At 61.4% G+C, this 229,530-nt stretch carries 212 protein-coding genes (2 of these 212 running past the window's edge); 104 read left to right on the top strand and 108 right to left on the bottom strand.

The genetic code is table 11. The features are described from left to right. The 3 genes from REH34_RS15760 to REH34_RS15750 form a co-directional block, all read right to left on the bottom strand. Positions 1–1,039: the 5' portion of an ABC transporter permease subunit gene (locus REH34_RS15760; RefSeq protein WP_311968379.1), read on the bottom strand. Its footprint begins 1,238 nt before the window's first position; the window shows 1,039 of its 2,277 coding nt (coding positions 1–1,039); the start codon lies at positions 1,037–1,039; its stop codon lies off the left edge, out of view. A 97-nt stretch (positions 1,040–1,136) separates the two neighbouring features. Continuing rightward, positions 1,137–2,099 (bottom strand): phosphate ABC transporter substrate-binding protein PstS family protein, encoded by a 963-nt coding sequence (locus REH34_RS15755; RefSeq protein ID WP_226503911.1) that lies wholly within the window; start codon positions 2,097–2,099, stop codon positions 1,137–1,139. Between the two features lie 169 nt (positions 2,100–2,268). Beyond that, positions 2,269–3,561 carry an MFS transporter gene (locus tag REH34_RS15750; RefSeq protein WP_226503910.1) on the bottom strand — a complete coding sequence of 431 codons (1,293 nt, stop codon included), beginning with the start codon at positions 3,559–3,561 and terminating at the stop codon, positions 2,269–2,271. A 373-nt stretch (positions 3,562–3,934) separates the two neighbouring features. On the opposite strand from REH34_RS15750, the gene REH34_RS15745 reads away from it, so the two are divergent. Continuing rightward, positions 3,935–4,336, top strand: coding sequence for an acyl-CoA thioesterase (locus REH34_RS15745; RefSeq protein ID WP_008366910.1), 402 nt, complete (start codon positions 3,935–3,937; stop codon positions 4,334–4,336). A gap of 86 nt (positions 4,337–4,422) precedes the next feature. Further along, positions 4,423–5,328, top strand: coding sequence for a D-hexose-6-phosphate mutarotase (locus REH34_RS15740; protein ID WP_226503909.1), 906 nt, complete (start codon positions 4,423–4,425; stop codon positions 5,326–5,328). Positions 5,329–5,455: 127 nt separating this feature from the next. Here the strand turns inward: REH34_RS15740 and REH34_RS15735 are convergent, their stop codons facing one another. The 4 genes from REH34_RS15735 to purE form a co-directional block, all read right to left on the bottom strand. Beyond that, entirely contained in the window at positions 5,456–5,995 is a 540-nt protein-coding gene (locus REH34_RS15735) for a DUF3299 domain-containing protein (RefSeq protein ID WP_226503908.1), read from the bottom strand. A 225-nt stretch (positions 5,996–6,220) separates the two neighbouring features. After that, entirely contained in the window at positions 6,221–6,466 is a 246-nt protein-coding gene (locus REH34_RS15730; RefSeq protein ID WP_226503907.1) for a GlsB/YeaQ/YmgE family stress response membrane protein, read from the bottom strand. Positions 6,467–6,614: 148 nt separating this feature from the next. Beyond that, positions 6,615–7,697 (bottom strand): 5-(carboxyamino)imidazole ribonucleotide synthase, encoded by a 1,083-nt coding sequence (locus REH34_RS15725; RefSeq protein ID WP_226503906.1) that lies wholly within the window; start codon positions 7,695–7,697, stop codon positions 6,615–6,617. Between the two features lie 24 nt (positions 7,698–7,721). Further along, positions 7,722–8,213, bottom strand: coding sequence for a 5-(carboxyamino)imidazole ribonucleotide mutase (gene purE, locus REH34_RS15720; RefSeq protein WP_226503905.1), 492 nt, complete (start codon positions 8,211–8,213; stop codon positions 7,722–7,724). 272 nt (positions 8,214–8,485) lie between these two features. Between purE and REH34_RS15715 the strand changes: the two genes are divergently transcribed. The 3 genes from REH34_RS15715 to REH34_RS15705 all read left to right on the top strand — a co-directional run bounded on the left by REH34_RS15715 (position 8,486) and on the right by REH34_RS15705 (position 9,961). Beyond that, positions 8,486–9,109 (top strand): reprolysin-like metallopeptidase, encoded by a 624-nt coding sequence (locus tag REH34_RS15715; RefSeq protein WP_311968378.1) that lies wholly within the window; start codon positions 8,486–8,488, stop codon positions 9,107–9,109. A gap of 256 nt (positions 9,110–9,365) precedes the next feature. Continuing rightward, positions 9,366–9,791 carry a hypothetical protein gene (locus REH34_RS15710; RefSeq protein ID WP_311968377.1) on the top strand — a complete coding sequence of 142 codons (426 nt, stop codon included), beginning with the start codon at positions 9,366–9,368 and terminating at the stop codon, positions 9,789–9,791. Continuing rightward, a complete protein-coding gene (locus REH34_RS15705; protein WP_311968376.1) occupies positions 9,788–9,961 on the top strand; it encodes a hypothetical protein in 174 nt (57 codons plus the stop codon). The genes REH34_RS15710 and REH34_RS15705 overlap by 4 nt, the downstream gene beginning before the upstream one ends. 59 nt (positions 9,962–10,020) lie before the next feature. On the opposite strand, the gene REH34_RS15700 is transcribed toward REH34_RS15705, so the two are convergent. Further along, the gene (locus REH34_RS15700) at positions 10,021–10,926 is read right to left on the bottom strand and encodes a LysR substrate-binding domain-containing protein (RefSeq protein WP_226503903.1); all 906 of its coding nucleotides are present in this window, start codon (positions 10,924–10,926) and stop codon (positions 10,021–10,023) included. Positions 10,927–11,090: 164 nt separating this feature from the next. Between REH34_RS15700 and REH34_RS15695 the strand changes: the two genes are divergently transcribed. Both REH34_RS15695 and REH34_RS15690 read left to right on the top strand, forming a co-directional pair. Further along, a complete protein-coding gene (locus tag REH34_RS15695; protein WP_226503902.1) occupies positions 11,091–12,515 on the top strand; it encodes an aspartate ammonia-lyase in 1,425 nt (474 codons plus the stop codon). Between the two features lie 205 nt (positions 12,516–12,720). After that, entirely contained in the window at positions 12,721–13,716 is a 996-nt protein-coding gene (locus REH34_RS15690) for an asparaginase (RefSeq protein ID WP_311968375.1), read from the top strand. A gap of 54 nt (positions 13,717–13,770) precedes the next feature. Here the strand turns inward: REH34_RS15690 and REH34_RS15685 are convergent, their stop codons facing one another. After that, positions 13,771–14,664, bottom strand: a complete 894-nt coding sequence (locus REH34_RS15685) for a bestrophin family protein (RefSeq protein WP_226503900.1) — start codon at positions 14,662–14,664, stop codon at positions 13,771–13,773. Between the two features lie 108 nt (positions 14,665–14,772). Further along, the gene (locus tag REH34_RS15680) at positions 14,773–16,320 is read right to left on the bottom strand and encodes a PLP-dependent aminotransferase family protein (protein WP_311968374.1); all 1,548 of its coding nucleotides are present in this window, start codon (positions 16,318–16,320) and stop codon (positions 14,773–14,775) included. A 93-nt stretch (positions 16,321–16,413) separates the two neighbouring features. Here REH34_RS15680 and REH34_RS15675 point away from each other — a divergent pair, with 93 nt between their 5' ends. The 4 genes from REH34_RS15675 (at position 16,414) to REH34_RS15660 (ending at position 21,514) form a co-directional block, all read left to right on the top strand. Further along, entirely contained in the window at positions 16,414–17,040 is a 627-nt protein-coding gene (locus REH34_RS15675) for an FMN-binding negative transcriptional regulator (RefSeq protein WP_311968373.1), read from the top strand. A 174-nt stretch (positions 17,041–17,214) separates the two neighbouring features. After that, entirely contained in the window at positions 17,215–17,685 is a 471-nt protein-coding gene (locus REH34_RS15670) for a GNAT family N-acetyltransferase (RefSeq protein ID WP_311968372.1), read from the top strand. Next, a complete protein-coding gene (locus tag REH34_RS15665; RefSeq protein ID WP_226503896.1) occupies positions 17,667–18,356 on the top strand; it encodes a GNAT family N-acetyltransferase in 690 nt (229 codons plus the stop codon). The genes REH34_RS15670 and REH34_RS15665 overlap by 19 nt, the downstream gene beginning before the upstream one ends. A gap of 185 nt (positions 18,357–18,541) precedes the next feature. Beyond that, entirely contained in the window at positions 18,542–21,514 is a 2,973-nt protein-coding gene (locus REH34_RS15660) for an autotransporter domain-containing protein (protein ID WP_311968371.1), read from the top strand. 179 nt (positions 21,515–21,693) lie between these two features. On the opposite strand, the gene oadA is transcribed toward REH34_RS15660, so the two are convergent. After that, positions 21,694–23,508, bottom strand: a complete 1,815-nt coding sequence (gene oadA / locus REH34_RS15655; protein ID WP_311968370.1) for a sodium-extruding oxaloacetate decarboxylase subunit alpha — start codon at positions 23,506–23,508, stop codon at positions 21,694–21,696. 10 nt (positions 23,509–23,518) lie between these two features. Further along, positions 23,519–24,934, bottom strand: a complete 1,416-nt coding sequence (locus REH34_RS15650; protein ID WP_311968369.1) for an acetyl-CoA carboxylase biotin carboxylase subunit — start codon at positions 24,932–24,934, stop codon at positions 23,519–23,521. 188 nt (positions 24,935–25,122) lie between these two features. On the opposite strand from REH34_RS15650, the gene REH34_RS15645 reads away from it, so the two are divergent. After that, a complete protein-coding gene (locus REH34_RS15645) occupies positions 25,123–26,085 on the top strand; it encodes a LysR family transcriptional regulator (RefSeq protein ID WP_311968368.1) in 963 nt (320 codons plus the stop codon). On the opposite strand, the gene REH34_RS15640 is transcribed toward REH34_RS15645, so the two are convergent. Then, positions 26,027–26,230: a PA3496 family putative envelope integrity protein gene (locus REH34_RS15640; RefSeq protein ID WP_311968367.1), complete on the bottom strand. Its 204-nt coding sequence runs from the start codon at positions 26,228–26,230 to the stop codon at positions 26,027–26,029. The genes REH34_RS15645 and REH34_RS15640 overlap by 59 nt on opposite strands. Before the next feature lie 184 nt (positions 26,231–26,414). Then, the gene (gene hexR, locus REH34_RS15635; RefSeq protein WP_226503891.1) at positions 26,415–27,278 is read right to left on the bottom strand and encodes a transcriptional regulator HexR; all 864 of its coding nucleotides are present in this window, start codon (positions 27,276–27,278) and stop codon (positions 26,415–26,417) included. Positions 27,279–27,545: 267 nt separating this feature from the next. On the opposite strand from hexR, the gene REH34_RS15630 reads away from it, so the two are divergent. Genes REH34_RS15630 through REH34_RS15620 form a run of 3 tightly spaced genes read left to right on the top strand, consistent with a single transcriptional unit; the run spans position 27,546 to position 29,866 of the window. Then, positions 27,546–28,070: a PAAR domain-containing protein gene (locus tag REH34_RS15630; RefSeq protein ID WP_311968366.1), complete on the top strand. Its 525-nt coding sequence runs from the start codon at positions 27,546–27,548 to the stop codon at positions 28,068–28,070. After that, positions 28,063–28,764 carry a VRR-NUC domain-containing protein gene (locus REH34_RS15625; protein ID WP_311968365.1) on the top strand — a complete coding sequence of 234 codons (702 nt, stop codon included), beginning with the start codon at positions 28,063–28,065 and terminating at the stop codon, positions 28,762–28,764. The genes REH34_RS15630 and REH34_RS15625 overlap by 8 nt, the downstream gene beginning before the upstream one ends. Positions 28,765–28,777: 13 nt before the next feature. Further along, a complete protein-coding gene (locus REH34_RS15620) occupies positions 28,778–29,866 on the top strand; it encodes a DUF3396 domain-containing protein (RefSeq protein WP_311968364.1) in 1,089 nt (362 codons plus the stop codon). Positions 29,867–29,991: 125 nt separating this feature from the next. Here REH34_RS15620 and REH34_RS15615 read toward each other — a convergent pair whose 3' ends face one another. Further along, complete coding sequence (locus tag REH34_RS15615; protein ID WP_311968363.1) at positions 29,992–30,288, bottom strand: DUF3077 domain-containing protein; 297 nt, start codon at positions 30,286–30,288, stop codon at positions 29,992–29,994. A gap of 294 nt (positions 30,289–30,582) precedes the next feature. Beyond that, entirely contained in the window at positions 30,583–33,468 is a 2,886-nt protein-coding gene (locus REH34_RS15610) for an EAL domain-containing protein (protein WP_311968362.1), read from the bottom strand. A gap of 289 nt (positions 33,469–33,757) precedes the next feature. Here REH34_RS15610 and uvrD point away from each other — a divergent pair, with 289 nt between their 5' ends. From uvrD to REH34_RS15595, 3 genes are all read left to right on the top strand, one after another. Then, positions 33,758–35,941, top strand: a complete 2,184-nt coding sequence (uvrD, locus tag REH34_RS15605) for a DNA helicase II (protein ID WP_311968361.1) — start codon at positions 33,758–33,760, stop codon at positions 35,939–35,941. A 240-nt stretch (positions 35,942–36,181) separates the two neighbouring features. Next, a complete protein-coding gene (locus REH34_RS15600) occupies positions 36,182–37,042 on the top strand; it encodes a Tim44 domain-containing protein (RefSeq protein WP_226503885.1) in 861 nt (286 codons plus the stop codon). A 136-nt stretch (positions 37,043–37,178) separates the two neighbouring features. Then, positions 37,179–37,586, top strand: coding sequence for an SMI1/KNR4 family protein (locus REH34_RS15595; protein ID WP_226503884.1), 408 nt, complete (start codon positions 37,179–37,181; stop codon positions 37,584–37,586). A 146-nt stretch (positions 37,587–37,732) separates the two neighbouring features. Here the strand turns inward: REH34_RS15595 and REH34_RS15590 are convergent, their stop codons facing one another. Next, complete coding sequence (locus REH34_RS15590) at positions 37,733–39,481, bottom strand: cation:proton antiporter (RefSeq protein ID WP_311968360.1); 1,749 nt, start codon at positions 39,479–39,481, stop codon at positions 37,733–37,735. A gap of 245 nt (positions 39,482–39,726) precedes the next feature. On the opposite strand from REH34_RS15590, the gene REH34_RS15585 reads away from it, so the two are divergent. Beyond that, entirely contained in the window at positions 39,727–40,212 is a 486-nt protein-coding gene (locus tag REH34_RS15585; RefSeq protein WP_226503882.1) for an acyl-CoA thioesterase, read from the top strand. Positions 40,213–40,323: 111 nt separating this feature from the next. Here the strand turns inward: REH34_RS15585 and pdxY are convergent, their stop codons facing one another. Further along, a complete protein-coding gene (gene pdxY / locus REH34_RS15580; protein WP_311968359.1) occupies positions 40,324–41,196 on the bottom strand; it encodes a pyridoxal kinase PdxY in 873 nt (290 codons plus the stop codon). 117 nt (positions 41,197–41,313) lie between these two features. Here pdxY and REH34_RS15575 point away from each other — a divergent pair, with 117 nt between their 5' ends. Continuing rightward, a complete protein-coding gene (locus tag REH34_RS15575) occupies positions 41,314–41,703 on the top strand; it encodes a DUF3301 domain-containing protein (RefSeq protein WP_311968358.1) in 390 nt (129 codons plus the stop codon). A 90-nt stretch (positions 41,704–41,793) separates the two neighbouring features. On the opposite strand, the gene REH34_RS15570 is transcribed toward REH34_RS15575, so the two are convergent. After that, positions 41,794–42,777: a CobW family GTP-binding protein gene (locus REH34_RS15570; RefSeq protein WP_311968357.1), complete on the bottom strand. Its 984-nt coding sequence runs from the start codon at positions 42,775–42,777 to the stop codon at positions 41,794–41,796. Positions 42,778–42,805: 28 nt separating this feature from the next. On the opposite strand from REH34_RS15570, the gene REH34_RS15565 reads away from it, so the two are divergent. Continuing rightward, positions 42,806–43,168, top strand: coding sequence for an NADH:ubiquinone oxidoreductase (locus tag REH34_RS15565; RefSeq protein ID WP_226504443.1), 363 nt, complete (start codon positions 42,806–42,808; stop codon positions 43,166–43,168). A 106-nt stretch (positions 43,169–43,274) separates the two neighbouring features. Here the strand turns inward: REH34_RS15565 and REH34_RS15560 are convergent, their stop codons facing one another. Further along, positions 43,275–43,802, bottom strand: a complete 528-nt coding sequence (locus tag REH34_RS15560) for a DUF3617 domain-containing protein (protein WP_226503879.1) — start codon at positions 43,800–43,802, stop codon at positions 43,275–43,277. A gap of 150 nt (positions 43,803–43,952) precedes the next feature. On the opposite strand from REH34_RS15560, the gene cls reads away from it, so the two are divergent. Beyond that, positions 43,953–45,392 carry a cardiolipin synthase gene (gene cls / locus REH34_RS15555; RefSeq protein ID WP_311968356.1) on the top strand — a complete coding sequence of 480 codons (1,440 nt, stop codon included), beginning with the start codon at positions 43,953–43,955 and terminating at the stop codon, positions 45,390–45,392. Between the two features lie 110 nt (positions 45,393–45,502). Here the strand turns inward: cls and hisC are convergent, their stop codons facing one another. Both hisC and REH34_RS15545 read right to left on the bottom strand, forming a co-directional pair. Beyond that, entirely contained in the window at positions 45,503–46,627 is a 1,125-nt protein-coding gene (gene hisC, locus REH34_RS15550) for a histidinol-phosphate transaminase (RefSeq protein WP_311968355.1), read from the bottom strand. After that, positions 46,624–47,811, bottom strand: a complete 1,188-nt coding sequence (locus tag REH34_RS15545) for an alpha-hydroxy acid oxidase (protein ID WP_311972101.1) — start codon at positions 47,809–47,811, stop codon at positions 46,624–46,626. The genes hisC and REH34_RS15545 overlap by 4 nt, the downstream gene beginning before the upstream one ends. 433 nt (positions 47,812–48,244) lie before the next feature. Between REH34_RS15545 and REH34_RS15540 the strand changes: the two genes are divergently transcribed. The 8 genes from REH34_RS15540 to REH34_RS15505 all read left to right on the top strand — a co-directional run bounded on the left by REH34_RS15540 (position 48,245) and on the right by REH34_RS15505 (position 56,491). Continuing rightward, positions 48,245–49,249 carry an ABC transporter substrate-binding protein gene (locus tag REH34_RS15540; RefSeq protein WP_226503876.1) on the top strand — a complete coding sequence of 335 codons (1,005 nt, stop codon included), beginning with the start codon at positions 48,245–48,247 and terminating at the stop codon, positions 49,247–49,249. Positions 49,250–49,314: 65 nt separating this feature from the next. Then, a complete protein-coding gene (locus REH34_RS15535; protein WP_226503875.1) occupies positions 49,315–50,154 on the top strand; it encodes an ABC transporter permease in 840 nt (279 codons plus the stop codon). Next, a complete protein-coding gene (locus REH34_RS15530) occupies positions 50,151–50,915 on the top strand; it encodes an ABC transporter ATP-binding protein (RefSeq protein ID WP_311968354.1) in 765 nt (254 codons plus the stop codon). The genes REH34_RS15535 and REH34_RS15530 overlap by 4 nt, the downstream gene beginning before the upstream one ends. A 24-nt stretch (positions 50,916–50,939) precedes the next feature. After that, positions 50,940–52,262, top strand: coding sequence for a histidinol dehydrogenase (gene hisD, locus REH34_RS15525; protein ID WP_311968353.1), 1,323 nt, complete (start codon positions 50,940–50,942; stop codon positions 52,260–52,262). A gap of 138 nt (positions 52,263–52,400) precedes the next feature. Beyond that, positions 52,401–53,408: a zinc-binding dehydrogenase gene (locus REH34_RS15520; protein WP_226503872.1), complete on the top strand. Its 1,008-nt coding sequence runs from the start codon at positions 52,401–52,403 to the stop codon at positions 53,406–53,408. 10 nt (positions 53,409–53,418) lie between these two features. Further along, the gene (locus REH34_RS15515) at positions 53,419–54,192 is read left to right on the top strand and encodes a glucose 1-dehydrogenase (RefSeq protein WP_311968352.1); all 774 of its coding nucleotides are present in this window, start codon (positions 53,419–53,421) and stop codon (positions 54,190–54,192) included. Between the two features lie 24 nt (positions 54,193–54,216). Then, positions 54,217–55,509 carry a hypothetical protein gene (locus REH34_RS15510; protein WP_311968351.1) on the top strand — a complete coding sequence of 431 codons (1,293 nt, stop codon included), beginning with the start codon at positions 54,217–54,219 and terminating at the stop codon, positions 55,507–55,509. 79 nt (positions 55,510–55,588) lie between these two features. Then, positions 55,589–56,491: a bestrophin family protein gene (locus REH34_RS15505; RefSeq protein ID WP_311968350.1), complete on the top strand. Its 903-nt coding sequence runs from the start codon at positions 55,589–55,591 to the stop codon at positions 56,489–56,491. A 65-nt stretch (positions 56,492–56,556) separates the two neighbouring features. Here the strand turns inward: REH34_RS15505 and REH34_RS15500 are convergent, their stop codons facing one another. From REH34_RS15500 to REH34_RS15490, 3 genes are read right to left on the bottom strand one after another with little or no spacing between them, the layout of a single operon-like run. Further along, positions 56,557–58,191 carry a GMC family oxidoreductase gene (locus tag REH34_RS15500; protein ID WP_226503868.1) on the bottom strand — a complete coding sequence of 545 codons (1,635 nt, stop codon included), beginning with the start codon at positions 58,189–58,191 and terminating at the stop codon, positions 56,557–56,559. Beyond that, positions 58,188–58,727: a sugar dehydrogenase complex small subunit gene (locus tag REH34_RS15495; RefSeq protein ID WP_311968349.1), complete on the bottom strand. Its 540-nt coding sequence runs from the start codon at positions 58,725–58,727 to the stop codon at positions 58,188–58,190. Before REH34_RS15495 ends, REH34_RS15500 begins: the two co-directional genes overlap by 4 nt. Before the next feature lie 15 nt (positions 58,728–58,742). Continuing rightward, positions 58,743–60,164 carry a cytochrome c gene (locus REH34_RS15490; protein ID WP_311968348.1) on the bottom strand — a complete coding sequence of 474 codons (1,422 nt, stop codon included), beginning with the start codon at positions 60,162–60,164 and terminating at the stop codon, positions 58,743–58,745. 438 nt (positions 60,165–60,602) lie between these two features. Between REH34_RS15490 and REH34_RS15485 the strand changes: the two genes are divergently transcribed. Next, on the top strand, positions 60,603–62,243 hold the full coding sequence (locus REH34_RS15485; RefSeq protein WP_311968347.1) for a methyl-accepting chemotaxis protein: 1,641 nt from the start codon (positions 60,603–60,605) through the stop codon (positions 62,241–62,243). A gap of 226 nt (positions 62,244–62,469) precedes the next feature. Further along, positions 62,470–63,711, top strand: coding sequence for a cytosine deaminase (gene codA / locus REH34_RS15480; protein WP_311968346.1), 1,242 nt, complete (start codon positions 62,470–62,472; stop codon positions 63,709–63,711). A 123-nt stretch (positions 63,712–63,834) separates the two neighbouring features. Here the strand turns inward: codA and REH34_RS15475 are convergent, their stop codons facing one another. Next, the gene (locus REH34_RS15475) at positions 63,835–64,494 is read right to left on the bottom strand and encodes a M24 family metallopeptidase (protein ID WP_311968345.1); all 660 of its coding nucleotides are present in this window, start codon (positions 64,492–64,494) and stop codon (positions 63,835–63,837) included. Between the two features lie 182 nt (positions 64,495–64,676). Between REH34_RS15475 and REH34_RS15470 the strand changes: the two genes are divergently transcribed. Beyond that, a complete protein-coding gene (locus REH34_RS15470; protein ID WP_311968344.1) occupies positions 64,677–66,404 on the top strand; it encodes a cytochrome c biogenesis protein DipZ in 1,728 nt (575 codons plus the stop codon). Between the two features lie 71 nt (positions 66,405–66,475). Here REH34_RS15470 and REH34_RS15465 read toward each other — a convergent pair whose 3' ends face one another. After that, a complete protein-coding gene (locus REH34_RS15465; RefSeq protein WP_311968343.1) occupies positions 66,476–67,363 on the bottom strand; it encodes a LysR family transcriptional regulator in 888 nt (295 codons plus the stop codon). 118 nt (positions 67,364–67,481) lie between these two features. Here REH34_RS15465 and argC point away from each other — a divergent pair, with 118 nt between their 5' ends. The 5 genes from argC to REH34_RS15440 all read left to right on the top strand — a co-directional run bounded on the left by argC (position 67,482) and on the right by REH34_RS15440 (position 72,534). Beyond that, the gene (gene argC, locus REH34_RS15460) at positions 67,482–68,417 is read left to right on the top strand and encodes an N-acetyl-gamma-glutamyl-phosphate reductase (protein WP_311968342.1); all 936 of its coding nucleotides are present in this window, start codon (positions 67,482–67,484) and stop codon (positions 68,415–68,417) included. 256 nt (positions 68,418–68,673) lie between these two features. Further along, positions 68,674–70,263, top strand: coding sequence for an FAD-binding protein (locus REH34_RS15455; RefSeq protein ID WP_311968341.1), 1,590 nt, complete (start codon positions 68,674–68,676; stop codon positions 70,261–70,263). Then, positions 70,260–70,622 carry a ferredoxin family protein gene (locus tag REH34_RS15450; RefSeq protein WP_311968340.1) on the top strand — a complete coding sequence of 121 codons (363 nt, stop codon included), beginning with the start codon at positions 70,260–70,262 and terminating at the stop codon, positions 70,620–70,622. The genes REH34_RS15455 and REH34_RS15450 overlap by 4 nt, the downstream gene beginning before the upstream one ends. Positions 70,623–70,627: 5 nt before the next feature. Then, a complete protein-coding gene (locus tag REH34_RS15445) occupies positions 70,628–71,599 on the top strand; it encodes an ABC transporter substrate-binding protein (RefSeq protein ID WP_409373144.1) in 972 nt (323 codons plus the stop codon). 83 nt (positions 71,600–71,682) lie between these two features. Continuing rightward, entirely contained in the window at positions 71,683–72,534 is an 852-nt protein-coding gene (locus REH34_RS15440) for a TauD/TfdA family dioxygenase (protein WP_311968339.1), read from the top strand. On the opposite strand, the gene REH34_RS15435 is transcribed toward REH34_RS15440, so the two are convergent. Then, the gene (locus tag REH34_RS15435) at positions 72,531–74,036 is read right to left on the bottom strand and encodes a helix-turn-helix transcriptional regulator (RefSeq protein WP_311968338.1); all 1,506 of its coding nucleotides are present in this window, start codon (positions 74,034–74,036) and stop codon (positions 72,531–72,533) included. The two genes, REH34_RS15440 and REH34_RS15435, sit on opposite strands and share 4 nt — an antisense overlap. A 289-nt stretch (positions 74,037–74,325) precedes the next feature. On the opposite strand from REH34_RS15435, the gene REH34_RS15430 reads away from it, so the two are divergent. The 3 genes from REH34_RS15430 to REH34_RS15420 all read left to right on the top strand — a co-directional run bounded on the left by REH34_RS15430 (position 74,326) and on the right by REH34_RS15420 (position 76,971). Next, on the top strand, positions 74,326–75,315 hold the full coding sequence (locus REH34_RS15430) for a tape measure protein (protein WP_311968337.1): 990 nt from the start codon (positions 74,326–74,328) through the stop codon (positions 75,313–75,315). A 123-nt stretch (positions 75,316–75,438) separates the two neighbouring features. Beyond that, complete coding sequence (locus tag REH34_RS15425; protein WP_226503850.1) at positions 75,439–76,104, top strand: GntR family transcriptional regulator; 666 nt, start codon at positions 75,439–75,441, stop codon at positions 76,102–76,104. A gap of 15 nt (positions 76,105–76,119) precedes the next feature. After that, the gene (locus REH34_RS15420) at positions 76,120–76,971 is read left to right on the top strand and encodes a DUF1989 domain-containing protein (protein ID WP_226503849.1); all 852 of its coding nucleotides are present in this window, start codon (positions 76,120–76,122) and stop codon (positions 76,969–76,971) included. A 60-nt stretch (positions 76,972–77,031) separates the two neighbouring features. Here REH34_RS15420 and REH34_RS15415 read toward each other — a convergent pair whose 3' ends face one another. Then, on the bottom strand, positions 77,032–77,613 hold the full coding sequence (locus REH34_RS15415) for a DedA family protein (RefSeq protein WP_226503848.1): 582 nt from the start codon (positions 77,611–77,613) through the stop codon (positions 77,032–77,034). Positions 77,614–77,733: 120 nt separating this feature from the next. Beyond that, the gene (locus REH34_RS15410; protein ID WP_311968336.1) at positions 77,734–78,189 is read right to left on the bottom strand and encodes a helix-turn-helix domain-containing protein; all 456 of its coding nucleotides are present in this window, start codon (positions 78,187–78,189) and stop codon (positions 77,734–77,736) included. 158 nt (positions 78,190–78,347) lie between these two features. Here REH34_RS15410 and REH34_RS15405 point away from each other — a divergent pair, with 158 nt between their 5' ends. Both REH34_RS15405 and REH34_RS15400 read left to right on the top strand, forming a co-directional pair. Then, positions 78,348–79,595, top strand: a complete 1,248-nt coding sequence (locus REH34_RS15405; RefSeq protein WP_409373328.1) for an MFS transporter — start codon at positions 78,348–78,350, stop codon at positions 79,593–79,595. A gap of 247 nt (positions 79,596–79,842) precedes the next feature. Continuing rightward, positions 79,843–80,739, top strand: coding sequence for an EamA family transporter (locus tag REH34_RS15400; protein ID WP_311968335.1), 897 nt, complete (start codon positions 79,843–79,845; stop codon positions 80,737–80,739). A gap of 340 nt (positions 80,740–81,079) precedes the next feature. On the opposite strand, the gene REH34_RS15395 is transcribed toward REH34_RS15400, so the two are convergent. From REH34_RS15395 to REH34_RS15305, 20 genes are all read right to left on the bottom strand, one after another. Then, positions 81,080–82,242, bottom strand: a protein-coding gene (locus REH34_RS15395) for an IS3 family transposase (protein ID WP_311968334.1) whose coding sequence is annotated in 2 segments (ribosomal slippage) — positions 81,080–81,987 and positions 81,987–82,242 — 1,164 coding nt in all. Because the reading frame shifts where the segments join, the coding sequence is not laid out codon by codon here. 59 nt (positions 82,243–82,301) lie between these two features. Further along, positions 82,302–82,739 carry a TniQ family protein gene (locus tag REH34_RS30215; protein WP_409373327.1) on the bottom strand — a complete coding sequence of 146 codons (438 nt, stop codon included), beginning with the start codon at positions 82,737–82,739 and terminating at the stop codon, positions 82,302–82,304. A 174-nt stretch (positions 82,740–82,913) separates the two neighbouring features. After that, complete coding sequence (glmS, locus tag REH34_RS15390; RefSeq protein WP_311968333.1) at positions 82,914–84,746, bottom strand: glutamine--fructose-6-phosphate transaminase (isomerizing); 1,833 nt, start codon at positions 84,744–84,746, stop codon at positions 82,914–82,916. 5 nt (positions 84,747–84,751) lie between these two features. Further along, positions 84,752–85,528 (bottom strand): DeoR family transcriptional regulator, encoded by a 777-nt coding sequence (locus REH34_RS15385; protein WP_311972098.1) that lies wholly within the window; start codon positions 85,526–85,528, stop codon positions 84,752–84,754. A gap of 243 nt (positions 85,529–85,771) precedes the next feature. Then, a complete protein-coding gene (gene glmU, locus REH34_RS15380; RefSeq protein WP_226503844.1) occupies positions 85,772–87,139 on the bottom strand; it encodes a bifunctional UDP-N-acetylglucosamine diphosphorylase/glucosamine-1-phosphate N-acetyltransferase GlmU in 1,368 nt (455 codons plus the stop codon). 115 nt (positions 87,140–87,254) lie between these two features. Beyond that, positions 87,255–87,683, bottom strand: coding sequence for a F0F1 ATP synthase subunit epsilon (locus REH34_RS15375; RefSeq protein ID WP_226503843.1), 429 nt, complete (start codon positions 87,681–87,683; stop codon positions 87,255–87,257). Between the two features lie 44 nt (positions 87,684–87,727). Beyond that, positions 87,728–89,107: a F0F1 ATP synthase subunit beta gene (gene atpD, locus REH34_RS15370; protein ID WP_226503842.1), complete on the bottom strand. Its 1,380-nt coding sequence runs from the start codon at positions 89,105–89,107 to the stop codon at positions 87,728–87,730. Between the two features lie 27 nt (positions 89,108–89,134). Beyond that, positions 89,135–89,995, bottom strand: coding sequence for a F0F1 ATP synthase subunit gamma (gene atpG, locus REH34_RS15365; protein WP_226503841.1), 861 nt, complete (start codon positions 89,993–89,995; stop codon positions 89,135–89,137). Between the two features lie 50 nt (positions 89,996–90,045). Continuing rightward, positions 90,046–91,590 (bottom strand): F0F1 ATP synthase subunit alpha, encoded by a 1,545-nt coding sequence (atpA, locus tag REH34_RS15360; protein WP_226503840.1) that lies wholly within the window; start codon positions 91,588–91,590, stop codon positions 90,046–90,048. A 21-nt stretch (positions 91,591–91,611) separates the two neighbouring features. Then, positions 91,612–92,148, bottom strand: coding sequence for a F0F1 ATP synthase subunit delta (locus REH34_RS15355; protein ID WP_226503839.1), 537 nt, complete (start codon positions 92,146–92,148; stop codon positions 91,612–91,614). Positions 92,149–92,160: 12 nt separating this feature from the next. After that, a complete protein-coding gene (locus tag REH34_RS15350) occupies positions 92,161–92,631 on the bottom strand; it encodes a F0F1 ATP synthase subunit B (protein WP_226503838.1) in 471 nt (156 codons plus the stop codon). Between the two features lie 57 nt (positions 92,632–92,688). Next, positions 92,689–92,946 (bottom strand): F0F1 ATP synthase subunit C, encoded by a 258-nt coding sequence (gene atpE / locus REH34_RS15345; RefSeq protein WP_194788647.1) that lies wholly within the window; start codon positions 92,944–92,946, stop codon positions 92,689–92,691. Between the two features lie 93 nt (positions 92,947–93,039). Continuing rightward, positions 93,040–93,909, bottom strand: a complete 870-nt coding sequence (atpB, locus tag REH34_RS15340; protein WP_226503837.1) for a F0F1 ATP synthase subunit A — start codon at positions 93,907–93,909, stop codon at positions 93,040–93,042. A 16-nt stretch (positions 93,910–93,925) separates the two neighbouring features. Further along, complete coding sequence (locus tag REH34_RS15335; protein WP_226503836.1) at positions 93,926–94,333, bottom strand: F0F1 ATP synthase subunit I; 408 nt, start codon at positions 94,331–94,333, stop codon at positions 93,926–93,928. Positions 94,334–94,482: 149 nt separating this feature from the next. Next, positions 94,483–95,355: a ParB/RepB/Spo0J family partition protein gene (locus REH34_RS15330; RefSeq protein WP_226503835.1), complete on the bottom strand. Its 873-nt coding sequence runs from the start codon at positions 95,353–95,355 to the stop codon at positions 94,483–94,485. A 9-nt stretch (positions 95,356–95,364) separates the two neighbouring features. Beyond that, positions 95,365–96,156, bottom strand: a complete 792-nt coding sequence (locus REH34_RS15325; RefSeq protein WP_226503834.1) for a ParA family protein — start codon at positions 96,154–96,156, stop codon at positions 95,365–95,367. A gap of 18 nt (positions 96,157–96,174) precedes the next feature. Further along, on the bottom strand, positions 96,175–96,822 hold the full coding sequence (gene rsmG / locus REH34_RS15320; protein ID WP_311968332.1) for a 16S rRNA (guanine(527)-N(7))-methyltransferase RsmG: 648 nt from the start codon (positions 96,820–96,822) through the stop codon (positions 96,175–96,177). Continuing rightward, on the bottom strand, positions 96,819–98,717 hold the full coding sequence (gene mnmG, locus REH34_RS15315) for a tRNA uridine-5-carboxymethylaminomethyl(34) synthesis enzyme MnmG (protein ID WP_226503832.1): 1,899 nt from the start codon (positions 98,715–98,717) through the stop codon (positions 96,819–96,821). The genes rsmG and mnmG overlap by 4 nt, the downstream gene beginning before the upstream one ends. Before the next feature lie 453 nt (positions 98,718–99,170). Next, a complete protein-coding gene (msrA, locus tag REH34_RS15310) occupies positions 99,171–99,878 on the bottom strand; it encodes a peptide-methionine (S)-S-oxide reductase MsrA (RefSeq protein ID WP_311968331.1) in 708 nt (235 codons plus the stop codon). 137 nt (positions 99,879–100,015) lie between these two features. Continuing rightward, positions 100,016–100,279: a pentapeptide MXKDX repeat protein gene (locus REH34_RS15305; protein ID WP_311968330.1), complete on the bottom strand. Its 264-nt coding sequence runs from the start codon at positions 100,277–100,279 to the stop codon at positions 100,016–100,018. 156 nt (positions 100,280–100,435) lie between these two features. Here REH34_RS15305 and REH34_RS15300 point away from each other — a divergent pair, with 156 nt between their 5' ends. The 5 genes from REH34_RS15300 to REH34_RS15280 all read left to right on the top strand — a co-directional run bounded on the left by REH34_RS15300 (position 100,436) and on the right by REH34_RS15280 (position 106,819). After that, positions 100,436–101,167 (top strand): response regulator transcription factor, encoded by a 732-nt coding sequence (locus REH34_RS15300; RefSeq protein WP_311968329.1) that lies wholly within the window; start codon positions 100,436–100,438, stop codon positions 101,165–101,167. Beyond that, positions 101,164–102,621 (top strand): HAMP domain-containing sensor histidine kinase, encoded by a 1,458-nt coding sequence (locus tag REH34_RS15295; RefSeq protein WP_311968328.1) that lies wholly within the window; start codon positions 101,164–101,166, stop codon positions 102,619–102,621. The genes REH34_RS15300 and REH34_RS15295 overlap by 4 nt, the downstream gene beginning before the upstream one ends. 77 nt (positions 102,622–102,698) lie before the next feature. Continuing rightward, the gene (locus tag REH34_RS15290; RefSeq protein WP_226503827.1) at positions 102,699–103,205 is read left to right on the top strand and encodes a sigma-70 family RNA polymerase sigma factor; all 507 of its coding nucleotides are present in this window, start codon (positions 102,699–102,701) and stop codon (positions 103,203–103,205) included. Then, positions 103,206–104,150: a FecR domain-containing protein gene (locus REH34_RS15285; RefSeq protein ID WP_311968327.1), complete on the top strand. Its 945-nt coding sequence runs from the start codon at positions 103,206–103,208 to the stop codon at positions 104,148–104,150. A gap of 221 nt (positions 104,151–104,371) precedes the next feature. After that, the gene (locus REH34_RS15280) at positions 104,372–106,819 is read left to right on the top strand and encodes a TonB-dependent siderophore receptor (protein WP_311968326.1); all 2,448 of its coding nucleotides are present in this window, start codon (positions 104,372–104,374) and stop codon (positions 106,817–106,819) included. Positions 106,820–106,851: 32 nt separating this feature from the next. Here REH34_RS15280 and mnmE read toward each other — a convergent pair whose 3' ends face one another. From mnmE to rpmH, 5 genes are all read right to left on the bottom strand, one after another. Then, entirely contained in the window at positions 106,852–108,222 is a 1,371-nt protein-coding gene (mnmE, locus tag REH34_RS15275) for a tRNA uridine-5-carboxymethylaminomethyl(34) synthesis GTPase MnmE (RefSeq protein ID WP_311968325.1), read from the bottom strand. Positions 108,223–108,306: 84 nt separating this feature from the next. Continuing rightward, the gene (gene yidC, locus REH34_RS15270) at positions 108,307–109,995 is read right to left on the bottom strand and encodes a membrane protein insertase YidC (RefSeq protein WP_226503823.1); all 1,689 of its coding nucleotides are present in this window, start codon (positions 109,993–109,995) and stop codon (positions 108,307–108,309) included. Positions 109,996–109,997: 2 nt separating this feature from the next. Continuing rightward, the gene (gene yidD / locus REH34_RS15265; RefSeq protein WP_226503822.1) at positions 109,998–110,243 is read right to left on the bottom strand and encodes a membrane protein insertion efficiency factor YidD; all 246 of its coding nucleotides are present in this window, start codon (positions 110,241–110,243) and stop codon (positions 109,998–110,000) included. Next, positions 110,236–110,637 carry a ribonuclease P protein component gene (rnpA, locus tag REH34_RS15260; protein ID WP_226503821.1) on the bottom strand — a complete coding sequence of 134 codons (402 nt, stop codon included), beginning with the start codon at positions 110,635–110,637 and terminating at the stop codon, positions 110,236–110,238. The genes yidD and rnpA overlap by 8 nt, the downstream gene beginning before the upstream one ends. 16 nt (positions 110,638–110,653) lie before the next feature. After that, positions 110,654–110,788 carry a 50S ribosomal protein L34 gene (gene rpmH / locus REH34_RS15255; RefSeq protein WP_003213577.1) on the bottom strand — a complete coding sequence of 45 codons (135 nt, stop codon included), beginning with the start codon at positions 110,786–110,788 and terminating at the stop codon, positions 110,654–110,656. A gap of 603 nt (positions 110,789–111,391) precedes the next feature. On the opposite strand from rpmH, the gene dnaA reads away from it, so the two are divergent. The 5 genes from dnaA to REH34_RS15230 all read left to right on the top strand — a co-directional run bounded on the left by dnaA (position 111,392) and on the right by REH34_RS15230 (position 118,343). Then, complete coding sequence (gene dnaA / locus REH34_RS15250) at positions 111,392–112,906, top strand: chromosomal replication initiator protein DnaA (RefSeq protein ID WP_311968324.1); 1,515 nt, start codon at positions 111,392–111,394, stop codon at positions 112,904–112,906. A gap of 38 nt (positions 112,907–112,944) precedes the next feature. After that, positions 112,945–114,048 carry a DNA polymerase III subunit beta gene (dnaN, locus tag REH34_RS15245; RefSeq protein WP_226503819.1) on the top strand — a complete coding sequence of 368 codons (1,104 nt, stop codon included), beginning with the start codon at positions 112,945–112,947 and terminating at the stop codon, positions 114,046–114,048. A gap of 17 nt (positions 114,049–114,065) precedes the next feature. Further along, positions 114,066–115,169, top strand: coding sequence for a DNA replication/repair protein RecF (gene recF, locus REH34_RS15240; RefSeq protein ID WP_311968323.1), 1,104 nt, complete (start codon positions 114,066–114,068; stop codon positions 115,167–115,169). Positions 115,170–115,173: 4 nt separating this feature from the next. Further along, complete coding sequence (gene gyrB / locus REH34_RS15235) at positions 115,174–117,591, top strand: DNA topoisomerase (ATP-hydrolyzing) subunit B (protein WP_226503817.1); 2,418 nt, start codon at positions 115,174–115,176, stop codon at positions 117,589–117,591. A 179-nt stretch (positions 117,592–117,770) separates the two neighbouring features. Beyond that, positions 117,771–118,343, top strand: coding sequence for a hypothetical protein (locus REH34_RS15230; protein WP_311968322.1), 573 nt, complete (start codon positions 117,771–117,773; stop codon positions 118,341–118,343). A gap of 74 nt (positions 118,344–118,417) precedes the next feature. On the opposite strand, the gene REH34_RS15225 is transcribed toward REH34_RS15230, so the two are convergent. Then, entirely contained in the window at positions 118,418–119,359 is a 942-nt protein-coding gene (locus REH34_RS15225; protein ID WP_311968321.1) for a LysR substrate-binding domain-containing protein, read from the bottom strand. A gap of 202 nt (positions 119,360–119,561) precedes the next feature. On the opposite strand from REH34_RS15225, the gene REH34_RS15220 reads away from it, so the two are divergent. Genes REH34_RS15220 through REH34_RS15190 form a run of 7 tightly spaced genes read left to right on the top strand, consistent with a single transcriptional unit; the run spans position 119,562 to position 127,532 of the window. Next, a complete protein-coding gene (locus REH34_RS15220) occupies positions 119,562–121,082 on the top strand; it encodes an ABC transporter substrate-binding protein (RefSeq protein ID WP_311968320.1) in 1,521 nt (506 codons plus the stop codon). Positions 121,083–121,140: 58 nt separating this feature from the next. Beyond that, complete coding sequence (locus REH34_RS15215; RefSeq protein ID WP_226503813.1) at positions 121,141–122,058, top strand: ABC transporter permease; 918 nt, start codon at positions 121,141–121,143, stop codon at positions 122,056–122,058. An 8-nt stretch (positions 122,059–122,066) separates the two neighbouring features. Continuing rightward, on the top strand, positions 122,067–122,969 hold the full coding sequence (locus REH34_RS15210) for an ABC transporter permease (RefSeq protein ID WP_311968319.1): 903 nt from the start codon (positions 122,067–122,069) through the stop codon (positions 122,967–122,969). A 12-nt stretch (positions 122,970–122,981) separates the two neighbouring features. Beyond that, on the top strand, positions 122,982–123,995 hold the full coding sequence (locus tag REH34_RS15205) for an ABC transporter ATP-binding protein (RefSeq protein WP_311968318.1): 1,014 nt from the start codon (positions 122,982–122,984) through the stop codon (positions 123,993–123,995). Further along, a complete protein-coding gene (locus REH34_RS15200) occupies positions 123,992–124,981 on the top strand; it encodes an oligopeptide/dipeptide ABC transporter ATP-binding protein (protein ID WP_311968317.1) in 990 nt (329 codons plus the stop codon). Before REH34_RS15205 ends, REH34_RS15200 begins: the two co-directional genes overlap by 4 nt. Next, positions 124,978–126,384: a M20 family metallopeptidase gene (locus REH34_RS15195; RefSeq protein ID WP_311968316.1), complete on the top strand. Its 1,407-nt coding sequence runs from the start codon at positions 124,978–124,980 to the stop codon at positions 126,382–126,384. The genes REH34_RS15200 and REH34_RS15195 overlap by 4 nt, the downstream gene beginning before the upstream one ends. Beyond that, complete coding sequence (locus REH34_RS15190) at positions 126,384–127,532, top strand: M20 family metallopeptidase (RefSeq protein WP_311968315.1); 1,149 nt, start codon at positions 126,384–126,386, stop codon at positions 127,530–127,532. Before REH34_RS15195 ends, REH34_RS15190 begins: the two co-directional genes overlap by 1 nt. 126 nt (positions 127,533–127,658) lie before the next feature. Here REH34_RS15190 and REH34_RS15185 read toward each other — a convergent pair whose 3' ends face one another. Further along, a complete protein-coding gene (locus REH34_RS15185) occupies positions 127,659–128,675 on the bottom strand; it encodes a 1-aminocyclopropane-1-carboxylate deaminase (protein ID WP_226503807.1) in 1,017 nt (338 codons plus the stop codon). A 166-nt stretch (positions 128,676–128,841) separates the two neighbouring features. Here REH34_RS15185 and REH34_RS15180 point away from each other — a divergent pair, with 166 nt between their 5' ends. Further along, positions 128,842–129,351, top strand: a complete 510-nt coding sequence (locus REH34_RS15180) for an Lrp/AsnC family transcriptional regulator (protein ID WP_311968314.1) — start codon at positions 128,842–128,844, stop codon at positions 129,349–129,351. A gap of 1 nt (position 129,352) precedes the next feature. Here the strand turns inward: REH34_RS15180 and REH34_RS15175 are convergent, their stop codons facing one another. After that, entirely contained in the window at positions 129,353–129,805 is a 453-nt protein-coding gene (locus REH34_RS15175) for a hypothetical protein (RefSeq protein ID WP_226503805.1), read from the bottom strand. Positions 129,806–129,989: 184 nt separating this feature from the next. Between REH34_RS15175 and REH34_RS15170 the strand changes: the two genes are divergently transcribed. Then, positions 129,990–130,460: an Lrp/AsnC family transcriptional regulator gene (locus REH34_RS15170; protein ID WP_226503804.1), complete on the top strand. Its 471-nt coding sequence runs from the start codon at positions 129,990–129,992 to the stop codon at positions 130,458–130,460. A 3-nt stretch (positions 130,461–130,463) separates the two neighbouring features. On the opposite strand, the gene REH34_RS15165 is transcribed toward REH34_RS15170, so the two are convergent. Both REH34_RS15165 and bkdR read right to left on the bottom strand, forming a co-directional pair. Next, positions 130,464–131,477 carry an NAD(P)-dependent alcohol dehydrogenase gene (locus REH34_RS15165; RefSeq protein WP_311968313.1) on the bottom strand — a complete coding sequence of 338 codons (1,014 nt, stop codon included), beginning with the start codon at positions 131,475–131,477 and terminating at the stop codon, positions 130,464–130,466. Positions 131,478–131,554: 77 nt separating this feature from the next. Further along, positions 131,555–132,043: a Bkd operon transcriptional regulator BkdR gene (gene bkdR, locus REH34_RS15160; RefSeq protein WP_226503802.1), complete on the bottom strand. Its 489-nt coding sequence runs from the start codon at positions 132,041–132,043 to the stop codon at positions 131,555–131,557. A gap of 243 nt (positions 132,044–132,286) precedes the next feature. Here bkdR and REH34_RS15155 point away from each other — a divergent pair, with 243 nt between their 5' ends. From REH34_RS15155 to REH34_RS15145, 3 genes are all read left to right on the top strand, one after another. Beyond that, on the top strand, positions 132,287–133,627 hold the full coding sequence (locus REH34_RS15155) for an MFS transporter (protein WP_311968312.1): 1,341 nt from the start codon (positions 132,287–132,289) through the stop codon (positions 133,625–133,627). A 125-nt stretch (positions 133,628–133,752) separates the two neighbouring features. Then, a complete protein-coding gene (locus tag REH34_RS15150) occupies positions 133,753–135,417 on the top strand; it encodes a GMC family oxidoreductase N-terminal domain-containing protein (RefSeq protein ID WP_311968311.1) in 1,665 nt (554 codons plus the stop codon). 128 nt (positions 135,418–135,545) lie between these two features. Next, a complete protein-coding gene (locus REH34_RS15145; protein ID WP_409373326.1) occupies positions 135,546–137,147 on the top strand; it encodes an MFS transporter in 1,602 nt (533 codons plus the stop codon). Between the two features lie 184 nt (positions 137,148–137,331). On the opposite strand, the gene REH34_RS15140 is transcribed toward REH34_RS15145, so the two are convergent. From REH34_RS15140 to glyQ, 4 genes are all read right to left on the bottom strand, one after another. Continuing rightward, positions 137,332–138,105 carry a 1-acyl-sn-glycerol-3-phosphate acyltransferase gene (locus REH34_RS15140; RefSeq protein WP_226503798.1) on the bottom strand — a complete coding sequence of 258 codons (774 nt, stop codon included), beginning with the start codon at positions 138,103–138,105 and terminating at the stop codon, positions 137,332–137,334. A 78-nt stretch (positions 138,106–138,183) separates the two neighbouring features. Then, positions 138,184–138,735 (bottom strand): D-glycero-beta-D-manno-heptose 1,7-bisphosphate 7-phosphatase, encoded by a 552-nt coding sequence (gene gmhB / locus REH34_RS15135; RefSeq protein ID WP_311968310.1) that lies wholly within the window; start codon positions 138,733–138,735, stop codon positions 138,184–138,186. Positions 138,736–138,739: 4 nt separating this feature from the next. Further along, positions 138,740–140,794, bottom strand: a complete 2,055-nt coding sequence (gene glyS, locus REH34_RS15130) for a glycine--tRNA ligase subunit beta (RefSeq protein ID WP_311968309.1) — start codon at positions 140,792–140,794, stop codon at positions 138,740–138,742. Continuing rightward, positions 140,791–141,738, bottom strand: coding sequence for a glycine--tRNA ligase subunit alpha (gene glyQ, locus REH34_RS15125; protein ID WP_226503795.1), 948 nt, complete (start codon positions 141,736–141,738; stop codon positions 140,791–140,793). Before glyQ ends, glyS begins: the two co-directional genes overlap by 4 nt. 82 nt (positions 141,739–141,820) lie before the next feature. On the opposite strand from glyQ, the gene REH34_RS15120 reads away from it, so the two are divergent. Beyond that, on the top strand, positions 141,821–142,372 hold the full coding sequence (locus tag REH34_RS15120; RefSeq protein ID WP_311968308.1) for a DNA-3-methyladenine glycosylase I: 552 nt from the start codon (positions 141,821–141,823) through the stop codon (positions 142,370–142,372). 38 nt (positions 142,373–142,410) lie between these two features. Next, positions 142,411–143,298: a lysophospholipid acyltransferase gene (locus tag REH34_RS15115; RefSeq protein ID WP_226503793.1), complete on the top strand. Its 888-nt coding sequence runs from the start codon at positions 142,411–142,413 to the stop codon at positions 143,296–143,298. Positions 143,299–143,465: 167 nt separating this feature from the next. On the opposite strand, the gene trkA is transcribed toward REH34_RS15115, so the two are convergent. The 4 genes from trkA to def all read right to left on the bottom strand — a co-directional run bounded on the left by trkA (position 143,466) and on the right by def (position 147,658). Continuing rightward, positions 143,466–144,839 (bottom strand): Trk system potassium transporter TrkA, encoded by a 1,374-nt coding sequence (gene trkA / locus REH34_RS15110; RefSeq protein ID WP_311968307.1) that lies wholly within the window; start codon positions 144,837–144,839, stop codon positions 143,466–143,468. 11 nt (positions 144,840–144,850) lie between these two features. Beyond that, positions 144,851–146,158 carry a 16S rRNA (cytosine(967)-C(5))-methyltransferase RsmB gene (gene rsmB, locus REH34_RS15105; protein ID WP_311968306.1) on the bottom strand — a complete coding sequence of 436 codons (1,308 nt, stop codon included), beginning with the start codon at positions 146,156–146,158 and terminating at the stop codon, positions 144,851–144,853. Continuing rightward, entirely contained in the window at positions 146,155–147,087 is a 933-nt protein-coding gene (gene fmt, locus REH34_RS15100; RefSeq protein WP_311968305.1) for a methionyl-tRNA formyltransferase, read from the bottom strand. Before fmt ends, rsmB begins: the two co-directional genes overlap by 4 nt. A 67-nt stretch (positions 147,088–147,154) precedes the next feature. Next, entirely contained in the window at positions 147,155–147,658 is a 504-nt protein-coding gene (gene def, locus REH34_RS15095; RefSeq protein ID WP_226503789.1) for a peptide deformylase, read from the bottom strand. A gap of 152 nt (positions 147,659–147,810) precedes the next feature. On the opposite strand from def, the gene REH34_RS15090 reads away from it, so the two are divergent. The 3 genes from REH34_RS15090 to REH34_RS15080 all read left to right on the top strand — a co-directional run bounded on the left by REH34_RS15090 (position 147,811) and on the right by REH34_RS15080 (position 150,682). After that, on the top strand, positions 147,811–148,836 hold the full coding sequence (locus REH34_RS15090) for a LysM peptidoglycan-binding domain-containing protein (RefSeq protein ID WP_226503788.1): 1,026 nt from the start codon (positions 147,811–147,813) through the stop codon (positions 148,834–148,836). A 102-nt stretch (positions 148,837–148,938) separates the two neighbouring features. Continuing rightward, a complete protein-coding gene (gene dprA, locus REH34_RS15085) occupies positions 148,939–150,075 on the top strand; it encodes a DNA-processing protein DprA (RefSeq protein WP_311968304.1) in 1,137 nt (378 codons plus the stop codon). A 52-nt stretch (positions 150,076–150,127) separates the two neighbouring features. Further along, positions 150,128–150,682, top strand: coding sequence for an L-threonylcarbamoyladenylate synthase (locus REH34_RS15080; RefSeq protein WP_226503786.1), 555 nt, complete (start codon positions 150,128–150,130; stop codon positions 150,680–150,682). Positions 150,683–150,787: 105 nt separating this feature from the next. On the opposite strand, the gene REH34_RS15075 is transcribed toward REH34_RS15080, so the two are convergent. Next, positions 150,788–151,762 carry an NADPH:quinone reductase gene (locus tag REH34_RS15075; protein WP_311968303.1) on the bottom strand — a complete coding sequence of 325 codons (975 nt, stop codon included), beginning with the start codon at positions 151,760–151,762 and terminating at the stop codon, positions 150,788–150,790. 176 nt (positions 151,763–151,938) lie between these two features. Between REH34_RS15075 and hemF the strand changes: the two genes are divergently transcribed. Next, positions 151,939–152,853 carry an oxygen-dependent coproporphyrinogen oxidase gene (gene hemF, locus REH34_RS15070; RefSeq protein WP_226503784.1) on the top strand — a complete coding sequence of 305 codons (915 nt, stop codon included), beginning with the start codon at positions 151,939–151,941 and terminating at the stop codon, positions 152,851–152,853. 76 nt (positions 152,854–152,929) lie between these two features. Beyond that, positions 152,930–153,751, top strand: coding sequence for a shikimate dehydrogenase (gene aroE / locus REH34_RS15065; protein WP_311968302.1), 822 nt, complete (start codon positions 152,930–152,932; stop codon positions 153,749–153,751). 58 nt (positions 153,752–153,809) lie between these two features. On the opposite strand, the gene choX is transcribed toward aroE, so the two are convergent. Both choX and betC read right to left on the bottom strand, forming a co-directional pair. Further along, the gene (gene choX, locus REH34_RS15060; protein WP_311968301.1) at positions 153,810–154,733 is read right to left on the bottom strand and encodes a choline ABC transporter substrate-binding protein; all 924 of its coding nucleotides are present in this window, start codon (positions 154,731–154,733) and stop codon (positions 153,810–153,812) included. 42 nt (positions 154,734–154,775) lie between these two features. Further along, positions 154,776–156,293, bottom strand: a complete 1,518-nt coding sequence (betC, locus tag REH34_RS15055; protein ID WP_311968300.1) for a choline-sulfatase — start codon at positions 156,291–156,293, stop codon at positions 154,776–154,778. 115 nt (positions 156,294–156,408) lie between these two features. Between betC and REH34_RS15050 the strand changes: the two genes are divergently transcribed. Further along, positions 156,409–157,338 (top strand): choline sulfate utilization transcriptional regulator, encoded by a 930-nt coding sequence (locus REH34_RS15050; protein WP_226503780.1) that lies wholly within the window; start codon positions 156,409–156,411, stop codon positions 157,336–157,338. Between the two features lie 169 nt (positions 157,339–157,507). Continuing rightward, complete coding sequence (locus REH34_RS15045; RefSeq protein ID WP_311968299.1) at positions 157,508–157,837, top strand: DOPA 4,5-dioxygenase family protein; 330 nt, start codon at positions 157,508–157,510, stop codon at positions 157,835–157,837. Between the two features lie 79 nt (positions 157,838–157,916). Here REH34_RS15045 and REH34_RS15040 read toward each other — a convergent pair whose 3' ends face one another. From REH34_RS15040 to trpB, 3 genes are all read right to left on the bottom strand, one after another. Next, positions 157,917–158,420: an anti-virulence regulator CigR family protein gene (locus REH34_RS15040; protein WP_311968298.1), complete on the bottom strand. Its 504-nt coding sequence runs from the start codon at positions 158,418–158,420 to the stop codon at positions 157,917–157,919. 115 nt (positions 158,421–158,535) lie between these two features. Continuing rightward, the gene (gene trpA / locus REH34_RS15035; protein WP_311968297.1) at positions 158,536–159,354 is read right to left on the bottom strand and encodes a tryptophan synthase subunit alpha; all 819 of its coding nucleotides are present in this window, start codon (positions 159,352–159,354) and stop codon (positions 158,536–158,538) included. Then, complete coding sequence (trpB, locus tag REH34_RS15030; RefSeq protein ID WP_311968296.1) at positions 159,351–160,571, bottom strand: tryptophan synthase subunit beta; 1,221 nt, start codon at positions 160,569–160,571, stop codon at positions 159,351–159,353. The genes trpA and trpB overlap by 4 nt, the downstream gene beginning before the upstream one ends. A gap of 75 nt (positions 160,572–160,646) precedes the next feature. Between trpB and REH34_RS15025 the strand changes: the two genes are divergently transcribed. Continuing rightward, on the top strand, positions 160,647–161,594 hold the full coding sequence (locus REH34_RS15025; protein WP_311968295.1) for a LysR family transcriptional regulator: 948 nt from the start codon (positions 160,647–160,649) through the stop codon (positions 161,592–161,594). Positions 161,595–161,727: 133 nt separating this feature from the next. Here REH34_RS15025 and REH34_RS15020 read toward each other — a convergent pair whose 3' ends face one another. Then, entirely contained in the window at positions 161,728–162,051 is a 324-nt protein-coding gene (locus REH34_RS15020; protein WP_226503774.1) for a YqjD family protein, read from the bottom strand. Between the two features lie 154 nt (positions 162,052–162,205). On the opposite strand from REH34_RS15020, the gene REH34_RS15015 reads away from it, so the two are divergent. Then, positions 162,206–162,421 carry a dodecin gene (locus REH34_RS15015; protein ID WP_226503773.1) on the top strand — a complete coding sequence of 72 codons (216 nt, stop codon included), beginning with the start codon at positions 162,206–162,208 and terminating at the stop codon, positions 162,419–162,421. A 133-nt stretch (positions 162,422–162,554) separates the two neighbouring features. After that, the gene (locus REH34_RS15010; protein WP_226503772.1) at positions 162,555–162,779 is read left to right on the top strand and encodes a DUF1161 domain-containing protein; all 225 of its coding nucleotides are present in this window, start codon (positions 162,555–162,557) and stop codon (positions 162,777–162,779) included. A gap of 222 nt (positions 162,780–163,001) precedes the next feature. Here the strand turns inward: REH34_RS15010 and REH34_RS15005 are convergent, their stop codons facing one another. Beyond that, entirely contained in the window at positions 163,002–164,003 is a 1,002-nt protein-coding gene (locus tag REH34_RS15005; protein WP_311968294.1) for an LLM class flavin-dependent oxidoreductase, read from the bottom strand. Positions 164,004–164,217: 214 nt separating this feature from the next. Between REH34_RS15005 and REH34_RS15000 the strand changes: the two genes are divergently transcribed. Next, the gene (locus REH34_RS15000) at positions 164,218–164,643 is read left to right on the top strand and encodes an OsmC family protein (RefSeq protein ID WP_226503770.1); all 426 of its coding nucleotides are present in this window, start codon (positions 164,218–164,220) and stop codon (positions 164,641–164,643) included. Positions 164,644–164,801: 158 nt separating this feature from the next. Continuing rightward, positions 164,802–165,011 carry a DUF1161 domain-containing protein gene (locus REH34_RS14995; RefSeq protein ID WP_311972097.1) on the top strand — a complete coding sequence of 70 codons (210 nt, stop codon included), beginning with the start codon at positions 164,802–164,804 and terminating at the stop codon, positions 165,009–165,011. A gap of 38 nt (positions 165,012–165,049) precedes the next feature. Here REH34_RS14995 and REH34_RS14990 read toward each other — a convergent pair whose 3' ends face one another. Together REH34_RS14990 and REH34_RS14985 are read right to left on the bottom strand one after the other, a co-directional pair. Beyond that, entirely contained in the window at positions 165,050–165,460 is a 411-nt protein-coding gene (locus REH34_RS14990; protein ID WP_311968293.1) for a hypothetical protein, read from the bottom strand. Between the two features lie 140 nt (positions 165,461–165,600). Further along, positions 165,601–166,017: a hypothetical protein gene (locus tag REH34_RS14985; protein ID WP_311968292.1), complete on the bottom strand. Its 417-nt coding sequence runs from the start codon at positions 166,015–166,017 to the stop codon at positions 165,601–165,603. 103 nt (positions 166,018–166,120) lie between these two features. Between REH34_RS14985 and REH34_RS14980 the strand changes: the two genes are divergently transcribed. Then, complete coding sequence (locus REH34_RS14980; RefSeq protein WP_311972096.1) at positions 166,121–167,203, top strand: aminopeptidase; 1,083 nt, start codon at positions 166,121–166,123, stop codon at positions 167,201–167,203. Positions 167,204–167,304: 101 nt separating this feature from the next. Here REH34_RS14980 and REH34_RS14975 read toward each other — a convergent pair whose 3' ends face one another. Both REH34_RS14975 and REH34_RS14970 read right to left on the bottom strand, forming a co-directional pair. Then, positions 167,305–167,958: an HAD family hydrolase gene (locus tag REH34_RS14975; protein ID WP_311968291.1), complete on the bottom strand. Its 654-nt coding sequence runs from the start codon at positions 167,956–167,958 to the stop codon at positions 167,305–167,307. 13 nt (positions 167,959–167,971) lie between these two features. Further along, positions 167,972–168,520, bottom strand: coding sequence for a gamma carbonic anhydrase family protein (locus REH34_RS14970; protein ID WP_226503765.1), 549 nt, complete (start codon positions 168,518–168,520; stop codon positions 167,972–167,974). Positions 168,521–168,611: 91 nt separating this feature from the next. On the opposite strand from REH34_RS14970, the gene prlC reads away from it, so the two are divergent. From prlC to REH34_RS14945, 5 genes are all read left to right on the top strand, one after another. Then, entirely contained in the window at positions 168,612–170,663 is a 2,052-nt protein-coding gene (gene prlC / locus REH34_RS14965) for an oligopeptidase A (protein WP_311968290.1), read from the top strand. Next, entirely contained in the window at positions 170,660–170,923 is a 264-nt protein-coding gene (locus REH34_RS14960) for a YheV family putative zinc ribbon protein (protein WP_226503763.1), read from the top strand. The genes prlC and REH34_RS14960 overlap by 4 nt, the downstream gene beginning before the upstream one ends. Before the next feature lie 118 nt (positions 170,924–171,041). Next, positions 171,042–173,075, top strand: a complete 2,034-nt coding sequence (locus REH34_RS14955) for a M3 family metallopeptidase (protein WP_311968289.1) — start codon at positions 171,042–171,044, stop codon at positions 173,073–173,075. Between the two features lie 126 nt (positions 173,076–173,201). Continuing rightward, the gene (locus REH34_RS14950) at positions 173,202–174,260 is read left to right on the top strand and encodes a PA0069 family radical SAM protein (RefSeq protein ID WP_311968288.1); all 1,059 of its coding nucleotides are present in this window, start codon (positions 173,202–173,204) and stop codon (positions 174,258–174,260) included. A gap of 268 nt (positions 174,261–174,528) precedes the next feature. Further along, a complete protein-coding gene (locus tag REH34_RS14945; RefSeq protein ID WP_226503760.1) occupies positions 174,529–175,257 on the top strand; it encodes a carbonic anhydrase in 729 nt (242 codons plus the stop codon). Positions 175,258–175,290: 33 nt separating this feature from the next. Here the strand turns inward: REH34_RS14945 and REH34_RS14940 are convergent, their stop codons facing one another. Continuing rightward, a complete protein-coding gene (locus REH34_RS14940) occupies positions 175,291–175,512 on the bottom strand; it encodes a hypothetical protein (protein WP_311968287.1) in 222 nt (73 codons plus the stop codon). On the opposite strand from REH34_RS14940, the gene REH34_RS14935 reads away from it, so the two are divergent. Continuing rightward, complete coding sequence (locus tag REH34_RS14935; RefSeq protein ID WP_226503759.1) at positions 175,511–177,031, top strand: SulP family inorganic anion transporter; 1,521 nt, start codon at positions 175,511–175,513, stop codon at positions 177,029–177,031. The two genes, REH34_RS14940 and REH34_RS14935, sit on opposite strands and share 2 nt — an antisense overlap. Positions 177,032–177,089: 58 nt before the next feature. Here the strand turns inward: REH34_RS14935 and REH34_RS14930 are convergent, their stop codons facing one another. After that, entirely contained in the window at positions 177,090–177,731 is a 642-nt protein-coding gene (locus REH34_RS14930) for a hypothetical protein (RefSeq protein ID WP_226503758.1), read from the bottom strand. A 298-nt stretch (positions 177,732–178,029) separates the two neighbouring features. Between REH34_RS14930 and REH34_RS14925 the strand changes: the two genes are divergently transcribed. After that, entirely contained in the window at positions 178,030–178,662 is a 633-nt protein-coding gene (locus REH34_RS14925; protein WP_311968286.1) for an SCO family protein, read from the top strand. A 123-nt stretch (positions 178,663–178,785) separates the two neighbouring features. Here REH34_RS14925 and REH34_RS14920 read toward each other — a convergent pair whose 3' ends face one another. The 3 genes from REH34_RS14920 to REH34_RS14910 form a co-directional block, all read right to left on the bottom strand. Beyond that, a complete protein-coding gene (locus REH34_RS14920; RefSeq protein WP_226503756.1) occupies positions 178,786–179,559 on the bottom strand; it encodes a MetQ/NlpA family ABC transporter substrate-binding protein in 774 nt (257 codons plus the stop codon). A 144-nt stretch (positions 179,560–179,703) separates the two neighbouring features. Beyond that, entirely contained in the window at positions 179,704–180,375 is a 672-nt protein-coding gene (locus tag REH34_RS14915) for a methionine ABC transporter permease (protein ID WP_226503755.1), read from the bottom strand. Beyond that, positions 180,375–181,382 (bottom strand): methionine ABC transporter ATP-binding protein, encoded by a 1,008-nt coding sequence (locus tag REH34_RS14910; protein WP_226503754.1) that lies wholly within the window; start codon positions 181,380–181,382, stop codon positions 180,375–180,377. The genes REH34_RS14915 and REH34_RS14910 overlap by 1 nt, the downstream gene beginning before the upstream one ends. A gap of 241 nt (positions 181,383–181,623) precedes the next feature. On the opposite strand from REH34_RS14910, the gene katE reads away from it, so the two are divergent. Beyond that, positions 181,624–183,777 (top strand): catalase HPII, encoded by a 2,154-nt coding sequence (gene katE / locus REH34_RS14905; RefSeq protein ID WP_260524735.1) that lies wholly within the window; start codon positions 181,624–181,626, stop codon positions 183,775–183,777. 188 nt (positions 183,778–183,965) lie between these two features. On the opposite strand, the gene REH34_RS14900 is transcribed toward katE, so the two are convergent. The 4 genes from REH34_RS14900 to zur all read right to left on the bottom strand — a co-directional run bounded on the left by REH34_RS14900 (position 183,966) and on the right by zur (position 186,854). After that, on the bottom strand, positions 183,966–184,676 hold the full coding sequence (locus REH34_RS14900) for a PA5502 family lipoprotein (protein WP_311968285.1): 711 nt from the start codon (positions 184,674–184,676) through the stop codon (positions 183,966–183,968). Positions 184,677–184,796: 120 nt separating this feature from the next. Continuing rightward, positions 184,797–185,582 (bottom strand): zinc ABC transporter permease subunit ZnuB, encoded by a 786-nt coding sequence (gene znuB / locus REH34_RS14895; RefSeq protein ID WP_226503751.1) that lies wholly within the window; start codon positions 185,580–185,582, stop codon positions 184,797–184,799. Next, positions 185,575–186,372 (bottom strand): zinc ABC transporter ATP-binding protein ZnuC, encoded by a 798-nt coding sequence (znuC, locus tag REH34_RS14890; RefSeq protein ID WP_311968284.1) that lies wholly within the window; start codon positions 186,370–186,372, stop codon positions 185,575–185,577. The genes znuB and znuC overlap by 8 nt, the downstream gene beginning before the upstream one ends. Beyond that, positions 186,372–186,854, bottom strand: coding sequence for a zinc uptake transcriptional repressor Zur (gene zur / locus REH34_RS14885; RefSeq protein ID WP_226503749.1), 483 nt, complete (start codon positions 186,852–186,854; stop codon positions 186,372–186,374). The genes znuC and zur overlap by 1 nt, the downstream gene beginning before the upstream one ends. 59 nt (positions 186,855–186,913) lie before the next feature. Between zur and REH34_RS14880 the strand changes: the two genes are divergently transcribed. Next, complete coding sequence (locus REH34_RS14880) at positions 186,914–187,852, top strand: metal ABC transporter solute-binding protein, Zn/Mn family (RefSeq protein WP_311968283.1); 939 nt, start codon at positions 186,914–186,916, stop codon at positions 187,850–187,852. A 103-nt stretch (positions 187,853–187,955) separates the two neighbouring features. On the opposite strand, the gene REH34_RS14875 is transcribed toward REH34_RS14880, so the two are convergent. After that, positions 187,956–188,906 carry a homoserine kinase gene (locus REH34_RS14875; protein WP_311968282.1) on the bottom strand — a complete coding sequence of 317 codons (951 nt, stop codon included), beginning with the start codon at positions 188,904–188,906 and terminating at the stop codon, positions 187,956–187,958. Positions 188,907–189,123: 217 nt separating this feature from the next. On the opposite strand from REH34_RS14875, the gene polA reads away from it, so the two are divergent. The 3 genes from polA to REH34_RS14860 all read left to right on the top strand — a co-directional run bounded on the left by polA (position 189,124) and on the right by REH34_RS14860 (position 194,782). Then, on the top strand, positions 189,124–191,889 hold the full coding sequence (gene polA / locus REH34_RS14870; RefSeq protein ID WP_226503746.1) for a DNA polymerase I: 2,766 nt from the start codon (positions 189,124–189,126) through the stop codon (positions 191,887–191,889). A gap of 381 nt (positions 191,890–192,270) precedes the next feature. Continuing rightward, the gene (locus REH34_RS14865) at positions 192,271–193,869 is read left to right on the top strand and encodes an argininosuccinate lyase (protein ID WP_311968281.1); all 1,599 of its coding nucleotides are present in this window, start codon (positions 192,271–192,273) and stop codon (positions 193,867–193,869) included. 7 nt (positions 193,870–193,876) lie between these two features. Beyond that, the gene (locus REH34_RS14860; protein WP_226503744.1) at positions 193,877–194,782 is read left to right on the top strand and encodes a LysR family transcriptional regulator; all 906 of its coding nucleotides are present in this window, start codon (positions 193,877–193,879) and stop codon (positions 194,780–194,782) included. 3 nt (positions 194,783–194,785) lie between these two features. Here the strand turns inward: REH34_RS14860 and yihA are convergent, their stop codons facing one another. Next, on the bottom strand, positions 194,786–195,421 hold the full coding sequence (yihA, locus tag REH34_RS14855) for a ribosome biogenesis GTP-binding protein YihA/YsxC (protein ID WP_226503743.1): 636 nt from the start codon (positions 195,419–195,421) through the stop codon (positions 194,786–194,788). A 179-nt stretch (positions 195,422–195,600) separates the two neighbouring features. Between yihA and REH34_RS14850 the strand changes: the two genes are divergently transcribed. From REH34_RS14850 to REH34_RS14830, 5 genes are all read left to right on the top strand, one after another. Next, a complete protein-coding gene (locus tag REH34_RS14850; RefSeq protein WP_311968280.1) occupies positions 195,601–196,206 on the top strand; it encodes a c-type cytochrome in 606 nt (201 codons plus the stop codon). Positions 196,207–196,443: 237 nt separating this feature from the next. Then, positions 196,444–197,094, top strand: coding sequence for a thiol:disulfide interchange protein DsbA/DsbL (locus REH34_RS14845; RefSeq protein WP_226503741.1), 651 nt, complete (start codon positions 196,444–196,446; stop codon positions 197,092–197,094). 148 nt (positions 197,095–197,242) lie between these two features. Further along, the gene (locus REH34_RS14840; RefSeq protein WP_311968279.1) at positions 197,243–199,354 is read left to right on the top strand and encodes a diguanylate cyclase; all 2,112 of its coding nucleotides are present in this window, start codon (positions 197,243–197,245) and stop codon (positions 199,352–199,354) included. A 211-nt stretch (positions 199,355–199,565) separates the two neighbouring features. Next, positions 199,566–200,348, top strand: a complete 783-nt coding sequence (locus REH34_RS14835) for an N-acetylmuramoyl-L-alanine amidase (RefSeq protein ID WP_311968278.1) — start codon at positions 199,566–199,568, stop codon at positions 200,346–200,348. A 70-nt stretch (positions 200,349–200,418) separates the two neighbouring features. Continuing rightward, positions 200,419–202,041, top strand: coding sequence for an EAL domain-containing protein (locus REH34_RS14830; protein ID WP_311968277.1), 1,623 nt, complete (start codon positions 200,419–200,421; stop codon positions 202,039–202,041). 11 nt (positions 202,042–202,052) lie between these two features. Here REH34_RS14830 and REH34_RS14825 read toward each other — a convergent pair whose 3' ends face one another. Next, on the bottom strand, positions 202,053–203,840 hold the full coding sequence (locus tag REH34_RS14825) for an ATP-binding protein (RefSeq protein ID WP_311968276.1): 1,788 nt from the start codon (positions 203,838–203,840) through the stop codon (positions 202,053–202,055). Continuing rightward, positions 203,837–205,183: a sigma-54-dependent response regulator transcription factor AlgB gene (gene algB, locus REH34_RS14820; RefSeq protein WP_226503736.1), complete on the bottom strand. Its 1,347-nt coding sequence runs from the start codon at positions 205,181–205,183 to the stop codon at positions 203,837–203,839. The genes REH34_RS14825 and algB overlap by 4 nt, the downstream gene beginning before the upstream one ends. A 223-nt stretch (positions 205,184–205,406) precedes the next feature. On the opposite strand from algB, the gene REH34_RS14815 reads away from it, so the two are divergent. The 5 genes from REH34_RS14815 (at position 205,407) to REH34_RS14795 (ending at position 210,365) form a co-directional block, all read left to right on the top strand. Further along, positions 205,407–206,255, top strand: coding sequence for a BON domain-containing protein (locus REH34_RS14815; protein WP_311968275.1), 849 nt, complete (start codon positions 205,407–205,409; stop codon positions 206,253–206,255). Between the two features lie 236 nt (positions 206,256–206,491). Then, a complete protein-coding gene (locus REH34_RS14810) occupies positions 206,492–206,770 on the top strand; it encodes a hypothetical protein (RefSeq protein WP_311968274.1) in 279 nt (92 codons plus the stop codon). A gap of 104 nt (positions 206,771–206,874) precedes the next feature. Next, positions 206,875–207,039 (top strand): DUF1328 domain-containing protein, encoded by a 165-nt coding sequence (locus tag REH34_RS14805; protein ID WP_226503733.1) that lies wholly within the window; start codon positions 206,875–206,877, stop codon positions 207,037–207,039. Between the two features lie 583 nt (positions 207,040–207,622). Then, positions 207,623–208,993 (top strand): glutamate/aspartate:proton symporter GltP, encoded by a 1,371-nt coding sequence (gltP, locus tag REH34_RS14800; protein ID WP_311968273.1) that lies wholly within the window; start codon positions 207,623–207,625, stop codon positions 208,991–208,993. Positions 208,994–209,123: 130 nt separating this feature from the next. Continuing rightward, positions 209,124–210,365, top strand: coding sequence for a nucleoside recognition domain-containing protein (locus tag REH34_RS14795; RefSeq protein ID WP_311968272.1), 1,242 nt, complete (start codon positions 209,124–209,126; stop codon positions 210,363–210,365). A 107-nt stretch (positions 210,366–210,472) separates the two neighbouring features. On the opposite strand, the gene REH34_RS14790 is transcribed toward REH34_RS14795, so the two are convergent. From REH34_RS14790 to REH34_RS14720, 15 genes are all read right to left on the bottom strand, one after another. Further along, positions 210,473–211,501 carry a DUF5924 family protein gene (locus REH34_RS14790; RefSeq protein WP_311968271.1) on the bottom strand — a complete coding sequence of 343 codons (1,029 nt, stop codon included), beginning with the start codon at positions 211,499–211,501 and terminating at the stop codon, positions 210,473–210,475. 126 nt (positions 211,502–211,627) lie between these two features. Beyond that, positions 211,628–213,025: a pitrilysin family protein gene (locus REH34_RS14785; RefSeq protein ID WP_311968270.1), complete on the bottom strand. Its 1,398-nt coding sequence runs from the start codon at positions 213,023–213,025 to the stop codon at positions 211,628–211,630. 114 nt (positions 213,026–213,139) lie between these two features. Beyond that, a complete protein-coding gene (locus REH34_RS14780) occupies positions 213,140–214,834 on the bottom strand; it encodes a Na/Pi cotransporter family protein (protein ID WP_311968269.1) in 1,695 nt (564 codons plus the stop codon). A gap of 206 nt (positions 214,835–215,040) precedes the next feature. After that, a complete protein-coding gene (locus REH34_RS14775; RefSeq protein ID WP_226503727.1) occupies positions 215,041–215,772 on the bottom strand; it encodes a TerC family protein in 732 nt (243 codons plus the stop codon). Between the two features lie 90 nt (positions 215,773–215,862). Then, a complete protein-coding gene (locus REH34_RS14770) occupies positions 215,863–217,170 on the bottom strand; it encodes a CitMHS family transporter (protein ID WP_226503726.1) in 1,308 nt (435 codons plus the stop codon). A 276-nt stretch (positions 217,171–217,446) separates the two neighbouring features. Further along, entirely contained in the window at positions 217,447–219,405 is a 1,959-nt protein-coding gene (locus REH34_RS14765; protein WP_226503725.1) for a DUF4105 domain-containing protein, read from the bottom strand. Continuing rightward, complete coding sequence (locus tag REH34_RS14760) at positions 219,402–219,722, bottom strand: DUF2388 domain-containing protein (protein ID WP_226503724.1); 321 nt, start codon at positions 219,720–219,722, stop codon at positions 219,402–219,404. Before REH34_RS14760 ends, REH34_RS14765 begins: the two co-directional genes overlap by 4 nt. Positions 219,723–219,755: 33 nt before the next feature. Continuing rightward, positions 219,756–220,049 carry a DUF2388 domain-containing protein gene (locus REH34_RS14755; RefSeq protein ID WP_226503723.1) on the bottom strand — a complete coding sequence of 98 codons (294 nt, stop codon included), beginning with the start codon at positions 220,047–220,049 and terminating at the stop codon, positions 219,756–219,758. Positions 220,050–220,182: 133 nt separating this feature from the next. Beyond that, the gene (locus tag REH34_RS14750; RefSeq protein WP_226503722.1) at positions 220,183–220,500 is read right to left on the bottom strand and encodes a DUF2388 domain-containing protein; all 318 of its coding nucleotides are present in this window, start codon (positions 220,498–220,500) and stop codon (positions 220,183–220,185) included. Between the two features lie 386 nt (positions 220,501–220,886). After that, positions 220,887–221,102, bottom strand: coding sequence for a DUF1127 domain-containing protein (locus tag REH34_RS14745; RefSeq protein ID WP_226503721.1), 216 nt, complete (start codon positions 221,100–221,102; stop codon positions 220,887–220,889). Positions 221,103–221,421: 319 nt separating this feature from the next. After that, positions 221,422–222,915 carry an acetyl-CoA hydrolase/transferase family protein gene (locus tag REH34_RS14740; RefSeq protein ID WP_311968268.1) on the bottom strand — a complete coding sequence of 498 codons (1,494 nt, stop codon included), beginning with the start codon at positions 222,913–222,915 and terminating at the stop codon, positions 221,422–221,424. A gap of 277 nt (positions 222,916–223,192) precedes the next feature. Beyond that, on the bottom strand, positions 223,193–224,626 hold the full coding sequence (locus REH34_RS14735) for an NAD(P)(+) transhydrogenase (Re/Si-specific) subunit beta (protein WP_226503719.1): 1,434 nt from the start codon (positions 224,624–224,626) through the stop codon (positions 223,193–223,195). Beyond that, positions 224,623–224,949, bottom strand: a complete 327-nt coding sequence (locus REH34_RS14730; protein ID WP_226503718.1) for an NAD(P) transhydrogenase subunit alpha — start codon at positions 224,947–224,949, stop codon at positions 224,623–224,625. Before REH34_RS14730 ends, REH34_RS14735 begins: the two co-directional genes overlap by 4 nt. Before the next feature lie 11 nt (positions 224,950–224,960). Continuing rightward, positions 224,961–226,082 (bottom strand): Re/Si-specific NAD(P)(+) transhydrogenase subunit alpha, encoded by a 1,122-nt coding sequence (locus REH34_RS14725; RefSeq protein WP_311968267.1) that lies wholly within the window; start codon positions 226,080–226,082, stop codon positions 224,961–224,963. Positions 226,083–226,509: 427 nt separating this feature from the next. Further along, entirely contained in the window at positions 226,510–227,415 is a 906-nt protein-coding gene (locus REH34_RS14720) for a LysR family transcriptional regulator (RefSeq protein WP_311972026.1), read from the bottom strand. A gap of 152 nt (positions 227,416–227,567) precedes the next feature. On the opposite strand from REH34_RS14720, the gene REH34_RS14715 reads away from it, so the two are divergent. Next, on the top strand, positions 227,568–228,749 hold the full coding sequence (locus REH34_RS14715) for an acyl-CoA dehydrogenase (RefSeq protein WP_311972025.1): 1,182 nt from the start codon (positions 227,568–227,570) through the stop codon (positions 228,747–228,749). 14 nt (positions 228,750–228,763) lie between these two features. Then, positions 228,764–229,530 carry the 5' portion of a CaiB/BaiF CoA-transferase family protein gene (locus tag REH34_RS14710; protein ID WP_311972024.1) on the top strand. It continues 454 nt past the right edge of the window, so only the first 767 of its 1,221 coding nucleotides appear in the window; the start codon lies at positions 228,764–228,766; its stop codon lies beyond the right edge, outside the window.

Genomic DNA, 229,530 nt, shown 5'->3' with positions numbered 1-229,530 from the left:
TGATCTGCAGGATCGCGCTGCTGCCCAGCTGGAAGTCGCGGATATGGCTCAGGCGCGGTTCGCCGTCGGTGTCCCTGGCCATGAACCACTGGCCGATGCCACCCTTGGAGCTGCCGATCATCAGCGATACACCGCCCACCAGCTGAGCGCTGGCGGTCACTTGCGCATTGGCGTCTTCGAGCAGCTTGTAGCGGCCATTGAGGGTGCGATCGGTGAGGTTGAAAACATCCACCTGAGCGCGACCGTTGACCACGTACAGCCATTGCTGGCGCGGGTCGACGAAGATCGCCTTGACCGCTTCAGGCATGTTCGGCAGCTCGATGCGCGCCTGGGTTTGGGACGACTGGCCGGTGAGCGGGTTGTCGGCGAGGACCAGCGACTGCACGAACAGCTGCGAGCCCGACGAGGCCGCCAGGATCAGCCTGCTGTCGGTGGCGTTGATACTGACATGATCCAGCGCCCGACCTTGCTCGTCGAGCACCAGCGCAGCGGCGCCATAGGGGTAATCGATGGCCGGCTCAACGGCCTTGATGTCGTCGTGGTAGGTGACCTTGTAGCTGTGATGGAACACCAGCGCCTGACCGTTGGACAGTCCCACCACCACCCTCGCCGCACCGGGCTGGTCGCGGCCCAGCGAGGTAATGCTGACGCCCGCCGGGATCGGCAGCGCCACGCGGCGCAATTCGGCGCCCGATTGGGTATCGAAGAACACCACCTCGCCGCGATCGGACACCCGCATGCCGGCCAGGTTCTGCTCTTCGAGGTTGATCAGCAGCGGTTTGCCGGCATCTTGCAGCCAGGCCGGGCTGAGCGGCGCTCTGGCCTGCAATTCGGCGCCCTTGAACAGCGGCAGCACCACGTAGGCCAGATAGAAGAAGATCAGCGTAATGGCCGCCAGCACGGCCAGGCCACCGATGCTCACGTACCAGCGGGTCAGCCGGTCGTTCAGCGCGCGCAACCGACGCTTGCGCTTGAGCTGCGGCGTGTTGAAATCGATGCGCGCTGGGGCTTCGTCCAGCTTGGGAGGGGTCAATTTCATCTAGGGTAGGCCGGCTGGATCATGCGCGCACATCTTATGACGTTAAAGTTACTGAAATGTGACAGCACGAAGACAGCCTGGCCTTGCCGAGCTCGCGCTAAAGGCCCAGGTCGGTCAACGCCTTGGTCACCACTTTGGCGGGTAGCGGAATATAGCCATCTTTGACCACCACCGTCTGACCCGTCTGCGACAGTACCAGTTTGACGAACTCGGCTTCCAGGGGCGCCAGCGGCTTGTTCGGCGCCTTGTTCACATACACATAGAGGTAGCGCGCCAGCGGGTAGGTGCCATTGAGGGCGTTGGTTTCGTTGTCTTCGACAAAGGGTTCGCCGGCCTTTCTCGCCAGGGGCACCATTTTCACGCTGGCGGTCTGGTAGCCGATGCCGGAATAGCCGATGCCGTTGAGGGAGTTGCTAATGGCCTGCACCACCGAGGCCGAGCCGGGCTGTTCGTTGACGTTGGCCTTGAAGTCGCCCTTGCACAGGGCTTCTTCCTTGAAAAAACCGTAGGTGCCAGACACCGAGTTGCGCCCGAACAGCTGCACCGGTTTACTGGCCAGATCGCCGCTGACGCCCAGTTCGCCCCAGGTCTTGGCATCGGCCCTGGCACCGCACAGGCGGGTGACGGAGAAGATCGCGTCGAGCTGTTGCAGGGTCAGGCCGTCGATGGGATTGTCCTTGTGCACGAACACCGCCAGCGCATCGACTGCCACTGGGATGGCCGTGGGCTTGTAGCCGTACTTTTGCTCGAACGCTTGCAGTTCGATGTCCTTCATGCGCCGGCTCATGGGGCCGATGGTTGCAGTGCCTTCGGTCAAGGCCGGTGGCGCGGTAGAGGAGCCAGCGGCCTGAATCTGGATATTGACGTTGGGGTACTGCCGTTTATACGCCTCGGCCCACAGGGTCATGAGGTTGGCGAGAGTATCGGAGCCGACGCTGGAGAGATTGCCGGAGACGCCGGTGGTCTTCACATAGGCGGGGATGCTCGGGTCTACTGCGGCCATGGCATTGGCCGTGGCGAAGACCAACGTGAAGGCTGCCAGCAGTCGCGTGAGAGTCATGCCGTGCTCCTGACAGAAAAGGACGGGGGCACTGTATGAAAGTAATGTGACAGACAGATGACGATACCGAAAACCACCCTACCTCCTGTGGGAGTAGGCGCTGCCGACGAAGCTTCGCGGGCAGCGCCCACTCGAACAAGGTCAGGTGTACATCTGCCTGACAGCGTTATCAGCGCTTTTTGGCCAACAGATACAGACCAACGCAAAAGCCGATCACGCAGATACCCGCCACGTAATACGCCAATGCCATGGGGTAGTCCTTGAGCAGCCAGGTCACCACCATCGGCGTCAGGCCGCCGAAGATCGCGTACGCCAGGTTGTAGGAAAACGACAACCCGGTGAAACGAACCACTGGCGGGAAAGCCTTGACCATCACGTAAGGCACCGCACCGATCACGCCGACCAGCAGGCCAGTGAGGCCATACAGCGGGAACAGCCAGTCCGGGTGCGACTGCAGGCTGTGATACATGACCCACGACGACACGCCCAGGGCCAGGCTGCCCACGGTGAAGACCTTGCCCGCACCGACACGGTCCGCCAGGGCACCGGCGGCGATGCAACCGATGCTCAGGAACACGATTGCGACGCTATTGGCTTGCAGCGCCAGGCTGGGCGTGAACCCCAGCATCTTCTGCAGGAACACGGTGGGGGTCATCAGAATGACCACGATGATGCCTGCGGACAGCAACCAGGTCAGCAGCATCGATACCACCACCGCCCCCCGGTGATCGCGCAATACCGCTTTGAGCGGAACCTCTGCCGCCAGCGCCTTGCGCTGCTGCAGCTCTGCGAACACCGGGGTTTCATGCAGCCACCGGCGCAGGTACACCGACGCCAGGCCGAATACGCCGCCAAGCAGGAACGGAATACGCCAGGCGAAATCGATCACTTCGGTAGGCAGGTAGATCGTGTTGATGGCCGTGGCCACCAGCGAGCCCAGCAGAATCCCCGAGGTCAGGCCGCAGGTCAGCGTGCCGCAGGCATAGCCGATGTTGCGCGCCGGCACGTGCTCGGACACGAACACCCAGGCGCCCGGCACTTCACCACCAATGGCCGCGCCCTGGATCACGCGCAGCAGCAACAGCAGGATCGGTGCCCACATACCGATCTGCGCATAGGTCGGCAGCAGGCCCATGATCAGCGTCGGCACAGCCATCATGAAGATGCTCAGGGTGAACATCTTCTTGCGCCCCAGCAGGTCGCCGAAGTGCGCCATGACGATGCCGCCTAGCGGCCGCGCCAGGTAGCCGGCAGCGAAGATCCCGAAGGTCTGCATCAGGCGCAGCCAATCCGGCATGTCGGCCGGGAAAAACAGCTGGCCGACGACTGCGGCGAAAAACACGAAGATGATGAAGTCGTAAAACTCGAGCGCACCGCCCAGTGCGGACAACGACAGCGTCTTGTAATCATTGCGGGTCAGCGGTCGCGAGGGCTGCGCGACACTCGAAGGCACGGAATTCATCAGAAAACGTCTCTTATTCGATAGATCTTCAACCCCGGTTCAGGGCTGATTACGGCTGGCAGGTGGCGCACGATAGCAAATTGCTAAGGAAAACCACATAGAACCGCCGCCAAACGGTCAAAATCGCTTTCTGGCGGTCGTTGTCACCGCATTGCGCCGATATACTGGGCGGTGTTCGAGCTAGTTTTGTTACAGATTGTTCTTGCAGGCAATTGTGCGAAAGCGCCGCTACGGTCGGCCCATAGTCGATTTCGCAGAGTTATCCTGGCGCGTCTCGTTACAAAAGCAGCGTAGTATGGCTGTCGAACCGATTTCGAGGCGTAGATCAACCACGCCAACCAGTGAAGCGTCACGGGTCAGAGGGACCCCAGGCATGATTGAACTCGAACAAGAAGATCCGATTCCCCAAGGCGACCTGGCCTTGCAGATCACCGCCCTGCCGCGCGAAACCAACGGCTTCGGCGACATTTTTGGCGGCTGGCTGGTGGCCCAGATGGACCTCGCCGGCACCGCGATGGCCAGCAAGGTCGCAGGCGGGCGTGTGGCCACCGTAGCCATCGACCGCATGGCGTTCCTGGTCCCGGTCGCGGTGGGCGCGCAGCTGTCCTTCTATACCCAGACGCTGGAGATCGGCCGCAGCTCGATCCAGATGATGGTCGAAGTATGGAGCGATGACCCGCTGTCCAGCGAATGGCGCAAGGTCACCGAAGCGGTGTTCGTGTTCGTCGCCATCGACGGCAGCGGTCGCACCCGCTCGGTGCCGCCGCGACGCTGAGGCCCCCCAGTCGTGCGCGGACGTTAAACTTGAGCCGCGGATGACGGTCCATTCCACATCCATGGCTCATGAGCGAGAAGACAGGTATGTCCAAGCACCAGGTTAAAGAGATTACGCTGGGTGAATTGCACGGCTGGCAGATCAATGATGGCCAAGCCGAGTTGTTGGTGCTCGCCCAAGGCGCGCAGGTAGTCAGCTATACCCGCACTGGGCAGCCGCCGCTGATCTGGTTGAACGACCAGTCGCACTTCATCAAGGGCAAGGCGGTCCGGGCTGGCGTGCCAGTATGCTGGCCGTGGTTCGGCAACCTGGCGAAAAACCCGCAGGCGGTGCAAGCCATGCGCGTCAGCGACGAAGCGCCGACCGCACATGGCTTGGTCCGTACCTTGGAGTGGACGCTCAAAGGCATCGAAGATACCGAAGCCGGTGTGCGCATCGAGTTGACCTTGCCTCAGGCCGAGCAAGGATTTCCGGGCTGGGATCACCCGGCCGCGTTAAGCCTGACCATCGTCATGGGCGACAGCCTGAAGTTGAGCCTTACCACCCGCAATATCGGCGCCCAGACACTGGTCTTCAGTCAGGCCCTGCATAGTTATTTCTCGGTCGGCGATGTGCGCCAGATCAGTGTCGAGAGCGTCGCCGGGCTGAGCTACATGGAAACCGTCGGGGTCGAGGACTGGGAGCAGCGCAGCCAGACCGGCCCGCTTAAAGTGACCGGCGAAACCGACCGCGTCTACCTGGCTACGCCGGAGAAACTGACGATCGAGGATCCGCAGCGCAATCGACGCATCGTGCTGAGCCCGAGTGGTTCGAAGAACGCCGTCATCTGGAATCCCTGGATCGACCGCGCCGCCAACCTGGACGACATGGCCAACGATGGCTGGCAACAGATGTTCTGCATCGAGACCGCCAACGTGCTGGACGATGTCGTCACCCTGGCGCCGGGTGCCGAACACACCATGAGTGTGGCGATCGCCAGCGAGGCGTTGTAGGCGGACCTGGACTTGTCTACAGCAGGCCCGACCCCTTCGCGGGCAGCCTTGCTCCCACACGTGTACGACTGCAGTCCAGTCGACTCTGTGGGAGAGGTCGAGCCTGCTGGCACACGCCCAACGGCCATCACAGATCCGCATCCTCCACCACTCGCACCTTCGAGGCATCCAACGCGTAGGCCGCATCGGCCAGGTCGTTGCTGACCTTCTCCACCTTCAAGCCCCCGATCACCCACAGAGGCGTGTAGATGTCATCGAGCTTGAGCCCCTTGGGATAACGCACCAGCACCATCTGGTTAGGCGGCGGTGGCGGCACATGAATGCAGGCGCCGGGGTACGGCACCAGGAAGAACAGCGTGCTGCGGCCCTTGGCGTCGGTTTCCAGCGGCACCGGATAGCCGCCGATGCGGATGTTCTTGCCATCCATCGCCGCGACCGTCTTGGTCGAATACATCACCGCTGGCAAGCCCTTGCTCTGCTTGAGCCCACCCTTGTGGGTGAAGTTGCCATCCCCTTCCGGGGTGTTATGGGTGATGTCGGGCATGTCTTCCAGCGCCTTTTGATCCGACTTGGGCATCAGCGCCAGCCAGTCGGTTTCCGGCGGTTCGGCGGCACTGGCCAGCCCGCAGCAGCCGAGCAGCAAGGAGATCAGGAGAATACGGCGCATCGAGGGCTCGGGAAGAGAAGATTGGGAGAGGGATTCTAGCGTTGCGAGGGGCGATTGTGCAGCAGGGTGATGATGGAGTGTCTGGACGGACCCTTTCGCCGCCGAACGCGCAACCTTGCTCCCACAGTGCCAGCCGGTCCGGCGGCGCCAGTGGGAGCAAGGTTGCGCGTTCGGCGGTGAAGAGGCCCAGCCTGGCAAAGCAGATCCAGCAGCTTGCCTCGCCGATTACTTCCTGCGAATCAGCCCAACGACAACGAGCAGGATGATCGCGCCGACCACTGCACCGATGAAGCCAGCACCCTCGCCCGCGCGGTAGATGCCCAGTGCCTGCCCACCGTAGGTCGCTACCAGCGAACCACCGATACCCAGCAGGATGGTCAAGATCCAGCCCATGCTGTCATCGCCTGGCTTGAGAAAGCGCGCGATCAGACCAACGATCAAACCGATGAAAATAGTGCCGATGATGCCCATGTGAATACCTCTGCATAAAAATTGAAATGATCAACTCCCGATGGGCGTTGGCGTCCTGCAATCAGAGGGTAACCCATTGCAATGGTTCAAATATGACAAACCCGGCAGCGCGCCGGGTTTGTAGGTGAAGGCTATAAAACCACAGCCATCAGTCGCCGATCAGCGCTTCGACCGCCGCGATCCGTTGCTGCAACGTGGCCAGATCGGCGCTGCGCAGAGTGGCATGGCCGACCTTGCGTCCGGCCTTGAAGGCCTTGCCGTAGTGATGCAGGTGGCAGTCTTCAAGGGCGATGACGCTGCTCACCGACGGCACTTCGCCGATGAAGTTGAGCATCGCGCTCTCGCCCAGCTTGGCGGTAGAGCCCAGCGGCAAACCGGCCACCGCGCGCAAGTGGTTCTCGAACTGGCTGCACTCGGCGCCTTCGATGGTCCAGTGCCCGGAGTTGTGCACGCGCGGGGCGATCTCGTTGGCCTTGAGGCCACCGTCGACTTCGAAGAACTCGAACGCCATGACGCCGACGTAGTCGAGCTTTTCCAGCACGCGGGCCGAGTAGTCTTCGGCCAACGCCTGCAGCGGATGGTCGGTGCTGGCGATCGACAGGCGCAGGATGCCGTTGTCGTGGGTGTTGTGCACCAGCGGGTAGAAGCGCGTCTCGCCATCACGGGCGCGCACGGCGATCAGCGACACTTCACCCGTGAACGGCACGAAGCCCTCCAGCAGGCAGGCAACGCCGCCGAGCTCGGCAAAAGTACCGACCACATCGGCCGCGCTGCGCAGGACCTTCTGGCCCTTGCCGTCGTAGCCCAGGGTGCGGGTCTTGAGTACCGCAGGCAGGCCGATGGTGGCCACCGCAGCGTCGAGATCGGCCTGGGACTGGATGTCGGCGAAGGCCGGGGTGGGAATACCCAGGTCCTTGAACATGCTCTTCTCGAACCAGCGATCGCGGGCGATACGCAAGGCGTCGGCGCTCGGGTAGACCGGCACGAACTGCGAGAGGAAAGCGACGGTTTCAGCCGGCACGCTTTCGAACTCGAAGGTCACCAGGTCAACTTCGTCGGCCAGTTGGCGCAAGTGATCCTGATCGCCATAGTCGGCACGCAGGTGCTCGCCCAGCGAAGCGGCGCAGGCGTCCGGGGCGGGGTCGAGAAACGCGAAATTCATGCCCAACGGAGTACCCGCCAGGGCCAGCATGCGGCCCAGCTGGCCGCCACCGATAACACCGATCTTCATACTGCGAACCTCATGTTGCCCACTTCAGGCCTGGCGCGGGTCTGGATTGTCCAGGACGGTATCCGTCTGCTCGACACGGAACTGCTTGAGCGCGACGTGGAATTGCGGGTGCTTGGCGCCCAGGATGCTCGCCGACAACAGTGCGGCATTGATGGCGCCAGCCTTGCCGATCGCCAGAGTAGCGACCGGCACGCCCGCAGGCATCTGCACGATGGACAGCAACGAATCGACACCCGAGAGCATGGACGACTGCACCGGCACACCGAGCACCGGCAGGTGCGTCTTGGCCGCGCACATGCCCGGAAGGTGAGCCGCACCACCGGCGCCGGCGATGATCACCTCAAGCCCACGGGCTTCGGCTTCCTCGGCGTACTGGAACAGCAGGTCCGGCGTGCGGTGGGCGGAGACCACCTTGACCTCGAACGGAATGCCGAGCTTGTCCAGCATGTCGGCGGTGTGGCTAAGGGTGGACCAATCGGACTTGGAGCCCATGATCACGCCAACCAGTGCACTCATCGTCGAGCCTCTTTCTCTTGGGCGCCCGCAGGCGCGTCAAAAAACAACAAGCCACGCGGGGAAACCAGCGTGGCTTGTTATGCGATTTAAGGCCGGTCGAACCGGCCAAAGGCCGCGCAGTATAGCGCAAGTTTCGGGCAGATACGCCCCCCATCCGGCGCACCGGGGAAATGTGTCTGTATGCCTACTGTCGAGTTGAAGGCGCCTAATAAGACGGCAGTCGCGCGTGATGGAAGCGCCTGCCTCAACCTATACTCAAGGAAGAACCCACCATGAAAAATTTCGCAAAAGCCCGCTATCTTGCCATAACCGCGCTCGTCTCGTTGAGCATGATCGCCGGCCAGGCATTCGCCAGACCTCAACCCCTGCAGATCACGCTGTTCGTCCATCAGGACGTGACGTTATCTACGGAACAGCTGCACAAGGACTATTTATCGCACTGGGAAAAAGCCATGACCGATATCAGCGGTCGTGAAGTGGAATTCGAATACATCACCGAGCCGAACGACGTCACCACGATGAACTATCGCAACGATAACAATTCGGAACTGCTCAGCGAGATCACCAAACTCACCCGCTGGCACTTCCAGGCGAACGAAAAGCCAGGAAATGGCCAGTTGCAGAAAGCTCTGCTGTTGACCACCGACCCGATGAATGCTGAGACCCACGGCCTGACCTCTCACTTGCACAATGCCGGCATCGCCTCGCTCACTGCCTACAGCAACGTTGCCCATGAACTGGGCCACATGTTCGGCGCTACCCATGAGAACGCCAAGAGCGGTTGGAGCCTGTGCGATTCCTTCATGGCGTGGCGCAACCCGATTAAAGCCCATTGCAATGCGTTCAGCGAAGCCAACGAGGACTTGATCGGCGAGCACTTGATCCAATTCCCTTGATGCCGCCCCTGCGCCTGCGCTTTCAGCCTCAAGCCAGTCAGGCGTACCTGAGCATCGCAGCCTACGCGCAGGGGCAGAGACTGATCTCCAGTTTTGCCCCTGCGCCCCCTATATCTACCTGTTCTCGGGACCGAGAATCGAACTCCGCCCCCGGTGATACCTCATAGCCACCAGCACAGACAAAGTTTTTTCTTAGCCTGCTCGCCCACCAAGGCCAAGCGCTTGGCCACAGGAACGCTTCACTATAGGAATTGCGATGTCTGAGTTTTACCGATACTTCAAAGAAAACATGGATGGCCTGGGCCTGCCCGCTCCAGAATCGCTGTTCGGCACGCTGTCTACCGCGCTCGGGACCGCCAGCACCCTGCTGACCCAGATCGACAAGTTCGGCAAGACCGTCACCGTAGGCGAATTGATCACCGCTGGAACTCGGCTGGAGAAGCTCGCGGTAGTCGGCGCTTGCTCGGCGGCATTCTATGCCGGCGCAGTGATCGGCAGCATCGCCGTCGCCACGGGCCGCACCCTCTCAGGGGGTACTTCATTGGCCGACGTATTGACCTTTGCTTCCAGCAATCGCCTGCAGCGCGATTGGCTCAGCGCCTGCCTGTTCAGCTGCCCGGGTATCTATGATCCGCGCATCAACGGCAGCGGCTACCATCGCAACTACAGGCAAGTAGCATGAAGGATGGCCTGCTGCTTTTAGTCAGTGCAATCGGGATAGCGATCGTTTGCTGGTGCTTCTGGCGCTTCGCAGGAGAGTCCGCGTTTCAGATCTTGACCAGCGTCGCGCTGATCGCGCTGTTCGCCGAAAACCTGCGGCTGCGTCGCGAGCTGCGCAAGCGTTCGGCATGAGCCGGCGCGCGGACTAAGCTGCGCGGGCAATACCGACTGTCAGCCGAGCCCATACAGGCTCAAGCTCCAGCGCTCGCCGCCTCCAGCTTGCGCCACAGCAGCCGCACTTGCGCATTGCGCATCAGCGCGCAGCGGTAGAGGCGAATCTCCAGCGGGATTTGCCACTGCGCTCCGCCGCACTGCACCAGTTCACCACGGCCCAGTTCGGCCGAGACGCTTAGGCGCGGTACCCAGGCGATACCCAACCCCTCCAACGCCATGCTCTTCAGGCTGTCGGCCATGGCTGTCTCGTACACCGTGGTGTAGCGCAACTTATGCTGACGCAGCAGCAGGCTCACCGAACGACCGAGAAACGCCCCCGCGCTGTAGGCCAGCAACGGCACGCTGCCCTCGCCCTCCAGCTCGAACAATGGCTGGCCGTCGGCCGCGGCGGCACACACCGGCAGCATCTCGGTCTGCCCCAGGTGCAGCGACGGGAAGATTTCCGGGTCCATCTGCAGCGCCGCGTCCGGATCGTAGTACGCCAGCATCAGGTCGCAGCCGCCCTCGCGCAGGGCATGCAAGGCATCGCCGACGTTGGTCGCCACCAGCCGCGTGGCGATGTTCAGGCCCTCGTTGCGCAGCTGCGCGATCCAGCGCGGGAAAAACCCCAGGGCCAGCGAATGCGCCGCTGCCACTTGCATGACTTCGCCCTGACCACCTTCGAGGTGGTGCAAATGGCGCAGCACTTCACCGAGCTGCTCGACCACCGTGCGCGCCGTGACCAGAAACAACTGCCCGGCCTCGGTCAGCTCCACCGGGGTGCGCGAGCGATTCACCAGCGTCAGGCCCAGCGCTGCTTCAAGGCTGCGGATTCGCCGGCTGAACGCCGGCTGAGTGACAAAGCGGCGCTCCGCCGCCTGGGAGAAACTGCGCGTGGCCGCCAGGGCACTGAAGTCTTCAAGCCACTTGCTTTCGAGGTTCATGGTTGCACTTGCCTCACACGTCCGATCAAAGACTGTCGTCACATCAACATTATGCCGATCGTGCATAGCTTAGCGTGCAACAGCATTGGAGCTCAAATCCGCGCCAGCCTAGTATTGGCGCCACTCCGGTGCTCACCGGCCCCCAGTCCGAGACTATATCTATCATGTCCTCCGCTGCATCATCGCGCATCGAAAAAGACCTGCTTGGCGTTCTCGAAGTACCCGCCGAAGCCTATTACGGCATTCAGACTCTGCGAGCAGTGAACAACTTCCGCTTGTCCGGCGTGCCGCTGTCGCACTACCCCAAGCTGGTGGTCGCACTGGCGATGGTCAAACAGGCGGCCGCCGATGCCAACCATCAGCTCGGCCACCTGAGCACGGCCAAGCATGCCGGCATCAGCGAAGCCTGTGCGCGCCTGGTTCGCGGTGATTTCCACGACCAATTCGTGGTGGACATGATTCAAGGCGGTGCTGGCACTTCGACCAACATGAATGCCAACGAAGTGATCGCCAACATCGCCCTTGAGGCGATGGGCCACAACAAGGGTGAGTACCAGTACCTGCACCCCAACAATGACGTGAACATGGCGCAGTCGACCAACGACGCCTACCCGACCGCCATCCGCCTGGGCCTGCTGCTGGGCCACGACGCGCTGCTGGCCAGCCTCGACAGCCTGATCCAGGCCTTCGCAGCCAAGGGTGTCGAGTTCGCCCACGTACTGAAGATGGGCCGCACCCAGCTGCAGGACGCCGTGCCGATGACCCTCGGCCAGGAATTCCGTGCCTTCGCCACGACCCTGACCGAAGACCTCAACCGCCTGCGCACCCTGGCCCCGGAACTGCTCACCGAAGTGAACCTGGGCGGCACCGCGATCGGCACCGGCATCAACGCCGACCCGGGCTACCAGTACCTGGCCGTGTCGCGCCTGGCGACCATCAGCGGCCAACCGCTGGTACCGGCTGCCGACCTGATCGAAGCAACCTCCGACATGGGCGCCTTCGTGCTGTTCTCGGGCATGCTCAAGCGCACTGCGGTCAAGCTGTCGAAGATCTGCAACGACCTGCGCTTGCTGTCCAGCGGCCCGCGTACCGGCATCAACGAAATCAACCTGCCGGCGCGTCAGCCAGGCAGCTCGATCATGCCGGGCAAGGTCAACCCGGTGATTCCGGAAGCGGTCAACATGTGCGCCTTCGAAATCATGGGCAACGACCTGGCCCTGACCATCGCCGCCGAAGGCGGGCAATTGCAGCTCAACGTCATGGAACCGCTGATCGCCTACAAGATCTTCGACTCGATCCGCCTGCTGCAACGCGCCATGGACATGCTGCGCGAGCACTGCATCGTCGGCATCACCGCCAACGAGCAACGCTGCCGCGAGCTGGTCGAACACTCCATCGGCCTGGTCACCGCGCTCAACCCCTACATCGGCTATGAAAACGCCACCCGCATCGCCCGTATCGCTCTCGAAAGTGGCCGCGGCGTGCTGGAACTGGTGCGCGAAGAAGGCCTGCTCGACGACGTCATGCTCGCCGACATCCTGCGCCCGGAAAACATGATCGCGCCGCGTCTGGTTCCTCTCAAGGCCTGATGCTGGCACTGCTCACCAGGTCGAGAGACTAGACACCTCTCACCTTTTGAGGGCTCGCAGCTTCTGGCTGCGGGCCCTTTTTTTATTCACTGTGCGAGAATCACGGGGCTGCCGACGGCCTCTTCGCCAGCGAAACTTGCACAAAATTCCAAGATCGACCCTGGATTGGCTCCCAATCCAACAACCAATACAAACAGGACTGGCCATGACCTCTCCCGCGCAACACATCAAGGTTCTCTATACCGGAGGCACCATCGGCATGCAGGCCAGCGCCAACGGCCTCGCCCCGGCCTCGGGCTTCGAGGCGCGGATGCGCGCACAACTGGATGCCCAGCCTGAACTGCAGGTGCCGCACTGGACCTTCCTCGAACTGCTGCCACTGATCGACAGCGCCAATATGTCGCCCGCGTACTGGCAGCTGCTGCGCGAAGCCATCGTGCATGCCGTGCTGGTAGACAAGTGCGATGCTGTCCTGGTGCTGCACGGCACCGACACCCTGGCCTACAGCGCCGCCGCCTTGAGCTTCCAACTGCTGGGTTTGCCTGCCCCGGTACTGTTCACCGGCGCCATGCTGCCGGCCGGCGCGGCGGATAGCGACGCCTGGGAAAACCTCAATGGCGCCCTGCTGGCCCTTGGCGCAGGCCAACCCGCTGGCGTGCAGCTGTATTTCCATGGCGAACTGCTGCCACCGAGCCGCTGCGCCAAGATCCGCAGCTTCGGCCGCCACCCGTTCCGCGCCCTGCAACGCAATGGCGGTGGCACAGCCGTCGGCACCCTGCCGAGCCAGCTCGACTACCGCCAGCCCAAGGCCCAGGCCAAAGTCGGCGTGCTCCCACTGGTACCGGGCTTCGACGTGCGCCTGCTGCAGGCGGTACTCGACAGCGGCATCCAGGCGCTGATACTCGAATGCTTCGGCAGCGGCACCGGCCCGAGCGACAACAGCCTGTTCATCGAAGCCCTGCGCAACGCGCGCGACCGCGGCATCGTCGTGGTGGCGATCACTCAATGCCATGAAGGCGGCGTGGAGCTGGATGTGTATGAAGCCGGCGCACGCCTGCGCGATGTCGGTGTGCTATCGGGCGGCGGCATGACCCGCGAGGCCGCCTTGGGCAAGCTGCATGGCTTGCTGGGCGTGGGCTTGAGCTTCGACGAGGTGCGCCGTTTGGTAGAGCTGGATCTGTGTGGTGAACTGCTGGGTTGATCGGGAGAAGCCCTCTCCGGTGAGGGTGGTCTCAAGTCCGTCTTCGCGCCTTGATCACACCAACGCCGGCAACCGCTCGTCCTGGGCGTCGCGCAGCATCGAGTCGAGGTTTTTCTCGATGTTCTGACACAGAGCGGTCATCTGGATTTCGTGCTCGCTGGCCAGGAACGGGCTTTGCAGCGCGCTGCCGATCTTCTCGATTGCCAGCAGCATGAAACCCACAACGGTGGAGGCCAGCGGCGTGTACCAACCCAGCGTTTCCACCAGCCCGATCGGCACGATGATGCAGAACAGGGTGATGAACAGCTTCGGGAACATCACGTAGGGATAGGGCAACGGCGTGTTGGCGATACGCTCCATGCCGCCCTGGCAGTTGGAAATTTCCACTAGCGTCGACTCGAGCCTGGCCATGCGGATGCTGTCCAGGCGTCCGGCGCGGTACTCCTTGACCAGCAAGGCGGCCGAGCTGTTGAGCAAATCGTTGGGGAAGTTATTGGTGGTCTGCGCCTTGGCGAATTCCTGCGCTGAAATGTATTGCAGCACCTCTTCATCGCACGGCCGGCCCTTGAGGTGCGCCGACAGACACTTCACATAGGCCACATGGCGGCGCAACAAGGTCGCCTTGACCGGGTTGATGCCGTGATCATCGTCGATCAGGGTAAGAATCTGCCTCGCGAAACTGCGCGAGTTATTGACCAGCGCGCCCCACAGCGTGCGGGCTTCCCACCAACGGTTGTAGGCACTCGAATTACGAAAACTGGTCAGCACCACCAGCGCCGAACCCAGCAGTGTCAAGGGCAGCGCTGGCAACGTGTACTTACGCTCCAGAAACAGCATGAAATCGACGGTGACAATCACGTCCCAGATCAGCAGCCAGAACAACGACCAGCCGATGTAGGTCACGGTCTTGCGAACCAATAGAAGCTTTTTGACGATCATTTCCGGCATGCGTTAAATCCTGTTGGAAGAGCCTGGGCGCCAATGCGCACAAGAGGGTTCGAATCCGAAAAGCGTCGAGGGTTCGCGGGATAGAGCGCTAGAGTGATTCAAATCGTTTCAGCGCCAAGCTTTATCCAACTTGCCCAGCGCCTCACGAATCGCCGGTTCCGGCACCGCCGCAAAACCAAGCACCAGCCCACTCTTGTCCACACCACTGCCCGGCAGCCAATAACTTGCGAGCGGCGTCATCTCAACCCCCACCGCAGCCGCCTTATCCAGCAATTCGCGCTCCCGCTCAGGGTTATCCACAGGCACTTTCACATGCAATCCTGCCGACACCTCAGGCAGGGGCCCGCACCCGGCGATATCCGCCGGCCAATGCGCCAGCAAGGTATCACGGCGACTCAACGCGGCCCGGCGCATCCGGCGGATGTGCCGTTGAAAATGACCGTCGGCGATAAATTGCGCCATTACCGCCTGGCTGCCGATTTCCAGGCTGCGACCCTCTACACCCAGGCGCCGGACGAAGGTCTGCACCAAGGCTGGCGGTAACACCAGATAACCCAGGCGCAACGCCGGGAACGCCACTTTGCCGAACGTGCCCACGTACAACACGCGCCCGTGCCGATCCAGTGCCGCCAGCGGTGCCAACGGGGCACCGCTGTAGCGATATTCGCCGTCGTAGTCATCCTCGATGATCCAGCCGTTGCGCCGCTGCGCCCACTCCAGCAGGGCCAGCCGGCGGCTCAGGCTCAGCGTCACGCCCGTAGGGTATTGATGCGCGGGCGTCACGTAGGCCAGGCGGCAATCGTCCAACGCGTCGAGTTGCGCGGTGTCGAAGCCCTCTTCATCCACCGCTACACCGTGCAGCCGCGCCCCGGCATTGGCCAGCGCGTGCATGGCTGCCCGGTAGCCCGGGTTTTCCACAGCGACACTGTCGCCGGGCTCGATCAGCAGCTGTGCACAAACGCTTATTGCCTGCTGTGCACCACAGGTGATCAGAATCTGCTCAGGTGTGCACTGCAAGCCTCGGGAGCTGCGCAGGTAAGCGGCGATCAGCTCGCGTAACCGTGCATCCCCCGCCGGGTCGCCATAGCCCAGTCGGGCAAGATCGGCCTTGCGCCAGAAAGCCCCGTGCAGCTTGGCCCAAACGTCGAAAGGGAACAGATCGAAGGCTGGAATCCCCACGCGAAATGCACCAGGTTCTCCGCCTCGTGGATTGGCAACGTGGTGATTATCCAAGCGTCTGGCGCACTGGGTTTGCAACGCTGAACTGTATGAATCCACAGTCAAAGGGGCCACTTTTGTGGATAACCCTGGGGATAAGCCTGTGCTTAACCCTGTGGATAAATTTGTGGATAGTTTTTTTGTGGCACTGCCACTTGACGCTATCTGCGTCACGATTTCGGCGATATAGGTTCCGTCCCCTACCCGTCCCTCGATAAAGCCTTCGGCATATAGCTGATCATAGGCGCGCACCACGCTGTTACGCGATATGCCCAGGGCCTTGGCCAGGTCGCGGCTGGCCGGCATTCGTGTGCCACATCCGAGTTTGCCCTCGAGCACGCGCGTGCGCAGCGCCTGGTACAGCTGACGGCTGAGCCCCTGGCGACGGTCGAGCTGAATGCCGGAGGGATCGAAGGGCAGAGCGACGGGGCTGACCATAAACGATTGGACCTGGCTAAATAGCAATTAATGGATCTTGGACAAGGCCAATATCATGCCTAGGATGAATGCATCCGTCACAGGAATCACGCCATGTACACGCCCGCTGCGTTTCGCCTCGACTCTCTGCCCGAGCTGCACGGGCATATCCTCGCCACGCGCCTGGCGATCCTGGTCAGCCATGGGCCGGATGGCCTCGAGGCCAGCCACATACCGCTGTTGCTAGAGCCGGATGCCGGTGAGTTCGGCACCTTGCACGGGCATCTGGCGCGGGCCAATCCGCACTGGCGGGCGTTGGCCGCAGGTGAGGTGATGGTGATCTTCCCTGGCGTGGATGCCTATATCAGCCCCGGGTTTTATGCGGCCAAGGCCGAGCACGGCAAGGTGGTGCCGACCTGGAACTACGAGACCGTGCACGCTTACGGCCAGGCCGAAGTATTCACCGATGCGCAGCGCTTGCTGCAGGTAGTCAGTGGCCTGACCGACCGCCATGAAGCGCGCCAGGCGCAGCCGTGGTCGGTCAGCGATGCGCCAGCGGACTACATTGACGGCATGCTCAAGGCCATCGTCGGGTTTTCCATCCCGGTTGCTCGCCTGCACGGCAAGCGCAAGCTTGGCCAGAATCGTTCGACCGCCGATTTGCAGGGGGTCAAGGCCGGGTTGAGTGCCAGTAGGGATCCCCGTGATCAGGCCCTCGCTGAAGCAATGAAAAACCTTTGATGCTCACTGCCTGAAGCACACTACAGGTCGTGTCAGGTACGCCAACTGTGGCCGACACTCAGCCTTCGCGGGCAAGCCTCGCTCCTACAGGTGTATGGCTCAGCAGAGCGTGCTCGCGGATAGGCCCTCCGCATCGGCACAAATCCCCCGGCCAGCCCCCAAGGAATCCAGTCCATGACCGTCACCCTCCGCCCCGTCACCGCCGCCGACCACAGCCACTGGCTGCCCCTGTGGCAGGCCTACCAGCGTTTCTACAACACCGACATCCCCGCCGAGGTCACGGCCGTCACCTGGGCGCGCATGCTCGACACCGCCGAACCGATCAACGCCGCACTGGCCTGGCAAGATGGGGTGGCGGTCGGCATGGTCCACTACATTTATCATCGTTCTTGCTGGTCGATAGAGAACTCTTGCTATCTACAGGATCTAATCGTCGACACTACTGTGCGCGGCACCGGTATTGGTCGCCAGTTGATCGAATTCGTCTACGCTAGCGCCAAGCGTGATGGCTGCATCAAAGTTCACTGGCTGACCCACGAGACCAACAGCACAGCGATTACACTGTACGAGCGCGTCGCCGAACGCCCGGGCTATATCCAATTTCGCCAGTCCCTCCAGGAGCTTCCATGTCGACTCGAGAATTAAACTGGAAAACGGTACCCAAGCCTGTTGCCAGCACCCTCACCGGACGCTTCGTGCGCCTCGAAAAGCTCGACCCCGTGCGCCATAGCGATGACCTGTGGGAGGCGCTGCAAGGTGCCGGTGCCGACCCGGTGTTCTGGGATTTCCTGCCGTATGGCCCGTTCAAGGACCGCGAACTGTTCGATATCTGGCTCGACGGCTATGCCATCAGCGACGATCCGCTGGGCTTTTGCGCGGTCGATGTGGCCACCGGCAACGCCGAAGGCATCCTCAGCCTGATGTCCATCTTCCCCGCCCACGGCCGTCTGGAAATCGGTCACGTGGCCTTCGGCGCCCCCATGCAACGCACCCCAAAAGGCACCGAAGCGGTCTATCTGCTGGCCAAGCTGGCCTTCGAGTTGGGGTACCGGCGTGTCGAATGGAAGTGCGACAACGCCAACCTGCGCTCGCGCCGCGCTGCCGAGCGCTTTGGCTTCAGCCCCGAGGGCGTATTCCACCAGCACATGGTGGTCAAAGGCCGTAACCGCGACACCGCCTGGTTCGCGATCATGGACGAGCAATGGCCGATGATCGAATCCGGCTTCGAAATCTGGTTATCGGAGACCAACCAGACGGCGAGCGGCCAGGTGAAAACGCTGCCCGAGTGCCGCCAGCCGACCTTGGTAGCGGGCTGAAAAAGCTTAGCGTGCAGACCCCGCTCCCACAGTTGATGCGATCTCTGGGGGAGCGGGCTTGCCCGCAAACGCGCCAGCCGGATCTCAACCACACCCAACGTTTGTAGCAAATTATTCAGCTATATAAAAAAACCGTAATATTAAATCGCTATACAAGACGGCCCACCCAACAACAAGCCGTCGTCATGACTTATCCACAGCACCGACTCGCCCTCGCTATTGCCTTGGCCACTCTGGCCGGTCCGGTTCATGCCGTCAGTGGCACCGTCAGCACCGCCACCACGGCCCAGCAGGAACTCAGCGGCTCCGACCACCTGACCGTCACCAGCACCGGCAGCATCATCTATTCCGCCGGCAAGGCGGTAAGCCTCAAGGGAGCCACCAGCGGCACCGGTGTGGTTGTGGATAACTCCGGCCTGATCAAATCTACTACTGGCCGGGCCATCGCCAGCAGCGGCTCGGAGGGGTCGTCGCGCAACTACGTCATCAACAACTTGAGCGGAGCGACCATCGACGGCTACGACGACGCCTTGCGTATCGACAGCAATTTCGCGGGTGGCAGCTTCACCCTCAACAACCGCGGCACCATTCACTCCTCCACCGGCCAGGGGCTGGATCTCGACGCGGTGCGCGATGGCGGCGTCGCCATCACGGTCAATAACTACGCCGGTGCGCTGATCCGTGGCGATGCCAGCGACGGCATGAAAACCGGCAGCAACGCGACAATTTTCAACTGGGGCGAGATATCCACAGGCGACAGCCACACCGACGAGCAAAAATACGACGGCATCGATATCGATTCGGCCAGCAACGTCACGGTACAGAACTACGGCATCATCAGCGGCGGCCGGCATGGCATCACCACCGATAACGGCGCGACGCTGGCCAACTTCCGGGGCGGCGAGATCACCGGGCGCAATGGCTCGGGTTATGGCTCGGACGGCAATGGCACGGTGTACAACTGGGGCACCATCACTGGCGCCTACGCCGGCCTCAAGGCCAACGGCGATGGTGACGGCGTCGACATCGACCTCATCGGCCACATCGAAAACTACGGCACCATCCAGGGCACTGGCGCTGGCGGCGTCGACAAGAACGGCTTCGCCAACGGCAGCGAAGGCATCGCGCTGGGCGGCGGCTATGTGTTCAACGCCAGCGGCGCGCTGGTGAGCGGTGCCAACAACGGCATTCTGGTAGACGACGGCAGCAACGGTGCCGGTGTCGGCGCGACGACCATCATCAACCAAGGCACCATCCAAGGCTTGAACGGCTTCGGTATCAATCTGGTCGGCGAGTACAAGGACACAGTTACCAACAGTGGCTTGATCAGCGGCAGCAATGGCTTGGCGTTGGGCCTTGGCGGTGGCGACGACACTCTCGTCGTACTGACCGGCGGGCGCTTCGCAGGCCTGGTGGACGGTGGCACCGGCCGCGATCAGGTGATCCTCGACGCCGCTGGCGGCAGTGGTGGCACCTTTGGCACCAGCCAGAACTTCGAATGGCTGCAGGTCAATCAAGGCGCCTGGACCCTGACCGGTAGCGGCGACTTCAGCGAGGGCGGAGCGATCGCCAACGGTGCCACATTGATCAACCAGGGCGGCGTGGCGGGCACCCTCACCGTGGACAACGGCGGCGTGTATGCCGGTGGCGGCAGCGTCGGCAACCTGATCGTCAATGGCACGTTGCTGACCAACAGCACCCTGGGCACCGCCACCATCAACCACGACCTGACCCTGAACAGCGGCGCCACGCTCGCCTATGGCGTCAATGCCGACGGCACCAGTGCGCCGTTGAGCGTTGGCGGTACCGCTTACCTCAATGGCGCGACCCTGGCCGTGCAGCCTAGCGCAGGCGACTATCCGTGGCTGAGCCACTACACGGTGCTGCAGGCCGGCGCGGTCACTGGCACCTTCGGCAAAGTCACCAGCGACTATGCATTCCTGACCCCGACCCTCAGCTACACCGCTACCCAGGTCGACCTCGCCTACGCACGCAACGATGTCGCCTTCGCCAATTACGCCACCAACAGCAGCGACCGCAACGCCGCCAGCAGCATCAGTCAGCTGGGCCAGGGCAATGCGCTCTATAACGCGGTGCTCAACACCAGCACCGCCACCGCCAGCAGCGCCATCACTCAATTGAGTGGCGCCACCACCGCCAGCCTTGGCGCCGCGACGCTGGCGGGCAGCGCGCAAGTGGGCAGCAGCATGCTGGCGGCCATGCAGTCGATGAGCAGCAACGGCGCGCTGATGGTCGGCCTCGATGACAAGGACACCCCGATCCTGGTCGACACGGGCGTGCCCGCCAGCGCCCGCAACCTCAACGACCCCAACGCCCAGGGCCGCCTGTGGCTGCAAGGCCTGAGCAGCTACGGCAAGCTCGACGGCAGCAATGGCAGCAGCGCCGTGGAGCAGCGTACCCACGGTGCCGTGCTGGGCGCCGACTGGGCGATACTCAGCGACTGGCGCCTCGGCGTGCTGGGCGGTTACTCGAAAACCGGCCTGGATGCCTCGGGCCTGAGCGGAGATATCGACAGCTGGCACCTGGGCGTTTACGCGCAACACTACAGCGGCCCCTTGGCGTTGCGCCTGGGCGCGGCCTACAGCGGTCACGACGGATCGAGCAAACGCCACGTCAGTTTCAGTGGCTTCAACGACACCCCGCGCGGCGATTATCACGCCAACAGCCAGCAGGCCTTCGCCGAGCTGGGCTACGCGCTGGGCAGCGGCCGCCTCAATCTCGAACCCTTCGCCAACCTCGGCTACCAACGCTACCACCGCAACAGCTATCAAGAGAAAGGCGGCGCTGCGGCAATGGACGTCAACGCCCAGACACAGGACAACGTCACCACTACCCTGGGCCTGCGCTTCGCTCATCTGACTCAACTGGACAACGGTATCAGCCTGACGCCACGAGGCAGCCTGGGCTGGCGGCACACGTATGGCGATGTGGATTCATCCACGACGCAGGCGTTTCTTGCCGGCGGCAGTGCGTTCAGCGTGCAAGGCACGGCGCTGGATCGGGACAGCCTGATGGTGGAAGCGGGGCTGGATGTAGGCTTCAGTGCGCGGCAGAGTCTGGGGTTGGGGTACAGCGGCGAGTTGGGCAGTAATAGCCGCAATCATGCGGTGATCGGGCAGTGGCAGTTGCGGTTTTGATCCATAGGATTTGTGGTGACCGACCAGGCCTCTTCGCCGCCGAACGCGCAACCTTGCTCCCAAAGGGGTTGCCTCTGCGGGAGCAAAGCTTGCTCGCGAAGAGGCCAGTACTGACCACATAAAAAAGGGGGCGCCAAATTGCGACGCCCCCTCGAGGTAAGCTTTTTACGGTCGGCGCCTTAACCGGCGACGATCTCCACCAGCACTTCACCCGGATTCACTCGGTCGCCCTTGGCCACATGGATGGCTGCGACCTTGCCAGCGATCGGCGCCTGAACTTCGGTTTCCATCTTCATCGCCTCGGTGATCAGCACCGCCTGGCCGGTCTTGACCACATCGCCTTCCTTGACCAGCACATCGACGATGTTGCCTGGCATCGAGGTGCTCACATGGCCCGGCTCGGTGGCATGTTGACGCTTGCTGCCACCGCCACCGCCGACGAACTCGTTGAGTGGCTCGAACACCACCTCTTCGGGCACGCCATCGATCGACAGGTAGAAGTGCCGCTTGCCGCTGTTCTTCACGCCGACACCAGTGATATCCACGCGGTAGCTCTCGCCGTGCACATCGATGACGAACTCGGTGGGCACGCCCTCGCCGCCCGCCGACGCCACTGCACCCGCTTGCGGAATCGGCAGCAGGGCTTCCGGGGTCAAGGTGCCGGCTTCACGCTCTTCGAGGAACTTGCGCCCGATGTCCGGGAACATCGCGAACGTGAGCACGTCCTCTTCGGACTTGGCCAGCTCGCCGATGTCCTTGCGCAGCTTGTCCATCTCCGGCTTGAGCAGATCGGCCGGGCGCACGTCGATCACCTCTTCGCTGCCGATGGCCTGGCGCCGCAGTTTCTCGTTGACCACACCCGGCGCGGCCCCGTAGCCACCCTGCAGGTACAGCTTCACCTCGTTGGTGATGGTCTTGTAGCGCTCGCCGGCCAGCACGTTGAAGAACGCCTGGGTGCCGACGATCTGCGAGGTCGGCGTCACCAGCGGCGGGTAACCGAGGTCCTTGCGTACCCGTGGGATCTCGGCCAACACCTCACTCATGCGGCTCAGGGCGCCCTGCTCCTTGAGCTGGTTGGCGAGGTTGGAAATCATCCCGCCCGGCACCTGGTTGACCTGCACGCGGGTGTCGACCGCAGTGAATTCGCTCTCGAACTGGTGATATTTCTTACGCACCGCGTAGAAGTACAGGCCGATTTCCTGCAGCAGTTCCAGGTCCAGGCCCGTGTCGAACTCGCTGCCCTTGAGCGCCGCGACCATCGACTCGGTGCCCGGATGACTGGTGCCCCAGGCGAAGCTGGAGATGGCGGTGTCGATATGGTCGGCACCGTTCTCGATCGCCTTGAGCTGGCACATCGCAGCCAAACCGGCGGTGTCGTGGGAATGGATGAACACCGGCAGCGACTGCTCGGCCTTCAGCGCCTTGACCAGTTCGCCCGTGGCATAAGGGGTCAGCAAGCCGGCCATGTCCTTGATCGCCACCGAGTCACAGCCCATGGCTTCCATCTGCTTGGCCTGGGCAACAAAGGCGCCGATGGTGTGCACCGGGCTGGTGGTGTAGGCGATGGTGCCTTGGGCATGCTTGCCGGCGGCCTTCACGGCTTCGATGGCGACGCGCAGGTTACGCACGTCGTTCATGGCGTCGAAAATGCGGAACACGTCGATGCCATTCGCCGCGGCCTTGGCCACGAACGCGCGGACCACGTCGTCGCTGTAATGGCGATAGCCGAGCAGGTTCTGACCGCGCAGGAGCATCTGCAGGCGAGTATTGGGCAGCGCGGCGCGCAGTTGGCGCAGGCGCTCCCACGGGTCTTCCTTGAGGAAGCGGATGCAGGCGTCGAAGGTCGCCCCGCCCCAGACTTCCAGCGACCAGTAGCCGACCTTGTCGAGCTTGTCGCAGATCGGCAGCATGTCTTCGGTGCGCATGCGGGTCGCCAGCAGGGACTGGTGGGCGTCGCGCAGGATGGTATCGGTGACGGTGATTTTCTTGGACATCAGGTATTCCTCACAGGCCTGCGTGGGCGGCAATGGCGGCGGCGATGGCCAGGGCCAGCTCCTCGGGTTTGCGCTTGATCGAGTAGTTGGTCAGCTCGGGGTGGCTTTCGACGAAGCTGGTGTTGAACTGGCCGCTGCGAAATTCCGGATTGCGCAGGATTTCCTGGTAATAGGCGGCGGTGGTCTTCACCCCTTGCAGGCGCATGTCGTCGAGCGCGCGTAGCCCGCGGTCCATGGCTTCTTCCCAGGTCAGGGCCCAGACCACCAGCTTCAGACACATGGAGTCGTAGAACGGCGGGATGGTATAGCCGGTGTAGATCGCCGTGTCGGTGCGCACGCCCGGGCCGCCCGGCGCGTAGTAGCGAGTGATCTTGCCGAAGCTGGGGAGGAAGTTGTTTTTCGGGTCCTCGGCGTTGATGCGAAATTGCAACGCATAGCCGCGGTGCTGGATGTCTTCCTGCTTGACCGAGAGCGGCAGCCCGGAGGCGATGCGGATCTGCTCGCGGACGATATCGATACCGGTGATTTCCTCGGTGATGGTGTGCTCCACCTGCACGCGCGTGTTCATCTCCATGAAGTACACCTCGCCCTCGGCGAGCAAAAACTCCACGGTGCCGGCGTTTTCGTAGCCCACGGCCTTGGCGGCGCGCACCGATAGATCGCCGATGTAGGCGCGCTGCTCGGGGGTCAGTTGCGGGCTGGGGGCGATCTCGATGAGCTTCTGGTTGCGGCGCTGGATCGAGCAGTCGCGCTCGAACAGGTGCACGACGTTGCCGAAGCTGTCACCGAGGATCTGCGCCTCGATGTGCTTGGGATTGACGATGCACTTTTCCAGGAACACCTCGGCCGAACCGAAGGCCTTGGTGGCTTCCGAAATCACCCGCGGGAAGGCCTGCTCGAGTTCTTCGCGGCTGTTGCAGCGGCGGATACCACGCCCGCCACCTCCGGAAGTGGCCTTGAGCATCACCGGGTAGCCGATGCGGTCACCTTCAGTGAGCGCCTCGGCGATGTCGGCGACGTTGCCCTCGGTGCCTGGAGTGACCGGCACTCCGGCCTTGATCATGCTGCGTCGCGCTTCGGTCTTGTCGCCCATGCGCCGGATCACTTCAGCCGACGGGCCGATGAATTTGATCCCGCGTTCGGCGCAGATGTCCGCCAGCTCGGCGTTTTCGGACAAAAAGCCATAGCCTGGGTGCAGGGCATCGCAGCCCGTTTCCACCGCCAGGTTGACCAGTTTGCGTGGGTTCAGGTAACCGGCCAGCGGCTCGGCGCCCAACCCGTAGGCCTCGTCGGCACGCTTGACGTGCAGCGCCTGGCGGTCGGCGTCGGAATAGACCGCCACCGAGCGAATGCCCATCTCGGCGCAAGCACGCACGATTCGCACGGCGATCTCACCACGGTTGGCGATCAGGATCTTTTTTATCACGTTGGACGTTCCTCGACCGTTATCTCGATCGACCCGGCAGGGCCGATCAGTGCATGACCAGTCCTACACCGCTGGTCGCCCTTTCACACTAGCGCTACGCGACGATTAACAAAAATCAATAATTATTGGCTGGGACATAAGTAAATACTTATAGTGGCCGTATTGCCTACCCCAGACCCCCCATAAAAATGCGTAAGTCATTGATGCGTATGACCTTGCGTCAGCTGCAGGTTTTCAACGAAGTCTGCGATCTGCGCTCGTATAGCCGCGCCGCCGTCGAAATGTCGCTGACGCAACCCGCGGTCAGTCTGCAAATTCGGCAGTTAGAAGAGTTGGTCGGCCAGCCGCTGTTCGAATACGTGGGCAAGAAGCTGTACCTGACAGAAGCGGCCGAGGCCCTGCAGCGGGCCAGTCGGGACATTTTTGGGCGTTTGGAAAGCCTCGATATGCAGCTGTCCGACTTGCAAGGGTCGCTTCAAGGTCAATTGAAGCTTGCTGTGGAGTCGAGCGCCAAATATTTCACCCCACATTTGTTTGCGGCCTTCAAGAAACTGCACCCCGAGGTCAACCTTAGCCTCACGGTGGTCAACCGCGCACAGGTGATTCGCCGACTGTCGGATAACCGCGACGACCTGGTGATCATGTCCATGGTGCCCCAGGACATGGGGCTGGAATTCATGCCCTTCCTCAACAATCCTATCGTCGCCGTGGCGCTGCCGGACCATCCACTCAGCCAGCTTGAACACCTGCGCTTGCAGGACCTGGAGCCTTTCACCCTGGTGATACGCGAACAAGGATCAGGCACACGTACGGCCTGCGAGGAGTACTTCAAGGAGAAGCGCGTGCACTTCACCCAGACCCTGGAGGTCGCCTCGTCGGATGCTCAACGCGAGTGCGTGATGGCAGGGCTGGGGGTGGCATTGCTGACGCGGCATGCGGTCAACATGGAATTGGCGACCAGCGTGCTCAAAGAACTGCCGATCGACGAGCTGCCGCTGTATCGCAGCTGGTGCATCGTGCAGGCCAAGGCCAAACGCCCATCACCGGTGGCGCAGGCCTTCGCGGCTTTTATCCGCAGCGAACGCGCTCAGATCAGCGCGCTGGTTGAACGCTTTGCCGGGCGGCTGCCGCTGGTGCCTGCCACAACATGAGGTCGGGGTAGTCGGCGATTTCCTGATTGAGCCGACGCTCGTCGGAGTAGGATTCGATGGCACGGCGAAACGCCATACGGCGTTGGTCTTCCTGCTGTTTGCGGGTTTTGGCGGAGGGGCTGGTGCCGTCTTCGTATCGAGTCATGAGCTGTCTCCCAGTGCGAGTGCGGGAGTACAGGATGGCGGGGGATGGTTACGGTTTGGCGGCGTGTAGATGACGGCGGTGTGAAGGTGGGATTTTGCAAGCCATGTCGGCGCTTCTCGGGCTAAACCGGCTGTGGGAGCAAGGCTTGCCCGCGAGGGGCGCGCCGCGATGTAAAGCCTGGCGCCTACTCCTCGTGCTTCACCGACTTGGGCGACAACCGCAATCCACGCAAGCTGCGCTTCACGCTCTTCAGGTGATTCACCAGGCTCGGCCCGCGCGCCATCGCCACGCCCATCGCCAGCACATCGATCACCACCAGATGGGCGATCCGCGAAGTCAACGGGGTGTAAATCTCGGTGTCTTCATGCACATCGATCGCCAGATTGACCGTCGCCAGTTCCGCCAGCGGCGTCTGGCTCGGGCACAGGGTGATCAAGGTCGCGCCGGAATCACGCACCAAGTTGGCAGTAATCAGCAAATCCTTGGAACGGCCAGACTGGGAAATACACACCGCCACGTCGCCCTCCTTGAGAGTGACCGCCGACATCGCCTGCATGTGCGGGTCCGAATAGGCGGCTGCGGTCAGCAACAAACGGAAAAACTTGTGCTGCGCATCGGCGGCCACCGCGCCCGAAGCACCAAAGCCGTAGAAGTTGATGCGATCGGCGTTGGACATGGCCGTCACCGCCCGCTGCAACGCCAGCGGATCGAGGTTTTCCCGAACCTCCATCAGCGTGTGCAAGGTGGTGTCGAAAATCTTCAGGCTGTAGTCCGAGACCGAGTCGTCTTCATGAATCGCGAACTGCCCGAAGCTCGCCCCCGCCGCCAGGCTTTGCGCCAGCTTGAGTTTGAGGTCCTGAAAACCGCTGCAACCGATGGCGCGGCAGAACCGCACGATGGTCGGCTCGCTGATGCCCACCTGATGGGCCAGATCGGCCATGGAACTGTGCATCACCGCTGCCGGGTCAAGCAGCACGTGGTCGGCCACCTTGAGCTCCGACTTGCGTAACAGGTGACGGGATTGCGCGATGTGTTGCAACAGGTTCAAGGGCAGGACTCGGACAGGTCGATGGGCTGATGTAGCTACCTTGTAGTTATACTACATGGTCGGAAAAACGCCCAGTTAAAGGATTCTCAGGGACCTCTGCAACACTAAAATATTGCAGGAAGTTGCGAGTGGACATCCGTGGTTTACCAGGATTGATTGCCCCTATTAGTATGTCGCCGGCCCTAATTCAGGATGTCTCACCCCCGGATTTCAGGGTATTCGGCTGCTCACTGAATACTCATGTACCTGTTTGCAAGGATTCGCATCATGAGTGGAAAACCCGCTGCACGCATCACAGATCCAACCGCCTGCCCGCAATCGGGGCACGGCGAAAACCCCCTTGTCTCCGGCTCGCCAGATGTCATATTCGACGGACTGAACGCCGCCCGCGAAAACGATAGGAGCGCCTGCGGCAGCCGCATCGTTTCCGGCCTGTCATCCACCGTATTCATCAACGGCATGCGGGCCGCCACGCAAGGTAGCGTGGGGGAACATGGCAACGCAGTAACCGCGGGTTCAAGCACAGTGATCATCGGTGACACCCATATCCCCGCGCCCGTCACACCTGTCCAGCCCATGCGCACCAACGCGGTCACCTCTTATTCGGGGCGGTTCCAGTTGATCGACCAGAACACCGGCAAGCCAGTGGCACGCCGCTTGGTCAAAGTCTGGTCCAGCGATGGCAAAAGCTTTTACGACTATACCGATGCCCAAGGGATGACCCGCTGGGTTAGAAGTAACTCGCCACAAACACTGCATATCGATCTGGAGCAGGAGGACGGTAATGAGTGAGCCGTCGCTGTCCCAGGGAGGTATGAAATCGGATGGTCAGATCAATCCTGTCGGGATTCTGGAGCCCAAACTCGATCCGCAAGACAAGAAAGTGCTGTGCTCGGCGATCTGTTATTGCAGTGCTACACCAAATGTCAGTCGGGATGGCAGGAGTCTCAAGCAGGCTTGTGTCGCGCAGCGATTGGGGGAGCTGGATGAGATACTGCAGGGGCGCAGTCCGTATAAAGCTGAGGTTAGCTACGACATGACCAAGAATCCACCGCAGCCGATAATGGACAGCCAGACCGGAGGCAATCCGCATGGCTGGATTCCGGGGTGGATCAAAAAGTATTGGGATGAGGATCCGGAGCATCCTCCTTTCAAGCCTGGTAGAGGGATGATTCGTCGGCCTGATGTGGTGATTGTTAAAGACCCAATGATCCCGCCTGCTCAGAATAATATCCAGGTGTTGGTCGAAATGAAGTTTCCTCCCGACCCACCGAACCCAGATCAGGTGAGAGCATACAAACAGATTGCTGGAGCAAATCGAGTCGTTAGTATGAGCTCTACAGAGTGCGACTGTACTCAAGAAACTCAGTCCACGCGGATACCTGCCGAACAGTTGGGATGGGCTGCCAGTATCGCCACTCTGACTATGTTTTTTTTGACCCGAGGCCGCACGCCTCGCCCAATGCTGCCCACCCCTGCCTATTAGAAGAGAGCACATAATGGACCAATCTTTCGATTTGGCAGCGGCGCTGACCAAACAACCTCATTTGCTAGAGGTGCCCGGTAATCTTTTGATGAAGGGAGGGCCACAAAACTACATTGGCGCCGTCGCTTCAGTACGCGGAACGCTTTATTTCAAGGAGGCTCACACCTCACTGGTTCGCGAGGCATTGTGCAAATGCTTTGATGATTTCAAGATGGTAGCGGAACCTCATCTAACATGGTTATTGCGCGAAGAGCCTCCCAAGGGCAAACCCGTTATTCCGTATTCAAATGCAGCTTCGTTGCGCGAGATGATGGAGTCTTTGGATGAAGACGATCTACTAAGTTTCTTCTACACGAGTGGAAAGCAATCCAAAGATGCCAGCCCTTGGCTATTCAGTATCATGGGGCAACGCGCGTGGCAGGCAAAGATGGGCGATGACGTCAGCGTGTTGGAATTCTCAGTTCCTGTGTTATTTCATGATCAGAATCCACTGAGTTTCTTAAAGCTCTTTCGTGCGTTCGCACAGCGCTTGAATCCAGAGCAGGGTTACGCTGGAAATGCTTTCAATCTTTCGATCACTCAGAAGGATGAGAATGAACCAACCGAGGCTTTCATGGCCGCCCGCATGCCCGGCCTGGATGTTGGTACTGCGTCTTGGCTTACGATCGAACCGACCGCGAAACAACCTAAGATAAAGACGGTAAGCTGGCTAACGCTGCTTGACAACCAACGCCTGGAATTGGCCGGAGGCCTCGATATCCTTCGCTCTCAACTACCCTCTAGTCATTACGCATTCTATCGCTGTAATGACGGAGTCATTATTCAATCGGGCGCCTATCCCTATGCTGCTGGCGATGCCGAAGACCCAAAACCTGCGGCCTATGTATTGGTCAATCATCTGCTCAAACCTATCCGCTGTGAGACCGTAGGGTCGTTGCATAGCGGCAGCCACGACGGCGAATTGCGACTAGTCGGCTGGTCCGCAGATCAATGGCTGAAACGCCTCGACGTCGACGATAGTTCAATACCCGCATGGCGCACTAAATTGCTACGCGATGAGCCGGGGCTGAACTCCAAGAATACGCTGCCTGAACGCTTATAAATATTGGTGTCAGGCTCAGTTGAGAGTCGCTGTTCTGGACGCTTCCGCCAAATGAGCCTGGCACTCGATCCCCCCATTCAGCCGTAGACGGCCGGCCGGCCGAAGGTAATGCTCAGCGACCGACTCTAGGACGCAGAACCTGCCTGCACATCCTGCAGTCCAGCCGTCACATCATCGATGATCGCTTTGGCCATATCCCCCAGATAATGAGCAGCCCACACCATTGCCCCATCATCGTCCGCTTGCAGTGCACTCAACAACGTCAGTTTGTTAGCTGAAGCCATCAGCAGCGAGGCATGCTCAAGCGCGTGCTCTGCGCAGATTCCAGGGGTGATACGAAAAAGCCGCTCATTCCGGGAATTACAGACGCCGAACGTCGCTGCACCGGTAGTACTGTTGGAGGACTGAAGAATGCTGTTCATTATTAAACTCCTTGATTCGAGGAGCTGCCTTCATCGTCGCCAAACGATAAGGGTGGCAGCTGTACGCGGGTTGGCGAACCGGGAATCAAGGAAACCGGCAGACCCGAAGGTCTCCCACGCACAGCCGCCATAACAGGACATGCGGGCGCAAAAAAAGCGCCTGCAATCGTGATGGGGCGCTGCTGCGCCTTGAATTCGTCGGGTCGCCAAACCCGGTCGCTGAGTGGCAGCGACGCCTGAACGATACTGGGCAGGGAAGAAGGTTGCAACAGCCGAGAAATTCCCGGCGTTTCCTCAACTCTCCACCGACCAGCCCCGCTGGTCTCTGATAAGCATTTGCGCCATATCATGAGCAGGCAAAGGCCGGCTGATCAAATACCCCTGAATCTCATCGCACCCCTGCTCTTTCAGTATCTCCAACTGCCCCTGCGTCTCCACGCCCTCCGCCACCACCTGCAACCCGAGGCTATGAGCCATGGCAATGATCGCCTGGGTAATCACTACATCCTCTCGCGCCTCATCCAGCCCACGAACAAACGCCTGATCAATCTTCACGTAATCCACCGGTAGGCGCTTTAGATAGCTCAACGACGAATACCCCGTCCCGAAGTCATCGATCGCCAATTTGACGCCGATTTCCCGCAACTGCTGAAACGTCAGGCTGATGTGTTCGATGCTATCGAGCAATTGGCTCTCTGTGAGCTCCAGCTCCAGGCAGCGGGCTGCCAAGCCGGTGTCATCAAGCACCTGGCGCACCAGGCTGACCAGCTTGCCTTGGCGCAACTGGTGCACCGAGAGGTTGACCGAAACGCGCACTGGGGCGAGGCCGTGACGCTGCCATTGCTGGGCCTGCCAGCAGGCTTGGCGCAGGACGAATTCGCCGATGGCGCCGATCAGGCCGGTTTCCTCGGCCAGGGGGATGAATTCGCCGGGCAGCACCAGGCCGCGGGTCGGGTGGCGCCAGCGCACCAGGGCTTCGGCGGATTCCAGGCGGCCGCTGGCGACGTGGAGTTTGGGTTGATAGAAGACTTCGAGCTGTTGCTCGTCGATGGCCTTGCGCAGTTGGTTTTCCAGTTGCAGGCGCTCAAGGGTGCTGGCGCGCTGGCTTTCGGTGAAGAACTGGAAGGTGTCGCCGCCCAGGTGTTTGGCGTGTTGCATGGCGGTGTTGGCCTGGGCGACCAGGTCGGTGGCGACGCGGGCGTTATCGGGCAGCAGGCTGATGCCGATGGAGGCGCCGATGATCAGTTCGTGGCCGTTGATCAGCAGTGGCGCGCGCAGTTTGCCGAGCAGGCGGCTGGTGACGCGGGCGAGGCTGGAGAGGTTGGCGTAGGCGTCGAACAGCACGGCGAATTCGTCGCCGGCCAGGCGCGCGATGGTGTCGGCTTCGGGCAGGGCGTTGCTGATGCGCCGGGCCATTTCCTTGAGGACCTGGTCGGCGGTGTCGTGGCCGAGGCTGTCGTTGATCAGCTTGAAGCGGTCGATGTCGATGTGCAGCAAGGCCAGCGCCCTGCCCCGCTGGGTGGCGCGCAGGGCGGCTTCTTGCAAGCGTTCACGGAACAGTACGCGGTTGGCCAGGCCGGTGAGCTCGTCGTAGTGGCTGAGGAAGCGCATGCGTTCTTCGGAGGCACGCCGGCCGGACAGATCGGAGAAGAAGCCGACGATATGGCTGATGTTGTCCAGCCGATCGCGGACCACGCTGAGCTGCATCCATTGCGGGTAGAGTTCGCCGTTCTTGCGCGTCTCGACCAGTTCGCCTTGCCAGCCGCCGCGCTCTTCGAGGGCTTGGCAGATGGCCTGGAACTGCCGCCGGGCATCGTGGCTGCAGGGCAGTTCGATGAGGTTGAAGCCCATGGCATCGGCTTCGCTGTAGCCGGTGATGGCGGTGAACGCCTTGTTGACGGCCAGCACGCCAAAGGCGGCATCTAGTACCACGATGCCTTCGCTCATGGCTTCGAATACCGTAGCGGCCAGGCTCAGTTGTTGTTGCCAGGCCTTGCGTTTGCTGATGTCGGCGCGGGTGCCGATCATCCTCAGCACACGGCCGCGGGGGCCACGTTCGACGGCGCGGCCGTGGTCTTCGACCCACAACCAGCGACCGTCTTCGTGGCGCACGCGGTATTCGACGCGGTAGTCGGTGGTGCGTCCCTTGAGGTGGTTGGTGAGGGTTTTCTTCAGCAACGGCATGTCGTCAGGGTGCAGGCGCGGGCGCAGGTCCTTGAGCATCAGCGACACGGAGCTTTCATCCAGGCCGAACAGGCGTTTGAGCTCGCTGTGGTGGACTTCGTCAGTCTGCAGGTTCCAGTCCCACAGGCCGAGCTCGCTGGCTTCGAGGGCGAGGGCCAGGCGTTCCTCGCTTTTGCTCAGGGCCTGGTTGGCGTGGTCCAGGGCCTGGCTGCGCTCGGCGACGCGGACTTCGAGCTCGGCGTGGGTTTCGCGCAGGGTGTCTTCGACGGCGCGGCGGTGTTGCACCTCCTCGGCCAACTCCTGGTTGAGCTGTTCGCCGTGAATGCGTTCGGCTTGCAGGCGCTCGATGAGGGCCTGGTTCTGGAAGCGCCGCAGCAGGTTGCGTTCGATCAGGCGGTTGACCTGCCACGCGACGATTGCCAGCGACACCAGCAGCATCAGGCCCAGCCAGCCCCAGCCGCGCTGGTGTTCATCGCCCCACAACAGCAGATAGCCGACCGGCGGCAGCAGGCACGGCAAGGTGAAGGTGAGAAAGGCCGGCAGGCTGACGGCGTAGGCGATGCTGGCCGATAGCGCGGCGGCGCCGAGCAGGCCGAACAGCCACGCCTGCTGGATGAAGCTGTTGACCGGGGTCAGGGCGATGGCGCCTGCTGCGAGGGTCAGGCCACTGAGGCCCGCCCCCAGCAGAAAGCGTCGCAGCCAGCGCGGATCGGACTGGCGCGCTGGCATGGCACTGTCGAAGGCAGCGACCTGAATCACCCGTAACGCGGCGAGCAGCATCAGCCACACCAGCCAGATGCTCACCAATACATAGTGGCGCGGGCTCCACAGCAGCCACGAGCAGACGAGGCCGTTGATCAGCATGAACAGTGTGGGGAGCAGTGAACCTTGATACAGCAGGCGCGTGCGCTCGGCCGCCAGTTGCGCGGCAAAAGCAGGTTCCACGGGCGGCGCGGCATCCTCGGGGGACGCCGGGCGGGCGGAGGCGAAGGTCATGGTGGATATTCTTGTAGTTGGCAGCCATTAACGTTGATTGAGCATACACAATGGGGGGAAATATCCATAGGGAGGACTGCCCTGCTCGGTGATACGGGCGCCCCTGCCCGATCAGTGGTGGCGTGGGGTTTTCGTCGGCCGCAGTGACCTCTTCGCGGGCAAGCCTCGCTCCCACGGGTGAACGCCTGTGGAAGCAAAGCTTGCCCGCGAAGAGATCCTCAAGATCGCTATCGATGCCCAGCCGACTTAGCGGTGGTACAGGCCACCCATTTACCCTTAAAATGGCGGGATGCATGATGACCTCTCCCTCCTGTTGAACTCACTCAACGACGCCCAGCGCCAGGCTGTCGCCGCGCCGGTTGGCCGTCAGTTGGTCCTCGCCGGTGCCGGCTCCGGCAAGACCCGCGTGCTGGTGCACCGCATCGCCTGGCTGATGCAGGTCGAAAACGCCTCGCCGCACTCGGTGCTGTCGGTGACGTTCACCAACAAGGCCGCGGCCGAGATGCGCCATCGCATCGAGCAGCTGATGGGCATCAGCCCTGCTGGCATGTGGGTCGGGACCTTCCACGGTCTGGCCCATCGCCTGCTGCGCGCGCACTGGCAGGAGGCCAAGCTCAACCAGAACTTCCAGATCCTCGACAGCGACGACCAGCAGCGCCTGGTCAAGCGGGTGATCCGCGAGCTGGGCCTGGACGAGCAACGCTGGCCGGCGCGTCAGGCTCAGTGGTTCATCAACGGTCAAAAAGATGAAGGCCTGCGCCCGCAGCACATTCAGCCGGGTGGCGATCTGTTCCTGGCGACCATGCGCTCGATCTACGAAGCCTACGAGGCCGCGTGCGCCCGCGCCGGGGTCATTGACTTCTCCGAGCTGCTGCTGCGCGCCCTCGACTTGTGGCGCGACAACCAGGGCCTGCTGGAACACTACCAGCGGCGTTTCCGCCACGTGCTGGTGGACGAATTCCAGGATACCAACGCCGTGCAGTACGCCTGGCTGCGGCTGCTCGCCAAGGGCGGCGAGAGCCTGATGATCGTTGGCGACGACGACCAGTCGATCTACGGCTGGCGCGGCGCCAAGATCGAGAACATTCACCAGTTCTCGGACGACTTCCCCGATTCGCAGATGATCCGCCTGGAGCAGAACTATCGCTCCACCGCCGGTATCCTCAAGGCCGCCAACGCCCTGATCGTGCACAATACCGGGCGCCTGGGCAAAGAGCTGTGGACCGACGGCGGCGACGGTGAGCCGATCAATCTGTATGCCGCTTACAACGAGCACGACGAGGCTCGCTATGTAGTCGAATGCATCGAGAGCGCGGTGAAGACCGGCATGGCGCGCAGCGATATCGCCATCCTCTACCGTTCCAACGCCCAGTCGCGGGTACTCGAAGAGGCGCTGCTGCGCGAGCGCATCCCGTATCGTATCTACGGTGGCCAGCGCTTCTTCGAGCGTGCCGAAATCAAGAACGCCATGGCCTATCTGCGGCTGATGGACGGCCGCGGCAACGATGCGGCGCTGGAGCGGGTCATCAACGTGCCGCCACGTGGTATCGGAGAGAAGACCGTCGAGGCGATCCGCGAGCATGCACGCCATGCCGAAGTGTCGATGTGGGAAGCCATCCGCCAGCTGGTGCTCAATAAAGGTGTGACCGGGCGCGCCGCCAACGCGCTCAACGGCTTCCTTGAGATGATCGAGACGCTGGCGCTCAAGGTCGTCGACATGCCGCTGCACTTGATGACCCAGACCGTCGTCGAACAGTCCGGCCTGATCACCTATCACCAGGAAGAAAAGGGTGAAAAGGGCCAGGCACGGGTAGAAAACCTTGAGGAACTGGTCAGCGCCGCGCGCAACTTCGAAACCACCGAAGAGGACGAAGACCTCACGCCATTGGCGGCTTTCCTTGGCCACGCTTCGCTGGAAGCCGGCGACACGCAGGCCGACGAGCACGAAGACAGCGTGCAGTTGATGACCCTGCACAGCGCCAAGGGCCTGGAATTCCCCCATGTGTTTCTGGTGGGCCTGGAAGAAGGCCTGTTCCCGCACAAGATGAGCCTCGAAGAACCCGGCCGGCTTGAAGAAGAACGGCGCCTGGCCTATGTCGGCATCACCCGGGCGATGCAGCAACTGGTGATGACCTACGCCGAGACCCGTCGCCTGTATGGCAGCGAGACCTACAACAAGGTGTCCCGTTTCGTACGAGAAATACCAGCGGGGCTGATTCAGGAAGTGCGTCTGTCCAACAGCGTCAGCCGGCCGTTCGGCGGTGCGCAAAAGATGAACAACAGCAGCCTGTTCGCCAACGAAGGCATCCCCCAGACCGAATTCAGCCTGGGGCAGCGGGTGCAGCATGCGGTGTTCGGTGAAGGCGTGATTCTCAATTTCGAAGGTGCCGGGGCTCAGGCACGGGTGCAGGTCAACTTCGATGAGGGCAGCAAGTGGCTGATGATGGGCTATGCGAAGCTTGAGGCTATTTGACGCAGCCATGGGTCAATCAGCAGCCTGACCGACGACCCTGTAGCGAGGGGCCAGTCCCCGATTGCGGTGTGCCTGACACGGCCTGTCGGGGGCAACCCCCCTCGCTACCCGGGTGACCCTCAGTCCATCACACGTGCGGTTATCCGAGATCCTGTAAAAGCTCGAAACAATCTGTCACTAGTCACGGCACAGCCACCTGTGCAAGATGGCTCACGTGCAATCCACTCTATGGGAATTCTAATGCAACGTTTTCTTAGCATCGCTCTGGCGCTGTGCATCGGCTTGACGATGAGCATCGACGCCAATGCCAAGCGCTTCGGTGGCGGTCAAAGCTTCGGCGCTGCTCCAAGCCATCAGACTCGCCAGGCATCGCCTAGCGCTCCCGCTGCCAGCCCATCGGCTGCCGGTCGCCCACCTGCCGCGGCCGGCGGCGCTTCGCGCTGGTTGGGCCCTCTGGCCGGCCTCGCCGCTGGCGGACTGCTCGCTTCCATGTTCATGGGTGGCGGCTTCCAGGGCATGCAGTTCTTCGACATCCTGATCATGGCCGTCATCGCCTTCCTGATCTTCCGTTTCATCGCCGCTCGCCGTCGCAAGCAGCAAGAGGGCGCGCAAATGGCCGGTGCTGGCTCGCCGTATCAGCGTGAAGTTTTCGAACAACCTGCCCAACCGGCACAGAATTCGATCTTCGGCGGTGGTTCGCCTGCTCCCGCTCGTCCGGTAATCAACGCCCCGGCCTGGTTCAATGAAGAGAACTTCGTCGCTGCCGCCCGTGCTCACTTCCAGTCGCTGCAGCAGCATTGGGACGCCAACGAAATGGACAAGATCTCCGAGTTCGTGACCCCGCAAATGCTGCAGTTCCTCAAACAGGAACGCGCTAGCCTGGGTGACGGCTTCCAGTCCACTTTCATTGACGACCTCCATGTGCAACTGGATGGTGTCGACGATCGCGCCGACAAGACCATCGCTACCCTGACGTTCAGCGGCGTGTCGAAAAACTCGCGTTTCGACCAAGGCGAAGTGTTCAGCGAAAGCTGGAACATGGAACGTGCCGTTGGTGAGAACCAGCCTTGGCTGGTCGCTGGTATCCGTCAGAACGGCTGACCTTGGCAAGTTTCTACATGAAACCTTGCACCCGCAAACCCCGAGCATCTGCTCGGGGTTTTGCTTTTGTGGGATTGCACTAATATCCAGCTAAGGTATAACCGCATCGCGTATTTGGACTGAGAGGTAGCACGACGTGGAAGAAGTCATCGAACAACTGCGGGAAGCCAACGAACCGGTGCCCGTACCCCTTGAATTGCCCGACGAGGACCAGTTGGTCGAGATCGAAGAGCAGTTGTTCATCAACATTCCTTTTGTATTCAAGGAATTTTTGCTGACGGTTAGTGATGTAGTTTATGGCAGCCTGGAGCCGGTGACTGTGACCGATCCAGCGTCGCACACCTATCTGCCTGATGTGGCCTCAACCGCCTGGGACATCGGCGTGCCTCGCGAGCTGATCCCGATCTGCCAGGACGGCGATGACTATTACTGCGTTGAAGAAGATGGCACCGTGGTGCTGTGGAGCGCAGAAGAAGAGCTGGTCACCGAAGAAAGCTGGGAGTCGGTGTGGCACTGGGCGCGGGATGTCTGGCTGGAAAGCTGAGTACTGCCGCTTACCGATCCGGTGAATCGAGTGGCCCCTTCGCCGGGCAAGCCCTGCTCCCATAGTATTGACTGCGCCTGAGCCGTCCAGCTGTGGGCGCGCTCTGCTCGCGAAGGGGCCAGCGGCATCAGCCGAGATACCGGCCGTCAGGGATTCTGGTTGAGCGTCTCCAACAACGCGACCTGCATGCGCGTATGCAAGCGCACGAACCACCGCCACAGCACCGCCACCAGCACCGCCGCGATCAAGGCGATCCCCAGCAGCAGCTCGGTACTGGGCAATATGCTCGCCGACAGCCCCGCCAACAGCACGAAAATCACTACCAGCGCCAGTACCGGAATCACTTCAGCAATGATCCGCCGTACCCGCGCAGTATGCCGCCCGGCCATTTCCGGCGTGACGCCCATCTCTGCCAGCAGCATCGCCAGCGCCTTGAGCTTGCGGTACGCCGCGATCAAAAACGGTAACGATAACAGCAGGGCCGCACCGCAAATCAACGCTTTGTGCCAGCCCCCGTCATTGATCCACGCGCTCAGGTACTCACCAATCTGTTCGGCGAAATACCCCCCACAGAAAAACAAGGCCACCACCAGCGCCAAATTGACGCCCACCTGCAACAGGATTCGCCGGATCATCGACGCCAGCAGCGCACCCTCGCCCCGCGGCTGAATACTGCGCAGCCATTCGCCGTAGATACCAAACACCCTGGCCATACGCACTGGCATGACCGCCGCCAGCTTCAGCGACAGCGGGTCCGCGGCACGGATCAGATAAGGCGTGAGCAAGGTGGTGATCGCCGAAACGGCTACCGCCACGGGATAGAGGAAGTCACTGGTCACCTGCAAGGTCATGCCCAGTGCTGCGATGATGAATGAGAACTCGCCGATCTGTGACAAGCCCATGCCCACCCGCAAGGAAGTTCGGCCGTCATTGCCTGCGATAAAGGCGCCCAGCCCACAGGTCAGTACCTTGCCGAGCACCACTGCCACGGTGATCACCGCGATCGGCCAGGCGTAGGCCACCAGGATAGCCGGATCGATCATCAGGCCGATGGCAACGAAGAAGATGGCACTGAACATGTCGCGGATCGGTTCCACCAAGTGCTCGATCTTCACCAGCTGCTTTGATTCGGCCATGATCGCGCCAATCAGAAATGCCCCCAATACCATGCTGTATTCCAGCTTGACCACCAGCAGACAGAAGCCGAAACACAACCCCAGCACGGTCACCAGAAGCATCTCGTTGCTCTCGAACTTCGCTACATAGGCCAGCAGACGCGGCACTACCAGGATACCGATGACCAGCGCCACCACCATGAACAGCGACAGCTTGCCGACCGTGGAGAACACTTCACCGGAGCTCACACTACCGCTCACTGCAATGCCCGACAGCAACGCGATGATGCCGATGCCGAGAATGTCCTCGACGATCAACACGCCGAAGATCAGTTGAGCGAAGCGCTGATGCTTCATGTTGAGGTCGTTGAGCGCCTTGACGATGATGGTGGTCGAGCTGATCGCCAGGATGGCCCCCAGAAACAGCGAGTCCATGGCGCTCCAGCCAAAGGCGCTGCCGATCTCGTAGCCCAGCCAGATCATCAAGGCAATCTCGAGGAACGCGGCAATAAACGCGGTGGCTCCGACCTTGAACAACTTGCGCAAGCTGAATTCCAGCCCCAGGCTGAACATCAGGAAGATCACCCCCAGTTCGGCGAGGGTCTTGATAGTGTCTTCATCGTGGATCAGGCTGAACGGAGGGGTATGCGGGCCGATGATGAAACCGGCGACGATATAGCCGAGCACGACAGGCTGCTTGAGCCTGTGGAAAATGATGGTGACCACGCCGGCGACCAGCATGATCACGGCCAGGTCCTGAATAAAACTGATGGCATGCACGCTGAGTCCTCCATGATGGCCAGGGAAATTGACCCCATCAATGGGGTGCATTCAAGATAACACCGAGACTCGGGCTGTCTGCCCGGTGCAATATGTTGAAACAGATCGCTTCACCACGCGTTTTTTACCCTGCGCGCGTGACGAGCCTCGGGCTGCCAGCGTCCCGAAAGAGATGGGATTGTGAATATGGGCACAAGCGCCATAGAGCGTGCCGACACTCAACAGCAAATTACCGTGAGCACACTATGGAACCTGGAAACGCCCAGCTATCGATGACTGTCCTGATGACACCGGACATGGCCAACTTTTCTGGCAACGTGCACGGCGGCACACTCCTCAAGTACCTCGACGAAGTGGCCTACGCCTGCGCCAGCCGTTATGCCGGTCGCTACGTGGTGACCCTGTCGGTGGATCAGGTGATTTTCCGCGAGCCGATTCATGTCGGTGAGCTGGTGACGTTCCTGGCCTCGGTCAACTACACCGGCAACACGTCCATGGAAGTGGGCATCAAGGTCGTCACCGAAAACATCCGCGAGCGCTCGGTACGCCATACCAACAGCTGCTTCTTCACGATGGTGGCGGTCGATGACCAGCGCAAACCCGCCCAGGTACCGCCGCTGCAACCGGAAAGCGGCGAAGGCAAGCGCCGCTACATGCAGGCCCAGCAGCGCCGCCAGATTCGTCAGGAACTGGAAAAGCGCTATCAGGATATCAAGGGCGATGCCCTTTAAGGCCGCAGCCACTGACGCCTTCGCGGGCAAGCCTTGCTCCCACAGGTGTAAGACCTGGGATCTGTGGGCTTGCTCACGAAGAGGGCGGCCCAGGCAGAACAAAAGCCAGGTTCACTCCGCCAACCGCACTGCTTCGAACCGCACCCGCGGGTGCACGATACGATCCTGCGCCCGCACCAGTTCCAGCTCGTAGCTGGCGCAGGCCTGGGTTTCGAGCAGCACTTCGTGCACCGCAGCGGCAGCGAACTCGAAGGCGCTGACCAGTTCGTCGCCCAGCAATACGCGGGCGAGGAACACACCCGACGTGAGGTCGCCCACGCCTACGGGTTGGCGCGCAAATGCCAGCAACGGGCGCCGCACCAGCCAGCTGCCTTGCGCAGTCACCAGTAGCATCTCGAAATCTTCCGGGCGCTTGCCGGGATAGGCCAAGTGTTTCACCAGCACTGCTTGCGGTCCGCGAGCCAACAGCGAACGCGCCATGGCGACGCAATCGTCCAGCGACTGCGCGGCACGACCACAGAAAGTATTGAGCTCCAACTGGTTGGGGCACAGCAGATCCGCCGCTGCTACCGCTTCATCGAGGAGAAAATCGCTGATCTCAGGCGCCACACTGCAGCCCTTCTCCGGATGGCCCATTACTGGGTCGCAGAGGTACAAGGCCTTCGGATTGGCCGCCTTGATCCGCTGCACCACCGAGAGGATCGCCCGACCCTGCGCCGGGCTGCCCAGATAGCCACTGAGCACGCCATCGCAGTTGCCGAGTTCGCCAATCCCGGCGATGCCGTCGACCAGCGCAGGAATCTGCTCGGAAGCCAGCACTTCTCCCGTCCACTGACCATACTGTGTGTGGTTGGAGAATTGCACGGTGTTCAGCGGCCAGACATTGACCCCGACCCGCTGCATGGCGAACACCGCGGCGCTGTTACCGGCATGGCCGAACACCACGTGGGACTGGATGGCGAGCAGATGTGGCGTACGTTTCATGAAAAAACCCTGGAGCAGTCTGCGGAAAATTCAGGCGCGCAGTATGGCGCCAAAAGTACCCTGTACGACAGACCGAAGACACAGTTAAGCTGAGCGTACTTATCGGAGCATTCGTCGATGTTGACCCTCGGAAATATGTTAGTGCTGATGTTGCTCGCCACCGGTGCGGCATGGCTGTGGCATAACCATGGATTACGGGAAAAGGCGCTGGCGAGGGTCAAGCAGCATTGCGCCAAGCTCGACCTCGAACTGCTCGACGAAAACGTCGCGTTCAAACGCATGACTTTCGCCCGTGATGGCAATGGTCGCAAGCGCTTGGCGCGGATCTATACCTTCGAATTCACCGTCACCGGTGAGCAGCGCCACCCGGGGACGATCACGCAGTTCGGCCCCCATTCGGCGACGATCGAGCTGGCGCCCTACCCGTTCGAAATCAAGACCCAGGCCACGGCTGAAGTGATCGAGATGAGCCAGTGGCGCCAGGAACACAAACGCTGGCGCCCCTGACCCGCCCTTTTTAGCGAGGGCGCTTGCTCCCGAAACGGGTACAGGCATCATCGGTGTGACCGACGCGCTGCATCAGGGGCAAGCCCCTCGCTACTGGAGCAGCGTTTGGCGCAGGCCCGCATCCAGCGTCGCCTCGTCCTGAGGCGCACTGAAAATCAGCTCGATACGCGAGTCCTTGCGCCATTCGCTGGTTTTCCACGTCGGGATCAAGTTATCCACGGCGTTCAACGACTGCCAACCCTCGGTGCTGTGGATAACCATCTTCGCCCGCTGCCACGCGAGGTTTTTCAGCCAAGTTTCGACCTTGAGCGGATCGAATACACTCGAGGCATGCCAGCGCCAGCCGATGCTCCAGCTATCAGGCTGTGGATTGATTTGCCGGATCGGGTGGCCCGGCAGCAGCAGCTGTGGATAAACGGAGGTCTTCGCGGTCAGAGCCCCCTCACCTATGGACACCGCATCCCCCCGTTGGAGCAGGCTCTGGCCATGAATTGCAAGAAGCATTGCCGATAAGGGGACCTGCCCCTCATCTGTCCAGTACAAAGGCACCGCAGGCAACGACGCAGATATCCTCAGGCGTTTATCCCCACTCACCTCACGTGATTTGTTCATCACCAGCAATCCCGCCCCGGCCAGCGCTTCCTGCTGCGATGGCGGCAAAGGTCGTCCGCAGGCCAGGGCCTCAGCGTCGAGCACCATGATGCTCGGTTGCACGTCCAATACCCCGGCCCACGGCGCCTCGTTCAATTGCTTGAGCAACTGCGCCGGATGCCCCAGCCCTGACGGCTCGATGAATAACCGCTGTGGTCTGGACTGACGTAACAGCCGGCCCAGACCGATCTGGAAAGGCGCGCCATTGACGCAGCACAAGCACCCTCCCGCCACTTCGCCGAGTGCGATACCATCTTGCGCCGTGGTCAGTAACGCCGCATCGAGGCCGACCTGGCCGAATTCGTTGATCAGCACTGCCCAGCGTTCACCTGCTGGCCGCTGCGCCATCAACTGGCGGATAAGGCTGGTCTTGCCCGCGCCCAAGGGCCCGGCAATCACATGAGTAGGGATGTTCTGCAGCATGTTCAAAGGCTTTGAGAGAAGGTTATCGATGCCGCTGGCGGCGGCGCTGGTGTCGCTGTGCGCCAGTGCCCAGGTGCTGGCCGAAGCCTGTGTGGTGCACACCCAGGCCGAGCACCTGGACGTGCAAGTATGCCAGCAGAACGTGAGCATCCCGCAACAGCTGTTCCACGACGGCTTCTGCGAGCCAAACCTGCCGGGCCAGAAAGTCAGCGTGCAGTATGTGGAACAGTGTCCGCAGGGGGCCTTCGGGGTGTGCAGCGATGCCCATGTGGATAACATGCCGTACCGCCAGGATATCCACTATTACGGCGTTGCCAGCGATGCCGCCTATCTGCGGCCGTTTTGTGAGCAGAAAAGCCTGGGCAAGTGGCTGATCCCCGGACTGCGGTGAGGCCGCTGACGCCCTCGCGGGCAAGCCTTGCTCCCACAGGGCTGTAGATCTTGTGGGAGCCGGGCTTGCCCGCGAACGCGTCAGCCCAGTCACTATAAAACCCGACTCAAGTACGCGGCTTCACCGCCCCGCAGTTAGGCCCCTTCCACACCGCACGCGTATTCATGCTGCCCTTCTGCTGAGTACCCGTCGCGTTGAATGTCCCGACCACATTGGTGGTGAACTCGCGATCACTGAGAAACTGCGCCTGCCCGGTGCCCTGCGCTTTCGGGCAGCTGAAGCGAAACTTCCAGACATTGCCGTTGCGCTCCGTGATCTGCTGGGTGCAACCCGACTTCGGGTCCGTCAGGGGGATATCGTCGCTCTTCACCTGCGCGGCGGTCAGGCACGATTGAATGCCATTGCCGCCCACCGTGATGCCTTGCTTGGACAAGGTCTGCTCGATCATCGCGCGCTGCTCCGGCGCCATGTTCTTCAACTGGCCAAGCATGAACTGCATGTCAGGCATGGCATTGCCATCGACCTGCATGTTGCTGGTGGTCAGCTCCCACAGCCCCGGCTGCAGCATCTGCGCGTGGGCCAACGGCGCCAGCAGGCTGCCAAGCAGGGCCACGACCGGTAGACATCTCTTCATGCAACACTCCTGAAAAATGGCAGTACCCGGCGAGTCGCCGGGTAAAGTTTTAGACGCGCAAAGCGTGATTGCGTTGCAGCGCCGAATAAATAGAGACATTGCCCCTCAGACGTGGTCTGTTAAAGCATCGACCCGCATTCCAGGCCAGGCATGGATTATCACAGCCCCACGTTTTTTTACTACGTATTCGGCTTCATTCACCTGCTGGGGATCGCGGCCGCCCTGCATGCCGTGTTCACGGTACGCACCGCGCAAGGCTCGATCGCCTGGGCGCTGTCACTGCTGTTCATGCCCTACGTCACCCTGATTCCCTATCTGGTGTTCGGCCGCAGCTCCTTCGACGCCTATATCGAAGCACGTCGCCAGGCCAACCAGGAAATGCACACCGCCATCGCCGACCTCAACTGGCGCCCTTGGGTAGAGGAAGCGCTGGCAGCCAAGCAGTCCGATTCCTACGACTCGCTGCGCGCCATGCGCAAGCTGGGGCGCATGCCTTGCCTTGCGAACAATAAAGTCAGCCTGCTGATCAACGGCGACGCCACCTTCGATGCAATCTTTGCCGCCATCCGCGAAGCGCGCCAAGTGGTGCTGATCCAGTTCTTCATCATCAAGGACGACGCCATTGGTCGGCGCCTGCAGCAGGCGTTGCTGGAGAAGGCCTCCCATGGGGTCGAAATCTATGTGCTCTACGACCAGGTCGGCAGCCATGCCCTGCCCCGCGATTACGTCGACACGCTGCGTAACGCCGGCGTCAAGATCCGCGCCTTCGCCACCCGCCGCGGCTGGCTCAACCGCTTTCAGGTCAACTTCCGCAACCACCGCAAGATCGTCGTCGTCGACGGCCTGGTAGGGTTTATCGGGGGCCATAACGTCGGCGATGAATACCTGGGCAGCAACCCGCGCCTGTCGCCTTGGCGCGACACCCACGTGCAAATGCACGGCCCGGTAGTTGCGTCACTGCAGGAATCCTTCGCCGAAGATTGGTTCTGGGCATCGCGTCGCCTGCCGCCGCTGATCCTGCCCGACACCTATCCGGACGAGGGCGTGCTGTGCCAGGTACTGGCCAGCGGCCCGGCCGACCCGCAGGAAACCTGCTCGCTGTTCTTTCTGGAAGCGATTCACAGCGCCACCCGCCGCATCTGGATCACCAGCCCGTACTTCATCCCGGACGAGTCGATGCTGGCGGCCTTGCGCCTGGCGGTGCTGCGGGGCGTGGACGTGCGCATTTTGCTGCCGTCTCGGCCAGACCACCGCATCGTCTATGCGGCGTCGAGCCTGTTCGCCTTCGAAGCCATCCGCGCCGGGGTGCACATCTATCGCTACATCCCGGGCTTTTTGCATCAGAAAGTGGTGCTGGTGGATGACGAGATCAGCGCCATCGGCAGCGCCAATCTGGACAACCGCTCGTTCCGGCTGAATTTTGAAATCATGCTGCTGACGGTGGATGCGGCGTTCGCGGCTGAAGTCCAAACCATGCTTGAACGGGATTTTGCCGAGTCGCGGCAGGTGACGTTGGCCGATAGCAAAGAGGTGCGGCGCCTGCAGGCGCTAGGCATGCGCATCGCGCGGCTGATTTCGCCTATCTTGTGAGGTACGGCTGAGGGCCTCTTCGCGGGCAAGCCTTGCTCCCACAGGTGTTCGACTCTGGAACTTCTTGCACTGTGGGAGCAAGGCTTGCCCGCGAAGAGGCCTGCATTGATTCACAAGGCAGCCAAACTCACCGCCAACTGCTGCAAAAACCAATCGTTGTCTTCCACGCTGCCCACCGACACCCGCAGATAATCGGTATACCCCGCCTCGCGCCACGGCTTGACGATCACCCCCCGCGACAGCAATTGCGCATTTACCGCATCGGCCGCAAACGGCGTAGCGAAGAACAGAAAGTTGGCCAGCGACGGCACCGGCTCTAACCCCATGCCCTGCAACGCTGCCATCATCCGCGCCCGTTCGCTGGCGACATGGGTCAGCGTCTGCGCCAGGTGCGCCTCGTCCGCCAGCGCAGCCACCGCGGCCACCTGTGCACACCGGTTGACGTTGAAAGGCGTACGCAGGCGATCGATCAAATCCGCCAGCAAGGGATCGCTGACGATCCCATAGCCGACCCGCAAGCCCGCCAACGCATAAGCCTTGGACAGCGTGCGCAACAGCACGTAGGGCTTGCCGCTGGCCTCGAGCAGCGCCAGACAATCGGGATAGCCCGGCGCGCCTTGGGCATACTCGAAATACGCCTCATCAAACACCAGCAATGTCTGCGGCCCAAGGTTATCCACAATGCGCTGCAATTCATCCACAGTCAGCGCACTGCCCACCGGGTTGGACGGGCAGGAGAACATCAACAATCGAGTACGCGGCGACAACGCGGTGAGCAAGCCATCGATGTCGATGCGCAAATCAGCCGTCATCGGCACGCCCACTACCTCGGCACCCACCGCCTGTGGATAAAGCAGGTGCAGACCAAACGACGGCAACACTGTGACCACCTGGTCGCCGTGATCCAGAAACACCCGGCTGATAATCCCCAGCAGGTCTTCCGAGCCATTGCCGAACACCAGCCGCGCGGGATCGACCGCGAATTTTGTCGCCAATGCCTGGCGCAGCTCGGTGCAGTTAGGGTCGGGATACAGGCCGATCTGCAAGGCCTCGGCGGTCACCGCACGCACCACCTGCGCAGACGGCCCGAAGTGGTTTTCGTTACTCCCCAGCTTGGCGATCCGCTCCAGGCCATAGCGTTCGCGCACCGCCTCGGTGGACAGCCCGGCGTTATAGCTGGCGAGCTCGCGCACTTCGCGGCGGGCAAGGGTATTGAGCCATTGAAGGTCGGTCATTGCAGATTCTCGAAAACAGCAGGCTGTGGATAAGGTGAATGTGGGTAACTACGTTGAAACAACTGGCCGCGATCGAGCGTGTGGATATCCGGGCTGCCAAGCAGCGTCATCGCCAGGCGCAGTTCCTGGGCCAACAAATCCAGCGATTGCCCGGCACCCTGCTCGCCCGCCACGGCCACGCCGTACAACGTGGCACGGCCCAGGAGCACCGCATCGGCGCCTAACGCGCGCGCCTTGAGAATATCGGTGCCGCGGCGAATGCCGCCGTCGAGCAAGATCGCCAAGCGGCCGCGCACAGCTGCCGCGATGGCCGGCAGCACCTCGATGCTCGCCGGTGAGCCATCGAGCTGGCGACCGCCATGGTTGGTCACGACAATGCCGTCGAGCCCCAGTTGCGCGGCCCGTTCGGCGTCGGCGGGATGCAGCACGCCCTTCAACAGCAGCTTGCCCTGCCAGCGATTACGCAGCCGCTCCAGCGCTTGCCAGTCCAACTCGGCATCCATTTGCGCGCCGATAAAATGGGCGGCGCCAGCCGCATTGCGGGCATCGGCCGGCAGATAGGGATCGAGGTTACCCAGGCTCGGCATACCACGGGGCCATAGCGCCTGGCGCATCCAGCGTGGATGGCAGAGCACGTCGAACTTGTTACGCCAGGTGAGCTGACGCGGGCGCACGAAACTGCGCTTGTCCCACTCCCGATTGCCCAGCACCACCGCATCCGACGTCAGCAACAGGGTCTGTACCCCCACCGCCTCGGCGCGCTTGAGCAAATCCTCCTGAATGCGCGCTTCGCGCAGGCAGTAAAGCTGAAACCACAGGTTGACGTCAGGCACCGCGGCGACGATCTGCTCCATCGAACTGGTCGATACCGTGCTCAGGCAAAACGGCAAGCCCCGCGCGGTGGCCGCTTTGGCCAGGTGCACGTCGGCATCGCGATACAACATGGCGTTGTAACCCGTCGGGCCGATCATCATCGGCAGCGCGAGCTTCTGCCCCAGTACCGACACCTCGGTGGCGGTGGCCGAGGCCGCCACCAACGTGCGCGGCACCAGGCCGATATCGGTAAACGCGGACACATTGCGCGCCAAGGTCAGCTCGTCCTCGGCACCTCCCGCCAGGTATTCCCAGGCAAAGCGCGGCACACGCCGCTGCGCCAGGGCCGCCATTTCGGCAATGCTACGCACGCGCAAGCAGTCTGTTCCGGTGTAATAACGTCGCATGGGGCAGGCAGGCTCGCTGAGGTCGGGAGAGAGATGGTATCTAGCTGTATATACCGCTTAAGCAAGTTGCAGACCAGCCGGCGTGAGCAATGCTTGATCGGTACGAAGACGGCGCAACAGGGGACCGTTGATCGGCATCAGGCCAACGCTTACCCGCCCCCGATTAGGTCATATTCAATGAAAATGCGCGTTATCGGCGCAGTGGTCGAGAAGTTTTGCACTCCCGGCCAATCATCGCAACGGGATGTTGCAGCTCCCGGTAATAAAGGCTGCTAAGGTTTTCGACCGTCAGGGGAATAATGCGGCACGTAACCTGCTTACCTGTATATACCAGTCAAGATAGCTGTGCCGCACCTGCGCCGTACCCATACTCTCTATACCCGAAGCGAGAACTGTCATGAGTCAGCTGCTGAAGAACGGAATGCGTAATGTGCTGGGCGCCTGTGCCCTGGCAATGGCCATCGGCGCAGTGGCCGCCGAGCCGACCGCGGGGATGAAAGTTGAAGCCGGGACCTTCAAGGTCGGTGTCGAGCCATGGCTGGGCTATGGCCAGATCCATGTCGCGGCCGCCCATGATCTGTTCAAGAAAGCCGGCCTGAGCGGCGTCGACGTAGTCAATTTCAGCGAAGACAAAGACATCAACGCCGCCCTCGCCAGCGGGCAGATAGACGGCGCCACCATCGCCACCCACACCGCCATGGGCATGGTCGCCGCTGGCCTGCCGGTGAAGATCGTGCTGCTGCTCGACCAGAGCATTACCGCCGATGCCATCATCGCCGCGCCGGAGATCAAATCGATCAAAGATCTCAAGGGCAAGGAAGTCGCCTTTGAAGAGGGCACCACCAGCGACATCCTGTTACACAGCGCCTTGGCCAAGGCCGGCATGCCGTGGAGCGACATCAAGCCGGTGCCCATGCCTGCCGCCAACGCTGGCAGCGCGCTGATCGCCGGGCGCGTGCCGGTGGCCGTTACCTACGAGCCCTACTTGAGTGCCGCCAAGCAGCAGAACCCCAAGGTCAACGTGCTCTACAGCGGCAAGGATGACCCAGGTGTGATCTCCGACGTGCTGGTGGTCCGCGAAGAAGTCCTCGAACAACGCCCGGGTCAGGTGCTGGCGATGATCAAGGCATGGGACGCGGCGCTGACTCACTACAAGGGCGACACCAAAGCTGATCGTGCGGTGATTGCCAAGGCTGTCGGCGCCTCCACCGAAGAACTCGAAAGTGCCTTCGATGGCGTGCAGTTCTACTCGCTCGCGGACAACAAGTCGCAATTGACCGGGAGCTTCACCACCGAAACCTTCCCGCACATCCTCAAGTCGGCCTCCGCTGCCGGCCTGGTACCGGTGCCGGTAGAGCCAGCGAAGATGATCGACTCGCGCTTCGTCAAAGCACTCAAGTAAGCCTCCAGTAGACGCCGGCGGCACCCCAGCCGCCGGTTGCAAGCAACTGATTCAGGAAGCGTCACGTGAATACCAACCATGACCTTGCGGCAGCGACACCTCGGCGGCGCAAGCGCGGCACGCTGTTCGTCATCGGTCGCCAACCGGAGCGACCCGGTTATCTGAGCATCTCCATCGGCGTATTCGTATTGCTCGCCCTCGCGTGGTGGGCCGCCACCAACCTGGGGCTGGTCTCGCCGATCTTTCTGCCCAGCCCGCAAGCGGTCGGCCAGCGTCTGGCCAAACTGGCTGCGGACGGCACCCTGTGGACCGACCTGAGCGTCAGCCTCTACCGCATCGCCATCGCTTTCGCGATTTCGTCGGTGATGTCGATCGTCATCGGCGTGCTGGCCGGCTGCTACGGCTTCTGGAAAGCCTCCATCGAGCCCTTCGTCGACTTCGTTCGCTACATGCCGGTGGTGGCCTTCGTGCCGCTGACCATCCTCTGGAGCGGGACCGGCGATGTGCAAAAATTCCTCATCATCTGGATGGGCACCTTCTTCCAGCAGGTGCTGATGGTGATGGACTCGGTCAAGCGCGTACCTGGCGATTTCGTCGGCCTGGGCCGCACACTGGGCATGAGTGACCGCCGCATCCTGATCAAGATCGTGCTGCCCAGTGCCTTCCCCGGCATCTGGGACGCCCTGCGCATCAGCCTCGGCTGGGCCTGGACCTGGCTGGTGCTGGCCGAACTGGTGGCCTCCAACTCGGGCCTCGGCTACCGCATCACCGTGTCACAGCGGTTCTTCCAGACCGACACTATCATCGGCTACATCCTGCTGCTCGGCGTGCTCGGGTTGATCACCGACCAGGCCATGCGCGCCGCTGAAAAAGTATTGTTCCGCTACAACCGGAGGCGCCCATGAGCACCCTGACCATTCAAGGGCTGACCAAGACCTTCGTCACCGGCAAGCAGCGCAAGCAGGTGCTCAAGGGCATCGACCTGACCTTGGCCGACAACGAGTTCGTGTCCATCGTCGGCACCTCGGGCTGCGGCAAAAGTACCTTGCTGTCGATCGCGGCAGGCCTCGAAGACTATGACGATGGCGCAGTGAGCGTGGACGGCGCAGTCATCGATGGCGCCGGCATGGACCGCGGCGTCGTGTTCCAGTCCTACACCTTGCTGCCTTGGCTGACTGCCCGGCAGAACGTCGAGTTCGCCCTCAAGGCCGCCGGGCGCAGCGCCAGCGAATGCCGCGAGATCGCCGACGAACACTTGGCATTGGTCAACCTCAGCGCAGCCGCAGACGCCTTTCCCAATGAACTGTCCGGCGGCATGAAGCAGCGCGTGGCCATCGCCCGGGCATTGTCGTATCGGCCCAAGATCCTGCTGATGGATGAGCCCTTCGGCGCCCTCGACGCCATGACCCGGCGGCAGATGCAGGAACTGCTCACCCAAGTATGGGAAACCCATCGCCTGACCGTGATGTTCGTGACCCACGACGTCGAGGAAGCGGTGTTTCTGTCCGATCGGATCGTGGTGATGGGCATCGGCACCATCAAGGCCACCTTCGACGTGCCGCTGCCGCGCCCGCGCCATGAAGAACTGGCCAGCAGCGCGGACTTCATCGACCTGCAGCGCCAGGTCTTGCGCTCGATTCGCGGCCAAGAGCCCGTACGCGCCTAACCCATTCGCTTAGAGAGGTTCATCATGCAACAGCCATCGTTCCACGACCTCAGCCAGGCCAGTGCCCTGCCCGTCGAATTGTTCAAGCGCACCGAAGCCGATCTGTCGTTTTTCGTCGAGAAGGTCAAGCCGATCATCGAGGCCGTGCGTACCGAGGGTGATGCCGCGCTGAAGCGCTTTGCCCGCGACTTCGACAAGGTCACCGCCGAGGACATGTCGGTACGCGCCGAGGAGAGCGAGTTCGAAGCCGCCTTCGCGCGCATGGACCCGGCCGTGATCGAGTCGATCAAGTACGCCGCCGAAAACATCTTCGCCTTCCACGAAGCGCAAAAGCCCGAAGAGATGTGGCTCAAGGAGATGCGCCCCGGTGCCTTCGCCGGCGACCGCCATGTGCCGATCGACTCGGTGGCCTGCTACGTGCCGCGCGGCAAGGGTTCGTTCCCCAGCGTACTGCTGATGACCACCATTCCGGCAGTCGTCGCTGGCGTGCCACGGGCGGTGGTGATCACTCCGCCCGGCCCGGACGGCAAGGTCGACGACGCCACCCTGGTGGCCGCGCGCCTGGTGGGCATCAAGGAAGTCTACAAATGCGGCGGTGCCCAAGGCGTGGCCGCCGTGGCCTACGGCACTGAAAGCGTGCCCAAGTGTTTGAAGATCGTCGGGCCAGGCAGCCCTTGGGTGGTGGCGGCCAAGCGGCAGCTGTCCAACCTGATCGACCCCGGCGTTCCGGCCGGCCCCAGCGAAAGCCTGATTCTGGCTGACGCCACCGCCAAGGGGGAACTGGCTGCGCTGGACCTGCTGATCGAATCGGAACACGGCCCGGACTCCTCCGCCTATCTGGTGACCAACAGCCGCGCCGTGGCCGAGGCCGCCATCGCTGCCCTACCCAAACTGTGGGCGCAGATCGATCCCAAGCGCGCCGAGTTTTCCCAGGCGGTGCTCTGTGGCGACCACGGCGGCATCGTGCTGACCAAAGACTTCGACACGGCGGTGGAGTTCGTCAACGAATACGCGCCTGAGCACCTGGAAATTCTCGCCGAAGAACCGATGGCAGTGATGACCCGTATACGTAATGCCGGGGAGATTCTGCTGGGCAATTTCACCCCGGTGACCTTGGGCAACTTCGTCCTCGGGCCTAACGCGGTGCTGCCGACCAACGCAGCGGCCAAAACCAACGGGCCGCTGTCGGTGTTCGATTACATGAAGCGGATTTCGGTGGGTTATGTGACGCGATCGGGTTATCCACAGCTGGCCGAAAAAGCTCACGGGTTCGCAGTGTATGAAGGCTTCAGTGCTCATGCGCTGGCGGTGTCGCCGCTGAGGATGAAGATAATTGACGGGGAGTAATCTGCTAGCCATGACAGCCTCTTCGCGTGCAGAGCCCGAACCCACAGGTGTGAGCATTTCAGTGTGGGCGCAAGGCTTGGCCGCGATGAGACCAGCACAGCTTGCAAAAAACCCGCAGCCCTGACGGAGACACAGACAATGCAAGCCATCCGCTTCCACGGCAAAGGTGATCTGCGCCTAGAAGAGATCCCGGCCCCCGCCGCCCCCGAGCCCGGCTGGGTCACCCTGAAAGTGCGCGCGGCCGGCATCTGTGGCTCCGACCTGCACAATTTCCGTACCGGCCAGTGGGTGTCGAAACTGCCGGTCACCCCTGGTCATGAATTCTGTGGCGAAATCACTGCCCTCGGCGCTGGCGTCAAAGGCTTCGCTCTGGGCGAACGCGTAGTGGTGGATTCGCGCGCCAATTGTGGCGAGTGTGACTACTGCCAGCGCGCCCAAGGCAACCTGTGCCGGCACATGGGCTTTGTCGGCGAGGTCTGCGATGGCGGTTTCGCTGCGCAAAGCAACCAGCCTGTGCACCGCTTGCTGAAAGTCCCTGCGGGGATTTCCGATGCCGTCGCTGCCTTGTCCGAACCTTTGGGTGTCGCCTTGCGCGTCATCGCCCGCCTCGAAGCCGAACCTGGCGCACCAGTCCTGATTGCGGGGGGTGGGCCGATTGGCGGCCTGGCGGCCCTGTTGCTGCGCGAACTGGACCAGCGCCCGGTGCTGCTCGTAGAACGCAATCACCAGCGCGCCGCCCTGCTGCAAGCCGTCGCTGGTGTCACCCCCGTGGCCCTCGACACTGGGCTGATCCTCGCAGCATGCGGGGGCCATGAGCCTCGTTACTGCATCGAAGCCACTGGCTCGGGCATCGTCCTTAATCAACTGGTACACAGCGTCGCCTCGGGCGGGCGCATCGCCATGGTCGGGTTGTTCCACGGCGACACCGTGGTCAATACCAACGCCTTGGTCGAACGCGAAATCGACTTGGTCGGCTGCAGCGTCTTCCGCGACGAGCAACGCCAGGCGGTCGCCCTGTTGCCGCGCCTGGCCGCCAAGCTCGAACAGCTGATTACCCCGCCCATCGGGCTGGCCGACGTGATAGCCGCCTACGACCAGCTGTCCGGCGGCAACAGCGATAAACTCAAGACCATCATCATTCCATAAGGACCGCTCCATGAACCCGCTGCTGGCGCGTTTTTCCCTTGAAGGCCAAGTCGCATTGATCACCGGCGCTTCCCGAGGGATCGGTCTGGCCATGGCCAAGGGCCTGGCCGATGCGGGTGCCAAGGTGGTACTCGCCGCTCGCGACCCAGACACCCTGGCCAACGCCCAGGCGGATATCCAGCGCAACGGCGGGCGCTGCTCGACGCTGGTCCTCGATGTAAACGACTCGACGTCTCGCGAGCGCGCTTTTGTCGAACTGCAAACCCGCGAGGGCCGCCTCGACATCCTCGTCAACAATGCCGGCGTGGAGCACGTGCAGGCGTCGCTGGAACTGGACGAAGCCACCTGGGACATGATCGTCGACACCAACCTCAAGGGCGCCTTCTTCTGCGCCCAGGCCGCAGCCCGCCTGATGCAGGCCAATGGCGGCGGCAGCATCCTCAATCTCTGTTCACTGACCAGCGAAGTCGGCGTGCCCGGCGCCACCCCCTACGGCGCGTCCAAGTCTGGTCTGCTGGGCATGACCCGCGCCCTGGCCACCGAGTGGGCGGCGCTGGGCATCCGCGTCAACGGTATCGGCCCAGGGTACTTTCGCACCGAGCTCACCGAGGTGTTCTACCAGAACGACGACTGGCGCCAGAGCATGCAGGCGAAGATCCCACTGGCGCGCTTCGGCAACCTCGAAGATCTGGCCGGCGCGGCGATTTTTTTCTGCTCGCCTGCCGCCAGCTACATCACCGGCCAGGTGCTCTATATCGACGGCGGCTACCTTGCCAGCATCTGACGCTTTATCCACAAGGACCTTTTCATGACTGCCGCCCTGCTCCCCCTCGCCGCCCAGGCCCGCACCCTCGCCCGCCAGGATGACTGGCAAGGCGCCCGCGCCTGCCTGCTGCAACTGGCCAGCGAAGTGATCGGCGTCGCCGCCACCGACCTGATCATCAACCGCGATCAGTACAGCCTCAATTCCCTGAATGGCCGCGTGACCTTGGCCGATGGGCGCCAGCTGTTCTTCAAGTACCACAACGAAGAAGGCGAAGACAAAACCATCGAGGAGTACTACAACGCCGAGCTGCTACGCGAAGCCGGTTACCGCGTCGACGTGCCGGTGTATGCCTGTGGCGAGCCAGGTCGGCAGATCCTGTTCTACAACCTGCGCAGCGATCTGCGCCTGGCCGATGCCTGCCGCGATATCGAAGAACGCCAAGCCTGGGACGAGATCGCCCCGCTGGTGCAGGCGCAGCGCGAATACGACCAGGAAGGCTTGGCTGGCGCGCTGCGCACCTTGCTGCTCGGCGACCTGGCGGCCGTGTGCAAGGAGCCCGTCCACCAACTGTTCCACCACCGCCTGGTGGGTGACGGTGCCGACCCAGGTTTTGGTGGGCGCGTGGAGCGCTTCTACGTCGGCAAGACCTTCGCCTTCCCAGGTATCGATATTCCGTGGGACGCGTTGAAGGATCTGCACTGGACCATCAACGGTGTGTCCTACCGCCACACGTTGGCGCAATTGTTCCACGCCAGCGGTGAGCGCCTGAACCCCGAACTGCTCGCCGATCACGGTGTGGTCACTGCCCATGGTGACGCGCACAACGCCAACGTATGGTATGAAACCCCCACCGGAAGCCCTCCGCAACTGGTGAGTTTCGACCCCGCCTTCGCTGGCCGACAGATCCCGGCGCTGTTGGCGGAGATCAAAGCGACGTTCCACAACATCTTTGCCCACCCACTGTGGCTGTATGAACCCGCGCGCGTGGCCGAGGCGTACAAGGTCAACGTGCGTGTCGACGGCGATATGTTCCACGTGGAACACGATTGGCAATTGACCCCTCTGCGGCGGGAATTCCTCGACAGCAAACGCGACCTCTACTGGCGCCCCCTGCTGGCCGAGCTGCGCAAGCGCGACTGGCTGCCCGCCGACTGGGAGCAGGTGGTGCGGCTGGCGATCTTCTGCTGCCCGACCCTGGTACTGGACTTGCGCGATGGCGGTGGCAGCGGTCATACCGCCCACAGTTCGGCACTGGGCTTAGCGCTAGCAGTGATGTGTGGCAGCGCCCCGGTGACGGGTGAGGACGTGATGACTCGGTGGCTGGGCGGACTCTAGCGCGCAACGCTGGAGGGTGGCGGACGATCATCCCTCCAGCAGTTACACTTGGGCACCTCACTTATAGCGGTCGACGCCCTTGATCATTCGCCCTCAAAACCTGTCCACCCTGACCTTGCTGTTCGGCATCAATGGCTCGATCATCCCGGCCATCTGGCGCAAGGTGCTGTTTACCGTGCTGGTGAGTTCGGCAGTGGTCGCCATCCACGGCACGCTGTTCCACTTCAAGGTCATCCTCACCGCCACGCCCTTCACCTTGTGGGGGCTGACGCTCGCGATCTTCCTCGGCTTTCGTAACACCGTGGCCTATCAGCGCTTCTGGGAGGCCCGCACCCTGTGGGGCGAATTGCTGATCGTCAGCCGCAACCTCACGCGTCAGAGCCTCAGCCTGCTGCCCGACCTCGGCGTGGAACAGCGTCGGCATCTGGGCCAGGGCCTGATCGTTTTCAGCCACGCGCTGAAGAACCATCTGCGTGCTGATCCCCCGTACGAGCCAGCCCAGCAATGGATCGGCGACGGCAAGCTCAAACAGCACCTGCCCAACGCGGTGCTGGGTGAACTCGGCAAAGGCTATATGAATGCCGTTCGCGAGACCCAGGCGGGCACCGCCGCGCAGCTCAATATCGATCAGCAACTGACGCGGTTGTCTTACGTGCTGGGCGGCTGCGAGCGGATCAAGGGCACACCGATCCCCTACCCCTACATCCTCATGCTGCACCGCGTGGTTCACGTGTACTGCTTTCTGCTGCCGTTCTGCCTGGTCGACGCCATCGGCTGGTTCACGCCGTTTGCGGTGTGCGTGCTGGCCTATACATTCTTCGGCCTGGATGCGCTGGGTGATCAGATTGCCGACCCATTCGACAGGCAGCCCAATGACCTGCCGCTGGATGCCATGTGCCGGAATGTAGAGATTGCGGTGCTGGAGTTGCTGGATGAAGAAGCGCCGCTGGTGCTGCAAGCGAAGGATGGGGTGTTGCTGTAAACAACGATGGCCTATCGGGGGCGAGCCCCCTCGCTACAGGGTAACGAGGGGGCCGTGAGGTGACGTCAGACTTCTTTGACCAACACATCGGCGATACGCAGGCTGAGGGCGGCTCCGGTAAGGGTCGGGTTCACGCACGACGCCGACGGCATCACGCTGGTCCCGGCAATGAACAGATTGTGGTGGTCATGGGTACGGCAATCCCGGTCCACCACTGAATCCTTCGGATCGTCGCCCATGATGGTCGTGCCCATGATGTGCTGGCGGTTCTGGAAGCCCACGTCGGTGCTGAGAATGTCGGCATCGAGCAGCTTGGCAAACTGCTGGAAGTCTTCCAGCGCCTTGGCCTTGCCGGCGTGCCAGTAGTCCGGGACGCTGTAGTAGATCTCAGGTACTGGCAGGCCGATGGCGTCGAACTTGGTCTTGCTCGGCGTCACGCGGTTCTCTGGCAACGGCAGGGTCTCGAAGTCCACCGCCCAGTTCAGCGAACGCGCCGACTGCAGGCGGATGCCCTCGTCGAGCTTGGAGCCCAGCACACCTTTGGCGATCAACCCGGAGGTGATCTGCGAAGTCGGCACGGTATTGCGCACCTTGATCTTGTAGCTCGGGTAGTCCTTGCGGAATTCGCCGTCGCGGCTGTTGAGGTACACCAGCAGCTGGGTCGGGCCCTCGCCAGGCCACATGTCTTCCTTGGTCATGACGTTCATGCTGATGCCGGTGTGGTCCATCAGATTGCGGCCGACCTGGTCGGAAGAGTTGGCGATGCCGTTGGGGTACCTGTCGGAGGTCGACATCAACAGCAGCTTCGGCGACTCGATGCCGTAAGCTGCCAGCACGAAGGTCTTGGCGGTCAGCTTGTGCTGGGTCTTGTCCGGGCGCATGTACCAGATCGCGGTGATTTTGCCGTCGTCACCGGCTTCGATCTTGTACACCACCGAGTTGTCGAGCACCTTGGCACCATGGCGTTCGGCTTCGTCGATGTGCATCGAGCCATCATACTTGGCGGCGATCGGGCACACCGGGTTGCAGTTGTTGTTGCCCGCACACGGCGGACGCTTGCCGTAAGGACGGGTAGCGCGGCCGTTGGGCTCCAGAATCGGGTTGTAGCCACCCTTGCCGAGCATCTCCGAGAGGCGCTTGAACATGTAGCTCGGCTTCAGCCCCTCCATCGGATACGGAATCGAGCGCGGTGGCCAAGCCTTGCCGCCCTGCCCGCTTTCATCCTGACCATCGACGCCGGACACGCCCAACTCGGTTTCGGCGCGAGCATAGAACGGCTCGAGCTCGTCATAACTGATTGGCCAATCGCGACCGCGGCCGTACAGCGACTTGAGGCGGAAGTCGTTGGGCAGCATCCGCCACAGCGATGAACCGAAGTGCCAGGTAGTGCCACCGACTACGCGCAGGTACGAGGTGTTGTATTTGACCGGGCCGACTTGCTGCAGGTAGTCGCCATAGGTGGATGGCGCATGGGGCAGGCTCGGGTAAGGCGAGCCGGCGCCCTGCAGCTTGGCGTTGGCCAGCGACAGCTTGACCGGCGCGTTGCGGAAGGTTTCGACGATGTCGCGGCGATTGACCCGCGGGCCGGCCTCGAGGACGATCACCGACTTGTTGGCCTTGGCCAGCTCGGTGGCGATCAGCCCGCCCATGACGCCGGAGCCGATGATAACGACGTCGGCATCGAATTCAGCGCTGCTCATAGACTGGTGTCCTGCTTGATGACGGGTTTGGCGCCCCAGGTCGCGGGGCCTCCCCCGTAGGTAGGGATAATCAGAATGCCGTGGGTCGGCTGGTACATCATGGCTTGGGAGTACGCGATCAACTCTGCGTCCACCGGCTCGCCGACGATACCCAGATACCAAGCCGAAACGATGCTGGTGGCGGTGGCCTTGAGCGAGGTGTCGCTGGCTTGCGCCAGGTACTCATCGACGTGCTTGTAGCCTTGGGCAGCAATCAGTTGCTGGAGGGCGATGACGTTGGTCGAGAAGTTCGGCGCGCGCTTGTCCAGCGCCTTGTAGTAACGCGCCGCCAGCACCGGATTGACCGGGCGGCTGACGAGGAACGATGACAGCGCGACGAAATCGGTATCGCTCGGCGCAGCGGCCAACACCGACTGCCAAGGCAAGGCAGCCCCTACCAGAGTGGCCAGGCCTAGGGTCACCGAGCCGCGCAGCAGGTTGCGGCGTGACAGCCCCCGCAGGTCGTGGTCTTGATTCGGGCTTTGTGTGTGGTTCATTGAAGTATCCATTGCTCAAGCCACCTTGCGCTGGCGGCGCACGATCAACCACAACCCCAGCGCGATCAGCAGGCACACGACCACGATGGCCGGGATAGTGAATTTCGCCAGGGTCACCAGCAGCGATGGCGGGCCGCCAGCGCGGGTCTGGGCGACATCGGCGGCGCTGACTTTCAGGACGCCGTTGCCGAACTGGCCCAGCACGTAGTTGCTCACATCGGCGATCTGCTGGTCGTTCAAGCGATCGGTGAACAACGCATCGGGGCCGAAGGCCGGCATATCGATGGCTACACCATCGACTTCGCGATGAACACCGTAGATGATCGCCGCCACCAGGTTGTCGGCCCGAGCCGTCGCGGTGTTGTGGAACAGCGACGGGTACTGGCTGTTGCCTTGGCCGTTGGGCTGATGGCAGTTGGCGCACGTCCCGCTGAAAATGTGAAAGCCTGGGTCTTCGGGTTTAGTGCCACGCAGGGTCAGCTCGTTGGCCGAGGCTTGGCCAAAATCGTGGCGCGCCTTGGTTTCTCCGGTGCTGATAGGTGGGGTCTGCAACAGGTAGGTGGCGATGGCCTTGAGGTCGCCGTCATCCAGGTGCTGCAGGCTGTTTTCTACCGCTTCCGCCATCGGGCCTGCGGCCTGGGCCTTGCCCTCTACATGGCCGGTGCGCAGATAGGCGACCAGTTCGTCGGTTGACCAGGCACCGATCCCGCTGACTTTGTCGGAGGTGATGTTGGGCGCATACCAACCGCCCAGCGATCCACCCGATAGTGCCTTGCTGTTGTCCGCACCCATCAGCAGATTGCGAGGGGTGTGGCAGGTGTCGCAGTGGGCCAGGGCATTGACCAGATAGTTGCCGCGGTTGACCTCGGCCGACTTCTGCGAGTCAGGCACAAAGCGCTGGGCGCTGTGGAACAGCGCGTTCCAGCCGATCATCGAGGCGCGCATGTTGAACGGGAAGGCCAGTGCGGTTTTCGGTGTCGGTGCGTCTACCGGCTGCACTTCGTGCATGAAGTAGGCATACAGCGCAGCAATGTCGCCATCGGTCATCTTCGCGTAGGAGGTATAAGGCATGGCCGGATACAGGTGGCTGCCATCCGCCGCCACACCATCACGAACTGCCCGGGCGAAGTCTTCCTGACTGTACCCACCGATGCCAGCGGTTTTCGAAGGGGTGATGTTGGTCGAGTAAATCACCCCCATCGGCGAGCTGAGCGCGTAGCCGCCCGCAAAGGGTTTGCCACCCGGTGCGGTATGGCACGCCACACAGTCGGCAGCCACGGCCAGGCGTTTGCCTGGGGACGCGTCGGCGCCTAGCGGCTCAGCTTGAGCGGCGCCCGCAGCGCACAGCATCAGGGTCAGAAAAGCGGCGACGGCACGCGCGGTGCCCCTGCCCTTGAGAACATTCCTCGGCACGAGTTCGATCGTTGGCGACTGCATTCAGTACTCATCACAGGTTTGGATACCGCGCGACATCAGGCGCTCGCTCGAACGGCGAATCGCACCAGTACGATGTCATACAAGACAAAAATAATATTTCACACTCTTACATTTAGCAACATATTAACGGCAAAACGCCACTAATCTTTTTCGCTCAACGGCTCTAAACAGGGGGTTTTGGGGTTCTTGGTAGGGGGGCATGCACGTAAACACAGCATTCAAGGTTGTTTTTTGTACAGCCAGTTCAGTCTGAACGGACGGATTCCCGAAATTTGCGATGCACAATGCCATATCAGCCTTTAACGCCCGTCCCAGAGCGTTTAAATTCGAATTAATGGCAAAAAAAGCCTTTAGCTCGCAAAAAACTGTCCGATAGAAGTACGACAACTGACCCTGCCTTCCCTGGGTCGGCACCGCTTACTTCTTCAGGACGAAACGATGCGCTGGCTAAACGATGCAAAACTCTCGACCAAGCTGATCCTGGGCTTCGCCCTATGTGCGTTGATCACCCTGGTGGTCGGACTCCTGGGTAGCCGCGGCATCGGCCAGCTATCCGAGAGCCTGAAATCGGTGTTCAGCAACAACCTGGTGTCCGTCGCCGGCACCGCGCAGGCCAAGATCAAAGCGGTCGGTCAGAGTCGCGACCTGTATCGGCTGTACCTGGCCAGCGCCTCCAGCGCTCCGCAAAGCGTCAAGGACGAGTTTCTCGCTTCCATGGACGCCAACCGCCAAGCGAGCGAAAAAGCCTACGCGCAGTACCGCAAGACACCGCTGGATGACGACGAACGCGCCGCCGGTGACCAGATGGACCGCGATTGGCCGGCCTACCAGGCCATGATCCAGCAGTATCTGACGCTGCTGAAGGCAGGGGATGTGGACAATGCGCGCGTTCTGCTGCTGGGCGATGTGCAAAAAGCCTACCGGGTGGTCATGGACGAGTTGACCGTGATGTCCGACTCCAACGATCGACAGGTCAAGGAAGGCGCCGAACAGGCTCAACAGCGAGAATCCTCGGCCAAGACCGTGCTCTATTCCGGCATCGTGCTGGCCTTTATCGCAGCGCTACTGCTTGGGCTGATGATCAGCCGCCTGATCAGCCGTCCTATCGCCACTGCCGTGGCCAGCGCCCAACGCATTGCCAGCGGCGATCTGACCCAGAGCATCGTCAGCACCGGCAAGGACGAAGCCGGTCAACTGTTGAGCGCCCTCAACGACATGCAGAACAGCCTCAAGAGCACCATTCAGCAGATCGCCAGCGCTTCGGATCAACTGGCAGGCGCTGCGGAAGAGCTCAACACCGTGACCGACAATTCGAGCCGCGGCCTGGTACGGCAGAACGACGAGATCCAGCAGGCTGCCACTGCGGTCACCGAGATGACCTCGGCGGTGGAAGAGGTCGCACACAACGCGGTATCGACCTCCGAAGCCTCCAAGACCACCAGCCAGCAAGCCAGCGATGGCCGACACAAAGCTCGCGACGCGGTGACGGCCATCAATGGCGCGACCACTGAAATCGCTGCATCGACCACCATGGTTCAGGACTTGGCAGGCCAGGTACGGGATATCGGCAAGGTGCTCGACGTGATCCGCGCGATCGCCGACCAGACCAACCTGCTGGCCCTCAACGCGGCCATTGAGGCTGCCCGCGCTGGGGAACAGGGCCGTGGCTTTGCCGTGGTAGCCGATGAGGTCCGTGCTTTGGCGGCCCGCACTCAGGCATCGACTGGCGAGATCGAAGGCATGATTTCGTCGGTACAGCTAAGCGCCGACCAGGCCGTGGGCGCCATGCACAAGAGCCAGACACTGGTGACCGACACCCAGGCGCTCGCCCGGCAGACCGGTGAAGCGCTGGAGTTGATCGCCGACGGTATCGCGCAGATCAACGACCGCAACATGGTCATCGCCACGGCCTCGGAAGAACAGGCCCACGTCGCCCGCGAAGTCGACCGCAACCTGTTGAACATTCAGGACCTGTCGACCCAGTCGGCTGCCGGTGCCCAGCAGAGCAAAGCGGCGGCGCAGGAGCTGTCGAGCCTGGCGGTGTCGTTCAATACGTTGGTGGGTCGCTTCCGGATCTGACTCGACTGCGACTGCAGACTCAAGAACGCCTTCGCAGGCAGAACTCGCCCCCCACAGGTATACGACTCGGGCCCAGTCGGCTATGTGGGGGATGGGTGCGCGTTCGGCGGCGAAGTGGCCGTTACCGCCACCCCACAGCAATGGAATCCGCCACCGCCACAGCACCCGCTTGACGCTGCACTCATTCCCGTGAAAGCTGCGGTGGTAGCCATCTACAGGACCGCCCATGAAGATCATCAACGCTACCCTGCGCAAGACCCCTGGCCTGCACACCGTGACCTGCGAAGGCGACCGCATCAGCGCCATCACTGCACAAGCAAGCACTGTCGCGGGTACGCCAGGCGATATCGACGCCCGTGGCCAGTTGCTCATCGCGCCCATGGTCGAGCCGCACATCCATCTGGATGCGACCCTGACCGCCGGCGAGCCCGAATGGAACATGAGTGGCACCCTGTTCGAGGGCATCGAACGCTGGGCGCAGCGCAAGGCGACCATCACCCATGAGGACACCAAGCAACGCGCCCACACCACCATTCGCATGCTCGCCGAGCACGGCATTCAGCATGTACGCACCCACGTCGACGTCACCGATCCGACCCTGGGCGCGCTCAAGGCCATGGTTGAAGTGCGAGAAGAAGCCCGGCACCTGATCGATCTGCAGATCGTCGCCTTTCCGCAAGAAGGTATCGAATCCTATGCCGGCGGCCGCGCGTTGATGGAGCGTGCGATCGAGCTCGGTGCCGATGTGGTGGGGGGCATTCCGCATTTCGAGAACACCCGCGAGCAAGGCGTCAGCTCGATCAAGTTCCTCATGGACCTGGCCGAGCGCACCGGGTGCCTGGTGGACGTGCACTGCGACGAGACCGACGACCCGCACTCGCGCTTCCTCGAGGTGCTAGCCGAAGAAGCCCGGGTACGTGGCATGGGCAGCCGGGTCACGGCCAGCCACACCACCGCCATGGGCTCCTACGACAACGCGTACTGCTCCAAGCTGTTCCGCTTGCTGAAAATGTCGGGGATCAACTTCGTCTCGTGCCCGACCGAGAGCATTCACCTACAGGGACGTTTCGACACGTTCCCGAAACGCCGCGGCGTCACCCGTGTGGCCGAGCTCGATCGCGCGGGCCTGAACGTGTGCTTTGGCCAGGATTCGATCAAGGACCCATGGTATCCACTGGGCAACGGCAACATCCTGCGGGTGCTGGATGCCGGTTTGCACATCTGCCACATGATGGGCTTCGACGACCTCGCACGCAGCCTGGATCTGGTCACTGACAACAGTGCGCGCACGCTGAATCTGGGCGAGGGATACGGGATCGCCGTGGGCCGCCCGGCCAATCTGGTGGTGCTGGATGCCGAGAGCGACTATGAAGCGGTGCGCCGCCAGGCCAAGGCGCGGGTGTCGATTCGGGCGGGTAAGGTGTTGATGACGCGGGTGCCGGAGCAGGTCGAGTTCGCCGGGAATTGATCTCGATTGCACCGGCCTCTTGGCGGTCAAACCTTGCTCCCACAGTGCAAACAGCTCCAGCGTCATCCCCTGTGGGAGCAAGGCTTGCCCGCGAAAGCGCCAATACAAATCCACCGGCCTCAATCAAGCCAGCAGATCCTCATAAAACGCCCCGTACGCCTCGGTCGGATGCGCAATCTGGATCTCCAGAATCCACAACCCGGCGCCAGGCTCAGCCTCGAAGTCGCCCAGGTCGCCACCCTTGTGTACCGAATGGGGGAAATCGCTGACGCGGTGGCCCTTGATGTTCAGGTTGAGCTTCCAGCCCAGGGCCTCGGCCTGCTCCTCGGCGTAAGCGTACAGCTCAAGCCCGGTGACCTGACCCTGCTGCCACCGCGCCTGAACCTGCTCGAACAAGGTCTTGACTGCCGCGGCACAGGCAATCATTTGCGGGTCACTGCCGGTGGTGAAGGTCGCACCGGCATCGCCCTCGTGGCCTTGCCAGCACGCGCCCATGTCAATGAAGTAGATATCGTCGTCGCCCAGCACCGGATCGCCTTCGGAGCGCTGCCCGAAGGTCTTCAGGGTGTTGGCGCCGATCCGCACGAGCAACGGATGCCAGATCCGCTCCATGTCCAGTTCCAGCAATACCTGCTTGCCCAGCGCGCGGGCCTGGGACTCGCTGACGCCGGGCTTGATACGCGCGGCCAATGCTTCGATAGCTCGCCAGGTTTGCGCTTGGGCATAGCGCATGGAGTCGATGCTGTACGCTTCGCCAACAGCTTCCTTGGGTCGTGCGGTCACCGGTTTTCTCCTCTGCGCAGCGCAATGATTCGCTACATTTCTAACTATATAGCGATAGATTCCGGGCAACTATCACAAAATGTTTAATAGCCCGTGAGGACTTCAGGAAAGCCTTCCCCCTAGGCTTTGTACAGCGCACTTCACACGCCGCGCAACCTCCCACATACAAGGCCTTACCGACCATGCTGCTACTTATCCTCGCTTATCTTGGGGGCGTGCTGACGATTGTCAGCCCCTGCATCCTGCCCGTTTTGCCCTTCGTTTTCGCCCGCACCGGCCAGCCATTCGTGCGCAGCGGCCTGCCCTTGCTGCTCGGCATGGCAGTGACTTTCGCGCTGGTGGCCTCCCTGGCTGCAGTGGGTGGCGCCTGGGTGGTGCAGCTCAATCAATATGGCCGCTGGCTGGCGCTGGTGTTCGTCGCGCTGTTCGGCCTGACGCTGCTGCTGCCGCGCCTGGCCGATCGCCTGACCCGGCCATTGGTGGCCGTCGGCAGTCGTTTGTCAGAGGCGGCCGGTAACGACAGCCGACCGCGCCCAGGTGCTTCTTTTTTGATCGGCGTGGCCACCGGGCTGCTCTGGGCGCCCTGCGCCGGACCGATCCTCGGGTTGGTGCTGACGGGCGCGGCCCTGCAAGGCGCGAGCATCGGCAGCACGTTGTTGCTGCTGGCCTACGCGGCCGGTGCGGCGACCTCGCTGGCGATCGCGCTGCTGCTGGGTGGCAAGGTGTTCGCGGCCATGAAGCGCTCCATCGGCGCTGGCGAGTGGGTGCGTAAAGTCCTGGGTGCGGCCATGCTCCTGGGCGTAGTGGCCATCGCTTCCGGGCTCGACACCGGCATCCTCGCGCAAGTCTCTACCGCCTCCACGGGCGGCCTGGAACAAAGCCTGGTGGATCGGGTGATAGGTAAAAAAGCCGAGAAGGTCGGCGAAACCGACCTCACCAAATTACCCATCGAAGGCGATCTGCCCAGCCTCGACGGCGCCGTGCAGTGGCTCAACTCGCCGCCGCTGACCGCCGAGGGCCTGCGTGGCAAAGTGGTGCTGATCGACTTCTGGACCTACTCCTGCATCAACTGCCTGCGCACCCTGCCCTACATCACCGCCTGGGCGGATAAATACCGCGATCAGGGCCTGGTGGTGATCGGCGTGCATTCACCGGAGTTCGCTTTCGAGCAGGATGCAGGCAACGTCACCAAAGCCATGAAGAAGCTCGGCGTCAACTACCCGGTGGCCATCGACAACGACTTCAGTATCTGGCGCGCCTTCAACAATCAGTACTGGCCTGCCCACTACTTTGTCGATGCCAATGGCCACATCCGCTATCACCACTTTGGTGAAGGCAACTATGCCGAGTCCGAACAAGTCATACAGCAGCTGCTGCGTGAAGCCGGGCACAAGGATGTCGACAGCGGCCTGATCACCGCCAAGGCCAGCGGCGTGCAGCAAGGTTCGGACGGCCAGGACATGCGCTCGCCGGAAACCTACGTGGGCTATCGCCGCTCGGAAAATTTCGCCTCGACGCCGGATATCGCCCCCGACAAGAACGCCACCTACCAACTGCCCGCACAGCCAGCGCTCAACCAATGGGGCGTCGAAGGGCAGTGGATGATCGGTTCAGAGCAGGCCACTCTGGCGGCCGCTGGCGGCAAGATCGGCTATCGCTTCCATGCCCGTGATCTGCATCTGGTGCTGGGGCCGGGCCAGGACGGCAAGCCGGTGCGTTTCAAGGTGTTGATCGATGGCAAGGCCCCGGCCGATGCCCACGGCACCGACATCGCACCTGATGGCTCAGGGACCGTCACCGAGCAGCGCCTGTATCAATTGGTACGCCAGCCGGGCGATGTGGCCGACCATAGGTTCACGATCGAGTTTCTCGATCCGGGCGTGAGCGCCTATGCGTTCACCTTTGGCTAACGCGACGGACGCTGTGGTCGCGGGCTTGCGCGTTACCACGGGGTGCTTGCGAGAAATGCAGATCTACAGAGTCAGGCGCTGACCACCATCTCGCCCAGCACATCCAGCACGTACTGGGTACTTTGCTCCACCGCGCCAGCACGATGAGCGATGCCCAGCTCGCGCCACAGGGCCGGGCGCAACGGGCGCATGGTCATGCGCGGGTCCGGCTGTGGGGAGTGGGCCTCGAAGGGCAGCAGCGTGGCGCCGTACCCCGCCGCCACCAGGCTTTTGATCGCGTCGTTGTAGTTGAGCTGGATTCGCGCCTGCGGCTGCAGGCCGGCGCTGGCGAACCATTCCCCCGTAACCCGGGAAAGCTGGGTGGTGACATCGTTGAGGATCAACGCGCGGCTGGCCAGCCAGCCCGGCGTAACGCGGGCGGGAACGTCCCAGAGCGCCGGCAAAAAGGCCATGATCGGATCGCGGCGCCAGGGGTGCAGTTCAAGTCCGCCCACCGCGGCCTGGGGCAAGGCCACCAAACCGATGTCCAGGCTGCCATCGACCAGCCGCGCCAGCGATTGCTGGGAGGTCAGCACCGCTACCTGCACATCGATGCCCGGATGACGCTTGCCCAGCACCGCCAGCACCTGGGGCAGCAGATAGGCCAGCGCTCCGGTCGAGGCGCCCAAGCGCACGCGACCGGCCAGCCCCTGCACCTGACGCTGCACGTCGTCGAGTGCCTGGGAGGCATCGTCCAACAAGCGTCGCGCCCGCTCGATCAGGGTTTCGCCGATTGCCGTGGGATGCACCTGCCCGCGTTTGCGCGACAGCAGCGGCGCCCCGATACGCGCCTCGAGGTCGGCGATGTGCAAGCTGACCGTGGGCGGCGCCAGGCTCAAGGCACGGGCAGCCTTGGCGAACGAGCCGAGTTCGGCGATCACCACGAGGGTGCGCAGGCGGTCGAGACTGATTTCACGCATGGAGCTTCTCGGCAATATCGTTCAGCAAAAGTGAACGCGACCGTCATTATATTCAAATTTTCTTTATCTGAATCCTGTTCGATGATGGCGCATCCCCAGCTCCTCGCGAGACAGCGTCATGACCCAGCCCATTGTTTTCATCGACGGCGACCAAGGCACTACCGGTCTGCAGATCCATGCACGTTTGCAAGGGCGCCGTGATATCCAACTGCTGACCCTGCCCGATGCCGAGCGCAAGGACCCGCAGCGCCGCGCCGAAGCGATCAACAGCGCCGATGTGGCCATCCTCTGCCTGCCGGACGACGCGGCCCGTGAAGTCGTCGCTTCGGTGGTCAGCCCGACTGTGCAGGTCATCGATGCCAGCTCCGCGCACCGCACCACCGCCGGCTGGGTGTACGGCTTCCCGGAAATGGACGAGCGCCAGGCCGACCTGATCGCCCATGCCAAGCGCGTCAGCAACCCCGGCTGCTACCCGACCGGCGCCATCGCCCTGCTGCGACCACTGGTAAGCGCCGGGCTGGTACCGGCCGACTATCCGATTACTGTGAATGCCGTGTCGGGCTACTCTGGCAGCGGTCGCGCCGGTGTCGAGCAGTATGAAACACCCGGCGTGGCCCCCGGCCCGGCGCTGCGGGTGTACGGGCTGCAGCTGGCCCACAAGCATGTACCCGAGATGCAACGTCACGCCGGCCTGGCATTCGCCCCGGTGTTCGTGCCGGCCTATGCCGCCTACGCTCAGGGGATAGTGCTGACCATCGCCTTGCAGACGCGCCTGCTGCCAGCCGGCGTGCAGGCCCAGCAGCTGCATCAGCGATTGAAGGATTTCTATCAGGGATCCCGGTATGTGCACGTGGCCCCGCTGGAGCCCGCGAGCGCAACGGCTCAGCTGGACCCGCAGGCATTGAACGGTACCAACGATCTGCGCCTGGCGGTGTTCAGCAACGATGCACAGGGGCAGGTGCTGTTGACGGCGGTGTTCGACAACCTCGGCAAGGGCGCCTCGGGGGCGGCGGTGCAGAGTCTGGAGTTGATGTTGGGGGTTAACGGGGGATAAGCAAAGCATTTATGGCGGCGGAAACGCCATTGGCGTCGCGGTACATCTCACGGAGATTTAATGTAATTGCACGATGGGCGACTCAAAATAAAATCAATAAACCTGATATGCCCCATCTACAAAATAACCAACGTACATAATTAGCTTAGCGCTAAAAAGAATTTCACAGCACCGAATCAGAGGGCTACTGTCCCCTGCAGACCGACCCCTTGCCTGGTGGAGGCCGTCCCCGAACGACCACGACCAGGAGCTCTGCATGACCGTTCCCCTTCACCGCCATGGCGCCGTCGCGCAGTTCGACGCCGACGTGCTCGTCATTGGTGGCGGCCTCGCTGGCGCTTGGGCGGCGGTAGCGGCGGCCCGTGAGGGCGCGCGGGTGGTGCTGGCCGAAAAAGGCTACTGCGGTACCAGCGGCGTGACGGCTACCGCCGGTCCGGGGCATTGGTGGGTGCGGCCGGAACAACGCCAGGCGGCCATCGACAAACGCCTGGCCAGCGCCAGCGGCTTGGCCCAGGCCAGCTGGATGGCGGGGATTCTCGAAACCACCTGGCAAACCCTGCCCAGCCTCGATCGCCTCTACCGATTCCCCCGCAACGAGCGCGGCGAAAAGCAGTACCGCGCCTTGCGTGGTCCCGAATACATGGCCGCCATGCGCCAGCTGGTGGTGGAACAGGGAGTCACCCTGCTCGACCACAGCCCGGCGCTGGAACTGCTGAAAAATGATCAAGGCGAGCTCGCCGGCGCCCGTGGCTGGCAGCGCCAGCAGCACCGCGAATGGCAGGTCCACGCACCGGCCGTGGTGCTCGCTACCGGCGGCTGCGCCTTCCATTCACGTCTGCTGGGCAGCCGCAACAACACCGGCGACGGTTACCTGATGGGCGTCGAAGCCGGTGCCGAGTTGTCCGGCATGGAGTTTTCCAGCTACTACTGCGTGGCCCCGGCGAACAGCACCATGACCCGCTCGATGGTCTATTCCTTCGGCCGCTATTTCGATGCCGCCGGGCGCGAGCTGCCAATCAGCAAAGGGCCGGATTTCAATAATTCCCTGGCCCGGGCGCTGCTCGAAGGGCCGGTGTACTGCCGACTCGATCGTATCCCCGAGGCTATCCGTACCCAGTTGCCCTACGTGCAGCCAAACGTGATGCTGCCGTTCGACCGTCTGGGCATCGATCCGTACCGCGACAAGTTCGCCGTCACGCTGCACGCCGAAGGCACCATCCGCGGCGTCGGCGGCCTGCGCCTGGTCGACAGCCAATGCCAGACCCGTCTGCCCGGGCTGTTCGCCGCCGGTGATGCGGCCAGCCGGGAGGCCGTCACTGGAGGCATTTCCGGTGGCGGCGCGGTGAATTCTTCGTGGGCCCTGTCGACCGGCCAGTGGGCTGGCAGCGGCGCCGCGCGTCATGCCCAGGCACATCCGGCGCGCAGCCAGCAGAGCCACGGCACCGCCCGCGTCGGCCTGCTGCCCATCGGCGAAACAAGCACCGACAGCAGCGCACTGATTCGCGCCGTACAGGACGAAATGCACCCCTACGACAAGAACCTGTTTCGCCATGGCGAACAGTTGCAGCGCTCTCTGGGCAGCCTGGAAAACGCCTGGGACCGCCTGCGCCAACCCGGCCACAGCGCCGATGCCAACGGCCTGCTGCGCTGGCGCGAAACCGCCGCGATGCTCGCCACCGCGCGCTGGTGCTACAGCGCTGCCCTCGAGCGCCGCGAGAGCCGTGGCATGCATCAGCGCGACGACGCTGCGCAGCAACTGAAGGCCTTCGACCTGCACCTGCGCAGCGGCGGCCTCGATGCGCCCTGGGTACGCCGCGATCCCATACAAGCGGGAGTATCGGCGTGATCGAGCTGATCCTCAAAGACCTCTGCGACGGCTGCAACCGCTGCGTTGCCGCCTGCCCCAGCGACGTGATTGCCATCGGCGCCGACGGCAAACCGCACATCGCCCGCCAGGCCGATTGCCAGACCTGCTTCATGTGCGAGCTGTACTGCGCCAGCGACGCGATTTTCGTCCACCCCGACAGCGAACACGCGGTCACCGTTGACCCCGATCACATTCGCGCCAGCGGCCTGCTCGGCCAGTACCGCCGCGACTCGGGCTGGGATGAGTGGGCGCACGATCCCCGATTTGCCAATCAGCACTGGCGCATGGAAGACATCTTCGCCCTCGCCCGTGACCAAACTCCCCCGACCAAGGCCTGACCCGCATGCTGATCCGCACCCTGATTGCCACCCTGATGAGTAGCAGCCTGCTATTGAGCGCCGTGACCCACGCCGCTGACCTCGAACCCTTGCGAGTGGCCAACCAGAAGTCCTCGCTGAAGATACTGCTCGGCGCTTCCGGCGAGCTGAAAGACGTGCCCTATCCCATCGAGTTCTCCGAGTTCGCTGCGGCCGCGCCGTTGGGCGAGGCGCTCAACGCCGGCGCGGTGGACGTCGGCTCGCTGGGCGATGCGCCCTACGTGTTCGCCCTCGGCGCCGGTGCGCCGCTCAAGGTCGTCAGCATTACCCATGTCGAAGGGCGCTTCGCCACCTCGATCCTGGTGCGCAAGGACTCATCCCTCAAGACCGTCGCCGACCTCAAAGGCAAACGTATCACCGTCAACCGCGGCTCGATCGGCCACTTTCTGGTGATCAAGGCACTGCGCGAGGCCGGCCTGAAAACCTCGGACGTGACCTTCGTCAACCTGCTGCCCACCGACGCGCGCGCCGCCCTCGAAAGCGGCAACGCCGATGCCTGGGCGACCTGGGACCCGTACACCACGATCGCAATCACCCAGAATGGCGCGCGCATCCTGCGCAAAGGCAACGACCTGCTGACCAACAACTCGTACCTGGCCGCCACCAGCCAGGCCATCACCGACAAACGCGTGCAGCTCGACGACTTCGTCAAACGCGTCGACCGCGCCTGGAACTGGGTCAACAGCCATCCACAGGAGTATGCCGAGGCTCAGGCCAAAGTTACCGGCCTGCCTGTGGAGGTGCACCTGGCGTCGGCCAAGGAGACCCAATACCAACCCGTAGAAATCACCGACGCCGTGATCGCCAACTTGCAGACCACCGCCGATATCTACCTCGATGAAAAAGTGCTGAACCGCCCCGTGGACGTTTCCAAGGGCTTCGACAAGAGCTTCAACGCCGTGCGCGGACTGCCGAGCAAGGTCGCGGCGGCCAACTGATTCGCCCGCAAGGGCTCCGTACCGCGCTCTGTGACCGTCAGGGCGCGTGTTCCTTCGACTGGTAACAACAAGAGGACGGCATCATGCCCGCAGAAAACGTAGTCGCGATTACCGAAAGCCTTAGGGTCACCACGCTGGAGCCCACCTTGGGCGCCGAGATCAGCGGCATCGACCTGAGCAAACCACTCTCCCCCGTGCAGCGCGACGAAGTCCACGCGCTGCTGCTCAAGCACAAGGTCATCTTCTTTCGCGACCAGCACATCAACAGCGCGCAGCAGATCGCCTTTGCGGCGCAGTTCGGCGAGCTGTACGTGCACCCCACCACCCAACAGGAAGACACCGCCAAGCCTCAGGCCCACCTGATTCTCGCCAGCCAGGCCAAGGAGGCATACGGCGATGCCCGCAAAGGTCGTTGGCACACCGACACCAGCTGGATGCTCAAACCCACCTACGGCGCCGTGCTGCGCGCGGTATCGCTGCCGCAATTGGGTGGCGACACGGTGTGGGCCGATGCCGGGCTGGTGTATCGCGGGCTGTCCGAGGAGCTCAAGGCGCGTATCGACAATCTGTTCGTGACCCACAACTTCAAGTCATCGCTGGACAAGGTCGGCTACGACTACCCGATCATCGCCCACCCGCTGGTGCGCACCCATCCCGAGACCGGCGAAGACGCACTGTTCATCAACTTCTCGATGTCGCCGCAGTTCATCGGCTGGTCCGTCGAAGAGAGCCGCGAGCTGGTGGCCGAGTTGCTGCGCGAGTTCAGCAACCCCGAGTATCAGGTGCGCTTCAAGTGGACGCCGGGCACCGTGGCCTTCTGGGATAACCGCGCATTGCTGCACTACCCGGTCTACAACTATGGTGATTTCGACCGGGTAATGGAGCGGGTGCTGATCGCCGATACGGATATTCCGCATCGGGTGCGTCGCACCTAATTCTCGCGCTTTGCCATCGCCTTGGGCTGCCCGGCAAACAGATGCCGCTCCCGGGCCCAGACGATGGCGGCGCTACGACTATGGACGTCAAGTTTGGAATAGACCGTCGCCACATGATTGCGCACGGTGTTGAGGGCGAGGTTGAGCCGTGCAGCAATTTCCTTGTCGGCCAGCCCTTCGCAGATCAAGCCCAGCACATCGCGCTCACGGGCGGTGAGGTCGGTAAAGGACGCACTGGGCAACTGCCGATTACTGGCGCTTTTGGCATTTGCCAGCTTCTCGATCAGCGTCTGGCTGAACCAGGACGCATCCTGCATGACCGTCTCGATCGCCTCGACCAGCTCCCGCTCCGAACGCTTGCGCTCGGTGATGTCCACCAGCACCAGCAGGTAGCACGCAGCGTCCTGGATGCTGACGGTATCGGCCGCCAGCACGCAATCGAGGGTCTCGTCGCCTTTTTTGCGCAATTTGAGATCCAGCCCGTCGATACGCCCGGTCTTCTCCAGCACGTCGAACAGTTGGCTGGTCACCCCAGGGCCCTCGATGAAATCGAGCTCGGCGATGGTCCTGCCGATCAATTCCTGGGCGGTGTATCCCAAGGTCGTGAGAAAGGCTTCGTTGGCATCCACCACCTGCTGACGATCGGCGCTGCAGACCAGGGTCGGCACCGGGGTCAACCGAAAGGCCTTGGCGAAGCGCTCCTCGCTTTGGCGCAGCGCGGTTTCGGCCTTGCGCCGGGGCTCCAGATCGGTGAACGAGAACAACATGCAGTCCTCTTCGTTCATGTCCAGCGGTTGCCCGGCCACGATCACCAGCTTGGTGCCGCCGTCGGGCATTTTCAGCTCGGCCTGCATCTGCGGAATCGTTGCTCCTTGGGTCAACCGCTCGATGGCCAGGTCCTTGCGTTCGGCGTTTTCGAGTACATCGACTTCGTACACCGAGCGGCCAATCACGTTCTCGCGCGAATGCCCGGTCATCTCCAGAAACCCCTGATTGACCTTGATGAACCGCAGGTCGCTGAGGCGGCAGATGACTGCCGGCGCTGGGTTGGCATTGAAGGTTTTTTCGAAACGCTGCTCGGCACTGGCCCACTCGGTTGCGTCCGAGATGATCAATACCAGTGACTCCGCCATGCCTTTGCTGTCTTCCAGCACCATGCTGCGAATCCGGTGCACGCGGCTGCGCTCGTCCTCGTCACCTGTTCGGCTGACTTCAACGATCACATCGCTGAAGACATCACCGGCCGCGACGCGACTGAAGGGATGCTGCTCGACGTCCAATGGATGGTTGTTGCGATAGCGCAGGGCAAATCGCTCCCGGTATTCGTCGCCATTGGCGCCCAGCTCGCCGATGGCCTCGACACCATGCATCTGCAGAGCCGCCTCGTTGGCCCAGATGATGGTCTGGTCGACCTCGATCAGGATCACGCCGTCCGACAACCCCGAGATGATCTGCTGCAACTGACGGCGGTTGGTTTCTCTGGCAAGCACGGCCTCGCTCATTGGTTCATTCTCCGGTCGTTTCAGCATCGGTACCGAGCCCCGAGGGATGCCCTTGCATCCCTGCCTATCGGACCGGATGCCTGCAGCTTAGTGCAGTCCCTGCATGGAGCGGTCGGTGCGAATGCACCAGATGCAGGGGTGCATATGCGCCAATACAGCGAGCATGCGGCCCGGGCAGACTGATATCCATGCCGCACCAGACGGCAGAGACGCCGACAGGGTTGTCTCGCTATCCAGACGACGCGCCTGGCGCAGCGGCTGAATGTACTTAATGCCTGAGGAATCGCCCATGACTACACCCTACGTAAATGCTCCCGTAAGCACTGTTTCGCCCTTCCGAGTGTCTTGGAGTTCGGTCTTTGCCGGGGGCGCCATCGCACTGGTTACCTATCTGGTACTGAGTGTGCTCGGCACTGCAATCGGCGCCAGCGCGGTCGACCCCATGGCGCAGGGCAACCCCTTGCGCGGCTTTGGCACGGGCGCTGGCATCTGGTTGTTTGTCAGCACCTTGATCTCCGTGGCGGTAGGTGCCTGGGTGGCAGGTCGCACGGCGCCCGACCGCGGTGGCCTGCACGGTCTGTTGAGCTGGACTGTCACTACCCTGCTGACCACCTGGTTGCTCGCATCCCTGGCTGGGAGCCTGGTCGGCACCGCCGGCAACATCGCGGGTAAAGGCTTGTCGCTGGCAGCCGATGGCGTCGCCGCAGCAGCGCCTGGCGTGGGCCAAGGCATCAAGCAGCAGCTCGACAAGAATGGCATCAGCCTGGATTGGGACAGCTTGAAGTCGCAACTGGATACCACGCTGAAACAGTCGGGCAAGGCGGAGCTTGATCCTTCCACGCTGGAGCAGAAAACCGATCAGGCCAGCACCGATGCCAAGCAATCGGCTGCGCAAGCGTCGAACGATCCTACTCAAGCAGGCGATCAGCTCAAGCAGTGGTTCGACCGCGTGCAAAAATCCGGTGAGCCTGCGCTGAATGCGGCAGACAAGGATGCGCTGGTCAACATCGTTGCCGCACGCACCGGCAAGAGCCACGAGCAAGCGCAGCAGGTTGTGGATAACTACGCGCAGGCTTATCAACAGGCGGTCGCGAAGGTCCAGGAGCTCAAGCAGCAAGCTGAGCAGCAAGCCCGCGAAGCAGCTGACGTAGCGGCGAAGAACCTGTCGAAAGCGGCCTGGGGCACTTTGATCATGCTGCTGATCGGCGGCGCACTCAGCTTCGGGGTTGGGCGGTTTGCACTGTCGTCCCGTCCTCGAGTAGTGGTTGCTACCCTGTAAGATTGAAGTTGTGAATAAACCGGTCCGCCTGTGCGGGCCGGTTTTTTTTGGTCTGCAATTACCTGTGGCACGGTTATCGCTTCATTGTAGAAAGACGATTGTTGAACAATGTCAGAGATCCGTGTGAATACATCCAAACCCTCCCGCTTGTCCCTGGCTGATCAGGTGGCCATCGAGCTGCGCGAAGACATCATCGGCGGCCGCCTGATACCGGGCATGCCGCTGATCGAAAGCGAGCTGGTCAACGCCTACAACGTCTCGCGCAATACCGTGCGCGAAGCCCTGCACCAACTCGGTCGCGAGGGGCTGGCCAGCTATGTGCGCAACAAGGGCGTGATGGTGCGGCGCATGGGCGTTGACGATGTGCGCGACCTTTTCAAGGCGCGGCGCACCCTGGAATTACAGGCTGTTGCGGCCAGCCAACCGCTCAGCGACTACCAGTGGAGCCTGATGGGCGACGCCATCGAGGCCGCGCAACTGGCCCAGGAACGCGAGAACTGGCAGGCCTTCGGCACCCACAGCCTGCATTTTCACCAGCACATCGTCGGCCTGATGGGCAGTGCGCTGTTCGACGATTTTTTCGCCAAGGTCGCCGCACAGATGCGCCTGGTGTTCGCCAACGCGCCCAGCGAGGAAGGCTTTCAGAAGCCCTGGCTGGAACGCGACCGGCACATTCACGCCCTGCTGGGCAACGGCCTCAAAGCGCAGGCCGAGCACGCGTTGAGCAGTTACCTCGAAGACTCCGAATCCGTGCTGCTGGATATCCTCCGTAGCGCTCCCCGCCCCTGAAAGAGAGGACTCACCATGTACAAGGACTATCCCGCCGCTTACCAGGTCAGCAAAGGCAGCGCCCTGCAGGTCGACAAAGCGTTCTACGACCGTATCCGCGACAGCAAGGACAACCGCACCCTGGTCGAGCAGTTCGAAGTACCTATCCGCACTGGCCGCGCCTGGAAGGTCCCGGCAGGCCACGTGTTCCGCGTCACCACCCCGATCGGCCCGCAGGTGGGCGACTTCAACGTGTGGAACGCCAACGACCCCCGCGAGCGCATGTGGGCGGCGCGTACCCGTCAGCTGCAAGGCGCCCATGTCAGCACCTATGACCGCCTGTGGTCGAACCTGCCCTTCCTGCGGCCGATGCTGACCATCACCGACGACAGCCTCGCCGACTACGGCATCGACGAACACGGCGGCCGCCTGCACGACCTGCTGGGCACTCGCTGCGACCCCTACGTCAATCGCATGCTCACCGGCGAGGACTTCCACCATCATTGCCATTCCAACCTGACGCGTGCCGTGTTGCCTCATGGGCTGACGGAGTTCGATGTGCATGACGTGCTGAACATCTTTCAGTGCACCGGGTTGAACGCGGACGATATGTACTTCATGAAAGCCTGCCCGGCCAAGCAGGGGGATTATCTGGAGTTTTTTGCCGAGATCGATGTGTTGTGCGCACTGTCGACGTGCCCAGGGGGGGATTTGTCGCTGCCGATGTGGGGGCCGGATGCGCAGGATCCTTTGAGCGTGTGCCGGCCTTTGGGGGTGGAGGTTTATCGCCTGGACGCCGCGCTACTGGGCGGCTGGAAGTCGCCGGAACGGGCGGCATACAGGGGGAATCATGGGTTGATGATTGCGAAGGCGGAGTGGGAGAAGTAGGCGCAACGATTGCGCTCGCTCTGGCGACATGGCTGCCTCGCGCCCGATGCAGCGCTTTCCTCAGGGGTGGGACGCCTTGCGTCGGCGACGCAAATACCGGACCAGTGCCGCAAGGGCCACCAGTGCTACCACCGCGATGAAAATCGGCAGGCGATAGGGCTTCAGGTCCCCAAAGAAATGCTGTAATGCTTCGCCGGCCCAGTAGCCGGCGCTGACGAACAGGGTGGCCCAGACCGCCGCACCCAGTATGTTGATCAGGGCGAAACGCCAGGGGGATAGGCCACTTGCCCCTATCACCATAGGCCCCACCAGGCGCATGCCGTAGAGGAAGCGAACGGCGAAGACAGAGGTCGTGGGGTAGCGCTGGATAAGCCCCTCGACCCGTTCGATGGCAGCCTGATGACGCTTGAGTTTGGGCAGCAGACGCTCTCCGGAATAACGTCCGGTCCAGAACAGCAACTGATCGCCGAATATACCGCCCAAGGTGGCGCAGCCGATCACAAGCGGCCATTGCAGGGTGCCCTGGTGCGCCGCCATACCGCTGAGGATCAGAACCGTTTCGCCTTCCAGCAGGCAGCCTATGAAGATCACCCAATAGCCGTAGGTGGCAATCAACGCGTTGAGGTCAAGATGTTCGAACATGGTCATTCCTGGATCGAGGGGAGGCTAGGACAGCGTGGCAACAAGGTCTACTTTCGGTGCAGCGATTCGGACCAATCTAATCGGCAATCCGCCGCTGTCGACTAGTCGTTTCGACTTGCGTCAACCCTTACGCTTGACGACCCGCCGATGACAATCGGCCGGGTGCAGCACCTTGCCCGTCGTGGAACATACCGCGATGGTTTCTACCGGCTTCGACAATTCATTGTCGAGCAGCACCGAATAGCTCTCCCCTGTTTTGAACAAGTAGCGCTCCCCCCACTGACGCATGCTGACGACGATGGGAAACACCGCGCGCCCCATTTCCGTCAGAACATATTCTTTGTAGGCACTGCCGTCGGATGCGGGCTGGGTACTGAATACGCCCAACTCGACGAGCATTTTGAGCTTGATCGTGAGGATGTTCCTGGCGAGACCAAGACGTTTCTGAAATTCACTGAAGCGGCGTACATCGTCGAATGCGTCGCGGATGATCATTAACACCCAACGATCGCCGATTGCTTCGAGCGCGCGGGCGACCGGGCATTCGCTCTGGGCCAGTAATTGCTGTTTGGCCATGGGTCTCCTGAACGCTGCGCAGTAGGGAGGAAAAAAGTTCTAACGTCAGACGAAAATATTTTACACATGTGGTTGTAATTCACAACTTCGTTTGATAAAAAACGACCCACTTGGTTTTGTTTCGAAACCGAATTTCCAAGGATGGAGTGATGCCGTTAATGTCTAAAGCTTCGGCAAAGATGGACATTGAAGCCGAAAAATCCAGCGGTGGGCGCACTCAAGCGGCCCAAACCCTGGATAGCTCCAAGCTCAGTCGCTATCAGACTTTCCTTTTTGCGATTACCTGCGCCATGGCGGTCGCAAACGTCTACTTCGCTCAGCCTTTACTGGAATCGATGGCTGCCAGCCTGTCGGTTTCGCCGGGTACGATTGGTGTCGTAGTGACCGCCACACAAGCGGGTTATGCCGTCGGATTGTTGTTCGTCGTTCCGCTGGGGGATTTGCTCAATCGCAAGAAACTTATCCTCACACAAATGCTGCTGTCAGCTCTGGCCCTGTGCGCAGTTGGATTGTCGCAGGATTGGGGCATGTTGCTCGGCGCAATGGTGCTCGTGGGCCTGATGGCGGTCGTGGTGCAAGTGGTGGTTGCCTACGCCGCCTCGCTGGCGAGTCCCGAGCAGCGTGGCGAAGCCGTCGGCACCGTTACCAGTGGCGTGGTGCTTGGGATTCTACTGGCCCGCTTCGTCTCAGGTGCAGTGGCTGATCTGGCCGGCTGGCGCGGTGTTTATTTTGTTTCGGCCGCCCTGATGATCGGCATGGCACTGGTGCTGATGCGCACCATGCCGGCCTCCACCCCGCCACCGGCAAAAGGCAGCTACTGGCAATTGCTGCGATCGGTGTTCCAGTTGTACCTGACCGAACGCACATTGCGTGTCCGGGGCACCTTCGCCTTGCTGGTTTTCGCCGCGTTCAGCGTGTTATGGACGTCGATGGTACTGCCGCTCAGCGCGCCACCGTTGTCGCTGTCACACACCCAGATTGGTTTGTTCGGACTGGCCGGTGTAGCCGGTGCTCTGGCAGCCGCGCGGGCCGGACGGCTCGCTGACCAAGGGCTCGGCAACCGCACCACGGGCGTCGCGTTGGTATTGTTGACCTTGTCCTGGCTGCCTACGGCGTTCGTTGAACACTCATTATTCGCCATGGTAGTGGGTGTGGTGTTACTGGATTTCGCCGTGCAGGCCGTCCATGTCACCAATCAGAGCCTGATCTTCGCCGCACGACCCGATGCACAAAGCCGACTGGTGGGCGCCTACATGTGTTTCTATTCGGTGGGCAGTGGCCTGGGTGCAATAGCCGCTACTTATACTTATGCACACTTTGGCTGGGTCACCGTTTGTATATTGGGTGCCGCCATCAGCGCAGGCGCCCTGCTCTACTGGATCTACCTGGGACTGACTTCAAAATAACTTTCTGGCATTAAAAATTTCTCGCGATCGTAAGTGAACGGATGGCGTGAAACTGTGGATCTGCCACACACACTTTTAATATCAACCGAGGTCAGTATGGCGTTGCACACACTCACTAGTGTTCCTCGAGGTCGGTAACCGGGTCGGCGGCGCGGATGTGGTCGCGACCTGTTTGTACGTGTGCGCCTGGCGCACAACCTTATATCTGTGGCGTGACACCAGCCTCCTTCATCAAGGCACATAATCCATGAAACCACTACACGTAGTGTTGGCTGTATTGATAACGGCAATCTGGGGTGTGAATTTCTCGGTGATCAAACTGGGACTGGCCACCGTCGATCCGTTCATCCTGGCGGGTATCCGCTTCAGTCTGTGCGCATTACCGGCGATCTTCTTCATCCGTAAACCCGACGTGCCGTGGCGCTATATCATTGGCTATGGCCTAGTGTTCGGCATTGGTTTGTGGGGCGTGGTCAATCTGGGTATCAAAGCCGGGCTATCGGCGGGCATCGCCTCGCTGGTGCTGCAGTTCAGCGCGTTCTTCACCATCCTGCTCGGCAGTTGGGTGTTCAAGGAAGCGCTGACCCGCTTCCAGGTGCTGGGCATGTTGATCGCCCTCGCGGGGCTGTTGTGCATCATCAAGATCAGTGACGGTTCGGTGAGCCTCACCGGCGTATTGCTGGTGCTAGTGGGCGCGGCGTCTTGGAGCGTTGCCAACATCATCAACAAGAAAGCCAGCACCAAGGATGTCTTCGGCTTTCTGGTCTGGTCCAGCGCGTTTGCGCCGATTCCGCTGTTCATCCTTGATTACGCGGTGAACGGTAGCGCCGGCTACACCGCGTTTGTAAGTCAGGTGAACACGACTGCCATGTTATCGATCCTGTTCCAGGTCTATCCCAACACGCTGTTCGCTTACTGGATCTGGAACTCGCTGCTCAAAACCTATCCGGTCTCTACAGTGGCGCCGCTGTCTTTGCTGGTGCCGATCTTCGGTATGCTCAGCTCGGTAGTGGTGTTCGACGAAAGTGTGCCGGTGAGCAAAGTACTGGCGGTAGTACTGATCGTACTCGGCCTGGCCGTCGGCCTTTATGGTCAGCGTATTTTCAATGCAATGTTCGCGCGTCCTGCGCGCACTTCAGCGTGAATCGATAGGGAACCGGTATGAGTCTGGGAAAACGTGATTTTATGGGTGCCACTGCAGGAGCGACCCTGCATTCGCCCGCCAAAGATACCCGCCAATCACGTTTTGTCATTTTTATCGCTCCGTTAACGACGGCCAGTTCAAAGGTCGGTCGACCTTCGCCAGTTCGGCGCGATTCGCTCGCGCGCCGTCGGGTTTCGCCACTGTTGATCAGAAAGGCATAGCGCCGAGTTGTGTCAGCCACTCTAACCAGCAACGTTGCCTGTCACTAGATGATGTATTGACCTTACAGTTATGCCGTTCGGGTATGCGACTAAGCGGCACTTACCACGAATTGTAGTGGTCAACTGATCCCGGACACTGAATTGAGTTTTTCCTCAGCGACCACAGGCGCTAGCCCTTCGTTGAACTGATGCGGTCGCCGCCAGTTGTATCGCTCCATTAGGAATCGGCCGATATCCTGTTGCGCTAGCGCAGCGCTCATGTAGCCCACCGTCGGTATCCATTCTGTTTTCAGACTGCGAAACAGCCGCTCCATCGGCGCGTTATCGTGGCAGTTGCCGCGCCGACTCATGCTCTGTGTGAAGCGGTATCGCCATAGTCTTTGGCGGAAACTTCGGCTGCCATATTGGCTGCCCTGGTCGCTATGAAACAGTACGTTTTGCGGCCTGCCACGCTGCTCGTAAGCCATGTCCAGTGCCTTGATTACCAAGTCGGCGTCGGGCTTGGGTGAGAACGCCCAACCCACAACACGGCGGGCACAAAGGTCGATGACAGCTGCTAGATAGTGCCATCGACCTTCGGCCCAAACGTATGTGATGTCACCGCACCAGACCTTGTTTGGGGATGCGACGGTGAATCCTCGATCAAGCACGTTCGGAATATCAGGTCGCTCCACGGTCGCCTTTTTATAGGAATGCGAACCGGGCTGTTTGCTGATCAGGTTCATCTCGCGCATCAACTCGCGCACCTTGAATCGCCCGATCTGCATGCCGTCCTCTTTCATCATCAGCATGATGCTCCGGCTGCCCGCAGCGCTTCGGCTTTGCGTAAACAGCTCGTTCACGCGGCTGCGCAAAACCACCCGTTCGGCATCTGAATACCGGCGTTTTCGGCAGTACGCGTAGTAGCAAGATCGGGTTACTTCAAATACCGAGCACAACAGATCAATCGGCTCTTGAGCCCGCAATTGATCGATTAACGCGAACGCTCGTGTTCCTCGGCCATCAAGAGCGCGGTGGCCTTTTTTAAAATCGATTTCTCTCGTTCCAGGCGGTTGATTCGGGCTTCCAGTTCCTGGATTTTCTGCTGCTCGGGTGTCAGCGCTTTGCTTGTCGGTGTGGCACCGGCTCGTTCCTGCTGGAGCTGGTTGACCCACCGGCGCAAGGCCGACTCTACCAACCCAAGCGACTGGGCTGCATCAGCGTGGCTGTAGCCCTGGTCAAGCACCAAGCTGGCAGCTTCGCGCTTGAATTCGGGGGTGAAGGTACGTCGTTGTCTGCTCATCGAACACCTCTGTGTGGCGATCATTTTCGCCTAAAAAGGTGTCCGGGGTTAGTAGACCACTACAAGTATTGGCATGCCGAAAGTAGCAAAACGTTGTGTTTCGCACATACTCTCACTCCAGGAAACGTACGACGCCAATAGGAGTATCCCAGTTGTAGCTCGTCATCTCTAGCGCAGACAGGACAATAGGATCTTTCGGCCGATAAGGCAGCAAATACTGTGCGATTTGAAATATATTCATGGTCCGAGTAGGACTGGTTGAATCTTGACTTCAAAACGCTCTGCCAAGGGTAGATAGTATGCCCATGCAGCAGTTTATTGAACCCATAGCAACCATCCCAGCCTAGTAGCTTCGCGATTAGTTTGACGTGGTAACTGTTCCAATTCCAGTCAGACAAAGCCTTAAAGGCTTCGTCCCTCAGGCCTGCATTGGGAATAAAGCGACTACGTTCCACAAAGGAACGCAAGGATTCATTTTTTTGAATTCGGAGCAGCATCAACCGGCTCGACTGGGCTAGCACGAAAGTCACGGGGTGCACGGTATGCCAAGCATCCAGCGAACGCATGGCAGAGGCCGATTCGAGTCATCAGACCGGCTCCTGCGACAGGTTTATTTCTCCTGCGACAGCTTTAATTCTCTAAAACAAACAGTTGATCTATTCCTGACGCTATCACTCCACCGTCACCGACTTCGCCAAATTCCTCGGCTGATCTACATCCGTCCCTTTCAACACCGCCACGTAATACGACAGCAATTGCAGCGGCAAGGTGTACAGAATCGGCGCCAGCGCATCATGGATATGCGGCATCGCCACCACCCGAGTCCCCGGCCCATCGGCGAAGTGCGCCTGCTCATCCGCAAACACTACTAGTTCACCCCCACGAGCGCGGACTTCCTGCAGGTTGGACTTGAGCTTTTCCAGCAGCTCGTTGTTCGGCGCCACGGTGACCACAGGCATGTCGGCATCCACCAGTGCCAATGGGCCATGCTTGAGTTCGCCGGCCGGGTACGCTTCCGCATGGATGTAGGAAATTTCCTTAAGCTTGAGGGCGCCTTCCATCGCTACCGGGAACTGCGCGCCGCGGCCGAGGAACAGGGTGTGGTGCTTCTCGGCGAACAGTTTGGCGACTTCTTCGACGGTGCTGTCCATGGCCAGGGCTTCGCCGAGGCGGGTCGGCAGGCGGCGCAGTTCGGCCACCAGTTCGGCTTCGACGCCGTCCTCCAAGGTGCCTTTGACCTGGCCGATGGAAAGGGTCAGCAGCATCAAGGCGACCAGTTGAGTGGTGAAGGCCTTGGTGGAGGCGACGCCGATTTCCGGGCCGGCCTGGGTGAGCAGGGTCAGGTCGGATTCGCGGACCAGCGAGCTGATGCCGACGTTGCAGATCGCCAGGCTGCCGAGGAAGCCCAGCGCCTTGGCGTTGCGCAGGGCGGCCAGGGTGTCGGCGGTTTCGCCGGACTGGGAGATGGAGACGAACAGGGTGTCGGGCTGCACCACCACGCGGCGATAGCGGAATTCGCTGGCAACTTCGACCTGGCAGGGAATGCCGGCCAGGCCTTCGAGCCAGTAACGGGCGACCATGCCGGCGTGGTAGCTGGTGCCGCAGGCGACGATCTGCACGTTGCGCACTTTGGCGAACAACTCGGCGGCCTGTGGGCCGAAAGCCTGCACCAGTACGCTGTCCTGGCCGAGGCGGCCTTCGAGGGTGCGCTGCACGACTTTGGGCTGCTCGTGGATTTCCTTGAGCATGAAGTGGCGGTATTCACCCTTGTCGGCGGCTTCGGCGCCTTCGTGGTACTGCACGGCTTCGCGTTGTACGGCGTGGCCGCTGGCGTCCCAGATGTGCACGCTGTCGCGACGAATGTCGGCGATATCGCCCTCTTCGAGGTACATGAAGCGGTCGGTGACCTGGCGTAGCGCCAACTGGTCGGAGGCGAGGAAGTTCTCGCCCAGACCGAGGCCGATCACCAGCGGGCTGCCGCTACGGGCCGCCACCAAGCGATCAGGCTGAGCCAAGTGGATCGCCGCCAGGCCGTAGGCGCCGTGCAGTTGCTTGACCGTGGCCTTGAGGGCATCGGCGATGTCCGGCACGGTTTTCAGGGTGTGGTGGAGCAGGTGGGCGATGACTTCGGTGTCGGTCTCGGAGGCGAAGATGTAACCCTGGGCACTCAGCAGCTCGCGCAGCGCTTCGTGGTTCTCGATGATGCCGTTGTGCACAACGCCAACGTCACCGGAGAAGTGCGGATGGGCGTTGCGTTCGTTGGGCGCGCCATGGGTAGCCCAGCGGGTGTGGGCGATACCGAGCTTGCCGACCAGCGGTTCAGCGGCCAGGGAGGCTTCGAGTTCGCTGACCTTGCCGGTACGGCGGCGGCGTTGCAGTTGGCCATCGTTGCTGACGACTGCCACGCCGGCGCTGTCGTAGCCGCGGTATTCAAGACGTTTCAGGCCTTCGAGGAGGATGGCCGTGATGTTGCGCTCAGCGATGGCGCCGACGATTCCACACATGTTTATTACTCCTGATTGACGGCGGCGATGATGAGGTTGATGCCGCGGGCCTGAATCTGGTCGCGAGCCTCGAAGGGCAGACGATCATCGGTGATAAGGGTATGTACGCTGCCCCAGGGCAGCTCGAGATTAGGGATCTTGCGCCCGACCTTGTCGGACTCGACCATGACGATCACTTCGCGCGCGACTTCGGCCATGACCCGGCTCAGTCCCAACAGCTCGTTGAAGGTGGTGGTTCCACGTTGCAGGTCGATGCCATCGGCGCCGATGAACAGTTGGTCGAAATCATAGGAGCGCAGCACTTGTTCAGCGACTTGACCCTGGAACGACTCGGAATGCGGGTCCCAGGTGCCGCCGGTCATCAATAGTACCGGCTCATGTTCGAGCTCGCTCAGGGCGCTGGCGACATTGAGCGAGTTGGTCATGACCACCAGGCCGGGCTGCAGCCCGAGGTGCGGGATCATCGCGGCGGTGGTACTGCCACTGTCGATGATGATGCGCGCGTGTTCCTTGATGCGTTGCACGGCTGCATGGGCGATGGCCTGTTTATACACAGACACCGGCTGGGCGACCTCGCTGATCAGTTCCTGAGGCATGGTCACCGCGCCGCCGTAACGACGCAGCAGCAGGCCATTACTCTCCAGAGCGGCCAGGTCCTTGCGGATTGTGACTTCGGACGTTTCGAACCGTTTGGCCAAGTTATCCACACTGACTTCACCCTGCTCGTTGAGCAAGGCGAGGATATTGTGGCGACGTTGGGGAGTGTTTCGTTTCGACATGATTGCTATAAGTTTCGGTTCGAAAGTTAATGAGCGCAATCAAAACCCAAAATGGGCAATGGGTCAAGGGGGGAAATGTGAAACACAGCTGTGGATAACTATTTTGGGATGGTGGTGGTCTCAGGGCCGTCTTCGCGGGCAAGCCTTGCTCCTACAGGTGAACGACTCAGTATCGATTTGCACTGTGGAAGCAAAGCTTGCTCGCGGAGGGGCCGGTTCGGGCCACCTCAAAGCTCTGTGGATATCTTAGGGCTTGCGGATCTTCACCGGCCGCGCCCAGCCTTCAATATTGCGCTGACGGGCGCGGGCGACAGCCAGTTGGCTCTCCGGCACATCCTGGGTAATAGTCGAACCCGCCGCCGTGGTAGCCCCCGCAGAGATATCCACAGGCGCCACCAGCGAGTTGTTCGAACCGATAAACACGTCCGCCCCCATGGTGGTGCGCCACTTGTTCACACCGTCGTAGTTGCAGGTGATGGTACCGGCACCGATATTGGTGCGCGCGCCGATATCGGCATCGCCCAGATAACTCAGGTGGCCCGCCTTGGCGCCCTCCCCCAGCACGGCATTCTTCAGCTCGACAAAGTTACCCACATGAGCACGCGCGCCCAGCACAGTACCCGGGCGCAATCGCGCAAACGGGCCGGCATCGCTACCCTCGCCCATTACCGCGCCATCCAGATGACTGTTGGCCTTGACCACCGCGCCCTTGCGCAGGGTGCTGTCCTTGATGGTGCAGTTGGCGCCGATCACCACGTCGTCCTCGATGATGACTCGACCTTCGAGCACCACGTTGACGTCAATCAGCACGTCACGGCCCACCGTGACCTCACCGCGTACGTCGAAGCGTGCCGGGTCGCGCAGGGTCACACCCGCCGCCATCACGCGCCGCGCTTGGCGCCACTGGTAGTGACGCTCGAGCTCGGCGAGCTGCTTGCGATCGTTGGCGCCCTGCACTTCCATCGGATCCTGAGCGGTCTCGGTGGCGACCACCAGGCCATCGGCCACGGCCATGGCAATCACGTCGGTGAGGTAGTACTCACCCTGGGCGTTATGATTCGACAGGCTGCCCAGCCACTGCGCCAGACGCGCGGCAGGCACAGCGAGAATCCCGGTATTGCCCTCGCAGATCGCACGTTGCGCCTCGGTCGCGTCCTTGTGCTCGACGATCGCCTGCACGCTGCCCTGTGTATCACGCACGATGCGGCCATAGCCGGTCGGGTCAGGCAGGTTGACCGTCAGCAGGGCCAGTTGATCGGGCGTGACCTTGGTCAGCAAGCGCTGCAAGGTCGCCACTTCGATCAGCGGCACATCGCCATAGAGGATCAGCACGGTATCGGCGCTCAGGTTCGGCAGCGCCTGCGCCACGGCGTGGCCGGTGCCAAGTTGCTGGTCCTGCAGCACGAAGCTCAAGTCGTCGGCGGCCAGGCGCTCACGGACCTGCTCGGCACCGTGGCCAATCACCACATGGATGCCCTGTGGGTCCAGCTGGCGGGCGCTGTGGATAACATGGCCGAGCATCGAGTTGCCGGCGACGGGATGCAACACCTTCGGCAAAGCCGAGCGCATCCGCGTGCCTTGGCCTGCGGCGAGAATGACGATATCAAGGGACATTGACGAGCTACCAATCCTGAGCGGCCAGTGTGCGTGACCGATGAATGAAGGGGGCGGAAAAAGAAAAAGGGTAGCCGAGGCTACCCTTTTACTCAATCGCGCACAAAGCGCAGCCTTAGTGGCCGTACTTCTTGCGAATCTGCTGGACGGTGCGCAGCTGAGCTGTCGCCTCGGCCAGACGTGCAGCAGCAGCGCCGTAGTCGAAATCAGCACCCTGTTCATTCAGCGCTTTCTGCGCTTCTTGAACAGCCAGCTGAGAAGCGGCTTCGTCCAGGTCGGCAGCACGTTGCACGGTGTCGGCAAGAACCTTGACCATGTTCGGCTGAACCTCGAGGAAACCACCCGAGATGTAGAACACCTCTTCTTCTGCGCCGTCCTGCTTGATCAGGCGGATAGGGCCTGGCTTCAAGCTGGTGATCAGCGGGGCGTGGCCAAGAGTGATACCGAGATCACCCAAAGCACCGTGCGCAATCACCATCTCCACCTGACCGGAAAAGATTTCTCCTTCCGCGCTGACGATGTCGCAATGGACTGTCATAGCCATCTGCTTGCCTCAACCTGATGAGCGCCCGTTGCCGGGCGCCGAAATTACAGTTTCTTGGCTTTCTCGATTGCTTCTTCGATCGGCCCGACCATGTAGAACGCTTGCTCTGGCAAGTGGTCGTAGTCACCGCGCAGGATGCCGGAGAAGCCAGCAATGGTGTCTTTCAGGGAAATGTACTTACCCGATGCACCGGTGAAGACTTCAGCCACGAAGAACGGCTGCGACAGGAAGCGCTGAATCTTACGAGCGCGGGATACGAGTTGCTTGTCGGTTTCCGACAGCTCGTCCATACCCAGGATCGCGATGATGTCTTTCAGCTCTTTGTAGCGCTGCAGCACGTACTGAACGCCGCGAGCGGTGTCGTAGTGCTCCTGGCCGACGACGTCCGGGTCCAGCTGGCGCGAAGTCGAGTCCAGTGGATCGACCGCTGGGTAGATACCCAGAGAGGCGATGTCACGGGACAGTACGACGGTGGCGTCCAAGTGGGCGAACGTGGTGGCTGGCGACGGGTCGGTCAAGTCATCCGCAGGTACGTATACAGCTTGTACCGAGGTGATCGAACCGGACTTGGTCGAAGTGATGCGCTCTTGCAGCACGCCCATCTCTTCGGCCAGCGTCGGCTGGTAACCTACTGCGGAAGGCATACGGCCCAGCAGTGCGGATACTTCAGTACCGGCCAGGGTGTAACGGTAGATGTTGTCGACGAACAGCAGAACGTCGTTACCTTCGTCACGGAACTTCTCGGCCATGGTCAGGCCAGTCAGTGCGACGCGCAGACGGTTGCCCGGCGGCTCGTTCATCTGACCGTAGACCAGTGCCACTTTGTCCAGAACGTTGGAGTCCTTCATCTCGTGATAGAAGTCGTTACCTTCACGAGTACGCTCACCCACACCGGCGAACACGGAATAACCGCTGTGTTCCATCGCGATGTTACGGATCAGTTCCATCATGTTGACGGTCTTGCCGACACCGGCACCACCGAACAGACCGACTTTACCGCCCTTGGCGAACGGGCAGATCAGGTCGATGACCTTGATGCCGGTTTCCAGCAGGTCGTTGCCGCCCGCTTGTTCCGCGAAGGTAGGAGCGGCGCGGTGGATACCCCAGCGCTCGTCGGTGTCGATCGGGCCAGCTTCGTCGATCGGATTGCCGAGCACGTCCATGATCCGGCCCAGGGTCGCTTTACCGACCGGTACGGAGATGGCTGCGCCGGAGTCGGTCACTTCCAGACCGCGTTTCAGGCCTTCGGTGGAACCCATGGCGATGGTACGAACCACGCCGTCGCCCAGCTGCTGCTGAACTTCGAGGGTAGTGCCAGCTTCGCTTATGACTTTCAAAGCGTTGTAGATGCTCGGTACGCTGTCACGTGGAAATTCCACGTCGATGACGGCGCCGATGATTTGAACGATACGTCCGCTACTCATAGCAGGATCCTCTGAATATTTGAACCGTTAAACCGCGGCAGCGCCGCCGACGATTTCCGAGATCTCTTGGGTGATCGCAGCCTGACGCGCCTTGTTGTAAATCAACTGGAGGTCCTTGATCAGGTCTCCGGCGTTGTCGGTTGCATTCTTCATTGCGATCATCCGCGCGGCTTGTTCAGCAGCGTTGTTCTCGACCACCGCCTGGTACACCTGCGATTCCACGTAACGCACCATCAGGCCGTCAAGCAGCTCTTTGGCGTCGGGTTCGTAGAGGTAATCCCAGTGGTGCTTGAGATCCTGATCCGGGGTTGCCACCAACGGGATCAACTGCTCCACCGTCGGTTTTTGCGTCATGGTATTGATGAACTTGTTGGATACCACGGACAGGCGATCGATACGGCCTTCCAGGTAAGCATCCAGCATGACCTTGACGCTGCCGATCAAGTCATTGATCGACGGCTCTTCACCCAGGTGGCTGATAGCAGCGACGACGTTGCCGCCGAAGTTGCGGAAAAACGCCGCACCTTTGCTGCCGACCACACACAGGTCGATCTCTACGCCATTTTCGCGGTTTACCGCCATGTCCTTGACCAAGGCCTTGAACAGGTTGGTATTCAAGCCGCCGCACAGACCACGGTCACTGCTCACTACCACATAACCGACGCGCTTTACTTCGCGATCGATCATGAACGAGTGGCGGTATTCCGGGTTGGCGTTGGCGAGATGCCCAATCACCTGGCGGATACGCTCCGCGTAAGGACGGCTGGCTGCCATGCGCATTTGTGCCTTGCGCATTTTGCTGACCGCCACTTTCTCCATGGCGCTGGTAATCTTTTGCGTGCTTTTGATGCTCGCAATCTTACTGCGAATCTCTTTTGCGCCTGCCATGTAACACCTATCAGGTTAGCAAGCGGAGGCCTTGCGGCCTCCGCTGCGGCTTACCAGGTTTGGGTGGCCTTGAACTTCTCGATACCGGCTTTCATGCCAGCATCGATTTCGTCATTGAAGTCACCCTTCACGTTGATCTTCGCCATCAGTTCGGCGTGATCGCGGTTGAAGAAAGCAATCAGCGCTTGTTCGAAGCTGCCGATCTTGGTGATTTCAACGTCAGTCAGGAACCCACGCTCAGCGGCATACAGCGACAGCGCCATGTCAGCGATCGACATTGGTGCGTATTGCTTCTGCTTCATCAGCTCGGTAACGCGCTGACCATGCTCAAGTTGCTTGCGGGTCGCTTCGTCCAGGTCAGAAGCGAACTGGGCGAATGCCGCCAGTTCACGGTACTGAGCCAGAGCGGTACGGATACCACCGGAGAGCTTCTTGATGATCTTGGTCTGAGCGGCACCACCCACACGGGATACCGAAACACCGGCGTTCACTGCTGGGCGGATGCCCGAGTTGAACATGGCCGATTCCAGGAAGATCTGACCGTCAGTGATGGAAATCACGTTGGTCGGAACGAACGCGGAAACGTCGCCAGCCTGGGTTTCGATGATCGGCAGTGCGGTCAGCGAGCCGGTTTTGCCGGTCACTGCGCCGTTGGTGAACTTCTCTACGTACTCTTCCGAAACACGCGATGCGCGCTCCAGCAGACGGGAGTGGAGATAGAACACGTCGCCTGGGTAAGCTTCACGGCCTGGTGGACGGCGCAGCAGCAGGGAAATCTGGCGGTAAGCCACTGCTTGCTTGGACAGATCGTCATAAACGATCAGCGCGTCTTCACCGCGGTCGCGGAAGTATTCGCCCATGGTGCAACCGGAGTACGGAGCCAGGAACTGCAGTGCTGCAGATTCCGAAGCGCTCGCGGCAACGACGATGGTGTTAGCCAGCGCGCCGTTTTCTTCCAGCTTGCGAACCACGTTGGCGATGGTCGATTGCTTCTGACCGATTGCCACGTAGACGCAGAAAATACCGCTGTCTTTCTGGTTGATGATCGCGTCGATCGCCAGAGCGGTCTTGCCGATCTGACGGTCACCGATGATCAGCTCGCGCTGGCCACGGCCGACAGGGATCATGGCATCGACAGCCTTGTAGCCAGTCTGTACAGGCTGGTCTACCGACTTACGCCAGATCACGCCTGGAGCAACTTTCTCGACCGCGTCGGTCTCGGTGTTGTTCAGCGGACCTTTGCCATCGACAGGGTTGCCCAGTGCGTCGACGACGCGACCCAGCAGTTCCTTACCAACAGGAACTTCCAGGACACGGCCGGTGCACTTGGCGCGCATGCCTTCAGCCAGCGACTGGTAGGAGCCCAGTACCACGGCACCTACGGAGTCTTGCTCCAGGTTGAGCGCCATACCGTAGACACCGCCTGGAAACTCGATCATTTCGCCGTACATGACGTCGGCCAGACCGTGAATCCGTACGATACCGTCAGACACGCTGACGACAGTGCCTTCGTTACGGGCTTGAGAGGTCACATCGAGTTTTTCGATGCGGCCCTTGATGATTTCACTTATTTCGGAAGGATTGAGTTGCTGCATTGCTCTGCTGCCCCTTCAAACTCAAGATTTCAATGCTTCGGCAAGTTTCGCGATTTTGCCGCGAATCGAGCCATCGATAACCAGGTCGCCGGCACGGATGACGACACCACCAATCAGGGCAGCGTCCTCCGCAACTTGCAGGCGCACTTCCCGGTTGAGTCGTGCACTGAGAACCTTGGCGAGTTTGTCTTGCTGTTCTTGGTTCAACGCGAAGGCACTGGTGACTTCCACATCGATCGTTTTCTCTTGCTCGGCCTTGTACAGCTCGAACAGCGCGGCTATCTCTGGAAGAATCGAGAGACGGTCGTTTTCAGCAACGATGTGAATGAAATTCTGTGCCTGGGCATCGAACTTGTCACCGCACACGTCAATAAACGTGGCGGCCTTGTCTGCGCTCGTCAGTCGCGGGGCCTTGAGTACGCGCTGCATGGTGTCATCTTGTGACACCGCTGCAGCCAGGCCGAGCATGGCTGACCAATTGGCCAGTTGCTGGTGGGCCTGAGCGTGCTCGAAGGCCGCCTTAGCGTAAGGTCGGGCCAACGTGGTCAGTTCTGCCATGATCGCCCTCGCTTAAATTTCAGTAGCCAGTTTGTTAACCAGCTCCGCGTGCGCGTTTTGATCGATTGTGGCACCCAGTATCTTCTCGGCGCCGCCGACTGCCAGCAAGCCCACTTGGGCACGCAGCGCGTCTTTGAGGCCATTCAGTTCCTGCTCGATCTCGGCCTGAGCCTGGACCTTCACACGGTCAGCGTCGACACGGGCCTTTTCAACGGCCTCTTCGACGATCTGGTTACCGCGCTTCTTGGCCTGCTCAATGATTTCAGCTGCTTGAGCTTTCGCGTCGCGCAGTTGTTGACCCGCTTTCTCTTGGGCCAACTCCAGGTCGCGAGCTGCTCGGCTGGCAGCGTCCAATCCATCAGCGATCTTCTTCTGACGTTCGTGCAAAGCCGCGATGACCGGAGGCCACACGAACTTCATGCAGAACAGCACAAAGATGAAGAACGCAACGGACTGGCCAATCAGGGTTGCATTAATGTTCACGCCAACACCTCGCTCGTTCTTTGTCCATCACACCACATCACTCGAAAATTCGAGTGATTAGCCAGCGATTTGGGCAACGAAGGGGTTTGCGAAGGTGAAGAACAGTGCGATACCAACGCCGATCATGGTCACGGCGTCGAGCAGACCGGCGACGATGAACATTTTAACTTGCAGCATTGGGACCATTTCTGGCTGACGCGCTGCGCCTTCCAGGAACTTGCCGCCAAGCAGACCAAAGCCGATAGCAGTACCCAGAGCACCCAGGCCGATCAGCAGAGCAACAGCGATAGCGGTTAGACCAACTACAGTTTCCATCTTTCCTCCCGACTTTAACGTCGTATTTGCTAGGTTTTTTTTAATTGAATCGGTAAAACTGAATCGTTACATCAAGCAGCGCCGAGGCGACACTCAATGGTTATCTTCGTGTGCCATCGACAGGTAGACGATGGTCAGCATCATGAAGATGAACGCCTGCAAGGTGATGATCAGGATGTGGAACACCGCCCACGCCCATTGCAGCACCACGCCCAGACCGCTCAGCCACAGCAGACCACTGCCGAACATGACTGCGATGAGGATGAATACCAGCTCGCCTGCGTACATGTTGCCGAACAACCGCAAGGCCAGAGAGATTGGCTTGGCGATCAGGGTGACGAATTCCAGCAGGAAGTTCACCGGGATCAGCAGGATCTGGATGAAGATATTCTTGCTGCCGAACGGGTGCAGAGTGAGCTCGCCGATGAAGCCGCCCAGGCCCTTGATCTTGATGCTGTAGTAGATGATCAGCGCGAACACGCAGAAAGCCATGGCCAGCGTGGCGTTCGGGTCGGTGGTCGACACGGCGCGGAACGGAATCTCGTGATCACCGGAAATTGCGGCAGCCAGTTGAGGAATCCAGTCGACCGGTACCAGGTCAATGGCGTTCATCATGAAGACCCAGACGAAAATGGTCAGCGCCAGAGGTGCGATCACGGCGTTGCGGCCATGGAAGCTGTCTTTCACGCTGCCATCGACGAACTCGACCAGCACTTCGACGAAGTTCTGCAGAGCACCCGGCTGACCGGACGTGGCTTTTTTACCGGCCGCGCGGAAAATCAGGATGAAGATCAGGCCCAGCCCGAACGACCAACCCAATGTATCCAGGTGGAATGCCCAAAAGCCCATTTCCTTGGCCTGTGCAGCGGAGTGAGCAAAGCCCCATCCGCCTTCCGGTAGCTGCCCGAAGGTCAGGTTCATCAAGTGGTGCTGGATATAGCCCGAAGCGGTTTCTGCTGCCATGGTTGCCTCAAACGCCCTAAGGTCTCGAAAGTCTTGTTCTCATCAGCAGAGGTGAAAACCAGCTGACCGCCTGTGTCAGCAAGACAACGCCGAATACTGCCAGCGGTGCCAAGGGTTTCACGCCTGCAAACGTCAGTGCGAAGAGCACTGCCGTCAGAATTATTTTGCCCGCCTCGCCGGCATAAAATGACCGGACGATGACTTGCGCTGATCTGGCGCCGGTAAACCGGAAAGCCTTGTACGCGAAATACAGATTAGGCAGCCAGATGATCAAGCCTCCGCAAAGACCCGAGTACCCACTGACTGCCCCGTGCCACTGCCACAGCCCCAACGCTGCGAGCAAAAACACGGCAAATTGCACCATCAGGAGCGGAAAAACTGCCCAGCGATGGAACGGCAGCCTGTTTAGCGTGCGGGTTTCCATCGTGTTGGCTCCTGTTGGGTCGGCGTGCCGTAAATCAATGACTTGGCATAAATTGTGCCGACAAAATGCGCGCAGAGTATAGGGGCGGTTAAGCCCCTATTCAACTGCCGGGTAGTGATTTCCGACTGGCCGCTACAAACTCAATTGTTTCAACGGATGTGCGCAAGCACTCCTTGAAGCTCATCGAGCGAGTTGTATTTGATCACCAGCTGGCCCTTGCCCTTCTGTCCGTGGCGGATCTGCACCGCAGAGCCTAGGCGTTCGGCCAGTTTCTGCTCGAGGCGAGTGATATCCGGATCGGGTTTTGCCGCTTCAACAGGCTGCGGTTTGCCACTCAACCACTGGCGCACCAGTGCCTCGGTCTGACGAACTGTAAGGCCTCGTGCGACAACGTGTCGCGCTCCTTCGACCTGCTGTTCTTCGGGCAAGCCGAGCAAAGCGCGAGCGTGACCCATTTCCAGATCGCCATGGGCCAGCATGGTCTTGATGACCTCTGGCAAGGCGATCAGACGCATCAGGTTGGCCACCGTCACGCGGGATTTACCCACCACGTCGGCGACCTGTTGTTGAGTCAGGTTGAATTCCTGCTGCAGGCGCGCCAGGGCATTGGCTTCTTCGACCGGGTTGAGGTCTTCGCGCTGGATGTTCTCGATCAGCGCCATGGCGATGGCAGTTTCGTCCGGCACATCACGAACCATGGCCGGGATGGTTTCCATGCCGGCCTGCTGGCTTGCACGCCAGCGGCGTTCACCGGCGATGATTTCGAATCGGTCGCCAGCGATCGGGCGGACCACGATGGGCTGCATCACGCCTTGGCTCTTGATCGAGTGCGCCAGTTCTTCGAGCGCCTGCGGATCCATGTCGCGGCGCGGCTGGTACTTGCCGCGCTGGATCACGTCCAGGGGCAGGTGCTGGAGTTCTTTCTGGTCGATCTGCACCGCTTGTTCTTCAAGCGAGCTGACGGTCGGGCCACTCAGCAGCGCATCCAATCCGCGTCCCAGACCTCGTTTCTTGACGGCCATTTGGATTCCTTAAAGTGCCGCGACGGGGCGTGACGGGCGGCGTTGACGGCGGACCATCTCGCCGGCGAGGGCCAGATAGGCCAGCGCACCCCGGGATTGTTTGTCATAGGCCAATGCGGGCATCCCGAAACTCGGGGCCTCGGCCAGGCGAATGTTGCGCGGAATGACCGTGTCGTACAGCTGTTCGCCAAAGTGCGCCTTGAGTTGCGCGGACACATCGTTGATCAAGCTAAGTCGCGGATCGTACATGGTCCGCAGCAGACCTTCGATTTTCAGTTCGGGGTTGAGCAGTTCGGCGATGCGCTTGATGTTATCCACAAGGTCGCTGAGCCCTTCGAGGGCAAAGTACTCGCACTGCATGGGGATGATCACGCCATCGGCGGCCACCAGTGCGTTGAGGGTCAGCATCGACAGCGACGGCGGGCAGTCGATGAGGATGTAATCGTAGTTTTCCCGCACCGGCGCCAGGGCCGTACGCAGACGGCTCTCTTTCATCTGCATTTCGAGCAGGACGACTTCGGCGGCGGTCAGGTCGCGGTTAGCCGGCAGCAGTTGATAACCGCCGTGTTCGGAGAATTGCATGGCCTCCTGCAGATCGCATTCGCCGATCAACAGGTCGTACACGGAGTTTTCCAGAGTGTGTTTATCCACACCGCTGCCCATGGTGGCGTTGCCCTGTGGATCGAGGTCGATCAACAGCACACGACGCTTGGTCGCAACCAGCGATGCGGCGAGGTTGATGCAGGTGGTGGTCTTGCCCACACCGCCTTTCTGGTTCGCGATTGCTAATACCTTAGCCATTCTTGCTTGTGTTCCCAATCATGCCGTGCGGCGCAGTATCAGCAGATGGCGTTGGCCTTGGCAACCGGGTACGGCCAAGGCGTTTTCGCTATCGAGGTGGAAGTCTGCCGGCAATGCTACCAGTTCGTCGGCAGGATGCAGCCCTTTCATTGCCAACCAGCGCGTTTGCCCGTCGCCGAGGTGGCGAGTCCAGTTGGCAAAGTCTTCCAGACTGCTGAAAGCGCGGGAGACGATGCCGGCGAACGGCTGGGCCGGCTGGAAGTTCTCGGCGCGGCTGTGGACAACTTGCAGGTTATCGAGCTTGAGCTCCAGTTTGACCTGGGTCTGGAAGCGGGTTTTCTTGCCGTTGCTGTCCAGCGTGGTCACCTGTTTCTCGGGAAACATGATGGCCAGCGGAATGCCGGGCATGCCGCCGCCACTGCCGACGTCCAGCCAGCTCGGACTGTCGCCGATGTGCGGAAGGATGCTCAGGCTATCGAGCAGATGCCGCGAGACCATTTCGTCCAGATTGCGCACGGCCGTGAGGTTGTAGGCCTTGTTCCATTTTATCAACAGGGCCAGATAACCCAGCAATTGCGCATGCTGCTGCTCGCTGAGTTCGATGCCCAGCGAACGAGCACCTGTGGATAACTCTTCTGCGTGTTGCTCGGTGACCAGAGAACTCAAGCGGTTTGCTCCAACGCACGACCGGCGCCGCGTTTTTTCAGATGAATCAGCAACAACGAGATGGCTGCCGGAGTGACGCCGGGGATGCGCGACGCCTGGCCCAAGGTCTCGGGACGGGTGTTGCCAAGCTTGCCCTGGATTTCCTTCGACAACCCGGAAATCGTCGTGTAGTCGATATCCACAGGCAGACGGGTGTTTTCACTAGCGCGCAGGCGAGCGATCTCGTCCTGTTGCCGATCGATATAGCCCGCATACTTGGTCTTGATCTCGACCTGTTCGGCGACCTGTGGATCGATTGCGCCGTTGCCGGTGATATCCACAAGGCCGACGTAGTCGATTTCGGGACGGCTGAGCAGGTTGAGCAGGTTGTATTCGTGGGTCAGAGGGGTGCCGAAACGCGCGGCGATCGAGTCGCCCAGTTCGGTGCCCGGGCGCACCCAGGTGTTTTTCAGCCGTTGTTCTTCCTGGGCGATGGCTTCGCGCTTGGTGCAAAACGCCGCCCAACGCGCATCATCGACCAGGCCCAGTTCGCGGCCTTTTTCGGTCAGGCGCAGGTCGGCGTTGTCTTCACGCAGGATCAGGCGGTATTCGGCCCGGGAAGTGAACATCCGGTACGGTTCCTGTGTACCGAGGGTGATCAAGTCGTCGACCAGCACGCCGATGTACGCCTCGTCGCGGCGCGGACACCAGCTTTCGCGGCCCTGCGCACGCAATGCGGCGTTGGCGCCGGCGAGCAGACCCTGCGCGCCCGCCTCTTCGTAACCGGTGGTGCCGTTGATCTGCCCGGCGAAGAACAGCCCGGCGATCACCTTGGTTTCAAGGCTGTACTTCAGGTCCCGCGGGTCGAAGTAGTCATATTCAATGGCGTAGCCGGGCCGCACGATGTGGGCGTTTTCCATACCGCGAATCGAACGCACGATCTGCAACTGCACGTCGAACGGCAAGGACGTCGAAATGCCGTTGGGGTACAGCTCATGAGTGGTCAGGCCTTCCGGCTCGATGAACACCTGATGGCTTTCCTTGTCGGCAAAGCGGTGGATCTTGTCTTCGATCGACGGGCAATAACGCGGGCCGATGCCTTCGATTTCGCCAGCGGCCGAGTACATCGGCGAGCGATCGAGGTTGGCCGCGATGATTTCGTGGGTTCGGGCGTTGGTATGGGTGATCCAGCAACTGACCTGGCGTGGATGCTGCTCCTTGGAGCCCATGAACGACATCACCGGAATCGGCGTATCGCCCGGTTGTTCGGTCATTACCGAGAAATCCACCGATTTGCCGTCGATACGCGGTGGCGTGCCGGTCTTCAGGCGCCCTACCCGCAATGGCAACTCGCGCAGCCGATGGGCCAGGGCGATCGAAGGCGGATCACCGGCGCGGCCGCCGGAATGGTTCTGCAAACCGATATGGATCAGGCCGCCGAGGAAGGTGCCGACGGTCAATACCACGGAATCGGCCAGAAAACGCAGGCCCATCTGGGTCACCACGCCTTTGACTTCATCCTGCTCGACGATCAGGTCATCACAGGCTTGCTGGAATATCCACAGGTTGGGCTGGTTCTCGAGGATCTCGCGAATGGCCGCCTTGTACAGGATGCGGTCGGCCTGGGCCCGAGTAGCACGCACGGCTGGACCTTTGCGGCCGTTCAGTACGCGGAACTGGATGCCGCCCTTGTCGGTGGCCAGCGCCATGGCGCCGCCGAGCGCATCGATCTCTTTGACCAAGTGGCTTTTACCGATGCCACCGATCGCAGGATTGCAGCTCATCTGCCCGAGCGTTTCCACGTTATGGGTCAGCAGCAGGGTTTTGGCGCCCATGCGTGCTGACGCAAGTGCGGCCTCGGTACCGGCATGACCGCCGCCGATGACGATCACTTCAAAACGGGAAGGGAAATCCACCACGCACCTCGTGCCTGTCTCTGTGGGTAATTGGGATAGTCGACAAGTATAGGGCTTGGTCCCGGTCTAAGGAACCCGTCTGCACAAAAAATAACCAGCTGTGGATAATCGAGAGTAATAGAAATTAAAAAGAAAGAAATTTATTAAAGCTTTGTTTTTATGTTTATTTATACACAGGCCATTTTCTGTGGATAGATCTACACAGCCCTCTATTTACGTGATGTACAGAGATTCAAAAGGTTGTGGTCATGTGCCAATGAGCCTTTGGGATAAGCGCCTTAAACCTGTGGATGAAATGGGTGGTTATGCACAGGCGTAGGCATCCACAGCCAGGAAGCCTGGTTATCACCAGAGCTTAGACAGGGTTTTCCACAGGGCTTAATCCACAGATTTGGCAATTCGGGAGGTATGGCGAGGGGTTCGCCCCCGAAAAATGCTCGGGGGCGATGCTGATCAGGGGTTAACCAGCACCGGCTTGTCGCGATAACGGTCTTTGAACGTGGCCTCGAGGGCGGCCACCTTCGGCTGGTCGTTGATCATGATGTAGGGGCTGTAGGGATGCTGGGTCAGGTAATCCTGGTGGTAACCCTCGGCCGGATAGAAGCCCTTAAGGTCCTCGACAGTAGTCACCAGCGGTTTGGACCAGGCCTTGGCGCCATTGAGCTGGGTGATATAGGCCTGAGCGATCTGCCGCTGGCCGGCATCGCTGGTGAATATCGTCGAGCGATACTGGGTGCCGCTATCCGGGCCCTGACGATTCAGCTCGGTGGGGTCGTGGACCACCGAAAAGTAGATCTGCAGCAGCTGGCCATAAGTGACCTGGCTCGGGTCGTAGGTCACCTGTACCGACTCGGCATGCCCGGTCTCACCGCTGCCGACTTCTTCATAGTGGGCTGTCTGCGCCTGGCCGCCGGCATAGCCGGAGACCGCTTGGGTCACACCATTGACGTGCTGGAACACGCCCTGCACGCCCCAGAAGCAGCCGCCTGCGAACACGGCGGTTTCACTGTGGACAGTTTTGCCGGGGGTTTCATCCTGCACCGGGGCGGGGATGATGACCGCTTGTTCGGCATGGGCGATGGACGCGCCCAACAGCGTGGCGGCGAACGCGCTCCACTGCAGGGGTTTGCTTAAACGGCGCCAGTTGCGGGGCAGATTCATGGGAGGTGCTCCGAGGCAATGGATGAGTAGTGATGTTGAAGGCACCTTCGCGGGCGAGCCTTGCTCCCGCGGAACCTCAAATCTTGTGGGCGCAAAGCTTGCTCGCGAATAGCCCGGCAAGCCTTGCATACGGGCGATTACTCTTTAGGCATAGCATCTTTCTTCATGCTGTCCTTGCTCATCGCGTCCTTGCTCATGGGGGCATCTTTCTTCATGCCGTCCTTGCTCATGGCATCTTTACTCATGCTGTCCTTGTGCATCGCATCTTTGGACATGCTGCCGTTGTCTTTGCTCATGGCGCCCTGGGGCGTGGCATCCTTGCTCATGGCGTCGGCGGCGAAGACACTCGCGGTCCCCATGGCCAGGAACAGGGTCAATGCGGTAGTAGTCAGCTTGTTCATGTTGTTCTCCGTAGGGTCGATGGCGCCAGGTGGCGTGCCGCTATAGTCGGCGCACGCCCTTCGCCAAGTCCTCACGCAAAGTTAAATTAAATGTGACAACTCCCCAGGCCGATCTTGGCCACAATGGGCTTTTCCAAAAAGGCGAGAATCAGGCGAATGGAGCGGACCAAGCGGGTACTGATCGTAGAAGACGATGCACACATCGCCGACTTGTTGCGCCTGCACCTCAAGGACGAGGGTTACGCGGTCGAGCACGCCAGCGACGGCACTAAAGGCATGCAACTGCTGGAACAGCAGAGCTGGGACGCGCTGGTGCTCGACCTGATGCTGCCCGGCGTCGACGGCCTGGAGATCTGCAAGCGCGCCCGGGCCATGGCCAGCTACACGCCGATCATCATCATCAGCGCCCGTTCCAGCGAAGTGCACCGCATCCTCGGCCTGGAACTGGGCGCGGATGATTACCTGGCCAAGCCGTTTTCCATGCTCGAGCTGGTGGCCAGGGTACGTGCCCTGTTGCGCCGCACCGATGCACTGGCCCGTAATGCCCGGCTGGAGTCCGGCCTGCTGGAAAGTCATGGCGTGGCCATCGATCCGCTGGCCCGCGAGTCTTTCCTGCATGGCAAGGCATTGGGCCTGACGCCACGGGAATTCGACCTGCTGTACTTCTTCGCCCGGCACCCGGACAAAGTGTTCTCGCGCATGGATCTGCTCAACGAGGTATGGGGTTACCAGCACGATGGTTACGAGCACACGGTGAACACCCACATCAACCGGCTACGCACCAAGATCGAAGCGGACCCGGCCAACCCTCAGCGCATCCTCACGGTCTGGGGCCGCGGCTATAAATTCAGCGCCCAGCCTGCGATCGGCGCCGAGGGCACCTCTTGAGAAGCCTCAGCCTGACCCGGCGTCTGTCACTGGTCTTCGCCCTGTTGCTGATCGCGTGCAGCGGGGTGTCGGTGTGGCTGCAGATCAGCGCCAGCAATCGCCATGAACAAGTGGTGGTGCAAAAGTTGTCCACAGGGCTGGCGGCGCACATCGCCGACACCGCGCAGCTTATGGATGTCGATGGCTGGCGGCCCGAAGCGGTGCGCGGCCTGTTCGACAAGCTGATGGCGGTGAATCCGGCCGTAGAGGTGTATTTGCTGGCCAAAGACGGAAGAATCGTCGGCAACGCGGCGCCACCGGGCAAGGTGCAGTTGGAACGCGTCAACCTGGCGCCGATCACCCGCTATCTGAGCGGCGCGGCGCTACCCCTCCTGGGTGATGATCCGCGTAATCCACAGGTACAAAAGGTGTTCAGCGCTGCCCCGGTAACGGTCAACGGCCGGGAGGGCGGATATGTTTACGTGGTGTTGCAGGGAGAGGCCCGGGATGCCCTGGTGGCCGCGATATCCACAGACTCGGTACTGCGGGCGACGCTTTGGGCAATGGCGCTTATGGCCCTGTTCAGTCTGATCATGGGCCTGATCGCATTCCGCCTGATTACCCGGCCATTGCGCGATCTGACCCAGGCGGTGGGTAACTTTGATCCTCATGGTGAAGCCGCTGCTGCACTGGGCGGCGGCGAAGTTGTCCACAGGGATGAAATATCCACCCTGCGCACGGCGTTCGCACAGATGGGCCAGCGTATCACCGCGCAATGGCGTGAACTGTCCACACAGGACCAGCAGCGTCGGGACATGGTCGCCAACATCTCCCACGACCTGCGCACCCCGCTCACCTCCTTGCACGGCTACCTCGAAACCTTGCGCCTCAAGGACCAGACCCTGACTCCCGAAGAACGCCGCCATTATCTGGACATCGCCCTGGGCCAGAGCAGCAAGGTCGGGCGCCTGGCTCAGGAATTGTTCGAGCTGGCGCGCCTGGAGTCCGGGCTGGTGCATCCCGAACTCGAACCCTTCGCCCTGCCCGACCTGGTGCAGGATGTGATGCAGAAATTCGAGTTGGCGGCTGAGGCACGGCAGCAGCGGCTCTTAGTAGAAATGCCACCCGTGCTTCCAGCGGTGCGCGCTGATCTGGGCATGATTGAGCGGGTACTGACCAACTTGCTCGACAACGCCATCCGCCATAATCCGGCCGGCACCCATATTCTGGTGCGCCTGCAGGCGCAGTTGCCCAGGGTCCAGGTCGAAGTGGCGGACAGCGGCCAAGGCCTGTCACCGCAGGTGCGCAAGGGCTTATTCACCAGGGCCTCGGCCTTGCAGCGGGCGCCGGGGGAGAGTGGCGGGCTGGGCTTGATCATCGTTCAGCGGATGCTGCAGCTGCATGGCAGCGAGGTGCGACTGATCGAGGCCATGCAGCCGGGGACGGTGTTCCGCTTTCATCTGCAAGCCGCTTGAGCCGTTTGAGCGAGGGTATTGTGAGATGTGTAAACAAAAGCTAATAATAGGCATTATCATTAGCGTACCTCATTTCCATGCCCTCTCTCCCCCACACCGACGCTGTTCAGCGTATCTATCAGCAGCACCACCACTGGCTGCAAGGGTGGCTGAGGGGACGATTGTCTTGCGCCAGCGATGCCGCCGATGTCGCCCACGATACCTTCGTGCGCATGCTCAGCTCGCGCAGCGCCGATCAGATCCGCGAGCCGCGGGATTATCTGGCCACTGTGGCCCGTGGGCTGGTGATCGATCGGTACCGCCGGCGGGCGATCGAGTCGGCCTATCTGCAGAGCCTTGCCGCTCGCCCAGAACAGGTCGCCCCCAGTGAAGAAGACAAAGCCATTATTCTCGACACCCTGGTGGCTGTGGATAAAACATTGGCGATGCTCGGCGCCCGCACTCAGCGGATATTCCTGTTGTCGCAACTCGACGGGCTGACTTATCAACAGATCGCCGCCCAGCTCGATGTATCCCTGACCACGGTCAAGAAGCACATGATCCGTGCGTTCACCGAGTGCACGCTGATCATGGCGGCGTCCTGAATGGCCAGCCTGCACCAGCGCAAGATCGTCGAAGCGGCTGCGACCTGGTACGTGCAGTTTCAAAGCGAAGCGCCCAGCGACCGGCAACGCCAAGCCTGGCAACGCTGGCTCGACAGCGACCCTGCGCACCGCCTGGCGTGGGAGCAAATGGAGCAGATGCAGCGCCATCTTGGCGCCCTGCCCCGGGAAGCCAGCCGCCGCGCGCTGTCGGCTGGTCAGCAGCGCCGCCAGGTGCTCAAGCTGCTCGCCTTGGTGGGCGCCACGGGTTACCTGGGCTGGAGCGTGCAGGATCGCATCAGCCCCGGCGCGCTATGGGCTGACTACCGCACCGCAGTGGGCGCGCACCGCTCGATCGAACTGCCCGACGGCACCCGGGTCGAGCTGAATACCGATACGGCTGTGGATATCTCCTACGATTCTCAGCAACGACTGATCACGTTGCAGCAGGGCGAAATTCTGGTCAGCACCGGTAAGCGCGGTGATGCACGCCCGCTGTATGTGGCAACTCGCGAAGGCCGCGTGCAGGCCCTGGGGACCGTTTTTTCTGTTCGGCAGTTATCCACAGCCACTCGGGTCGGCGTGCTCGAAGACCAGGTACGCCTGTCGCCACGGGATGCGCCGGCCGACGATCAACGGCTGAAAGCCGGAGAAAGCGCGGAGTTTGACCGCCAGCATGTCTCCCCTCATCAGCCCTATACGGCGTCCCAGGCGGCCTGGGTCAATGGTCAGTTGATCGTGCTGGATGCCACACTTGGCGAGGTCGCCGAGGAGCTGGACCGTTATCGGCCGGGCTCCCTGCGCTGTGAGCCGCAAGCGGCACGTCTGCGGGTGTCGGGGACCTTCAAGGTCAATGACAGCGATGCGGTGCTGAGTAATCTGCAAGCGACACTGCCTATCACCGTCAGCTATTTCACTCGCTATTGGGTCAGCATCAAGCATCGCTGAACACTGGACAGCTTCGCGGACGATTGGCGGTGAGCCTATTGGCGGGCAAACCTTGCTACTACAAACGTCCAGCACGCTTCTGTGGGCGCAAGGCTTGCCTGCGAAGCGCTTGATCTAAAAATAATCCACAGGCCGGTTATCTTTTTCAACGCTGGCGCGGCCCTACAGATAACCGCGGATCAACGCGAACATCTGTCACCCCTCCAGAGCCGAAAACCACCATGCGCTTTCCCCCTGTGACTTTGTCTGCCCGCCGGCATCTTTCCCGACACTGCGTCGCCTACGGCCTGTTGATAAGTAGCGCCAGCCTGTTGCCGCTGCTCAGCGGGAGTGCCTACGCCGCCAATGCGACGCAGAGCTATAGCATCGGCGCCGGCCCATTGGACAAGGCCCTGAGCCAGTTCGCCGCCTCGGCCAATGTGATCCTTTCGTTCGCGCCCGGCCAGACGGCCAATCGCCGCACTGAGGGGCTGCAGGGCAGTTATTCGGTGGACCAGGGTTTCGCCACGTTGCTGCAAGGCTCCGGGCTGCAGGCCGCCAGTCAGGCGCCGGGCAGTTATATCCTGCAAGCCGTGCCCGTCAGTGACGCGGTCAATCTCGCGCCGACCCGTATCGACTCCTCCACCCCGGGGATACAGGGGCAATACGCCGAGCCTGACCTAGGCTACAAGGCCGACCGCAGTCGCGCCGCCACCAAGACCAGTACGGCGCTGTCCGAGACCCCACGCTCGGTCTCGGTGGTCACCGCGCAGCGCATGAAGGACCAAAAATCCCAGAGCCTCACCGAAGTGCTCGGCTACGTGCCTGGTATCTTCGCGCCTCCCTTCGCGGCGGGCGACAGCCTGGCCGGTGACCTGTTCTTTATCCGCGGCTTCAACGCTACCGATTATGGGTACGGTCTGCTGCGCGACGGCCTGCGGGTGCAGGGCAACCGTTACGACACCACCACCGAACCCTATGGCCTGGAGCGGGTAGAGATTTTCCGCGGGCCGTCGTCCATTCTTTATGGCGAAAATGCGCCGGGCGGGTTGGTCAATCTGGTCAGCAAACGGCCAACTACCGAGTCTCAGGGCGAGGTGCAACTGAGCTACGGCAGCAACAATCGCCGGCAGTTGGGCATTGATGTGTCCGGGCCACTGAACGACAGCGGCACCGTGCTGGGCCGCATGGTCATGTTCGGTCGCGAATCCGATACCCAGACCGATCACGTGCCGGACGATCGCCTGTACGTAGCGCCGTCGATGACCCTTAACTTCGACGACTACAACAGCCTGACCTTGCTGGCCAACTACCAGAAGGACCACACCAATCTCGAGCTCTGCCTGCCCGCTGCCGGCACCTTGCTGGACAACCCCAATGGCAAGCTGAGCAAACACACCCTGCTCGGCGATCCAGACTGGAACCACTTCAAGCGCGAGACCTGGAGCGCCGGCTACGAATTTGTCCACAGCTTCAATGACGATTGGCAGTTCCGCCAGAACTCGCGGTTCATGGAATCGCGCATTGATCGGCACGAGACCTGGCCAACCGCCCTGAACAACGGTGGCTACGGGACCAACGTGACCATGACCGCCTATGACCGGGACAATGAGTCGACGGTCTACTCTGTGGATAACCAGTTGGAAGGGAAGTTTGCCGTCGGGCCTGTGGATAACACTCTGTTGCTCGGCGCCAGCCATGACCGCACCGCGTTCAACCAAGACTGGGACGCTGGGTTTGGTGGTGTGATCAATGTGTTCAACCCTGTGTATACCCGCACTCCCACCACGCCGGTACATGTGCAGAACACCCTGCTCGATCAGGAGATGAACGGGGTTTATGCCCAGCTGCACAGCAAGTATGACCACTGGATCATGCTGTTGGGTGGGCGCCAGGACTGGGTCGATAGTGATTTCCGCGACAAGGTCAGCCCCGCTAGCAATATCAGTTCTACCGACAAGAAATTCACCTATCAGGGCGGCTTGATGTACGCCTTCGATAACGGTGTCACGCCATACATCAGCTATTCGACCGCATTCGTGCCCGTGCAGCAGATCTCCAACGCCGGCGCGCCGCTCAATCCGATCACCAGCCGCCAGTACGAAGTGGGGATGAAGATCGAGCCGATTGGCTGGAACACTTCGATCACTGCGTCCGTCTACGACCTGCTGAAAAAAGACGACACCTACCTGGATTCAACTAGCAACACCTATCGCCAGGTCGGGCAGAGCCGCTCCAAGGGTATGGAGCTGGAGGTCAACAGCGATGTCACCGCCAACCTCAACCTGGTGGCATCCTACAGCTACACCGATGCGCGCATTACCAAGGACAAGGCTGGATCGATCGTCGAAGGCAAGCAGATGACCGGTGTACCGCGCAACCAGGCGTCGGTCTGGGCCAAATACCGCTTCCTCGATGGCTATCTCAATGGACTGCACGTCGGCGCCGGGGTGCGCTATTTCGACAGCACCTTCTCGTACACCGGGTCGAGCCTGTACGGCAAGCTCGATGCCGGCGACGTGACGCTGGTGGACGCCAACGTCGGTTACCGTATAGACCCGCACTGGTCGGTGGATCTCAACGCGAAAAACCTCTTCAACAGAGACTACGTGTCGGGTTGCAACGATGCGGGGCGCTGCTACTGGGGTGACACCCGCACGCTGCTGGGGACGGTTTCCTACAACTGGTGACGCTCCCGTAGGACGCATCGATTGTGGATAAGTTATTTACCGATACAGAAGCTGGAAAATATCCGCCCCAACAGATCATCGGAGCTGAACGCTCCGGTGATCTCCCCCAGCGCCTTCTGTGCATAGCGTAAATCTTCAGCCAACAGTTCACCGGCCCCCGCCAAGGTCAGCTGCTCGCGACCGTGGTCAAGATATCCACAGGCCTGACGCAGCGCCTCCAGATGGCGGCGACGCGCGCTGAAACTGCTTTCGGCCGTCTGTTCATAACCCATGCATGCCTTCAGATGCTCACGCAATAGCTCCAGCCCCGCGCCTTCGGTCTTGGCGCTGAGGCTGATGGTTACGTGGCCGTCAGCGCTGGTGGTCATGCTGATGGGCTCTGCACTGAGGTCGGCCTTATTGCGGATCAGCGTGACTTTGGCCGGATCGGGGCGCTGTTGGAGGAATTCCGGCCATAAGGCGAAGGGATCATCGGCCTCCGGCGCGGTGGCATCGACCACCAGCAGCACGCGGTCGGCCTCGCCGATGGCCTTCAGGGCACGTTCGACGCCGATCTTTTCCACATGGTCGTCGGTGTTGCGCAAACCGGCGGTATCGACCACGTGCAGTGGCATGCCATCGATGTGGATATGTTCGCGCAGCACATCACGGGTGGTGCCGGCGATATCGGTCACGATCGCCGCTTCGCGCCCGGCCAGCAGGTTGAGCAGGCTCGACTTGCCAGCGTTGGGGCGGCCGGCAATCACCACGTTCATGCCATCACGCAACAAAGCGCCCTGCCCGGCCTCCTTGAGCACTGTGGATAACTCAGCGCGGACTTTATCCACCATTGCCAGGACGTGGCCGTCGGCGAGGAAGTCGATCTCTTCCTCCGGGAAATCAATGGCGGCTTCCACATAGATACGCAGGCTGATCAGTTTTTCGGTGAGGTCGTTGACCCGCAGCGAAAATGCGCCTTGTAGGGAGCGCAGGGCGTTGCGCGCGGCCTGTGCAGAACTCGCCTCTATCAGGTCGGCGATCGCCTCGGCCTGGGCCAGGTCGAGCTTGTCGTTAAGGAACGCCCGCTCGCTGAATTCCCCGGGCCGCGCCAAACGACAACCCAGTTGTACACAGCGTTGCAGCAGCATATCGAGCACTACGGGGCCGCCATGGCCTTGCAATTCGAGCACATCTTCACCGGTGAACGAGTTGGGGCCGGGGAAATATAGCGCCAGGCCTTCATCGATCACCTCGCCTTCGCCATCGCGAAAAGCGCCGTAATGGGCATAGCGCGGCGTCAGGGTGCGGGCGGTAATGGCTTGCGCCGCGCTGCTGGCCAGAGGTCCGGAAATACGCACGATGCCGACCCCACCGCGCCCTTGGGCAGTGGCGATGGCGGCGATGGTTTCACGGGGGATGTTCATGGCTCAGGCCTCTCGACAGATATACACAGATAGCAAAACGCCCCACGACGGGGGCGTTTTATCCACAGATCCAACCTTGATCTGTCAGGCGGCGGCTTTAGCAGCGTTAGCCCGTTCAATGCTGCGGGTAATGTACCACTGCTGCAGAATCGACAGCGTGTTGTTGGTCACCCAGTACATGACCAGACCGGCCGGGAACCACAGGAAGAAGAAGGTGAACACGATCGGCATCAACTTCATCACCTTGGCCTGCATCGGATCCGGCGGTGTCGGGTTCAAGCGCTGCTGAATGAACATGGTCGCGCCCATGATGATCGGCAGGATGAAGAACGGATCCTTGATCGACAGGTCGGTTATCCACAGCAGCCAAGGGGCTTGGCGCATCTCGACGCTTTCAAGCAACACCCAGTAGAGCGACAGGAAGACCGGCATCTGCACCACGATCGGCAAGCAGCCGCCCAGTGGGTTGATCTTCTCTTTCTTGTACAGCTCCATCATCGACTGCGACATCTTCTGACGATCGTCACCGTGCTGCTCTTTCAGTGCGGCCAGTTTCGGTGCCACGGCACGCATGCGCGCCATCGACTTGTAGCTGGCGGCGGACAGCGGGAAGAACAGCAGCTTGATCAGGACGGTCAGGCAGATGATCGAGAAGCCCCAGTTACCGAGGATCGCGTGGATGTGCTTGAGCAACCAGAAGATCGGTTGAGCGATGAACCACAGGATGCCGTAGTCGACCGTCAATTCCAGGCCTGGGGACAGCGCTTTCAGGCGGTCCTGGGTTTTCGGGCCAGCATACAGGGTAGCGGTGGTTTCAGCCTTCGCTCCCGGCGCGACGGTGATGGTCGGGCCGGTGAAGCCGATGATGTAGTTACCCTGGCTGTCCTTGCGAGTGGTGACGTTGTTGCTGTCGTCCTTCGCCGGAATCCACGCAGTCACGAAATAGTGCTGCAGCCAGGCGACCCAGCCACCTTGCACAGTTTCTTTCAGATTGCCCTTGTCGATATCTTTCATCGACACTTTTTTGTACGGCTCGTTACTGGTCCACATGGCCGCACCCAGGTAGGTGGCGGTACTGGTGGCGGTACTGGCCGAAGGGTCATCGCTGTGGTCGCGCTTGAGCTGGGCGAACAGGTTGCCGTTCCAGGCTTGCGCACTCTGGTTGTCGATCAGGTACGTGACCTTGAGGTCGTACTCGCCGCGGTCCAGGGTGAAGCGCTTGATGTAGTTGACGCCGTTGTCGCTGAACTTCAGGTCGACGACCAGTTGGTCCTGACCGTCAGCCAGCTGGTAGCTCGGTTGCGCAGACGCATACAACGGGCGACCGGCAGCACGCACGTCCGGGCCATTGGCACCGGTCAGGCCGCTTTGCGCCAGGTAGGTGCGCTCGCCACCGTCGTCGAACAGCTGGAACGGGATTTCGGGATGGTCCTGGCGACGCGGGAATTTAGGCAGCGTCAGCTGGACGACATCGCCGCCTTTTGGATCGATAGCCAGGTCGAGGACGTCGGTCTTGACGCGGATCAGGTTGCTGCTGGTAGCGACCGGCGCGATGGCAGGTGCTGCGGCAGTACCGTCGGTTCCGGCGTTAGGGACATCGGCGCTGGCAGCTGCGCTGGTACCGGCAGGTACGTCAGGCAGTTCCGAAGCACGGGTGGCGGCAGCATTCTGATTCGGCGGTGGAGTCTGGCCGTAGTCCTGGTTCCACTTGAAAACCATGACGTAGGCGACGACTGCCAGGGCGACGATCAGGATCGTGCGTTTAATATCCATGATTACTCGGCTATCGAAGAAATACGGGGAGAGTGGGCAGGCGGAACAGGGTCGAACCCACCGGTGTTCCAAGGATGACAGCGACCCAGACGACGAGCTGCCAACCAGCCACCACGCAATACGCCATGTTGTTCAATGGCTTCGATCGCGTAGCAGGAGCAACTGGGGTAGAAGCGACAGTGGTCTGCCATCAATGGGCTGATGGCATAGCGATAAAACTGGATCGGTACGAGTGCCAGTTTACGCATCTTGACTGTCCACCCCTTCAGGTTCGGTGCTGGCCACTGGAGCAGGCCGGCTCCGAGCAAGGCGTTTCCAGAGCTTGCCCAAATGTTGATGCAGTTCCGGATTTTCCACGTCGCCCAAACCTTTGCGAGCCACGATCACTATGTCCCATCCGGCCAAGAGTTCCTGGTGCAGACGGAATGAATCGCGCATCACACGTTTGAGGCGGTTGCGCTGAACGGAGAGCTTGACGCTCTTTTTTCCGATCACCAGCCCTAGACGGGGGTGTTCGAAATCGTTTTCGCGCGCAAGGAGCAGCAGGTTTTTCCCTGGAACCTTGCCGGTTGGGGAGTCGAAGACTGTCTTGAAGTGCCGGGGTGTAAGCAGACGCTTATCCCGATTGAAGTCCTGACTCACCCCCTGTGCCGGAGAATCAAACGGCCAGACGCGCACGGCCTTTGGCACGGCGACGCGACAGTACGGCACGGCCGTTCTTGGTGGCCATGCGAGCACGGAAACCGTGGGTGCGGGCGCGTTTGATGGTGCTGGGTTGGAAAGTACGTTTCATGGCGTGCTACCTGGTTGTTCGACTACGGGCCGGAATGGCCCCCGTTTTAAGAGACCGGCGATTCTAGTGGGTGCAACGCCGCAGGTCAATTTCCAACCAGCTTTTCCTTCAATTAGGCATGACCGCCTGTCTGTCCGCTCTGCCTTGATCTCTTCCCTGATCGACCGCTTTTGCTCCCCGGCTTGTCTGCTTGAAATAGAAATAAAGAAGGGACTTATTTTAAAGCTCTTTTGTAATGCTTACTGATGTTAAGCAGGCGCTTTTCTGTGGATAACCCATTTTGGGCCCGTAAAGCCGGCGCTCACGGCGATTCACAAGTCTGTCCGCAAGCGGTGCCGTTCCTGTGCTGCGCCCGCGTACAACCTGTGCATGGAATGGCTACTTGTCCACAGGGTAGTTATCCACAGATTTCGACCCCGACTTGTGCAAAGGGCTTGAGTAGGGTTATCCACAGATCTCAGGGGCAGGGTCAAGCGTGCGGAAAAAGCCCTAAGATGCTGATTTATTGTGGTCCGGAGAGCCTGCGCATGTGGATAAGTGTCACGGTGGCCGGTACAATGGCCGCTGTTTTTGCCTCAGCTGTGCTCAAATCAGGGGATATCCGTGTCAGTGGAACTTTGGCAGCAGTGCGTAGAGCTTCTGCGCAATGAACTGCCTGCCCAGCAATTCAACACCTGGATCCGTCCGCTACAGGTCGAAGCCGAAGGCGACGAGTTGCGCGTCTATGCGCCTAACCGGTTCGTGCTCGATTGGGTTAACGAGAAATACCTGAGCCGCTTGCTCGAGTTGCTCGGTGAGCACGGCAATGGCATGGCGCCTGCGCTTTCCTTATTGATAGGCAGCCGTCGCAGTTCGGCCGCGCGTGCGGCGCCCAATGCGCCATTGGCCGCCGCCGTAGCAGCTTCGCAAGCCGCGAGCGCGCCTGCTCCGGAGCCCGTCACCGCCGCCGCCCCTGCGGTCGTGGCGGCCGCCGTGGTCACAGCCGCTCACGACGAGCCTTCCCGACACAGTTTCGACTCCATGGCAGGTGCCAGTTCGCAGCAAGCACCTGTGCGTGCCGAGCAGCGTACCGTTCAGGTAGAAGGCGGCCTCAAGCACACCAGTTATCTGAACCGTACCTTCACTTTCGAAAACTTCGTCGAAGGTAAATCCAACCAGCTGGCCCGCGCGGCTGCCTGGCAGGTAGCCGATAACCCCAAACACGGTTACAACCCGCTCTTCCTTTATGGTGGCGTCGGCCTGGGTAAGACTCACTTGATGCACGCTGTGGGTAACCACCTGCTCAAGAAGAACCCCAATGCCAAAGTGGTGTACCTGCACTCGGAGCGCTTCGTTGCCGACATGGTCAAGGCGCTGCAGCTCAATGCTATCAACGAGTTCAAGCGTTTCTACCGCTCGGTGGACGCCTTGCTTATCGATGACATTCAGTTCTTCGCCCGCAAGGAGCGCTCCCAGGAGGAGTTTTTCCACACCTTCAACGCTCTGCTCGAAGGTGGTCAGCAGGTCATCCTTACCAGTGACCGCTACCCGAAGGAAATCGAAGGCCTTGAAGAACGCCTCAAGTCGCGCTTCGGTTGGGGCCTGACGGTCGCCGTCGAGCCACCTGAGCTCGAAACCCGCGTCGCGATCCTTATGAAAAAGGCCGACCAGGCCAAAGTCGAGCTACCTCACGACGCAGCCTTCTTCATAGCCCAGCGCATCCGCTCCAACGTGCGCGAGCTCGAAGGCGCGTTGAAGCGCGTGATCGCGCATTCGCACTTTATGGGCCGAGACATTACCATCGAGCTGATTCGCGAATCGCTCAAGGACTTGCTGGCGCTGCAGGACAAACTGGTCAGTGTGGATAACATCCAGCGCACCGTGGCCGAGTACTACAAGATCAAGATTTCCGATCTGTTGTCCAAGCGTCGTTCGCGCTCGGTGGCGCGCCCGCGCCAGGTGGCCATGGCCCTGTCCAAGGAACTGACCAACCACAGTCTTCCTGAAATCGGCGACGTATTTGGCGGCCGCGACCACACCACGGTGCTTCACGCCTGCCGCAAGATCAACGAACTCAAAGAATCCGACGCGGACATCCGCGAGGATTACAAGAACCTGCTGCGGACGCTGACGACGTGATCCGCTCAGCGCAGCTCATCAAGGCAAGGGACTAGACCATGCATTTCACCATTCAACGCGAAGCCCTGTTGAAACCCCTGCAACTGGTCGCAGGGGTCGTCGAGCGCCGCCAGACCTTGCCGGTCCTGTCGAACGTATTGCTCGTTGTCGAGGGTCAACAACTCTCGCTTACCGGTACTGACCTGGAGGTCGAGCTGGTGGGTCGAGTGCAGTTGGAAGAGCCCGCCGAGCCAGGCGAAATCACCGTGCCCGCGCGCAAGCTGATGGATATCTGCAAGAGCTTGCCCAACGACGTGCTGATCGACATCAAACTCGACGAGCAAAAACTCGTGGTCAAGGCCGGTCGCAGCCGATTCACGCTGTCGACCTTGCCCGCCAACGATTTCCCGACGGTTGAGGAAGGCCCTGGCTCGCTGACCTGTAGCCTGGAGCAAAGCCGCCTGCGTCGTTTGATCGAACGCACCAGCTTCGCCATGGCTCAACAGGACGTGCGCTACTACCTCAACGGTATGTTGCTGGAAGTATCCGCTGGGGTGATGCGCGCCGTCGCCACCGACGGCCACCGCCTGGCAATGTGCTCGATGCAGGCCGATATCGGCCAGCCGGATCGCCATCAGGTGATCGTGCCCCGTAAAGGTATCCTTGAGCTTGCCCGCTTGCTGACCGAGCCGGATGGCATGGTCAGCATCGTCTTGGGTCAACATCACATCCGTGCGACCACTGGCGAATTTACCTTCACCTCGAAACTGGTCGACGGCAAGTTCCCGGATTACGAGCGCGTGCTGCCTAAAGGCGGTGACAAGCTGGTGCTTGGTGATCGTCAGGCCCTGCGTGAAGCGTTCAGCCGTACCGCTATTCTCTCCAACGAGAAGTACCGTGGTATCCGTCTGCAATTGGCCAATGGTCAGCTGAAGATTCAGGCCAACAACCCTGAGCAGGAAGAAGCGGAAGAAGAAGTGGGCGTCGATTACAACGGCGGTTCGCTGGAGATCGGTTTCAACGTCAGCTATTTGCTGGACGTGCTGGGCGTCATGACGACTGAACAAGTGCGCTTGATCCTGTCCGATTCCAACAGCAGCGCGCTGCTGCAGGAATCTGACAACGACGACTCCGCGTACGTCGTTATGCCCATGCGTTTGTAATGCTCAGCACAGACTAGATGTCCCTCAGTCGTGTGTCGGTCACCGCGGTGCGCAATCTGCACCCGGTGACGATCTCCCCCTCCCCGCGTATCAATATCCTGTACGGCGCCAACGGCAGCGGCAAGACCAGCATGCTCGAAGCCGTGCATCTGCTCGGCTTGGCGCGGTCGTTTCGCAGCACCCGCCTGTTACCGGTCATTCAGCACGAACAAGCCGCCTGCACCGTGTTCGGTGTAGTGGATGAAGCCGAAGCCGGGCCGCGGAACCTGGGTGTATCGCGCGAGCGTAACGGTGAATTCACTATCCGTATCGACGGTCAGAATGCGCGTAGCGCAGCACAATTGGCCGAGATCATGCCGCTGCAACTTATCAATCCAGACAGTTTTCGACTGCTCGAAGGTGCCCCCAAAATCCGCCGGCAGTTCCTCGACTGGGGAGTGTTCCACGTGGAACCCCGCTTTATGGGTACCTGGCAGCGGCTGCAGAAGGCACTGAAGCAACGGAACTCATGGCTGCGGCATGGTACACTTGACGCCGCTTCACAAGCGGCATGGGACAGGGAACTGTGCCAGGCCAGCGATGAGATCGATGGATATCGCCGAGCCTACATCAAGGCTTTGAAGCCAGTGTTCGAGCAGACCTTGAGTGAACTCGTCTCGCTCGAGGGGCTGACATTAAGCTATTACCGCGGCTGGGATAAAGACCGCGAACTTGTTGAGGTGCTGTCGACCTCCCTGTTTCGCGACCAGCAAATGGGACATACCCAAGCGGGACCGCAACGCGCCGATTTGCGATTGAGGCTGGGCGGCCATAATGCTGCCGAGATTTTATCCAGAGGCCAGCAGAAGTTGGTGGTGTGTGCATTGCGAATAGCACAGGGGCATCTGGTGAGCCAGGCCCGTCGCGGGCAATGCATCTATCTGGTGGACGACTTGCCGTCGGAGCTCGATGAGCAGCACCGTCGCTCCTTATGCCGCTTGTTGGAAGACTTACGCTGCCAGGTGTTCATCACCTGTGTAGACCACGAATTATTGAGGGAAGGCTGGCAGACGGAAACGCCAGTTGCCTTGTTCCACGTGGAACAAGGCCGTATCACCCAGACCCACGATCATCGGGAGTGAAGGCATGAGCGAAAACCAAACGTACGACTCCTCCAGCATTAAAGTGCTGAAAGGGCTTGATGCCGTACGCAAACGTCCCGGTATGTACATTGGCGACACCGATGATGGTAGCGGTCTGCACCACATGGTGTTCGAGGTCGTCGACAACTCGATCGACGAAGCCTTGGCCGGCCACTGTGACGACATCACCATCACCATCCACCCAGATGAATCCATCTCGGTGCGCGACAACGGTCGCGGTATTCCAGTCGACGTGCATAAAGAGGAAGGCGTGTCTGCCGCCGAGGTCATCATGACCGTACTCCACGCTGGCGGTAAATTCGACGATAACTCCTACAAGGTTTCCGGCGGCTTGCACGGCGTGGGTGTTTCGGTTGTTAACGCCCTGTCCGAGTCCCTGCTGCTGACGGTTCGCCGCAGCGGCCATATCTGGGAACAGCTGTACGTCCACGGTGTGCCACAAGAGCCGATGAAAATCGTCGGTGATAGCGACACCACCGGTACTCAGATTCACTTCAAGCCATCGGCTGAGACGTTCAAGAATATCCAGTTCAGCTGGGACATCCTGGCCAAGCGCATTCGTGAACTGTCGTTCCTCAACTCTGGCGTCGGCATCCTGTTGAAGGATGAGCGCTCGGGCCGCGAAGAACTGTTCAAGTACGAAGGCGGTCTGCGCGCGTTCGTTGAATACCTGAACACCAACAAGACTCCGGTCAACCAGGTGTTCCACTTCAACATGCAGCGTGAAGACGGCATCGGTGTCGAGATCGCTCTGCAGTGGAACGACAGCTTCAACGAGAACCTGCTGTGCTTCACCAACAATATTCCGCAGCGTGACGGTGGTACGCATTTGGTGGGCTTCCGCTCTGCCCTGACGCGTAACCTCAACACCTACATCGAGCAGGAAGGGCTGGCCAAGAAGCACAAGGTCGCGACCACCGGCGATGATGCCCGTGAAGGTTTGACTGCGATCATTTCGGTCAAGGTCCCGGATCCCAAGTTTAGCTCGCAGACCAAGGACAAGTTGGTTTCGTCCGAAGTCAAAACTGCGGTCGAACAGGAAATGGGTAAGCACTTCTCGGACTTCCTGCTCGAGAACCCGAATGAAGCCAAGGCCGTGGTCGGCAAGATGATCGACGCCGCCCGTGCCCGTGAAGCCGCGCGCAAGGCCCGTGAGATGACGCGCCGCAAAGGCGCGCTGGACATCGCCGGCTTGCCAGGCAAACTGGCTGACTGCCAAGAGAAAGACCCTGCCCTCTCCGAACTGTACCTGGTGGAAGGGGACTCCGCAGGCGGGTCGGCCAAGCAGGGCCGAAACCGCAAGACCCAGGCGATCCTGCCGTTGAAGGGCAAGATCCTCAACGTCGAGAAGGCCCGCTTCGACAAGATGATTTCCTCTCAGGAAGTCGGCACCTTGATCACCGCGCTGGGCTGCGGTATCGGTCGCGACGAGTACAACATCGACAAGCTGCGTTATCACAACATCATCATCATGACCGATGCTGACGTCGACGGATCGCACATCCGTACCTTGTTGCTGACCTTCTTCTTCCGCCAACTGCCAGAGCTGGTCGAGCGTGGTTACATCTACATCGCTCAACCGCCGCTGTACAAGGTCAAGAAGGGCAAGCAGGAGCAGTACATCAAGGACGACGACGCCATGGAAGAATACATGACGCAGTCGGCCCTCGAAGACGCCAGCCTGCACCTTAACGAATCGGCACCGGGCATCTCCGGCGAGGCGCTGGAGCGTCTGGTGAATGATTTCCGCATGGTGATGAAGACCCTCAAGCGTCTGTCGCGCCTGTACCCACAAGAGCTCACCGAGCACTTCGTGTACCTGCCGGCTGTGTCCCTTGAAGACCTGTCCAGCCACGAAGGCATGCAAGCCTGGCTGGCCAAGTTCGACGAGCGCCTGCGCAACACCGAGAAGTCCGGCCTGGTCTACAAGGCCAGCCTGCGTGAAGACCGTGAACGTAACGTCTGGCTGCCGGAAGTGGAAATCACCTCCCACGGCCTGGCCAACTACGTCACCTTCAACCGCGACTTCTTCGGCAGCAATGACTACAAAACGGTCACTGCTTTGGGTGCGCAGCTGAGCACGCTGCTGGACGAAGGCGCGTATATCCAACGTGGCGAGCGCAAGAAAGCCGTGGTGGAGTTCAAGGAAGCCTTGGAATGGCTGATGGCCGAAAGCACCAAGCGTCATACCATCCAGCGCTATAAAGGTCTCGGTGAAATGAACCCGGACCAGCTGTGGGAAACCACCATGGACCCTGCCGTACGCCGCATGCTGCGCGTGACCATTGAAGATGCGATCGGTGCCGATCAGATCTTCAATACCTTGATGGGTGACGCGGTCGAGCCACGTCGTGACTTTATCGAGAGCAATGCGTTGGCAGTGTCGAACCTGGATTTTTAAGGTTTGTTCACTGAAACGATGGCTGCCATCACACTATAGTGATCGCAGCATTGAAAGGCCGACCCTAGGGTCGGCCTTTTTTATGAGTAGTGTTTGCATAAGGTTCGGCTGATAGGGCCCCGGCATGGCAGCCGCGCGCTGAATGGGCGAACAAATTTTTACACGGACGGAGTTAGCTGATGAAACCTTTATACGCGATGGTATTTTCTTGTGTCGTCGCATGTGCCGCATCAGGCACGGCCAGTGCAACCGTACAATCGGTGCCAAAAGAATCATCGGACACGACCCACAGTAACGGTCAGCTTCAACCCCCAATTTCGTATGCCACGCTGTGGGCCGATGATAAAGGCGCTACCCATATAGGCCATTGTCGGCTGGAAGGGCTGGAGTTCAAAAGCTATGCACCGCCAGCAGCGCCGCAATGGATAGGAGTGTCGCCCGATGACATCGAAAGTATCGCCTACGCCGTGCTGCCTCCAGGCTATGTCGGCAGTTGGCACCGTGCGCCCGGGCCGCAATGGGTGATTACCCTGCAGGGCAAATGGTCGGTGGAAACTACCGACGGTACCGTACTGGTACAGGGGCCCGGTGAGATGCAGTTCAATGCCGACACCGGGTCTCGGCCACGCCCTGATGACCAACGTGTAGGCCACCTGTCCCGTACGGTAGGTGACGTGCCCAATGTGCAACTGATCATCAAGTTGAAACCGGGTGTGGCTGATCAACGGACTGGCGGCAAGTGTGCTTACTGATTCCCCAAGGTGATCGAATCGTTGGTTATGGCGCCTAGAGCGATAACCGACCCTCGTCTTCAACCGCCGGGTTTTTATTGCCCGGCGTGCTCCCCTAGCAACGAAGGCTCCGCAGCCGCCAACTTCGCCACCAGAAAATCCCGAAACACCGCCACCGCCGAGGGTAGCGTCCGCCCCGCCATACTCTGCAACTCCACCCGCCGCTTCTGCATTTCCCCATCCGCAATCGCGATCGCCTGCACGTCCCGGTGCACCACGCGGTTATGCAGGGTGAGCTCCCCTGCCAGGCTGATCCCGCCGCCATCCATCACAAACTGATACATCGCCCCAAAATAGTTGCTCGTCAACGCCGGCTCGAAGTACAGCCCCTGCACGCTGCAGCAGATGTCGAACAACTGCCGAAGCGTGGTGTTCGGCATCGGCAAGGCAATGGGGTATGGCTGTAGCTCGGCCAAGGTGACCTGTGCCCTGCCCGCCAGCGGATGATTGTTGGCGACGATGGCTTTGATGATGCCGAGAAACGCATGCTCGACCTTGATCTCCCGCTCGGGCGACAAGCTGAACGTCAGCGCCAGATCGACCTCCCCGGTGCGCACTTTCTCAGTGGCCACGGTCGGCGGGAACACCTCCAAGGTGAAATGGATACCCTGGTACTCGCGGCGAAATTCCGCAATGGCGCCTGGCAGGAACTCCATGGCAAAACCCTCGGAGCAGCCAATCTTCACCACCCCACGTTGCAGCCCTTGCAGGTCGCGGATCTCGGCAATCACTTCGCGTGCTTCCAGCTCGGCCTTGCGCGCATAGGCGGCCAGGCGCGCGCCGGCGTCGCTGAGCAGCATCCCCCGGGCGCGGCGTTCGAACAGCACGCAGTTCATGTCGCGCTCCAGCTTGGCGATCTGCCGGCTCACGGCCGATGCGGCGACGTTCAGATGTTCGGAGGCTTCACTGATCGATCCGCAGCGGGCGACTTCAAGGAAATGCCGCAAGGCGATGGATTGCACACCGTAAAGCTGCATGTCACCTCCAGGAGGGTTTGCCTTTAAGGCAACGAAGACTTCGAAAGAAGATGCTTGTGGCATTGATACGCTATGCATAGGATCAAGTCGAGCCCTGCTGTGGCTCGCCCATGAAGCGTTTTCCATAAGAAAAACAGCTGCGCCCTCTACCCTATTGCGGTCCCTGCCCTTTGACACACTCACTCGCCACGGAGACGACGGCATGGGCATCAAAGGTTTCGCCTGCAGTGCAGCACTGCTGGCCTTGTTCTGCACCACCCCGGTATTCGCCAACAAAGCCAACGACACGTTGGTGTACGCGTCAGACAGCGAACCTGAAAACATCAGCCCTTATCACAACGACTTGCGCGAAGGCGTGGTATTGGCGCGTTTGGCCTGGGACAACTTGATCTATCGCGACCCGGACACCGGCGAGTACAAACCCATGCTTGCCCAGAGCTGGAAACAGGTCGACGACACCACTCTCGATTTCACCCTGCGTCAGGACGTGAAGTTTCACGATGGCACGCCGATGACCGCCGACGACGTGGTGTTCACCCTCAACTGGGTGGTGTCGCCGGACTCCAAGGTGGTCACGGTGCAAAACGTCGACTGGATCGCCAGCGCCGAGAAGCTGGGTGACTACCAGGTGCGCTTGCATATGAAGAAGCCCTTCCCGCCTGCGCTGGAGTACTTGTCCAACGCCGTACCAATTTTCCCCAAGGCCTATTTCGAGAAAGTCGGGCTGGCGGGCTTCGCCAAACAGCCAATCGGCACCGGCCCTTACAAGGTTGTGTCGGTGACCCCAGGGGTCGGCGTGACCATGGTGCGTAACGACGATTACTTCAAAGAAAGCCCCCAGGGCCCGGCACACATCAAAAACCTGCAGTTTCGCGTGATCCCTGATGCCGAAACCCGCACGGCAGAACTGATGACCGGTGGCGTCGACTGGATCTGGCGAGTGGCGCCGGATCAGGCCGAGCAGCTCAAGACGATACCCAATCTGTCGGTAATCAGTGGCGCCACCATGCGCATTGGCTTCCTGATCCTCGACGCGCGTGGCACCTCCAGCGACAACTCACCGATGAAGAACCTCAAGGTCCGCCAGGCCATTAACTACGCCATCAACCGCGAGGCCCTGGCATCGCAACTGGTCGGTGGCGAAAGCAAGCCGTTGCAGGTCGCCTGCTACCCCGCGCAGTTTGGTTGTGACACCAGCGTGGCCACGCAATACAACTACGACCCGGCCAAGGCCAAGGAGCTGCTCAAGGAAGCAGGTTATCCACAGGGCTTCGAAACCGAGATCTACGCCTATCGGGATCGCGACTACGCCGAAGCCATCATCGGCAACCTGCGCGCTGTGGGTATCAACGCCAAGCTTCGTTACCTCAAATACGCCGCCCTGCGCGACCAGCAGCGCGGCGGCCATGTGCCGATGTCGTTTCAGGCCTGGGGCTCGTTCTCGATCCTCGACACTTCGGCCTCGGCCGGCACCTGGTTCAAGGGCAACCCGGATGACAACATCAAAGACCCAGACGTGCAAAAGTGGCTGCAGACGGCCGACAACGCCCTCGACCCACAAGTGCGCAAGGAGAACTACAGCAAGGCGCTCAAGCGCATCAGCGAACAGGCCTACTGGGCGCCGCTGTTCAACTACTCGCTGAACTACGCCTTCAATCAGGACCTGCAGTTCAAGCCGTATCCGGACGAGCTGCCACGCTTCGTCCTTTCTCGCTGGAAATGACCCTCGTGGCCAGCCGGGTCCCGTACCCGCTGGCCTTCACGTGATCAGGATATCGGCCATGTTGGGATTTCTCTTGCGGCGTCTGGGCATTGCCCTGTGCGTTGCCATAACCGTCTCGATCATCAGCTTTTCGTTGCTGCATCTGTCTGGCGACCTGGCCACGGCCATCGGCGGGCCTGAGGCCAGCAGCGAACAGATCGAGCAGATTCGAGTGCAATACGGCTTGAACAAGCCGCTGGCCGCCCAGTACTTCAGCTGGCTTGGCGACCTGGCGCATCTGGACCTGGGCAACTCGTTCTTCTTTCAGGAGTCGGTGTACAACCTGATCGCCGCGCGGCTGCCGATCACCCTTGGGCTTGGCGCCATGGCGCTGGCGGTCGCCTTGCTGGTGGCCATCCCTTTAGGTGTGCTGGCGGCCGTCAAGCGTGATACCTGGATCGATCGCCTGGCGTTGAGCATCGCGGTGCTGGGGCAAGCCATGCCGAGCTTCTGGTTCGCGCTGATGCTGATCGTGCTGTTCGCCGTCACCCTGCATTGGCTGCCGGTGTCCGGCAATTCTACTTGGCAGCACTTCGTCATGCCCGCCATCGCTCTGGGCTATTACGCCACGCCGGCGATCATGCGCCTGACCCGCGCCGGCATGCTTGATGTGCTAGCCGCAGACTACATCCGCACCGCTCGGGCCAAGGGCTTGCGGCCTGGACGGGTGTTGTTCAAGCACGCCCTGCGCAATGCGCTGATCCCGGTGGTCGCGCTGGCGGCAGTAGAGTTCGGCTTCATGCTCGGCGGCTCGGTAGTGATCGAAACGGTGTTCTCGCTGCAAGGCGTCGGCCAGTTGGCCTGGGATGCCATTGCCCGCGACGACTTCCCGGTGGTGCAAGCCGTAGTGCTGTTGATTGCGCTGATCTACATCGTCCTCACGCTGCTGGCCGATCTGCTGAACGCAGTCCTCGACCCGCGCATTCGCGTGCGCTAGGAGGTCTTATGACCACTGTGACTACCCTGGCTCTCAACGAGCCGACCCTGCCCGTCACCGGCCTGCGCCGCACCTTGCGTAAATGCCTGCGCCACAAAGGCTTCACCCTGGGTGCGGTATTGCTGTTGGTGATCGTGCTGGCCGCGTTGTTTGCGCCGTTGCTGGCCCCCCACGATCCCTACGCCCAGGATGTGGTGCAGCGGATGAAACCGCCGGTCTGGATGGCCAAAGGCACCTGGGACAACATCCTCGGAACCGACAAACTTGGCCGCGATTACCTGTCCCGGCTGCTGTTCGGTGCGCGGATTTCGCTATTCATCGGCTTTGCCGCCGCCATCATCTCCGGCGTCATCGGCACGGTGATGGGCCTGGTGGCTGGCTACTTTGGCGGCAAGACCGACGCCGTCATCAGCTACCTGATCACCACCCGCCTGGCGATGCCGGTAGTCATGGTCGCGCTGGCCTCGGCATCGCTGCTTGGGGGCTCGCTCAAGGTGGTGATCATCCTGCTCGGTTGCCTGCTGTGGGATCGCTTCGCCGTGGTCGTGCGGGCAGCGGTACAGCAAATTCGCGATGCGGAATACGTGGCCTCGGCGCAGGCGTTGGGTTGCTCGACCTTGCGCATTCTCGCCAGCGAAATCCTGCCCAATGTGCTCGGCGCATTGATCGTGGTGGCCACGCTGGAGATGGCCCACGCGATTCTGCTGGAATCGGCGTTGTCCTTCCTGGGTGTGGGCGTGCAACCGCCTATCCCCTCCTGGGGGCTGATGATCGCTGAAGGCAAACCGTACATGTTCTTCTCCCCTTGGGTAATCGCCATTCCCGGTGTCGCATTGATGGTGCTGGTACTGGCGATCAACCTGCTCGGTGACGGCATCCGTGACCTCATCCTGCCTGACGGCCGTAACTAGGAGGCTCGCGCCATGGCACTTCTGCACGTAGAAAACCTGCGCGTCGACATCCCGCTGGAACACGGCATGCTGCACGCCGTCCGGGGGCTGGACCTGCACCTGGAGCGCGGCGAGATGCTGTGCATCGTCGGTGAATCCGGCTGTGGCAAATCCCTCACCTCGCTGGCCCTGATGGACTTGCTGCCCGGCAAGGCGCTGCGCACCGCCACGAGTTTGACCCTTGACGGCATGGACCTGCTGGCGCACAGCGAACGGGCCATGTGCGATGTGCGCGGCAATCGCATGGCGATGATCTTCCAGGAGCCGATGACCTCGCTCAACCCCGCCTACAGCATTGGCGATCAACTGGCCGAGGTGCTGCTCCGGCACCGCAAGGTGTCCTACAAAGAGGCGTTGGTGCGTGCCGGGCAGATGCTCGAAAAGGTCGGTATCAGCAATCCTGTGGAGCGCCTGCGGCAGTTCCCGCACCAGCTGTCCGGTGGGTTGCGCCAACGGGTGGTGATTGCCATGGCGCTGATGTGCGAGCCGGACCTGATCATCGCCGATGAACCGACCACCGCACTGGACGTAACCGTGCAGGCGCAGATTCTGCGACTGCTGCGCGACATCCAGAAAGAGACCGGCACGGCTGTGATTTTCATCACCCACGACCTCGGGCTGGTAGCGCGCATCGCCGACCGGGTGGCGGTGATGTACGCCGGCGAGGTGGTCGAATCTGCCAGCGCCGCGCAATTGTTCGGCAATCCGCAGCATCCCTATACCCGCGGGCTGCTGCAAAGCATTCCAATCCCGGGCCGGACCCGACCGGGTCAGCCGTTGGGCTCGATTCCGGGGCTGGTGCCCAGCCTGGTGGGCGAGCAACAAGGTTGTGCATTTCGCAACCGCTGCAGCCTGGCCGAACAAGCCTGCCTGGAGGCCGCGCCGAAACACGCCAGCGGAGGGCACAGTGTGCGCTGCCATTTCGCCGCGCCACCGCACGCTCACCCCGATGAACAACGGCTGCAACGCAATGGAGGTGTGCAATGAGCCGCGATATCGCCTTGGAGCTGTGTGACATTCGCCGCGAGTTCACCATTGGCCGCGGGCTGTTCAAAGCGCCCGCCACCCTCAAAGCGGTGGACGGCGTGTCCTTGCGCTTGATGCGCGGCGAAACCCTGGGCTTGGTGGGCGAGTCTGGTTGCGGTAAGAGCACCCTGGCGAAAATGCTGCTTGGCCTGTTGCCGCCGACCAGCGGCGACGTGCTGGTCGGTGGCAAACACCTGACCGCCGCTGATCGACGGCAGATGGCTCGGCACATCCAACCGATCTTCCAGGACCCTTACTCTTCGTTGAACCCGCGCAAGACGCTGCGCCAGATCGTCACCCTGCCGTTGATCGTGCACGACATCGACAGCCCCGACGTACGCCGCAAAAAAGTCGAAACCATGTTCGACGTCGTCGGCCTGCCCAAGCGAGTGATCGACAGCTACCCCGCGCAATTGTCCGGCGGCCAACGCCAGCGCGTCGCCATCGCTCGCGCCTTGATCATGCGCCCGGATGTACTGATCTGCGACGAGCCCACCTCGGCGCTGGACGTCTCGGTCCAGGCGCAGATCCTCAACCTGCTGCTCGAGCTGAAAAAGGAATTCGGCCTGACCTACCTGCTGATCAGCCATAACCTGGCGGTCATCGAACACTTGGCCGACCGGGTGGCGGTCATGTATCTGGGGCGCATCGTCGAAGAGCGCGAGCGCGAAGCGGTATTCAGCCGTCCCGCCCACCCCTATACCCGCGCGTTGCTCGACTCGGTACTGACCCCGGATCCTTCCCTGGGCATTCCCGATATCGGCCTGCGCGGCAACTTCCCCAACCCGATCAATCCACCCACCGGCTGCTCCTTCCACCCGCGCTGCCCGAAAGCCTTGCCGATGTGCAGCACCGTGCCTGTGGATAAAAGCGCCGTCGACGGCGGTTCGGTCGCCTGCCATCTGAACGCCCAGCCCTCCCATCCTTTGGAGTTGATAGCCTCATGAGTCGTGCCCTGGCCATTGATTACGCGAGTGAACACTTTGATAACGGCGACTTTCTCGCCCTGCTGCAGCGCAGCGTCGCCCATCCCACCGAGAGTCAGGAGCCCGAGCAACTGCCCGAGCTGTACCGCTACCTCGAAAGCTTTATCACCCCGCACTTGCGGGCATTGGGTTTTGAAACGACGATCCATGACAATCCGGTCGAAGGTCGCGGGCCGTTCCTGATCGCCTCACGCATCGAGGACCCGGCGCTGCCGACCCTGCTCAGCTATGGTCATGGTGACGTGGTGCGTGGCTACGCAGCACAGTGGCGCGAAGGCTTGTCGCCGTGGGAAGTGGTGGTCGATGGCGACCGCTGGTACGGCCGTGGCACCGCCGATAACAAGGGCCAGCACCTGATCAACATCACCGCGCTGGAGCAGGTGATCAAGGCGCGTGGCGGCAAGCTTGGTTTCAACACCAAACTGCTGCTGGAGATGGGCGAAGAAGACGGCTCGCCGGGCCTTGGCAAATTCTGCGCGGCGCATCAGGACGAGCTGGCAGCCGATATTTTTATCGCCTCTGATGGCCCGCGCTTGGCGGCAGCGCGCCCGACCTTGTTCCTTGGCTCGCGCGGCGTGTTCAATTTCGAGCTGACCGTCGACCTGCGCGAAGGCGCCCATCACTCTGGCAACTGGGGCGGTCTGTTGGCCAACCCCGGTATCGTGCTGGCCAATGCCATTGCCTCGCTTGTCGACAAGCAAGGACGCGTGCAGGTGCCGGGGCTCAAGCCGCAAAAACTCCCGGATAACGTCCGGGCCGCGTTGGTCGATACTGAAGTGGGCTCAGGCCCGGGCGACCCCGAGATCGATCATCAATGGGGCGAGCCTGGGCTCAGCGCCAGCGAAAAGGTCTTCGGCTGGAATACGCTCGATGTGCTGGCGTTCAAGACCGGCAACCCGCAAGCGCCAGTGCATGCGATTCCGGGCAGCGCCTGGGCGCTGTGCCATATCCGTTTCACGGTCGACAGCGATTACCGCACCTTTATCGACGCCATTCGCACCCATCTGGATGCCCATGGCTTTGACACGGTCAAGGTCGCCCAGACACGCATGGACGTGATGCACGCCACCCGCCTCGACCCGGCCAGCCCCTGGGTCGGCTGGGCGCTGGACTCGCTCAAGCGCACCACCGACAAATCCCCGGCCTTGTTGCCCAATCTTGGCGGCTCGCTGCCCAACGATGTGTTTTCCGAAATCCTCGGCCTGCCCACCGTATGGATTCCGCATTCCTACCCGGCGTGCTCGCAACATGCCCCCAATGAACACCTGCTGGCGCCCGTGGTGCGCGAAAGCTTGCAAATCATGGCCGGGATTTTCTGGGACCTGGGCGATGAAGGCTCGCGCCTGGTCAAGGAGGCAAACTGATGAACGATGCCATTGCCTGGTTGGCCGAGCAGCAGCAACCCATGCAGGACCTGTTGCGCAGCCTCGTTGATACCGACTCCAACAGCTACGACAAGGCCGGTGTCGATGCCGTCGGCGCGCATTTGATCAAGGCGCTTGAGCAAGGCGGGATCGAGGTGCAGCGCACGGCCGTCGAAGGCTTCGGCGATTTGCTGCTGGCTGAGTTACCCGGCGGTTCGCAGCCGCCGGTGCTGCTCCTGGGGCACCGGGACACGGTGTTCCCTAAGGGCACCGCGCCGGCACGCGGCTATACCACCAACGGCACCTTGGCATTCGGCCCGGGTGTGGCGGACATGAAAGGCGGCCTGGTGCTCAACTGCTTTGCGCTACTGGCCTTGCAGCGCCTGGCGCCGCTGCCCTTCCCCGTCAGGGTGCTGTTTACCGGTGACGAGGAAATCGGTTCTGGTACTGCGCGTGATCATATCGAGCAGGTCGCCCGAGGCGTACAGGCGGTACTCAACACCGAACCCGGTCGCGTCAGCGGTAACGTGGTGAGTGCGCGTAAAGGTGGTGTGCGCCTGTTGATCGAAGTCACTGGGCGCGCGGCGCATTCGGGCGTCAACCACGCCGACGGTGCCAGCGCGATCGAGGCCCTGGCGCGCAAGGTCGTCAAGCTGCACGCGCTGACTGACTACGGGCGCGGGATCACCACCAACGTCGGTTTGATGAGCGGCGGGACCTCCAGCAATACCGTGGCGCCCGCAGCGACGGCGGAGCTGGATATCCGCTTTGTCGAAGTGGCGCAGTGGGCGGCGATCAAGGCGGCGATCGTTGCCATTGTCGAAGAGCAGGAAGTGCCGGGGACTCAGGCGGTGTTGAGCGAATGCGCGGTGTTCATGCCGATGGAGGGACGTCACAGTCTCGATCTGCTGGATATTTATCGCGGGCAGGCGCTCGAGCTGGGGTTCAGCGTAGAGGGCGAGTTTACCGGTGGGTGTGCGGATTCCGGATTTACGGCCAGCCTGGGGATTCCTACCCTGTGTGGCCTGGGGCCGGTAGGTGGCAAGGTCCACACGGACCGCGAGTATCTGGAGCTGGATACGCTGGTGCCGCGGGCGCAGGCGTTGGTGGGTACGATCCTGCAATTGGCCAAGCGCGGGCACAGCTGATTTTTGTACCGTTTTCGCTGGGCTCTTCGCAGGCAAGGCTTGCTCCCAGGGATGTACACCTGTGGAAGCAAGCTTGGCTGCGAAGAGGCAGCCGCTTCAACGCGAATCCAGCTGCCTGATCACCTCTCAACCATTGCGGAAAATGAAGCTGTAAGCACTCAACGCTGGCACACCGCCCAAGTGCGCATACAGCACCTTCGAGCCCTCAGGAAACTCACCGTTACGCACCATGTCGATCATCCCGTGCATCGACTTGCCTTCGTAGACCGGGTCGGTCAGCACCCCCTCCAGGCGCGCGCACAGGCGGATGGCTTCCAACGTGCCTTCACTCGGCAGGCCATATTCCGGCCCCCCGTAACGGGTATCCAGCACCACGTCTTCGTCGGTAATCGGCCGACCCAGGTCGACGATTTCTGCCGTATGCCGGGCAATACGCAGCACCTGCTCGCGGGTTTTTTCCGGTTTGGCGGAGGCGTCGATACCGATCACCTTGTTCGCCCGGCCATCCGCCGCGAAACCCACCACCATGCCGGCATGGGTACTGCCGGTCACCGAGCAAACGACGATGTAGTCGAATGTGAACCCGAGCTCTTTTTCCTGCTCGCGTACTTCTTCGGCGAAGGCCACGAAACCGATGCCGCCATAGGGATGCTCGGAACAGCCAGCGGGGATCGGGAACGGTTTGCCGCCGCTTTCGCGCACATCGTTCATGGCTTGTTCCCAGCTCGGCCGGATGCCGATGTCGAACCCCGCAGCATCCAGGCGGACATCGGCGCCCATGATGCGCGACATCTCGATATTGCCGACGCGGTCATATACCGCGTCGGAGTAGTTGACCCAGTTCTCCTGAACCAACACGCACTTCATGCCCAGGTGCGCTGCCACGGCCGCGACCTGGCGAGTCTGGTTGGACTGAATGCCGCCGATCGACACCAGGGTATCGCAGCCCTGCTCCAGTGCTTCCGGGATCAGGTATTCGAGCTTGCGGGTCTTGTTGCCGCCGAACGCCAGGCCGCTGTTACAGTCCTCACGCTTGGCATACAGCTCGACCTTGCCACCCAGATGCTCGCTCAGACGCTTGAGCGGCATGATGGGCGAAGGGCCGAAGGTGAGTGGATAGCGCTTGAATTTCTCTAGATTCATGCTGTGACTCCTGATTCGAAAGGTATCCGGATGGCGCAAAAGGCTGCGCGGCAACCTCAACAGGTTATGAGAAACGGCAAAAAAGCGGGTTGCGATTACTGGCCTGTTTTTCGCATTTAATTAACTGAAATCTGTGAATAACGTCTTTTATTCGGCAGGAGGTCGCTTGAAAGCAACAAATGAAAGTAGCCGCGCCGCTGGCCCGCATACGTCGGGCTTTGAGCTGGATCGCATTGACCGGGCGATTCTCAAGACCCTGCAAAAGGATGCGTCCATCTCCAACGTGGCCTTGGCCGAGAAGGTCAAGCTCAGTCCACCCGCCTGCTTGCGGCGGGTCGAGCGCTTGAAGGAAGCCGGGCTGATACGGGGCATCGTGGCACTGCTCGACCCCCAGGCACTGGATGTCGGCATGGTGATCCTGATCGGCGTGGTGCTGGATCGCTCGACGCCGCAGTCTTTCGCGGACTTCGAAACCGCCGCGCAGAAGGTCTCCGGCTGCATGGAGCTGCACGTGGTAACGGGGGAGTTCGACTACTTCATGTTGTTGCGTACCCGAGACAGTGCCAGCTTCAATCGCCTGCATGCCGAGCAGTTACTGTATCTGCCGGGGGTGCGGCAGATCCGATCGTTCATGGGCTTGCGTCAGGTCTTGTCGACGACCTTGCTGCCGATCTGAATCAGCACATCGAAAAGTGATCCTGCAGCTGGTGTTTCACGAGCTCCTGCGCGGTATCGAGGATGCGCCGCAACTGTGCATCCACGTCACTTTCGCCCGATTGCAGTTCGATGAAGCGCAGGGAATGTCCGCAGACCGAACCGAGCCAAACCAATTGCCCGCCGCTGTCGTGTTCAAGATCGAGCAATACGCAATTATGTGGCAGGGCCTTGAGTACCGAGCCGATCTCGCTGGTCGAACTGAACGCGGTGCGCTGGTTTTCGGCATTCAGCCATTCGCGCTGCAAGCCCATGGCATCGCTGATGTGCAGGTAGGCGACTTGTTCCCAATCGGTGATAGCATCGTGCAGCGCCAAGGCCAGCGCCTGGGGCATGCGGTTGCTCTCGATGAGTACCAGGGCGACGTTAGCGTTTGGGGCTTTGATCCACTGTGATTTTAGCGATGCGATCGACATGCTGAACCTCCGGATGGGCTGCCCTGAAACTACGCAAAGGCCGGAAGAATTTCATACCTTTAATGGCGCGGGTTTCGGGAAGTTGTTCTCGGTGTGGCCAGTGGCAGCACCTCAGAACAACGCGCACCCGGCAGGATCATTGCAAGCAACTCAACACCTGCACGCCCGATCAGGATCGACTGCCATGACCCAAACCAGCGACCTCAACCCCTACGAACGGAAGATTCTTCGCGCGCTGCAAGCCGATGGCAGAATGAGCAACGCCGAACTCGCCAAGCAAGTCGGCCTGAGCACCACGGCCTGCTGGAACTACACGCGGCGGCTATTCGATAACGGCGTGATCAAAAGTGTGCACGCACTCATCGACCCCAACGCGGTGGAACAAGGCACTGTGGTCTTGATAGGTGTAGTGCTGGATCGTTCGACCCCAGACAGCTTCGCGGCCTTCGAGGCCGCCGCGCGCGCCCTGCCCCATGTGCTCGAATGCTGGCTGGTGGCGGGCGACGTGGACTACTTCATGAAGCTGAGGGTGCGCGACCTGCCGGCCTTCAATCAACTGCACAATGCACAGATCATTGCCTTGCCGGGGGTTCGGCAGGTGCGCACGTTTTTCGTCCTCAACGAAGTGAAGAGCGACGGCCTGCTGGACTTCTAGTGTTTACCACTCGACCACGATCTTGCCGAAGTGCCCGGCACTCTCCTGATAGCGGAAGGCGTCCGCGAGCTTTTCCAGAGTAAAGCTTTTATCCACAACCGGCCGAAGCTTGGCCTGGTTCAGCGCCGCGACGTATTCCTGCTGCTGGCGGCGGGTCCCAACGATCAGCCCCTGCAAGCGCGCTTGCTTGGCCATCAACAAAGACGTCGGCACTTCGCCCCCGCGACCCGTCAGCACGCCGATCAAGGAAATATGCCCGCCCACGCGTACGGCTTTGATTGATTGCGCGAGCGTGCCAGGGCCACTCAGCTCGACAACGTGGTCGACGCCTTTGCCACCGGTCAACTCCAGCACTTGATCAGCCCAGTTCGGGTTCTGCTTGTAGTTGATGCCATGGTCGGCGCCCAGCGCTTTGGCCTTCGCCAGCTTCTCATCCGATGACGAAGTGATGATGACCGTGGCGCCGAACAGCTTGGCGATTTGCAGCGCTGCGATAGAAACGCCACCGGTACCCAAGGTAAGCACCGTGTCGCCTGCTTTCAGCAGGCCGTCACCGACCAGTGCCCGCCAGGCAGTCAGCCCTGCCGTGGTGATGGTCGCCGCTTCGGCGTGGGTCCAGCCTTCGGGCGCCAAGGTGAAATCGGTGGCCGCACGTACGGCGAACTCGGTGGCATAACCGTCGATGCCGTCACCAGGAGTGCCGGCGAAGTTGCCAACGGAGCTGCTCGGTAATCCATCCAGCCAGTGGGGGAAGAAGGTGGATACCACCGAGTCGCCCACCTTGAATTCCTCGACCCCCTCGCCTACCGCTTCTACCACCCCCGCGCCATCGGCCATCAGCAGGCGCGGCTCTTGTTTAGGGGTGCCGCCTTTGGCCACCAGCAAATCGTGGTAGTTGAGGGATGTAGCATGCAGGGCAACGCGAATCTGCCCCGGACCGGGTTGCCCCGGATCGGCGATGTCTCGGACTTCAAGATTATCCAGGCCACCTTGGCCGTTGACGTAAACAGCTTTCATCGAGCTTTCTCCTGACTGGACTGAGGACGGCAAGCCGTCGATCTCGTAAAGGTGTTCCACGTGGAACAGAGTAAAAATCAGTCGCCTATCACCAGCCCGTTGGGCGGCAGCGGCAATGCAGTTTTGTACCGAACCTGTTTGAGGGCAAAACTTGAGCGGATGTTCGCAACGTCGGGAAACTTGGTGAGGTGGTCGAGGATAAAGCGCTCCAGTGACTGGATATTCGGTACCAACACCCGGATCAGGTAATCCGCATCCCCGGACATCAAATAGCACTCCATCACTTCCGGTCGGTCTGCGATGGCGTCTTCGAATCGCTGCAGTGCGCCCTCTACCTGTTTCTCGAGGCTGACGTGGATGAACACGTTGACATGCAAGCCCAGTACATCCGGTTCCAGCAAAGTGACCTGGCGCTTGATTACGCCCAGCTCCTCCATCGCCCTGACGCGATTGAAGCAGGGGGTGGGAGATAGGTTGACGGAGCGGGCCAGGTCGGCGTTGGTGATTCTGGCGTTTTCCTGCAGCGAGTTGAGAATCCCGATATCAGTGCGGTCGAGTTTTTTCATCAGTCATTCATTCTTGTTATGGCCCTGAATAGGGCCAGATTAACTGCAATTGCGTGTTTATGCCCACTGATGATGCAAGGGGCCGTCCGCCTTGGCCCCCCTCGCCCGCCTGCGACCCCATGGCACGGATTGTGCGCGCACCTGAGTATGTGGATGCCGGTATTTGGCATTCGCGCTTGAGGGCTGTGCCGATAATCGAATGAACCTTTATTCATTCTCAATCATCCGGACATCGAGGTCAGCATGACGAACATCGCAGAGCAGCAGGTCGATCCCGCGACCCTTAAACGGGTGATATGCGCCGCCGCCATTGGCAATTTCGTCGAGTGGTTCGACTTCGCGGTCTATGGTTTTCTTGCGACGGTTATCGCCGCGCAGTTCTTTCCCAGCGGTGACCCTAGCGTGGCGCTGTTGAAGACATTCGCAGTGTTTGCCGTGGCCTTCGCGTTTCGCCCACTGGGCGGTATCTTCTTCGGCATGCTGGGCGACCGTATTGGCCGCAAGCGAGTGCTGTCGACCACCATTCTGTTAATGGCCGGCGCGACCACCCTCATTGGCCTGTTGCCAAGTTATGCACAGATCGGCCTGTTTGCGCCCTTGCTGTTGACCATCATCCGTTGCGCCCAGGGTTTCTCTGCCGGTGGTGAATACGCGGGCGCTTGCGCTTACCTGATGGAGCACGCGCCGCGCACCAAGCGCGCCTGGTATGGCAGCTTCGTGCCGGTGTCGACCTTCACTGCCTTTGCCTGTGCGGCGGTGATCGCCTACGCGCTGGACGCCTCGCTGACGCCGGAGTCGATGGCCAGTTGGGGCTGGCGCGTGCCATTCCTGATTGCCGCGCCCATGGGCATCGTCGGGTTGTACCTGCGCTTGCGGCTGGATGAAACCCCCGCCTTCCAGGCAGTCGCCAACGAACACGCGGTGGCGCACTCGCCGTTGCGCGAAACCCTCAAGACCCAAGGTGGCGCGATCTGCTGCCTAGGGGCGTTCGTTTCTCTGACGGCGCTGTCCTTCTATACCTTTACCACGTACTTCACCACTTACCTGCAAGTGGCCGGGGGCCTGAGCCGCGCGACCGCGTTGCTGATCTCGGTGATTGCCTTGGTATTCGCCGCCTTGATGTGTCCGGTGGCGGGCGCCTATTCCGATAAGGTCGGGCGGCGGGCGACCATCCTTACCACCGGCGTCGGCTTGATCGTGGTGGTGTATCCAGCCTTCATGCTGGCCAGCTCCGGCTCGTTCGCCGGGTCGATCGTCGGTGTAATGATGCTGGCGCTGGGGGCGGTGTTGAGCGGGGTGGTGACGGCAGCGCTGTTGTCGGAGGTGTTCCCGACTCGCACGCGTTACACCGCCTCGGCGATTACCTACAACATGGCGTACACCATTTTTGGTGGCACGGCGCCGTTGATGGCGACCTGGTTGATCGGCATGACCGGCAGCAACCTGGCACCGGCTTACTATCTGATCGCTATTTCTTTGTTGGCGTTGGCGGGTGGGTTGGCATTGCCGGAGACTTCGAAGATTTCGTTGCACAGTCCGTTGCCAGATGCGGATGAGGGGGCATTGGCAGGGTCGGTTGGTTGATTGGCTGCATCGGCCTCTCCGAAACCTAGATAAAAACGCACATCCGATGGGTAAAAAACATCCGCCACGTTTCCCGTACAAGGGTCTAGGATTAAGGGGTAAAAAAATAATAAAAGAGGCGTTCAATGCCATCTTCCATCCCGTACGACTTTATCGTTGTCGGTGCCGGGCCCGCAGGGGCCCTGCTCGCCAATCGTCTATCGGCAGACCCTGCAAAGCGGGTGCTACTGCTCGAAGCCGGAGGCCAGGACAACTACGCCTGGATCCACATCCCCGTCGGCTATCTGTTCTGTATCGGTAACCCCCGCACTGACTGGTGTTTCAAGACCGAGGCGCAGCCTGGCCTGCAAGGCCGTGCGCTGAGCTATCCACGGGGCAAGGTGCTGGGTGGCTGTTCATCCATCAACGGCATGATCTACATGCGCGGTCAGGCGGCGGACTACGATGGCTGGGCTGCGGAGGGCAACCGTGGCTGGGGCTGGGGCGATGTGCTGCCGCTGTTCAAGAAAAGCGAAAACCATTACCAAGGCAACTCCGACTTTCACAGTGCCGATGGTGAGTGGCGAGTCGAGAACCAGCGGTATCGATGGCCGATCCTCAACTCCTTTCAATTGGCCGCTGCCCAATCGGGCATCACCAGCATCGACGATTTCAACACGGGCGATAACGAAGGCTGCAGTTACTTCCAGGTCAATCAACGTTCCGGTGTGCGCTGGAACTCCGCCAAAGCGTTCTTGCGGCCTATCCTCAAACGTCCCAATCTCACGCTGCTGACCGGTGTCGAGGTCAGCAAGGTCGTGCTTGAGCAAGGCCGTGCGGTGGCTGTCAGTGCCCGCTGGCAGCAAGCGCAACATCGCTTTGAATGCCGTGGCGAGATCATCCTCTGCGCGGGTGCCATTGGCTCGCCCAATATTCTGCAACGCTCCGGCATTGGCCCGCGGCCATTGCTCGAACGCCTGGGCATCCCTGTTCAGGTCGAGCGGCCCGCCGTCGGCGGCAATTTGCAGGATCACCTGCAATTGCGGCTGATCTATCAGGTCGACAAAGTGCGAACCCTCAACCAGGTCGCCAACAGCCTGTGGGGCAAGCTCGGGATGGGCCTGCGCTACCTCTATGATCGCAGCGGTCCGTTGGCCATGGCGCCGAGCCAGTTGGGCGCCTTCGTGCGCTCTGGCCCGGAGCAGACTCGGGCAAATCTGGAGTACCACGTGCAACCGCTGTCGCTCGAGCGCTTTGGCGAACCGTTGCACAGCTTCCCGGCGTTTACCGCCTCGGTGTGCAATCTGCGGCCGATGAGCCGCGGTCGGGTCGATATCGTCTCGGCCGAGGCGGATCATGCGCCCTCCATCGACCCCCGGTACCTCAGCCACCCGGAAGACCTGCGCGTCGCCGCCGATTCGATTCGTCTTACCCGCCGGATCATCAGCGCCCCTGCCCTGGCACCGTTCAACCCCAAGGAGTATCTGCCCGGCCCCGCGTTGCAAAGCGAAGAGCAGCTGCATGAAGCAGCAGCGCGAATCGGCACGACAATTTTCCATCCGGTGGGCACCTGTCGCATGGGCAGCGATGCCGACGCAGTGGTCGACGACCAGTTACGCGTGCGCGGCGTTCAAGGGCTGCGAGTCGCCGACGCTTCGATCATGCCGAGTATCACGTCAGGCAACACCTGCTCGCCCACCTTGATGATCGCTGAAAAAGCCGCGCAATTACTGGCGGCACAACGCTCCCCATCCGCTCGCATAGACACCGGTACGACCCAGAAAAGAGAGGCTGCACCCTTGGAAACGTGAATACCCATGCTGTGATTTTGACTCGGCGGCGTTAAGCCCCGAGTCGACAGTGGACAACAACAATAAGCACTGTGCCCTCGGGCCGAAGGAAATCACCTATGTCGGACTACCTCCACAAGAACCCGGCCATGGCCGCACCCGACCCCGCGGCAGCAGGTCGGGAAGAAAGAAAGATCATTTTCGCGTCATCCCTTGGGACTGTTTTCGAGTGGTATGACTTTTTTCTCTATGGCGCACTGGCAGCGATCATCAGCAAGCAGTTCTTTGCCGGGGTCAACGACACCACTGCGTTCATCTTCGCGTTGATGGCCTTCGCCGCCGGCTTCCTGGTACGCCCCTTCGGCGCGCTGGTGTTCGGACGCTTGGGCGACATGATCGGGCGCAAGTACACCTTCCTGATGACCATCGTGTTGATGGGCTTGTCGACCTTCGCGGTCGGGCTGTTGCCGACCTATGGCACCATCGGGATCGCCGCGCCGGTAATGCTGGTGTGCCTGCGCATGCTGCAGGGCCTTGCACTGGGCGGCGAATATGGTGGTGCTGCCACCTATGTGGCCGAACATGCACCCCCCGGCAAACGCGGGCATCACACCGGCTGGATTCAATCCACCGCGACCCTGGGCCTGTTGTTGTCGCTGTTGGTCGTACTGGCTTGCCGCTACCTCACTGGCGACCAGTTTGAAGTCTGGGGCTGGCGCCTGCCCTTCCTGCTGTCGGTGGTGCTGCTGGGGATCTCGACCTGGATTCGCATGAGCCTGCACGAGTCACCGTCGTTCAGCAAAATGAAAGCCGAGGGCAAGACCAGCAAATCGCCGATCCGTGAATCGTTCGGCTCGTGGCCCAACCTCAAGATCGTCCTCATCGCGCTGTTCAGCATCAACGCCGGCCAGGCGGTGACCTTCTACGCGGCGCAGTTCTACGTGCTGTTCTTCCTCACGCAGATCCTCAAGATGGACGCCGCCCAAGCCAACACCTTGCTGATCATCAGCGTGGTGATCGGGGCACCGTTCTTCGTATTCTTTGGCTGGTTGTCGGATCGCGTCGGTCGCAAGCCGATTTTGTTGATGGGGCTGTTGTTGGCGACGGTGCTGTACTTCCCGTTGTTCAAGGCGCTGAGCCATTACGCCAACCCGCAGATCGATGCGGCCAGCCGGCAGTCGCCTATCACCGTGATGGCTGATCCTGCGACCTGCACCTTCCAGTTCGACCCGGTGGGCAAAGCCAAATTCGACAGCCCTTGCGACAAGGTCAAAACCTTCCTGGTCAAAGCCGGCCTGCCGTACAGCACCGAGAAAGTCGCCGCGGGCACCAACGTGGCGGTAACCATCGGCGACAAGCGCATCGATGGCTATGACGAGGCGGCCATGCGCGCCGCAGTCACCACGGCGGGCTACCCCGCCAAGGCCGATGCCAGCCAGGTCAACCAGCCCATGGTAGTGTTGATCATCGTCGCGCTGATCCTGATTGCCACCATGACCTACGGGCCACTGGCGGCAGTGATGGTCGAACTGTTCCCGACGCGGATCCGCTACACCTCGATGTCCCTGCCCTACCACATCGGCAACGGTTGGTTTGGCGGCTTCCTGCCCACGGTGTCGTTCGCCCTGGTGGTGTACACCGGAGATATTTTCTACGGGCTCTGGTACCCGGTGATAGTCACGGCGGTGAGCCTGGTGGTGAACATTTTCTTCCTCAAGGAAACCAAAGACGTGGACCTGGACAACGCCTGATAAAACCTTGGCGACAATAAAAAAACCGGCACCTTGAGGGGTGCCGGTTTTTTGTTGTGCAAAAAACTTATGCACGTTTTTCGGTTTTTTAGACCTCTCAGAAATAACGTTGTAAATCAGCAATTTAGATAGAAATAATGATTTTTATCAAAAAACTGTTCACAACTTATCCACAGATGGACCTTTACACCGCACTGCTGTTTTCGACCACCTGTGGGACGTCTGGCAGCGAGCCCATTTGCCGCTGTGTTTGCTCGTTCCAGGCGAAGGCGCGATCGTTCAGCGCGGCGATGGCGCGAGGCCCTGTACCTTCAGCGTACATGGGGGCACCGATCACCAGTTCGATGGTGCCGGGGTGCTTGCCCCAGCCCTCGCGCGGCCAGTATTTGCCCGCGTTGTGGGCGATTGGCAGCACCGGCAGGCCGGCATTCACCGCCAATGCGGTACCGCTGCGGGAGAACTTGCCGATCTGGCCATAGGGCGTGCGCGTGCCTTCTGGGAAGATCAGCACCCATACGCCATCCTTGAGTAACGGGTCGCCCTTGGAGGCCACTTGCTTGAGCGCCGCCTTGGGATTGTCACGGTCGATGGCGATGGGCCGCAACATGGCCATGGCCCAGCCGAAGAACGGCACGTACAGCAGCTCGCGCTTGAGCACCTGGCTCAGCGGCTGGAAGTACGCCGAGAGAAAGAAGGTCTCCCACGTGCTCTGGTGGTTGGAAAGAATCACGCAGGGCGTAGCCGGCACGTTTTCAGCGCCGGTGATATTGACCTTGATGCCCAGAATGCTGCTTGTGAGCAACAGCGCGAAGCGGCACCAGTAGACGTTGATGAACCGATACCGAACGCGAAACGGCATGAACGGCGCGACGAAAAAACTCAGCGTGCACCAGAGTAACGAGCTGGTGCCCAGCAGCAGATAAAAAAGGACAAGCCTGATTGGCTGCACATTGGCCATGCGGTGATTACCGTTGCGGGGCATGCCCGCCTGATGGCGGCGATTCCGGGCTGGGCGGGGCGATGGATTGCCCGCGGCCTAGGCGTGGGAAGCGCCAGCGTTGTGGATAAGTGTTCTGGCCACCTCGGCCAGATCCTCGAAAATCAATGTGCCCGCCGGCAGTGACTTGCCGAGCGTGCGTTGGCCTTTACCGGTTTTCACCAATACAGGCTGAGAGTCGACGGCCACGGCGGCGTCCAGGTCACTGGCGCTGTCGCCGACGAACCAGATACCGGCCAGTGTCGTATGGTAATGCTCTGAAATGTTTTGCAACATCCCCGGAAGCGGTTTCCGGCATCGGCAGCCGTCATTCGGCCCATGAGGGCAGTAGACGATCAAGCCGACTTCGCCGCCCTGCGCCTGCACCAGGTCGCGCAGACGCTGGTGCATGGCATCGAGCACTTCGACGCTGTAATAGCCGCGAGCGATGCCGGACTGGTTGGTGGCCACGGCCACTGTCCAGCCGGCCTTGCTCAACTGCGCGATGGCCTCGATCGCGCCGGGGATGGGGATCCACTCCTCCAGCGACTTGATGTAGGCGTCGGAGTCCTGGTTGATCACCCCGTCACGATCGAGTATCAGCAGTTTCACGGCTTTACCCCAGCAGCGAAATATCGGCAACGCCCAGGAACAAGCCACGCAGGCGCGCCAGCAGCGCGTAGCGGTTGGCTCGCACCGCCGGGTCTTCAGCGTTGACCATCACCGCCTCGAAGAAGGCGTCGACCGGTTCGCGCAGTGCGGCCAGGCGTGCCAGGGCTTCGCGGTACTGACGGCTGGCAGCCATCGGCGCCACAGCGTTGTCGGCTTGTTGGATGGCCGAGTACAGCGAGAACTCGTTGGCGTTGTCGAAGTACTTGGGTTCGACGGTTGCCGCCACGCCTCCTTCGGCCTTGCTCAACAGGTTGGACACGCGCTTGTTGACGGCGGCCAGGGCGGCGGCTTCCGGCAGTCGACGGAAGGCTTGAACGGCTTGCACGCGTTGATCGAAGTCCAGCGCCGAACCTGGCTTGAGCGCGCGCACCGACAGGTACACGGCGACTTCAGTGCCTTCGTCTTCATAACGGGCACGCAGGCGGTCGAAGATGAACTCCAGCACTTGATCGGCCAGGCCAGCGCCCTTGACCTTGGTGCCCAGGGCCGAGACGGCGAAGGCCACGGCTTCGGTCAGGTCGAGGTCGAGTTGCTTCTCGATGAGGATGCGCAGCACGCCCAGGGCCGCACGACGCAGGGCGTACGGGTCTTTGCTGCCGGTGGGCAGCATGCCGATGCCGAAGATACCCACCAGGGTATCGAGCTTGTCGGCGATGGCCACGGCGGCACCGGTCAGGGTGGTCGGCAGTTCGGCGCCGGCACCACGAGGCATGTATTGCTCGTTCAGAGCCAGGGCGACATCGTCAGGCTCGCCGTCATTGAGGGCGTAGTAGTAACCGGCGACACCTTGCATCTCCGGGAACTCGCCAACCATGGCGGTGGCCAGGTCGCACTTGGACAGCAGGCCGGCACGGGACGCACGCTCGGCGTCGCCGCCAATGCGCGGGGCAATGAACGCGGCCAGCTTGGCGACCCGCACGGCCTTGTCGTAGACGCTGCCCAGCTGCGCCTGGAACACCACGTTTTCGAGGCGCTGATTGAACGTCTCGAGCGGCTGCTTCTTGTCTTGCTTGAAGAAGAACTCGGCGTCGGTCAGGCGTGGACGTACGACCTTCTCGTTACCGGAGACGATCTGCCGAGGATCTTTGCTCTCGACGTTGGCCACGGTGATGAAGCGCGGCAGCAGTTTGCCGTCGGCGTCCAGCAGGCAGAAGTACTTCTGGTTGTCCTGCATGGTGGTGATCAGCGCTTCCTGAGGCACTTCGAGGAAACGCTCCTCGAACGAGCACACCAGCGGCACCGGCCACTCGACCAGTGCGGCGACTTCTTCCAGCAGGCCGGCCGGCATGATCGCGGTGCCTTCCTGCTGGGTCGCAAGCTCGACGGTGCGCTTGCTGATCAGCTCGCGACGCTCCTCGGCATCGGCCAGCACGTGGGCCTTGCGCAGGTCCTCGGCATAGTTGGCCGGGGCGCTGATGCGCACGTTTTCGGGATGATGGAAGCGGTGGCCACGGGAGTCTCGACCTGCCGTTTGCGCGAGGATAGTGCAGTCGACGACCTGCTCGCCAAACAGCATCACCAGCCACTGGGTCGGGCGGACGAATTCTTCTTTGCGCGCACCCCAGCGCATGCGCTTGGGAATCGGCAGGTCGTTGAGCGAATCTTCGACGATTTGCGGCAGCAGGCTCACGGTCGGCTTGCCGGCGATGTGCTGGCTGAAGCGCAGCTTGGCGCCGCTTTGATCGATTTCGCTCAGCTCGACGCCGCATTTTTTAGCGAAGCCCAATGCGGCCTGGGTCGGCTTGCCGTCGGCATCGAACGCGGCCTGACGGGGTGGGCCGTCGAGGTTGATGCTGCGATCGGGTTGCTGCACGTCCAGCGCGGTGAGCAGTACTGCCAGGCGGCGCGGCGCGGCATAGGCTTTTTTTGCGGTGAAGTTCAGGCCGGCGCTGTGCAGGCCTTTTTCGATACCGGCCAGAAAGGCGTCAGCCAAGGTATTCAGGGCCTTGGGAGGCAGTTCTCCGGTGCCCAGTTCAACCAGGAAATCTTGAGCACTCATTGTGCAGCCTCCAGCTTAGCCAACACTTCATCACGCAGATCAGGGGGTGCCATCGGGAAGCCCAGCTTGGCGCGGGCTTGCAGGTAGCTTTGCGCCACGGCGCGGGCCAGGGTGCGCACGCGCAGAATGTACTGCTGGCGCGCGGTCACCGAGATGGCGCGACGGGCGTCGAGCAGGTTGAAGGTGTGCGAGGCCTTGAGGACCATTTCGTAGGTCGGCAACGGCAGTTGCAGCTCGATCAGGCGGTTGGCTTCGCTTTCATAGAAGTCGAACAGCTCGAAGAGCTTCTCGACGTTGGCGTGTTCGAAGTTGTAGGTCGACTGCTCCACTTCGTTCTGGTGGAACACGTCGCCATAGGTGACCTTGCCGAATGGGCCGTCGGTCCAGACCAGGTCGTAGACCGAGTCCACGCCTTGCAGGTACATGGCCAGGCGCTCGAGGCCGTAGGTGATTTCACCGGTGACCGGGTAGCACTCGATGCCGCCCACTTGCTGGAAGTAGGTGAATTGCGAAACTTCCATGCCGTTGAGCCAGATTTCCCAGCCCAGGCCCCACGCACCCAGTGTCGGCGACTCCCAGTTGTCTTCGACGAAACGCACGTCGTGCACCAGCGGATCGAGGCCGATGTGCTTCAGCGAGCCAAGGTACAGCTCCTGGAAATTGTCGGGGTTGGGCTTGAGAACCACCTGAAACTGATAGTAGTGCTGCAGGCGGTTGGGGTTTTCACCGTAGCGGCCGTCGGTAGGGCGACGGCTGGGCTGCACGTAGGCAGCATTCCAGGTTTCCGGGCCGATGGCGCGCAGGAACGTGGCGGTATGAAAAGTGCCGGCGCCTACTTCCATATCGTAGGGCTGAAGTACCACGCAACCTTGCTCGGCCCAGTATTGCTGGAGGGCGAGGATCAAGTCTTGGAAGGTACGCACGGCTGGCGTAGGCTGGCTCACAAATTCACCTGTGTCTTGGGCTGCGAATATAAAGAGCGGGAGTATACCCCGATTCTGCTTCGCCTCTCACCCTTGGAGCCTTATGCCGCGCTGCTTTTGGTGTACAGAAGACCCGCTTTATCAGGATTATCACGATCATGAGTGGGGGGTGCCGTTGCGCGACCCCGCCGCGCTCTTCGAACTTCTTTTGCTCGAAGGGTTCCAGGCCGGCCTGTCATGGATCACGGTGCTCAAGAAGCGCGCGCACTACCGCAAGGTGATGTTCGGTTTCGATCCGCAGCGCCTGGCGCGCATGACCGACGCCGAGGTCGAGGCGTTGATGCTCGATCCGGGCATCATCCGCCATCGCGGCAAGGTCACCGGTGCGCGCAAGAATGCTCTGGCCTGGTTGCAGCTGGAGGACCCGGTAGGGTTTTTGTGGTCCTTTGTCGGCGGCCAGCCCATCGTCAACCATCACCCCGACCGCAGCGCCATGCCGACCCAGACCGAACAGGCTGCGGCCATGAGCAAGGCCCTCAAAAAGGCAGGCTTCACCTTTGTCGGGCCGACCATCTGCTACGCCTTCATGCAGGCCTCGGGCATGGTCTTGGACCACACCACCGATTGTGATCGCTACGCCATCCTGAGCCGCTGACGGGTACAATGGCGCCCTCGCACATTCAGGAGTGACCTGTGGAAAAGTTCAAAGGCGCCATCATGGTCGGGGCGTTGCGCCTGTTCGCCTTGTTGCCGTGGCGTGCCGTGCAGCGCGTCGGTACGGCCATGGGGTGGCTGATGTGGAAGCTGCCCAACCGTTCACGCGAGGTGGTGCGTATCAACCTCGCCAAGTGCTTCCCCGAGCTCGACCCGGCCGCCCGTGAGCGCCTGGTAGGCCAGAGCCTGATGGACATCGGCAAGTCGTTCACCGAAAGTGCCTGCGCGTGGATCTGGCCGGCGCAACGTTCCATCGACCTGGTGCGCGAAGTCGAAGGCCTCGAAGTGCTCACCGCCGCGCTGGCCACCGGCAAGGGTGTGGTCGGCATCACCAGCCACCTGGGCAACTGGGAAGTCCTCAACCACTTCTATTGCAGCCAATGCAAACCGATCATCTTCTACCGGCCGCCCAAGCTCAAGGCGGTGGACGACCTGCTGCGCCAGCAGCGCGTGCAACTGGGCAATCGCGTGGCGGCGTCGACCAAGGAAGGCATCCTCAGCATCATCAAGGAAGTGCGCAAAGGCGGTCAGGTGGGCATTCCGGCTGATCCGGAGCCGGCGGAATCGGCGGGCATCTTCGTGCCGTTCCTCGGGACCCAGGCGCTGACCAGCAAGTTTGTGCCCAACATGCTCGCGGGTGGCAAGGCCGTCGGGGTGTTCCTGCATGCCTTGCGCCTGCCGGACGGTTCGGGCTTCAAGGTGATCCTCGAGGCCGCGCCCGAGGACATGTATAGCACCGATACCACCACCGCTGCGGCAGCGATGAGCAAGGTGGTGGAGAAGTATGTGCGGGCGTATCCGAGCCAATACATGTGGAGCATGAAGCGCTTCAAGAAGCGGCCTGCGGGCGAGGCTCGGTGGTATTGATCTTGCGCAAGCCCACTCCCACAGGGATCGTATTTCAAACTGTGGGAGATTCTATGGTTTTTGGGTAAATAGTACCGGCCTCTTCGCGGGCAAGCCTTGCTCCCACAATGGTGCGGTGTACGCGTGTGGGAGCAGGGCTTGCCCGCGAAGGGGCCATTAGCAACTTCCTAGAAGAAGCTCAGCCCCACATGAAACAGCTTCTCCACTTCGCGAATCTGCTTTTTATCCACAACGAACAGAATCACGTGATCCCCTGCTTCGATCATCGTGTCGCCGTGGGCGATGATCACCTCGTCGTTGCGGATGATCGCGCCGATGGTGGTGCCTGGCGGCAAAACGATGCGATCGATGCTGCGGCCGATGACCTTGCTCGAACGCGCATCGCCATGGGCAATGGCCTCGATGGCTTCAGCCGCGCCGCGCCGTAGCGAGTGAACGCTGACGATGTCGCCGCGGCGCACGTGGGCGAGCAAAGTGCCGATGGTGGCCAGCTGCGGGCTGATGGCGATGTCGATCTCGCCGCCTTGCACCAGGTCGACATAGGCGGGGTTGTTGATGATGGTCATCACCTTGCGCGCGCCGAGGCGCTTTGCCAGTAACGACGACATGATGTTGGCTTCGTCGTCGTTGGTCAGGGCCAAGAAGATGTCGGCCTGGGCGATGTTCTCTTCCAGCATCAGGTCGCGATCCGAGGCGCTGCCCTGGAGCACCACGGTGCTGTCGAGGGTATCGGACAGGTGCCGGCAGCGCGCTGCGTTCATCTCGATGATCTTCACCTGATAGCGGCTTTCGATGGCTTCGGCCAGCCGCTCGCCGATCTGCCCGCCGCCGGCGATGACGATGCGCTTGTTGTGCTCGTCGACGCCGCGCAGTTCGGCCATCACTGCGCGGATATCGCCTTTGGCAGCGATGAAGAACACCTCGTCGTCGGCCTCGATCACGGTATCGCCACGGGGCAGGATCGGCCGGTCACGGCGAAAGATCGCTGCCACGCGGGTGTCGACGTTGGGCATGTGGCGGCGAATCTGGCGCAACTGCTGGCCCACCATCGGGCCGCCGTAGTAGGCCTTCATGCCGACCAGTTGCACTTTGCCGTCGGCGAAATCGATCACCTGCAAGGCGCCGGGGTGCTCGATCAGGCGCTTGATGTAGTTGGTGACCAACTGTTCCGGGCTGATCAGCACGTCCACCGGGATGTGCTCGTTCTCGAACAGCTCCGGCCGGGTCAGGTAGGCAGCCGCACGGACACGGGCGATCTTGGTCGGGGTGTGGAACAGGGTGTAGGCGATCTGGCAGGCGATCATGTTGGTTTCGTCACTGTTGGTGACGGCCACCAGCATGTCGGCATCGTCGGCGCCGGCCTGGCGCAGCACGGTAGGGAACGCGCCGTGGCCCTGGATGGTGCGGATGTCGAGGCGATCGCCCAGCGCCCGCAGCAGCTCGGCGTTGGTGTCGATGACGGTGATGTCGTTGGCTTCGCTGGCCAGATGCTCTGCCAGCGTGCCGCCCACCTGCCCCGCGCCGAGGATGATGATTTTCATCCGTGTTCCTCTCAGTGACCTGCCGCGATCTTGATCAGCTTGGCGTAGTAGAAACCATCGTGCCCGCCTTCCTGCGCCAGCAGTTGGCGGCCGTGGGGCTGCTTGATACCGGCCTGGGTGGCGAGGTCGAGTTCGCGGGCACCTGACGTGCGGGCGAGGAACGCGGCGACGACCTCGGTGTTTTCGGTCGGCAGTGTCGAACAAGTGGCATACAGCAGGATGCCGCCCACTTGCAGGGTCGGCCACAGCGCATCGAGCAGTTCGCCTTGCAGGGTGGCCAGCGCGGCGATGTCGTCCGGTTGGCGAGTCAGCTTGATGTCCGGATGCCGACGTATCACACCGGTGGCCGAGCATGGCGCGTCGAGCAGGATGCGCTGGAACGGCTGGCCGTCCCACCAGGCGGCGGTATCGCGGCCGTCGGCGGCGATCAGTTGCGCGTCCAGCCCGAGCCGATCAAGGTTCTCACGCACCCGCACCAGGCGCTTGGCTTCGAGGTCGACCGCTACTACGGCCTGAAGATCGGCCTGGGCTTCGAGCAGGTGGCAGGTCTTGCCGCCGGGGGCGCAGCAGGCGTCGAGCACGCGCTGGCCGGGGGCAAGATCGAGCAGCTCGGCGGCCAGTTGCGCGGCCTCGTCCTGAACGCTGATCCAGCCCTCGGCAAAGCCCGGCAGGTCGCGCACGTCGCAGGCGGCGGCGAGCACGATGCCGTCGCTGCTGAAGGTGCACGGCGTGGCGGCGACGCCAGCGGCGCTGAGCAATTGCAGGTAGGCATCGCGGCTATGGTGACGGCGATTGACCCGCAGGATCATCGGCGGATGGGCATTGTTGGCCGCGCAGATGGCTTCCCATTGCTCGGGCCAGAAGGCCTTGAGGGACTTCTGCAGCCAGCGCGGGTGGGCGGTGCGCACCACCGGATCGCGCTCGAGTTCGGCGAGGATTTCCACCCCTTCGCGTTGCGCGCGGCGCAGCACGGCATTGAGCAGACCCTTGGCCCACGGCTTTTTCAGCTTGTCGGCGCAGCCCACGGTCTCGCCAATCGCGGCGTGCGCCGGGACGCGGGAATAGAACAGTTGGTACAGGCCCACCAGCATCAACGCTTCGACGTCGGCATCGGCGGCCTTGAAGGGCTTTTGCAGCAAGCGTTCAGCCAACGCCGACAGCCGTGGCTGCCAACGCGCGGTGCCGAAGGCCAGGTCTTGAGTGAGACCGCGGTCGCGGGCCTCGACCTTGTCGAGCTGCTTGGGCAGCGAACTGTTCAGTGACGCCTTGCCGCTGAGGACGGCGGCCAAGGCGTGGGCAGCGGCCAGACGCGGGTTCATTGACCAAGCACCGTACCGACGGCGAATTTTTCGCGGCGGCTGTTGAACAAGTCACTGAAGTTCAGCGGTTTGCCGCCGGGCAGTTGCAGGCGAGTCAGGCACAGCGCCTGACTGCCACAGGCGACCACCAGGCCGTCCTTGCTGGCGCTGAGGATCTGCCCTGGCGCGCCCTGCCCTTCGGCAACGTGAGCCGCTAGCACCTTGACCGCTTCGCCAGCCAGCAGGCTATGGGTTATCGGCCTCGGGAAGAAGGCCCGCACCAGGCGTTCGAGCTCGAGCGCCGGACGCTGCCAGTCGATCCGCGCTTCATCCTTGTTGAGCTTGTGGGCGTAGGTGGCCAGGCTGTCGTCTTGAACCTCGCCAGTCAGGGTGCCAGCGTCGAGCCCGGCAATGGCTTGCAGCACAGCGGGCGGACCCATCTGTGCCAGGCGGTCGTGCAGGCTGCCGCCGGTGTCGTCGCCACTGATCGGGGTACTGACCTTGAGCAGCATCGGCCCGGTGTCGAGGCCGGCCTCCATGCGCATCACCGTCACGCCACTCTCGGCATCGCCGGCTTCCACGGCGCGCTGGATCGGCGCCGCACCGCGCCAGCGTGGCAGCAGCGAGGCATGGCTGTTGATGCAACCCAGGCGCGGGATATCCAGCACCACCTGGGGCAGGATCAGCCCGTAGGCCACCACCACCATCAGGTCCGGCTCGAGTGCGGCAAGCTCTGCCTGGGCGTCGGGATTGCGCAGGGTTTGCGGCTGGTACACCGGGATGCTGTGCTGCAATGCCAGCTGCTTGACCGGGCTGGGCATCAGTTTTTGCCCGCGACCGGCCGGGCGATCAGGCTGGGTGTACACCGCGACAACCTCGTAGGGGCTGTCGAGCAGGGCCTTGAGGTGATCGGCGGCAAATTCGGGAGTACCCGCAAAAACGATGCGCATGGCAGCCTCTTCAGTAAAAGTCTTGAAACAAAAAGGCTTGCCGCAGCAAGCCTTTGGAGGGAGGCGATCAAGCCTGGCGATGCAGTTTTTCGAGTTTCTTCTTGATGCGGTCGCGCTTGAGCGTAGACAGGTAATCGACGAACAGCTTGCCGTTGAGGTGGTCGCACTCATGCTGGATGCACACGGCCAGCAGGCCTTCGGCGATCAACTCGTACGCTTTGCCGTCGCGGTCCAGAGCCTTGACCTTGACGCGCTGCGGGCGATCGACGTTCTCGTAGAAGCCGGGCACCGACAGGCAGCCTTCCTGGTACTGGTCCATCTCGTCGGTCAGGGCTTCGAACTCGGGGTTGATGAACACCCGTGGCTCGCTGCGATCTTCGCTGAGGTCCATGACCACGATGCGCTGGTGCACATTGACCTGGGTCGCGGCCAGCCCGATGCCGGGCGCCTCGTACATGGTTTCAAACATGTCGTCGATCAGCTGGCGAACCTTGTCGTCGACCACAGCCACCGGTTTGGCCAGGGTGCGCAGGCGCGGGTCTGGAAATTCGAGGATGTTTAAAATAGCCATATGCGTAATTGATGCACTGTGAGGTAAAGTCTGTGAGGAGCGGTCGCGCAGCCCATCTTGAGCGTCCGCTGGAAAACGTTCTCCGTCACGAGGAGAAGTCTCGCGCACCGCGCGCGTTTCACGTGATCGCACATAATAAAGGGATTCACGGCATGAGGAAATCACTACTCGCCTTGCTGTTGCTGGCCGTCGCGGGCGTGGTGCAGGCGCAGGTGTTGCTCAAGGACGGTTATCCACAGCGCTACACGGTGGTACAGGGCGATACGCTGTGGGATATTTCCGGCAAGTTTCTGCAGCAGCCTTGGCAGTGGCCGAACATCTGGCATGCCAACCCGCAGATCGCCAATCCCGATCTCATCTACCCGGGCGACACCCTGGTGCTGAGTTATGTCGACGGCCAGCCGCAGTTGATGCTCGAGCGCGGACAGTCGCGTGGCACGATCAAATTGTCACCGCATATTCGCAGCTCGCCGATGGCCGAAGCCGTGCCGACCATTCCGTTGGGGGCGATCAACGCCTTTCTGATCAACAACCGTATCGTCGATGATCCTGCGGTATTCGACCGCGCGCCCTATATCGTTGCCGGCAATGCCGAGCGCGTGCTGAGCGGCATGGGCGATCGCATCTATGCGCGTGGTACCTTCAGCCCGGAGCACACCGTCTACGGAATCTTCCGCCAGGGCAAGACCTACACCGACCCCACTACCGGCGAAGTGCTCGGCATCAATGCCGACAGCGTCGGCGGCGGCGAAGTGGTCGCCACCGAGCGCGATATCGCGACCCTCAATCTGCAACGCTCCAGCACCGAGGTGCGCCTGGGCGATCGGTTGTTCAGCACCGAGGAGCATGCGGTGACTTCGACCTTCATGCCGAGCCCGCCCAACAGCCCGATCGATGGCCTGATCATCGATGTCCCCCGTGGCGTCACCCAGGTCGGCAAGTTCGACGTGGTGACGCTCAACAAGGGCCGCCGTGATGGCTTGGTCGATGGCAACGTGTTGGCCATCTACAAGACCGGCGAGACCGTGCGCGATCGCGTAACCGGTCAACAGGTCAAGGTACCGGACGAAAATTCCGGATTGCTGATGGTGGTTCGCACTTATGAAAAGCTCAGCTATGGTTTAGTGCTCAACGCCAATCGCTCGTTGGAAGTGATGGATAAAATCAGAAATCCGTAAGGGTTTTTGATAGCTTCCTTACGAAGTTTTCCTTTAGTTGTTAACAGAGTTATCCACAGGTTGTGCTGTGGAATCAAAGCCCAAAAGATCAAGGATGATCGAATGCCACTGTTTACCGATGGCGCTGCTGCGCCTGCTGCCTGCCCCCTCTCCTGCGCTGAAGTCGAAGCCCGTTTGCGCTTGCATCGGCTTCCGGAAATCGGTTCTGCGCGTCTGCGCAAATTGCTCGACGCGTTTGGCGATGCCTTGTCGGCACTGGCAGCGCCGGCTTCGGCATGGAGGGCATTGGGCATGCCCATGGTCAGTAGCGATGCGCGCCACCACCCGCAGATCTGTACCGGTGCAAGTGCTGCAATGCTCTGGCTAGAGCGGCCGGGGCAGTCTTTGCTGATGTGGGACCAACCCGGCTACCCGGCCCTGTTGGCGGAAATTCCCGATCCGCCAGCGCTGTTGTTCGTCGCCGGCAATACCGATGCGCTGGAGCACCCACAGTTGGCGATCGTCGGTAGCCGCCGTGCTTCGCGACCTGGCCTGGACACCGCCGCAGCGTTTGCGCGCAGCCTGGCACGCATCGGTTTTACCATCACCAGCGGACTGGCGTTGGGGGTCGACGGCGCCGCGCACAAGGCTGCACTGGAGGCCGGAGGCGTCACGATAGGCGTGCTCGGCACCGGCCTCGAAAAACTTTATCCACAGCGCCACCGTCAGATCGCTGCGGACATGTCCGCCCAGGGGAGTGCGGTCATTTCCGAGCTGCCGCTCGACGCCGGGCCCAACGCCGGAAACTTCCCGCGGCGCAATCGGATCATCAGCGGCTTGTCGCTCGGCGTGCTGGTGGTCGAGGCCAGCATCGCCAGTGGTTCATTGATCACCGCGCGCCTGGCCGCCGAGCAAGGCCGCGAAGTGTTCGCCATTCCCGGCTCGATTCATCACCCAGGCGCGAAGGGTTGCCACCAGCTGATTCGCGATGGCGCGCAGTTGGTGGAAAGCATCGAGCACATCCTTCAGGCGTTGCGCGGCTGGCAGCATCTCCCGCCAGACGCGGGGGCTGAAACGGGGGCGCCCGCAGCGGCCGGGCATCCATTGGTCGATCTGCTGGTGGCATGTCCGCACACCAGCGAGGGCCTGGCCGGTGCCAGTGGGCAGAGCCTGGCCGAGGTGCTGGCAACCCTGACGCAGCTTGAGATGGACGGCCGCGTGACCTGCGAGGCTGGCCGTTGGTTTGCGCGCTCGGGATAAGTACACTGCACCCAGGTTAAAAAGCGAACAGTGTGCAAACGGAGTGACAGCGATGGTTAGCAGTTGGCGTGTGCAACAAGCGGCGCGCGAGATCCGGGCGGGCGCGGTGATTGCCTATCCAACCGAAGCGGTCTGGGGCCTGGGCTGCGATCCGTGGGACGAAGAGGCGGTGGATCGCTTGCTGGCGATCAAGAATCGGTCGGTCAGCAAGGGTTTGATCGTGGTTGCGGATAACATCCGTCAGTTCGATTTTCTGTTCGAGGATTTCCCCGAGACCTGGCTGGACCAGATGTCCAGCACCTGGCCCGGACCTAATACCTGGCTGGTGCCGCATCAGGGGCTGCTGCCCGAGTGGGTGACCGGCGACCATGACACGGTCGCGCTGCGGGTCAGTGATCATCCGTTGGTGCGTGAACTGTGTGCGTTGGTGGGGCCGCTGATTTCGACCTCGGCCAATCCACAGGGACGCCCCCCTGCACGCACGCGCTTGCGGGTGGAGCAGTACTTTCGCGGTCAGGTGGATCTGGTGCTAGGCGGGGCCCTGGGTGGGCGCAAGAGCCCGAGCGTGATCCGCGATCTGGTCACGGGTGAGGTGGTGCGGCCCTGAAACACTTCGCGGGCACAGCCCGCTCCCACAGTGCAAACCGTACCTGAGCCGTACACCTGTGGGAGCAAAGCTTGCTTGCGAAAAGGCCGGGATTGATTCACCCCATCATGGCAGCAATATCGTCGAGCCCATCGTCTGGCGCCCAGACAACGCCGTCTGCGCCTTGGCCGCTTCGCTCAACGGATAGCGCTGGCTGATCTCGACATCGATCTTGCCGCTGGCAATCATCTCGAACAACTCGTCCGCCATGCCCTGCAAAGCCGCTGGCACCGCATAGGTGGCGAGGGTCGGGCGTGTAACGTACAGCGAGCCCTTCGCGGACAGGATCCCCAGGTTGACCCCGCTGACCGCACCCGAGGCATTACCGAAGCTCACCAGCAAGCCCCGTGGCGCCACGCAGTCCAGCGAAACTTCCCAGGTGTCCTTGCCGACACCGTCATACACCACGGGGCATTTCTTGCCGTCGGTCAGCTCCAGCACCCGCTTGGCGACGTCCTCGTGGCTGTAGTCGATCACTTCCCAGGCCCCGGCCGCCTTGGCGCGAGCGGCTTTTTCCGGCGAACTGACAGTGCCGATCAGCTTGACCCCCAACGCCTTGGCCCACTGGCAGGCGATCAACCCGACACCGCCGGCAGCGGCGTGGAACAGAATGGTGTCGCCGGCCTGCAACTGGTAGGTCTGGCGAAACAGGTACTGCACGGTCAAACCCTTGAGCATCACCGCCGCCGCCTGCTCGAAGCTGACGCTGTCGGGCAGCTTGACCAGCACCGCCGCCGGCACGACGTGCACCTGGCTATAGGCACCCAACGGGCCACCCGCATGGGCAACACGATCGCCCACCTTGAATGCGGTGACTTGATCGCCTACCGCTTCCACCACGCCGGAAGCTTCGGTGCCCAGGCCAGACGGCAGGCTCGGCAATGGATACAAACCGCTGCGGAAATAGGTGTCGATGTAGTTCAGGCCGATGGCCTCGTTGCGTACGCGAACCTCCAGGGGGCCTGGTTCGGCAGGTTGAAAGTCGACGAACTCGAGTACTTCCGGGCCGCCGTGGGCGCTGAACTGGATACGTTTGGCCATCTGCATTCTCCTGTGCGATTGGGAACTGACTCCCTATCGGACGCCTTTGTACGACAGACGTCAACTGCGACGCGCCATAGTGCGGTGGTATGCTACGCGCCGATTTTGCCGTCGCTGCGGTTATCCACAGGGACGGCCGCACATGACGAAGAACACGCCCGATCAATGGTGACCGCATGACTACCCGCACCGAGGCCGTCAAAGCCTACCTGCTCGATCTGCAAGACCGCATCTGCACCACCCTTCAACGCGAGGACGGCAGCGGCAGCTTCGTCGAAGACGCCTGGGTGCGCGAGGCGGGCGGCGGCGGTCGCACGCGGGTCATCGACAATGGCGCATTGATCGAAAAAGGCGGGGTCAATTTTTCCCACGTGTTCGGCAGCGGCCTGCCGCCCTCGGCCAGCGCACATCGCCCGGAACTCGCCGGGCGCGGCTTCGAGGCGCTGGGCGTGTCGTTGGTGATTCACCCGCACAACCCCCACGTGCCGACTTCCCACGCCAACGTACGGTTTTTCATCGCTGAAAAAGACGGCGAAGAGCCGGTGTGGTGGTTCGGTGGCGGCTTCGACCTGACGCCCTACTACGCCCATGAAGAAGACTGCGTGCACTGGCATCGGGTAGCCGAGCGTGCTTGCGCGCCCTTCGGCGCCGAGGTGTATCCGCGCTACAAGGCCTGGTGCGATCGCTACTTCCATATCAAGCACCGCAACGAGCCGCGCGGTATCGGCGGGCTGTTTTTCGACGATCTCAACGAATGGGACTTCGACACCAGTTTCGCCTTCATGCGCGCCATCGGCGACGCCTTCCTGGAGGCCTATGTGCCGATCGTGCAGCGCCGCAAGGCCATGGCGTTCGATGCGCGGCAGCGCGAATTTCAGGAATTTCGCCGCGGCCGTTACGTGGAATTCAACCTGGTCTACGACCGCGGCACGCTGTTCGGCCTGCAGTCCGGGGGCCGTACCGAGTCGATCCTCATGTCGCTGCCCCCACAGGTTCGCTGGGGCTACGACTGGCACGCCGCACCGGGCAGCCCGGAAGCGCGCCTGACCGAGTACTTCCTGCAGGATCGCGATTGGCTGGCCTTGACCTGACCACCACAGCGGCGCTTTATTTTTCGCGGGCGCAGCCCGCTCCCACGGATACCACACCCTTCTTCAGGATGCCCCAATGGACCAGTACGTCGTCTTCGGTAACCCGGTCGGCCACAGCAAGTCGCCTGCCATCCACCGCCTGTTCGCTGAACAGACGGGTGAGCAGCTGGAGTACAGCACCCTGCTGGCGCCGCTCGAAGACTTCGCCAACTGCGCCCTGGGTTTTTTCAAGCAAGGCCGTGGTGCCAACGTTACCGTGCCGTTCAAGGAGGATGCCTTTCGCCTCTGCGACCAACTGACCGACCGCGCCCGCCGTGCCGGTGCGGTGAACATGCTGACGCGCCTGGACAACGGCGGTTTGCGCGGCGACAACACCGATGGCCTGGGTTTGGTGCGCGATCTGACGGTCAACGTCGGGGTCAGCCTCAAGGGCAAGCGCATCCTGTTGCTGGGTGCTGGCGGCGCGGTCCGCGGGGTGATCGAGTCGTTGCTGGAGCAGGAGCCGGCGTCGCTGATCATTGCCAACCGCACGGTGGAAAAGGCCGAGCAACTGGCGCAGATCTTCGCCGAACTCGGGCCGGTGGCGTCCAGTGGTTTCGATTGGTTGGAAGAGTCGGTGGACATCATCATCAATGCCACCTCGGCGAGCCTGGCCGGCGAGTTGCCCCCGATTGCCGCGAGTCTGATCGAGTCTGGCGTGACGGTGTGCTACGACATGATGTACGGCAAAGAGCCGACGCCGTTCTGCCGTTGGGCCAGTGAGCATGGCGCGAAGCTGTCGGTGGATGGCTTCGGCATGCTGGTCGAGCAGGCGGCTGTGGCGTTCACCTACTGGCGCGGGGTCGAGGTGGATACGGCGCCGGTATTGAAGGCACTGCGCGCCGAGATGGCGGGCTGAGATCTACAGTGATTTCGCAGGCCCTTTCGCGGGCAGAGCCCGCGAAGGAGCCGTCAGCTCAGAGCTTCGCCTTCACTGCTCCCAGCGCATCCTTGCCATCGATGGTCTGCACCCCCTCCAGCCATTTATCCAGCACGGCTGGATTGGCCTTGATGTAGTCCTTCACCGCCACGGCATTGCTTACCTTTTTGTTCGCCACCTCCGCCATGATGCTGTTTTCCATCTCCAGGGTGAACGTCAGGTTGCCCAGCAACTTGGCCACCCCTGGGCATGCGTCCGCGTAACCCTTGCGGGTCAAGGTATAAACGCTGCCGGCCGAACCGAAATACTGCTCGCCGCCGGTCAGGTAATGCATCTTGAACTGCACGTTCATCGGGTGCGGCGTCCAGCCCAGGAACACCACGAACTTCTCGCGTTTCACCGCCCGGGCGACTTCTGACAGCATCGCCTGCTCGCTCGACTCCACCAGTTTCCAGCTGCCGAGGTCGAACTCTTTCTTCTTGATGATCTCGGCCAGCGACAGGTTCGCCGGAGCGCCGGAACCGATCCCGTAGATCTTGCTGTCGAACTTGTCGGCAAACTTGTTGAGGTCGGCAAAGTCATGCACGCCGGCGTTGTAGACGTAGTCCGGTACGGCCAGCGTGAACTGCGTGCCGTCCAGATTCTTGGCCAGCTGCACCACGTCACCGTTGGCGATGAACTTGTCGTAGAAGCCTTGTTGCGCCGGCATCCAGTTGCCCAGAAAGACATCCATCAAGCCGTCCTTGAGGCCGCCGTAAGCGATCGGTACCGCCAGGGTGTCGATCTTGGTCTGGTAACCCATGCCCTCAAGCAGGAAGGTGGCGACCGCGTTGGTGGCGGCGATGTCGCTCCAGCCCGGATCGGCCATCTTTACCGTGCTGCAGCTCTGTTCGGCGGCATAGACACCGCCACTGGCCAGACCGATGACGCTGGCGGCGACGATTGTGGATATCTTCATCAAGCTTCCCCTTTGATCATTGAGAGTGCACGGTCGGCAGTGTTGTTATTCGAGTGGGCTGGGCTGTGGATAACGTGCCTTGCGCTCCAGGTCATCGAGGTCGATATGGTTGCGCATGTATTGCTGGCTCGCGTCCACGAACGGCTGGTGATCCCAGCTCTTGAGTGTGCCTTGGGTCAGGGACTGGGCGACGAAACGGCGGCGACGCTGGCTGGCCAGGACCTGTTGGCGGATGGCGGGCACGTCCCATTTGGCCCGCGCTTCGGCGAGGAAGGCCGCGAACAAGTCGCGCTGGCCGGCAGCCTGGCTGAGGTCCTCGCGCTCATGAGGGTCGTCGCCCAGGTGATAGAGCAGGCACGGGTCATCTTCGCTGTAGATGAATTTCCATGGGCCGCGACGGATCATCATCAGCGGGCCGACGGTGCCTTCGGCCATATACTCGCCGAACACTTCGTCATGAGCGCCAGCGCCGGTGAGGTGGCCGACGAACGAGCGGCCATCGAGCGGCAAGCCGGGCTCCAGTTGGCCGCCCGCCAGCTCGACCAGGGTCGGCAGCAAGTCAGCGGTGGACACTGACGCGCTCACGCGGCCCGCCTCGAATTGCCCCGGCGCGCACACCAGCAGCGGCACGCGCGCGGACATCTCGAACCAGTGCATTTTGTACCAAAGGCCGCGTTCGCCAAGCATGTCGCCATGGTCGCCGGAGAAAACGATGATGGTGTCGTCCATCAGGCCGGTGTCCTCGAGCGTCTGCAAGAGCTTGCCGACGTTGCTGTCGACATAGCTGCAGGCACCGAAATAGGCGCGGCGGGCATCGCTGATTTTCTGCCGCGGCAGCGGTTTGTCCCACAGGTCGTAGACTTTGAGCAGGCGCTGGGAATGAGGGTCGAGTTCATCCTGCCCCGGCACGTTTTGCGGCAAAGGGATTTCTACGTCGGCGTACAGATCCCAGAACGGTTTGGGAATGGTGTAAGGATCGTGCGGATGGGTCATCGACACGGTCAGGCAGAAGGGCTGGTCGCCGTCGTTGCGGATGTGATCGAACAGATATTGCTGCGCCTTGAACACCACCTCTTCATCGAAATCCAGCTGGTTGGTGCGCACGCATGGCCCGGCCTGCAGCACCGATGCCATGTTGTGATACCAGCTCGGGCGCACATCTGGCTCGTCCCAGTTCACTGCCCAGCCGTAGTCGGCGGGGTAGATATCGCTGGTCAGGCGTTGTTCGTAACCGTGCAGTTGATCCGGGCCGCAAAAGTGCATCTTGCCCGACAGTGCAGTGTGGTAGCCCAGGCGGCGCAGGTAATGGGCGTAGGTGGGCACGTCGGCGGCGAAATCGGCGGCGTTGTCGTAGGCGCCGATCTTGCTGGGCAACTGGCCGCTGACCAGAGTGAAGCGCGAGGGGGCGCACAGCGGGCTGTTGCAGTAGGCGGAATCGAATACCACGCCTTTCTCGGCCAGGCGACTCAGGTGCGGCATTTTGATGGGGGACGGGGCGTAAAACGGCAGCAGGGGCGCGGCCATCTGGTCGGCCATGATGAAAAGAATGTTCTTGCGCTTCATGGGCTCGCGTCGTTCCATAGTGGAGAGTTATGCGATATCGCTGAGCCGCAGGATGCCGTTGCAGGCAGGGGGCGGTAAAGCCCATGCAACATAATGACTAGGATAAGTACAGCTTATGTTTGAGAGCCTCGGCAGCTTGTCGCTGGATTTGCTGCGCGCCTTCGAGGCGGCAGCGCGGCACCGCAGCTTCACTGCGGCGGCGCAGGAGCTGGGCACCACCCAGCCGGCGGTGAGCCAACAGATCAAGCGCCTGGAAGAGCAGCTCGCCACGCGCCTGTTTGATCGGGTCTACCGCGGCATCGAGCTGACTGATGCCGGGGCGTTACTGTTCGAGCAGGTCCAGCTAGGATTGCTGAATATCGATGCATGTTTGCATCGGATCACTGCGCAATCGCAACACGAAGTGCTGCAGGTCTCCACCGATTTCGCCTTTGCCGCCTATTGGCTGATGCCGCGCCTGCATGGCTTCCACCAACTTTATCCACAGGTCGACGTCAGCCTGGTGACCAGCGAGCGCAGCTACTCGATGCTGCGCAGTGATATCGACGTCGCCATCCTGTTCGGCGACGGTCGCTTCAATCAAGGTGAAAGTCATTGGTTGTTCGGTGAAGAAGTCTTCCCCGTGTGCAGTCCAAAATTGCTGGAAGGCCGTGCTACTCCACTCCCCGTGACTGCATTGGCCGATTTGCCCCTGCTGCACTTGCGCGGCGAGAGCAGCCATCACTGGTTCGACTGGACCGGGCTGTTCCGCGCGTTGGACATCCCAGGGGCACCCGCCTCGGGCCAGCTGCGTTTCGACAACTACACCTTGCTGATCCAGGCGGCGATTGCCGGCCAGGGCGTGGCCATTGGCTGGCGCCACCTGGTAGACGCGCTGCTCGAACAAGGCCTGCTGTGCCGCCCCGTGGAAGAAACGGCACGCTCGCCGATGGGTTATTACGTGGTGTTGCCGCAGCGCAAACGCCGCGGCGAAATGATCGACCGGTTCGTGGAGTGGCTGCGCGAGGAGCAGGTGGGTGGCCAGTGGTTGCGGATTGATTCTTGAGGCTGCATGGAATCTTCCTGCAGTCGCGTCTGAATGAGACAACATACGATAGCGACTAGTCCCACTATGGCTGGCGTACAGGCTATAGGCGCTGGTCCCCAAAGCATGCTTTGCCTCGACAAAACCGATAATCTTGCGGATATCGCTTTTCCACCGAGGTCCTCCCCCCGTGTCCATCATCCACTCCTATCACGCTCACATCTACTACGACGCCAGCACCCTGCCCCAGGCCCGCGCGTTATGCGAAGAAGCTGTGCGGGTGTTCGGGTTGAAGATGGGCCGTCTGCACCAGCGCCCGGTAGGGCCGCATCCGGACTGGAGCTGCCAGTTGACCGTGGCGGTCGAGGATATCGGGGCGGTGTTGGGGTGGTTGGCGTTGAATCGCAATGGACTGGTGGTGTTTACGCACCCTGAAACGGGCGATGAGCTGGCGGATCACGCCAACCATGCCATCTGGATGGGGGCGGTAAGACCATTGGATCTGAGTATTTTCGGGTAACGAAATGCACGTGTAGCGAGGGAGCAAGCCCCCTCGCTACAGGGATCGGTTCGACGCGTCGGTACGTCGCAGAGTGAGGTCAGTTCAGCACGTTGTCCAGAATCTCGTAGACCAGGCCGGTTCCGATCGCGACCAGCACTACGTCGCTGCCCAGCCGGCGCCATTGGTAGCCATCATAGTGCGGCAGGTGGCGCAGTGCACCGGCGTCCAGCGGACGGCCGTAACCGCGTGGCAATGGACGACCGCGTTCGACGTGGATGTTCGGTGGCAGCGGGTTGCCGCGACCGAAGCTGCCACGGTTTTGCGAGATGGTCTGGCGCACCGGGCCGAAGTCTTGCGGCGGACGGTTGCCACCCTGATTGCCGCGGTTGCTTTGCTGATTGCCGTGACCGGCGCCGTTGCCCCCGCCCTGCTGGCCGTGATTCTGCTGTTGCTGCTGACCTTGCTGACCCTGCGGTCCTTGCTGATGTTGCTCACCACCACCCTGGCCGCGATCATCCGGCCCTGGAGCCGCTTGCAACAGCGGGGTCACACCAACCAGCACGATACCCATGGCAGCGATCAGCGGTTTTGGCAATTTCATCAAATGTATCCTCAGGCACTAACAGCAAAAAAGGGAGGCCGCCCAAAGCGACCTCCCTTTGTTCTTGCAGCGTTAGTCCCTGAAAACAGGGGCTAATTCCTTTGTATCAGGAACTTTACGCTTGGCTGACGCGGGCTTTACGCACGCCGTCGGCCAGGGCCTTGCACAGTGTCAGTACATCGTCGACCGCTTGATCGGCATTGGCCGCTTTAGCGACCTTGTCGACCAGTGCCGAGCCGACCACTACTCCGTCGGCCAGGCGCGCGATTGCTGCGGCCTGTTCGGGGGTGCGGATACCGAAGCCGACGCTGATCGGCAGGTCGGTGTGGCGGCGCAGGCGCTCGATGGCGCTGCTGACCTGATCGCTGGTGGCGGAGCCGGCACCGGTCACGCCCGCTACGGAGACGTAGTAGACGAAGCCTGAGCTGCGCTCGAGCACGGTGGGCAGACGTACGTCATCCGTGGTCGGGGTCGTCAGGCGGATGAAGTCGATACCGGAGGCCTGGGCCGGGGTCGCCAGCTCGGCGTCGTGCTCCGGTGGCAGGTCGACGATGATCAGGCCATCGACGCCAGCAGCCTTGGCCTCGGCGACGAATGCCTCGACGCCAAAGCGGTGGATGGGGTTGTAGTAACCCATCAGCACGATCGGCGTGGTGCTGTCGTCGACGCGGAACTCGCGGACCATCTTCAAGGTTTTCGCCAGAGTCTGCCCGGCTTCCAGGGCGCGCAAGGTCGCCAGCTGAATGGCGATGCCGTCGGCCATCGGATCGGTGAAGGGCATGCCCAGCTCGATGACGTCGGCGCCAGCGGCTGGCAGGCCCTTGAGGATCGCCAGCGATGCATCGTAGCCAGGGTCGCCGGCGGTCACGAAGGTCACCAGCGCGGCGCGGCCTTCGGCCTTGAGGTCGGCGAAGCGTTGTTCAAGGCGGCTCATACCGATTTCTCCTGGGTAGCGGCCATGTGGTTCATGACGGTTTGCATGTCCTTGTCGCCACGGCCCGACAGGCACACGACCATGAGGTGGTCCTTGGGCAGGGTCGGCGCGCGCTTGATCACTTCGGCCAGAGCGTGAGCGGTTTCCAGCGCCGGGATGATGCCTTCCAGGCGGCAGCTGGTGTGGAATGCGGCCAGGGCTTCGTCGTCGGTGATGCTGGTGTAGTTGACGCGCTTGATCTCATGCAACCAGGCGTGCTCGGGGCCGATGCCCGGGTAATCGAGGCCGGCGGAGATCGAGTGGGCGTCGGTGATCTGGCCGTCGTCGTCCTGCAGCAGGTAGGTGCGGTTGCCGTGCAGTACGCCCGGCACGCCACCGTTCAGGCTGGCCGCGTGTTTGCCGGAGTCGACGCCGTGGCCGGCGGCTTCGACGCCGATGATTTCGACGCTGGTGTCATCCAGGAACGGGTGGAACAGGCCCATGGCGTTCGAGCCACCGCCCACGCAGGCGATCAGGCTGTCGGGCAGACGGCCTTCCTTCTCCTGCATCTGCTCTTTGGTTTCCTTGCCGATGATCGATTGGAAGTCGCGAACCATGGCCGGGTAAGGGTGCGGGCCGGCGACGGTGCCGATCAGGTAGAAGGTGTCTTCGACGTTGGTGACCCAGTCACGCAGGGCGTCGTTCATGGCGTCCTTGAGGGTGCCGGTGCCAGAGGTGACCGGGACGATCTCGGCGCCCAGCAGCTTCATGCGGAACACGTTGGCCTGCTGGCGCTCGATGTCGGTGGCGCCCATGTAGATCACGCAAGGCAGGCCGAAACGCGCGGCGACGGTGGCGGTGGCCACGCCGTGCATGCCGGCGCCGGTTTCGGCGATCAGGCGTTTTTTGCCCATGCGCTTGGCCAACAGCACCTGGCCGATGCAGTTGTTCACCTTGTGGGCGCCGGTGTGGTTGAGTTCTTCACGTTTGAAGAAGATTTTCGCGCCACCCAGGTGCTCGGTCAGGCGTTCGGCGAAGTACAGGGGGTTCGGACGGCCGATATAGTCGCGCTGAAAATACGCCAGCTGCTCGAGGAATTCAGGATCGACCTTGGCCGCCTCGTATTCGCGGGCCAGGTCCAGCACCAGTGGCATCAGGGTTTCGGCTACGTAGCGGCCGCCGAATGCACCGAACAGGCCGTTGGCGTCGGGGCCGTTGCGCAAATTGCTCTGGGTCATGGAACGCTCCAGTGATCAAGAAAGAGGTTGGACATCAAATGTCGATGGGAATAACTGTAGTCACCCCGCGAGCAGATGAAAACCGATAAGATTGCCGCAACCTGTCAGGAAACCTCACATATCATCATGAGCCGTGACCTCCCCCCTCTGAATGCCCTGCGGGCCTTCGAAGCCGCCGCCCGGCTGAACAGCGTCAGCCTGGCGGGTGAACAGTTGCATGTGACCCATGGCGCCGTCAGCCGCCAGATCAAGGTGCTTGAAGAGCATCTGGGCGTGGCCTTGTTCAGCAAGGATGGGCGCGGCGTTAAACTCACAGATGCCGGTGTGCGCTTACGTGACGCCAGCAGCGATGCGTTCGAGCGTTTGCGCGGCGTATGCAGCGAGATCAGCCAAGGCAGTGCCGACGCGCCATTTGTGCTGGGCTGTTCCGGCAGCCTGTTGGCACGCTGGTTCATTCCGCGGCTGGGGCGCTTGAATGCTGACTTGCCGGATCTGCGCCTGCACCTGTCTGCCGGCGAAGGTGATCTCGATCCGCGCCGGCCCGGGCTCGACGCCTTGCTGGTGTTCGCCGAGCCGCCGTGGCCCGCGGACATGCAGATATTCGAGCTGGCCAGCGAGCGTATCGGCCCGGTAGTCAGCCCGCGCTTCGTCGGCTTCGAACGGCTGCACGGGGCACCGGTCAGCGCGTTGCAGTACGAGACGCTGCTGCAGACCACCTCGCGGTTGCAGGCATGGCCCAGTTGGGCGCAGCAAAATGGCATAGCGGTCGACGCTCTGCGTTACGGGCAAGCGTTCGAGCATCTGTATTATTTGCTGGAAGCGGCGGTCGCCGGACTGGGGATCGCGATCGCGCCCGAGCCATTGGTGGCGGACGACTTGAATGCAGGTCGGCTGGCAGCGCCTTGGGGATTTACTGAAACCCCAGCTCGCCTGGCCTTGTGGGTGCCGCGGCGCGCCGCAGATGGGCGCGCGCAGCAACTGGCGCAGTGGCTCAAAGCCGAGTTGCAGCGCCAGCCCGTGTGATGCCTGAGACGCCTTCGCGGGCAAGCCGTGCTCCTGCAGTTGCTCGCTGCTGTAACTATTTGCAGCGCGGGAACAAAGCTTGCTCGCGACCGGGCCCTGAAAGCATCGTCACGGGTACGGCGTATTACCGAATTCAGTCACGCTTGGTGATCAGGTACGCAGCCAACAGGCCGAGCGCGCCGACGGCCACACCAGCGGTGGTCCACGGGTGTTCCTGAGCGTAGTCGCGGGTGGCGACGCTGGTTTCGCGGGTTTTGACTTTCACTTCTTCATAGACATCGCTGAGCAGATGACGCGAGTGCTTGAGGGCATTCTCGGCATTGGCCTTGAGCGCCTTGAGGGTTTTCAACGACTCTCCGGACGCGTCCTCCTTCAGGCTCTCCAGTGACTTGAGCAGGCTTTCGATTTCGGCTTCCATGCTCTGCAGCGAGGCTTTGCGTAACGAAGTATTGGCCATGGTGACTTCTCCTTGGGGATGAGTTGCGGTGTAGTTTCCGACTGCGCGCTGTGCAGAAAGTGCAGTGCGGGTGAACTTTTCCCGTGTATTTCCCCACAGATGTACAAGACCACAGCGCTGTCACGCTGAAATCAGACCACTAGGGAGAACCACCATGAGTGACCATCACACGTACAAGAAGATCGAACTCGTCGGCTCCTCGCCGACCAGCATCGAAGATGCGATCAACAATGCCCTGGCCGAGGCCAGCAAGAGCCTGAAAAACCTGGAATGGTTCGAAGTTACCGAGACCCGAGGCCACATCGAGGCTGGGCGCGCGGCGCACTTTCAGGTGACGTTGAAGGTCGGCTTCCGCATCGAGCACAGCTGATCGGAAATTCCCTACATCAGCGCCCGATATTTCGGGCTGGCTGAGGTGGGTTTATTCGGCTACAAGTAGCGGGCGCTGACCAAATTCGGGAGGCGCCCATTTTATTGTTTGATCCGACCAGGGAATGTGACCGATGAAGAAGTTTCTGTTGGCGGTAAGTTTGTTGAGTATTGCCAGTGGCGCATTTGCGGCAGGCAAGTCGTGTGACGACCTCAAGGGCGAGATCGATGCCAAGATCAAGGCCAAAGGTGCGTCGGGGTACTCGCTTGACGTAGTCGCCAAGGGCGCAGGCGCGGATGCCAAAGTGGTCGGGACTTGCGAGGCAGGCAGCAAAGAGATCGTGTACAAGAAAGGCTGATGATTCAGATGCAGAAAAACCGGCTTGGATGCCGGCTTTTTGCTGTGTGAGGTGCTGGAATATGGATGGCTCAGGGGCCCTTTCGCGGGCAAGCCTTGCTCCCACAGAGAAGTCGTACCCCTGTGGGGGCAATCCTTGCTTCCACACAGTGACCGATCCTGAGTCGTACCCCTGTGGGAGCAAGGCTTGCCCGCGAAGAGGCCGGCCCTGCATGGCCATATTTCAGCCCCTGACCGCCTGCGCCAGCAACTCGAACGAGCGAATCCGGTCGGCGTGTTCGTACAGATCGCAGGTAAAGATCAGTTCGTCTGCCTGAGTCTGCTCGACCAATACTTCCAGCTTGGCGCGAACCTTGGCCGCGCTGCCGATCATCGCCAGGCCGAGGAAGTCCCCTACCGCCTCGCGCTCGTGGGGCAACCACAGGCCTTCCATCGATTCCACCGGTGGCTGTTGCATCAAGCTCTTGCCGCGCATGAGGTTGAGGATGCGCCGGTACACTGACGTCGCCAGATATTCCGCGCGCTCGTCCGTCTCGGCCACCACCAACGGCACTCCGAGCATCACGTAGGGCTCATCGAGCACGGCGGAAGGCTGGAAGTGGTTGCGATACACGCGGATCGCCTCGTGCATGTAGCGCGGTGCGAAGTGCGAGGCGAAGGCATAGGGCAAACCGCGCATGCCTGCCAGCTGGGCGCTGAACAGGCTTGAGCCCAGCAGCCAGATGGGGATGTTGGTATCACTGCCCGGTACGGCGATGACCTTTTGCTCGGGGAAGCGCGGGCCCAGGTATTCGATCAGTTCGGCGACGTCATCAGGAAAGTCGTCGGAGCTGCCGGAGCGCTCGCGGCGCAAGGCGCGGGCGGTCATCTGGTCCGAACCAGGCGCGCGGCCCAGGCCCAGGTCGATCCGGCCCGGATACAGGCTTTCGAGCGTGCCGAACTGTTCGGCGATCACCAGCGGCGCGTGGTTGGGCAGCATCACCCCGCCGCTACCGACGCGGATGGTCGAGGTGCCGCCGGCCAGATATCCCAGCAACACCGAGGTGGCCGAGCTGGCGATGCCGTCCATGTTGTGGTGTTCGGCCACCCAGAAGCGGTTGTAGCCGAGGCGCTCGACGTGTTGCGCCAGGTCCAGCGAGTTGCGCAGCGATTGCGCCGCGCCCTTGTCGGCGCGCACGGGCACCAGGTCGAGGGTGGAAATCTTGATATCGGCGAGTCGTTTCATAAGGCTTGAACATCCTCTGCTGGGTCGATGCACCCCGACAGTTGCCAGGGCGCATGACCGTGTGATCATCGCGTCACAGGCGTGGGTTCATGATATGGGCATATCCACCTAATTCAATACCTGCTTTGCAATCGGTCTGAACTTGCTGACGAGCGTCACCTCTGAATAGGGGTGACGGTACTTATTTTCGAGTGCGACCCTTACGGAGGTTTTCATGAAAAAGACAGCATCGGCAATTTGGGAAGGTGATCTGAAGCAGGGCAAAGGCCAGATTTCTACGGAAAGCGGCGCGCTGCGCAACACTCCCTATGGTTTCAATACACGCTTCGAAGGCGTGCCCGGTACCAATCCGGAAGAATTGATCGGCGCCGCTCATGCGGGCTGCTTCTCGATGGCGCTGTCGATGATTCTGGGCGAGGCAAATCTGACTCCAGAACGTATCGACACGACCGCTGAAGTGACGTTGGACAAGCAGGCAGATGGTTTCGCCATCACTGCTGTGCACCTGATTCTCAAGGCTAAAGTGCCAGGCGCTACGCAAGAGCAGTTCCTTGAGCTGGCCAACAAGGCCAAGGCGGGTTGCCCAGTATCCAAGGTGCTCAAGGGTGCCGAGATCAGCCTGGATGCAACACTGCTGTGATAAATGAGCCTACCTGTGGGAGTGGGTCCCGCCCACGAAGCGAACACCTCGGTGTGGCGCGAGGCCCAGTCACGCTAGCCGAGCGTTCGGTTGTTCGTGGTGGCCTCTGCGCGGGCTCAGCCCGCTCCCACAGGCGGGTGTGGTTGGCGCTCGGGTTGATGATCGTGGCCGGCAACGCGCTGGCGGCGCCCAAGGCGTGCGAGGATTTGAAGGCCGAGATCGAGGCCAAGATCCAGGCGCAAGGCGTGACGTCTTATACGTTGGAGATCATCTCCGCCGAAGAAGCCAAGAGCCAGGATCCGGCGATGATCGTCGGGTCCTGCAACTTTGGCCGCATGAAGATCATCTACCAGAAGAACGATCGCTGACCCTGTAGCGCGGCGGCCAGGCCCTGTAGCCGCTGCAGTCAGTACAGACAGCTTTGCTGATTGTCGTCACCGACGATAGCGCCACTGGCGTCGTGCAGCCTTGCCTCAGGCGAAATCCCCAGCACCCATCCTTCCAGACGATACCGTTGACCGGCCTTGAAGTCCGGATACTCCACGCGCATGTAGCAGGTGCGGTATTGCGGATCGTTCCATCTCGCCCCCCAGGTGACCTCGTAATCGAAGCGAATCAGCAAGGTGTGCGGCCCAGGGGTGACCTGAAAGTAACGGCCGTCATCCAGGCGTTTGCCGTCCAAGCGTTCGGCCATGACCAGTCGGCCGGTCTGGGTGTAGAGGTCGATCCAGGCCATTTGCGGATTTTCGGGCGGCAGCGGCGGTAACGTGCAAGCGCTCAGCAAGCTGACCAGTGACAGGGGAAGCAGGTGGCGCATGGCGGACTCCGCGGGTGATGTACGAAGCATATCACCGCTCAAGCCCCACGACCCTCCTGTGGTAGCGGGCGCTGCTCGCTAGCAGGCCACAGCATCGCTGCACCTCTTGCGCTTAACCTAGGCTTAGTCTCCCCGCTACCTCAAGCGCTCTGGCAGCCGGCCGGTTTGGCTTGGCCAACTACCTTGCGCTGCTGGTCATAGAGTTTCGCCCACGGCTGAAAGCCCAGGCTGCCGGCTTCCAGCTCATAGCGCTCGCCCGCATTGAAGGTCTTGAAGTTCAGGCTCAACTGGCAGTCGCGCCACAGGGTTTCGCTGTTGGGGCCAATATTGGTGGGATCGACGGCAAACTGATAGCGTACTTTGAGTTCATGGCTGCCGGGTTGTACTTCGAAATAACGTTTGTCGGTCCAGTCATGGGCGTCCACTTGTTCAGCACGCAGCGAGGTGTCTGCCTTGGGGTGCAGGTCGATCCAGGCTTGGTTAGGATCGGGATCGGGCAGGGTGCTGCAGCCGGACAGCATGGCCATCACCGTACAGACGAACAATATTTCACGCATGGCAAAACTCCGAAGAGGCAACATGGTGCCCTGCCCGCCTATAGCGTCGTGACTGACAACTCGGACGGATTTTGTACATAGGGCAGGACAACCGATGGCGCAGATGGGATTTTTTTCGTTGGTACGCTCAAACCTTGGCTCACTCGACCGTTTTTTTCGGGTGTTGGTTCCCTTGGCGCTCCTCGGGCTGCTCAGTGGTTGCTCCACCCTGAGCTATTACGGGCAGCTGGCGGACGGCCAGTGGCAGCTACTGCGCGGGCGGCAGCCGGTGACCGCCGTCATCGCTGATCCAGCCACCGACGCCAGGTTGCGCGCGCGCCTCGAGCGCTCTCAGGCGGCGCGGGATTTCGCCAGCCAGCACCTGCATCTGCCGGATAACCGCAGCTATCGGTTGTATGTTGATATCCATAGACCGTCAGTGGTGTGGAACGTGTTCGCGACGGCGGAGTTTTCCCTCAATCCGCAAACCCACTGCTTCCCTATTGCCGGCTGCGTGGCGTACCGCGGGTATTACAGCCAGGGCGCGGCTCGAGGGGCGGCGGCGTTACAGCGCCAGCAGGGCATGGATGTCTATGTGGGGGGCGTAGAGGCCTATTCGACCTTGGGCTGGTTCGATGACCCCATCATCAGCTCGATGATGACCTGGGGCGATGAGCGCCTCGCCACGCTGATTTTCCACGAGCTGGCCCATCAGAATTTCTACGTGAAGAACGACACCGAATTCAATGAATCCTACGCCACCTTCGTTGAGCAGGAAGGCACTCGACAATGGCGTGTGGCGCGGGGGCTGGCGCCGGCCAACGTCGATCTGAGCCGCCAGCTGGACCAGTTTACCCAGCTGGTGCTGGAGACACGCGCGCGCCTGCAGCAGCTCTATGCGCAGCCATTGAGCGCTGATCCCATGCGCAGCGCCAAGGCGGCGGAGTTTCAGCGCCTGCGCCAGCAGTATGAAGTCCTGAAGATGAGCCAGTGGGGCGGCAAGGGGCGGTTCGATGCCTGGGTGTATTCGCCGCTGAACAACGCCAAGTTGCTGCCGTTCGGGCTGTACGACCAGTACGTGCCGGCGTTTGCGCAAGTGTTCAAGCAGGTGAACGGTAACTGGCTGGCGTTTTATGCCGAAGTCAGACGCCTGGGCGGGTTGCCGGCGGCTGAGCGCAAGGCATTCCTCCAGCAATTGATGCGCTGAGGCTGATGGCCCCTTCGCGGGCAGAGCCCGCTCCCACGTTGGCCGCATTCACCTGTGGGAGTGAGTTCTGCTCGCGAAGGGGCCGTGAGCTCGCCGCTGGCCTATGGCATTTGCAGGAACGCGCCACGCAACTCGGCCAACGTCTCGAAATGCCAAGTCGGCTGCTCGGCCTGCAGCTCTTCCCGACTGCCAAACCCATACCCCACCGCCGCCACATCCAGGCCGTTGAGCTTGCCACCGATCAAATCATGCTTGCGGTCGCCAATCATCAAGGTATGCACGGGATCAAGCCGTTCCTGCTCGAGAATGTGCCTAATCAGCTCGACCTTGTTGGTCCGTGTGCCGTCCAGCTCGCTGCCGTAGATCACCTTGAAATGCCGAGCGAAGTCGAAATGTCGGGCGATCTCGCGGGCGAATTCCCACGGCTTGGAAGTGGCGATATACAGGTGTCTGCCCTGCGCTACCAAGGTCTCCAGCAAGTCCACGACGCCATCGAACACCTGGTTTTCGTAAATGCCGGTCACTTTGAAGCGATCACGATAATGATTCAGCGCCTCCCAGCCCCACGCCTCGTCGAAGCCATAGGCAAGCATGAACTGCTCCAGCAGCGGCGGTCCGATAAAATGCTCCAGCGCCACCAGGTCCGGCTCGTCGATACCCAGCTTGGCCAGCGCATACTGCACCGAGCGGGTGATGCCCAGGCGCGGGTCGGTCAGCGTGCCATCGAGGTCGAACAGAATATTTTGATAATGCATGAGGGTCCCGATCTTATTCGCTCTGGTCGAAGCCTTCGGCCAGGTGTTGGTCCTTGAGCTTCACGTAGTTGCCTGCGGTGTAGGTAAAGAACGCCCGCTCTTTGTCGGTCAACGGCCGTGCCTGTTTGACCGGGCTGCCGACGTAGAGATAACCACTCTCCAGCCGCTTGCCCGGCGGCACCAGGCTGCCGGCACCGATGATCACCTCGTCCTCGACCACTGCGCCGTCCATCACGGTGCTGCCCATGCCCACCAGAATGCGACTGCCCAGAGTGCAACCGTGGAGCATGACCTTGTGGCCGATGGTCACGTCGTCGCCGATGATCAGGGGGAAGCCCTCCGGATTGAACGGCCCCGCATGGGTGATGTGCAACACGCTCGCGTCCTGCACGCTGGTGCGCTGGCCGATCCGGATGCGGTGCATGTCGCCGCGGATTACCGTCAGTGGCCACACCGAGCTGTCGGCGCCCAGTTCGACATCGCCGATGACCACCGCCGAGCGGTCGACGAAGACCCGCTCGCCCAGCGCTGGCGTGTGCTTGTGGAATGTACGAATGGCCACGATAGTCTCCTTCTTTGATAGCGATAGCTGCGGTCAGCGTCGATTGTAATTAAGATGTCCCAGTGTTTCTTCTCAGCCAAGGTGTTTAACCGTGAGCGCGAACAATCCGCTTCTGCAGTCCTACGACCTGCCACCGTTCTCTGCGATCCGTCCAGAGCACGTGCAACCAGCGATTGAACAGATCCTGGCCGACAACCGCAAAGCCATCGCCGAGCTGCTGGCCAACCAGGGCAGCCAACCGACCTGGGCCGGCCTGGTGCTGGCCATGGACGAACTCAACGACCGTTTGGGCGCCGCCTGGAGCCCGGTCAGCCACCTCAATGCCGTGTGCAACAGCCCTGAACTGCGCCAGGCCTACGAAGGCTGCCTGCCTGCACTGAGCGCCTACTCCACCGAGATGGGCCAGAATCGCCAGCTGTTCCAGGCCTTCGAAGCACTGGCCAATGGCCCTGAAGCGGCGGGCTTCGACATCGCCCAGAAAACCATCCTCGAGCATTCGCTGCGCGATTTCCGCCTGTCGGGCATCGACCTGCCGCCTGAGCAGCAGAAGCGCTATGCCGAAGTGCAGAGTACCCTCTCGGAGCTTGGCAGCAAATTCTCCAACCAGTTGCTGGACGCCACTCAGGCCTGGACCAAGCACGTCACTGACGAGGCCAAGCTCGCCGGCCTGACCGACTCGGCCAAGGCGCAAATGGCCGCGGCGGCCAAGGCCAAGGACCTCGACGGCTGGCTGATCAACCTCGAGTTCCCCAGCTACTACGCGGTGATGACCTACGCCCATGACCGCGCACTGCGTGAAGAGGTCTACGCGGCCTACTGCACCCGCGCCTCGGATCAGGGCCCGAATGCCGGCCAGAACGACAACGGCCCGGTCATGGAGCAGATCCTCGACCTGCGCCAGGAGCTGGCCAGCCTGCTGGGCTACGCCAACTTCGCCGAACTGAGCCTGGCCACCAAGATGGCCGAGTCCAGCGATCAGGTGCTGAGCTTCCTGCGCGATCTGGCCAAGCGCAGCAAGCCGTTCGCTGCGCAGGACCTGCAACAGCTGCGGGCCTATGCCGCCGAGCAGGGCTGCGCCGATCTGCAAAGCTGGGACAGCGGCTTCTACGGCGAAAAACTGCGCGAGCAGCGCTACAGCGTGTCTCAGGAAGCCCTGCGTGCGTACTTCCCGATCGACAAGGTGCTCGGCGGTCTGTTCTCTATCGTGCAACGCTTGTACGGCATCGAGATTGCCGAGCAAAAAGGCTTCGACACCTGGCACCCGGACGTACGTCTGTTCGAGATCAAGGAAAACGGCCAGCACGTCGGGCGCTTCTTCTTCGACCTGTATGCCCGCGCCAACAAGCGTGGCGGGGCCTGGATGGACGGCGCCCGCGATCGTCGCCGCACCCTGGACGGCGTGTTGCAGAGCCCGGTGGCCAACCTGGTGTGCAACTTCACCCCCGCCGATGCCGGCAAGCCCGCGTTGCTGACCCACGATGAAGTCACCACGCTGTTCCACGAATTCGGCCATGGCCTGCATCACCTGCTGACCCGCGTCGAGCATGCTGGGGTATCCGGCATCAACGGCGTGGCCTGGGATGCGGTCGAGCTGCCGAGCCAGTTCATGGAAAACTGGTGCTGGGAGCCCGAGGGCCTGGCGCTGATCTCTGGTCACTACGAGACCGGCGAAGCCTTGCCCCAGGACCTGCTGGAAAAAATGCTCGCCGCCAAGAACTTCCAGTCCGGCTTGATGATGGTCCGCCAGCTGGAGTTCTCGCTGTTCGACTTCGAGATGCACGCCACCCACGGCGATGGCCGCAGCGTGGCGCAAGTGCTGGAAGGTATTCGCGACGAAGTCTCGGTCATGCGTCCACCGGCCTACAACCGCTTCCCTAACAGCTTCGCGCACATCTTCGCCGGCGGTTACGCGGCGGGTTACTACAGCTACAAGTGGGCTGAAGTGCTGTCGGCGGATGCGTTCTCCAAGTTCGAGGAAGAAGGCGTGCTCAACGAGCAGACAGGGCGTGCCTTCCGTGAAGCCATCCTGGCCCGCGGCGGTTCTCAGGCGCCGATGGTGCTGTTCGTCGACTTCCGCGGTCGCGAGCCTTCCATCGATGCGTTGCTGCGCCATAGCGGCTTGAGCGAGGACGCGGCGGCATGATCACCAAGAAGCGCTTTATCGCCGGGGCAGTGTGCCCGGCGTGCAGCGAGCCGGACAAACTGATGATGTGGAGCGTCGATGACGTTCCCCACCGGGAATGTGTGGCCTGTGGCTATGCCGACACCCTCAACGAGCAAGGCAACTCGGTGCCGAGCGAACTGGGGACGCGGGTCAACAAGCCGGCGCCGAAGGTGGCCAACCCGAAAGTCCAGGTCGTGCAGTTCTTCCCGAATCCGAAGCTGAAAAAACCCGCTGAGTGATACCCTGAAAACGGCAGCCTTGGGCTGCCGTTTTCATTGATTCATCTGCGGTATATGGCCAATACCGATCACCCCTTGCGCGTCCCCATTCTGGTGCCCCACCCGAATGGACACGAACATGAACGACAACCCGCTGCTCAGCTCTCACGCCCTTCCCCCTTTCAGTCGGATCCGTGCCGAACAGGTCGGCCCGGCGATCCAGCAACTGCTCAAGCGCAATCTCGAACAGCTCTCGCATATCCTCATCGAACACCAGGTCGAGCCCACCTGGGAAGGCCTGATGCAGCCTTTGGAAGATATGGACCAGCGCTTGCTGGCGCTGATCATGCCCCTTGCCCGGCTGGCCGACGAAGCCGATCAGGGTGCACTGGCTGAGGCTTATGAGTCTGGCATGAGGCAGGTCATCCTCTATCAAACCGCGCTGCGGCAGAACGCCAGCCTGTTTGGCCTGCTGCAAAAACTGCAGGAGAGCCCTGCTGCTGCCGGGTATTCCCCTGAGCGTCACTATGCCCTGACCTATTGGCTCAGGGACGCGAGGTTGTCCGGTATCGGCTACGAGCAGCAGGTGCGCTACCGCATGCAGGGCTTGCAGCTGGAGCTCAACACGCTGTTCCAACGTTTTGGCCAAAACGCCCAGGCAGCTCACGAGGCCTGGTTCAAGGATTTCAGCGATGAAACAGACCTGGCCGGGCTCACCGCCGTTCAGCGCCAGGCCCTCGCCGACGAAGCATCGCAGCAGGGTGCTGCGGGTTGGCGCCTGACACTCGGCACACCCTTGGTCAGGGACGTGCTGTCCCATGCTCACAGCCGTGCGTTGCGCGAAGAAGTCTATCTGGCGTATTACTCCCAGGCCTCGGACCAGAGCCCGTCGGTGGGTGCGCCGGACAACGGCCCGGTCATCGAGCGCATTCTTGCCGCGCGGCTCGAACTGGCCAATCTGCTGGGGCATGAAAGCTACGCCCAGCGAGCGATGGCCACCCGCATGTTCGATACGCCGCAAGAAGTCGAGCGCTTGTTACTGGCCTTGCTGGCCGAAATTCGGCCGGCGGCCCAGGCGGAGCTAGAGCAACTGCGCGATATGGCCGAGCACGCCGGCGCCCCCGAACTGCAAGCCTGGGACATCGATTACTATCAGGAGCTGTATCGTCGGGCGCACTTTGGCGTGTCCGAAACGGCGGTCCGTGACTACTTCGCTGTACCGACAGTCCTGCAAGGGCTGGCTTCTCTGGTACAGCAACTGTTCGATGTAACAATGGGCGAGGTAGCGGATGCCGATACCTGGCATAGCGATGTCAGGGTTTTCGAGTTGCAGGCCGGTGACGCAACGCTGGGTTACGTCTACTTCGATCTCTACCCGCGCGTTGGCAAGTCGCCGGGTATCTGGATGCAAGGCTTGCGCGACCGGCATCGATTCGCCGATGGCAGCCTGCAACTGCCTTTGGCGCACCTGGGCTGCGACTTCATCAAGCCCGGCGATGACGACGCGCGGCTGAGCCTGAGTCAGTTGGTGAACCTGCTGCACGAGTTTGGTCATGTGCTGCATCATGTGCTGACCCAGGTCGACCATGGCAGCGTTGCAGGCATCAAGGGTGTGGCCGAGGATGCAGTCGAGTTCCCCAGCAGCTTGTTCGAGTTATGGGCGCAGGAGCCCTCGAGCGTTGCGCTGATGTCGGCACACAGGCTGACCGGTGAGCCGATTGCCGAAGAATTTCTGGGCCGCGTGCTGGCCTCGCGACGCGCGTTCCAGGCCACGCAGATGTTGCAGCAGATCGAGTTTTCGCTGCTGGACCTGCGTCTGCACATGCAGCCACGCGAGCCGGTGCTGATGCCGGTGCTGGACAGTGTGGCCGCCGCGGTGCAGGTGCTGCCCGTGCCAGCGGCCGTGCGTTATGCCCACTCATTTATTCATCTGTTCGGCACTGAAGACTATGCCTCGGGTTATTACACCTATGTGTGGTCACAGGTGCTTGCGGCTGAAACATTCGCGCGTTTTCGGCGCGAAGGGGTGATGTCGGCGCAGGTTGGCGAGCAACTGCGCGAGTTGATTCTGAGCAAAGGCGGGACACTGCCGATTGGCCAACTGCTGGAGCGGTTCACTGGTCGGCGGCCGGGGATCGAGGCGTTATTGGTCAATATGGGGCTGGCAGGCTGACACCCGACGGCCCTCGGTAAGGCCGAGGGCCGTGCGGTTAAAGCGTCGGCCGTTTTTCCGCTGGCTGGCGCCTTGCCGATGGCAGACCTTCGCTATACTGTATGCCTGTACAGTCTGGAGCGCCCTATGTCATCCTCTCTCCCTCCCCGCGGGCGCGGCACCGCGAGCAATCCTCACAACCGCTTCGCGCCTAACCGCTCCGTGGCCGAGGACGACGGCTGGCACCAGGAGGCGCCGGTCACGCAGGGCACCGAGGTGATGTTCGAGACCGCCAAGACCATCATCACCCGCAACCAGTCCCCGGACCTGCCGTTCGATCGCTCCATCAATCCCTACCGCGGCTGCGAGCATGGCTGTATCTATTGCTACGCCAGGCCCAGTCACGCCTATTGGGACATGTCCCCGGGCCTGGATTTCGAAACCCGCCTGATCGCCAAGACCAACGCCGCCGACTTGCTCGAACAGCAATTGAGCAAGCGCGGGTATGTGTGCGCGCCCATCAACCTGGGCTCCAACACCGACCCTTATCAGCCGATCGAGCGCGAGCAACGCCTGACCCGGCAACTGCTTGAAGTGCTGCTGCGCTATCGGCATCCGGTGACCATTGTCACCAAGGGGTCGTTGATTTTGCGCGATCTCGACCTGCTCAAGCAGCTGGCGGAGCAGCGGCTGGTGTCGGTGATGATCAGCCTGACCACGCTGGACGACGAGCTCAAACGCATTCTCGAACCCCGCGCAGCGGCCCCCAAGGCGCGTCTGCGGGCCATACGCGTAATGCGTGAAGCCGGTATCCCGGTGGGGGTGCTGTGTTCGCCGATGATTCCGATGATCAACGATATGGAGTTGGAGCACCTGCTGGCCGAGGCCCACGCGGCCGGCGCGGTGAGTGCCAACTACATGATGCTGAGGCTGCCGTTGGAGGTGGCGCCGCTGTTCGAGGAGTGGCTGCATGCCCATTATCCGCAGCGCGCCGAACACGTATTGAGTCTGATCCGCCAAAGTCGCGGCGGCGAGCTTTACGACAGCCGCTTTGGCAGCCGGATGCGCGGCGAGGGCGTGTTCGCGCAATTGCTGGCCCAGCGTTTCGCCAAAGCGATCAAGCGTTTCGGCCTGGAGCGCCGCGAGGGCTATCGGCTGGACTGCACGGCGTTCTGCCCGCCGGGGCAGCAAATGTCACTGCTCTGATGTCCAGCCCCACCTGTAGCGAGGAGGCTTGCCTTCAAAAATGGTGTGCAATAGCCAGTATCCAATGGGTAAAGATTTAGGACGTGTCTGATTGCAATCTTTAAAATGTTGAATATCTCTTATTCAGGTTCAATTAAGTTTGACCCGGTAGTTTCACTAGCGAACGACCCGTAGGGTCCCAGATTCCCGCATTACCAGGTTGGGTGTAGCATCAGGTTCGGTATTTCACCTGTTAACCCTATGGCCCGACCGTCAGAGAGGATGAAGTATGCCCGACCGCGACCATGACAAGGTTCCAGCCCCCCACAGCCACGAAGGTTGCGAGAGCGCCGATGAGGCCCTTCGGCACATCGTCGATGGCTTCCTGCATTTCCATCACGAAGTGTTCCCGGAGCAGCAAGAGCTGTTCAAGAAGCTGGCCACGGCGCAGGCGCCGCGTGCGATGTTCATCACCTGTGCCGACTCGCGCATCGTTCCTGAACTCATCACCCAAAGCTCGCCCGGCGATCTGTTCGTCACCCGCAACGTGGGTAACGTCGTGCCGCCCTACGGGCAAATGAACGGCGGCGTGTCGACGGCGCTGGAATACGCCATCCTCGCCTTGGGCGTGCAGCACGTGATCGTCTGCGGGCACTCGGACTGCGGCGCCATGCGCGCAGTGCTCAACCCCCAGAGCCTCGACAAGATGCCCACCGTCAAGGCCTGGCTGCGGCATGCCGAGGTGGCGCGGATCGTGGTCGAGGACAACTGCAACTGCACCACCGAAGCCGAAAGCATGCAGGTGCTGACCGAAGAGAACATCATCTGCCAGCTGCAACACTTGCGAACACACCCGTCGGTGGCCTCGCGCATGGCCAGCGGCCAGCTGTTTATCCATGGCTGGGTTTACAGCATCGAAACCAGTGAAATCAAGGCGTATGACGCCGAACAGGATCGTTTCATCCCCTTGGACAGAAACCATCCAATCCCCTGCGCAACGCCCAAAGGTCGCTTCTGACCGACGTTGCATGACATGTAGTTGATGGGCCCTTCAACGGCTGCGCCTGCGTGCGCGGCCCGCTTCGTTGTCGGTGTAGAAAGGCCATACCCATAACAACAAAAACAGATCTGTTGACTGGGCAATGGTGTTGCCGGGCGATTGCCAATCGTTGCCGGCCGCTTTCGCCCAGCGGCGTTTGCGTCGCCGCGAACGCCGCCCTTCGCCACTGACACCGACCGACGGCCCTGCAGGACTTTTCAGGAGAACGGTCATGAATATGGCGCAAATGAAAGCGGCTTTGCCCCGGGAATTGCTGGCCTCGGTGGTGGTGTTCCTGGTGGCGCTGCCGTTGTGCATGGGCATCGCTATCGCATCCGGGATGCCTCCGGCCAAGGGCCTGATTACCGGGATCATCGGCGGTGTGGTGGTGGGCTTCCTCGCGGGGTCGCCGCTGCAAGTGAGCGGTCCGGCAGCAGGCCTGGCGGTGTTGGTGTTCGAGCTGGTGCGCCAGCACGGTATGGCCATGCTCGGGCCGATCCTGTTGCTGGCGGGGTTCCTGCAGCTGCTGGCGGGGCGCTTCAAGCTGGGGTGCTGGTTCCGCGTCACTGCCCCGGCAGTGGTGTATGGCATGCTCGCGGGCATCGGTGTGTTGATCGTGCTGTCGCAAGTGCATGTGATGTTCGACAGCGCACCCAAGCCCTCCGGGCTCGACAACTTGCTGGGCTTCCCCGCGACCTTAGCGCAGGCGATGCCGGTGATGGGCGGCAGCCTGGGTTGGCAGGCCGGTTTGTTGGGGCTTTTGACCATCGCCATCATGTGGTGCTGGGAGCATTACCGGCCGCAATCGTTGCGCTTTGTCCCAGGTGCTTTATTGGGTGTCGGGGCGGCTACCGGGATCAGTCTGGCGCTGGCGTTGTCGGTCAAACGCGTCGAAGTGCCCGCCAACCTCGCCGAGGCTATCGACTGGCTGCGCCCGGCCGACTTGCTCAACCTGGCCGATCCGACGTTGTTGATCGCCGCCTTTGCGGTGGCCTTTATCGCCAGTGCCGAGACCCTGCTGTCGGCCGCGGCGGTGGACCGCATGCACAGCGGTGTGCGTTCGGACTTCGATCGCGAATTGTCGGCCCAAGGTGTGGGCAACATGCTCTGCGGGCTGCTGGGTGCGTTGCCGATGACCGGAGTGATCGTGCGCAGCTCGGCGAACGTTCAGGCCGGGGCCCGCACGCGGATGTCGGCGATCTTGCATGGGGTGTGGCTGCTGGCGTTCGTGGTGATCCTGTCCAGCGTGCTGCAAAGCATTCCGGTCGCCAGCCTGGCGGGCGTTTTGGTGTATACCGGCTTCAAGCTGGTGGACCTCAAGGCGTTGCGTGGTCTGGGCCGTTACGGGCGGATCCCGATGCTCACCTATGGCGTGACCGCCCTGGCGATCATTTTTACCGACTTGCTGACCGGCGTGTTGCTGGGCTTCGCCCTGACGCTGCTGCGCCTCGCATTGAAGGCCGCGCGGCTGAAGATCAGCGTGATCGAGACCGGGCCCAAGCAGGTGGAATTGCGCCTGATCGGGGCCGCGACCTTTCTCAAGGTGCCGGCCCTGACCCGGGCACTCGAAGGTATTGCGCCGGGCACTACGGTGCAGGTGCCGATGGGCTACCTGAGCTACATCGACCACTCCTGCCTGGAACTGCTGGAGGACTGGGGCCGGGCCAACAAGGCCAATGGCTCGCGGATGGAGATTGAAAGCCGTGGGCTGAAGCGGCGGATCGAGGGGCAATTACGGACCAGTGCCGGCTAGAGCAGCGAGTCGCACCTGCGGGAGTGGGCTTTGCCCGCAGGTATATGCACCGTCTGCCTTACTGCTCCAGCGACAGCCCGACGCTCAGCTGGCGTGACATGCACGGCCATTGCTTCCAGGCCGAGCCTGTGTCCGGGCTGGTAAGTTTATCGCGGTAGGCCTCGACCTTTTCCACCTCAAAGCTCTCATCATTGAGCATGTTGTCCACCGAGTGGTGCACTACTTCGTCCAGCTCATTGCCGAAGGCTTCGCCGATCAGTTGATGCACGATCAAGCTGGCTACTGTGGTATCCAGCGGAATCAGCGGCTGGCCGAGGTGTTTGATGTACAGATCGTTGACCTCCTCGACCAGCCGATGGGCCAGATAGGCTTCATCCAGCAGGCAATCCAGGCCCTCATGACCATCCAGTGCCGAGGGCGGGCTGGTGAAGTATTCCTCGGCGATCTTCAGCACCGGTTTGATCTGCGACTCGATACCGGCTTTGCGCGCGACCTCGTTGGCAGCGTCCAGAAGGTCGGGCACCTGCTCGATGTAAGCGCTCACAAAGCGGACTAAAACACCTGCGGCGTCACTGTCGGGCAGATGAATGGCCCGATGCAGATGAGGCAGTTGTTCCTTGAGCTGCTGAGCCAGGCGGCCGCTTTTGGCTTCGTGCTGGTGGGCACTTTTGATCTGCTCGCGCAATGCGGCGGTGTTCATGAACGCTCCGGTTACTGAATAGGCGATAAACGCGACGAAAGTCCTACGATAGCTGGGTTATGACGACTGCTCAGACGCATTTGTCATAATTATTTTCCACGCGTGATAAATGCGTTATATCGAAAGGCCATCATTGCTGTGCAAATTGTACTGAGGCCCGCTCGGTATTGCGCTTCCTGCGTGCCTGTCGGGTGTTGTACCGTAGCGGACTGTCGCGCGTGGCGACCCGGTCCAGCATCAATGGCTTGCTGCCACGGCTCATCGCGTTGCCCCAAGATCACCCCGTTGCGTTGAATGTATGACTCGAACCCAAAAGACCGTTTTCGCGCTGTTCGTCGTGGTGGCGTTGATCCTTGGCGTGGCCGTCAAGACCGTGCTCGACCAGCGTAAAGCCAGCTTCTCGCCCGAGCAGATCGATGCCGGGATCATCCTGCTGCCCCAGAGCCGGGCGATCCCGGCATTGCAGATGACCGATCAGGACGGCCAGCCCGTCAGCCTCGATCAGCTGAAGGGCAAATGGTCTGTGCTGTTCTTCGGCTACACCTTTTGCCCGGACATCTGCCCGACCACCTTGGCGCAGCTGCGGCAGATCAAGGCCGAGTTGCCGAAGACCACCGTCGCGCGCATGCAGGTGATTTTGGTCAGCGTCGATCCGCAGCGCGATACGCCGGCCAAGCTCAAGGAGTATCTGGGGTATTTCGACAAGGATTTCCGCGGCTTCAATGCCCCCGTGTCGGTGCTGGAGTCATTCGCCAAGGCGGTAAGCATGCCCTACGTGCAGCCGGACACCAGCAAGCCGAACTACACGGTGAGCCACAGCGGCAATCTGGCGCTGCTCGGGCCGGATGGCACCCAGCGCGGGTTTATCCGCGCGCCGTTCAGCACGCCGAAGCTGGTGGCGCAGTTACCGGCGGTATTCAAGGGCGATTGAATGTGTGACTGTGCTGGCCCCTCGCGGGCAAGCCTTGCTCCCACAGTGCAAGTAGTGCCAGCGCCTTACACCTGTGGGAGCAAGGCTTGCCCGCGAAGGGGCCGGCAAGCCTGGCATCGATAATCAGAACGCCGGAACCACAGCGCCTTTGTACTTATCTTCGATGAATTTCTTCACCTCGGGGCTGTGCAGCGCCGCAGCCAGTTTCTGCATGGCGGGCGAATCCTTGTTGTCCGGACGGGCCACGAGGATGTTCACGTACGGCGAGCCCGGGCCTTCGATCATCAGCGCATCCTTGGTCGGATCCAGTTTGGCCGCCAGCGCATAGTTGGTGTTGATCAGCGCCAGGTCGACCTGGGTCAGCACGCGCGGCAGAGTGGCCGCTTCCAACTCACGAATCTTCAGGTCCTTGGGATTGGCGGTGATGTCCTTGACCGTCGAGAGGATATTGGTCGGCTCCTTCAGGGTGATCAGCTTGGCACCCTGCAGTAACAACAGCGCACGACCGCCGTTGGTGGCGTCGTTGGGAATGACGACCTGGGCGCCCCCCGGGATTTCGTCCAGTGTCTTGTACTTGGTCGAATAGATACCCAGCGGCTCCAGATGCACGCCAACGACGGCAACCAGATCGGTCCCGCGGGCCTTGTTGAACTCGTCAAGGTACGGTTGGTGCTGGAAGAAGTTGGCATCCATCTGCTTTTGCGCCACTTGCACGTTCGGTTGCACGTAGTCGCTGAACACTTTGACGTTCAGGTCCACGCCTTCCTTGGCCAGTTGTGGCTTGATGAATTCGAGGATCTCGGCGTGCGGCACGGCGGTGGCGGCGACAGTGAGGGTGTCGTTGGCGTGCACGGCAAAAGAGGCCAGGGCGGCAGCGATGGCCAGTAGTTTTTTCATAGGGCTTACTCCTTGTGTAATTCGGTTAGTGCGCGATAGACCCCATGTGGGAGCGAGCGTCGCAAGCGAAGGCCGCGACGCGGTGTCTGGTCGGGCCTGTTCGCGAGCAGAGCCCGCTCGCACAAGGTGGCAGCCTCGTACGCGCTACTTGCGGGAAAAGTGCACCACCAGCCTGTCGCCGATCGATTGCAGTACCTGCACCATGATGATCAGGATGATCACGGTCACGTACATCACGTTGTCCTGGAAACGCTGGTAGCCGAAGCGGATGGCCAGGTCGCCCAGGCCGCCGGCGCCGACCACACCCGCCATTGCGGTATAGGAGACGAGCGTGATGGCGGTGACGGTCACAGCCGCGAAGATCCCCGGCAGCGCTTCGGGCAGCAGCGCGCGCATGATGATCTGCCGGGGCGTGGCGCCCATGGCCTGGGTCGCCTCGATGATGCCGCGGTCGACCTCGCGCAACGCGGTCTCCACCAGCCGCGCGAAAAACGGCGTGCAGCCGATCACCAGCGGTGGAATCGCGCCCATCACCCCCAGTGAGGTGCCGACCAGGAACATGGTGGTCGGGATCAGCACGATCAGCAGGATGATGAACGGCAGCGAACGCAGTACGTTGACCGCGAACGCCAGGGCGGCATAGAGGCCCTTGTGCTCGAACAGTTGGCGCGGGCCGAAGACGAACAACAGCACGCCCAGCGGCAAGCCCAGCACCACGGTGAACAGCAGCGAGGCGCCGAGCATCGTCAGGGTGTCGAGGGTGGCTTGGCCGATGTCGAGCCAGTCGACGTCGGCAAAATAATTCAACAAGTCCATCAGCGCAGTACCTCCATATGGACATCCGCCTCGGTGAAGCGCGCGAACGCGGCGTCCATGTCACCCCCCGTGATGGCCAGGGTCAACTGGCCGTAGGGGGCGTCCTTGATGCGGTCGATGCGGCCGGCGAGGATGCTGTAATCAACGCCGGTCTCGCGCGCGACCGTGCCCAGCAACGGCGCATAGGTCGACTCGCCCTGGAAGGTCAGGCGCACGATGCGCCCCGGCACATGGGCGAAATCGTCGTGCTGCTCGTTTTCGTCGACATTTTCGCTCTCCTGCACGAAGCGCTTGGTGGTTGGGTGCTGCGGATGCAGGAACACTTTGGCCACCGGGCCTTGTTCGACGATCACCCCGGCGTCCATCACCGCGACCTGATCGCAGACCCGGCGGATCACGTCCATTTCATGGGTGATCAGCACGATGGTCAGGTTCAGCTCGCGATTGATCTCGGCCAGTAGCTTGAGTACCGAGGCGGTGGTCTGCGGATCGAGGGCACTGGTGGCTTCGTCGCAGAGCAAAATTTTCGGCTCGGTCGCCAAGGCGCGGGCGATGCCGACGCGCTGCTTCTGGCCGCCGGACAACTGCGCAGGATATTTTTTCGCATGGTCCTGCAAACCGACGCGGGCCAGCAGTTCGGCGACGCGCTGGTCGATCTGCTTGCGCGACAGCTCGCCGGCCAGGCTCAAGGGCAAGGCGACGTTATCGGCCACGGTCTTGGACGACAGCAGGTTGAAGTGCTGGAAGATCATGCCGACACGTTGGCGGAAGCGCCGCAGCTGGTCGGCATTGAACGCGGTCACGTCTTCACCGTCGACGATGATGGTGCCGCCGCTCGGGGTCTCGAGGCGGTTGATCAGGCGCAGCAGCGTGCTCTTGCCGGCGCCGGAGTGCCCGATCAAGCCGAACACCTGGCCCTGGGGAACGATCAGGGAGGTGGGGTGCAACGCCGGGATGTCCCTACCGGCGACGCGGTAGGTTTTATTTACCTGTTGGAACTCGATCACTTAGCGAACCTTGTGGGGCGCATGAATTAGGAGCAGCGGATAGCTGGGCGCGCATTTTAGCCTGTCTGTATAGAGTGTATTAGCATTTATTTCATGGCTATCCCTGCATATTTGGCATAAGGCGATGAGAGGTCATAAATAAAAGGAACGGACAAAATTCCTGACCGGTCATTAGTAGACACCGTGAGGGTGCCGCTGAGCGCGGCGCTTGAATGCAGAGCCCGTTGCAATGGGCCAAACCATGAGGAGTCTAGGTCAGATGACGAAAGCCAAAGCACCAGGAACCAGCCAGCTCGCGGGTACTGACACGCTGGATCGCGCCAATACCAACGAAAAGCTCGAGAGCCTCGAGAAGTTTCGCTCGGATGCCACCGAGCAAGCCTTGCGCACCAACCAGGGCGTCAAGGTCAGCGACAACCAGAACACCCTGAAAGCCGGCGCCCGCGGGCCGTCGCTGCTCGAAGACTTCATCATGCGTGAGAAAATCACCCATTTTGACCACGAGCGCATTCCCGAGCGCATTGTGCATGCCCGTGGCACGGCGGCTCATGGTTACTTCCAGGCCTACGAGTCCCACGCGGCGCTGACCAAGGCGGGCTTCCTCACCGATCCGTCCAAGATCACCCCGGTGTTCGTGCGCTTCTCTACCGTGCAGGGCCCGCGGGGCTCGGGCGATACGGTGCGCGACGTGCGTGGTTTTGCCGTCAAGTTCTATACCGATGAAGGCAATTTCGACCTCGTTGGCAACAACATGCCAGTGTTCTTCATCCAGGACGCGATCAAGTTTCCGGACTTCGTGCATGCGGTCAAACCCGAGCCGCACAACGAGATCCCTACCGGCGGCTCGGCCCACGACACCTTCTGGGACTTCGTCTCGCTGGTGCCTGAGTCCGCGCACATGGTGCTGTGGACCATGTCCGACCGTGCCATTCCCAAGAGCCTGCGCACCATTGAAGGCTTCGGCATTCATACCTTCCGGTTGATCAACGCCGAGGGCAAAGCCTCGTTCGTCAAATTCCACTGGAAGCCCAAGCAGGGCGTTTGTTCGCTGGTCTGGGACGAGGCGCAGAAACTGGCAGGCAAGGACACCGATTTCCACCGCCGCGACCTGTGGGAATCGATCGAGACGGGCGATTACCCTGAATGGGAATTCGGCGTGCAGATCGTCGCCGAAGAGGACGAGCACAAGTTCGACTTCGACCTGCTCGACCCGACCAAGATCATCCCTGAAGAGCTGGTACCGGTGACACCGCTGGGCAAGATGGTGCTCAACCGCAACCCCGATAACTACTTTGCCGAGACCGAGCAGGTCGCGTTTTGCCCAGGGCATATCGTGCCGGGCATCGACTTCTCCAACGATCCGTTGCTGCAAGGCCGGTTGTTCTCCTACACCGACACGCAAATCAGCCGCCTGGGTGGGCCGAATTTCCACGAGCTGCCGATCAATCGGCCGCTGGCGCCCAACCATAACGGCCAGCGCGATGCCATGCATCGCACCACGATCGATAAAGGCCGAGCGTCTTACGAGCCCAACTCGATCGATGGCGGCTGGCCGAAGGAAACCCCTGCCGGGCCGCAGGACGGTGGCTTCGAGACCTATCCAGAGCGCGTCGATGCGCACAAGGTGCGTGAGCGCAGCGAATCGTTCGGCGATCACTTCTCCCAGGCCACGCTGTTTTTCAACAGCATGAGCACGGCCGAGCAGGAGCACATCATCGCGGCGTACAGCTTTGAGCTGGGCAAGGTCGAGCGTGAGCATATCCGCGTGCGCCAAGTGAACGAGATCCTGGCCAATATCGACCTGACGCTGGCCGCCCGCGTGGCCGAGAACCTGGGACTGCCGGCGCCAAAAGCGGCGACCGTACAGACCAAACCGTCGTCGTTGAAGGCCTCGCCCGCGCTGAGCCAGGTCAACTTGCTGTCGGGCGATATCAAGACGCGAAAAGTAGCGATTCTGGTGGCGAATGGCGTCGATTCGGCGGCGATCGATGCGCTGAAGAAAGTGCTTGAAAGCGAGGGTGCCCACGCCAAGGTGCTGGGCCCGACTTCTTCGCCGGTCAAGACGGCCGATGGCAAGACATTGGCCGTGGATGCGTCGATGGAAGGTTTGCCTTCGGTGGCTTTCGATGCCGTCTGGGTGCCTGGCGGTGCGGCTTCGGTAAAAGCGCTAAGCACCGATGGGGTGGCGTTGCACTATCTGCTGGAGGCGTACAAGCATCTCAAGGCGATCGGCATCAGCCCGGACGCCAAGGTGTTGATCGATGCGCTGAAGCTGGACGAAGACGCAGGGTTACTGGTGGGGCAGGACGCCAAGACGTTCAAGGCTTTCGTCCAGGCCATCGCCCAGCATCGGGTATGGGCGCGGGAGCCGAAGGCCAAGGCAGTGCCGGCCTGATACCGGGGGGCGCAACATCGTTGGATGTTGCGCCAGCCGTGCCGCCCTTCGCGGGCAACCCTTGCTCCCACAGCTGTACCACTTCGGTACTGTTTGCACTGTGGGAGCAAGGCTCACCCGCGAGGGGACCCTGAAGCCTCGCCGCGAATCAAGACATCAGCCCCATGGGCCGATATCGCCGCGAAGCCTCAGGGCTTGCTCGGAATCAACACCACGATCGGCCGTTGCCTGGGTTCCAGGTGACGGCCGATTTTCCATTGCAGATCAGGCGCCTGCTTGATCACGCGCTTCTTCAGCAAGCTAGCTAGCCATGGATAATCCGCCGCTCGTGGCACCTGCAGGATCACGTTGCACTTGTAGTTGACGATATCGACCGCAAGATCGTCCAACTGGCTACGTAGCTCGTTGATATCGGCGATGTTCAACTCGATAGGTGTGAAAGCAGCAGTCGGATCCAGCAGCTTTGCCGGCGGGCGCGCCTCGGCGGCTTTCACTGCGGCTTCAGCCTGATCCAGCTCTGCCTTGCGGGCGTGGGCGATGGCACCGTTGACCCCACTGGTAAGCGCGGGCGCGGTCGGCATCAGGGCGCGGGCCCTGGCCAAGGCACTGGCGGCAGCGTTGACATCGCCTTTTTGCAATACCACCTGACTGCGCTGCAGATACGCCTCTGCCAACTGACGCTGGTAGTTCACCAGGCGCTCGTCGGTCGGATTCTGTTTTTGCAGGGCGGTGAGTTGGTCTTCAGCGGTCGCCAGCTCGTTGCTGGTGATATTTTGCGACAGCTGCTGGTACGCCTCGGGTTCGGGCGGCGGCGCAGTATCGGCCGGCTTGGTCTGACAAGCAGCCAACGTCAGCGAAAATAGAACAAGGAGCAGATAACGGGAGGCGTACGGCTTCATTCCTGCGACTCTCTGTTTGCGCAAAAAACGAGCAAGTCTACACCCAAGAGGGCCTAGGAGAAAACCACGCGTGATCTACTCGTTACCTGTGGGAGTGAACAGAGTTCGCTCCCACAAGGATCAAGTGCGCTTGGGCAAGGCAAAGCTGAACAGGAACAGCACCGCCGCGGCGACGACGATGGACGGCCCGGCTGGAGTGTCCTTGAACCACGACATCGCCAGCCCGCTGCACACCGCCACCACGCCCAGCACGCTGGCGCCCACGGCCATCTGTTCCGGGGAGCGAGCGTGACGCTGCGCCGCCGCGGCGGGAATGATCAGCAGCGAGGTAATCAACAGTACGCCGACGATCTTCATCGCCACCGCAATGACGATGGCGATCAGCAGCATCAGCGCCATCCGCAGGGTCGCCACCGGCAAGCCCTCGACCTTGGCCAGCTCTTCGTGCACGGTCATCGCCAGCAGCGGCCGCCAGAGTATCGCCAACAGCACCAGTACCGCTGCACTGCCGCCGAGAATCCAGCCCAGATCAACGGGGCTGATGGCTAGCAGGTCGCCGAATAGATACCCCATCAGATCGATGCGCACGTTGTGCATGAAACTCAGTACGACCAAACCAAGAGACAACGTACTCGGCGCCAGAATACCCAACAGCGTGTCCGACGCCAGGGGTTGGCGTTGCTGCAGGGTCACCAGCAGGATGGCCAGCAACAGGCAACCCACCGTCACCGCCAGTGCCGGGCTGACATCCAGCACGAACCCCAGGGCCACGCCCAGCAGCGCTGCGTGAGACAGCGTGTCGCCGAAATAGGCCATGCGCCGCCAGACCACGAACGACCCCAACGGCCCCGCGACGATCGCCAGCGCCAGGCCGGCGAGCAAGGCATACAACAGAAAATCAGCCATGCTTGCAGCCGTCTCCATGAACGTGGACATGAGCCTGGGGCAGCGCTTCGCCGCCCTCACCCACCACGGCGCCGTGCAGGTCGTGGGCGTGGTCGTGATGGTGGTGGTAGATCGCCAGATTGGCGGCATTCTGGCCGAACAGCGCGACGAAGGCTGGATCGCCGCTGACCTGTTCCGGATGCCCGGAACAGCACACGTGACGGTTCAGGCAGACCACCTGGTCGGTGGTGCTCATCACCAGGTGCAAGTCGTGGGAGACCATCAGCACGCCGCAGCCGTGGCGCTCGCGCAGACGGGTGATCAGGCTGTACAGCTCCAGTTGACCGTTGACATCGACGCCCTGCACCGGCTCGTCGAGCACCAGCAGTTCAGGCTCGCGCAGCAATGCCCGGGCGAGCAGCACGCGTTGCATCTCGCCGCCGGAGATGGTCTGCACGGGGCTGTCGATGACCTGCATGGCACCGACCTCTTCCAGCGCGGCCAGGGCGCGCTTGCGATCGACCCCCGGCACCAGGCGCAGAAAGCGCAGCACCGACAGCGGCAGGGTAGCGTCCACTTGCAGTTTTTGCGGCATGTAGCCAATGCGCAGGCGCGGTTTGCGCCAGACGCTGCCGCTGTCCGGCTTGAGCAGCCCGAGCACGGCGCGCACCAGGGTGGTCTTGCCGGCGCCATTGGGACCGATCAGGGTGACGATCTCGCCGGCGTTGACGCTGAGCTGAACGTTGTCCAGTACGGCCTGACCGGCGAAATTGACCGTGACCTGATCGAGGCTGATCAACGCAGTGCTCATCAGGCCCCCACGCAGGCCGAACAAATCCCGACCACTTCGACCGTTTGCCCTTCGGCACGAAAGCCTACGTTTTTGGCGCCGAGGGTGATGGCTTCGCTGATGCTCGCCTGTTCCAGCTCGATGGCGATGTGGCATTCGCGGCAGATCAGGAATTGCCCTTGGTGCGCATGCTCGGGGTGGTTACAGCCCATGAAGGCGTTGAGCGAGGCGATGCGGTGCACCAGATTGTTGTCGAGCAGAAAATCCAGCGCGCGGTACACGGTAGGCGGCGCGGCGCGGCGACCGTCCTGCTCGCTGAGCACAGCGAGGATGTCATAGGCACCCAGTGGCTTGTGGCTTTGCCAGACCAGCTCCAGCACGCGGCGGCGCAGTGCGGTCAGGCGCTGGCCGCTCTTGGCGCACAGGGCATCGGCCTCCGTGAGCGCGGTGTGCACGCAGTGGGAGTGATCGTGGGGGCGACTGGCCAGGGGAGTTTTTGACATGGGGGCAGCGACGGCTTTTGAGAGAGACGTTATTATGTTACCTGTTCTCGCCTCTTCGAGTGGTCACTGTGTCCCGATTTTTTGCAGTTTTTGTCGCTTTTTTGATCAGCTGCGGCGTTTTTGCCGGTGCCCAGGCTGCCGATCAGGGGCCGGTGAAGGTCTTGACCAGCATCAAACCGCTGCAGCTCATCGCCGCTGCCGTGCAGGACGGGGTCGGTACGCCGGACGTACTGCTGCCGCCGGGTGCTTCCCCTCATCATTACGCCTTGCGCCTGTCGGATGTGCGTCGGTTGGGCGATGCCGATCTGTTCTACTGGATCGGCCCGCAAATGGAGAACTTCCTCGAGCGGCCGTTGCAGGGGCGCAGCAAACCGACCGTCGCCGTGGCTACTGTGCCGGGCCTCAAGCTGCGCCATTTCGTTGCAGACAGCGGTTCTCACGAAGACGCCGACGAGCATGACCACGACCACCAGCCTGGTTCGCTCGACGAGCATCTGTGGCTGTCGACCGTCAACGCGCGGGTGATCGCTGCCAGCATGGCCGCGGACTTGAGCAAGGCCGATCCGGCCAATGCGGCGCGCTACCAGGCCAACGCCAAGGCATTCGCGACGCGGCTGGATGCCGTGGATGCCAAGCTCAAGGCGCAAGTGGCGCCGATTGCCGGCAAGCCGTTCTTCGTGTTCCACGAGGCGTTCGATTATTTCGAGGATGCTTACGGGCTCAAGCACGCCGGGGTGTTCACCGTGGCCGCCGAGGTGCAGCCGGGTGCCCAGCACGTCGCTGCCATGCGCGCGCAGTTGCAGGCGGTGGGCAAGACCTGCGTGTTCAGCGAGCCACCGATGCGCCCACGGCTGGCCGAGACGCTGACGGCAGGATTGCCAGTCAAGCTGGCCGAGCTGGATGCGCTGGGAGGATTCAACGAGGCGACTGCCAATGGCTATGAACAGCTGCTGAGCGAGCTGGGGGATGATTTGGTGGGGTGCCTGAACAGTCTCTAGCGTCTGTACGGGCCCTTCGCGGGCAAGCCTTGATCCCACAGGGCGGGCCAAGAGCCTTGCGCTTTTGGGAGCAAGGCTTGCCCGCTACAAGGCCTGCGGATAATCACAAAGCAAACGGCAGCACCACCCCAACCTTCTGCCGCTGCGCCAATCGAACCTCGAAATCCTTCGGATCATGGATCATCACGTCCATTCCCGCGAACGACTCGGCAGCAATCTGCCGAGACACCCAGAACCGCACGCACGCCACCCGCAACATTACTGGCCACAGCTGCGCTTCTGCCGCGGTGAACGGCCGCAGCGCCGCATAAGCGCCCAGCATCGCCCGTGCCCGTGGCGCATCGATCTGCCCGTCGCCGGTAGAACACCAGTCGTTGAGCGTGATTGCCAGGTCGTACAGCATCGGCCCGGAACAGGCGTTATAGAAATCGATCACGCCTGTGAGGTGAGTGCCTTCGAACATCACGTTGTCGCGGAACAGATCGCCATGCAGGTTGGCCCGCGGCAGGTCGAGTATCCCCTGCTTGTGTGTGCGGATCTCCTCCAGCGCCGAGCTCAGCAGCGCCGCCGAGCCGGCTTCGAGACGTTGCACCATCGCGGCGCCCTCTTCGAGCATCCAATCCAGCCCGCGATCGGTCTTGCGCTCCAGCACCGCCGGCCGCGTGGCCAGGTGGATATGGCCGAGCAGCTCGCCCACCTGCACGCAATGTTGATTGTTGGGCGTGGAAATATGCTTGCCGTCGAGGCGCGGCTGCAGCAACGCCGGCTTGCCCGCCAGTTCGCGCAGGGCCACGCCGTCGGTGGTACGCAGTGCGTAAGGCACCTGGATGTCGGCTTCATGGAGCACGTCGAGCAATTCGATAAAGAACGGCAAGTCCTGCACCGGGCCCCGTTCCACCAGGGTCAGGACGAACTCGCCTTGCTCCATGCTGATGAAGAAATTGCTGTTTTCCGTCCCGGCGGCAATGCCCTGGAAGTCGCGCAGGCGACCCAGGCCGTAGGGGGCGAGAAATTGTTCCAGCTGGGGCCGCGTCAGCGGAGTAAACACAGACATGTCGAAAGTTGCCCATCTTGGCGTGCCGCTGCGGGCCGCCCGGTTGAAATTGGCGCCAGGCGCCCCTTGGGTAAAAAACCCGCTGATGCTACCAGCGCGCCACGCACATGGACATGTCGGCCGGGCAGTTTGCGCTGCCCAGTGATAACCTTGTGGCTTTGTCGTCAATGATCCGGCCATTCTAGCGCCAGACCCGTCGAAAAGGTTGATTCTGCTCATGAGCAAAGCCCCCCTCGTCCTGGTGGACGGTTCCTCTTACTTGTACCGCGCCTTCCATGCGCTGCCACCCCTCGCTACGTCCAAGGGCATGCCGACCGGTGCGGTCAAGGGCGTGCTGAACATGCTCAAGAGCCTGCGCCGGCAATATCCGGACAGCCCCTTTGCAGTGGTGTTCGACGCCAAGGGCGGGACCTTCCGTGACGACCTTTACGCCGAATACAAGGCCAACCGCCCGAGCATGCCCGACGACCTGCGCGTGCAGGTCGAGCCGCTGCACGCGTCGGTTCGCGCCTTGGGCTATCCGCTGTTGTGCGTCGACAATGTCGAAGCCGATGACGTGATCGGCACCCTGGCCCGCAGCAGCGCCGCCAGCGACCGCCCGGTAATCATCTCCACCGGCGACAAGGACATGGCCCAGCTGGTCGACGGCCATATTACGCTGGTCAACACCATGACCGGCAGTGTCCTTGACATCCCTGGCGTCAAAGAGAAGTTCGGTGTCGGTCCCGAGCACATCATCGACTTCCTCGCGCTGATGGGCGACAAGGTCGACAACATTCCAGGCGTGCCCGGTGTCGGTGAAAAGACTGCTCAGGGCTTGCTGGTGGGTATCGGCGGCGGCCTGGCCGAGCTCTACGCCAACCTCGACAAGGTCGCGGCGTTGCCTATTCGAGGCGCCAAGAATCTCTCCGCCAAGCTCGAAGAGCATCGCGAGATGGCGTTCTTGTCCTACGAACTGGCGACCATCAAGATCGACGTGCCGCTGGATATCGAAGTCGATGCGCTGATGTGCACCGAGCCGGATCGCGAAGCCCTCCTGGCGCTGTACAGCGAGTTGGAATTCCGCAGCTGGGTCGACGAGATCCAGCGCGACGCCAAGCGCGCCGGCACCGAAATCGCCACGCCGAGCGAACCTGAGTTGGTAGTCGAAAGCCGCTACGAGACCATTCTCGACCAGGCCCGCTTCGACGTCTGGCTGGAGAAGCTCAAGGCCGCCAAACTGTTCGCCTTCGACACCGAAACCACCGGCCTGGATGCCCAGAAGGCGCAACTGGTCGGCCTGTCGTTTGCCGTCGAGCCTCACGAGGCCGCATACATTCCCTTGACCCATTCGTACATGGGCGTGCCCGAGCAACTGGACCGCGACACCGTGCTGCGGGCCCTCAAGCCGCTGCTCGAAGACCCGACCAAGCTCAAGGTCGGCCAGCACGCCAAGTACGACATGAACATCCTCGCCAACTGCGCCATCGGGGGAGATATCAGCCAGGGCATCCTGGTGCAGGGCGTGGCTTACGACACCATGCTCGAGTCCTACGTGCTGGACTCCACCGCGACCCGCCACGACATGGACAGCCTGGCCTACAAGTACCTCAATCACACCAACATCGCTTTCCAGGACATCGCCGGCAAGGGCGCCAAGCAGCTGACGTTCGACCAGATCGCCCTGGAACAGGCCGGCCCCTACGCCGCCGAAGACGCCGATATCACTCTGCGCCTGCACTTGCACTTGCAGGAAAAACTCGCCGCGACCCCTAGCCTCAAGCCGGTGCTTGAAGACATCGAAATGCCGCTGGTGCCGGTGCTGGCCAAGATCGAGCGCCAGGGCGCGCTGGTGGATGCCAAGCTGCTGGGCGTGCAGAGCGTCGAACTGGGCGACAAGCTGGTGGCGTTGGAGCGCGAGGCGTTCGACATCGCCGGTGAAGAGTTCAACCTTGGTTCGCCCAAGCAGCTCGGCGTGATCCTGTACGAGAAGCTCGGCATGCCGATCCTCAACAAGACCGCCAAGGGCCAGGCCTCCACCGCCGAAGCCGTGCTCGCGGAACTGGCCGAGCTGGATTTCCCGCTGCCCAAGGTGCTGATGCAGTACCGCTCGCTGAGCAAGCTGAAAAGCACCTACACCGACCGCCTGCCCGAGCAGATCAACCCGCGCACCGGGCGTATCCACACGTCCTATCACCAGGCGGTGGCGGCCACCGGGCGCTTGTCGTCCAGCGATCCGAACTTGCAGAACATCCCGATCCGTACCGCCGAAGGGCGGCGCATTCGGCAGGCGTTCGTGGCCCCGCCGGGGTACAAGCTGCTGGCGGCGGACTACTCGCAGATCGAGCTGCGCATCATGGCCCACCTGGCCCGTGACGAAAGCCTGCTGCACGCCTTCCAGAACGACCTCGACGTACACCGCGCGACGGCGGCAGAAGTGTTCGGCGTCGAGCTGGCCGACGTCACCACCGATCAGCGCCGTAGCGCCAAGGCGATCAACTTCGGCTTGATCTATGGCATGAGCGCGTTTGGCCTGGCCAAGCAGATCGGTGTCGATCGCAAGCAGTCGCAAGCCTATATCGACCGCTATTTCACCCAGTATCCCGGCGTACTGGCTTATATGGAGCGCACCCGCGCCCAGGCCGCCGAGCAAGGCTTCGTCGAAACCCTGTTTGGCCGGCGGCTGTACCTGCCCGACATCAACGCCAAGAACCCGGCCCTGCGCAAAGGCGCCGAACGTACCGCGATCAACGCGCCGATGCAGGGCACGGCGGCGGATATCATCAAGCGCGCGATGGTCAAGGTCGACCAGTGGCTCGACACCTCGGGCCTAGATGCGCGGGTGATCCTGCAGGTGCACGATGAACTGGTGCTGGAAGTGCGTGACGATCTGGTCGAGCAAGTCAGCGCCCAGATCCGCCCGCACATGAGCGACGCGGCGCAGCTGGACGTGCCGCTGCTGGTGGAAGTGGGCGTCGGCCTGAACTGGGACGAGGCGCACTGACAGCGTTCAGATGAAGCCGCTGTCATGCTCGGTTCTGATTATGAAACAAGGACTTGATAGGTGCTGTTTACCAATCGGTCCGGAACTAATCGGCTTTGCCGGCACTCAGAGAACGTGAATGGCAGCGATGCCGTTCATGCTCCTATGTTGTGTTAAGTGTTGGCAGATATCCGGACCCCTTTCCCTGGGTGGTCTGGAACTTGAACCCCCGGACTTCCCCCTCCCCATACGAAGTCCAGGGGTTTTTTTTGCCTGCGATAAGGGACGTCCATATTTAAAAAGTATCAGAATCGCATTTTTTATATATTTCATATTTGCAGATCACCGGCGTAGGCTTTTCGGGCTTGGACCCCTAATAAAAAGCACAATCGGAGATCCCCAATGCCTGCCACCAAGACCCTCCTGCACCTGGCCGTCGCCTTTGCCCTGAGCGGCAGTTACGCCGCCTACGCCGCCAATACCGCCGACCTGCCCTGCGCCACCACTGAGCAATGCGCCGCCCAAGCGGCAAAGATCGGCGCCACCGTCGACAAATCCAAAGGCAAGGGTGACAAGAGCGAAAGCCAGTTCGCCTGGCTGAACCGCATCAACAAGGCCTCGTTGGTGATGCTGATCGAGCAAGGCATTGTCACCCCGCAAATGGGCCAGAAACTCGCTGGTGGTGTGCGCTACGCCATCGAGCAAGGCGACCAGCCCGATGGCAAGCGCCCGACCGATGTGCTGCAGCTCGAGCAGATCATGACCGACAAGATCGGCCCGGAGGCGTCGTTGATCCACTCCGGCCGCAGTCGTCAGGACATGCTTGCCACCTACCGGCTGGCCAAATTGCGCTCCGACGTGCTGGCTGTCGATGAAGCGCTGAACGCTACGCGCCAGCGCATCCTCGAGCTGGCCGACAAGAACATCGACACCCTGGTGCCCGCCTATACCAACGGCGTGCAGGCGATGCCGATCACTTACGCCCACTACCTGCTGGCGTACGAAGCCTCCTTCGACCGCGATGGCCAGCGCATCCGCGAGCTGTACCAGCGCCTGAACCTCAGCCCCATGGGCACCGCAGTGCTGGCCAACTCCGCCTACCCGCTGAATCGCGAGCGCCTGGCCGAACTCTTGGGGTTCGATGGCGTGCGCGAGAACTCGCTGGATTCGAGTCAGGTCTCGACCTATGACATTCCGATCGAAGCGGCAAACATCGCGGCGTCATCGGCAATCCGCATCGGCGCGATGATCGGCGATATTCATACTCAATATCATCAGATCCGCCCCTGGTTGCTGCTGGATGAAGAAAAGACCTACACCAGCAGCGCTATGCCGCAAAAGCGTAACCCCGGTTTGCTGATGCGAGCACGCGAGACGTCATCGGATGTCGTTGGCCTGGCCCAGACCGTGACCCTGCGCGCCCATAACGTCACTACTGGCATGACCGACTACAAGTTCGCTTTCGATTCGCTGGGCGTATTCGATTCGACCAAGGACATGTTCGGCGCCATGGACGCCGTGCTCGAAGCCTTGCAGGTCAATCCCCAGCGCGCCCGCGAAGAACTCGAAAACGAGTGGACCACCTCCATGGAGCTGGCCGACACCCTGGAACGCACGCAAAAAGTACCGTTCCGCATTGGCCACAGCTTTGCGTCGCTGATCGTCGAAGAGGCCCGTGACAACGGCTTCACGCCCAAGACCTTCCCCTACGATCACGCCCAGACGCTCTACGCCCAGGCCGCCGACAAATACCACTGGACGCCCAACACCCTGCCGCTCGACGAGGCCACCTTCCGCGCGTCGCTGTCGCCGCAGAACATGGTCAATACCCGCAAAGGCACTGGCGGTCCACAGCCGGAGGAGGTCAAGCGCATGCTCGCCGAAGCCCACAAGACCCTCGACGGCGACCGCCAATGGCTCAAGGAGCGCCGTGAAAAGTTGACCCAGGCCGAGAGCAATCTCGACCGCGCCTTCGGCCAGTTGCTGCCGCCCAAGGGTTGACCCACTTATGGAGCTTCGCCACCTGCGTTACTTCCTCATGGTCGCTGAGGAACGCCACTTCACTCGCGCTGCGGCCCGCCTGAACATGCAGCAGCCGCCACTCAGCCAGCAGATCCGTGCGCTGGAACAGGAGTTGGGCTTTGCGTTGTTCGTGCGTCATCCCAAGGGCGTCGACCTGACCCCCGGCGGTCAGGTTTTTCTCGCCGAAGCGCGGGATATCCTCAATCGGGTCGAAGACGCCAGCCGCCACGCCGCGCTGGCGGCCGCCGGTTTCGCGGGCAGCCTCAAGGTCGGCTTTACCACATCGGCCGCCGCCCACCCGGCGATCCCATCGCTGCTGCGGGCTTACCGTGCGCAATACCCTGGGGTCAGCCTGCTGCTCAGCGAAGGCAATGCCCGGGAGTTGACCGCGGAGCTCGCAGAGCAGCGCCTCGATATCGGGTTTCTGCGCGCGCCGGTGGCACGTCCGCCGAACCTGGTGTTTCATGCGCTGTTAGAGGAAGAGATGCTGCTGGTGCTGCCGGTTGGTCACCCGTTGCTGGAGCAACAGGGGGCTGATGGCTTCAGCCTGGCGCAACTGGCTGATGAAGCGTTTATCCTGGTGCGCCGCAATGGCGCTCCGGGGCTGTACGCCGATCTGATTCAGGCCTGTGAGAACGCTGGCTTCAGCCCGCGCATCGCGTTCGAGGTGGAGCGCATGCTGACCAATATCAATCTGGTCGCGGCGGGCGCCGGCATCTCGGTGGTGCCGGCGTCGATGCGTGGCTTTCACGGCGCGAGCGTCGTGTATTGCTCGCTAAGGGAGTCGACGCCCAAACTGATCGCGCCGATCACTCTGGTGCATGGCCGAGATGCGAGCAACCCAGTGGTATTGAATTTTGTCGATATGGCGCGGCAGGTCAAGGTGACCTAGCCGTCACGCTTCGACGACTTTGTCCGGCAGTTCCATCCAGTTGGCCAGGACCGCGTAAGCGTCTTCGAGGCCCATGCGCTTGGGCGCGGAGAATAGCTGGATGCTCACCGCATCGCCCCAGCCCTTGCGAATTTCGCTCTGCACCTTGAGCAAGGTGTTCTTGGCCGCACCGAAGGTGAGCTTGTCGGCCTTGGTCAACAGGATGTGCATGGGCATGTGGCTGGCGACCGCCCAATCGAGCATGAGAATGTCGAAGTCGGTCATCGGATGGCGAATGTCCATCATCAGGATCAAGCCCTTGAGGCTTTCGCGGCTGCCCAGATAGGCTTCCAGGTGGCGCTGCCAGTGCAGCTTGAGCGGGATCGGCACCTTGGCGTAGCCGTAACCGGGCAAGTCGACCAGCCGGCGTTGCTCGTCGAGCTGGAAAAAGTTGAGCAGTTGCGTGCGACCTGGGGTTTTCGAGGTGCGGGCCAGGCTGGCGTGGGTCAGGGTATTCAGCGCGCTGGATTTACCCGCATTGGAGCGGCCGGCGAACGCGACCTCAAAGCCCTCGTCATCCGGGCACTGGTCGACCTTGGCGGCGCTGAGGGAAAAAGTAGCCTGCTGGCACAGACCGAGGATGGGGTTCTTGACGTGCATGTGATATCCGATGAGGGCGCGGTGGGAGGCCCGATTGGGCGCGATGTTCCGCTACTGGTGCGCCAGTATACAATGCCGCCGATTGTCTGCGGTCGTTGCGCGCGCGGTGGTGGCTTTTATCCCGCTAGAAATGACCGGTGACATACTTGAAGACTGGCCTGGCTGTGTGAGAACGACGGATGAACAGATGGATGCTGTGCCTGCTGTTGAGCCTGGGATGGTGCGTGGTCGCCCAGGCTGCGGGCGATGCCGCTGCCGGTCAGACCAAGGTGGCCGTGTGCGGCGCCTGTCACGGCCCGGATGGCAACAGCCTGGTGCCGATCTTCCCCAAGCTGGCCGGGCAAGGGGAGCGTTACCTGCTCAAGGAACTGCTGGATATCCAGGCCGGGCACCGCGCGGTGCCGGAGATGGCCGGGCAGTTGACCGATCTCGCTCCACAGGATCTGGCCGACATCGCCGCGTTCTATGCAGGCAAAACGGCCAATGTCGGCGTGACCGACCCCGCCCTCGCCGCCCAAGGCGCAGCGCTGTATCACGGCGGCCGCCTGGAGGCCGGTCTGCCCGCTTGCAGCGCCTGCCACGGCCCCGATGGTGCGGGGCTGGCGGCCGCAGGCTTCCCGCAGTTGAGCGGCCAGCAGGCCGCCTACACCCTCAAACAGTTGACCAACTTTCGCAGTGGTGCGCGTGCCAACGATGGCGATACCGCGCCCATGCGCACGGTCGCAGGCAAGCTCACGGACAGCGATATCGCCGCGCTGGCGGCCTATATCCAAGGCCTGCGTTAACGCTGCGGTAATGCAGCCGCGCCAGCATGGCGGGTCATGGCAGTTGCAGCGTTGGTTCTCGCAGTTGTTAACGATTGGTTACGATTAATCGAGATGAAATCCCTGTCATGGAAAAGAAACCTGGGTGCCCGGTGGCCTTTTTGCCAACAACTGCCGTTACACTACCGAACTGAATCTTGCCGTGGCCAGTCTCACGCTGGTCGTTTCATGGCGATCCATCTTGCACAGGAGTAACGCATGCGTAATCTGATTCTCAGCGCCGCCCTCATGGTTGTCAGCCTGTTCGGCCTGACTGCCCAGGCGGCCGACAATGTCCAGCTTGAGCCCGGCAAGACCTACGTTCAGTTGGACAGTCCGGTGCCCGTACAAGTACCTGGCAAGATCGAAGTGGTCGAGATGTTCTGGTACGGCTGCCCGCACTGTTTCGCGTTCGAGCCGGTGATCAATCCCTGGATTGAAAAACTGCCTGCCGATGTGCACTTCATCCGCATTCCGGCCATGTTCGGCGGCCCATGGGATGCCCACGGCCAGCTGTTCATCACCCTCGATATCATGGGCGTCGAGAAAAAGGTGCATGCCGCCGTATTCAATGCGATCCAGAAGGAAGGCAAGCGCCTGACCGACAAGGAGGCCATGGCTGATTTCGTCGCTACTCAAGGTGTCGACAAGCAGCAGTTCCTTGAGACCTTCGATTCGTTCGCGGTGAAGGGCAAGATTACCCAGTACAAGGATTTGGCCAAGAAATACAATATTTCTGGCGTGCCGACCATGATCGTCAACGGCAAGTACCGTTTCGATGTGGGCAGTGCCGGCGGTGAAGAGCAAGCATTGAACGTGGCCGATCAACTGATCGCCAAAGAACGTGCCTCCATGAAGGTCGCTCAGTAACAGCTGCGCTACAGTATTAGTACATAGCAACGACGCCGGGCCCCCAGCCCGGTGGTGGCGCTGGAAGTTCGAGCGTCTTGCCGCTCCTGCGTTCTGCAGGAGCGGCGACCCCTCTGCCAGCAGGTAACGGTTTTTCTGGCAGACCCGCATGAGCGAAGAATCCGAACGCTGGAAAGAAAAATACCTCAAGAGCCTGGAGCGCCAGGAGAAGCTTGAGCGTCGTTGGGAAGCCCGTCTCGACTTGCTGCGCCGTGGCCTGGTGCGCAGTACCCTGGCCGCCGAAGGCAGCGACAAGGTGGTTGACCAATGTATGAAGGAAATGCGCGAGGTCGTGCGCACCGACGACATGGATGCCGCCTTGGCGGGCCTGCTGCCGAGGCTGGAGAAGGCCGTTCTTGATTCCGAGCAGCGCCGCGAGGTGCGTGTAGAGCAGATCGGCAGTGCCTTGGGGGCGTTGGTCACTCAGTTGCAGGCCCTACCGCTGAGCCGCGATGTCAGCCGGCCACTGAAGAAGTTTGCCAAAAGCCTTGATGAGCGTGCCGGTCAGGCGCGGGAAATCCCGTTGCTGTTGGGTGAGCTGAGCAAGTTGCAGGGCGATGCCTTGTCACAGCTGGAGATGCCCGAGCAGCCCGTTCGGCCTGGCTTGTTGCAACGGCTGTTCGGCGGCAAGGAGCCCGAGGTGCAAGAGGCGCAGGCGCCTGGCGCGGCGGTCGAGACGACTCACGCGGCGGCGGTGGGCGGTTCGTTACCGGCACCCGTCGAGCATGACGATGAAGTCGGCGAATCGAGCGCTGTTGTGCCGGCTCCAACGCTGGCGGAGGCCGTTCGGCCTGCCTTGCCCGCCGAAGAGCGGTTGACGCCACCCCCTCTCAAAGCGCCCGAAGCAGAGGTTGAACCACCAGCAGCGTCTGTGGAAGAAGCGCAAAAAGCACTCGACACGCCTGCGGCAACGCCCGAGCCTGAAGCTGAAGCTGAAGCCGAAGCCGAAGCCGAAGCCGAAGCCGAAGCCGATGCCGATACCCGTGAGCCCGCCGCCGCCTCCGTGCCCCTCGATCAAGCCGATGCGGATGAACCGTCGCCCCAACCCGCCCCGCTGCCGATCTTCCTCGACAGCCTGCCTTTGCCCCCGGTCATGGCCGAAGCCTTCGCCGCCATCGACCCGCACGCACCGGCCGAGGATATTCTCTACGCTCTGCCCGACACCCCCGAACCGTCCTACAGCTCGGTGGCTACCCATATCGAGGACACCTTGCTGGGCCTGCTCAACGACCTGAGCGTCCCCGAGCGTCACCAGCCCCAGGCCGACAGTCTCAAAGGCCGCCTCGAACACGGTCTCAACTGGTACGAACTGCTACCGATTCTCGACGATCTGGCTGTGCTCATGTTGGCGGTCAATGACAGTGGCCAGCATGAATTCGAAACCTACCTGCAGGAGCTCAATCGCCGCCTCGAAGGTTTCCAGAGCCAATTGCGCGAAGCCAGCGACGGTCACGCCGACAACCATAACGTGGCGCGCGAGATGGACAGCGAGCTGCGCGAACAGGTCGACGGCTTGCAAAGCAGCGTCGCTGGCGCCACCGACATCATCAGCCTCAAGGGCATCCTCGACAGCCGACTCGAAGGCTTGCTCGGCACGCTCGACGCGCACCAGCAGCAGCGCGACCTGCGCGAGCAGGAGGTGGCGAGCCGCTTGCAAGCGTTGGCCGAGCGGGTCAGCACCATGGAAACCGAGGCGTTGGGCTACCGCGAACACCTCGAAGAACAACGCCAGAAAGCCCTCAACGACCCGCTCACCGGCCTGCCCAATCGCGCAGCCTGGAGCGAGCGGCTCGAACAGGAAGTCGCACAGTGGCAGGAAACCGGCGATCCATTGATGCTGGCCATGGTCGATCTCGACCACTTCAAGGTCATCAACGACAGTTACGGTCACCTGGCCGGCGATAAAGTGCTGAAAATCATCGCGTCGCAGTTGCAAAAACGCCTGCGCCCGGGTGATTTCATCGCCCGCTTCGGTGGCGAAGAGTTCGTCGTATCGATGCCACGCACGGCCCAGGCGGATGGCGCCGCCGTACTCGAAAGCATGCGCGCGGCGATCGAAGCCTGCCCGTTCCACTTCAAGGGCCAGCGGGTCACCATTACCACGTCCATTGGTTTCAGCGGGTTCAAACCCCATGAGCGCGCCGATGCCGTACTCAAGCGTGCTGACCAGGCGCTTTACAAGGCCAAAGAGGCAGGACGCAATACGGTGATGCCGGGCTGAACTGCGGTGCCTCCACTGGCCTCCTTGCGGGCAAGCCTTGCTCCCACAGGGCAAGACGCGAGTCGAGCACCTGTAAGAGCAAGGCTTGCCCGCTAAGGGGCCGGCGGCCATCACACAAAATCCAAAGCTCAACCCACCTGCCAAATCACGAAATTCCAATAACCTTTACGTTATGATATTGCATTGCCGACTTCACACGTGTCCCGCCACCTTGAAACTACTCCGTTATTTCGCTGCCCCGCTGTTGATCCTGCTCGCCGCCTGCAGCAGCGAACCGAAGATCGACAAGAGCTTCCCTTCGGCCAACCACGACAGCCGCATCCAGTTCGTAGTGATGCACTACACCTCGGCATCCCTGCCCCGCTCACTGGCCTTGCTGACCCACGGCGAAGTCAGCGCCCACTACCTGATTGGCGACAACCCGCCGACCCTCTACCAGTTGGTGGACGAAAACCAGCGCGCCTGGCATGCCGGCGAAAGCGAGTGGGCGGGCCGCACCTGGCTCAACTCCAGCTCGCTGGGCATCGAAATCGTCAGCCCGGGCTATACCGATGGCCCCAACGGGCGTGTCTGGTACCCCTACACCGAGGGGCAGATCAACTCGCTGATCTACCTGCTCAAGGACATTCGTTCGCGATATAAGATCGACCCGCGCAATTATGTCGGTCATAGTGATATCGCGCCGCTGCGAAAACTTGATCCAGGGCCGCTGTTCCCTTGGAAACGCCTGGCCCAGGAGGGTTTCGGAATCTGGCCGGACGCCAACGAGGTCGCCCGCTACAAGGCTCGATTCGATGTCAATCTGCCGAGCGCGACCTGGTTCCAGCAGCAGCTCGCGCAGTTGGGTTATGCGGTCCCGCAAACCGGCGAGTTCGATGTCACCACTGTCCACGTCATTGCCGCATTCCAGATGCATTATCGTCCGGAGCGTTTTGATGGCAGCGCCGATGCGCAAAGCGCCGCGATCCTGCAGGCGCTCAATAATATGAAGTGATATACCGGGAGCCGTCCACCGGCTGATATCTGACCCGCTGCCACCCCGTGTACCCACTGGATCTACGTCAATGTTATTTGCCACCGCAGCGCTGCGCAGCAACTTGGGCCGTCCCTGGATACTGGCGACGCTGACGGCTATTGCAGTGGCGCTGCTGCTCTCGGCAGGCAGCTACATGCTGGTCAAGCACGCGTTGGAGCAAAGCGAAGCCGAGCAGATGAACGCCCGCGGCGAACGCTTCCTCGATCGTCTGGAGCAGATCTTCGGTCAGTTGCGCGAAGGCGTCGATCAACTCGCGGCGCAGCCGTCGCGCCAGTGCGACGCCCCCATGCTGGCGGCGCTCAACCAGGTCGGGTTCGACTATCGCTTCGTGTTCGAGGCGGCGTTTGTCAACGGCAATCAACCGTGCTCCAGTCGCCCGGGTCGCGCCACTGCCGACCTGGATCGGCCCCCGGATATCGAGGGCCCCACCTACAAGTACTGGCTGAACACTTCGACCGAGCCTAACGACAACCTGGCGGCACTGATGCTGGGACGGGGCAATTTTCGTGTGTCCACCTCCCGTGGGCATCTGACCGACGTCGTCGATCTGTCCGATAACGGCAGCCTGCTGGTGCTGCTCGACAAAGGCCAGCGTGCGGTGCCGGTGCTGGGCCCGCCGCAGGTCTGGCCACCGACGCGCAACTGGCCGCCCAGCTCGGGGGACGCGCTGACCATCACCGCCGACCGCCTGATCTATCGCATGTCGACCAAATCGCCGGACTACCAGCTGGTATTGATCACCCCACGGATCAACCTGATGGCCCGGCTCAACTCGCCATTATGGCTGTTGTTCCCGGCGAGCTTGCTGATTGCCATCTTCTCCGGCTGGTCGGTGTTGGTGCTGGTGCGCCAGCGCCGCACCCTGAACGGTGAGCTGCAGGGCGCCCTGCGCCGTGGCGAGATACGCGTGCTGTATCAGCCGATCTTCGATTTGAGCAGCCGCCGCTGCGTGGGTGCCGAGGCGCTGGTGCGATGGCGGCGCCCAGACGGCACGCTGACCAGCCCCGACCTGTTCATTCCGTTGGCGGAGAACACCGGGTTGATTCGCGAGATCACCGACTTCGTGCTCCAGCAGCTGCTCGAACAGCTCGGCCAGGTGCTGCGCGCCAATCCGCACCTGTATATTTCGGTCAATCTGGCGGCCTGCGATGTCATGGAGCCGCGCATTGGCACGGTGGTGGGACAGTTGCTGGATCTGTATCGGGTGTCGCCGCGCCAGATCGCGTTCGAAGTCACCGAGCGTGGCCTGATCGACGTAGTGCCCGCGCGGGAAAACCTGCAAAGCCTGCGCGACCTGGGCCATCAGGTATTGATCGACGACTTCGGTACGGGCTATTGCAGCCTGGCCTATCTGCAGACGCTGCCGGTGGATTGCCTGAAAATCGACAAGGCCTTCATCGATGCCCTTGGCCATGACGCCGCCAGCAGTGGAGTGGCACCGCACATCATTCGCATGGCCCACGCGCTCGACCTCAAGGTGATCGCCGAGGGCATCGAGTCCGAGGCCCAGGCGATTCTGCTGGGCAGCGAAGGGGTCAATTACGGACAGGGCTGGTTGTTCGCTCAGGCGCTCAATTCGCGCCAGTTCAGCGAGCTGGTGACCCGTGGCCGGCGCAAGAAGATCGGCCGGAGGGTCGAAGACGAAGCCTGAACCCGGTCCGCCTAGACCGGCAGCGTCATATAGAACTGCGTGCCCTGCCCCGGCCGCGAATAGACCCCCATGCGTCCGCCGTGCAGTTGCACGATTTCCTTGCACAACGCCAGACCCAGGCCGGCACCGCCCTTTTTGCGCCCGACCTGCACGAAGGGCTCGAAGATCCGCCCCTGCTGGCCGTAGGCGATGCCTTCGCCGTTGTCCTCCACGCTGATGATGACGCGCTCGGCATGCCGTCGGGCCTGCAGATGGATGCGACCGTTTTCCGGGGTATGGCGCAAGGCGTTGTCCATCAGGTTGTCGATCACCCGATCGAGTTGTGCCTGATCGGCCAGTAGCCGGGGCAAGGCCTCTTGCTCCTCGATGGCGAGTACGATGCCTTTCTCCTGCGCCGGCCCCTGATAGCGGGCTTCGGCGCGCAGCAGCAGATCGCCGATGGTGCAGGGTGCCAGGTTGAGCTTTTGCTGCCCACTCTGGTAACGCGAGAAATTCAGCAGGTCGTTGATCAGTTGCATCAGGCGCTGCATTTCTTCGTTGACCGTGCTCAGCAGGTCGTATTCGCGCGACGCCGGGTCGAAGTGGACTCGCTCTTGCAGCAGCCCGAAGGCCATGTGCATGCCGGTCACCGGCGTGCGCAGCTCGTGGGAGGCGCGCAGCACGAACTCGCTGCGCACGCGTTCGAAAGCGCGTTGCTCGGTGACGTCGTGGAGCACCATCACGGCGCCTAGGATCTGCCCGGTCGGGTGGCTGACCGGGGTCAAGCTGTAGGACAGCAGGCGAGTCTCGCCCTCGACTTCGAAACTCAGGTCCTCCAGAGCACGTTCCAGCGAGCCGCCACGGAGGATCAATTGCAGCTGTTCGTCCATCTCCGGACGTCGCAATGCCTGGCCCAAGGGGTTGCCCAGCTGGCTGTCGTCCCAGCCAAGCTGGCGTTGCGCCACCGGGTTGAGATGTTCCAGCAGGCCCTGGCGATCGATCATCAGCAAACCGTCGTCGATGCTGTCGAGCACCGCTTGCAAGCGTTGCTGGCCCGCGCGCAGCTCGTCGACATTGGTTTCCTGATGGCGACGCAAGGCCGCGGCCATGGTGCCGAAGCGATCGGTCAGCTGATTCATCTCGACGGCCGACGAGGTCGGCAGGGTCACCTCGAAATTACCTTGGCTGATATGGTCGGCGGCGGTCGCCAGCGCTTCGATCGGTCCGCCGAAACGCTTGGCGATGCCATGGGCGGTGATGAAGCCGATGATCAGCACGGCAATACCCACCAGCCCCAGCAGCGTGGAGATCAGCACCGCGCGATCGTGGGAGGCCATCTCGCCAGCGGTGATCAGGTCGAGCGTGGCACGGTGGGTTTCGATCAGATCGTTGCGGACTCGGTTGAAAGCCTCATTCTGGTTGCCATCGTCGCTGACATTGCTGGCATTGTGCACGGCTTGTGCCAGCGCCTCTACGTAGCCTTGGTAATCGCTGGCGGCCTGTACGAAGGCGCGCTGTTGCTCGACGGTAATGGGCGCCGCGAGCGCTTCATCGAGCAGTGTGCGAAATTGCACCTGAGACCGTTGGAGCGCTGTCTTGTCGGGCACATCGTTCTGGGTCATGAACAATTGATCGCCCAAGGTCTGGCGCAGTTTCAGGCCGAGGTCCAGGGTGACGAAGTTGTTGTGAATCAGCGACTGCTGGGCCTTGGCCATCTGAATGACGCTGACCAGGCCCAGCAACAGCCCCAGCAAGGCAACAGTGATCAATGCGGAAATGCTCAGGAACAAGCGCGTCCGCAATTTCATCGGCAGCTTCATAGGTTGTACTGTTTGCGTTTGCGGTACAGGGTCGAGGCATCGATACCCAAAGTCTTGGCGGCTTGGTCAAGGGTGTCGCTGGTGGACAGCACCGCGCCGATGTGGGCTTTTTCCAGCTCGTCCAGGCTCAAGGCGGCACCGATACGCGGCGCGTTGTTGACCGGTTGCTCGGCCATGCCCAAGTGGCTGACCTCGACCTTGTCCTTGGCGCAGATGATGCTCGCGCGCTCGATGACGTTACGCAGTTCGCGGATATTGCCGGGCCAGCGGTAGTTGAGCAGTGCCGCGCGGGCTTCTTCGCTGAAGGTCCGTGCCGGGCGGGCGTATTCCTTGACGAAGCGCGCCAGGAAGCGCTCGGCCAAGGTGAGGATGTCTTCGCTGCGCTCGCGCAACGGCGGCAGGTGCAAGGTGATGACGTTGAGGCGGTAGAGCAGGTCTTCGCGGAAGCGACCGTCGCGCACCATGTCCTCGAGGTTGAGGTTGGTCGCGGCGAGGATGCGCACGTCGGCGCGGCGGGTCACCGGGTCGCCGACGCGCTCGTATTCCTTGTCCTGAATAAAACGCAGCAATTTGGGCTGCAGGGTTAGCGGGAAGTCGCCGATTTCGTCGAGGAACAAGGTCCCGCCATCGGCCTGATTGACCCGGCCCAAGGTGCTCTCGCTGGCACCGGTGAAGGCGCCGCGGCTGTGGCCGAACAGCTCGCTTTCCATCAGTTCGGCAGTCAGCGACGGGCAATTGATGGTTACGCAGGATTTTTTCGCGCGTTTGCTCCAGCCATGGATGGCGCGGGCCAGTTCCCCTTTACCCGTACCCGATTCGCCGAGGATGAGGATGTTGGCGTCGGTAGTGGCGACCTGTCGAGCGGTCTCCAGCACGACCATCATCGCCGGACTGTGGGAGTCGAGGCCGTCTTTAGGTTTGCGCACTTCGCCTTCGAGCGCTTCGAGCCGCGCCGACAGTTGCCGCACTTCCAGCTGCTTGGCGGTGGCCAGACGCAGCTGATCGGGGCTGCACGGTTTGACCAGATAATCCGCAGCGCCCGCCTGGATGGCGTCGACGGCGGTATCCACTGCCGAGTGAGCGGTGACGATGACAACTCGCATCCAAGGCGCCTGCACGCGCATCTGCGCTAATACGTCGAGGCCGTTGTCATCGCCCAGCCGCAGATCGAGGAAGCACAAGTCAAACACCTGGCGTTGCAGCAATGCCTCGGCCTGGGCCGAGCTATTGGCTGTCGCCACGCTATAGCCTTCATCCTCGAGGCAGTAACGAAAGGTACGCAGAATGGCGGACTCATCATCGACAAGCAAAATTCGGCCTTGATGGTCCGTGCCTGGTTCCATTTTCCTACGCCTCTATCAGATTGGTCTTACAGAAATGTCTTACATTAGTCAGGGAAAAATCGTGCAAGTTGCAGGGTTTATTCTGATTCATTCCGCACCCTGCATGGTAGTTCGCTGAACAAACAATCGCTAACTTTCTGATTTTTCTCCAAATCCGTGCTGTCAAAGGCCTGGCATAAGGGTTGCGACATCTGGGGCAATCCAAAAACATGGAGAATTATTGATGCAAACCCTCAAAAAGCTGGCTCTTGCTTCCGCCGCGCTGACGGTACTGTCAATGCACAGTGCGCCCAGTATTGCCGCCGACAGCAGTCTGGCCAGTCAACTGCAAGCGGCCAGGCAAGAAGGGTCGATCTGGACGGCATTCGCCCTTAACCGTCACCTGAGCCCGTTCAAGCTTGGGGTGGTCGTGCACCAAGGCACGGCAACCCTCAGTGGCTCGGTGGAAAACGAAGTGGATCGCGAGCTCGCGGCGCAGATCGCCGGGGACGTGGATGGGATTACCAAGGTCGACAATCAACTGAAGGTGGATGACCACCTGGCCGAGCAGATGCCCGCGCGCCAGTCGCTTGCCCAGCGCTTCGATGACGCGACCCTCACAGCCACTATCAAATCCAAATTGCTGTGGAACACCAGCACCCGCGACCTGCACGGCAGCGTTGCCACCGAAAACGGTGTGGTGACGCTCAAGGGCAAAGCGCCGACCGCCGATGCCAAATTGCTGGCCGGCAGCCTGGCGAGCAATACCGAAGGGGTCTATCAGGTCAACAACCTGATCAGCCTGGGCGCGGCCGATACGTCGACCACCCGCGCCGAAACAGCCGCCAAAACCACCGAAGACGCTCTGAGCGATGCCTGGATCACGAGCAAGGTGAAGGCCAGCCTGCTATATAGCCGCAGCCTCGATGGCCTGACCATCAATGTCGAAACCCACACCGGTATGGTCAGCCTGAGCGGCGATGTGGGCAGCAGCGAGGAAAAGACTGTGGCGCTGGAGCTGGCCCGCAATATTCGCGGCGTTCGCGGGGTGGATGCCGACCTGCTCAAAGTGGCCATCAAGCCGGCGCTGTAAGGGCCGACGGCGCAAGGCTGACTGGGTCGTGCAAATCGCCCGACCTACCGAGGGGGTATCGTGCAGGATGAACGTCACAAGCGCGCACTTTTAATCATAAGCTATTGATTTAACTATGTTTTATTCGGTAACAAAATGTGGCACGACGTCTGCAATAACTTCGATAACAGAATTATCGTCGTTGAACGCTACGACCAATCCTTCAGCAGCCATCACTGAAGGTCAGGAGCCACAGGATGAACCGCACACCTCTCGCCACCGCTGCTGTCGCCTCCTCCCACGTTCAACAGGGGCTCTTCCTGCTGTTCGCCATGCTGGTCACCCTGTTGGGCTGCATGGCGTATCAACGCATGACTCAAGCGCCCGAGCCATTGCTCCACATGGTGCCGCATGCGCAGAGCTCGCACTTCAGCCCGGTCAGCAGCCGCGGCATGGAAATGCCCAGTGCCCGCGACTTCGAACAAACAGCTGAAGTGAACGCCCCCGCCGCACCACAGCAGCGCTGGACGTTCTAAGAATCGACAGACGCCGCTATCGGCGGCGTCTCGGTAAACATCCGAGCCGAACAGGCCGGAAGGCAATGCTTCAAACCTAGAGACGTAACATAAGGAGATACATCATGCTGAGTTGGGCAGTTACATTCCTCATCATCGCCGTCATCGCTGCGGTCCTGGGCTTCGGTGGCATCGCCGGTACTGCCGCAGGCATTGCCAAAATCCTGTTCATCATCTTCCTGGTGCTGTTCGTGGTGTCCTTCTTCATGGGGCGTCGCGGTCGACCCTGACCGATAGTACGGAGTCGCAAAGCGACCAAGGGGTCGGGATGCTTTGACCGTCATGGTTGAAGTGACCTAAGGGTACAGGGAGTACCTTCGATGAGGACCGGGTCAGGGGAAGTGGTCATGCGCGATCATGGCCGAGCTGGAAACCAGCTCACAACTCTGTGGGAGCCAGGTATGCTGGCGAAGAGGCCAGCCGTTACATAACGGCGTCTGTTCGCGAACATAGCTCGCTCCCACAAGTACTTTCTGCGGAGGTTTCATTTTGATTTAGTTTCAGCATCTTTCTGATCGGAAATTCGAACATCCCGCCGTTTGAAAACCCCCTCCGCTCTACAGGCGCCAGCCAGCCTGCCCTCACCGATTCGACATTCCGAACGACCCGATGGCAGTAATTCGCACATCCACACAGATATCCAAGCCTTATACCGTTTCGGCATGACCCATGCCGTTCCGGCATTAGACGGGTCTTTTCTGCATGGGAATAGTGCACCCTTTTTTTCGTTGGCCAGCCCCGCCATTCAGGGTTGGCGAGCTTTTCCCGCAGCGCCGCGAGGTGCTCCAGGGTCACTGCAACAAGGGGTAATCTATGAAAAAGGCGAAACTCAGCCTGGCTTGGCAAATTCTCATCGGCCTTGTGCTCGGAATTGCAATCGGCGCAGCGCTCAACCATCTGGGCAAAGCCACCGCCGGCATGGAAGCCAAAAACTGGTGGGAAGACTCCTCGTGGTGGATCAGCACCGTGCTGCAACCGGCTGGCGATATCTTTATTCGCCTGATCAAGATGATCGTGGTGCCTATCGTGATCGCCTCGCTGATCGTCGGTATCGCGGGCGTGGGCGATGCCAAGAAGCTGGGCCGCATCGGGCTGAAAACCATCATTTACTTCGAGATCGTCACCACTTTGGCGATTCTGGTGGGTGTAGGCCTGGCCAATGCCTTACACCCCGGCGCGGGGATCGACATGAGCACCCTGTCGACAGTGGATATCTCTCAGTACCAGAAGACCACGGCCGAAGTGCAGCATGACCACGCTTTTGTCGCCACCCTGCTCAACCTGATTCCGTCGAACATCTTTGCCTCGATCGCCCGCGGCGACATGCTGCCGATCATTTTCTTTTCGGTGATGTTCGGCATGGGGCTGTCGAGCCTGCAGGCGGACCTGCGCGATCCGCTGGTGAAGGTGTTCCAGGGTGTCTCGGAAGCTATGTTCAAGGTCACTCACATGATCATGAACTATGCGCCGATCGGCGTTTTCGCCCTGATCGCGGTGACCGTGGCCAAGTTCGGCTTCAGCTCGTTGCTGCCATTGGCCAAGCTGGTGATCCTGGTCTACGTGGCCATCGCCTTCTTCGCCTTTGGGGTGCTGGGGCTGGTGGCGCGGATGTTCGGCTTCTCGATCCTCAAGCTGATGCGCATCCTCAAGGATGAGCTGATCCTGGCCTACTCCACCGCCAGTTCGGAAACCGTACTGCCGCGTATCATCGAGAAGATGGAAGCCTACGGAGCGCCGAAAGCGATCAGCAGCTTCGTGGTGCCGACCGGTTACTCGTTCAACCTCGATGGTTCGACGCTGTACCAGAGCATTGCGGCGTTGTTCATCGCTCAGCTGTACGGGATCGATCTGTCGATCGGTCAGCAACTGATGCTGATCCTGACCCTGATGGTCACCTCCAAGGGCATCGCCGGCGTACCGGGTGTGTCCTTCGTGGTGCTGCTGGCGACGCTCGGCAGCGTGGGCATCCCGCTGGAAGGCCTGGCGTTCATCGCTGGCGTCGACCGCATCATGGACATGGCCCGCACCGCACTCAACGTGGTCGGCAACGCCCTGGCGGTACTGGTGATCGCCAAGTGGGAGGGCATGTACGACGCGACCAAGGGCGAGCGTTACTGGAACAGCCTGCCGCACTTGCGCGGTCGTAGCACCAAGGCGCCAGCCGGCAAGGTCGTTACCGAATAAACCGATTTATCTGCGGTTGGCGAGCCCCGGATATTCGGGGCTGGTTTTTATCTGCTGCATTTCGCCTTATCGGTTTGGTAGTCCGGGGCCACGCCGTTATCATCGGCGCATCGTTTTGGGGGTGTGACAAATGCTTAATGGCCTATGGCTCGGGTTTTTCCTGGTGGCGGCGGTGTCCGGTCTCGCGCAGTGGCTGGTGGGCGGCAACGCTGGGGTCTTCGCGGCGATGGTCGAGAGCATTTTCGCCATGGCCAAGCTGTCGGTGGATGTCATGGTGCTGCTGTTCGGCACCCTGACGCTGTGGCTTGGTTTTCTGAAAATCGCCGAGAAGGCCGGCATCGTCGACTGGCTGGCCAAGGTGCTGGGCCCCTTGTTCGCGCGGCTGATGCCCGAGGTCCCGCCGGGGCATCCGGCGCTGGGCCTGATTACCCTCAATTTCGCTGCCAACGGCCTGGGCCTGGACAACGCCGCCACGCCTATCGGCCTCAAGGCCATGCGCGCGCTGCAAGAGCTCAATCCGCTGCCAGACACGGCCAGCAATGCGCAGATTCTGTTTCTGGTGCTCAACGCCTCGTCGCTGACGTTGCTGCCGGTGACCATCTTCATGTACCGCGCGCAGCAAGGTGCGCTGGACCCGACCCTGGTATTCCTGCCGATCCTGCTGGCCACCAGTGCGTCGACGCTGGTGGGGCTGTTGTCGGTCGCGGTCATGCAACGGCTGCGCCTGTGGGACCCGGTGGTGCTTGCCTATCTGATTCCGGGAGCCTTGTTGCTGGGCGCGTTCATGGCCCTGCTGGCCGGTCTGTCGGCGACGGCGCTGGCGAGTCTGTCGTCGATCCTCGGCAACCTGACGCTGTTCGGTTTGATCATCCTGTTCTTGCTGATTGGCGCGCTGAAGAAAGTACCGGTGTACGAAACCTTCGTCGAAGGCGCCAAGGAAGGCTTCGACGTGGCAAAGAACCTCCTGCCTTATCTGGTGGCGATGCTCTGCGCCGTTGGCGTGTTGCGGGCGTCGGGAGCGTTGGGGTTCGTGCTGGAGGGGATTCGCCATGCCGTGGAATGGGCCGGGCTCGATGGGCGATTCGTCGATGCGCTGCCAACCGCATTGGTGAAGCCGTTCTCGGGCAGCGCGGCGCGGGCGATGTTGATCGAGACCATGCAGAGCAAGGGCGTCGACAGCTTCCCGGCGTTGGTGGCGGCGACGATCCAGGGCAGCACCGAGACGACCTTTTACGTGCTGGCGGTGTATTTCGGCGCCGTGGGCATCAAGCGCGCGCGGCACGCGGTGGGATGCGCGTTATTGGCGGAGTTTTCCGGCGTGGTGGCGGCGATTGCGGTGTGTTACTGGTTTTTTGGGGCGACGGCGGCTTGATGGAGCCAGGGCCGGCCTCTTCGCAAGCACAGGTGTACGACTCTAGATATGCCAACGCTGTAGAAGCAAGGCTTGCCCGCGAAAGGGTCGGCCTGGATTGCGCAAATTCATGACCCCGACGCTTTATCGGCATCCGCCACCACCTTGAACCGCAATACCCCGATCACCTGGCCATCTTCGGTCATCACCCGCACCTGCCAGTTGCCTACCGGGTCGCCGGGGAAATTTTGCTTGTGGGTCCAGGCGCGGTAGCCTTCCTTGCGCCCACCGTGGATCTCCAGGGCAATGCGGTCCATTTCGTTGCCGTTGAATTTCCACACGTGGAAGATCCGCTCGTCCAGCCCGCGCGGTGCGTTGATGGCGGTGTAGGCGAACAGCCCGCCATTGCGCACCTGGCTGGCGGTGACCTGCTGCAGGTCTTCGCCGGGGGTGCGGTTCTGGCCGTCGAGGCTGTCGGTAATGGCGTTTTCGGTCATCCACAAGGTGGCCGGCGGCACCCACGAACGCAGCAGCCAGCCGCCGCCACCGACCGCCAGGGTCACCGCCACTAACGCCACGCCACGTCGCCAATGGGTGATCGGGAAGCTCACCGCCAGGCTCGGAAACGACAACAGCATGGCGGTGCCGAGCGCCAGTTTGAAGCTTTCGGCGGTGGTCAGATGGAGAATGATCGGCAGCGCCGTGAGCATGGCCGCGAACAGCGTGACGGTGTGCATGGCCATGAACAGCCAGCGCCGTGGCGCCACCCATTTGTAGTACAGCGGGTCGATGATCGACACCAGCCCGGCTGCGGTCAGCAGCCCGGTGAAAATCGCCTGGCCGCTGTTCCAGGTCGTAGTGATGTAAAAGAACGGCAGGACGAAGAACAGGCTTTCCTGGTGGATCATCTGCGTGGCGTAGCGCAGCAGGTGCGGCGGAATCTCGCGCTTGAACACCCGAGTGAACAACTGGGTGAAGGCGTTTTCGAACATCAGCCACAGCCAGGTGAGCAGCATCACCACGGCGACCCAACTGGCCAGACCGGCCTGGCGATCGACCATGATGAAGCTGCCCACCCCGGAGATGAAACCGCCGATGGCGATGACGCCGGGGTAGCGCTTTATGAGGTCGATCAGGCGCAGGATGAAAAGCGGCATGGGCGGTGGCGGCCTTGGTTTAAACGATAAATGTTACAGGATACTTCAGGCACCGTGATCGGTTGCCGATGGGGCGTCTGTACCGGCCGTCTTCGCCGGTAGGTCTTGCCGCCACAGGGATAGTCGTCATCTTCTGGAGCGGCGGCGCAATAACAGTATCGCCCCGATCAGTAATCCCAGCGCTACCGCAGCGGTCACCATCAACAGCTGATCCAGTTCGTCATAGCTCAACAACGGCTTCTCGATGCGTACATATGGCGGCTCGGCCAATAGCGCCTTGAGCGCTTTGTTGGCGTCTTCCAGGGTGACCTTGCGCAGTCCTGCCACCGGATTAGTGAAGTGGCCATCGGCGTAATCGCCCAAGGCGTTCCAGTAATAATCCGCCAGCCCGCTGTCGCCCTGAATGGCCCAGGCCTGCTGGTCGACCGCCACCTGCTTGAGGCGGGCGAAGGTGTTCGGGTCCATGCCGTCGCGGCGCAATTGCGCCATGCGTTGGGTGAGGAGTTGTTCGGCGGGTTCGATGTCGTTGCGCTCGAGGTCGGCATTCAGGCTCAGCAGGCCGGTATCGCCAAAGGCATCGCGCTGGCTGCTCGGCCCGTAGGACAGGCCATGAGCCAGGCGCAGGTCCTGGTACAAGGTCCAATCCAGGTAACGCTGTACCAGATCGAAAGCCTGATCCGGAACGTCGTCCAAGGTCGGTTCGAGGTAATACCAATGCAACCGGGCGCTGTCGCCGAGCCAGCCTTGGATGATCGTGCGGCGCTGCTCGGCACTGCCCTTGACCAGGGTCGAGTCTGGGTGCTCGGTAGGGTCGATGGCCTTGAGCTCGCCCCAGGCGCGTTCCAGATAGGCCGGCAGCAATCGATCCAACTGGCCGACCACTATCAGCGACATGTTATTAGGTGCGTACCATTCCTTGCGCACGGCATTGATCTGACTCAGCGTCAGCGCCTCGACCGAAGGCCGCTCCTGGCACTTGAGGCCCAGTTCGATAGCCAATTGGTCGCTGGCGCCATGGCCGAAATCCTGATGGTCGAGCCAACTCTGCAGATGCGAGGCGTGGCCACCATCTTCACGGGTGACGATGGCTTTGGCGGTGTCGAGGGCCTGCTGGTCGATACGGGTCTGGGTCAGCGCAGCGAGCAGCAAGTCGAGCACCTTGCGCTGATTGCGCGCGGGGGCCTCGATCACATAGGTGGTGTCGGTGTCGCCGGTAAAAGCGTTCCACTCGCCGCCCAGCGCCTGCATGCGTTCTTCGAGGCCGCCTTCGCCGCGGGCGTCGAGGCCGCTGAACATCAAGTGTTCGAGCAAGTGGGGGAGTTCTTGATCGGCGCAATTGAAGTCGCTGAAACCCACCCCTACCACCAGGCGAATCGCCACGTGGCCTGGCTCGCTGCCTGGCTTGAGTACCAGCTGCAAGCCATTGGGGAGCAGATAGCCTTCGACCTGATAACGGTCGGCGGCGGATACGCAATCAACCTGAATAACGCCAAGCAGTGCAACGAGCAACAACAGACAACGCATGGGGCGAGTTTCCTTGCGGGAACCTGAGAGTCCGCGCGCCAGGCGGATGGGTCTGTTTGAACAGACTTCACGGTCCCCCGGATGTTCAAGTGCTTTTTATTCAGACGCCATCGTTCAGGTCGCTTCGCGGGCCTCGATGCTGGCTTCAGTGGCCGCTTCGACAGCCTCCTCGACTTCGCTCTCGGACATCAGCGAACCGGTTTCCGAGGTGCCGAGCACCGCATAGGCGCTGCTGCAGAATAGCGAGTTGAGGCGCTTCATATCGGCGATCAGCTCCAGGTGCAGCGAGCTGGTCTCGATGCTCTGCACCACTTTGCGCTGCAGGCGGCTGACATGGGAGTGCGCCAGGCGCCTTTCCTGCGCGCGGAAGCGGCGTTTTTCCCGCAACAACTGGCGGGCGCTTTCTGGGTCGCCGGTGAGGAACACCGTCAGGCCCAAGCGCAAGTTGGCTATCAACTGGTTGTGCAGGCCGGTGAGCTCTTCGAGGCCGACATCGGAGAACGAGCGGCGCTGCGAGGTCTTTTGCTGCTGCACTTTGCGCAGCATGCGTTCGATCAGGTCGGCGCTGAGCTTGAGGTTGAGGGTCAGTTCGATGATTTCGGCCCAGCGCCGGCTGTCGAGCTCGCCGAGGTCTTCACGGGGCATTTGCGCCAGATACAGCTTGATCGCCACGTACAACGCCTCAGCGTCATCGCCCAGGGTGCGGACTTCCTGGGTCACGGCGGTCTGGGTGCCGCGCAACACGTTGAGCATCGCCGCCAGCATGCTGTCGATCAGGTCGCCCATGCGCAGGGTTTCGCGCACGGCGTTGGCCATGGCCAGGCTGGGCGTGTCCAGGGCGGCGGGATCGAGGTGACGCGGCTTGCTCTGGCCATTGGCTTCGGCGCGCTTTGGCAGGATGTTGGCGCAGAGCTTGGCCATCGGCCCCACCGTGGGCAGCATGATCAGGCAGCGGATGGAGTTGTAGAGCACATGGAAGCTGATCACCATGGTCTGCGCATCGTAATTGAGGCTGTCCATCCAGTGCACCAGCGGGCTCAGCACCGGGATGATCAGCAGCAGGCCGATCAGCTTGTACAGCAGGCTGCCCAGCGCGACCTGGCGGCCAGCGGTGTTCTGCATGTTGGTGGAGATGAATGCCAGCAGACCGCTGCCGATGTTGGCCCCGATCACCAGGCCGATGGCCACCGGCAGGCTGATCACCCCGGATTCGGCCAGCGTCGCGGTCAACAGCACTGCGGCCAGGCTGGAATAGGAAATCATCGCGAACAGCGCGCCGATCAAGGCGTCGAGCAGAATATCGCCGGTCAGCGAGGCAAACAGGACTTTTACGCCCTGAGCGTGGGTAATCGGGCCTGCGGCTTCGACGATCAGCTGCAAGGCCAGGATGATCAGCCCCAGGCCGATACCGACCCGGCCAAGCTGCCCGAGCGGCGTCTGCTTGCGCGACAGGAAGAAGATCACGCCGAGGAATATCAGCAGGGGCGAGAGCCAGGACAGGTCGAACGTCAGGACCCGCGACATGATCGCGGTACCGACATCGGCGCCAAGCATGATCGCCAGCGCCGGGGTGAGCGCCATCAGGCCTTGGCCGACGAAGGAGGTGGTCAGCATCGCCGTGGCGTTGCTGCTTTGCACCACGGCGGTGACCAGTATCCCGGCGATGAACGCCAGTGGCCGCTTGGACATGTTCTGGCTGAGCAGGCGGCGCAAGGCCGTGCCGTAGACCCGCAGGATGCCGGTACGAACGATATGCGTGCCCCAGATGAGCAACGCGACTGCAGAAAGTAGATTGAGCAGGGTCAGCATTGACGACGGCCCCCTGTTGACTGCCCGTTAAGGGCTGATTCGAATAGACACCCGGTTAAGCTTTAGTCCGCTTCCAGGCCGTGCGCCAGCATGGCACAGCGAATAAGATCTTTGAAACAAAACTGTCATATTTTTCATGGTCCTGCGGTTGACACAACCCCTGCGGGAGCGAGCACGGCCCGTTCCACAGGGGTGGGCGGCGGCGCTTACTCCGCCTTTTTCTTCTTCGCGTGGCTGGTGCGCATCTTGATGTTGATCGCTTCGACTGCCAGCGAGAATGCCATCGCGAAATAAACGTAGCCTTTGGGCACGTGGATATCGAACGATTCGGCAATCAGCACGGTTCCGACCACCATCAGGAAGGAAAGTGCCAGCATTTTAAGCGATGGATGTTTGTCGATGAAGTCACTGATGACCCCCGCGCACAGCATCATCACCAATACCGCGACCACGATGGCGGCGATCATCACCGGCACATGGGACACCATGCCGACTGCAGTGATCACTGAGTCGAGGGAGAAGACGATGTCGATGATCGCGATCTGCACGATGGTATAGAGGAAGTTGCCGCCCTTGCCGCCTGGCGTGCCGTCGCCCTCCTCTTCGCCTTCCATGCCTTGGTAGATCTCTTGGGAGCTCTTCCAGATCAGGAACAGGCCACCGAAGAACAGGATCAGGTCACGTCCGGATATCCCCTGCCCGAACACCACGAACAGGTCGGCGGTCAGGCGCATGACCCAGGTGATCGACAGCAGCAAAAGGATCCGCGTCACCATGGCCAGCGCCAGCCCGAACAGGCGCGTGCGCTTTTGCATGTGCTTGGGCATGCGGCTGACCAGGATCGAGATCATGATGATGTTGTCGATCCCGAGGACGATCTCGAGGGCGGTCAGGGTAAAGAAGGCAACCCAGATTTCCGGGTTGGTCAGCCATTCCATGTCGTTTCCTTTGTAGTGAGGGGGCTTGCCCCCGACGGGCTGAAACGGGCACCGCGCGCAGTGTCCGTTGCAGCACTGGGTAAATGATAGTTATAGACTGCCGACGACCGGGAACACGCCCATCACCAGCGCGCCAAGCAAAATCACCAGGCACACCAGCACCGCCCATTTGAGGGTGAAGCGCTGATGATCGCCGAATTCGATGCCCGCCAATGCCACCAGCAGGTAGGTCGAGGGCACAAGTGGGCTGAGCAGATGTACCGGTTGGCCGACGATCGAGGCGCGCGCCATCTCCACCGGGCTGATGCCGTAATGCGCGGCAGCCTCGGCGAGTACCGGCAGCACGCCGTAGTAGAAGGCGTCGTTGGACATGAAGAAGGTGAACGGCATGCTCACCAGCGCAGTAATCACCGCCAGGTAAGGCCCCAGCGCATCCGGAATCACTGCCAACAGGCTTTTCGACATGGCGTCGACCATGCCTGTGCCCGAAAGGATGCCGGTGAAGATACCCGCCGCAAAAATCAGCCCGACCACCGCCAGCACGCTACCGGCATGGGCGGCGATGCGCTCTTTCTGATGATCCAGGTTCGGGTAGTTGACGATCATGGCGATGCTGAAGGCGATCATGAACAGCACCGGCAGCGGGAGCAGGCCTTTGATCAGCGCAACCATGAGCACCAGGGTGAGCAGGCCGTTGAACCAGATCAGCTTGGGCCGACGTGCATCGGGGAACTGCGACACACTGATTTCGCTGTGGTCGACTTCTTCGCCAGGCAGGTGCAGTTCGCCCAGGCGCGCGCGTTCACGCTTGCCGTAAAAGTATGCGATGGCCAGCAAGGCGATGACGCCGCAGGCCATGGCCGGAATCATCGGCACGAAGATGTCTGAAGGGTCGACGTGCAGCGCGCTGGCCGCACGGGCGGTCGGGCCACCCCAAGGGGTCATGTTCATGATCCCGCCCGCGAGGATGATCAGCCCGGCCATGATCCGTGGGCTCATGCCTATGCGGCTGTACAGCGGCAACAGGGCGGCGACGCAGATCATGTAGGTAGTCGCGCCGTCTCCATCCAGCGATACCACCAGCGCCAGCACGGCGGTGCCGACCGAGACTTTCAGCGGATCGCCCTTGACCAGCTTGAGGATCTTGCGCACCGCCGGGTCGAAGAGCCCGGAGTCGATCATCAGGGCGAAGTAGAGAATGGCGAACATCAGCATGACGCCGGTGGGCGCCAGTTTGGTGATGCCTTCGAGCATCATCGGGCCGATTTTCGGCCCGAAGCCACCGAACAGCGCGAACAGGATCGGGACGATGATCAAGGCGATCAGCGCGGACAGGCGCTTGGTCATGATCAGGAACATGAAGGCGATGACCATGGCAAAGCCAAGGAAAGTCAGCATAGGGATACTCCAGGCGTAGCGCGGCTAGGGAAGGACGAACCGGGATGGGGTCAGTACTGGGCGGCGGAGGCTGGGAGTATCGGAGGCGCAGCGAAGGCGGGAGTGCACGTCATACAGGATCACCAATTGTTGTTGTCATAGGGCTGCACGCGGGCGTGCGAACCAGCCGGTCTGTTGCCGGGGTTGAGGTGATGATAAGGGGTGAAGCTTTCAGGCAGCTTTCGAGGGCGAGAATTCAAGGCTTGCGCGCGAAAGGGGTCGGATCTGCAAACGCCGCTACAACTCCAACCCGCCAGCCGCTTTATGCAGCGCCCGCAGATGCTCGCCGATCTGTTTGAGGTTGTCCTCGTTGGCAGTGATCTCGGCCTGGCGCTCGGGGGTCAGCAGCTTGCGCACTTCCTTGTCGAGATCGACGCTCAGGCTCAACAGCTGCGCCTGGCGTTGCTTGCTCTCGGACTGCAGGCGTTGCATCTCCGGCCCTTGCGGCAAGCCGTAGCCGTCGGCGCCCAGCAACTCCGCCGGGCGGCTGAGGAATCCGCTGTTGGCGAGGATCTGCTGCAGGGTCTTGTTGGCGTTGTCCATGCCGCCGTTCTTGAGCTCGCGGGCGCCGAGGTACTTCTGCTTGACCTCATCCTGAGCCAACAGCAATTGGCGGCGGTAGCTGGCCTGCTCGAGCAGCAGCAAGGCCGCGCTGGTGCGCAGGTCGGCCTTGGCGAACCAGGCGCGGCGGTCTGCGGCAGATTGCTCGAGCCAGCTTTCGACTGTGGTCTGGGGGATGTCGAGATGCTGTTTGAGGACCTTGAACATGGCAGCGTAGCGATCGCGGTAGGAGTCGAAGCGGTAGCCGCGGCGCAGCGCCTCCTTGGGGTCGTCGAGCACGCTGCCATCGGCCATGCCGCGGCCTTCGAGCACCTGCAGCAAGCCGTTGGGGACGATACTGTCGAGGTCGCCGAGCTTGGGGTTGCCGGTACCGCTGCGCAGCAGCTTGAGGTTCTCTACCGCGCAATTGTTGGAGACGAAATAGTAGTTGCCGTCGTAGCTCCAGTGCATCTCCGCCGCGTGGCGCACCAGCGATTCGATTTCGCTGCGGGTCAATTTGAGCGGCACCGAGGCCAGGCTGCGCAGTTCGGTCTTGGTGTATTCGTCGATCACTTGGGACAACGGCAGCACGAACAGCCGCGACGGGTACTGACCCATCAGCCCGCCCCAGGTGGACAGCTGCACGTCATTGACGAATGCCCGATAGGACAGCACCAGGCTTTGGTCCAGGTCGAGGCGGCAGTCCGGGCCGCGCGGCCGTCCTGGGGCGCAGATCACCAGGCGCAACATGCTGTGGCCCCAGCGGCTGACCCAGTTCTGATTGGCTTCGGCCAGCAGGTAGTCGACCTCGTAGACGCGCTCCGGATCAATGTGGCCCAGTGGCTCCTTGGCGAAGTCGCTGCCGGCGTTGAGGTACGGCAGGCTCTTCTCGCAGGCGTCCTGATGGGCAGGTGCCCAGCCGAAATGATCGCGCAGGTACTCGAACAGCGCCGGGCGGCGGCAGGCGTAACTCGGGTCGAGGAGGAAATACTCCATGTTGACCGCGATGAATTCCTTCGGGCTGCTGGCTTCGTACAGGTCCGGGCTGCGGGCGACCTGGTGATTCTGGATTTCCCGTTCGCCGCGACGGCCTACATATTGCGGCCAGCCCGCCAGGTCGAGCAGACGTGGATCGTCGCTCAGCGTGAAGCGCCGGGCCGTTTCTCCACGGCACTCGCTGGGCAGGCCGACATCGCCGAGGCTGGCGTTGCGCCGCGCACAGCGGCTGAGCAACAGGCGCTGATCCGGTGCCCACAGGCGAGCGCGATCGTAGATATGGGTGAGTTCGTGCAATACCGTGGCCAGCAGTTCTGCGCGCACGGTGCCGTGGGGGCGGCCGGTCTGCTCGGTGGCGGCAGTGCCGTCGGTGAGGCTGGCCAGCTGGCGAATATTGAGGTCGAGGCTGGACACTGGCGAGGCCTGTCCGTAGGCGTCGTCAGGCATGTGGTCGGTCCAGCCGACCGTGATGCGTCGATCCAGGCGTTCGATAAAGCTCGGCGGCAGCGCATGCATGGCATCGTCGAGCAGGGTCTGGGTGGCCTGCACTTGTGCCGGTGTCAGGCCCTGAGTCTGAAGATCAAGCTGCAGGGCGGCAACGGCGGTATGACACGACAGCAAGAGGGTGCAGGCCGTCAGCCAGGCCCATAGGCGCCTCACAGCGCGAGGATGGCTTCTGCGAGGTCCTGGTCGCTGGCGTTGCGGGCTTCGGGCACGGCGTTGCGCACGGCCACAAAGGCGGCTTCGAGCTGGGCGCCACGGATGTCACCATTGCTGCCCACGTAGCTGGCGGCATCGTCCTTGGCTTCGCGGACGATTTTCGAGTCGCGGATCGAGGTGGTGGTATCGGAGGTGAAGTTAACACTGCGCCGCGAAGCATTGACGATGATGTTGCTGGTGGCGACGAGAGTGTGCGCTTGGGCCATGTCGGCCACGCACAGCAGGCCAAGAGTGACGGCGATCAGCGAGTTACGCATTGAGGTGCTCCGGATACAGATTTAAGAAAGTGGCTATTGGACGAGAATTGCCTGCGCCAGTTCAAGATCACTCGCATGAAGTTTTGCACTTCGTGTGCGCAGGTAGTCCAGGGCCGACTCCAATTGTACTCCGCGCATCGCGCCATTGGTGGCGACAAATGCGGCCGCATCGTCGCGGGCATGCAGGACGATCTTGCGATCGAAGGGCGCCGTGGTGACCTGGCTGGTGACATAGCCGGTCATGACCACACCCTGGGTCGTGGTGTCGAAGGCCATGGCCGAGGAGGTCCAGGCACAGAGCAGGCACAGCGGGAGCAGATAACGCATGAGTCTCGGTATGTAGTGGAAGTCGATACAGGCTAGCGTAAGGCGGTGTTTGAGGGCCAGTGCCTGGCGGTATATGGCAAAACATTCATCTGGGGACGTCGGTCGAATCAACCGAAGTCCACCAGCGAAGCAATCAGATCGCCAGAATAGCCTGCGCCAATTGCGCATCGGTGGCTCGCAACTGTGGCTGTTCAGTACGGATATACGCCAGGGCGCTTTCCAGGCGCACACCACGGATATCACCTTGGGAGGCGACAAAGCTGGCGGCGTCTTCGCGGGCTTCGCGGACGATCTTCTTGTCGCGCAACGAAGAAGACAGGTCCGTGGTGGTATCGGACGACGCTTTGAGGCCGCGCACGATGGAGTCGGTGGTAACGACAAAGCTGGACGCGCTGGCCGCCAGGGGCAGGGCCAGCAGCAGGGCAGCGCCGAGCAGTCGGGAACGGAACATGGTGGTTCTCCTGGATGATGGCGATATGAGAGCGAACTGCTGGGCAGCTCTGGCACAGTCCTATTAGAGCCGTTGCGGCATGGCAATACCAGTACAGACTGCTGTGACGCCTCTAATCGTACTGGAAACGCTTGGCCTGTTCGGCCAATCCATTGGAAGTGAGCTGCGGTGGCACAGCTATTGAAGCACATAATTGTACTTGTAGTATTTTTGGATAATTAAAACTGTACTTGTCGTTAGCAAGTCAGCAGTCCGGACCGCAGGGCTTTCATGCGAAACGCTTTTTTTCAGCAGGCGAAAAAAAACCGCCTGCAGTTGCCTGCGGCGGTTTTTCGGAATTTGGGGTGCTGGGTAGGGACGCGCAGTCCTGGGCCAGCGGGTGTTGCTTAACGCCAGAAAGGCTTGCTCAGCTCTTCGGAACGTTGTGCTTCGCTGATACCGGCATCGGCCAGCAGGCGGGCATCCAGACGGGCCAATTGATGGCGGCTGGCGATACGGCGTTGCCACAGCATGAGGTTGGCGAGTACGCGCAACGGTGCAGAAGTCGAAGCGTTTGCAGTGCTGGATTTGAAGAGCAGGTCGGAACTTACGGTGCGTTCCATGGTGTACATCCTTCCGCTTGTGGCGGGATCAGTCAGTGGTTTGTCTGGGAGTAATGATCCTCCTGCGCAGGCTTTCTCCCAAGGCACAGTTCAACTGTATTGTGAGAGCTCAGTTAACTGTTTAACGAGACTGTTTTGATCGAAAATGAAGCAACTGTATTGGTCTGCACTGAAAAAGTGCCATGCAAGTGAATTTGACTGTTTTTTTATCGACAAACAGGGATAAAACATAGGCACAGTAGTACAGTTTTTGAATATTGGCAGGTCCGAAACCGGCGGACTGATACAGATGGGCACAATCAGTCCGCCAACTGTTCGATCAGCTTGCCAGCATCTGCCCGGTCTCCTCCAGATTGATGTGCCAGGCGAGTGCATCACGCAGGATATGCGGGGTATGGCCGCCCACCTCGCAGGCCTTGCTGAAGTAATCGTTGAGCGGCTGGCGGAAGTCCGGGTGCACACAGTTGTCGATGATCACACGTGCGCGTTCCCGTGGCGCCAAGCCACGCAGATCGGCCAGACCCTGCTCGGTGACGAGGATATCGACGTCGTGCTCGGTGTGGTCGACGTGGCTGACCATGGGCACCACACTGGAGATGGCGCCGCCCTTGGCGATCGACTTGGTGACGAAGATCGCCAGGTGCGCATTGCGCGCAAAATCCCCCGAACCGCCGATGCCGTTCATCATCCGCGTACCGCACACATGGGTGGAGTTGACGTTGCCGTACAGATCGAACTCCAGCGCCGTGTTGATACCAATGATCCCCAGGCGGCGGATCACCTCCGGATGGTTGGAGATCTCCTGCGGGCGCAGCACCAGGCGTGACTTGTACCGGTTGAAGTCGGCGAACACTTCTTCGTGCTTGCGTGCCGACAGGGTCATGGAGCTGCCTGAGGCGAAGGCCAGCTTGCCCGCGTCGAACAGATCGAAGGTGGAGTCCTGCAGCACTTCGGAATACATGGTCATGTCGGTGAACGGCGAGTCGATCAGGCCGTGCATCACCGCGTTGGCGATGGTGCCGATCCCGGCCTGCAACGGCATCAGGCTGTTGGTCAGGCGGTTTTCACGGACTTCGTTCTTGAAGAATTCCACCAGGTGGCTGGCGATGGCCTTGGTCTCGTCGTCCGGTGGTAGCACCGTGGACGGGGAGTCAGGCTGGTTGCTGATGACGATGCCGACGATTTTCGCCGGGTCGATCTGTACGGCGATGTTGCCGATGCGCGTGTCAGCGTTGAGCACCGGGATGGGCAGGCGCGTCGGGCGATAGCTGGGGATATAGATGTCGTGCAGGCCTTCGAGCTCCAGCGGCTGCGACAGGTTGATCTCGATGATCACCTGCTTGGCGAGGATGGCGAAACTGGCGGAGTTGCCCACTGAGGTGCTGAGCACCAGATGGCCCTCTTCAGTGATGGCGACGCATTCGATCACTGCCAGGTCGACGGCCTTGATCTGCCGATTGCGCAACTGCTCGACGGTGTCCGACAGGTGCTGGTCGATAAACATCACGGTGCCGTCGTTGATGGCCTTGCGCAAGGTGCTGTCGACCTGGAACGGCATGCGCCGGGCCAATACGCTGGCCTCGGTGAGCTGCTTGTCGAGGTCGTTGCCCAGGCTGGCGCCGGTCATCAGGCTGATCTTCAGCGGTGTCACGCGGGCGCGCTCGGCCAGCGCGGTAGGCACGGCCTTGGCTTCACCGGCGCGGGTGAAGCCGCTCATGCCGACGGTCATGCCATCTTCTATAAGAGCAGCAGCTTGTGCCGCAGTCATCACCTTGCTGTGCAAGGAGTCCAGGCGGATACGATCACGGTGCATGATTATTATCTCGGGTTCACGGGGCAAAGAGCGCAGTCTATTGAAAGCCGCACTGTGTGGCGCCGCGACCATGGTCGAAGGTGGGGGCTCTATTGCAGGGGTTTGCGGTAAAACACCGTTGCCGGGGATGTAAGAACCCGGCCATAGAAGCCGGGTTTTATCTGTGTCGGAGTCGTGTCCCTGTAGGAGCAAAGCTTGCTCGCGAAAGCGTCAGCAGGTGCACTGCATCAACTTTTTCGCGGGCAAGCCTAATCCTGCAGGAAGAACAGCGACGCTACTATTCGACAGCCTTGACCATATCCTCGATGACCTTTTTAGCGTCACCGAACACCATCATGGTCTTGTCCAGGTAGAACAGTTCGTTGTCCAGGCCGGCATAGCCGCTGGCCATCGAGCGCTTGTTGACGATGATGGTCTTGGCCTTGAAGGCTTCCAGGATCGGCATGCCGGCGATCGGCGACTTGGGATCGTTCTTCGCGGCCGGGTTGACCACGTCGTTGGCGCCCAGTACCAGCACCACGTCGGCCTGGCCGAACTCGGTGTTGATGTCGTCCATCTCGAACACCTGGTCGTAAGGCACTTCGGCCTCGGCCAGCAGGACGTTCATATGGCCAGGCATGCGCCCCGCCACCGGGTGGATCGCGTACTTCACGGTCACACCGGCGTGGGTCAGCTTCTCGGTCAGTTCCTTCAGGGCGTGCTGGGCGCGGGCCACGGCCAGGCCGTAACCCGGCACGATGATCACCGTGTCGGCGTTGGTCAGCAGAAAGGCGGCGTCGTCAGCCGAACCGGATTTCACCGGTCGTGCTTCCTTGGCGCCGGCAGGACCTGCATCTGCCACAGCGCCGAAACCACCGCCGATCACATTGAAGAACGAGCGGTTCATGGCCTTGCACATGATGTACGACAGAATCGCGCCCGATGAGCCCACCAGGGAGCCGGCGATGATCAGCATCGAGTTGTTCAGCGAGAAGCCGATACCGGCCGCCGCCCAGCCCGAGTAGCTGTTGAGCATCGAGACCACTACCGGCATGTCGGCACCACCGATCGGGATGATCAGCAGCACGCCCAGCACGAAAGCCAAAGCCAACATGATGCTGAAGGCCAGGTAGCTGCCGGTGAACATGAAGGTCAGGCCGAAGAACAGCGCGCCGAGGCCGATCACCAGGTTCAGCTTGTGCTGGCCGGGAAACTGTACCGGTGCGCCCTGGAACAGACGGAACTTGTACTTGCCGGACAGCTTGCCGAAAGCGATGACCGAACCCGAGAAGGTGATCGCGCCAATGGCCGCGCCAAGGAACAGTTCCAGGCGGTTACCGGTAGGGATGGCATCGCCCAGCTGCGCCACGATGCCCAGGGACTGCGGTTCGACCACCGCCGCAATGGCGATGAATACCGCGGCCAGGCCGATCATGCTGTGCATGAACGCCACCAGCTCGGGCATCTTGGTCATTTCGACGCGCTTGGCCATGATCGAGCCCACGGTACCGCCGACCAGCAGGCCGACGATGACGTAGCCGATGCCGGCGGTGGCGATCTCGCTGCCCAGCTTGTAGATCAAGCCGACCGTGGTCAGCACTGCCAAGGTCATGCCCAGCATGCCGAACAGGTTGCCGCGGCGCGACGTGGTCGGGTGCGACAAGCCTTTAAGGGCCTGGATGAAGCAGATCGAGGCGATCAGGTAAAGGATGGTTACCAGGTTCATGCTCATGGTTTGGCAGCCTCGTCCTTCACTTTAGGAGCTTTCTTCTTGAACATTTCCAGCATGCGGCGCGTCACCAGGAAGCCGCCGAACACGTTGACCGCGGCCAGGGCCACGGCCAGGGTGCCCATGGTCTTGCCCAGTGGCGTGACGGTCAGGGCGGCTGCGAGCATGGCACCGACGATGACGATCGCGGAAATCGCGTTGGTCACCGCCATCAGTGGCGTGTGCAGCGCAGGGGTGACGTTCCAGACCACGTGGTAGCCGACGTAGATCGCCAGCACGAAGATGATCAGGTTGTAGACGCCGTGAGAAATCAGCATGTCTTCCATTATTGTTATCCTCAGCCGTTCTTGCGGATGATCGATCCGTCGCGGCACATCAGGCACGCGGCGACGATGTCGTCTTCGAGGTTGATGACAAGCTTGCCGTCCTTGTCGAACAGCAGCTTGGTGAAGTCCAGCAGGTTGCGCGCATACAGCGCCGAGGCATCGGCGCCGACCTGGGCCGGCAGGTTGGTCGGCCCGGCGATGGTCACGCCGTTGTGCACCACCACCTGGTCGGCCACGGTCAGCGGGCAGTTGCCGCCTTGCAGGGCCGCGAGGTCGATGACCACCGAGCCTGGCTTCATCTCGGCAACCGTCTCGGCACTCAGCAGCGTCGGTGCGCGGCGGCCCGGGATCAGTGCGGTGGTAATCACGATGTCGGCCTGTTTGGCGCGCTCGTGCACGGCTTGCGCCTGGCGTTGCATCCAGCTGGCAGGCATCGGCCGCGCATAACCGCCGACGCCCACGGCGCATTCACGCTCCTCGTCAGTTTCGTACGGCACGTCGAGAAACTTCGCACCCAGGGATTCGATCTGTTCCTTCACCGCCGGACGCACGTCCGAGGCCTCGATCACCGCGCCCAGGCGCTTGGCCGTGGCGATGGCCTGCAGGCCGGCGACACCAGCACCCAGGATCAGCACGCGGGCAGCCTTCACGGTACCGGCGGCGGTCATCAGCATCGGCATGAAGCGTGGATAGTGATGGGCCGCCAGCAGCACGGCCTTGTAGCCGGCGATGTTGGCTTGCGACGACAACACGTCGAGGCTCTGCGCGCGTGAGGTCCGCGGGGCGGCCTCAAGGGCGAAGGCGGTAATACCGCGCTCTGCCATCTTGGCAATGGTCTCGTTGTTGAACGGGTTGAGCATGCCCACCAGCACGGTGCCGGCCGGCATCAAGCTGAGCTCGTTGTCGTAGGGAGCATTGACCTTGAACACCAACTGCGCGGCAAACGCATCGGCGGCACTGCCGATGGTTGCGCCAGCGGCTTCATAAGCGCTGTCGGTAACGCTGGCAAGAATGCCGGCGCCGCTCTGGACGGTGACCTTGTGCCCTTGGCCAATCAATTTCTTGATGGTTTCCGGGGTGGCAGCCACGCGTGTCTCGCCCGTCTGTGTTTCGAGAGGAACACCAATGTGCACGTCGTTTCTCCGTGATCTTTTTAGAGTACCCAGCGCTACTTTTGTTATGAGACAGCAAGGTGGCAACTGGGGCGGCGGATCAGCACCAACCCGCCGCAAGTGGGCGGGGCGCGGCATTTTGCAGGGGTTACCGAGGCGCTTTCAACAGCATATGTAAGGGGGATAGATTATTACTACATATTTTCCTGTGGTGCATTGACGCACCTAAGAGGGTTTAATCCTTTAATTGTGGGGGGTTCAGCCAATTTCGAGCGGGGGTGAATATTTTTGCAGCTTTACCTTCAGTGCGGCAGAAAGTCGCGGTTTGATTCCCTGCAGGCCACGGGATATAAGGGCTGAGCGCCAGTTCGAGTTTGTTGGAGTACAGATGTCGTAATGGCGTCAAATAGTTATATCTGTAGGTGATTTCTGCATGCCACTACCTGGATTAGCCCTGATTCTGCGCGGTGTAACCGCGTGCTTCGGTGGTCAGCCAGTTCTGGAATGCCTTTAGCGAAGCAGATTCGACTTTTCGTTCGGGAATCATCAAGTGATAAGCCTTGGTGCTGGTCAATGCATGGGCATTGCACACTGTAAGCCTGCCCTCCTCCAGTTCGCGGCGGATCAGGAACGGTGGGATCAGCGCCACGCCCATGTCATGCATGGCGGCCTGGGCCAGCATCGAGAACAGCTCATAGCGCGGACCAGTCATGTCGCGCGACACATTCATGCCCAGCGAGCCGAACCACTGGCGCCAGGCATAAGGGCGCGTGCTTTGCTGCAGCAGCGGCATGCGCGCCAGGGTCTCGGCGTCGAGGCTCGGCTGATTGGCGATGGTGGCCGGGCTGCATACCGGCACGGGAGCTTCCATCATCAGCGCGTAGGCCTGGGTGCCGGACCACTCGCCATCGCCAAAATAGATGGCCGCATCGAAATCGGTATCGGCGAACAGAAATGGTCGCGTGCGGTTGGTGAGGTTGACGGTGATATCCGGGTGCAGCGCCTGAAAGTGCTTCAAACGTGGCAACAGCCATTGAGTGCCGAAGGTCGGCACCACGGCGACTTCGATGACATTGCTACCCTGCTGGCCCATCACCGAGAGGGTATCGCGCTCGACGGCATCCAGTTGCGTAGCGACGCGGCGGCTATAGGACAGCCCTGCCTCGGTCAGCTTGACGCCCCTGCGCGAACGGCGGAACAGTTCGACGTTGAGGAATTCCTCAAGGCTGGCGATCTGGCGGCACACCGCTCCCTGAGTCGAGGACAGTTCCAGCGAGGCCTTGGTGAAGCTCTCGTGGCGTGCGGCGGCTTCGAAGCACACCAGTGCCGTGGTGCTGGGGATTTTGCGGCGCATGTACCTATACCTCACTACAGCGTTGGCTGATTCGGCTTTATTGGCTTTATGGAGTGAGAAATTAGCACAACGCCATGCGGATTCCTCGTTTGCTCGTTGCGCCCGCCCCGCCTAGGCTCGACGCATGATTCCAACTGATCGAGGATGCGTACATGGCTGGCAAGGCAAGCTTCAACTGGATCGACCCGCTGCTGCTTGACCAACAGCTCAGCGATGAAGAGCGCATGGTGCAGAGCAGTGCCGAGCAGTTCGCCAAGGACAAGCTGGCGCCGCGCGTCCTCGAAGCCTTTCGGCACGAGAAGACCGACCCGGCGATCTTTCGCGAGATGGGCGAGGTCGGTCTGTTGGGGGCGACTATCCCTGAGCAATACGGTGGCAGCGGCCTCAACTATGTGTGCTATGGCCTGATTGCCCGTGAGGTGGAGCGAGTGGACTCCGGCTACCGCTCGATGATGAGTGTGCAGTCCTCCCTGGTGATGGTGCCGATCAACGAGTTTGGCACCGAGGCGCAAAAACAGAAGTACCTTCCCAGGCTGGCTTCGGGCGAATGGATTGGTTGCTTTGGCTTGACCGAGCCCGACCACGGCTCCGATCCCGGCAATATGGTCAGTCGGGCGCGCAAGGTCGATGGCGGTTATCGCCTGAGCGGCGCCAAGATGTGGATTACCAACAGCCCGATCGCCGATGTGTTCGTGGTCTGGGCCAAGGATGATGCGGGTGATATCCGCGGCTTTGTGCTGGAGAAAGGCTGGGCAGGCCTGAGTGCGCCTGCGATCCATGGCAAGGTGGGCTTGCGCGCCTCGATCACTGGCGAGATCGTCATGGACAATGTGTTTGTCCCTGAGGAAAACATCTTCCCGGATGTGCGTGGCCTCAAAGGGCCTTTTACCTGCCTCAACTCCGCCCGTTACGGGATTTCGTGGGGCGCGCTGGGTGCGGCCGAGTTCTGCTGGCACACGGCGCGCCAATACACCCTTGATCGCAAGCAATTCGGGCGGCCGTTGGCGGCCACCCAACTGATCCAGAAGAAACTCGCCGACATGCAGACCGAGATCACCCTGGCCTTGCAAGGCTGCCTGCGGCTGGGGCGCATGAAGGATGAAGGCACGGCCGCCGTGGAGATCACCTCGATCATGAAGCGCAACTCCTGCGGCAAGTCGCTGGAGATCGCCCGTATGGCGCGGGACATGCTCGGCGGCAACGGGATCAGCGACGAATTCGGTGTGGCCCGCCACTTGGTCAACCTTGAGGTGGTCAATACCTACGAGGGCACCCATGACGTCCATGCGTTGATTCTCGGGCGTGCGCAAACCGGCTTGCAGGCGTTCTATTAATAGAGGGGCACGTCATGGGCGCGCTATCGCATGTGCGGGTGCTGGATTTGTCCCGGGTACTGGCGGGGCCGTGGGCCGGGCAAATCCTCGCCGACCTGGGCGCCGATGTCATCAAGGTGGAGCGACCAGGCAAGGGTGATGATACCCGCGCCTGGGGGCCGCCCTTCCTCAAGGACGCCGGGGGCAGCGATACCAGCGAGGCGGCTTATTACCTGTCGGCCAATCGCAACAAGCAGTCGGTGACCATCGATTTCACGCGGCCCGAGGGTCAGCAGTTGGTGCGTGAGCTGGTGGCGCAGTCGGATATCGTGATCGAGAACTTCAAGGTCGGTGGGCTGGCGGCCTATGGGCTCGATTATGCGGCGCTCAAGGCAATCAATCCGCGGCTTATTTATTGTTCGATCACGGGCTTTGGTCAGACGGGGCCGTATGCGACGCGGGCGGGTTACGACTTCATGATTCAGGGGCTCGGTGGCCTGATGAGCCTGACCGGTCGATCCGAAGCGGAGGAAGGCGCCGGTCCGGTCAAGGTGGGTGTCGCGCTGACCGATATCCTTACCGGTTTGTACTCGGCTGTCGCGGTGCTCGCCGCCCTCGCCCATCGGGATCTGCAGGGCGTGGGGCAGCACATCGACATGGCCCTGCTGGATGTGCAGGTGGCCTGCCTGGCGAATCAGGCGATGAATTACATGACCACGGGGGCCGCCCCTCGACGGCTGGGCAATGCTCACCCCAATATCGTGCCCTATCAGGATTTTCCTACAGCCGATGGCGACTTCAT

Origin of the sequence: Pseudomonas baltica (genome assembly GCF_031880315.1) — a bacterium.
Taxonomy (GTDB): Bacteria; Pseudomonadota; Gammaproteobacteria; order Pseudomonadales; family Pseudomonadaceae; genus Aquipseudomonas.
This window is presented reverse-complemented; position numbering and strand designations above follow the sequence as displayed.

Excerpts from the sequence above, each read along its gene's own strand:
- REH34_RS15755 (WP_226503911.1), bottom strand. The coding sequence starts at position 2,099 with ATGACTCTCACGCGACTGCTGGCAGCCTTCACGTTGGTCTTCGCCACG.
- REH34_RS15750 (WP_226503910.1), bottom strand. The coding sequence starts at position 3,561 with ATGAATTCCGTGCCTTCGAGTGTCGCGCAGCCCTCGCGACCGCTGACC.
- REH34_RS15745 (WP_008366910.1), top strand. The coding sequence starts at position 3,935 with ATGATTGAACTCGAACAAGAAGATCCGATTCCCCAAGGCGACCTGGCC.
- REH34_RS15740 (WP_226503909.1), top strand. The coding sequence starts at position 4,423 with ATGTCCAAGCACCAGGTTAAAGAGATTACGCTGGGTGAATTGCACGGC.
- REH34_RS15735 (WP_226503908.1), bottom strand. The coding sequence starts at position 5,995 with ATGCGCCGTATTCTCCTGATCTCCTTGCTGCTCGGCTGCTGCGGGCTG.
- REH34_RS15730 (WP_226503907.1), bottom strand. The coding sequence starts at position 6,466 with ATGGGCATCATCGGCACTATTTTCATCGGTTTGATCGTTGGTCTGATC.
- REH34_RS15725 (WP_226503906.1), bottom strand. The coding sequence starts at position 7,697 with ATGAAGATCGGTGTTATCGGTGGCGGCCAGCTGGGCCGCATGCTGGCC.
- purE (WP_226503905.1), bottom strand. The coding sequence starts at position 8,213 with ATGAGTGCACTGGTTGGCGTGATCATGGGCTCCAAGTCCGATTGGTCC.
- REH34_RS15715 (WP_311968378.1), top strand. The coding sequence starts at position 8,486 with ATGAAAAATTTCGCAAAAGCCCGCTATCTTGCCATAACCGCGCTCGTC.
- REH34_RS15710 (WP_311968377.1), top strand. The coding sequence starts at position 9,366 with ATGTCTGAGTTTTACCGATACTTCAAAGAAAACATGGATGGCCTGGGC.
- REH34_RS15705 (WP_311968376.1), top strand. The coding sequence starts at position 9,788 with ATGAAGGATGGCCTGCTGCTTTTAGTCAGTGCAATCGGGATAGCGATC.
- REH34_RS15700 (WP_226503903.1), bottom strand. The coding sequence starts at position 10,926 with ATGAACCTCGAAAGCAAGTGGCTTGAAGACTTCAGTGCCCTGGCGGCC.
- REH34_RS15695 (WP_226503902.1), top strand. The coding sequence starts at position 11,091 with ATGTCCTCCGCTGCATCATCGCGCATCGAAAAAGACCTGCTTGGCGTT.
- REH34_RS15690 (WP_311968375.1), top strand. The coding sequence starts at position 12,721 with ATGACCTCTCCCGCGCAACACATCAAGGTTCTCTATACCGGAGGCACC.
- REH34_RS15685 (WP_226503900.1), bottom strand. The coding sequence starts at position 14,664 with ATGCCGGAAATGATCGTCAAAAAGCTTCTATTGGTTCGCAAGACCGTG.
- REH34_RS15680 (WP_311968374.1), bottom strand. The coding sequence starts at position 16,320 with ATGGTCAGCCCCGTCGCTCTGCCCTTCGATCCCTCCGGCATTCAGCTC.
- REH34_RS15675 (WP_311968373.1), top strand. The coding sequence starts at position 16,414 with ATGTACACGCCCGCTGCGTTTCGCCTCGACTCTCTGCCCGAGCTGCAC.
- REH34_RS15670 (WP_311968372.1), top strand. The coding sequence starts at position 17,215 with ATGACCGTCACCCTCCGCCCCGTCACCGCCGCCGACCACAGCCACTGG.
- REH34_RS15665 (WP_226503896.1), top strand. The coding sequence starts at position 17,667 with ATGTCGACTCGAGAATTAAACTGGAAAACGGTACCCAAGCCTGTTGCC.
- REH34_RS15660 (WP_311968371.1), top strand. The coding sequence starts at position 18,542 with ATGACTTATCCACAGCACCGACTCGCCCTCGCTATTGCCTTGGCCACT.
- oadA (WP_311968370.1), bottom strand. The coding sequence starts at position 23,508 with ATGTCCAAGAAAATCACCGTCACCGATACCATCCTGCGCGACGCCCAC.
- REH34_RS15645 (WP_311968368.1), top strand. The coding sequence starts at position 25,123 with ATGCGTAAGTCATTGATGCGTATGACCTTGCGTCAGCTGCAGGTTTTC.
- REH34_RS15640 (WP_311968367.1), bottom strand. The coding sequence starts at position 26,230 with ATGACTCGATACGAAGACGGCACCAGCCCCTCCGCCAAAACCCGCAAA.
- REH34_RS15630 (WP_311968366.1), top strand. The coding sequence starts at position 27,546 with ATGAGTGGAAAACCCGCTGCACGCATCACAGATCCAACCGCCTGCCCG.
- REH34_RS15625 (WP_311968365.1), top strand. The coding sequence starts at position 28,063 with ATGAGTGAGCCGTCGCTGTCCCAGGGAGGTATGAAATCGGATGGTCAG.
- REH34_RS15620 (WP_311968364.1), top strand. The coding sequence starts at position 28,778 with ATGGACCAATCTTTCGATTTGGCAGCGGCGCTGACCAAACAACCTCAT.
- REH34_RS15615 (WP_311968363.1), bottom strand. The coding sequence starts at position 30,288 with ATGAACAGCATTCTTCAGTCCTCCAACAGTACTACCGGTGCAGCGACG.
- REH34_RS15610 (WP_311968362.1), bottom strand. The coding sequence starts at position 33,468 with ATGACCTTCGCCTCCGCCCGCCCGGCGTCCCCCGAGGATGCCGCGCCG.
- uvrD (WP_311968361.1), top strand. The coding sequence starts at position 33,758 with ATGCATGATGACCTCTCCCTCCTGTTGAACTCACTCAACGACGCCCAG.
- REH34_RS15600 (WP_226503885.1), top strand. The coding sequence starts at position 36,182 with ATGCAACGTTTTCTTAGCATCGCTCTGGCGCTGTGCATCGGCTTGACG.
- REH34_RS15585 (WP_226503882.1), top strand. The coding sequence starts at position 39,727 with ATGGAACCTGGAAACGCCCAGCTATCGATGACTGTCCTGATGACACCG.
- pdxY (WP_311968359.1), bottom strand. The coding sequence starts at position 41,196 with ATGAAACGTACGCCACATCTGCTCGCCATCCAGTCCCACGTGGTGTTC.
- REH34_RS15575 (WP_311968358.1), top strand. The coding sequence starts at position 41,314 with ATGTTGACCCTCGGAAATATGTTAGTGCTGATGTTGCTCGCCACCGGT.
- REH34_RS15570 (WP_311968357.1), bottom strand. The coding sequence starts at position 42,777 with ATGCTGCAGAACATCCCTACTCATGTGATTGCCGGGCCCTTGGGCGCG.
- REH34_RS15565 (WP_226504443.1), top strand. The coding sequence starts at position 42,806 with ATGCCGCTGGCGGCGGCGCTGGTGTCGCTGTGCGCCAGTGCCCAGGTG.
- REH34_RS15560 (WP_226503879.1), bottom strand. The coding sequence starts at position 43,802 with ATGAAGAGATGTCTACCGGTCGTGGCCCTGCTTGGCAGCCTGCTGGCG.
- cls (WP_311968356.1), top strand. The coding sequence starts at position 43,953 with ATGGATTATCACAGCCCCACGTTTTTTTACTACGTATTCGGCTTCATT.
- hisC (WP_311968355.1), bottom strand. The coding sequence starts at position 46,627 with ATGACCGACCTTCAATGGCTCAATACCCTTGCCCGCCGCGAAGTGCGC.
- REH34_RS15540 (WP_226503876.1), top strand. The coding sequence starts at position 48,245 with ATGAGTCAGCTGCTGAAGAACGGAATGCGTAATGTGCTGGGCGCCTGT.
- REH34_RS15530 (WP_311968354.1), top strand. The coding sequence starts at position 50,151 with ATGAGCACCCTGACCATTCAAGGGCTGACCAAGACCTTCGTCACCGGC.
- hisD (WP_311968353.1), top strand. The coding sequence starts at position 50,940 with ATGCAACAGCCATCGTTCCACGACCTCAGCCAGGCCAGTGCCCTGCCC.
- REH34_RS15520 (WP_226503872.1), top strand. The coding sequence starts at position 52,401 with ATGCAAGCCATCCGCTTCCACGGCAAAGGTGATCTGCGCCTAGAAGAG.
- REH34_RS15515 (WP_311968352.1), top strand. The coding sequence starts at position 53,419 with ATGAACCCGCTGCTGGCGCGTTTTTCCCTTGAAGGCCAAGTCGCATTG.
- REH34_RS15510 (WP_311968351.1), top strand. The coding sequence starts at position 54,217 with ATGACTGCCGCCCTGCTCCCCCTCGCCGCCCAGGCCCGCACCCTCGCC.
- REH34_RS15500 (WP_226503868.1), bottom strand. The coding sequence starts at position 58,191 with ATGAGCAGCGCTGAATTCGATGCCGACGTCGTTATCATCGGCTCCGGC.
- REH34_RS15495 (WP_311968349.1), bottom strand. The coding sequence starts at position 58,727 with ATGAACCACACACAAAGCCCGAATCAAGACCACGACCTGCGGGGGCTG.
- REH34_RS15490 (WP_311968348.1), bottom strand. The coding sequence starts at position 60,164 with ATGCAGTCGCCAACGATCGAACTCGTGCCGAGGAATGTTCTCAAGGGC.
- REH34_RS15485 (WP_311968347.1), top strand. The coding sequence starts at position 60,603 with ATGCGCTGGCTAAACGATGCAAAACTCTCGACCAAGCTGATCCTGGGC.
- codA (WP_311968346.1), top strand. The coding sequence starts at position 62,470 with ATGAAGATCATCAACGCTACCCTGCGCAAGACCCCTGGCCTGCACACC.
- REH34_RS15470 (WP_311968344.1), top strand. The coding sequence starts at position 64,677 with ATGCTGCTACTTATCCTCGCTTATCTTGGGGGCGTGCTGACGATTGTC.
- REH34_RS15465 (WP_311968343.1), bottom strand. The coding sequence starts at position 67,363 with ATGCGTGAAATCAGTCTCGACCGCCTGCGCACCCTCGTGGTGATCGCC.
- argC (WP_311968342.1), top strand. The coding sequence starts at position 67,482 with ATGACCCAGCCCATTGTTTTCATCGACGGCGACCAAGGCACTACCGGT.
- REH34_RS15455 (WP_311968341.1), top strand. The coding sequence starts at position 68,674 with ATGACCGTTCCCCTTCACCGCCATGGCGCCGTCGCGCAGTTCGACGCC.
- REH34_RS15445 (WP_409373144.1), top strand. The coding sequence starts at position 70,628 with ATGCTGATCCGCACCCTGATTGCCACCCTGATGAGTAGCAGCCTGCTA.
- REH34_RS15440 (WP_311968339.1), top strand. The coding sequence starts at position 71,683 with ATGCCCGCAGAAAACGTAGTCGCGATTACCGAAAGCCTTAGGGTCACC.
- REH34_RS15435 (WP_311968338.1), bottom strand. The coding sequence starts at position 74,036 with ATGAGCGAGGCCGTGCTTGCCAGAGAAACCAACCGCCGTCAGTTGCAG.
- REH34_RS15430 (WP_311968337.1), top strand. The coding sequence starts at position 74,326 with ATGACTACACCCTACGTAAATGCTCCCGTAAGCACTGTTTCGCCCTTC.
- REH34_RS15420 (WP_226503849.1), top strand. The coding sequence starts at position 76,120 with ATGTACAAGGACTATCCCGCCGCTTACCAGGTCAGCAAAGGCAGCGCC.
- REH34_RS15415 (WP_226503848.1), bottom strand. The coding sequence starts at position 77,613 with ATGTTCGAACATCTTGACCTCAACGCGTTGATTGCCACCTACGGCTAT.
- REH34_RS15410 (WP_311968336.1), bottom strand. The coding sequence starts at position 78,189 with ATGGCCAAACAGCAATTACTGGCCCAGAGCGAATGCCCGGTCGCCCGC.
- REH34_RS15405 (WP_409373328.1), top strand. The coding sequence starts at position 78,348 with ATGTCTAAAGCTTCGGCAAAGATGGACATTGAAGCCGAAAAATCCAGC.
- REH34_RS15400 (WP_311968335.1), top strand. The coding sequence starts at position 79,843 with ATGAAACCACTACACGTAGTGTTGGCTGTATTGATAACGGCAATCTGG.
- REH34_RS30215 (WP_409373327.1), bottom strand. The coding sequence starts at position 82,739 with ATGCTGCTCCGAATTCAAAAAAATGAATCCTTGCGTTCCTTTGTGGAA.
- glmS (WP_311968333.1), bottom strand. The coding sequence starts at position 84,746 with ATGTGTGGAATCGTCGGCGCCATCGCTGAGCGCAACATCACGGCCATC.
- glmU (WP_226503844.1), bottom strand. The coding sequence starts at position 87,139 with ATGTCCCTTGATATCGTCATTCTCGCCGCAGGCCAAGGCACGCGGATG.
- REH34_RS15375 (WP_226503843.1), bottom strand. The coding sequence starts at position 87,683 with ATGGCTATGACAGTCCATTGCGACATCGTCAGCGCGGAAGGAGAAATC.
- atpD (WP_226503842.1), bottom strand. The coding sequence starts at position 89,107 with ATGAGTAGCGGACGTATCGTTCAAATCATCGGCGCCGTCATCGACGTG.
- atpG (WP_226503841.1), bottom strand. The coding sequence starts at position 89,995 with ATGGCAGGCGCAAAAGAGATTCGCAGTAAGATTGCGAGCATCAAAAGC.
- atpA (WP_226503840.1), bottom strand. The coding sequence starts at position 91,590 with ATGCAGCAACTCAATCCTTCCGAAATAAGTGAAATCATCAAGGGCCGC.
- REH34_RS15355 (WP_226503839.1), bottom strand. The coding sequence starts at position 92,148 with ATGGCAGAACTGACCACGTTGGCCCGACCTTACGCTAAGGCGGCCTTC.
- atpE (WP_194788647.1), bottom strand. The coding sequence starts at position 92,946 with ATGGAAACTGTAGTTGGTCTAACCGCTATCGCTGTTGCTCTGCTGATC.
- atpB (WP_226503837.1), bottom strand. The coding sequence starts at position 93,909 with ATGGCAGCAGAAACCGCTTCGGGCTATATCCAGCACCACTTGATGAAC.
- REH34_RS15335 (WP_226503836.1), bottom strand. The coding sequence starts at position 94,333 with ATGGAAACCCGCACGCTAAACAGGCTGCCGTTCCATCGCTGGGCAGTT.
- REH34_RS15330 (WP_226503835.1), bottom strand. The coding sequence starts at position 95,355 with ATGGCCGTCAAGAAACGAGGTCTGGGACGCGGATTGGATGCGCTGCTG.
- REH34_RS15325 (WP_226503834.1), bottom strand. The coding sequence starts at position 96,156 with ATGGCTAAGGTATTAGCAATCGCGAACCAGAAAGGCGGTGTGGGCAAG.
- msrA (WP_311968331.1), bottom strand. The coding sequence starts at position 99,878 with ATGAATCTGCCCCGCAACTGGCGCCGTTTAAGCAAACCCCTGCAGTGG.
- REH34_RS15305 (WP_311968330.1), bottom strand. The coding sequence starts at position 100,279 with ATGAACAAGCTGACTACTACCGCATTGACCCTGTTCCTGGCCATGGGG.
- REH34_RS15300 (WP_311968329.1), top strand. The coding sequence starts at position 100,436 with ATGGAGCGGACCAAGCGGGTACTGATCGTAGAAGACGATGCACACATC.
- REH34_RS15290 (WP_226503827.1), top strand. The coding sequence starts at position 102,699 with ATGCCCTCTCTCCCCCACACCGACGCTGTTCAGCGTATCTATCAGCAG.
- REH34_RS15285 (WP_311968327.1), top strand. The coding sequence starts at position 103,206 with ATGGCCAGCCTGCACCAGCGCAAGATCGTCGAAGCGGCTGCGACCTGG.
- REH34_RS15280 (WP_311968326.1), top strand. The coding sequence starts at position 104,372 with ATGCGCTTTCCCCCTGTGACTTTGTCTGCCCGCCGGCATCTTTCCCGA.
- mnmE (WP_311968325.1), bottom strand. The coding sequence starts at position 108,222 with ATGAACATCCCCCGTGAAACCATCGCCGCCATCGCCACTGCCCAAGGG.
- yidC (WP_226503823.1), bottom strand. The coding sequence starts at position 109,995 with ATGGATATTAAACGCACGATCCTGATCGTCGCCCTGGCAGTCGTCGCC.
- yidD (WP_226503822.1), bottom strand. The coding sequence starts at position 110,243 with ATGCGTAAACTGGCACTCGTACCGATCCAGTTTTATCGCTATGCCATC.
- rpmH (WP_003213577.1), bottom strand. The coding sequence starts at position 110,788 with ATGAAACGTACTTTCCAACCCAGCACCATCAAACGCGCCCGCACCCAC.
- dnaN (WP_226503819.1), top strand. The coding sequence starts at position 112,945 with ATGCATTTCACCATTCAACGCGAAGCCCTGTTGAAACCCCTGCAACTG.
- recF (WP_311968323.1), top strand. The coding sequence starts at position 114,066 with ATGTCCCTCAGTCGTGTGTCGGTCACCGCGGTGCGCAATCTGCACCCG.
- gyrB (WP_226503817.1), top strand. The coding sequence starts at position 115,174 with ATGAGCGAAAACCAAACGTACGACTCCTCCAGCATTAAAGTGCTGAAA.
- REH34_RS15230 (WP_311968322.1), top strand. The coding sequence starts at position 117,771 with ATGAAACCTTTATACGCGATGGTATTTTCTTGTGTCGTCGCATGTGCC.
- REH34_RS15225 (WP_311968321.1), bottom strand. The coding sequence starts at position 119,359 with ATGCAGCTTTACGGTGTGCAATCCATCGCCTTGCGGCATTTCCTTGAA.
- REH34_RS15220 (WP_311968320.1), top strand. The coding sequence starts at position 119,562 with ATGGGCATCAAAGGTTTCGCCTGCAGTGCAGCACTGCTGGCCTTGTTC.
- REH34_RS15215 (WP_226503813.1), top strand. The coding sequence starts at position 121,141 with ATGTTGGGATTTCTCTTGCGGCGTCTGGGCATTGCCCTGTGCGTTGCC.
- REH34_RS15210 (WP_311968319.1), top strand. The coding sequence starts at position 122,067 with ATGACCACTGTGACTACCCTGGCTCTCAACGAGCCGACCCTGCCCGTC.
- REH34_RS15205 (WP_311968318.1), top strand. The coding sequence starts at position 122,982 with ATGGCACTTCTGCACGTAGAAAACCTGCGCGTCGACATCCCGCTGGAA.
- REH34_RS15200 (WP_311968317.1), top strand. The coding sequence starts at position 123,992 with ATGAGCCGCGATATCGCCTTGGAGCTGTGTGACATTCGCCGCGAGTTC.
- REH34_RS15195 (WP_311968316.1), top strand. The coding sequence starts at position 124,978 with ATGAGTCGTGCCCTGGCCATTGATTACGCGAGTGAACACTTTGATAAC.
- REH34_RS15190 (WP_311968315.1), top strand. The coding sequence starts at position 126,384 with ATGAACGATGCCATTGCCTGGTTGGCCGAGCAGCAGCAACCCATGCAG.
- REH34_RS15185 (WP_226503807.1), bottom strand. The coding sequence starts at position 128,675 with ATGAATCTAGAGAAATTCAAGCGCTATCCACTCACCTTCGGCCCTTCG.
- REH34_RS15175 (WP_226503805.1), bottom strand. The coding sequence starts at position 129,805 with ATGTCGATCGCATCGCTAAAATCACAGTGGATCAAAGCCCCAAACGCT.
- REH34_RS15170 (WP_226503804.1), top strand. The coding sequence starts at position 129,990 with ATGACCCAAACCAGCGACCTCAACCCCTACGAACGGAAGATTCTTCGC.
- REH34_RS15165 (WP_311968313.1), bottom strand. The coding sequence starts at position 131,477 with ATGAAAGCTGTTTACGTCAACGGCCAAGGTGGCCTGGATAATCTTGAA.
- bkdR (WP_226503802.1), bottom strand. The coding sequence starts at position 132,043 with ATGAAAAAACTCGACCGCACTGATATCGGGATTCTCAACTCGCTGCAG.
- REH34_RS15155 (WP_311968312.1), top strand. The coding sequence starts at position 132,287 with ATGACGAACATCGCAGAGCAGCAGGTCGATCCCGCGACCCTTAAACGG.
- REH34_RS15150 (WP_311968311.1), top strand. The coding sequence starts at position 133,753 with ATGCCATCTTCCATCCCGTACGACTTTATCGTTGTCGGTGCCGGGCCC.
- REH34_RS15145 (WP_409373326.1), top strand. The coding sequence starts at position 135,546 with ATGGCCGCACCCGACCCCGCGGCAGCAGGTCGGGAAGAAAGAAAGATC.
- REH34_RS15140 (WP_226503798.1), bottom strand. The coding sequence starts at position 138,105 with ATGGCCAATGTGCAGCCAATCAGGCTTGTCCTTTTTTATCTGCTGCTG.
- glyS (WP_311968309.1), bottom strand. The coding sequence starts at position 140,794 with ATGAGTGCTCAAGATTTCCTGGTTGAACTGGGCACCGGAGAACTGCCT.
- REH34_RS15120 (WP_311968308.1), top strand. The coding sequence starts at position 141,821 with ATGCCGCGCTGCTTTTGGTGTACAGAAGACCCGCTTTATCAGGATTAT.
- trkA (WP_311968307.1), bottom strand. The coding sequence starts at position 144,839 with ATGAAAATCATCATCCTCGGCGCGGGGCAGGTGGGCGGCACGCTGGCA.
- rsmB (WP_311968306.1), bottom strand. The coding sequence starts at position 146,158 with ATGAACCCGCGTCTGGCCGCTGCCCACGCCTTGGCCGCCGTCCTCAGC.
- fmt (WP_311968305.1), bottom strand. The coding sequence starts at position 147,087 with ATGCGCATCGTTTTTGCGGGTACTCCCGAATTTGCCGCCGATCACCTC.
- def (WP_226503789.1), bottom strand. The coding sequence starts at position 147,658 with ATGGCTATTTTAAACATCCTCGAATTTCCAGACCCGCGCCTGCGCACC.
- REH34_RS15090 (WP_226503788.1), top strand. The coding sequence starts at position 147,811 with ATGAGGAAATCACTACTCGCCTTGCTGTTGCTGGCCGTCGCGGGCGTG.
- dprA (WP_311968304.1), top strand. The coding sequence starts at position 148,939 with ATGCCACTGTTTACCGATGGCGCTGCTGCGCCTGCTGCCTGCCCCCTC.
- REH34_RS15080 (WP_226503786.1), top strand. The coding sequence starts at position 150,128 with ATGGTTAGCAGTTGGCGTGTGCAACAAGCGGCGCGCGAGATCCGGGCG.
- REH34_RS15075 (WP_311968303.1), bottom strand. The coding sequence starts at position 151,762 with ATGGCCAAACGTATCCAGTTCAGCGCCCACGGCGGCCCGGAAGTACTC.
- hemF (WP_226503784.1), top strand. The coding sequence starts at position 151,939 with ATGACTACCCGCACCGAGGCCGTCAAAGCCTACCTGCTCGATCTGCAA.
- aroE (WP_311968302.1), top strand. The coding sequence starts at position 152,930 with ATGGACCAGTACGTCGTCTTCGGTAACCCGGTCGGCCACAGCAAGTCG.
- betC (WP_311968300.1), bottom strand. The coding sequence starts at position 156,293 with ATGAAGCGCAAGAACATTCTTTTCATCATGGCCGACCAGATGGCCGCG.
- REH34_RS15050 (WP_226503780.1), top strand. The coding sequence starts at position 156,409 with ATGTTTGAGAGCCTCGGCAGCTTGTCGCTGGATTTGCTGCGCGCCTTC.
- REH34_RS15040 (WP_311968298.1), bottom strand. The coding sequence starts at position 158,420 with ATGAAATTGCCAAAACCGCTGATCGCTGCCATGGGTATCGTGCTGGTT.
- trpA (WP_311968297.1), bottom strand. The coding sequence starts at position 159,354 with ATGAGCCGCCTTGAACAACGCTTCGCCGACCTCAAGGCCGAAGGCCGC.
- trpB (WP_311968296.1), bottom strand. The coding sequence starts at position 160,571 with ATGACCCAGAGCAATTTGCGCAACGGCCCCGACGCCAACGGCCTGTTC.
- REH34_RS15025 (WP_311968295.1), top strand. The coding sequence starts at position 160,647 with ATGAAAACCGATAAGATTGCCGCAACCTGTCAGGAAACCTCACATATC.
- REH34_RS15020 (WP_226503774.1), bottom strand. The coding sequence starts at position 162,051 with ATGGCCAATACTTCGTTACGCAAAGCCTCGCTGCAGAGCATGGAAGCC.
- REH34_RS15015 (WP_226503773.1), top strand. The coding sequence starts at position 162,206 with ATGAGTGACCATCACACGTACAAGAAGATCGAACTCGTCGGCTCCTCG.
- REH34_RS15010 (WP_226503772.1), top strand. The coding sequence starts at position 162,555 with ATGAAGAAGTTTCTGTTGGCGGTAAGTTTGTTGAGTATTGCCAGTGGC.
- REH34_RS15005 (WP_311968294.1), bottom strand. The coding sequence starts at position 164,003 with ATGAAACGACTCGCCGATATCAAGATTTCCACCCTCGACCTGGTGCCC.
- REH34_RS15000 (WP_226503770.1), top strand. The coding sequence starts at position 164,218 with ATGAAAAAGACAGCATCGGCAATTTGGGAAGGTGATCTGAAGCAGGGC.
- REH34_RS14995 (WP_311972097.1), top strand. The coding sequence starts at position 164,802 with ATGATCGTGGCCGGCAACGCGCTGGCGGCGCCCAAGGCGTGCGAGGAT.
- REH34_RS14990 (WP_311968293.1), bottom strand. The coding sequence starts at position 165,460 with ATGCGCCACCTGCTTCCCCTGTCACTGGTCAGCTTGCTGAGCGCTTGC.
- REH34_RS14985 (WP_311968292.1), bottom strand. The coding sequence starts at position 166,017 with ATGCGTGAAATATTGTTCGTCTGTACGGTGATGGCCATGCTGTCCGGC.
- REH34_RS14980 (WP_311972096.1), top strand. The coding sequence starts at position 166,121 with ATGGGATTTTTTTCGTTGGTACGCTCAAACCTTGGCTCACTCGACCGT.
- REH34_RS14975 (WP_311968291.1), bottom strand. The coding sequence starts at position 167,958 with ATGCATTATCAAAATATTCTGTTCGACCTCGATGGCACGCTGACCGAC.
- REH34_RS14960 (WP_226503763.1), top strand. The coding sequence starts at position 170,660 with ATGATCACCAAGAAGCGCTTTATCGCCGGGGCAGTGTGCCCGGCGTGC.
- REH34_RS14955 (WP_311968289.1), top strand. The coding sequence starts at position 171,042 with ATGAACGACAACCCGCTGCTCAGCTCTCACGCCCTTCCCCCTTTCAGT.
- REH34_RS14950 (WP_311968288.1), top strand. The coding sequence starts at position 173,202 with ATGTCATCCTCTCTCCCTCCCCGCGGGCGCGGCACCGCGAGCAATCCT.
- REH34_RS14945 (WP_226503760.1), top strand. The coding sequence starts at position 174,529 with ATGCCCGACCGCGACCATGACAAGGTTCCAGCCCCCCACAGCCACGAA.
- REH34_RS14935 (WP_226503759.1), top strand. The coding sequence starts at position 175,511 with ATGAATATGGCGCAAATGAAAGCGGCTTTGCCCCGGGAATTGCTGGCC.
- REH34_RS14940 (WP_311968287.1), bottom strand. The coding sequence starts at position 175,512 with ATGACCGTTCTCCTGAAAAGTCCTGCAGGGCCGTCGGTCGGTGTCAGT.
- REH34_RS14930 (WP_226503758.1), bottom strand. The coding sequence starts at position 177,731 with ATGAACACCGCCGCATTGCGCGAGCAGATCAAAAGTGCCCACCAGCAC.
- REH34_RS14925 (WP_311968286.1), top strand. The coding sequence starts at position 178,030 with ATGACTCGAACCCAAAAGACCGTTTTCGCGCTGTTCGTCGTGGTGGCG.
- REH34_RS14920 (WP_226503756.1), bottom strand. The coding sequence starts at position 179,559 with ATGAAAAAACTACTGGCCATCGCTGCCGCCCTGGCCTCTTTTGCCGTG.
- REH34_RS14915 (WP_226503755.1), bottom strand. The coding sequence starts at position 180,375 with ATGGACTTGTTGAATTATTTTGCCGACGTCGACTGGCTCGACATCGGC.
- katE (WP_260524735.1), top strand. The coding sequence starts at position 181,624 with ATGAGGAGTCTAGGTCAGATGACGAAAGCCAAAGCACCAGGAACCAGC.
- REH34_RS14900 (WP_311968285.1), bottom strand. The coding sequence starts at position 184,676 with ATGAAGCCGTACGCCTCCCGTTATCTGCTCCTTGTTCTATTTTCGCTG.
- znuB (WP_226503751.1), bottom strand. The coding sequence starts at position 185,582 with ATGGCTGATTTTCTGTTGTATGCCTTGCTCGCCGGCCTGGCGCTGGCG.
- znuC (WP_311968284.1), bottom strand. The coding sequence starts at position 186,372 with ATGAGCACTGCGTTGATCAGCCTCGATCAGGTCACGGTCAATTTCGCC.
- zur (WP_226503749.1), bottom strand. The coding sequence starts at position 186,854 with ATGTCAAAAACTCCCCTGGCCAGTCGCCCCCACGATCACTCCCACTGC.
- REH34_RS14875 (WP_311968282.1), bottom strand. The coding sequence starts at position 188,906 with ATGTCTGTGTTTACTCCGCTGACGCGGCCCCAGCTGGAACAATTTCTC.
- polA (WP_226503746.1), top strand. The coding sequence starts at position 189,124 with ATGAGCAAAGCCCCCCTCGTCCTGGTGGACGGTTCCTCTTACTTGTAC.
- REH34_RS14865 (WP_311968281.1), top strand. The coding sequence starts at position 192,271 with ATGCCTGCCACCAAGACCCTCCTGCACCTGGCCGTCGCCTTTGCCCTG.
- REH34_RS14860 (WP_226503744.1), top strand. The coding sequence starts at position 193,877 with ATGGAGCTTCGCCACCTGCGTTACTTCCTCATGGTCGCTGAGGAACGC.
- yihA (WP_226503743.1), bottom strand. The coding sequence starts at position 195,421 with ATGCACGTCAAGAACCCCATCCTCGGTCTGTGCCAGCAGGCTACTTTT.
- REH34_RS14850 (WP_311968280.1), top strand. The coding sequence starts at position 195,601 with ATGAACAGATGGATGCTGTGCCTGCTGTTGAGCCTGGGATGGTGCGTG.
- REH34_RS14845 (WP_226503741.1), top strand. The coding sequence starts at position 196,444 with ATGCGTAATCTGATTCTCAGCGCCGCCCTCATGGTTGTCAGCCTGTTC.
- REH34_RS14840 (WP_311968279.1), top strand. The coding sequence starts at position 197,243 with ATGAGCGAAGAATCCGAACGCTGGAAAGAAAAATACCTCAAGAGCCTG.
- REH34_RS14830 (WP_311968277.1), top strand. The coding sequence starts at position 200,419 with ATGTTATTTGCCACCGCAGCGCTGCGCAGCAACTTGGGCCGTCCCTGG.
- REH34_RS14825 (WP_311968276.1), bottom strand. The coding sequence starts at position 203,840 with ATGAAGCTGCCGATGAAATTGCGGACGCGCTTGTTCCTGAGCATTTCC.
- algB (WP_226503736.1), bottom strand. The coding sequence starts at position 205,183 with ATGGAACCAGGCACGGACCATCAAGGCCGAATTTTGCTTGTCGATGAT.
- REH34_RS14815 (WP_311968275.1), top strand. The coding sequence starts at position 205,407 with ATGCAAACCCTCAAAAAGCTGGCTCTTGCTTCCGCCGCGCTGACGGTA.
- REH34_RS14810 (WP_311968274.1), top strand. The coding sequence starts at position 206,492 with ATGAACCGCACACCTCTCGCCACCGCTGCTGTCGCCTCCTCCCACGTT.
- REH34_RS14805 (WP_226503733.1), top strand. The coding sequence starts at position 206,875 with ATGCTGAGTTGGGCAGTTACATTCCTCATCATCGCCGTCATCGCTGCG.
- gltP (WP_311968273.1), top strand. The coding sequence starts at position 207,623 with ATGAAAAAGGCGAAACTCAGCCTGGCTTGGCAAATTCTCATCGGCCTT.
- REH34_RS14795 (WP_311968272.1), top strand. The coding sequence starts at position 209,124 with ATGCTTAATGGCCTATGGCTCGGGTTTTTCCTGGTGGCGGCGGTGTCC.
- REH34_RS14790 (WP_311968271.1), bottom strand. The coding sequence starts at position 211,501 with ATGCCGCTTTTCATCCTGCGCCTGATCGACCTCATAAAGCGCTACCCC.
- REH34_RS14785 (WP_311968270.1), bottom strand. The coding sequence starts at position 213,025 with ATGCGTTGTCTGTTGTTGCTCGTTGCACTGCTTGGCGTTATTCAGGTT.
- REH34_RS14780 (WP_311968269.1), bottom strand. The coding sequence starts at position 214,834 with ATGCTGACCCTGCTCAATCTACTTTCTGCAGTCGCGTTGCTCATCTGG.
- REH34_RS14775 (WP_226503727.1), bottom strand. The coding sequence starts at position 215,772 with ATGGAATGGCTGACCAACCCGGAAATCTGGGTTGCCTTCTTTACCCTG.
- REH34_RS14770 (WP_226503726.1), bottom strand. The coding sequence starts at position 217,170 with ATGCTGACTTTCCTTGGCTTTGCCATGGTCATCGCCTTCATGTTCCTG.
- REH34_RS14760 (WP_226503724.1), bottom strand. The coding sequence starts at position 219,722 with ATGCGTAACTCGCTGATCGCCGTCACTCTTGGCCTGCTGTGCGTGGCC.
- REH34_RS14755 (WP_226503723.1), bottom strand. The coding sequence starts at position 220,049 with ATGCGTTATCTGCTCCCGCTGTGCCTGCTCTGTGCCTGGACCTCCTCG.
- REH34_RS14750 (WP_226503722.1), bottom strand. The coding sequence starts at position 220,500 with ATGTTCCGTTCCCGACTGCTCGGCGCTGCCCTGCTGCTGGCCCTGCCC.
- REH34_RS14745 (WP_226503721.1), bottom strand. The coding sequence starts at position 221,102 with ATGGAACGCACCGTAAGTTCCGACCTGCTCTTCAAATCCAGCACTGCA.
- REH34_RS14740 (WP_311968268.1), bottom strand. The coding sequence starts at position 222,915 with ATGCACCGTGATCGTATCCGCCTGGACTCCTTGCACAGCAAGGTGATG.
- REH34_RS14735 (WP_226503719.1), bottom strand. The coding sequence starts at position 224,626 with ATGAGCATGAACCTGGTAACCATCCTTTACCTGATCGCCTCGATCTGC.
- REH34_RS14730 (WP_226503718.1), bottom strand. The coding sequence starts at position 224,949 with ATGGAAGACATGCTGATTTCTCACGGCGTCTACAACCTGATCATCTTC.
- REH34_RS14720 (WP_311972026.1), bottom strand. The coding sequence starts at position 227,415 with ATGCGCCGCAAAATCCCCAGCACCACGGCACTGGTGTGCTTCGAAGCC.
- REH34_RS14715 (WP_311972025.1), top strand. The coding sequence starts at position 227,568 with ATGGCTGGCAAGGCAAGCTTCAACTGGATCGACCCGCTGCTGCTTGAC.